Origin of the sequence: Sphingomonas sp. TX0543, assembly GCF_048565505.1 — a bacterium.
Lineage (GTDB): Bacteria > Pseudomonadota > Alphaproteobacteria > Sphingomonadales > Sphingomonadaceae > Sphingomonas.
Map to the genome: position 1 here is coordinate 862,520 of NZ_JBLZUS010000002.1, position 224,782 is coordinate 1,087,301.

A 224,782-nucleotide genomic window follows, 5' to 3' on the forward strand; every position below is an offset into this window, starting at 1 on the left:
CCGAATTGAGCACGCCATGGACGAAGCCCGCGGCCATATAGCGCGCGGCGAGCGTCGCGGTGCGCGTGATGACCAGGTCGAGCAGGCGAAGGGGATCGTCGCTGTCCTCGCCGTAAAGCTCGCGCAGGACGTAGCTGACCAGCCGCCGCATCGCGCCCTCGTCGCGCTGATAGGCGAGCCGCTGGAACGTGCCGATGCGGATATGACTGTGGCTCAGCCGGACCAGCACCGCCGAGCGGGTGGGGGAAGGCTCGTCGTTGCGCTGGAGCGCCTCGCCCGTCTCGATCAGCGAGAAGGTGCGCGACGTGGGGACGTTCAGCGCCTCCAGCATCTCGCTCGCCAGGATTTCGCGCACGCCGCCCTTCAGCGTCAGGCGCCCGTCTCCGAAGCGGCTCCACGGCGTCTGCCCCGACCCTTTGGTGCCGAGGTCGAGAAGCCTGCCCGTGCCATCGCGAAGCTGCGCGAAGGTGAAGCCCCGCCCGTCGCCGATCTCCGGGTTGTAAACGCGGAACTGATGGCCGTGATAGCGCAGCGCGAGCGGCTGCGGCAGCGAGCCGGGCAGCGGCGCGAATCTGCCGAAATGGGCGATCCATTCGGCGTCGGTGAGCATGCCCAGCCCCACCTCGCGCGCGGCGCGATCGTTGCGGAAGCGCAGCCGTGTTTCGGGAAAATCCGCCGCCGCGACGGGATCGTAAAAGGCATCTCCCAGCGAAAGGAGCGCGGCTTCCGGTCGATACGCTTGCGGGTCGAAGGGCATCCGGCGATATGGGGTGCATCGCAGCAAAGGTTCAAGCATGGCCGCCTATCAGGATCTGTATTGGTGGTCGAAGGATGGCCTCCGCCTTCATGCGCGCGATTATCCGGGCGATCCGGCTGCGCTGCCGGTGCTGTGCATGCCGGGCCTTACCCGCAACGCGCGCGATTATGCGGCGCTGGCGGAGCGGCTTTGCGGAACGCGGCGCGTGATCGCGATCGAGTTTCGCGGGCGCGGCGAGAGTGCCTACGCCAAGGATCCGATGAGCTATGGCCCGCTCACCTATGCGCAGGACGTTGCCGCGCTGATCGACGAAGCGGGCATCGGGCGTTTCGTTTCGATCGGCACGTCCCTGGGCGGGATCGTGACGATGCTGCTCGCCGCCATGCTGCCCGGGCGCATCGCCGGCGCGGTGCTCAACGATGTCGGGCCGGAGATCGATGCCGACGGGCTGGCGCGTATCCGCAGCTATGTCGGCAAGCCGAGCGTGTTCCCGACGTGGATGCACGCGGCGCGCGCGCTCGCGGAATCGAATGCCGATGTCTATCCCGCCTGGCCGATCGAGGCGTGGCTCGCGATGGCCAAGCGGCTGTATCGCCTGAACAACGCCGGGCGGATCGTGCTCGACTATGATCTGAAGATCGCCGAGCCGTTTCGTGTGCCGGGCGCGGAAGCGGGGCCGGACATGTGGCGTGCGCTTGCCGCGCTGGGCGACGTGCCGGTGCTGGTGGTGCGTGGCGGCACTTCCGATATCCTTTCCGAAGCCACGGCGGCGCGGATGATCGAGACGATGCCGGGGGCGGCGCTGCTGACGGTGCCGGGCATCGGCCATGCGCCGACGCTCGACGAGGCGGGGGTGGATGACGCGATCCTCCGGCTGCTTGCCCAAGCCGATCGGGAACCGGCACGGGCGTGAGGCGTCGTTCCGGTGCATTGCCGGAGCCATCATGACCTTTCCGCTCGACCATCTGATATTCGCCCCCGCCGACGTCGATCTCGCGCGTTCGCCGCTCGCGGGGCGGGTCGACGCGGAAACCTATGTGCTGGGGGCGTTCAATCCGGGGATGACGCGGCTTGCCAACGGCAATCTGTTGCTGATGGTGCGCGTGGCGGAGGCGCTGAAAGAGCCGATCGTGAACGGCCAGGTCCGTTCGATGCGATGGGACGGTGCGGGTTGCCGGCTCGATCACTGGCCGCTGCAACTGGTCGACATCGCCGATCCCCGCGTCGTGGCGATGCGCGGCGGCGGGTGGCGGGTGATCGCGCTGACCTCGCTCTCATGGCTGTTGCCGGTCGAGCTGGATGCGGACGGGCGGCGCGTCTTGGCCGTGCACTACGATCGCGCGATCGCCCCGCGCGCGCCGTGGCAATGCTATGGCGTGGAGGATCCGCGCATCAGCCGCGTGGGCGATCGATATCTGATGACCGCCTGCTCCGTCAGCCCGGAGCGGCTGGCGACCGCGCTCTACACCAGCGACGATGCACTGGACTGGACGCTGGAGGGCATCGTGCTCGATCACCAGAATAAGGACATGCTGATCTTCGAGGGGCTGATCCACGGAAAATACTGGGCGCAGACCCGGCCGCTGGGCGAACTCTACTTCGCCTATCCGCCCGATAGCGAATGGCGCGCGGGGCCATCGATAAACCTCGCCAGTTCGCCCGATGCGCTGCACTGGAAGCCGAGCGAGCATCCCGGCATCCGCCCGCATGCCGCCACCGTCGCCAGCGCGCGAATGGGGGGCGGGGCGCCACCGATCAGGACGGACGCCGGCTGGCTCACGCTGTGGCATGGCGTGGAGCCGCACGGCATGGTCGGCATCTATCGGACGTATTGGACGCTGCTGGACCGGGACGAGCCCTGGCGGATCATCGCCAGCGGCAGCGCGCCGCTGATCGAGCCGAATTCCGCGCTCACCGATCCGATCAGCGACCAGATGTATCTCGACAACATCGTCTTCACGACGGGCATCGCCGATGGTGGCGATCATTGGGTGGTGGCGAGCGGCGAGGCTGACCTCGCGTGCCGGATCACGCATGTGCCGAAGGGGGTGATCGGCTAGGCGCAGGCCTCTCCCGTTTGCGGAGTGGATGGGGTAGGGGCGCGAGCATGGCTGGGCCGATCCGCATTCTCCACCTCCATTCCACCTTCGATCTCGGCGGAAAGGAGGCGCGCGCGGTGCGGCTGATGAACGCCTTCGGGGATCGCGCGCGCCATGTGATCGTGTCGTCGATGGACGGGCATTACGGCGCACGCGACCAGATCGAAACGGGCGTCGCCTATGAGATCGCGCAGAGCCCGCCACCGCTGACGGGCAAGCCATCGGTAAAGCGCTACGAGGCGATTGCGCGCTACATGCGCGGGTTCGATCTGGTGCTAAGCTATAACTGGGGCGCGATCGACGGATCGATGGCGCGGCGCGTGTTCGGCAGGGGCGTGCCGCCGCTTGTCCACCACGAGGATGGCTTCAACGAGGATGAGGCGGGCGGGCTGAAGCGAGAGCGCAACCTCTACCGCCGCCTCGCGCTTGGTGCCGCGCATGCGCTGGCGGTGCCTTCGGAAACGCTGGAGCGGATCGCGCTGGAGGCGTGGAAGCAGCCGCGCGGCAAGGTGCACCGTATCGTCAACGGGATCGCCACCATGGCCTATTCCCGCGCGCCCGAGCCGAACGCGATCCCCGGCTTCACCCGCAAGCCGAAGGAGGTGGTGATCGGCACCGTCGCGGGCCTGCGCGCGGTGAAGGATTTGCCGGCGCTCGTCCGCGCGGTCGGCGGGCTGGCAGGCAAATACCGGCTCGTGATCGTTGGCGAGGGGCCGGAACGGGCCGCGATCGAGCGGCAGGCGCTGGCGATGGGGATCGACGACCGGCTGGTGATGCCGGGGTTCGTGGATCGCCCGTATCGGTATATGCGGCATTTCGATCTGCTCGCGCTTTCCTCGCGTTCCGAGCAGCTTCCGATCTCGGTGATGGAGGCGATGGCCGCCGGTTTGCCAATTGTCTCGACCCCGGTGGGCGATGTGGCGCGGATGGTGGCGGCCGAAAATCTGCCCTTCATCGCCGCGCAGGCGACCGAGGTGCAACTGCGCGACGCGATGCAGCCGCTGCTGCGGGACGCGGCGTTGCGCGCGGCGGTGGGCGCGGCGAATCAGGCGAAGGCGCGCGCCCAATATGATGAAAGCGTGATGATCGCGCGCTATACCGCGCTCTATGAGGAAGCGATCGGCCGGCCGGGCGCGCTTGGCGGCTGAGCGACGCGCAACGCAATTTACTCGCATCCCCGCGCTCTTGCGTTATAGCGAATGAAAATACGTCCGAAAGGTGTCGAATAGCCGTGTTCAAGGGTCTGAAGCCGATCGTCTACAACGGCCGCGAGGTGTGGCCGCTCGTCGAGGGCGGAAAAGGCGTTGCGGCAACCAATCACGCTTCGGCCGGCGCGTGGGCGGCGGCCGGCGGCATCGGCACCGTCTCGGCCGTCAACGCCGACAGCTATGATCCTGAGGGAAAGATCATTCCGCAGGTCTACAAGGCGCTCACCCGGCGCGAGCGGCACGAGGAACTGATCGCTTATGCCGTGGAAGGCGCCGTGCAGCAGGTGCGCCGCGCGTTCGAGATCGCCGGCGGCAAGGGCGCGATCAACATCAACGTATTATGGGAAATGGGCGGCGCGCAACGCGTGCTGACCGGTGTGCTCGAACGGACGCGCGGCATGGTGGCGGGCGTCACCTGCGGCGCGGGCATGCCGTACAAGCTGAGTGAGATCGCGGCGTCGTACGATGTGAATTATCTGCCGATCGTCTCCTCCGCGCGTGCCTTTCGCGCATTGTGGAAGCGCGCCTATTCAAAGGTCGCGCATCTCCTGGGTGCGGTGGTGTACGAGGATCCGTGGCTCGCCGGCGGGCACAACGGTCTGTCGAACGCCGAAGATCCGCTGAAGCCGGAAGATCCCTATCCCCGTGTGAAGGCGCTGCGCGAAACGATGCGCGAGGGCGGCATCCCGGATTCGACGCCGATCGTGATGGCCGGCGGCGTCTGGTATCTGCGCGACTGGAGTGACTGGATCGACAATCCCGAGCTAGGCCAGATCGCCTTTCAATATGGCACGCGCCCGCTGTTGACCAAGGAAAGCCCGATCCCGGAAGGCTGGAAGGAACGGCTGATGACGATCGAGGAGGGCGATGTCCTCCTGCATCGCTTTTCCCCGACCGGCTTCTATTCGTCCGCCGTGCGCAATCCGTTCCTGCGCCACCTCGAGGCGCGCTCCGACCGGCAGATCGCCTTTTCCACGCAGGAAGCCGGGGATCACGTCTTCCAGCTCGACGTTGGCGTGAAGGGCAGGAATTTCTGGGTGACGCGCAACGATCTGCTGCGCGCACGCGAATGGTTCGGCGCTGGCTTCACCGACGCGCTGAAGACGCCGGACAATACGCTCGTCTTCGTGACGCCGGGCGAGAAAACCGAGATCCGCAAGGATCAGGCCGATTGTATGGGCTGCCTCAGCCAGTGCCTGTTCTCGAGCTGGGCCGATACAGACACCAATTCCACCGGGCGCCTGGCCGATCCGCGCAGTTTCTGCATCCAGAAGACGTTGCAGGAGATCGCGCACGGCGGCGATACCGAGCAGAATCTGATGTTCGCCGGCCACGCCGCGTTCAATTTCAGGCGTGACCCGTTCTATTCGAACGGTTTCGTGCCGACGGTGAAGCAACTCGTCGATCGCATCCTGACGGGGGATTGAGTTTCTCACATGCGGCGGAGCTGCAGGATCTGCGGCCACGCCGAGGGAGATTGTTCCGCAACGTAACAGCGCGGACATGCTGGTGCAGCAATCGGCAACTATGCACCGAGGGGTCATCGAAAGGAAATTCGAGATGAGCCCGCACCTGAGCCCGGATCGCACCTATCACAGCCGCCGCGCCTATCAGGAGGCGGTTCACGCCATTCGCACGCCAAGCGCCGACGCCTCGGCCAGCCATGACGAGCTCTGCCGGCTGCATTGCCGTCGCTTCGTCGCCGCGATGAATGGCGAGAACCGGGCGGCGGCGGCTTAGGCCCAGCCCTCCAGCACCTGATCGGGCGGGCGGTGACCATCCGCCCACATGCGTATATTCGCGATTACCTTCTCACCGGTCGCCGCGCGCCCCTCATAGGTGGCCGAACCCATGTGCGGGGTCATCACGACATTGGACAGGGCGAGCAGGCGCGGATCGATCTCCGGCTCGTGTCGCCACACGTCCAGCCCGGCGCCGGCAAGCAGGCCCTGTTCCAGCGCCGCGACCATCGCATCCTCATCCACCACGCCGCCGCGACTGGTATTGATGAGATAGACGTGCGGCTGCATCAGCGCGATGCGGCGTGCGTCGAGCAGATCGCGGCTGTCGTCGTTGAGCGGCGTGTGGATCGTCAGAACATCGATCGCGCCGAGCATCTCATCGAGATTGGGGTGCCATTGCGCGCCGAATTCGGCCTCCACCACCTTCGGCAAGCGGTGACGGTTATGATAGTGGATCGAGAGGCCGAAGGCGCGGGCGCGCCGCGCCACCGCCTGGCCGATCCGCCCCATGCCGACGATGCCCAGCGCCTTGCCGCCGATGCGGTGGCCGAGCATTCCGCCGGGGCTCCAGCCCGTCCACTGGCCGGATCGCACCAGCTTCTCGCCTTCCGCCAGCCGGCGGGGCACCGAGAGAATCAGTGCCAGCGTCATGTCGGCGGTGTCCTCGGTCAGCACGCCGGGAGTGTTGGTGACGATGATGCCGCGCGCGCGCGCTGCCTTCAGATCGATATGGTTCACGCCCGCGCCGAAATTCGCGATCAGCTTGAGCCGCTCACCCGCGCCCGCGATCAGATCGGCATCGATCGTGTCGGTCATCGTCGGCACCAGCACGTCGCAGTCGGCCATTGCTGTGGCCAGTTGCGCGCGGGTCATCGCGCGATCGCTGCGATTGTTGGCGGTGTCGAACAGCGCCTCCAGCCGATCCATTACCGCGTCCGGCAGCTCGCGGGTAACGATCACCTTCGGATTGGCGCAGCGACGCGTTTCGACCATGAAAGGGGCTTGGCGAACGGCTTGGCTGTCGTCAACGGGATTGATCGATCGAGCGAAGCGTGAAAGGTCGGATCGCTTCGGCAAAAGGGGAATGAGATGCGGGCGCCGATGGTGTTCTTGGCCATGATGATGGCGGGTGTGCTGATCGCGGGCGAGGCGATCGCGGCCGATCCGCCGAAGAAGGGGCCGTATTTCGCGTCGCTCGCGCCGTCACGTGCGCGGATGCGGAGCGGGCCGGGGCGCACCTATCCCGCCACATGGCTCTATGTGCGCGCGGATCTGCCGGTGCGGGTCGTGGATAGCTTCCAGGACTGGCGCAAGGTGGAGGATCCGGCGGGCGTGCAGGGCTGGATGCAGGGCAAGATGGTCAGCCAGCGTCGAACTGCGCTGGTGCAAGGCGAGGTCGCCGATCTGCGCGAGAAGCCGGCGGCTGGCGCAAAGGTGGTGTGGCGGGCCGAGCCGGGCGTCGTGGGGCGCATCAGCCAGTGCGGCGGCGGCTGGTGTCGCTTCGACGTGACCGGACGCGCGGGCTTCGTCGAGACCGGGCATCTGTGGGGGGTATCGCCCGAGGAGACGTTGCCGTGACCTTCGCGCTCGACGGCTTCGATCTCGATGCGTTCGTCCGCGCGACACTGGCGGAGGATCTGGGCCACGACGGCGATGTCACCTCCGATGCGGTGATCCCGGCCGAGGCGCGTTTTCGCGCGGTGATGGCCACGCGCGATGCGATCACCGTCGCCGGGCTGGAAATCGCCGCGGCCTTCTTCCGCACGCTCGATCCGGGGGTCACGATCGAGTTGCTGGTGGCCGATGGCACGAAGGTGGCGCGCGGCACGCCGCTGATGCGGCTGGCGGGCGCCGCCCGCGCGATGCTCACGGCGGAGCGCTCGGCGCTCAACACCGCGCAGCATCTTTCGGGAATAGCGACGCTGACGCGCGCCTATGTCGACCGCATTGCCGGCACCGGCGCGACCCTGCTAGACACGCGCAAGACGATCCCGGGCCTAAGGCGGCTGGAAAAATATGCGACGCGCATGGGCGGCGCGAAGAACCACCGCATGGGCCTGTGGGATGCGGCGATGATCAAGGATAATCACGTCGCGGTGGCTGGCGGCGTGGCCGAAGCGGTGGCGCGCGCCAGGGCGGCGGCGATCGCGGAGATCATCGTGGAGGTCGATCGGATCGATCAGATCGAGCCGGCCCTCGCGGCTGGTGCCACCTATCTGTTGCTGGATAATATGGCACCGCCGATGCTGCGCGGCGCGGTGACGCTCATCGGCGGCCGCGTGCCGGTGGAAGCGTCAGGCGGCGTCACGCTGGAGACGATCCGCGCGATCGCGGAAACCGGCGTCACCTATGTCAGTGTCGGGCGGATCACCCAATCGGCCCCGGCGGCGGACATCGGGCTGGATTTCGCACTGGCGTGAATGGCTTGCGCGGGGGATTGCCGCCGCTAACCTCCGCCGCGAAAAAGGGGAACAATCATGCGCCGTCCACCATCGATCCTCCGGTACGAGCAATTGTATCTTGCCTCTTTCGTGCTCGGCCTGGCCGCCTCCGCGGTCAACTGGAAGGGCAGGACGGCGCAACTTTCGGCAAGCCCGGCGCTGGCGAACCTGCAATGGCTGGCGCCGGCATCACTCGCGGTGGGCATCGTGATCTCGCTGACCCTGTGGTATTTCACCGCACGCAGCCCCAGCCTCGCCGCGAAGTGGGTGGTCGTGGTGTTCGCGGCGCTTTCGGTGCTGGGCATCGCCGGCAATGTTTTCACGCTGTTGAAGGGGGGGCCACTGTTCGCGGTGCTCCTCGGTATTGTCGTATCCGCGCTTTACATCGCGGCGGCGGCGCTGCTGTTCAGGCCGGACGCCAGATTATGGTTCGGCGAAACGATCAACGGAGATGATGCGGCATGATTCGTAACCACGCGTTGCTGGCTGTTGCAGCCGCTGTCGCGCTTCCGGGCGCCGCCGCGGCGCAGGCCTATCGTTGCGCGGTGCCGGGCGACATCACCGCCCCGCACCCCGACCTGCCCAACGAGCGCGAGCCGCAGCGCCTGTTACCGACGGGCGGCTACACCCTCTCGATAAGCTGGTCCCCGCAATATTGTCGCACGCGGGTGCACGATCCCAAGGCGCGGATGCAGTGCGGGGCGAACCGCTTCGGCTTCGTACTGCACGGCTTGTGGCCCGACGGCGAGGGCAAGGAATGGCCGCAATATTGTGCCGCCACCGATATCCTGCCGCGCGCGGTGATCACGGCGAACCTGTGCGCAACACCGTCCGCACAATTGCTCCAGCACGAATGGGCGAAACACGGCACGTGCATGCCGGGCGAAACCCCGGCGAGCTATTTCCGGCGCTCGACCGGCATGTATGACCGGCTGCGATATCCGGACATGAACGCGCTGTCGCGGCGCCCGCTTACCGCAGGGCAGTTCGCCGCCGCCTTCGCGCGCGTCAATCCGGGGATGCGCGCGGAAATGATGCGCGTCACCGCGAACCGCGAGGGCTGGCTCGACGAAATCTGGCTGTGCGTCGACAAAAAGTTCGCCTTCGCGACGTGCCCCGCGCATCAGGGCGGCCTCTCGCCCGAAGCACGGCTGCGGATCTGGCGCGGACCACGCTGAGGCTGCTTCCGGCTCCTGCCGCGTTGGCGGGAACCGGAAGGCCGATCAGATGCCGATCCGAAGAGTCGCGCGGATATCCCGCCCCGCAAGCGGCGCAAAATCCTTCAGCACGCTGGCCGCGCGGCGCGCATCCACATCGAAGATATTGTTAGCCGCGATCGTTATGCTGGTCTTGCCGTTACCCGGGAACGGCTTGAACGAGAAAGAGGCGTTGACCATCGTGTAGGGCGCGGTGGTCGTTTCGAAATCGGCGACGCGATTCTGGCGGAACACATGCTCGAGCTCGACTCGCGCGCTGGTGCGGTCGCCCTGCGCTTCCAGCCCGCCGAGCACACGCAACGGTGGGATGCGCGGCACATGGCTGACGTCCACCACCGTCGCGCGGACATAATCGCCGAGGATATCCGCGTTGATCGTATGGCCGCCAATCGTCGCTAGTCGCTTCGACGCGTCGATCTCGAACCCGTAATACCGGGCCTTCGCCTGGCTATATTGGAAGCAAGGAAAATCGACGCCGCGACCGGATGGTGCGGCCGCGGCTTCACATACCGCCTGCGCCGTCTGGTTCTCGTAGATGTAATCGTCGAACCAGTTGTAATACGCCGATGCATCCAGGCTGAATCCGTCGCCATGGGCGTGGAAGGTCGCCTCGAGTCCCCACGACTTTTCTGTCCTGAAGTTCGGATTGCCGAGCTCATATGCCTGCGTGCCGGCGTGGCCGCCGTTGGCGAAAAGCTCTTCGGCCGATGGCGCGCGCTCGGTGCGCGAGGCGTTCAGGCCGATGCGCATGCCGGTTGCGATCGCATAGGATGCGCCAAGCGAGCCCGAGAACGTATCGAAGCTGCGCCCGCCGCGAAAGAAGCGGGCGTCGTCCAGCGGGGTTTGTGCAGCAAGGTTCGTATGTTCGTAGCGCAGGCCGCCCTCCGCCTTGAACGCGCCATCCTCATATTGCTGGAGCGTGAAGAGGCCGGTCTGCTCGGTATTGTTGCGCGGCAGGAAGGCTTCGTCGCCAACGACGTTGAACTGCCGGCTGAAATATTGCGCGCCGCTCGCCCCGCTCCAGCCGCCGCGATCGGCCTGGAGGAACTCGACGCGGCCTTCGAGTCCCTTATTGTAGAATGCGGTGCCGACCGCGCCATCCTCTTGCAGCTCGAAATGCCGGTAGCTCGCGTAGGCGACGCGCGCGCGGATGCGATCGAGGAAGCCGCCGCCGGTCTTGATCTCGCCGCGCAGGTCGAACCGGTTCTGGACGACCGAGAGGCGCGGCGCCTCCTGCTCCTGACCGGGCTGGGTGGCATAGCGGACCGGCACGCCATACAGACTGTCATAATGGCTGTATGATACGCCCAGCGAGCCGCGATCGGTGATAAGCGCGGCGCCCAGACCGGCCGTCCAGGTTTCCGCAGCCGTATTCGGCAAGCGCCCCTTGAAACGCGCGGACGCGGCGAAATCGACCGGGTCTTCCGGCGCTGCCTGAGCGGCGGCCAGCGCCGCCGCGCGCGCGGTTGGCGACAGGACATAGCCCCCGACGCGCAGGTCGTCGGCCTTCAGATACGAGCCGTCGGCATGAATCACCAGGTTGTTCGTCACCGCCACATCGCCGGCCGCGCCAGCCGAACGCTCGCTCGCCGCGCTGCCATAGCCGCCGATCGCATTGAGGCGGTAACCGTTCTCCGGCACCGCGCGCGGGATACGAGAATCGATCACGTTGACGACGCCGCCGACCGCCGACGATCCATAGAGCAGTGCAGCAGGCCCGCGCAGCACCTCGACCCGGTCGGCCAGCAGCGGATCGATCACCACAGCATGATCGACAGAGGTGTTCGATACGTCGACCGAGCCGATCCCGTCGGTCAGCACGCGGATGCGATCGCCCTGAAAGCCTCGCAGGATCGGGCGCGAGGCGCTGGGGCCGAATGACGTTGCCGACACGCCCGGCAGCCGCGCCAGCGTTTCCCCGATCGTCTGGCGCAGTTCGCGGGCGAGATGGTCGCCCGACAGGACGGAAGTGCCTTGCAGAACATCCATTTCGCTGCGCGCGACCGGCGCAGAAACGATCACGTCATGCGCGGTGACGTCTTGCGCAGGTGCGGATGTGCTGTCGGCGAGGGCTGGGCTGGCGGCAAGCGCAGCGATGACACCGGCCAAAGAGCCGAGGGCGACGTTGTTTGTTCGTATCATGAGGCGGAGCTATACGGAATGTTACATCATATCAATTTCGATTTATCGTCTCACGCGTTCGGTTCGTCCCGGCCGGCAGCGTCAGGGATCGCGCTCGACGGATTCCAGGATTCGCGCGCCGGCCATGAACACGGCGACCGGCGAGGCTGCGAACAGCAGCCAGCCACCATAGCCCGGAAACTGATGCACGTAATGAAACCCTCGCTCTATCGCGCCCGCGCCAAGCGCGTAAATCACGAGAAAGGCGTCGAACTTCGTCTTGATGACGAACAGGCGAGCGATACGCGACCACATGCGCGTACAACACGCAAAGATCGGGCCAGTCGCAGATTTCCGGGCTTCGTGGGTGGCCGCTTATGGTTGACTGTCAATTAATCCGACGAGATCGAGCGCCTCCAGCAGCGCGCGGCGGGCGCCCTCGATCCGGCGGATCAGCGCGGGATCGCCGATCGCTTCAACGGCAATCGCCTCGGGCCAATGCGCCTCGATGACGCCCGCGAGCTGATCGAGTTTTGCGCTATCGACCATGAAGCGGGGATCGACAGTCGCGGGATCGGCGACGACGCGCAGCCGCAGGCAGGCAGGGCCGCCGCCGTTGGCCATCGATTCGCGCACGTCGACCACCTGCGCCGCACGAATCGGCCCGTTGCCCGCGATATGCTCAGACAACCATCGCCACACGCGCGCGTTTTCCCGCGTCTCGCCAGGGACGATCAGCGTTTGTTGCCCTGATGCCGGAGAAGCCAGCTGGGCGTTGAACAGATAGGATTGGATCGCATCCGCAAGGCTGACGCGATCGGCCGGCACCTCGACGATCTCCACCTCGGGCATCAGCGCGCGAAGTCGTTCGTAAAAGCCATCCTTGTCCGCAAACGCCTCCTCATGCGCGAACAGGGTACGCTCATTGGCGACTGCCACCACGTCATTATGAAACGCGCCGGCGGCGATCGCGGCGGGGGATTGTTCGACGAAGATCGTGCGGGCCGGGTCGAGACCATGCGCCCGCGCGATCGCCTCGCTCGCTTCGCGATGCTGACGCGCCGGGAAGCGGCCGCCCGCTTCGCCATAGACGAATATCTCGATGCCGGGCGCGCCATGGCTGGCGCACAAGCGCATGTGGTTCGCCGCGCCCTCGTCGCCGAAAGGCGCGGGCACCGGGCCGTGCACCGCGAAGGCTGGGTTCGCGAAGGCGATGCGCAGCTGCGCCAGCGTCGCAGGCCATTCATGGCTGCGATGCGGCATGGTCATCAGATTCGCGACGGTGAGGTGGCAGCGCCCATCCCGCGTATCGGCCGAGGGAGAAACGGTGGCGGCATTGGCCGCCCACATCGCCGAGGCGGACAGCGCGCGCGCCTGCAAATGCGGTGCGGCGTCGGCGTAATTGGTGGCCAGCGCCGCCAGCCAGCGATGATCCGGGCGCGGATGCGGAAGCAGGATGCCCTGCGCCAGCCCCAGCGCAAGATTGGCGCGCATCTTGGCGATACCCTGCAACGCCGCCGCGCGCGGGTGGGCGACATTGCCGGCGTTGCGCGTCGCGGCGAGATTGCCGGGGCTGAGTCCGGCATAATTGTGGCTCGGTCCGACTATGCCGTCGAAGTTTATCTCCCGCATCACGCCCGCGCCATATAGGTGACGATGCTGTCTTCCTGCGCGTGGATCGCGTTCGCGCTCTCGCTGCTTATAACGACGGTGTCACTCACCTCGCGCACCTCGCCGAGCGTGCAGCGGAAGTTCGCCAGCTTGCCATGCGCGATCAGCGCCTGCGTTCCGCCCTCGCGGTCTATCGCCACGACCGGTGCATCGCGCGCGTCGCGGATCGAGCGCACATTATCCGTGCGCGCTGTCATCGTCGGGCCACCATCGAAGATGTCGACATAGCTTTCGAACGCGAAGCCTTCGTTCTCCAGCATGCGCATCGCCGCGCGGCCGGACGGATGCGGCAGGCCGATCGCGGCGCGCGCGCTTTCCGATAGCATCGCGGTGTAGATCGGGTGCTTGGGCATCAGATCGGCGATGAACTGATGGCCGTGGATCGCATTGTAGTGATCCGCATCCTGGAAGTTCATGCCGAAGAAGCGCCCGGCCAGCCCATCCCAGAACGGCGATCCGCCCGCCTCATCGATGATCCCGCGCAATTCCGCCAGGATACGATCGGCGAACCGCTGGCGGTGCATCCTGATGAACAGATAGCGGCTGCGGGCGAGCAGCATCCCCAGGCCGCCCGCGCGTTCGCCGGGGTGGAGGAACAGCCCGCCGACCTCGCTCGATCCTTCGAGATCGGTGGTGAGCGACAGCATCTCCGCACGGAAGGTGCGCCCCAGCTTCTCGCTGTTCTGCGTCATGGTGCTAAGACGGTAGCTGTAGAAGGGGTGTCGTTGGCCGACGTGGGTGAAAAGCTGGCAGGTGCCGCGCACCTCGCCGGTTTCCACGTTTTCCAGGATCAGCACGAACAGTTCGTCGCCATTCGCGTCGCTCGTCTGGGAGAATGCGGCGTGGCTGCGGTCAAGCTTCGCCTTGAGTGCAGGGCGATCGGGCGGCAAATTGGTGAAGCCGCCGCCGGTGAGCTTGGCCATCTCATAGAGATGCGCGAGATCCTCGTCGCGCGCGGCGCGGACGACGAAGCTCACAGCCGTCCCCCCGCGATGCGCAGCATGGTGATGGCGGAGAGCGCCGCGCGCTCGGCCAGACTGTCCACGATCAGAAATTCCTCCCCCGAATGGATCGCGCCCCCGCGTACCCCCATCGTATCGACGACCGGCACGCCACAGGCAGCGATATTGTTGCCGTCGCATACCCCGCCCGTCGCGCGCCAGCCGATGTTCAGCCCGAGATCGGCGCCGGCGTCGCGCACCAGATCGAAAAGCCGCGCGGCGCCAGCGTCGATCGGCTTGGGTGGCCGGTTGAACCCGCCGTGCACCTCGATATGCACGTCGCGCGCGGCGGCCACTTCTGCCACGGTTACCTCGATGTGAGCGCCGACGCGGACAATTTCGGCGAGGTCGCCAGGGCGGAAGTTGACCCGCAGCACGGCGAGATCGGGCACGACATTGTTCGGGCCGCCGCCATCGATCCGCGCGGGGTTCACCGCGAGGCGGGGGGATCGCGCGGCGGCGAGGCGCAGCGCGATATCCGCTGCCGCGACAATCGCATTGCGCCCGTCATCGGGATTGCGCCCGGCATGGGCGGCGCGCCCGCGCACGACGATCGAGAAATTGCCCGTGCCGCCGCGCGCGCCCGCGAGCGTGCCGTCGGGCAGCGCGGGTTCATAGGTGAGGGCGGCTTCTTTGCCCTGCGCCAGTTCGGCGATCAGCGCCGCCGAAGAAAAGGAGCCGGTTTCCTCATCGGAATTGATGAGCACGTCATAGCCGATCGGGCTCCCGGCCGCTTCGATGCCCTCGAGGGCGGCGAGCATCACCGCGAGGCCACCCTTCATATCGGCCACCCCCGGACCGTTGATCGTGCCATCCGCGCGATCGATGAGCGCCTGAAACGGGTGGTCGGCTGGATAGACGGTGTCCATATGGCCCGTGAGCAGCAGCCGGATCGGCGCATCGGGGCGTACCGCCAGATGCAGATGACGGCCATGCTCGATCGGCTCTACGATGCCCGCCGGGGTAATGCGCTCGGCGGCGGCGGGATCGATCAGCCGCACCTCACCGGGAAGCGCGGAGAAGGCATCCGCCAGCATATCCGCGACGGTCGCCAGCCCGCCGAGATTGCCGGTGCCGCTGTTCACCGCCGACCATTGCCGCACCCGCGCCAGCATCGGCGAAGCGGTGGCCCGCTCGATCGCTATCCTCTCGTCAACCGACAATTGCTTCATCCGCGAGTGTTAGCGCGGTCAGAACGTATAGACCAGTGAGGCCCTGCTCGTCGTATCGGTGGTGCGTCGCCCGGCGGGCGGCATGCTTTCATATTGCACGACATAGGAAAGCTGCGCCGAGAGCGGCCCGAGCAGCCGCGCGGCGACGGCAGTGGTGCCGCTGACGGTGGAATTATATTGCTGAAGGTAGGCGGACGCGACCTGCGTGAGCTTCAGCCCCGGCGCGAACTTCCAGCGGAAATCCATGCTGCCACGCGCGGCGAGGCTGCTCTGCGCGGTCTGATCAGTGAACGCGGTGTAGCGATAGGCAGGCCCCAGCTCCAGATCGAGCTTCACCGCCGGCGTCTGGATCGCGCTGTAGCCGGCGCCGACCGACGAGGAATAACGCTGCGTATAACCCAGGAAGCGATCCGCCTCGAACTGAGCCGCGCCATAGATGTAGCGGCGCGAATCGATCTTGTAGTTCGGCTCGTAGCTCGCGAGATAATGCTCGCGCGTCGTGATCCCCAGGCTGCGCTGGTAATCCGCCTGCAGACGCACCTTGTTGCGCCACTGGATGCCCTCGCGCGTCAGATCGAGCACGCCGGTCGCGCCGACTGTCTCGCTGTTGCCGGTGGTGAGATAGCCGCCAAGCTCTGCCCGACCGCGCCACAGATCGAACAGGCCGGCTTCGCGCACGCGCGTGTCGTGCGCCCGTGCGCGCTCGTCACGCCACGCCGCTGCTACCTTCGCGACCGCATCGCCGCTCGCCGGATCGGCGGTGCGGGCATATTTGACGATCGTCGCGACTTCAGCGTCGTTGCCGGCGGCGATCGCGGCATCCAGCATCGCGCGGATCGGCGCGGGTATCACGACTTCCCCCTCCGCCTGTGGATTATCGTCCGCGGGGGGATGATCGACACCGGCGATCGCGGTGTTGGCCAGCAGCAGCGGGAAAGTGAGAAGAAGCGCGCGCATCCCGCGGACTCTAAACCTGTTTGCGGCGATTTTGCAGCCTCGCCACGGCCCGCCGTCGACGCAGCGGTGCTCAGCCGAGATGATCGGAGAAAGCGGCGAGCACCTCTTCGTAGAGTTTGCGTTTGAACGGCACGATGATGTCGGGGAGTTCGGAGGGCGCCGCCCAGCGCCATGCGCGGAATTCGGGATGGGCGGTCCCGATGTCGATAAGGTCGTCGCTGCCGGTGAAGCGGAACAGGAACCAGCGCTGCCGCTGGCCACGATAGCGCCCCTTCCATACCTTGCCGATCAGCTCGGCTGGCAGATCATAGGTAAGCTCTTCAGGCGCTTCCGCGACGAATTCGAGATGCCCGGGCGCGACGCCGGTTTCTTCGCCCAGTTCGCGGATCGCGGCGGTGCGCGCATCCTCGCCGGGATCGATACCCCCCTGCGGCATCTGCCATGCCTCGAGCGTGGTATCGATCCGCTGGCCGACGAACACCAGCCCGTCGCGGTTCATCATCATCGCGCCCGCGCACGGGCGATAGGGAAGCGTGGCGGGGTCGGTCATGAGCGGCATCCATGCTGGAGATCGCAGCGCCCTGCACCTTCCCCGTCGGTGCTGACAAGCCCGAAGCGGCGAACGCCGTCAGCCGCCCGCCGCCTGCCTCATCACCCTGGCGCCTTCCGCCTCGACGATCGCCTCCTTCACCGCCGAGAGATAACCGGCGACATCGCCCTGGCTGGACGGGATCGCCTGACGCAGCGTGATAAAGCCGTGGATATTGCCTTTCGCCTCTCGGAACGTGACCGGCACGCCCACCTGGATCAGCGCGGCGGCATAGGCGCGCCCCTGATCGCGGATCGGATCGAGGCTGGCGGTGACGATCACCGCAGGCGGCAGCCCGGCGAGATCGCCCGCCAGCGGCGAGCCCTTCACATGCAGCGGATCGGCGGCGTAATGTTCGCCGAACCAGATCATCCCGTCGCGCGTCAGCAGGAAGCCTTCGGCATATTCGTTGAACGAGGGATATTCCCGGGTCATGTCCGCGGCGGGATACATCGGTGCCTGCACGATCACGGGAACGGCGGCCGGATCGTCGCGCAGTGTCATCGCCACGACGATCGTCAGGTTGCCACCCGCGCTGTCGCCGGACAGGACAAGCCCGGTCGCCGTCCGGCCCAGTTCGGCCGGATTGCTCGCCACCCAGCGCGCCGCCGCCTCGCAATCGTCTGGTGCCGCTGGCCATTTCGCCTCGGGCGCAAGGCGATAATCGACCGAGACGACCGGCAGATCAAGCTGGCGCGCCATCTCCGCGGTGAAGCTGGCATGCGTCTCGATATCGCCGATCACGAAGCCGCCGCCGTGATAGAACAGAACGACCGGACCGCGCGCGCGCGTGGCGCGTGGGTCGAACAGCCGCGCCCTGATCGTGCCGGCCGGGCCGGGAATCTCGAGATCCTTGATGACGGCAAGCTCGCCGACGGGCGGATCGGCGATGTCCTTCATGGCGTGATAGACGGCGCGCGCCTCCGCCGGCTGCTGCTCCTGCATCTTGGGGCCGGGCACGTTGTTGAGGTAATCGAGGAAGGCGCGCACGTCGGGGCGCACATAGGGGCCGGCATCGGTACCGGCGGCAGGGCGATCGATCAGCGTGTCGGTCATCGCGTCAACTCTCCTCTTCGGTTCGCTTTTGCAACCAGGTTTGCCGTATCGCGGCCGCCGCGTCCACCTTTCGCGCCACCTTTCGTGATAGTGCGGCTTGTCACGCCTCCATATCATTCTAGGTTGGATCATGGAGAGATGAGGGCGTAAGGCCCCCGCACGATAACCGAGTGCCACAGGAAACTGCCGCATGGCGACCGCCGCCCACGAAGTGACCCCGCAGGAAGCATCCGCAAATCCACCCGCCGAATCCATCGTCGTCCGTTTCGCGGGCGATTCGGGCGATGGCATGCAGCTCACCGGGGGGCAGTTCACCCTGTCCACCGCGCTCGCGGGCAACGATCTGGCCACCTTCCCCGATTTCCCGGCGGAGATCCGCGCGCCGCTCGGCACGCTGTTCGGCGTATCCGCCTTCCAGATCAACTTCGGCTCGACCGAGGTGGAGACGGCGGGCGACGAACTGGACGTGCTGGTCGCGATGAACCCGGCGGCGCTGAAAACCAATGTCGAGGCGCTGAAGCGCGGCGGGCTCATCATCGCCGACGAGGGCGAGTTCAACGATCGCAACCTCGCCAAGGCGAAATACGACGCGAACCCGCTGGAAGACGAGAGCCTTGCGCGATGGCAGCTGATGAAGCTCAACATCTCGCAGTTGACGCTCGACGCGGTGAAGCCGTTCGGCCTTGGCAACAAGGAGGCGCTGCGCTGCAAGAACATGTGGACGCTCGGGCTGGCGCTGTGGATGTTCGATCGTGATCGCGCGCCGCTGATCGACTGGCTGAAGGCGAAGTTTGCCAAGGCGCCGACGCTGGCCGAAGCGAACATCGCCGCCCTCAATGCCGGCCACGCTTATGGCGAGACGGCGGAAATTGCGGGCCCGATGAGGCAGCATCACGTGCCGGCCGCGCCTGCCGAACCGGGGCTGTATCGCACGATCACTGGGGCCGAATCGATCAGCCTGGGGCTCGTCGCCGGATCACAGCTTGCCGACGTGCCGATGTTCTTCGGCGGCTATCCGATCACGCCCGCGTCGGCGATCCTGCACCACCTGTCGCGCCTCAAGGAGTTCGGCGTCACCACCTTCCAGGCGGAGGACGAGATCGCCGCGATCGCCAGTGCGATCGGCGCGTCCTATGCGGGGCAGCTCGGCGTTACCTCGTCGTCCGGCCCGGGCATCGCGTTGAAGACCGAGGCGATCGGGCTTGCGATCATGACCGAGCTTCCGCTCGTCATCGTCAATTCGCAGCGCGGCGGCCCCTCGACCGGCCTGCCGACCAAGACCGAGCAATCGGATCTGTACCAGGCGGTCTATGGCCGCAACGGCGATGCGCCGATGCCGGTGATCTCCGCGCGGTCCGCCGCCGATTGCTTCGAGGTCGCGATCGAGGCGGTGCGGATCGCGACGCAATACATGACGCCGGTGATGCTGCTGACCGACGGCTATATCGCCAACGCCGCCGAGCCATGGAAGGTGCCGGACACCAGCGCGCTGGCGCCATTCCCGGTATCGTTCCTGCGCGAAGCGCCCGACGGCGGCTTCCTGCCCTATGCGCGGGACGGCAACGGCGCGCGTCCGTGGGTGAAGCCGGGCACGCCGGGCCTGCTGCACCGGATCGGCGGGATCGAGAAGGCGGCCGGAACCGGCAACATCGATTACTCGCCCGCCAATCATCAGCTCATGACCGACGCGCGCCGTAATAAGGTGGCGTCGATCAAGGTGCCCGACCAGACGGTCGAGGCCGGCGAAACGAGCGGCAGGCTCGCGGTGGTCGGCTGGGGCAGCACCTTCGGCCCGATCCACCAGGCGGTGCGCCGCGCGCGTCGCCGGGCGCTGGACGTGAGCCACATTCACCTGCGCCACATCTGGCCGATGCCCGCGAACCTGGGGTCGCTGCTCAGGAGCTATGAGCGGATCCTGGTGCCGGAGATGAACACCGGGCAACTCAAGACGGTGCTGCGCGATCAGTTCCTGGTCGATGCGAAGCCGCTCAACAAGGTATCCGGCCAACCCTTCCGCATCGCCGAGATCGAGGCGGCGATCGAGCAGGCGCTGGCGTGAGCGCGGACGGTATCCAGGGATTCAAGCAATGAACGAGATGACCACCATCGCCAAATCGTCGCCCAAGGATTGGGAGACGGATCAGGAAGTTCGCTGGTGCCCGGGCTGCGGCGATTACGCGATCCTCAAGGCGGTGCAGCGCACCATGCCGGAGATCGGCGCGCGGCCGGAGAATACCGTGTTCGTCAGCGGCATCGGCTGCTCCTCGCGCTTTCCCTATTACATGGAAACATACGGCTTCCACACGATCCACGGCCGCGCGCCGGCGGTGGCGACCGGGGTGAAGCTCGCCAATCCCGAACTCGACGTGTGGATCATCACCGGCGACGGCGATGCGCTGTCGATCGGCGGCAACCACACGATGCACCTGATCCGCCGCAACCTCGATTGCCAGGTGCTGCTGTTCAACAATGAGATCTACGGGCTGACCAAGGGGCAATATTCGCCCACCAGCCGCGTCGGCACGCAATCGCCCTCCACGCCGTTCGGTTCGGTCGATCGTCCCGCCAACCCGTGCGCCTTCGCGCTCGGCGCTGGCGCGCGCTTCGTCGGGCGCGGAATAGACGTGCACAAGAGCCTGCCGACGGTGCTGAAGGCCGCCTATGCCCACAAAGGCACCGGCTTCGTGGAGATATTCCAGAACTGCATCGTTTATAACGACGATGTATTCGCGCCGTTCACCGCCAAGCCCAATGCCGCGCCAAACCAGCTCTGGGTCGAGCATGGCAAGCCGCTGTTGTACGACAACGGCACCAAGGGACTGGTGATGGACACCGATCGGCTCGTGCTCAAGGTGGTGGAAGTGACCGACGGCGACTGGCAGGGCGCCGGGGTCATCGTCCACGATCAGACCAATCGCGGGCTGGCGCACATGCTGGTGGAAATGCCGGCGGGGGCTTTCCCGGTCGCGCTCGGCGTCATCTTTGACGATCCCGCGCCGACCTTCGAGAGCGCGGTCGTCGAGCAGAATCGCAAGGCGAGCGAAGGCAAGAAACCCGATCTCCAGAAATTGCTGTCCAAGGGTCAGACCTGGATGGTCGACAAACAGCCGAGGGCCGAATGATGCTGACGTTTATCCTAGCCGCCACACTGCAGGCGGCGGCGCCGGCCGCAGCTCCTCAGGCGACGCCGGAGCAGCGCACGCGTCTGGCGCTCGCATCGCGCGGCATGTCTCAGGCCGGCATCAACACGATGATCGATACCGAGAAGAAACATGGAGCCGCGCTGCGTTCGATCGCGGAGCGCGGGCAGGCGGCGCAGAACAACATCCGCGCCGCGCTGGACAAGCGCCCGGTGGATGCCGAGGGTTTCATCGCAGCAAACAGCGTGCGGGCGGAAGCGGCGTCGGCGCTCCAGCGCGAGGCGGCGGAGGTGGCCAACGAACAGATGCGGGCGCTGTCTCCGGCCGATCGCGCGGTGCTGGCGCAGCTTGCCGTATCCGCCCCGCAGCAGCAGCGTACGCCGGCCACCAAGCCGAAGCGCTGATCCCGATCGCGCCCCGACCAGGCAATGGCCGAGCCCTCGATCCTGTGGTTCCGTCAGGATCTGCGCCTGTCGGATCACCCGGCGCTGGTTGCGGCCACGCACGATGGCGCGGTCGTCCCGGTCTATATCCTCGATGACGAGGGGCCGGGGCGCTGGCGGATCGGCGCGGCGCAGCGCTGGTGGCTACACCACAGCCTTGCGGCGCTCGACGCTGCGCTGCGAGAGCGCGGCAGTCGGCTGGTCCTCCGGCGCGGGCCGGTGGCCGAGGTGCTGGCCAGCTTGCGAGAGGAAACCGGCGCGGATCATATTCACGCGATCCGGCATCAGGAGCCGTGGTGGCGGCGCGCCGAAGAAAAGCTGGGCGATGTCCTGTCGCTTTACGACGGCAATCATCTCGCGCCGATAGAAGACGTCACGACCGGATCGGGCGGCCAGTTTCGCGTGTTCGGCGCATTCTACAAGGCGCTGGGGCGCTTCCTGCCGCCGCCCGAACCGCTGCCGCCGCCGGCGACGATAGCGGCGCCTGCGCGGTGGCCCGCAAGCGACACGCTTGCTTCATGGAAACTGTTGCCGACCAAGCCGGACTGGGCCGGAGGGTTTACCGTATGGACCCCGGGCGAGGCCGGGGCTGCGGCGGCGCTGGATGATTTCGCCGATCGGGTCGCAACCTATCATCCCGCCCGCGACATGCCATCGATCGAGGGCACGTCGCGCCTGTCCGCCCATCTGCATTTCGGGGAGATATCGCCACGGCAGGTGTGGCACGCGTTGCCGGGCCGCGGCGAGGGCCTCGCGGCGTTTCGCCGTGAACTGGCATGGCGCGATTTCGCCGCCGGAGTGGTCCGCGCGCTGCCCTATTATGCGCTGCGCAACGGGCGCGAGGTGTTCGACAAATTCCCGTGGCGACAGTCGCGCGCGGATCTCGCCGCCTGGCAGCGGGGCCGAACCGGATATCCGATCGTCGATGCCGGAATGCGCGAATTGTGGGCGACCGGCTGGATGCATAATCGCGTGCGGATGATCGCCGCCTCGTTCCTCATCAAGCATCTGCTGATTGATTGGCGCGCGGGCGAGCGCTGGTTCTGGGATTGCCTGGTCGATGCCGATTACGGAAGCAATGCGGTAAACTGGCAATGGATCGCCGGGACGGGGGTGGATTCCAACATGTTCGTGCGGATCATGGCGCCGCTGGTGCAATCGGAGAAATTCGATGCGGCGGCCTATATCCGCCGCTGGGTGCCGGAACTGGCGGACCTGCCCGACGCGGCGATCCACGATCCCGATTCGGCCGGTTGCCGGCCGGACGATTATCCCGCCAAGATCATCGAGCATCGCGCGGCGCGCGAGCGCGCACTCGCGGCCTATTCCATGCTCCGCTGACCCCACTTTTACGCTATCGCCCGCGCCGCCCGATATGCCAAAGGCGCGCGCGTGAATCGAGGGGCAGACAGCGAAGCGCGGCGCGAGGGGGGCCGCATGGCGCGCCTTGCCGCGCCGCTCTTCCACATCGTTCTGGACCGGATCGATGCCGGGCTTGCGGTAGGCGCGATCGAGGCGGTGTTGCCGGATGGCACGCGACGACTGCTCGGCGGGCGGGCGGACGGGCCGCTGGCGATCGTTACGGTCCATCGCTGGCATGCGCTGGGGCGGCTGATCCTCGGCGGATCGATCGGCTGGTATGAAGGTTGGGCGGCGGGCGACTGGTCCAGCCCCGACCCGGTGCCGCTGTTCGATCTGTTCATGCGCAACCGGGTTACGCTGGGGAATGTCGCGCGCGCCAAGAACGGCGCACGGATCGCCCGCCGTGTGATCCACGCGCTTCGTCGCAACGATCGCGCCGGCGCGCGGCGCAACATCGCGGCGCATTACGATCTGGGGAATGATTTCTACAGCGAATGGCTCGATCCGACGCTCACCTATTCCAGCGCGATCTTCACTCCCGGCGACACGCTGGAACAGGCGCAGCACCGCAAGCTCGCCGCGATCCTTGCGCGTACGGCCGCCAGGGCGGGAGATACGATACTGGAGATCGGCTGCGGCTGGGGATCGTTCGCGCTCGCGGCCGCGGAGCGTGGCGTGCACGTCCATGCGATCACCCTGTCGGCGGAGCAGAAGGCGGTGGTCGAGCGCCGCGCGGCGGGGCTTCCCGTCTCCGTCTCGCTCACTGATTATCGCGACGTCGCCGGCAGCTATGACGCGGTCGCGAGCATCGAGATGGTCGAGGCGGTGGGGGAGCGATACTGGCCGGACTACCTCGCCACGATCGCGCGTGTGCTGAAGCCGGGCGGGCGCGCCGCGATCCAGCTTATCTCGATCGCGGACGATATCTGGGAAGGATATGCCCGCAACGTTGACTTCATCCAGCGGCATATCTTCCCCGGCGGGATGCTGATTTCGGAGAGCCGTTTTGGCGCGCTGGCCGAGGCGCGAGGGCTGGCATGGCATGATCGCACAGGCTTTGGGCTCGATTATGCAGAAACCCTGCGGCTGTGGCGCCTGCGTTTCGATGCCGCGGTGGCGGACGGGCGGCTGCCGCGGCGCTTCGACGAGAAATTCATCGACCTCTGGCGCTATTATCTGATGTACTGCGAAGGCGGCTTTCGCGGTGGTGGAATCGACGTCGCGCAGGTTACGCTTATCAAAAGATAATCGAGGAGCAGGGAATGCGTTGGACGGGACTGATCGCGATGCTGGCGCTGGCCGGCGGGGCTACAGCACAGAGCGCGCCACAGGCCACCGCCCCGGTAGACGGTGGTGTAGCCATCACCGATCAGAACCGCGCGCATCTGCAACAAATCGGCGCGGAAATCCTGTTCTGGTCACAGGCGCAGCGCGACGGGAATTTCCCGCACATGGAGAAGATGTTCCCCGGCCACGTGGTGAAAGCAGGAAAAAAGGTGCTGGCGTTGCCGCCTGGTCCGCCGCTGCCGATATCGGCAGCGGATGTTGACGCTTTCATGGCGGCGCAGAATGTCGCCGGGCTGATCGTGGTTCAGCAGGGCGCCGTGCGGCTCGAACGCTATGCCCGTGGGCTGACCCGCGAGGGACGGTGGACGAGCTTCTCGGTCGCAAAGTCCTTCACATCGACGCTGGTGGGCGCGGCGATCCGGGATGGCTTCATCAAGTCGGTCGACGAGCCGGTGACCAGATACATCCCGGATCTTGCCGGCAGCGCGTATGACGGGGTGACGATCGCGCAACTTCTGACGATGACGTCGGGGGTGAAATGGAACGAGGATTATACCGATCCGGCATCCGATGTGGCGCGAATGTTCTCGATTCCCGTCCCGCCGGGGATGGACGCGACCGTCGCCTACATGCGCACCCTTCCGCGAGACTCCGCGCCCGACAGCAAATGGGTCTACAAGACCGGTGAAACCAATCTGATCGGCGTGCTCGTGGGCAATGCGGTGAAGAAGCCGCTCGCGACTTACCTAAGCGAGCGCGTGTGGCAGCGTTACGGCATGGAGCAGGACGCGTTCTGGATGACCGACCCGAGCGGGCACGAGGTCGCGGGCTGCTGCCTGTCCGTCTCACTGCGTGACTATGCGCGCATGGGCCAATTGGCGCTGGAGGGCGGCCACGGCATCGTCGCCCCCGGCTGGTTCGCTCAGGCCACGCGCGCGCAGGCAGAAACCGGTGCCGGCGCCGGGTTCGGCTATGGCTATCAATGGTGGACCTATCCGAAACAGCGCTTTGGTGGGGTCGGCATTTTTGGGCAGAGCATCACCGTCGATCCTGCGAGCAAGACGGTGATCGCGATCGTCAGCGCATGGCCGAAGGCGACGGACCAGGAGCTGTCGCGGCGGCGGCTGGCGTTTGTAGAACGTCTTTTCGCCGCTTCGCAGGGCCCGCTGGTGCGCACGCCGCGGCGACGCTGACTGTTGTGCCATCATGGCACGGGCTGCCGTTTCCGGGCTGATGACGCTGATTGCTGAAAGGGTTATCGGATGCGGCCATGAAAACCGCATTCCGATTCGCCCTTCTTTGCGCGATCGCCGCGCTGCCGCTCCCAGCAACTGCGGCCACCGTCGTTGGTGTCGATGCGCTCAAGGAGTGGAATTTGATCGTGTTCGGCGATCTCTCATCCAGTTCGGAAGTGGAGGGGCGTACCTTCGTCGGTGGCAATCTTTCCGGCAATTCCTCGAACTACCAGATCAAGACGCCAGCCGCGTCCAGCTATGGCTGGCCGGGGCTTACGGTGGTCGGTAACGTCACCGGAGGTACGAAAAACCTCAACAATGGCGCCGGCGCGATCGTCGGCGGCAATGTGGTGAGCGGTTTCAACCTCAACGGCCCGCTCCAGACGGTTAAGGTCGGCGGCACGATCCAGAATACCAATATCAACGGCAATACGGTGCTTTCAGGGCAAGCGGCGGTGCCGGGATTCACGTCCGCGCTTACGGATCAAAAGGCAGCGCTTATCAACAGCCTGTCCGATCTGTCGTCCGCCTATGCCGGTCTTACGTCCAACAGCCTGATCTCGATCGCCAGCAACCGCGCCACGTTCAATGCGGCGCCCGGGGGCAACGGCGTCGCGGTTTTCACACTGACGGCAGCGGATTTCAGTTCGTTCGGCGAAATCCAGTTCAATCTGAATGGGGCGAGCACCGCGATCGTGAACGTGATCGGCTCGAACGTCCTGTTGAACGACAATTTCCTTGGCGGCACCCAGAACCTTGGCCAGAAGGTGATCTGGAACTTCGCCGATGCGGCTACGCTGAACCTGACGACAGCGTGGGGCGGATCGGTGTTGGCGCCGCATGCAGCGGGCACGATTGGCAATTACATCCAGGGCTCGGCAGTATTCAGCAGCCTGGTGCAGAACGGCGAAATCCACCTCGCCACGTATAACGGCGGCTTCACTCCCCCGACCGTCAGCGTGCCCGAGCCGGCCACATGGGCGCTGATGATCCTGGGCTTCGGCGGCATCGCCGGGGCGTTGCGTCGCCGTGGCGGTCAGGCGCGCCGCGCCGCCGCCTAAGAACCAAGCGCGCGCCGGATCACACAGGCGACCATTCGATCGCGTCCTCGCCCTCGTCGTCCTCGCTGACGGCGCCTGCCTCGGGGCCGATTTGTTCCATCAGTTGATCTAGCGCCCAGTCGACCCCCACCCCGCTCGCGCCGGAAATGGGGATCACCGGCGCGCCGCTTGCCGTTTCAAGCTCGGCCGAAAGCGCCGCGACCAACTCGTCATCAAGCGTGTCGATCTTGTTGAGCGCGACCACCACCGGCTTCTCGTCCAGCCCGGCGCCATAAGCGATGAGTTCGTCACGAACGATGCGATAGCTTTCCGCCACGTCCGGATCGTTGGCATCGACCAGATGCAGCAGCACACGACATCGTTCGATATGGCCAAGGAAACGATCGCCGACCCCCGCGCCTTCCGCCGCGCCCTCGATCAGGCCTGGAATGTCGGCGATCACGAATTCGCGTGCCCGATGACGCACCACGCCCAGTTGCGGTCGCGTGGTGGTAAAGGCGTAGGCGCCCACTTTCGCCTGAGCATTGGTGACCGCGTTAATGAAGGTCGACTTGCCCGCATTGGGTAGCCCGACCAGCCCGGCATCGGCCAGCAGCTTCAGCCGAAGCCAAACCCACGCCTCCTCCGAAGGCCAGCCCGTGCCATGCTGGCGCGGGGCGCGATTGGTAGAGGTCTTGTAACTGGCGTTGCCGCGCCCGCCATCGCCGCCGCGCAGGAATATTTCGCGCTGGCCGACTTTCACCATATCGAGAAGCAGGGTGCGTTCTTCGTCGTCAGCGAGAATCTGCGTTCCGACCGGAACCTTGATGACCAGATCGTCGCCGCCCGCACCAGTGCGGTTCGACCCCGCTCCGCCATTGCCGCGCGGGGCCCGGAAATGCTGCGTGTAACGGAAATCGATCAGCGTGTTCAGCCCTGCGACCGCCTCGAACACGATGTCGCCGCCCTTGCCACCGTTGCCGCCATCAGGGCCGCCATATTCGATGAACTTTTCGCGCCGGAAGCTGACCGCGCCAGGCCCACCGGCACCAGAACGGGCGAAAATCTTGGCTTGGTCTAGAAAATGCACGTCAGTTGATCCGGTCCTGAATAAGCATGGCGCGGGCGAGATGGCGCGCGCGGTTGCGCGGCAGCCCAAGCGCACGGGTAAGTGGTGCACCGAACAGCGCATCGCCCAGCGCCATCAAAACGAGTTGCAGCGTTTCGTCCTGTAGCGGCCGTCCATCTTTCAGATGATCGACGGCAAGATCATCGACGAGATCGTGGATCGCCTCGAAGATCGGGTCGAGCGCATCCTCATTGCCGTTGAGGATCATCCAGCTTGCCAGCGCACCCGCGCCGCCCGTATCGAATGCATCGAAGGCAAGATCGACAATCTCAGCCGGTTCCTGGTCGGTTTCCCGCTGGCGAAGTACGGCATCGCGGATCGTGCCGGTGATGAAGCCGGCCATTCGCGCGATAAGCGCCTTCTGCAACCCGTCGGCCGAACCAAAATGGTGCAGCAGATTGGCGTGGGTGCGCCCGATGCGCGCCGCCACTGCCTTAAGCGTAACCGCCTGCGGCCCGACCTCGACCAGAAGAGCGCGCGCAGCCTCCAGCGCGGCTTCGCGCGATTCCTCCGGGCTCAGCCGCCGGCGGGTGGAAAGGGGGGTTACGGACATTCGCTGGCTGTCGGCGCTTTACAGTAGAAATACAATCCTTCCCGGCGCGGCTGATGCGCCGGGCAGGATCATTCAGGCCGCGATCTGGAGCGGGGCCAACTGGCCATCGTTCTCGAAATCGAGCGCCAGCACGGCGCAGTCGATCTCCTCGCGATGGGCAAGCGAATAATGCGGCTCGCGGCATATCTCGCGGAAACCGAGCTTGGTCAGTACCCGGCGCGATGCGGTGTTGTCCAGGTGGTGGCTCGCTTCAATCCGCTTGACGCCAAGCGCGTGGCGCGCCTGTTCGATCACGATCCGTGCTGCCTCGGTAGCGTAGCCGTAACCCCAACTTTGGGGCGTGAGCCAATAGCCTAGCTCATGCACACCGTTTTCGCAGCGCAGCCCGATGCCACCGATCAGATTCGGATATGCGCTGTCGTGCGCCAGAATGGCAAAAACCGGCTCCGCGGCGCCGCGGGGTCGCGACAGGAACGATTCCGCATCCGTCGCCGCGTATGGCCACGGCATCCGCGCCAGCTTCTTGGCGATCGCCTCGTGCGCAATCGCTCGCGTCAATATCTCGGCATCCTCGGGCCACCATGGCCGCAACGTCAATCTCTTCGTCCGCGCGAACATCATCGCTCTCCTCGGCTGCCCGCGCCGCTACGCCGCCCTTGTTAAGGACTCGCGACACAAGTGGTTCCGGGAGCATGAAAAAAAGGGAGCCGGGGCGGACCCGTCTCCCTTGATCTGGCTGGTTCCGCGATCGGAACCCGGGTCGCCCTGGTGGGCAACCCGGCTGGTTGCCCGATGTTATTCGGCTGCTGCCTGCATAATCTCGACCGAACAGAATTTGCGGCCAAGCTTGCCGTCGTGAAACACGACACGGCCATCGACGAGCGCAAACAGGGTATGGTCCTTGCCGATACCCACATTGCGGCCCGGATAGAATTTGGTCCCGCGCTGGCGGACGAGGATGTTGCCGGCCACGGCTTCCTGCCCACCGAACTTCTTCACACCGAGACGACGGCCGGCCGAATCACGACCGTTACGCGACGAACCGCCTGCCTTTTTATGTGCCATTGCGATCTACTCCTTACGCTTCGGCGGCCTGGGCGGCGTCGCCCTCGGTCTTCTTGGCGGCCTTGGGGGCAGCCTTCTTCTTATCGGCGGCGCCGATGGCGACGATCTTCAGGATCGTGTGCTGCTGGCGGTGGCCGTTGCGGCGACGGTAGTTGTGACGACGGCGCTTCTTGAAGACGATGACCTTATCGCCTTTAGCCTGCGCGACGATTTCGGCAGCGACGGTCAGGCCGTCAGTCGGCTTCAGCTCAGAACCTTCGCCAGCGAGCAGCACGTCGCCAAGCGTCACCGAGGCGCCTGCATCACCCTCGATCTTTTCAACGACGATCTTGTCTCCGGCGGCTACGCGATACTGCTTGCCGCCAGTGCGCACGACTGCGAACATGGCCCTTGTCACTTTCCAAATGCTATTGCCCGAACAGGCGCACCCGTCGGGAGAAGCGGGGCGGTTAAGCCGGCTGCGCGATTCTGTCAACCGATTCCCGGCAATCAAACGGGCCGGTGTCGCCGCATCAACTCAGTGTCGATGCTCGCGCCGAAGAGTATACCGCCCGTCCGTGTAATCTGTGAACAGCCCTGCGATAGCGGGATGTTCGATCGGATCGTCACTGTCGTCTGACACCAGGTTTTGCTGGCTGACATAGGCGACATAGGTCGATTCCGCGTTCTCGGCGAGAAGATGATAGAACGGCTGATCCTTGCGGGGCCGGATCTTTTCCGGGATCGCCTCATACCATTCGTCGCTGTTGTTGAAGACCGGATCGACGTCAAAGATCACGCCGCGGAAATCTAGCATGCGGTGACGCACAATCTCCCCAATCGAGAAACGCGCGTGCGAAACAAGCGGCGGGGCAACGGATTCTTTATTGGAGGAGGGTGCGTGTTCGTTCGTCATGCCAACTATCTAGTGGCTCCGTAACGCGTGGCAATGGGTGGGTTGCGCACGCCCTGCAATGCGGTTAGAGGCGCGCCCTCGATCGCCCCGCGTACGCTGCGGACGACCTCGCGGAGAGGTGCCAGAGTGGTCGATTGGGACGGTCTCGAAAACCGTTGTGCCTTTACGGGTACCGTGGGTTCGAATCCCACCCTCTCCGCCATCTCCCAGTCGCCCCGCTTGCATTGACGGTTTTGCCATGCGGCGGGCGGATCGGCTTCAGTAAAAGGTACGGACTGGCATCCGCTTGCGCCACGCGATAAGTCCGCGCCTATGTCCACCACCTTCACCATAGACACTTCCACCAGCCGCGCCACGCCGGTCTCTGCGCCAATGAAGCGCGTCACAGTGCCGGCCGTTCGCAAGCGCAAGGGCGGTGAGCCGCTCGTGATGCTGACAGCCTATACGGTGCGCACGGCGCAATTGCTCGATCCGTATTGCGATCTTTTGCTGGTCGGCGACAGCCTCGGGCAGGTGGTCTATGGCCTTCCTTCCACTGTGCCAGTCACCTTGGAGATGATGGCGGCGCATGGCGCGGCGGTCGTGCGCGGCAGCTATCACGCGATGGTCGTCGTGGACATGCCGTTCGGCAGCTATGAGGCGTCTCCCGAGAAAGCGTTCGAAAGCGCATCCTGGCTGCTAAAGCAGACCGGCGCGGCTGGGGTGAAGCTGGAAGGCGGCGTGACGATGGCGCCGACAGTCAAGTTCCTCGTAGAACGCGGCATCCCGGTTATGGGGCATGTCGGGCTGACGCCGCAGGCGGTCAACACGCTTGGCGGTTATGGCGCGCGCGGGCGAACGCAGGAGGAAGCAACCAAGATCATCGACGATGGCCAAGCAATCGCGCACGCGGGCGCTTTCTCGATCGTCGTGGAAGGCGTCATCGAGTCGATCGCGATCGAGCTGACGCGCTCGATCGACTGCCCCACGATCGGGATCGGTGCATCGGCCCATTGCGATGGCCAAGTGCTGGTGAGCGAGGACATGCTCGGCCTGTTCGAGCGGACGCCGCGCTTCGTGAAGCGTTACGGCGATATGGCAAGCTTCATTTCGGAGCGCGCGGCGGCTTATGCCGGCGAGGTGCGTGCGCGCTCTTTTCCGGGTGTGGAACAGACTTACCAGCCGAAATAGCAAGCCGCTTCCGTTTCGCGCGCCGCGCCGCTAAACAGGCGCGCTTTTCCTGTCCCGGAGTTAACCTTGGCCCTGACGCCGCAAAATAACGAAGCTTTCCTGCGCGAAGTCGACGAGGAGTTGCGCAAAGATCAAGCGCTCGATTTTTGGCGGCGTTATGGCCGGTTGATGATCGTTGCGATCGTCGGCGGCCTCGCGCTTTTCGGCGGCTTCCTGTTCTGGCAGAACCAGCAGCAGAAGACGGCCGATCGTGAAGGCGAACGGCTGCAGGTGGCGTTCGATAACATGGGATCGGGCAAGGTCGATGCGGCATCCACGACACTTGCCGAGCTCGCGCAGTCGAAATCGGATGGCTATCGCGCCGCTGCGCGCTTCACGCAGGCGGATATCGCGCTTCAGAAGAACGATCTGAAGGGCGCAGCGCAGCAGTTCGCCACGATTGCGGGTGATCAGTCCATGGCAAAGCCGTTCCGCGATCTCGCGTTGATCCGCCAGACCAGCGCGGAATTCGATACGCTTAAGCCCGATGTCGTGGTCGGCCGGCTGCGCGGACTTGCGATTGCTGGACAGCCCTATTTCGGCAGCGCCGGCGAGCTGGTGGCGATCGCCTATCTAAAGCAGGGGCGACGCGATCTCGCCAGCCAGCTTTTCGGGCAGATCGCCGCCTCCGAACAGGTGCCACCATCGCTTCGTCAACGCGCGGTTCAGATGGCCGGGGTATTGAGCACGGGTGACGCGAACAACGCGAGCGGCAACGAGAAGGCCAAACAGTAATGAAGAAGGTTTTGGCTGCGCCGCTGGTGATCGCCGCGTTGATAGGGTTGAGCGGATGCGGCATCTTCAAGGGACATGGTCCCAAAAAGACGCCTACGCTGGGCGAACGGATACCGATCCTTGTTTCAGAGAATGGCGCGGCGGTAGAGCCGTCACTTTCTGGCATCGCGGTAACGCTGCCGCCCGCCGCGGCGAATGACGCCTGGGCTCAGCCCGGCGGCAATGCCGCGAAGAATATGGGCAACCTCGCGCTCGCCGCGACCCCGACGCGCGCGTGGAGCGCGCGGATCGATGGCGGATCGAACCGCCAGCGGCTCGGCGCCGCGCCAGTGGTGGCGGACGGCAAGCTCTTCGTCGTGGATGTCGATGCCGTCGTTCATGCTTTCCGCGCGGATAGCGGCGCTGCATTGTGGACGACGCCGATGGCGACGGAGAAGAAGAACAGCGCCGCGCGCTTTGGCGGCGGCGTATCGTACGAAGATGGTAAGGTTTTCGCCACCGACGGTCTTGGCGATGTAGTGGCGATGAACGCAGCCGACGGCGCGATCGTCTGGCGCGCCAAGCCGGGTGGCCCGTTGCGTGGTGCGCCGACTGTGGCCGGCGGCCAGGTTTATGTGCTCAGCCAGGACAATCAGCTCTTCGCGCTTAGCGAGGCCGACGGCAAGGTCGTGTGGGCGGAATCCGGCAGCCTGGAAACGCAGGGTGTGTTCGGTGTCGCCGCGCCCGCGGTCGACGCGGGCACGGTAGTCGCAGGTTTCTCTTCGGGCGAGCTCAATGCCTATCGCTACGAGAACGGACGCACCTTGTGGCAGGATGCGCTTTCGCGCACGTCAATCTCCACCTCGGTATCCAGCCTTGCGGATATCGATGCCGATCCGGTTATCGCCGATGGCCGCGTCTATGCGGTCGGGCAGGGCGGACGCATGGTTGCGCTTGAGATTTCCACCGGCCAGCGGCTTTGGGAGCAAAATCTCGCCGGCACATCTACACCGGTGCTGGCGGGCGAGTGGCTGTTTGTTGTCACCGATGATGCGCGACTGATCTGCCTTTCGCGCGCGAACGGGAAGGTGCGATGGATTTCGCAGCTTCGCGGCTACAAGAATGTGAAGAAGAAATCGGGCGCCTACGTGTGGTTCGGGCCGGTGCTGGCGGGCAACAAATTGTGGTTGACCAACACGCGTGGCGAGATTGTCGGCGTTTCGCCCGCCGACGGCAGCGTCGTCACCACGATTCAGCAGGGTGCCGAGCTTGGTTTGCCGCCGGTCGTCGCCAATTCGACGCTTTACGTGCTCGATCAGAAGGGGCGTTTGACCGCCTACAGGTGACGGCGGCGTCTGTTGCCGCTATTGCGCCGCGATGCCGCTTCCCATCGTCGCGATCGTCGGCCGACCTAATGTTGGCAAATCGACCCTGTTCAACCGTCTTGTCGGAAAGAAGCTAGCGCTTGTCGACGATCGCCCGGGCGTCACGCGTGACCGGCGCGAGGGTGATGCGCATCTGCTGGGGCTGGACTTCCGCATCGTAGATACGGCGGGTTATGAGGACGAGGACCCGGAAACGCTGCCGGGCCGAATGCGTCGGCAAACAGAATCGGCGGTGCGGATGGCGGATGTAGCGCTGTTCGTGGTGGACGCGCGGGCGGGGATCGTGCCGCTCGATGAGGAAATAGCGCGCTGGCTGCGCGGATCGTCCACGCCGATCGTCCTCGTCGCCAACAAGGCTGAGGGGCGCGCGGGCGATCAGGGCGTGCTCGAATCGCTTGCACTCGGGTTCGGCGATCCGGTGCAGCTTTCCGCCGAACACGGCGAAGGCCTCGCCGATCTGTTCGAGGCGCTGCTGCCGCATCTCGAACGCGAAGAGGAAGATCAGCCCTTTCTGGCAGAGGAGGCCGAGCATGATCGCCTCGACGCGCCGCTGCAGCTCGCGATCGTCGGTCGCCCAAACGCCGGCAAATCGACGCTGGTGAACCGGATGCTCGGCGAGGATCGTATGATTACCGGCCCCGAAGCGGGCATCACCCGCGATTCGATCGCGATCGACTGGGAATGGCAGGGGCCGAACGGGCCGCGCGCGGTTCGCCTGATCGACACCGCCGGCATGCGCAAGCGCGCCAAAGTGCAGGACAAGCTGGAGAAACTGTCGGTCGCGGATGCGTTGCACGCGGTCGATTTCGCCGAAGTGGTGGTGCTGTTGCTCGATGCGACGCTCGGGCTGGAGGCGCAGGATCTGCGCATCGCGGACAAAGTATTGTCGGAAGGCCGCGCGCTGGTGATCGCGCTTAACAAATGGGATGTCGCGGCCGATCCGTCGTCGCTGTTCAACGGCGTACGAAAAGCGCTGGAGGACGGGCTCAGTCAGGTGAAAGGCGTGCCGTTGCTCACCGTCTCGGCAGCCACGGGAAAGGGGATCGATCAGTTGATCGGTGCCGCTTTTGCCACCCGCGCCGCATGGTCCCGGCGGGTCGGCACCGGCGAACTCAATCGCTGGTTTGAGCGCGCGATCGAGGCGAACCCGCCGCCCGCGCCCGGCGGCAAGCGCATCAAGATGCGGTATGTGACGCAAGTGAAGACGCGGCCGCCGAGCTTCGTCATTTTCGGCACGCGCGTCGATCAGTTACCGGCGAGCTATGAGCGCTATCTGATGAACAGCATGCGCCGCGATCTCGATTTCGGCGCTGTTCCGATCCGGCTGACGCTGCGTGCGCCGCGCAACCCGTTCGATCATCAGAAATAATGCGGCGAGCGAAGTCGCCGCGGGCGACGGAAGTATACGCGCGGTAACTCATGCTTACTCCGTGTTTACGTTCGGCGATTATGGACAGTGGCAGACGTCGTGATCGATCCCCGAGCACGGAGGGACAAGTGTCGTTCGAAGGCTCAACGCTGATCGACTGGAATACGTTTGCACGCGCCCGCACCGAGCTGGGCGCGGGCTTTATCCGCATTCTGGGCTATTTCCGTGAGGATGGAGTCAAATCGCTCGCCGCGATCGAAAAAGCGGCGCAGGATCAGAACGCCGCCGCGATGGTGATACCCGCGCATACGCTGAAGGGCGAAGCGCTTCAGTTCGGCGCGGAACCGCTGGCGGCGCTGGCCGAATCGATCGAACTTGCCGCGCGTTTTTGCGTAGAGACGCGCGATACGCCGACCGCAATGATCGAGGATATCGTCAAGCTCCGTCCATTGTTCGACCAGACGCTTGCGCTCCTCGAACGCGAGGCAAACCCACTCGCCCAGCGCCGCTCGTCAGGCTTCGGGCGCCGGCCGGGGCAGAGCGGCTTCGGCAACGGTTGAGCCGCCAGCTTAGCCGGCGGCCACCGGGCTTCAGCTATCGTGCTCGCTCTTGGCGTTTAGCTGAACGTAGTTCTGCAGGCCCATACGCTCGATCATTTCAAACTGACGCTCGAGCGTATCGACATGCTCCTCCTCGCTTTCGAGGATCTTCGCGAAAAGATCGCGGCTGACGTAATCCTTCACTTCTTCGCAATAGGCGATCGCGCCCTTCAACTGCGCGACCGCCTCTATTTCCAGCGCGAGATCGGCCTTGAGCACCTCCTCCACCGATTCGCCGATGCGCAACCGGCCGAGAAGCTGAAAATTGGGCAGCCCATCGAGGAACAGTATGCGCTCGGCCAGCCAGTCGGCGTGCTTCATCTCGTCGATTGATTCGTGACGTTCGAACTCGGCGAGCTTCTTCACGCCCCAATGATCGAGCATGCGGTGGTGCAGCCAATATTGATTGATCGCGTCAGCTCGTTCTTGAGCGTCTCGTTCAGAAATTCGATGACGCGCGCGTCGCCCTTCATGCCACTATTACTCCCGTTGCAGCGCGTGTTTTACCCCGCGACAAGGGGTTGCGGCAACGGGAAAATGGCGGATTTCCGCGGCTTATATTGCTGCGACTGTTACGCAGCAGCGCGCTCCTGATCGATAATGGATCGCGCGAACGTGACGCATTGGCCGCACTTCGGCTGCCGGCCAAGCGAGCGATAGGCCTGGCAGGCCGTTCTCGATCCGGCGCGCGCAGCCTCGCGCACCTCGCATTCCCGAATGGCATTACAAACGCAGACGACCATGCGGCACTCCCTCGCTCCAGACATGATCTACCGTTATTGCGACGCGCTCGCAAGACTTTTTGCGTTTGGTTCGCAATCGCGTGTCAATCGTCGCGCCGCATCGTTTGCACGCGCCCGCGCGCGATGCTGCGCCACAACCATTCCGCCGGCCCGTAGGCGAATCGTTCCAGCCACGGCCTCGACCAGAGGAGCATCGCGGCCCAGACGAGCATGACGACGGCGTAAAGTTGCCACCGCTCCAGTCGGCCATACCAGCCCAGGCCATAGCCGTAGAATATCAGCGTACACAGAATGCTGGTGCCGAGATAATTGCTGAACGCCATCCGCCCGACGGCGGCAATGCGCGCCGTCAGCCATCGCGCCCGGCCCGATGTTACGCACAGGATCACGATTGCGGCATGCGCCATCGCCATCCACGGGCGCAGCAGCACGAGATGCAGCGGCTCGCTCAGGATCATCACGATCGGGTCGAAATGCGCGCGGGTCAGCCACACGGTAAGCGCGATGTAACCGGGTATCGTCAATGCATATCCGCCGATCGCTACACGCCAATATGCCCGGCGCTCCCATCCGCCGGAGAAAAACCCGGTGCGAAAAAGGGCCATGCCGAGCAGCATCAGCGCCACCGTTTCCGGCAGCATCAGCGGCATTACCTGCGTTTCGAGCTGGAAAGCCTCATGCGCGCGGGCGATTGCGATCTCGCGCCAGCTGCCACGATAGGTGGCGATATCCTCCGCCGCCGGCTGAACTGGCGGCAGGAGCGCGGCACGGTAGTCTGCCCATCGGATGCGCAGCGCTGCGCCTGCATCCGGCGCGGTCGCAGCCGCCTCGAACCGCCGGGTATCGACATAACCGATCACCCCTGTCGCGAGTTGCCACAGCAGCAGCGCCCCCGCCACGCCCGCAAGCAGGCGCGGCGGCCAGCGCCACAACGCAAACACCAGCGCGCCGCAGACGGCGTAGAGCGTCAATATGTCGCCCGCCCAGATCAGATAGGCGTGGACCAGGCCGATCGCGAAAAGACTTGCCATGCGGGCATAATGTACCCGCGCCGCATTCTCGCCGCCCGCCAGCGCGCGCTCTGCAACCAGCACGGTGGACGCGCCGAACAGCATCGTGAAAAGCGCGCGCATTTTCCCGTCCGCCAGCACGAACACGATCGCCCATGTCCACCAGTTCGCCCCCGCCGCGCCGCCGGCGAACGTCGGATCGACATAGGCATAGGCAGGGAGCGCGAATGAGACGATGTTGAGCAACAGGATGCCCATCACCGCGACGCCACGCACCGCGTCCAGCGTCGCTATCCGATCGGTTGCGGGCGTCACCGGCGGGCGATGAAGGCGATCGGCAGGCCGACAAGCACGATGTGGCAGAACAATTGCGTCACCATCCCGGCGACCGATGGCATCACCCCGAAGCGCAGCGGCACGACGATCAGGTTCATCGCCGCGAAGGTGATGAGGCCATAGCCGATGCCGCCCGCCATCGGCTGTCGTCGCAACCCTGACGAGCGCTCAGCCGCGATCACGAACACCGCCGCCATCAACGCTATCAGCGCATAATGCACCGCCAGCCCGAGCAGCGCGACCGGCAGTCCGCGCACCGGCACGCCCGGAAACGGGCCGGAGGCGACATAGGCGAGCATCTCCGAAACGGTGCGTTTGCCGTAGAACAGCGTCAGCCCGATCGCCGCCAGGATATCGAGCGTACCCGCGACCAGCGTCGCCCGAGCGATCCGCCCGGTTGCTGAAAAGGATGAGGGCTGCTGCATGGGATGCGATCCAGTTGCCGGTTATCCCGATGGGCATAACCGTGGTGAGGGCGGAAGAACAATCGCGACGGCATTGTGCGGCGGTTCGTCCGTGATCTGTCCGCCAAACGAGTTCAGCGCGCCCCGTCACTGGGTAACGAATCGGGGCACACGCCTTAAACCGTCGCCGCGCTAGCGAGCCGGCATGTGGCCTCGCCGGTCTCGATCTGGATTGTCGCATGGCCGATGCCGAAACGATCGTGAAGCATCGCCTGCGCGCCGTGGAGGAAGTCGTCGCCGGGGTGGCCGGCGGGAAGCCGCAGGTGGGCGGTCAGGCCCGGCTCGGTGGTGGACATCGGCCAGATGTGAAGATCGTGTACCTCGCTGACGCCGGGGAGCGCGGCGAGCGCCTCTTCCACCCCGTCATAGTCGATCCCGCGCGGCACGGCGGCTAGCGCCATCTCCACGGTCTCGCGCAGCAGCCCCCAGGTCTGCCAGAAGATCAGCGCGGCGATGATGAGGCTGACGGCTGCGTCGATCCAGGTTGCGCCGGTCGCCCAGATTACGATCCCTGCCACCACCACCCCGGCAGACACCAGCGCATCCGCCGCCATGTGCAGATAGGCGCCGCGAATGTTGACATCACCCTTGCGGCCGGACGCGAACAGCAACGCCGTCCCGGCGTTGACCGCGATACCCACGCCCGCGACTAGAGATACTGTCAGCCCCGGCACCGGTGTTGGCTCGCCGAAGCGCTGTATCGCCTCCAGCGCGATCGCTCCGAGCGCGACCAGAAGCAGCAGCGCATTGGCCAGCGCGGCGAGGATCGTCGACCCCTTCAAGCCATAGGTGAAGCGCTTTGAGGGCGCCGTCCGCGCCAGCGCCGCCCCGCCCCACGCCACGGCGAGGCCCAGTACATCGGAAAGGTTGTGACCGGCGTCTGCGAGCAGCGCGACCGAGTTGAACAGGAAGCCCGCCGCGCTTTCGGCCACGACATAGACGAGGTTAAGCCCGATACCGATCGCGAAGGCGCGGTCCCAGCGGGCGGGGGCGGCATGATGGTGATGCCCGTGCCCGTGCCCGTGCCCGTGGCCATGCCCGGCATGTCCGTGATGATGCGATCCCATCAGGCGACCTCCAGCAATCTTTCCGCCTGCGCGCGGGCTTCGTCAGTTATGATCGCGCCCGACAGCATCCGCGCGATCTCCTCGCGGCGGGCTGGCGCGTCAAGCGCTGTAACGCCCGTGCGGGTGACGATCCCGTCGTGGCGCTTGGCGATCAGCAGATGCGCGTCCGCGCGCGCGGCCACCTGCGGGCTGTGCGTGACGACGAGCAATTGCGCATGACCAGACAGGCGCGCCAGCCGCTCGCCGATCGCGGATGCGACCGCGCCCCCGACGCCGCGGTCGATCTCGTCGAAAACCATCGTTTCCGCGCCGCCCTCCGCCGCCAGCGCCACTTTCAGCGCGAGGATGAAGCGCGACAATTCGCCGCCGCTGGCGATGCGGATCAGCGGCGCGAATGGCGCGCCCGGATTGGTCGATATCTCGAATTCGACGCGGTCCTTGCCCGCCGCCCCCCAGCCCTCCTGTCCCGCGGGCGCGATGCTGGTGCGAAAGCGCGCGGCATCAAGCTTGAGCGGCGCAAGTTCCGCCGCCACCGCCGCATCCAGCCGCCCGGCGGTGGCGGCGCGCGACGCGCTCAGCGCCGATGCGGCTACGTCGTAGGCGTGCGCCGTTTCCGCCACGCGCTTCTCCAGCGCCGCGATGCCTTCCTCGCCGGCATTGAGCCGGGACAATCGCCCGCGCAGATCGTCCGCAAGCGCCGCAAGATCGTCAGGCTGGACGCGATGCTTGCGCGCCAGCCCGCGCAGTTCGAACAGCCGCGCCTCGTCATGCTCAAGCTCGCGCGGGTCGTAAGCCAGCGCGAGGCGGGCGTCGTGCAGGCGCTCCTCGGCGGTGCCGGCCTCGGCAAGTGCGCGATCGATCGCATCGAGCGCCTCTGCAAGCGCGGCGTGATCGGGGGCAATACGCTCCAGCACGCGCGCCGCCTGCCGCAAACGCGCCAGCGCGCCCTCCGAGCCTTCGAGATGGTCGGCGACCGCGCCTAGATCTTCTGCCACCTTGGCGGCGCGCTGCATCGAGCGCCGCTTGTCGGCGAGCGCCTGTTCCTCGCCGGGTTCGGGTGCGAGCGTGTCAAGTTCGGTGACGGCATGCTCCAGCCATTCGCGATCACGTGCCGCCGTATCGACTTCGGCCCGCGCTGCCGCCAGCGCATCCTGGGCGGCGCTGTGCGCGGTCCAGGCGGCAGTTGTGGCGTGAAGGTCGATTCGTCCGAACATGTCGAGCAAGGCGCGATGGCCGGCCGGCGCCAGCAGCCCGCGCTCATCATGCTGGCCGTGGATTTCGACAAGTAACGCGCCGATCTCACGCAGGAGACCAGCCGAAGCGGGCTGATCGTTGATGAAGGCGCGGCTGCCCCCGTCCGCCTTGACGATGCGGCGAATGATCAGCGGCTCGCCCGGCTCTACCTCGAAACCGTTGATGTCGAGCAGGCGCGCGGCATCGGCCGGCGCATCGAACGTAGCGGTGACGGATGCCTGGGTCGCGCCGTGCCGTACCAGCCCGCTGTCCGCGCGCTGGCCGAGTGCCAGCCCGAGCGAGTCCAGCAGGATCGACTTGCCCGCGCCCGTCTCACCCGTCAGCACGCCAAGGCCGGGGCCGAATTCGAGATCGAGCGCCTCGATCAGCACGACATCGCGGATCGACAGCGCGGTCAGCATCGTTCGCACGCGCTGACGCCGGACCGGGCGGCAGTGATCCGCGCCCGGATCATGCCATCAGTTTCCCGGCGTGGTCGAAGACGGGGAGGCAGGAGTCGGCTTGCCGGGCGCTTCCAGTGCAGGAGCGGCGGACGGCGCCGCGGTGCCGGGAGTCGCGACCGGGGTGGTCGCTTGCGTGACCACCGGCTGGCCGGGCGCGAGCGGCGCGATCGCCGTCGGCGGATATTCCTTCACCAGCTTGTACGCCCGCTCATACCAGTCTGTGCCGGGATAGTTCGCGCCAAGTACGGCGGCCGACTTTTCCGCCTCGCCGCGCACGCCGAGCGCCAGATAGGTTTCGGTAAGGCGCATCAGCGCCTCGGGCGTGTGCGTGGTCGTCTGATAGTCGTCGATCACCTTGCGGAAGCGCAGCGTCGCGGCGAGCCACTGACCGCGCCGTTCATAAAAGCGGCCGATCTCCATTTCCTTGCCGGCCAGATGATCTCGGACAAGATCGACCTTCAGCCGTGCGTCGCCGGCGTAGCGCGTGTTGGGATAGCGGCGGATCAGTTCACCCAGCGCGTCCTGCGCCTGCGTGCTGATCTTCTGATCGCGGGTCACATCGCTGATCTGCTCATAGTAACACAGGGCGATCAGGTAATAGGCGTAGGCCGCATCCTTGTTGCCCGGATGGACCGAGATGAAGCGCTGCGCCGACTGGATCGAATCGGTGTAGCTACGCGCAAGATAGTGGCTGAATGCCCCCATCAACTGCGCGCGGCGCGCCCATACCGAATAGGGATGCTGCCGCTCCACCTCGTCGAAGAGGGCCGCCGCTTCCTTGTAGCGATGCTGATCCAGCCGCGTCTTCGCCGCCGTATACAGCGTCCCCACGTCGCGCGCGACATACGGCAGGTCGCCCTTGGTGCGGTTACGCGCGCAGCCGGCGATCGGGAGGGCAAGCGCTGCGACCAGCGCCAGTGCCAGCGGACGAGAGAAAGGGGTACGCATCTGGAACGCCTTTAGCCTATGCCGGACGCCGCGAACAACGGGGAAACGCATTCGCCGCGCCGCGCGTTGAATGCCGGTGATCGGGCTATGCGGAGAAAGACATGACTGCGACCTTGCTGGCGACCAAGCGTGTGGAAAAACCATGGGGGCGACACCGGCTTTATCCCGGCTTTCCCGATCCGGTGCCTGGCGGCGAACCGATCGGGGAGGTGTGGTTTCAGTCACCGCACCCGGAAGAGCCGGAACTGCTCATCAAATATCTGTTCACCAGCGAGAAACTGTCGGTACAGGATCACCCGTCGGACGCCGAGGCGCGCGCGCGCGGGCTGCCGCGCGGCAAGGACGAATGCTGGGTGATCCTTGATGCCGAGCCCGATTCGACCATCGCGATCGGCCCGAAGGCACCGCTGACCGCCGACGAATTGCGCGCGAGCGCGCTCGACGGATCGATCGAGCACAAGCTGGACTGGAAGCCGGTGAAGGCGGGCGATTTCTATTATTCGCATTCCGGCGTGATTCACGCGATCGGCGCGGGGCTGACCGTGATCGAGGTACAGCAGAATTCGGACGTGACGTATCGTCTCTACGACTATGGCCGGGGGCGGGAACTGCATCTTGACGATGGCGTCGCGGTGGCCGACCTGAACCCGTGGACCCCGCCACCAATGCCGGGAGAAGTGTCGCCGGGGCGGACGATCCTGGTGGAAGGGCCGAAGTTCGTCCTGGAGCGCTGGGGCGGCGGGACGCGCAAGATCACGCTGCCTGAGGGCAAATCGGGCTGGCTGGTGCCGATCACCGGCGCGGGCTCGGTGGCCGGCGTGAGGTGGCACGCGGGGGAATGCGTGCTGATTTCGGGCAGCGAGGAACTGCACGCCGAGGCCGGCAGCGATTTGCTATTCGCCTATTCCGGCGCTCAGCGGCTCTGATCGCGCCTGCGCACCTCCCTGCCCCGGCCACGCGCCGGGGCGGGGATCACCGGTTGCCGGATGCCTTCTCGAACATTTCCAGCCGCTCGCGATCCTCGTTCGAGACGAACTCGCACGCCAGCATCGTTTTGCCCTTCAGACCCGGGCCCTGTCGCGCGACGATGGAAACAAGCCCCATGTCCTTCATCGGCTGGTCGGCATCGGGCAGGACGCGCGAGAATCCGAGCGAGGATGCGCCCAGTAATCTGATCTTCTCAGGCACCAGATTATAGGTTTCGGCCAGCTTCGCGGCGACCTGCCCATCGATCAGGACGCCCAGCGCCGATCCCGCGAAGAACACTTCCTGCGTCTCGAAGCCGTCGCGCCCGGCGGGGGCGGGCAGGCGATATACGGCCGCGCCGAACCGCGCCGTATCGGGCTTACCCAGCTTCTGCGCCTCTTTGTACAGCCTGGTGGCCGCGTCGTACGAATAAGGCGGCTGGCAGATCGCGGCGGCGAAGAAATCCGGCGCCGGCGTGGCAGGCTCCGCCGCCGGGGCAGGGCCGGCGGCGGCGAATGCGAGCAGCGCGAGCGCGATCATGCCGCAGCAGTGCCCATCAACTTGGGGAAGAACCCCTCATGTGCGACGCGCAGCGCCTCCAGCGTTACAACATCGTCGCGATTGGGGCGTTCGAAGATCAGCCTCTTGCCGCCCGTGCGCCCGAGCGGCTCCGCCTCGACTCCGGCTTCCAGCGCGGCCTGGAGGAAATCCGCCAGCGCGTGATCGTGGACGGTTACGACATAGACGCCCTGATCTTCTGCGAAAAAGGATTCGGCACAACCGAACGGCTGCTTGCGATCGATCATCGCACCGATATCGCCCGCCAGCGCCATTTCCGCGAGCGTCACCGCGATGCCACCATCGGATACGTCATGCACGGCGGAAAGCTGGCCGGACTGGATCGCCCCCCGGATCAGATCACCAGTTGCCTTTTCCGCCGCCAGATCGACGCGCGGCGGCGGGCCTTCCTCGCGACCATGCACTTCGCGCAACCACAGGCTCTGCCCGAGATGCCCGCGCCGCGTGCCCACCACCATTATCACGTCGCCCGATCCCTTGAAGGCAATCGTGGCGGATTTGCTCCAGTCCTTCAGCAATCCGACGCCGCCGATCGCCGGGGTCGGCAGGATCGCGGAGCCGCCACCGGTCGCTTTGCTCTCATTGTAGAGGCTGACGTTGCCGGACACGATCGGATAATCGAGCGCGCGACAGGCGTCCCCCATTCCCTCCAGACAGCCGACGATCTGGCCCATGATCTCGGGCCGTTGCGGATTGGCGAAGTTCAGGCAGTTGGTGATCGCCAGCGGCGTGGCGCCCACGGCGGTCAGATTACGCCATGTTTCGGCGACGGCCTGCTTGCCGCCCTCCACCGGGTCCGCGAAGCAATAACGCGGGGTGCAATCGGTGGTGATGGCGAGCGCTTTGTCGGTGCCGTGGACGCGCACTACCGCCGCGTCGCCGCCCGGGCGCTGCGCGGTGTCCGCGCCGACCATGTGGTCATATTGTTCCCAAATCCAGCGGCGGCTGGCGATGTCCGGCGAGCCCATCAGCGTCAGCAGATCGGCGGCGATGTCGCTGCTTTCCGGCACGTTGGTCAGCGCCTTGGCGGGCGGGGTGGGGACGTGCGGCCGATCATAGAGCGGGGCTTCGTCCGCGAGTGGCCCGAGCGGGATGTCGCACACGACATCGCCCTTCCACTTCAGCACCATCCGGCCGGTATCGGTGACGTGCCCGATCACCGCGAAATCCAGCTCCCACTTCCGGAAGATCGCCTCGGCGAACGCCTCGCGCCCCGGCTTGAGCACCATTAGCATCCGCTCCTGGCTTTCAGACAGCATCATTTCATACGGCGTCATGCCGCTCTCGCGCTGTGGCACGTCGTCCATTACGAGTTCGATGCCGACGCCACCCTTGGATGCCATCTCGACGCTGGAGGAGGTCAGGCCCGCGGCGCCCATATCCTGGATCGCGACGATCGCGTCGGACGCCATCAGTTCCAGGCATGCCTCGATCAGCAGCTTTTCGGTGAACGGATCGCCGACCTGCACCGTGGGGCGCTTCTCTTCCGAATCCTCGGAGAAATCGGCCGAGGCCATCGTCGCGCCGTGGATGCCGTCACGCCCGGTCTTGCTGCCCACGTAGACGATCGGATTGCCGATCCCGGATGCTGCCGAGTAGAAGATCTTGTCGGTATCCGCGACGCCCACCGTCATCGCATTGACCAGGATATTGCCGTCGTAGGCGGGGTGAAAATTCACCTCGCCGCCCACCGTCGGCACGCCGACGCAATTGCCATAGCCCCCGATGCCGTGCACCACGCCGGAAATCAGGTGGCGCATCCTGGGATGATCGGGCCTGCCGAAGCGCAACGCGTTCATGTTCGCCACCGGCCGCGCGCCCATCGTGAACACGTCGCGCAGGATCCCCCCTACGCCCGTCGCCGCGCCCTGATAAGGCTCGATATAGCTCGGGTGGTTGTGGCTCTCCATCTTGAAGATCGCCGCCTGCCCGTCACCAATATCGATCACGCCGGCATTCTCGCCGGGGCCGCAGATCACCCAGGGCGCTTCGGTCGGCAGCTTCTTGAGGTGGATACGGCTGGACTTGTAGCTGCAATGCTCGGACCACATCACCGAGAAGATTCCAAGCTCCACCAGATTTGGCTCGCGGCCAAGCGCGTGGAGAAGTCGGTCATATTCCTGCGGGGAGAGGCCGTGTTCGGCAACGATCTCGGGCGTGATCTGGCTCATGGCTGCGCCTTTAGGGGGCAAGGCCGATCGGAACAACACCAGGATGGCATCGACGCATTGCAATCAATCCCTGGCGCGGATTCTCAACCGGCGGAGCAGGCCGCGTTTCGAGAGCGGCTCGAACATTTCGGTCGGTCCTTCCGGGTCCAGAACCTCATTGTCCGCCAGCCATTTCTGGACATCGTCCAGATCGGGCACCTCATAGGGGATCAGCGTGTGGCCGCCCCCCCGGCGTGCCTCGATCGTGGCGATCAGGCCGTGTTCGGCGATGTCGGCGGCGATAGATGCCGGATCGCAGCCAAGATGCTCCGCCACCAGCCCGTCGCGGATCGCCGCGATGCGCGCGCCATCGTCAACGATGGTGACATCGCATTCGGTATCGAGCCTTAGCGAGCGATTGTTGAAGTTCGACGAGCCGACGCGAACCACCTCCTCATCGATCACCAGCACTTTGGCATGGACGTAGATCGCGCGGCCGGAGGTGGTGACCGGGTGATAAATGCGCAGCCGACCATGAGGATCGTTCTGTTTCAGCGCCTGAAACAGCCGGGCGCGCGCAGTATCCATCGCGATCGGCTCCAGCCAGCCCTGCGCGACGACGGGATTGATGATGACAATCTCGGGCCCGTCCGGCTCCGTCAGGCGCGCCGCGATCGCCTCCGCAACACGGCGTGAAGCGAAATACTGGCTCTCGGCATAGATGCGCCGCCTCGCGCGGGCGATCAGGTGGACGTAGAGGTTCTCTATTTCCAGCACTTCGGGCTGATCGCCGCAGTGCGGCTGGGTGCGGGAAATAGCGACGTCGATGTCCGTGAAGTCGGGGGTCAGGCTGGGCGGCCAGCCTTCGCCGTGGCGCGCGGGCGGGTGGATCGGTCGGCCTCCCGCGATCCGCCAGCGCTCGCGGCACAACTCGCCAAGCGCCGCAGCGACCGGGCCCTCGAGCGCGGTGGTTGCGTCATGCCACGGTTTGTATGGTTTGCCTCGGGGGGTAACACGGTGCACATCGTCGTCGCGATGGTCGCGCGTGTCCCAACGGGCGTCGGTCATGTCGATGCCGCCGCAGAATGCGATCGAATCGTCTATCACCACGATCTTCTGGTGCTGCGACGCGGCGATCGGATGGTGACCGTCAAGCTTCAGGTGGATCCGACGCCGGGCGAACCGCCATTTCGTGAGCGTCCACAGCGTCTTGCCTCGAAACAGCGTCTTCAGCGCGCCTTTGTCCCAGCGCAGGATATATACTTCCAGCCCGGGCGTACGATCCACCAGCCAGCCGATGAAGTCGCCCACCGTCACCGGAGCGACTACCTCCTCGTCGTCGAATACAAGAGAGATGCGCGCGTCGAAATCCCAGCCGACCAGCAGGATTTGCCGACGCGCCCGTTGCATCGCTTCCCATGCCGCACGGAAGTAATTGTCCGCGTCGATGACGACGGAAGCGCGACTGGCGCGCGCGGTGCGCCAGCGGGTATTCGCAGGCAGCGTCACAGTATGTCGCGCACCCGCTCGGGTGGGCGGGCAATGACGACGCCCTTGTCGGTCTCGACTACCGGGCGTTCGATCAGCGCCGGATCGGCGGCCATCGCATCCAGCGCCTCGTCATCGCTGGCCAGCGCCGGCGCATCCTTGCGCAGCGCTGCACGCGGGGCGATGCCGCCGCGCGCATAGAGCCGTGCCAGCGCGTCGCGCGTCGGCGGCGTCTTGAGATACTCGACGATGGTGACGTCCACGCCTGCTTCGTTGAGCAACGCAAGCGCCTCACGGGATTTCGAGCAGCGGGGGTTATGCCAGATAATAGCCTTCATCGCCTCCCTCTAGACCAGCCGGACGCGCGGTCCACCCTTCAGAACGCGTGTGCGCCCGACCCAGAAGGCGAGCGCCGCGAGCAGCGCATAAGCGACCAGCGCGGTCAAAGGTTGCGAGGCGGGGACCGGGTCGATCACCATTGTCGGTTGCGGGCTCAGCCAGTTGAACGCCTGCACCCCCGCCAGCGCGACCGCCAGCACCACCAGCGGCAGCCGCGCGCCGCGCGTACGGCCGGCATAGAAAAGCAGCGCGCCGCCGGTCAGCGCCACTTCCAGCGGCATTTCGATCGCCGGATGATTCCACAAGCCGAGCCCGTAGCGCGCGCCGCCGCCCAGCAACGTCAGATCCGGCGCATGGACCAGCAGGTCAAGAAACCAGTGCGACGCCACCACCGCCGCGCCGATCGCCGCCGCCGGCCACCCACCACCCAGCAAGCGCGTGCCCACCGCCCAGGCCGCCGCGAACCCAAGCGCGCCGATCAGGCTGTGCGTGTAGGGCATGCTGTACAGGTCCATCGCGTTCATGACGGTGAAGCCGGGCACCGCGCGCATATGTTCCGCGCCGAGCAGCACGAACGAGAAAAAGGCGATGTCGACGAGTTGCGCGGCGATGAACAACGGCCCCAAGCGCGGTGCCTTCGGGCTGGTCGCCGCGACGATTGCCGGTGCATAATGGCCGATGAACATGCGCTGCCTCCCCGTCCCCGCTCAGGGAGCGAGCGTCGCCCACGCGCGCGGGCGACGCAAGCGAAAGCGGCTGGTGGCGCGCCCGGCGCTATGGCTGCTTCGCCAGCCACTCCTCCAGCCACTTGATCGTATACTTGCCTTCCTGGAAATCGGGATCGTCGAGCAGGGCCTGATGCAACGGGATGGTCGTCTTCATCCCCTCGATCACGAATTCCTCCAGCGCGCGGCGCAACCGCCGCAGTGCGCCCTGCCGGGTGGTTCCATAGACGATCAGCTTGGCGATCATGCTGTCGTAATAGGGGGGCACCTTGTAGCCGGCGTAAAGCCCCGAATCGACGCGCACGTGCATCCCGCCCGGCGCGTGATACTGTTTCACCATCCCCGGTGAGGGCGCGAACGTGCGCGGGTCTTCGGCGTTAATGCGGCATTCGATCGCGTGGCCGCGGATGTGCACATCCTGTTGCCGCAACGTCAGCGGATGGCCCTCGGCGATGCGGATCTGCTCGCGCACCAGATCGAGGCCGGTCACCATCTCGGTCACCGGGTGCTCAACCTGAAGGCGGGTGTTCATTTCGATGAAATAGAATTCCCCGTCTTCCCACAGAAACTCGATCGTCCCCGCCCCGCGATAGCCCATGTCGGCCATCGCTTTCGCGACGATCCCGCCCATCCGCTCGCGCTCCGCCTCGGAAATGACGGGGGAGGGCGCTTCCTCCAGCACCTTCTGGTGGCGGCGCTGGAGCGAGCAGTCGCGCTCGCCGAGATGGATCGCGTTGCCGTTGCCGTCACCGAATACCTGGAATTCGATGTGGCGCGGGTTGCCGAGATATTTTTCGAGATAGACGGTCGCGTCCCCGAACGCGGCCTTCGCCTCGGTGCCGGCCTGCGCCATCTGCGTTTCGAGCGCCGCCTCGTCGGTCACGACCTTCATGCCGCGCCCGCCGCCGCCGGAGGCAGCCTTGATGATGACGGGATAGCCGGCCTCCGCCGCGATCGCCTTTGCCTCCGCAAGATCCGAAATCGGCCCGTCCGAACCGGGAACGAGCGGCAGGCCAAGCGCACCCGCAGTGCGCTTCGCCTCGATCTTGTCGCCCATCGTGCGGATATGTTCGGGCTTCGGCCCGACGAAGATCAGACCGTGCGCTTCGACGATCTCCGCGAACTTGGCGTTCTCGGAGAGGAAGCCGTACCCGGGATGGATCGCCTCCGCGCCGGAAATCTCGGCGGCCGAAATGATGTTCGGGATATTGAGATAGCTGTCGGCGGCCGCCGGCGGCCCGATACAGATCGCCTCGTCGGCGAGCCGGACGTGCATCGCATCGGCATCGGCGGTGGAATGGACCGCGACCGTCTTGATGCCCATTTCGTGGCAGGCACGATGGATGCGAAGCGCGATCTCGCCGCGATTGGCGATGAGCAGTTTCTTGATCTGCGGCATGTGCGCCTTACTCGACCACGACGAGCGGCTGATCGAACTCGACCGGCTGGCCATTTTCCACCAGCACGGCCTTCACCGTGCCGGCGGTGGGGGCCAGGATCGGGTTCATCACCTTCATCGCCTCGACGATCAGCAATGTGTCGCCGGCCTTCACCTGTTTGCCCGGCGACACGAACGGCGCCGCGCCCGGCTCCGCCGAGAGATAGACCGTGCCGACCATCGGCGAACGCACCGCATTCGCATTGCTCGGCGCAGCCGGCGCCTCTGCCGTGACGAGCGGCGTCGCGGCGACCGGCGCGGGGGCCGCCACCGGCGCCGGGGCGTAATGCATCGCCGGCGCGGCCGCGGCCTTGCGCGCGACGCGGATCTTGCGATCGCCTTCCTCAACCTCGATCTCGGTGAGGTTGGTCACGTCGAGCAGCTCGGCAAGCTGGCGCACCAGCCCGACATCGACCTTCATCGCGCCCTTGTTGTCTTCGTTGTCAGCCATGTGACCAATGTTCCCCTGGGAATTCAGGGCGCGCGCTCTGTCAGAACCGCGCCGCCGCTTCAAGCGCAAGCATATAGGAGGTCGCGCCGAAACCGGCGATCGTTCCCTTCGCGGCGCGCCCGACGAAAGAATGGTGGCGGAATTCCTCCCGCGTGTGTGGATTGGACAGGTGCACCTCGATCACCGGCGTCCGCACCGCCTTGATCGCATCATACAGCGCGATCGAGGAATGGGTGAAGGCACCGGCATTGAGGAGCACGGCCTTCGCGCCCTGTGCCTGCGCCTCGTGGAGCCAGTCGACTAGATGGCCCTCGTGGTTCGACTGGCGCATGTCGATCTCCAGCCCCAGTTCGCGGGCGCGATCCTCCAGCCGCCCGGCGATGTCGTCGAGCGTATCATGGCCGTAGATATCCGGCTCGCGCGTGCCGAGCAGGTTCAGGTTCGGGCCATTAAGGACGTAGACGAGGCCGGTCATCGCGCGCCTTCTCGCATTGCGGGCGAAGGAGCGCAACATCGCCCTGCGCCGCATTGCCCCCATGGGCTTTGAACCCTAGATGGCGCGGCATGACGCACACTGACGGCACCATCTCGATCACCGTTAACGGCGAGCATCGCCGCGTCGCGGCCGGCCTCACGCTTGCTGCCCTCGCGAGCGAACTCGGCCTCGCGCCCGAGAAGGTGGCGGTGGAGCGCAATCTGGTCGTGGTGCCGCGCTCCACGCTTGCCGAGGTGCGGATCGAGGACGGCGACGAGCTGGAGATCGTGCATTTCGTCGGCGGCGGCGATCATGACGACACCTGGACGGTGGCGGGGCGCACCTTCCGCTCGCGGCTGATCGTCGGCACCGGCAAATACAAGGATTTCGCGCAGAATGCCGCCGCACTGGAGGCGTCCGGCGCCGAAATCGTCACGGTCGCGGTGCGCCGCGTCAACGTCAGCGATCCGAACGCGCCGATGCTGACCGATTTCATCGATCCGAAGAAGATCACCTACCTGCCCAATACCGCCGGCTGCTTCACCGCCGAGGAGGCCATCCGCACGCTGCGGCTGGCGCGCGAGGCGGGCGGCTGGGATCTCGTCAAGCTGGAAGTGCTGGGCGAGGCGCGCACGCTCTATCCCGACATGGTGGAAACGCTCCGCGCGACCGAGGTGCTGGCCAGGGAGGGCTTCCTCCCGATGGTCTATTGCGTGGACGATCCGATCGCGGCGAAGCGGCTGGAGGATGCCGGCGCGGTGGCGATCATGCCGCTGGGTGCGCCGATCGGCTCGGGGCTGGGCATCCAGAACGAGGTGACGATCCGGCTGATCGTGGAGGGCGCGGGCGTGCCGGTGCTGGTCGATGCCGGTGTCGGGCAGGCGTCCGATGCAGCGCGGGCGATGGAGCTGGGCTGCGACGGTGTGCTGATGAACACCGCGATCGCAGAGGCGAAAGATCCGCTGGTGATGGCGGCGGCGATGAAGGCGGCGGTGGAGGCGGGGCGGCTCAGCTATCGCGCCGGCCGCATGGGCAAGCGCCGCTATGCCGATCCGTCAAGCCCGCTCGCCGGGCTGATCTAAGGAACCGCACGCGGGCTTGCCCGTTCTCTTCCCAGACAGGCCGCGTGGCCGGCATCTGAGAAGGAGATCGACAATGGGCGAGCTGATCGACAAGGTCAAAGGCAACGTGAACGAAGCCATCGGCAAGGCGAAGCAGGCCATTGCGGACAAGGATCCGGCAACCCGCACCGAGAAGGATGCGAAGCTGGAAGCCGAAGGTGCCGGTCAGGAGCTGAAGGGCAAGGCCCAGCAGGTGGCCGGCTCGGTAAAGGGCGCGTTCGGCAACAAGATCTGACCGACGCGCACAGTTTGAGCTGATGGAAGGGCCGCTCCGGGAAGCCGGAGCGGCCCTTTTCCGTGGACCGGTCCATCAGGAGTAATAGCGGTTCACCGCCTCGCGATGGCGGACAGGGTGGTGCCGGCGGTGATCTGCTCGATGTCCGTCTTCACATGCAGCAAGCGTACGCCGCGCTGCGCCATCGCGCGCTCCAGCGCCGGAGCGAAATCCTCCGTTTGCGTCACCGTTTCGCTCCACCCGCCATAGGCGCGGGCGAGCGCCGCGAAATCGGGGTTGGCGAGACGGGTGGCGGAGACGCGCCCGGGAAACTCGCGCTCCTGATGCATGCGGATCGTTCCATAGGCGCCGTTGTCAACCAGCACGACGAGCATCTCGCAGCCATGCTGCACGGCGGTTGCAAGTTCCTGTCCGTTCATCAGGAAATCGCCGTCGCCGGCCAGCGCCACCACGCCGCGGCCCGGATGGCGCAGCGATGCCGCCACCGCCGCCGGCACGCCATAGCCCATCGCGCCGGCGGTGGGCGCGAGCTGTGTTCCCGGCCCGGCATAGCGCCAGTAGCGGTGCCACCAGCCGGAGAAATTGCCCGCGCCATTGCAGATGATCGTATCTGCCGGCAGCCGCTCCCGCATCGCGGCGACGCACGGACCCAGATCCATGGCGACGCCTGCGCGCGCCTGCGGCGTCGACCAGACGAGATAATCGGCATGTGCCGCCGCGCCCGCGGTTCGGGCCGGGGCATCGATCGACGCAACGGCGCTGGCGAACCCTGCCATCGACGCGCAGATCGCCAGATCGGTGGCATAGGTCATGCCCAGTTCGTCGGCATCGGGATGAACATGCACCAGCCGCTGACCGGGATGATCGGGCGTAATGAGCGTATAGCCGTCGGTGGTCGCTTCCCCCAGCCGCGCGCCTGCGACGAGCAGCAGATCCGCTTCCTTCACCCGCGCGACCAGCGCCGGGTTCGGGCCATAGCCCAGGTTGCCGGCGTAGACCGGGCAATCGTTCGGCACCGCATCCTGCCGCCGGAAAGCAGCGACCACCGGGATGCCGATGCGTTCGGACCAGGCGCCGAAATCGCGGGCTGCGTCCGCGTCCCAGCCCGCACCGCCGATGATCGCGACCGGGCGTTCGGCCGCCGCGAGCAATGCCGCCAGCCGGTCGACCGCGGCGCTGTCGGCCGCCTGCGCGATGCGCTCGACGCGTGGGCGATCGATTGCCTCCACCTCGTCGAGCAGCATGTCCTCGGGCAGCGCGAGTACGACCGGGCCGGGGCGCCCGTTCATCGCGACGGCATAGGCGCGCGCGACATATTCCGGGATGCGCCGCGCATCGTCGATCCGGGCCGCCCATTTGACGACCGGGCCGAACATCGCCTCGAAATTGATTTCCTGAAACGCCTCGCGATCGCGCGTGCCACGATCGACATCCCCGACGAACAGGATCATCGGCTGGCTATCCTGCGTCGCGACATGCGCGCCGATCGAGGCATTGGTCGCACCCGGTCCGCGCGTGACGAAGGCGATGCCGGGACGGTGCGTCAGCGCGCCGTCTGCGCAGGCCATGAAGGCGACGCCGCCTTCCTGACGGCAGGTGACGACTTCGATCGCCGGGGCATCCACCAGCGCATCGAGCACCGCGAGGAAGCTCTCCCCCGGCACGGTGAAGATACGATCGCAGCCTTGCGCCACGAGTTGATCGACGAGGATGCGCCCCCCGGTGCGGATATTGCTCTCCATCCACGCCGTCTAGCCGCGCGGCGGCGGCGGTGGAAGGGTGGCTATTGCTAAGTCGCCCGCCTTGGACGATCCTTTCTCAAGACAGATAAGGAGAGCGAGCGCGTGCGCGATTTCACCCTTGTGGCCGATGGGCTGCGTTTCCCCGAAGGCCCGGTGGCGATGCCTGACGGCAGCATCATCCTGGTCGAGATCGAGCCGGGGCGCATCACCCGCGTTACGCCGGACGGCCGCAAGGAGACGGTCGCGGAGCCGGGCGGCGGCCCGAACGGTCTGGCGATGGGGCCGGACGGCATGCTTTATTGCTGCAACAACGGCGGCTTCGACTGGAACGAGAACGGCGGCTATCTCGCCCCGCACGGGATCGCGAGCGACTATGCCGGCGGTCGTATCGAGCGGATCGATCCGGCCACCGGAAAGGTCGAGGTGCTCTACAGCTCCGGCGACTTCGGCTGCGTGCTGCGCGGCCCGAACGATATCGTGTTCGACAGCCATGGCGGCTTCTGGTTCACCGATCACGGCAAGGTCGATTATGCGAAGCGTGCCCATGACATCGTTGGGATATTCTACGCCAAGGCCGACGGCAGCCACCTCGAAGAGGTGATCTTCCCGTCGAACAACCCCAATGGCTGCGGTCTCTCCCCCGACGGCAAGACGCTGTACGCGGCGGAAACCTACACCTGCCGCCTGATGAAATTTAACATCACCGCCCCCGGCAAGGTGGCGCCCGACGCGGGCCCGGGCGGGCCGGGCATCCCGCTCTATCGCCCGGCGGGGTATAAATTCTTTGATTCGCTGGCGGTGGAGGCGTCCGGCAACATCTGTGTCGCCACGATCGGCGAATGCGGTATCAGCGTGATATCGCCAGCCGGAGAACTCGTCGAGTTCGTCGCCACCGACGATATCTTCACGACCAATATCTGCTTCGGGGGCGATGACATGCAGGATGCCTGGATCACGCTTTCCGGCACCGGCCGGCTGGTCAGGACGCGCTGGAAGCGCCCCGGCCTGAAACTGGAATATTGACCGGTGCGCCCCCGCCATCGCGAAACCCATGTCGTAGACCGGATCGGCTGGCTGCGTGCCGCCGTGCTGGGGGCAAACGACGGCATCCTTTCCGTTTCCAGCATCATCGTCGGCGTGGCGGCGGCGAAGCCCGGTGCGGCGGCGATATTGCTCGCGGGTGTGGCCGCGCTGGTTGCCGGGGCGATGTCGATGGCGGCGGGCGAATTCGTCTCGGTCAGCAGCCAGGCCGACGCGGAAAGCGCCGACCGCGCCAAGGAAGCGGCCGAGCTCGCGGCTGATCCAGAAGGCGAGCATCGCGAACTGGCCGCGATCTATCACGCACGGGGGCTGGACGAGGCGCTGGCCGAACAGGTGGCGAGACAGCTTGCCCGGCATGACGCGCTGACAGCGCACCTGCGCGACGAACTGGGGCTGAGCGACGCCGTGGCCGCGCGGCCCGTCCAGGCGGCGTTCGCGTCGGCGGCCAGCTTCTTCGCCGGTGGCGCGGCGCCGATGCTCGCGGTGTTGATCGCGCCGGCGAGCGCGCTTGCCTGGGCGGTCCCGCTGGTGGCGCTGTTGCTACTGGGCGTGCTGGGCGCGATCGGCGCGAATGCCGGCGGCGCTTCACCGGCGAGGGGGGCGCTGCGCGTGACCTTCTGGGGGGCGGCGGCGATGCTTGTCACCTATCTGATCGGGCATCTGGTCGGCACGACTTTATAGCGGCGGGGCTTGCGATCCGCCGCGCGTCGCGGCACGAGGCGGATCGATGCAGCGCGACACAGTGATTTTCGATTTCGGCGGGGTGATCACGTCATCTCCGTTCGAGGCGTTCAACCGGCTGGAGCGGGAACGCAACCTGCCGACGGATTTCATCCGCAAGGTCAACGCGCTGTCACCGGATGACAACGCCTGGGCGCGGTTCGAGCGGGCGGAGATCGATTCGGCCGGGTTCGACGCCTCTTTCTCGCAGGAGGCGAAGGCGCTCGGCCACGAACTGCGCGGCGAGGATGTGCTGGCGGTCCTTGCCGGGGATATCCGTCCGCGTATGGTCCACGCGCTCGACTGGCTGAAGCGCCACGGTTATCACCTTGGCTGCATCACCAATAATGTGCCGGCGGGCGAAGGCGCCGGGATGGAGCGCAGCCGCGAGCGGGCGAAGGCGGTGACCGAGGTGCTCGCGCGGTTCGATTGCGTGCTCGAATCGAGCAAGGTCGGCGTGCGCAAGCCCGATCCGCGCATCTATCAGATGATGCTCGATCATTTCGCGAAGCCGGCAGCGGCATGCGTCTATCTCGATGATCTCGGCATCAACTGCAAACCGGCGGCAGGGCTCGGGATGCACGCGATCAAGGTGACGGGCGAGGCGCAGGCGCTGGACGACCTTGCCGATGCGCTGGGAGTGGAAAAGGGGTTGTTCTGAAAGGTCGCTGCGGATTTGCGACGAAACCTGAATAGCCATTCAACTTCACTTGCGATGGCTTCAGTCCGGCGGTAATCGGCGGCCCGGACGATGGAGCGTAAGCGCCGATGAAGAAGCTCTACCCCGATGCCGCCGCCGCGCTCGAAGGCGTGTTGTTTGACGGTATGACGATCTGCGCGGGCGGCTTCGGCCTGTGCGGCATTCCCGAGCGGCTGATCGATGCGCTTCTGGCCGCTGGGACGAAGGAGCTCACGATCGCCAGCAACAATGCCGGGATCGACGGCGAGGGGCTGGGCAAGCTGCTGCGCACGCGCCAGGTGAAGAAGATGATCTCCTCCTATGTCGGCGAGAACAAGGAATTCGAGCGCCAGTATCTGTCTGGCGAGCTTGAGGTGGAGTTCTGCCCGCAGGGCACGTTGGCGGAGCGTTGCCGGGCAGGCGGCGCGGGCATTCCCGGTTTCTACACGCGGACGGGGGTGGGCACCGAAGTGGCCAAGGGCAAGGAGATGAAGGAATTCGACGGCGAGGAATATATCCTTGAACGCGGCATCCGCGCGGACCTGTCGATCATCAAGGGATGGAAGGCGGACGAGGCGGGGAATTTGATCTTCCGCAAGACCGCGCGCAACTTCAACCAGCCGATGGCGACCGCCGGGAAGGTGTGCGTCGCCGAGGTGGAGGAGATCGTGCCGGTTGGCGCGCTCGATCCCGATCAGATCCATCTGCCCGGCATCTACGTGAACCGGCTCGTGCTCGGCGCGCCCTATGACAAGAAGATCGAGTTTCGCACGACGCGCGCGAGGGAGGCGGCATAATGGCCTGGACACGTGACGAGATGGCGGCACGCGCGGCGAAGGAATTGCGCGACGGTTTCTACGTAAACCTCGGCATCGGCATTCCCACCCTCGTGGCGAACCATATTCCGGCGGGCGTGGAGGTGACGCTCCAATCCGAGAACGGGATGCTCGGAATCGGGCCGTTTCCGTATGACGACGAGGTCGATCCCGATCTCATCAACGCCGGCAAACAGACGATCAGCCAGCTGCCGCAATCGGTGTATTTCGGGTCGGAACAGAGCTTCGCCATGATTCGCGGCGGGCATATCGATCTTACGGTGCTCGGCGCGATGGAAGTGGCCGAGAACGGTGACATCGCGAACTGGATGATTCCCGGCAAGATGATCAAGGGCATGGGCGGCGCGATGGATCTCGTTGCCGGCGTGAAGAAGATCATCGTGGTGATGGAGCATACTTCCAAGAACGGCGATCCGAAGTTCATTCCCGCCTGCACGTTGCCGCTGACCGGCAGGAACGTGGTGGACATGGTCATCACCGATCTGGCGGTGTTCCAGCGGCCAGATCACAATTCGCCGTTCAGGCTGATCGAGCTTGCGCCCGGAGTCACCGCCGACGAACTGGCCGCCAAGACGACCGCGCATTATGAGGTGGCGGTGGCGGCCTGAGCCGTCTCACGCAATTTCTTTACGGAAAAAGCATCGGAAACGGGCTTTCGCGAAAGCCTGCTTTCCGGTTAATGCGCTGCCATCATGGTAAGCCGCCCCCTCACGCTTTACGAGAAGGTCTGGAACGCGCATGTCGTGGAACGCCGCGACGATGGCACCTGCCTGATCTATATCGACCGTCATCTCGTCCATGAGGTGACCAGCCCGCAGGCGTTCGAGGGGCTTCGAGCCGCTGGCCGCAAGGTGCGCCGCCCCGATCTGACTCTCGCGGTGCCGGATCATAACCTGCCGACCACCGCGCGCGTCGATGCGGCGGGGCGGGAATTGCCGATCGCGGATCCCGAAAGCGCGACGCAGCTTGCCGCGCTGCGCCAGAATGTCGCGGAATTCGGTGTGCCCTATATCGATGCGCTCGCAGCCGAGCAGGGGATCGTCCACGTCGTTGGCCCGGAACAGGGCTTCACGCTGCCGGGAACCACCGTGGTGTGCGGCGACAGCCACACCTCCGCCCATGGCGCGCTGGGCGCGCTCGCGTTCGGGATCGGCACCAGCGAGGTGGAGCATGTGCTCGCCACGCAGACGCTGCTGCTGTCGCAATCCAGGACGATGGAGGTCCGCGTCGACGGCACGCTCGGCTTCGGCGTCAGCCCGAAGGACGTGATCCTCGCGATCATCGGCCGGATCGGCGCGTCGGGCGGCTCCGGCCATGTCATCGAATATACCGGGGATGTGATCCGTGCGATGTCGCTCGAGGGCCGGCTCACCGTCGCGAACATGTCGATCGAGGGCGGCGCGCGCGCCGGGATGATCGCGCCGGACGACACCACCTTCGCCTATCTCAAAGGCCGCCCGATGGCGCCGACCGGCGCGGACTGGGAGCGCGCGGTGGCGTGGTGGCGCTCGCTCGCCACCGATTCGGGCGCAGGTTACGACAAGCGCGTCGTGCTGGCGGCCAGCGATATCGCCCCTGGCCTCACCTGGGGCACGAGCCCGGAAGATGTGGTGGCGATCACCGGCGTCGTGCCGAGCCCGGATAGCTTCGCCGATCCATCCAAGCAGGCGGCGGCACAAAAGTCGCTCGATTACATGGGCCTGGCCCCCGGTATGCGGATGGAAGACGTGGCGATCCAGCACGTCTTCATCGGAAGCTGCACCAACAGCCGGATCGAGGATCTTCGCGCAGCCGCGGCGGTGGCGAACGGGCGCAGCGTGGCCGATGGGGTGCGCGCGATGGTCGTCCCCGGCTCCGGCCTGGTTAAAAGGCAGGCGGAGGAAGAGGGGCTCGATCGCATCTTCACCGCCGCCGGGTTCGAATGGCGTGAGCCGGGCTGCTCGATGTGCCTGGCGATGAACCCGGACAAGGTGCCACCGGGCGAACGCTGTGCCTCCACCAGCAACCGCAATTTCGTCGGGCGGCAGGGGCCCGGCGCGCGCACGCATCTCGTCTCGCCGGCAATGGCGGCGGCGGCGGCGGTGAGGGGCAGGCTTGCCGACGTCCGTGAACTGATGGGATAAAAAGAGGGGAAGAGGCATGAGGAAGGTGCTGGTTCTGCTGGTTGCGGGCTCGCTGCTGAGTGGCGTCGCGGCGTATGCGGCGATCGCGCATACGAATACTGTCGCCAAGGTTCGAACGACGCGCTGATCGGCGCGCGAGGAGTGATGAAATGGACGCCGTGACGCATGTTTCCGGCCGCGCCTATCCATGGGGCCAGAAGAACGTCGATACCGATGTTATCATCCCGGCGCATTGGCTCAAGACGATCACCCGCGCCGGGCTCGGTCGGGGCGCGTTTGAAACGGTGCGCGCGGTGCCGGGCAATGTGTTCGATGATCCGGCCTATGCCGGCAGCCCGATCCTGATCGCAGGCGATAATTTTGGTTGCGGCTCGAGCCGCGAGCATGCCGCCTGGGCGCTTGGCGATCTCGGTATCGCGGCGGTGATCGCGCCCAGCTTCTCGGATATCTTCTCCGGCAATGCCTTCAAGAATGGCATCGTCACCGTGGTGCTGCCGCAGGAGGCTGTCGATCGTCTGCTGGAGGTCGCGAGGACCGATCCGATCACGATCGATCTCGAAAATATGACCGTGACGACGCCGTTTCAGGATCGCTTCGAATTCGCGCTCGATCCGTTTCGTCGCCAGTGCCTGATGCAGGGGCTGGACGAGATCGGGCTGACACTGGAGCGCGACACGGCGATCGCGCATTACGAAGGCAAGATCGACGCCGGCCGGCCGTGGGTGAACTTGCGCGCGGCATAAAAAACCTTCCGCGCAAACCCTCTGGACGCGCAGCGCCGCGCGCTGCAAGAGGATACCGTTAATTCGAAAAAGCCGCACCCGCGCCGGTAAACGGCGCGTGCTGGCCAAGAGAGGGAGCGGATATGCGCGCATTGTTGTCCACCGCGATCGGCGGACCTGAAACGCTGACGGTCGGAGAGTTGCCCGATCCCACGCCCGGTGCGGGTGAAGTGCTGGTCGCCGTAAAAGCATGTGCGATCAATTTCCCCGATGTGCTGGTGATCGAGGACAAATATCAGTTCAAGCCGCCGCGCCCGTTCGCCCCGGGCGGCGAGATTTCGGGTGTGGTCGAGGCGATCGGCGAGGGCGTCACGGCGTTCAGGCCCGGCGATCGCGTGATGGGCAACACCGGCATGGGCGGCCTGTGCGAAAAACTCGTCATGCGCGAAAACGCGCTCTATCCGCTGCCGGCCGAGCGCAGCTTCGAGGAGGGGGCCTCGATGCTGCTCACCTATGGCACGACGATCCATGCGCTGGTCGATCGGGGCCATATCAGGTCGGGCGAGACGTTGCTGGTGCTAGGCGCGGCCGGGGGCGTTGGCCTTGCGGCGGTGGAGCTGGGCAAGGCGTTCGGCGCGCGCGTGGTGGGCGCGGTATCCAGCGAGGAAAAGGCGCAGGCGGTGCGCGAGGCGGGCGCAGACGACGTGCTCGTATATGGCCGCGGGCCGTTTTCGAAGGACGAATCCAAGGCCCTCGCCGACGCATTCAAGGCAAAGGCCGGCCCGGACGGATTCGATCTCGTCTATGATGCGGTCGGCGGGGACTATGCCGAGCCGGCGGTCCGCTCGATGGCATGGGAAGGGCGCTATCTGGTGATCGGCTTCCCCGCCGGCATTCCCCGGCTGCCGCTGAACCTGACGCTGTTGAAGAGCTGCGACGTGTGCGGCGTTTTCTGGGGCGCCTTCGCCGCGCGCGAGCCGGCGCGCAACCGCGAGAATATCGGGCGCCTCTTCGATCTGTGGGCGGCGGGCAAGATCGCGCCGAAGATCACCGAGGTATTCCCGTTGGAAAAGGGCGGCGACGCGATCGCCAAACTCGGTTCGCGCAGCGCTATCGGCAAGCTGGTGGTGCGCGTCGCTGACTAAGGTGCGTCAGAGCGCGCAATCCTGGCGGCGTTGCGCGCGCGCCGCTCCCTGCCTATCTCGTTGCCAAGAATATTTTGGGAGCAGACATGACAACCTTCGACGATCGCGAACGTGCCTTTGAGACAAAGTTCGCGCGTGACGAGGAACTGGCGTTCCGCATCGTCGCGCGCCGCAACCGTTTGCTTGGGCAATGGGCAGCCGAACTGATGAAGCTGACACCGGCCGAGGCGGATTCCTACGGCAAGACAGTGATCCATGCCGATCTGGAAGAGGCCGGCGACGACGATGTGGTGCGCAAGCTGCTCGGCGATCTCACCGCGGCGGGCGTGGATGTCGACGAGGCCGCCGTCCGTCGCGCCGTGGAGGAACAAACCGTCGAGGCGCGCCGCCAGTTGATGGAAATCCAATAATGCCGATGGCGGCCGACGACATCGCCGCGTTGATCCGGGAGGGCATTCCCGACGCGGAGGTGGAAATCACCGACCTTGCCGGCGATGGCGATCACTATGCGGCGCGCGTCGTGAGCGGTACTTTCGCCGGCATGACGCGCGTGAAGCAACATCAGGCGGTGTACGCCGCGCTCGGCGGTCGCATGGGGGGCGCGCTTCATGCCTTGCAGCTGACCACCGCAGTCCCGAAATAGCGACCAGCGATAGTTGAGGAACCGGCGATGACCGACGACGTACAGGCCCGCATCGATGCGGTCGTGAAGAATAATGATGTGGTGCTGTTCATGAAGGGCAGCCCGCTATTCCCGCAATGCGGCTTCTCCAGCCGCGCGGTGGCGATTCTCCAGCATCTCAATGTCGAGTTCGAAAGCGTCGATGTGCTGCAGGATCAGGGCATCAGGCAAGGTATCAAGGCGTATTCGGACTGGCCGACTATTCCGCAGCTTTATGCTGGCGGCGAGTTCGTCGGGGGGTCGGACATCATGATGGAGATGTACGAATCGGGCGAACTGGCAGAACTGTTCGCGGGCACCGCGAAGGTCGGTTGACCGGGTGAGGGCGGGGCATCGCGAGATCGAAGAAGCGACGCACCCGCCCTGCTGAAGCGTTTCCACGCTCGGTACACAACATACCCTGCACCCCGCGTGCCAATCCGGCCAACGGACGGAGCCACGCCAGATACGAAGGTTAACGCGAATTCGGCTTCGTTGCCGAATGTAAATTTCCCCGACAGACGCGGCGCCGGCGGGCTGTTTCCCGCAGCCTATTGACCACAGGTGTAATCGATGTAATTACATCCGTAATCGATAGGAGGCGCGAATCGTGGCCGAACGTATCAGTGATGCCGAGCATGCGGTGATGGAAGTGCTGTGGGATGATTCCCCGCTCACCGCGCAGGAAGTTGCGGAACGCGTAGGCCCCGAGCGCGGCTGGAGCGTGAACACCGTCAAGACCCTGCTCGGCCGGCTGCTCGCGAAGAGCGCGATCGCGCATGAAGAGGATGGGCGGCGGTATCTGTATCGCCCCGCAGTCGAGCGCAACGATTACGTCTCTGGCGAGTCGCGACGGCTTATCGATCGACTGTTCGGCGGCAAGCTGACGCCGCTCGTCGCCCATCTTGCTGAGCGCGATGAACTTTCCGCGCAGGACATTGCCGAAATCGAGGCGCTGCTGAAGGCGCTGAAACAATGATCGGCTGGGCGGTGGAGGCGCTGCTTGCTTCGGCGATACTGATCGCGCTGGTGCTGGCGATCCGCGTTCCCGTTCGCCGCGCGTTCGGCGCGCCGGTCGCTTATGCCTTGTGGTTGCTGCCCGTGCTGCGGCTGACGCTTCCCCCACTGCCAACGACGTTGCGGGACGGTTTGGCCGCTCCGATGGCGGCACCGCTCCGGCAGGTGGGGCAGCAGGTTACATGGATGATCCTGCCAGCCGCGGTGCCCGATGCCGTCCCCGCCGGGCCGGACCTGATCGCGCTGTCGGCCAGCGCGCTGGTGATCCTGTGGAGCATCGGCGCGCTCTGTTTCATCGGTTGGCAGCTGATCGCTTATGACCGTTTCCGTCGCCGGCTGCTCGCCGCCGCGACGCCGCTCGACCGCATCGGCGGAGTGACGATTGTCGCCAGCCCGGCCGCCTCCGGGCCGCTAGCCTTCGGCATCGCGCGGCGCTTTGTCGCGTTCCCGCGGGATTTCGTCGGCCGCTATGATGAGGCCGAACAGGCACTGGCGCTGGAGCATGAGCTGGGTCACCATGCGCGCGGCGATCTGATCGCGAACTGGATCGCGCTCGCGGTGCTGGCGCTGCACTGGTTCAATCCGATCGCCTGGTTCGCGTTCCGTGCCTATCGCGCCGATCAGGAGATGGCGAACGACGCGCGCGTCCTTGCCGGGCGGAGCGCCGCGGAACGGCACGCTTACGCCTGCGCTATCGTCAAGGCGGCGCATGGCGGAGCGATCGCCGCCGCGTGTCACCTGCATACAGTAAATGATCTGAAGGGGAGATTGCGCATGCTTTCGACGCCCGCCACCCGCACGCGCATTTTCGCAGGCACCGCCGCGATCGCTGCACTCGGCATATCGGCACTCGGCCTCACCGCCTCCGGCACCGCAGCTGCCGCGAAGGTGCGCGCTGGGATGGAGCGCGCCACCGGCGTGGATATTGATGCGCTGGAGCCCGTCGCGCTGCTTCGTGCGCCACTCGTCCCACCCGTGCCCGAAGCGCCAGTCGCGCCCGGGGCGGGCGAGGATAGGCACCGCGCCGTTGTCCAGCGCGATGGTGCGGCGCAAGTCCGTGAGGGTGCCGAGGCCGACGCCTATGTCGCCGCCAACGCCCTGCCCGTTCCGCCGCAACCTCCCGTACCGCCTTTGGGCGATGCGGTGAGGCCGCCCGTTCCGCCAGCGCCGCCATCGTCCGCGGAAATCGATCGGAGGGTGGCGCGCGCGATGGCGGCGGCCCCGACGGTCCTGTCGAAAGCGTGTGGCGGCGAAGGGCGAATGACGCTCAACACAAGCGAGAATGGTCGCAGGGCGATCGTGATATGCACCGATCGCATCGCCCGCGCCGGTGAGGATGGCGCACGCCGCGCCGAGCTGGCTTCGGTGGACGCGACGGCGATCAGGCGCCGGGCAATGGCCAGCGCGATCGCCGGCATCCGCGCCACCCGCGCCTCGATCGCGGCCAATCGCAGCATGCCGGAGGAAGCGCGCCGCGAAACGCTGGCCGAGCTGGATCGCAGCATTGCCGAGATGGCACGGGACGACACCGACGAGCAATGATCGGTTCCGGGGAGGAAGCCGGTGGCCGGTCACCGCCAAGACAGTGGCGGGGCCGGCCATTTATCGTCGCTTTCCCTTGCCTTCGATCTCTCCAGCCGCCATCTCCGGGCAATGGACGAGCCACCGACCGGCATCGCGATCGCGCTCGAACCGCTGGTTACGCGGGTGCTGGCGCCTAATCCGTCGCCCTATACGTTCACCGGCACGCAAACCCATATCGTCGGAACGCGCGATCTTGCGGTGATCGATCCGGGGCCGGCGGATGAGGCGCATCATGCCGCGCTGCTCGCAACGATCGCGGGCCGCCCAGTGACGGCGATCGTCATCACACACCATCACCGCGATCATTCCCCCGGCGCGATCCGTCTGAAGGCGGAAACGGGCGCGCCGATCGTCGGCGCGGCTCCGTTTCATCTATCGGACGATGGGCCGCGCGCCGATGCGGCGTTCGATGTCGATTATGCGCCCGATCAGGTCCTGGACGAAGGCGATCGCGTGGCGGGCGCGGGCTGGACGCTGGAGGCGATCGCCACGCCAGGCCATACGTCCAATCACCTCGCCTTCGCGCTGCCGGAGACGAAGGCGCTTTTCTCCGGCGACCATGTGATGGGCTGGTCCACCAGCGTCGTTTCGCCGCCCGATGGCAACATGAGCGCGTACATGTCGAGCCTGGAGAAACTCGCCAGTCGCGATGATCGCATTTATTATCCCGCCCATGGGGAAGCGATAGAGCGACCACAACGGCTGGTGCGCGGGTTGCTCGGGCACCGCAAGCAGCGGGAGGGTCAGATACTGCGGCTGCTCGACAAGGGCGTCGGCACGGTACCCGCGATGGTGGAGCAGATGTATGCCGGGATCGATCGGCAGTTGTTCGGTGCGGCAGAGCGGTCGGTGCTGGCGCATCTCATCGATCTTGAACAGCGCAGGCTGGTTCAGTCGGAAGCGGATTCGTGGAAAAGACGCGCGTAAGGCCGTTCATCGTCGATTTCCTCGCGGCATTGGCGATATTGCTGCTGCTCGCGGGGGGCGGCTTGTGGCTGGCGCAACGCTACGTCGCCGCGCGGCTCGCGCCTGATCCGACGACGATTGCTAATGCCAGCCTTTCCGGCCTGCGCGAGCAAAATCGCCTGTCCGCCTTCGCTGCGCGTTTCGTCGCAGTGGTCACCTCGAAGCAGTCGCAGTTTGGCCTGAGCGCGGAGCGCACCACGATCATGCCGGGAATGGTGCGTTACGAGGTTGATCTCGGCCGCCTGTCGCAGCGCGACGTGGCGTGGGACGATACGACGAAAACACTCTCGGTTCGTTTGCCAGCGGTGGATGTGACGCCGCCCGCGATAGATCTCAATGCGATCCGCAGCTATGGCTCAGGCGGCGTCTTGATGACGCTGACCGATGCCCGCGAAACGCTCGATTCCGCTAACCGCAGCGCCGGGCAAGCGGAATTGCTGAAGCAAGCGCGCACGGCGCCGATGATGAACATGGCGAAGGATGCCACGCGCCGCGCGGTCGAGCGCAGCTTCGCGATGCCGCTCAAGGCGGCGGGCATCGACGCGACCGTAAATGTGCGCTTCGCCGATGATCCGCGGCGGACCGATGAACACTGGGATATCAGTCGCAGTCTGGACGATGTGCTAGGTAACCGATCCTAATTCACAGATTAGACAAAAATGAATTGATCGTTTCAAGTTTTACCGCGATCAAAAGCACTTTCTTATTTTCGGCTGTATAAATCATAATATAACGATGCCTTGCCAAGCGATATTGTTTTCATCGCATTTTATATTAGTATCGAAGCTAACGCCCGAGTCGTTTTACCGGCTCGAGGGGTGCAGGGTCGCATAGCATGAGCTTTTTCGAAGGGGTTCTGTTATGCCAAAGTTAAATATTGCCGCAGCATCACTTATCCTCACCGTCACAGCCGTTTCGGCGGGGGCGGCGTCGCCTGCTGTCGCAGGGCAGACCCAGGTGGCGACAATTGGCGGCTGTTACGACTGTCTGGGAAATTACGATACGCCGGTGCTGTTCTTCAACAATACTACTGGCGGCACTTTGAATAACGCCCAGATAGTGTTGAATGGCTATCAGGGGCTGAATAATGGGCGTACTGCGACCGTTTCGCTTGGTTCGCTAGGCAGCGGCACGACAAACTTTGCGTGGGGTTCGCTGCCCGGTGTCCCTGGCGGAACCACGCCGTTCAGTTTGACAGCGTATGATTATGACGACGAGTTTGGCGGAACGGCTTACGCGATCCCGACAAACGATTGCGGCCAGCCTGCAGGGTGCGTTGCGGGCGGCGGGCCCTATTGGTATGCTCACACGGGCAACTTTAGCGTCACGTTCACCGCGACCGTTTCCGGCGGCCAGTATGACGGGCAGTCAGTCTATTCGGTATTCAGCCCGCAGACAAACGCGACCGGCGGCTTCATCGGATGGGAAGGGCTGGATCCGAACGGCTATTCAGAGTCGCCCTATGATATTCATAGCGGCACGGTCACCGGTGACCTGGCGAACATCTTTCTGGGAACTGTTCCGGCCGGAGTACCGGAGCCGGCGACCTGGGGGATGATGATCGCCGGCTTCGGCCTCGTGGCCGGCGCGCTGCGCGTTCGGGGTCGTCGCGTCGCTGCCGTTTGATCGGAGCGCCGCCGTCTTCGCGCCGGCGGTGGTTTGTAGCGGCGGCGTTTACCTAGGTGCTCCCGCGCGCATTCCCTTGATTGCGCGGGCCGCCCGGTCCATCTGGGCGGGATGGAGCAGCCCACCAATCTGCGCGGCCTGGATCTGCGCGCCGAGATCGATCGCCTCCGCAAGGAGCGCAACGCCGTCATCCTGGCGCATTATTATCAGAAGCCGGAAATTCAGGATCTGGCCGATTTCGTAGGCGACAGCCTGGATCTGAGCCGCAAGGCGCAGGCGACTGACGCCGATGTAATCGCCTTCTGCGGCGTCCGGTTCATGGCCGAGACGGCGAAGATCCTGTCGCCTGACAAGATCGTCGTGCTGCCCGACATGGATGCCGGGTGCAGCCTGGAAGACAGCTGCCAGCCGGAAGAGTTCGCGGCCTTCCGTGCGCAGCATCCGGATGCGATCGCGCTGACCTATATCAACTGCTCGGCCGCGGTGAAGGCGCTGTCCGACGTGATCGTCACCTCGTCCTCGGCGGAAAGGATCCTGTCGCAGATTCCGAAGGGCCAGCCGATCATCTTCGGCCCCGATCGCAATCTCGGTGGCTATCTGGCGCGCAAGACCGGCCGCGAGCTGATCCTGTGGCCGGGCGTGTGCATCGTGCACGAGGCGTTCAGCGAAACGGAATTGCTGAAGCTGAAGGCGCAGCATCCCGGCGCGCCCGTCGCCGCGCATCCCGAATGCCCGGCGGTGATCCTAGATCATGCGGATTATGTCGGCTCGACCAGCGGTATCCTCGAATATGCCAAGTCGTTTCCCGGCGACACGCTGATCGTCGCGACCGAGCCGCACATCATCCACCAGATGGAAAAGGCGCTGCCGGGCAAAGCCTTTATCGGCGCGCCTGGCGCGGACGGAAACTGCAATTGCAACATCTGCCCGTATATGGCGCTCAACACGATGGAGAAGCTTTATGTCGCGCTGCGCGATCTGGAGCCGCGTATCGAGCTGGACGAAGAACTGCGGCTGAGTGCGAAAAAGAGCCTTGACGCGATGCTGGCAATGGCAAGCGCGACGGTGGGGCAGGGCGATCTTGGCCCAGCGCAAGTGAAGGGCGACTGAGCAACTGGCGGTTGCGAATCCCGCGCCAGCCGGCGCGAACCGCGTTCAGGCAACGAGCTCGATCAGTCCCTCGAACAGGCGCCGTCCTTCGATGCCGCCGTGTGCGGGCTCGATCCGACGCTCTGGGTGCGGCATCATGCCCAGCACGTTGCCAGCGTCGTTGAGTACGCCCGCGATTGCGCGCGCGCTGCCATTGACGTCCTCGGCATATCGAAAAGCGACGCGGCCTTCGCCTTCCAGCCGGTCCAGCGTCGCCGCATCCGCGAAGTAATTGCCGTCGTGATGCGCGACCGGAATTTTGATGCGCTCACCGGCGGCATAACGGCTCGTGAAGGCCGACTGTGCGTTCTCCACCGTCAACGCGACATCGCGACACACGAAATTCAGGCCGGCGTTGCGCATCAGCGCCCCGGGCAGCAGCCCCGCTTCGGTCAATACCTGGAAGCCGTTGCAGATCCCCAGTACCGGCATCCCCTTCGCCGCCGCATCGGAAACCGCGCGCATGATCGGTGAGCGCGCCGCCATCGCGCCGGAGCGAAGGTAATCGCCGTAAGAGAAGCCCCCCGGCAGCGCGACGAGGCGTGCATCGTCCGGCAGTTCGCTCTCTCCATGCCACACCATGGCCGGCTTGCGCCCGGTCACCGCTTCCAGTGCCACCGCGATGTCACGGTCGCAGTTCGATCCCGGAAAGACGATGACCGCGGTTTTCACTTCGCCGGCTCCAGACGCTCGATGCGATAATTCTCGATCACGGTGTTGGCCAGCAACTGGCGGCACATCGAATCGATCGCGGCATCATCCGTGGAATCGACGACGTCCAGTTCGATCAGCTTGCCGACGCGTGCGTCGTTGATCCCGGAAAAACCGAGCCCGGCAAGGGCGTGTTCGATCGCCTTGCCCTGCGGGTCGAGCACGCCGGGCTTGAGTGTTACATGGATGCGCAGCTTCATGCGCGCGCCTATGCCGTTTCGCGCGCCGGCCCGCAACCTTAACGCGATGTTGACGTTGATCTGCGATCATCAGAGTTGCGGGGGTGAGGATCGATGTATGATCTCAGGTATCGCAACGGCTCTGTTCATTGCCCTGTTCGCTTTTGGCGGTGAATATTTCGGATGGGAAGACCCGGGCGGACGCGTCAGCACCGCGCTGCTCGCGGCGTTCGTTCTCGGGGTAATCGTAGGCTATCGCTTCAAGGGCTGATCGCCACGCGGCTGCGCGGCTAGTCGGCTGATCAGCACCGCGCTGCGCAGCGCCTGCCGCGGCAGGCTGGCGAGATCGACCCATTCGCCATCGGCATGGGCGTTCCCCGTCGATGCGCCCATGCCACCCATCGTCACCGCATCCGCCGCGACGAAGCTTGAATCCGCGGCGCCACGCTTTGCCGGATCATATTCCGGCATCTCGGGCAGCGCGAGATCGCGGTTGACGCGATTCAGCTCGGCCAGAAGCGCACGATTGGCGATGGTTGGCGGCATCGTTGGATACCCTTCAGAAAAAGCGATCGTCGCCGTCGTTCCGGACAGATGGTGAGCGACAATATCCTCCATCCGCCCGCGTATCCGCGCTTCCTGCTCAGGTGTCAGCGCGCGCAGATCGCCGCGCGCGACGGCGTCGGACGCGACGATATTGGGCTTGCCGGTGCCGGTCGCGATAAAACCTGCAGTGTCGAACGCGGCGGGCGTGCCGCCGGCCATCACCCCTACGTTGTAGGTGAGGTTCTGCTCGGGAAGTTCGCGACGGAACGTGTCAAGGATGCGCGCGAGTTCGTAAATCGCGCCATATCCCAGCTCAGCCCCGAACACCGCGCTCGAATGGCCGGTGCGGCCCTTGGCCACGATGTCCCAAGTGAGTGATCCGCGCCGCGCGATGGTAGCGTAGTCCGCGCCGTCCTCTGTCGCCACATTCTCATATTCGAGCGCCACATCGGCCCATTTTCCCGCGGCTATCAGATCGCTCCGCGCGGCATCCTGCGGTGTGCCGGATCGTTCCTCGTCTCCGGTCAGCACCACCTTGATATCGGCGTCGCGCAAAGTTCCGGCCGCCTGCATCGCGCGCAGCGCAGCAACGATAACCACCAGCCCGCCCTTGTCGTCACCCACGCCAGGGCCGATCGCACGACCGCCCTCGCGCCTGAAGCCGATAAACGGGCTGGACGGCTCGAACACCGTGTCGAGGTGTCCGATAAGCAGGATGCGCTTGCCGCGTCCGTTGCCGATGTGTGTCGCGACAATATGCCCGGCGCGGCCGGTGGCGCGCATGTCGATCCACTTTACGTCGAAGCCGAGCGGGGTGAGTTCCGCGCGCATCATCGCGCCCACCGTGGCCACGCCAGCCAGGTTGAGCGTGCCGGAATTCTGCTTCACCAGCCGCTCCAGCAGCGCCTCGTTGCGGGCGGTTTCGGCCCCGACGGTGGCCCGCATCGTTTGTTCTGGAGCGCTGTTCGCGGCGGTGGCGAGCAGCAGCGCTAAGCCGGCAAAGGCGACGCGAATGAGCATATGGCGAACTCCATTGAGTGTCCGTGCGATCCTGACGACGGCGGACGGCCTTGTCGACTGCGGGATACGTGGAGGCAGCGTGAACGGCGTGTTAGAAATTGTTGCCGGGCACCTCTGGCGTTGAACGGCTCCCCGCGTCCGATCATTCGGTGATGGCAGTACATAAGCGGCGCAGGAGGAACGCATGACGATTTTGCTGGTGGCGGGCATGCTGCTCGGCGGGATGGAGGGCATCGAGGCGCACCGCGTGACGCTCGATCATTCTGCAGGTGCGGTGGAGGCGGTTTATCGCGGCGCGGTGGACGTGGCGCATCGTCAGCTTGGTACGGTCGCCGGTGCTGGCCGCGCGAGCACTCTTCGGTGCCACTGGTCGGCGATGGTGCGGGTGGAGCGGGAGGCGCGGCATCCCGCAGGCCACCTGCTTTCCCGCAGCATCGCCAGCGAGGCGCCGTTAAGCGGAAGCCGTGCCGGCTGGTGCGAAGGTCAGCGCGGCGCGATCGTGGACGAGGTGGCGCGTCGTGCCGACAGGTTGCGCGATCATGTGATTGACGTCGCGGCGCGTGATCGCGAGGTTCTGCTGGCCGAGCTGGATGCCAGTGCACGCCCCCGGAGTTGAGATGCGTTACGCCGAAACACTTGCCGCCGCCGCCTTGCTGGTGCTGATCGCCTGGCCCGCCGCCGCGCAGGTTTCTCTGGGCGGATCAGTGGAGGTTGCGACCGACGAGCGCCGACGCGGAATCAGCTGGAGCGAGGGAAAGGCCGCCCCTGCCGCGTCGCTGTCGCTCCAGCTTCCGTCGGGTTTCGACATCGGCGCGCGTGTCACGGGCCTTCGTGGCAGCCCTCGATCGGGCGGGGCGGACGCGGTGGTCGATGCGTCGATCGGATATGGTGGCGATCTCGGGCTCGGGTTTCGCGGGGAAGGGTTCGTCGTCGCGCATGCCTTTACCGGCGCACGCGGGCGCATGGATTACCTGGAGGGCGGGCTGGGCCTGACTTATCAGCTCGGCCCGGCTCAGATCGGTGCCGATGCGCGCTACGCCCCGGCACAGAGCGCGATCGGCGGCGACAATCTTTATGTCGCGGCCCGCGCCCAGCTTGGCCTTCCGGCGACGCCCTATACTTTCGCCGCCAGCATCGGCCGTTCCTCCGGCGCCGTCGATGATCCGTTGCGGGCGGCGCGGCTGCGACCCGGCGGCAATTATAGCGACTGGCTGGTCGGTGTCCGGCGTGTGACCGGGCCGGTTTCACTTGGGCTGGACTATTCGGGCACCAGCATCGATCGCGTGATGGCGTCACCCTATGCGGATGCGCGGAACAGCGGCGATCGGCTGACGGCGCGGGCCAGCTTCTCCTTCTGACCACGGAACCTCGTCCGAACACGATCGGTTGAACGCGCATTCCGATGCCAAGGAGGCTTTCGATGCGAGTTTTCCCGATGATATTTGTCGGCGCCGCTATAGCCGCGATCACGCCCGCCGCTGCCCAGACCAACGTGCAGGCGCAAGACCCCGATGCGCCTCACGCGCCGCTCCCTTACGATCGCGGCTATGACAAGGACAGCCCGCGGACCGAGGCGATCGACGCCGCGGGGCGCCCTGCGGTAAACGCCGCAAACCGCGCCGCGCTGGCTGACAGCTCGTCGCAGGCTGCGGCGCAGGCAGACGTGCAAGCGGCGGATTCAGCGCAGTACGCGGCGGATGTGGCCGCCTACCGTCAGGCGATGCATGCGCATCACCGGGAAATTGCGCGCGACGAAGCGCGCTATGCGCGGCAGGAGCGCGCCTATGCTGACGCGATGGTCGATTGGCGACGGCAGGTTTATGCCTGCAAGCACGGCAGCAACGCGGCGTGCAACGCGCCTACGCCCGACCCGGCGGATTATCAGTAAAGTGTCGCTTTGAATATCAACGGCGCCGCGACACAGCGCCGTTAACCGTCATGAATGGGTGCGCCGGCCGACAGCGGCAATCTGCTGAGCGAGCCGGCGCAACCGAAGCTTATCCGCTATAATACATATCATATTCTACCGGGCTGGGCGTCATCTCCCAGCGCGCGACCTCTTCGTACTTCAGCTCGATATAGGCCTCGATCTGATCCTTCGAGAAAACGTCGCCCTTGAGCAGGAAGTCATGGTCGGCGGTCAGCGACTCGAGCGCCTCGCGCAGCGATGCGCAGACGGTCGGTACCTGCGAAAGCTCCGCCGGTGGCAGATCGTACAGGTTCTTGTCCATCGCGTCGCCCGGATGGATCTTGTTCTGGATGCCGTCGAGGCCAGCCATCATCAGCGCCGCATAGGCGAGATACGGATTCGCGAGCGCATCCGGGAAACGAACTTCGACGCGCTTTGCCTTTGCTCCGGCTCCATAAGGGATGCGGCAGGAGGCCGAGCGGTTGCGGCTCGAATAAGCGAGCAGCACGGGCGCTTCATAGCCCGGCACAAGCCGCTTGTAGCTGTTGGTGGACGGGTTGGTGAACGCGTTCACCGCCTTGGCGTGCTTGATGATGCCGCCGATGAAATACAGGCACATATCGGAAAGCCCGGCATAACCGTTACCGGCAAACAGCGGGGTCTTTCCTTCCCAGATCGAGAAGTGGGTGTGCATGCCCGAGCCGTTATCTTCCTTGATCGGCTTGGGCATGAACGTCGCCGACTTACCATAGGCATGGGCGACCTGATGCACGACATATTTATAGACCTGCATCCGGTCCGCAGTGGTGGTGAGCGTGCCAAAAGTAAGGCCCAGCTCATGCTGTGCCGCCGCTACCTCGTGGTGGTGCTTGTCGCAGGGCAGGCCCATTTCGAGCATGGTCGAAACCATCTCGCCACGGATATCCACAGCGCTGTCCACAGGGGCGACGGGGAAATAGCCACCCTTGGCGCGCGGACGGTGGCCCAGGTTGCCGCCCTCATATTCGCGGCCGCTGTTCCCGGGCAGTTCGATGTCGTCGATCTTGTAATAGCTGGTGGAATAGCTGTTTTCGAAGCGCACGTCGTCGAACATGAAGAATTCGGCTTCCGGGCCGACGTACACCGTGTCGCCGATTCCGGTTGTCTTGAGATAGGCTTCCGCGCGCTTCGCCGTTGAGCGCGGATCGCGGGCGTAGAGCTCGCCGGTCGCCGGCTCGACGATGTCGCAGATCAGGATAAGCATCGGCGTGGCCGAAAACGGATCGGTGTAGACCGCATCCAGATCAGGCTTCAGCGTCATGTCGGACTCGTTGATCGCCTTCCATCCGGCGATCGACGATCCGTCGAACATCAAACCGTCGGTCAGTTCATCCTCGCCCAGCACGCCGGCGCACATCGTGAGATGCTGCCATTTGCCCTTGGGATCGGTGAAGCGAAGATCGACCCACTCGATCTCCTCGTCCTTGATACGCTTCAGAACGTCGCTGGCCGTCGTCGCCATGATTAATGCCCTTCGTGTTCGAGATGCCGCCGGTCATGAAGGCCGGCGATGGTTCGTTTGAGTTGTGGTCGCGGATCAGATCGCGTCGTCGTCGCGCTCTCCGGTGCGGATGCGCAGAGCGGTCTCGACCGGGATGACGAAAATCTTGCCGTCGCCGATCCGGCCGGTCTGTGCGGCCTGCGCGACCGCTTCGACCACGCGATCGACCAGCCCGTCCTCGACGACTACCTCCAGCTTAACCTTCGGTAGGAAGTCGACGACATATTCGGCGCCACGATAAAGTTCGGTATGGCCTTTCTGCCGGCCAAAGCCCTTCGCCTCGGTTACGGTGATGCCGGACACGCCCACTTCGTGCAGCGCCTCCTTCACCTCATCGAGTTTGAACGGCTTGATGATCGCTTCGATCTTCTTCACGCGTTGATGCCCGTCCCCATTTGAAGCCATGCCGAATACCAACGGCTTTGCATCGAACGTGCCAGTCGCGCGCGCGAAGGGCAAGGCGGCGACTCGTCTCAAACCGGGGATATTCGTTGCCCGTTTTTCGGGCACGCGGACGAGCCGTGCCGGTTTCGAGGGCAGCGGCGCACGCGAGGGATGAGCGCGTGCCGCTGCCCTCGAACTATCTGGCGGACTTGGCCTGCACCGCGCCGCCGTCGCGCAGATTCTGCTGCGCCCAATGCGCTTCGTCGATCACATACAGGCGGATCAGTTGCGCCTGCTCGGGTGTCAGCACCTTGGCGAAGCTGACCATTCCCTGATCCTTGAGCGCACCATCGATCAGGATCGATTTCCACGCATCCGCATTGCCCAGCGCGCCCGAGCGTTGCAGGTTCGGCAACACGCCGCCGCCGCCCGCCGCCGAGGCGCCGTGGCACACCTGGCAGAAGCGACCGAACAGATCGCGGCCTTGGGCAACCTGCGCCGGCGTGCCGGTGGCGGCCGGCAGCGCCACCGGGCTGTTGTCGGGCGGCGTGGTCGTGGGGAGTGCGGTCTTGCCGCCCAGCTTGAAGACGATCAGCCGTGGACGATTGGGCACCTCCGCGCCCTTGCCATAAGCGTAGCCGAGCGACAGCGGCAGTGCGCCGCCCCGGCCGGCGAGCACCGCGACATATTGCGTGCCGCCGACCACATAGGTCGCCGCCCCCGCCATCACGCCGGTGCCGACCGGATAGGCGAGAAGCTGTTTCCCCGTATCGGCCGCATAAGCGCGGAATTCGCCCAGCGACGTGCCCTGGAATACCAGATTGCCCGCGGTGGTCATCGTGCCGCCATTCCACGGCGTCGGATATTTCACCGTCCACCGCGGCTTGTTCGCGACCGGATCCCAGGCCACGAGCAGGCCGGTCGCCGCCGCCGTCGCGCCCTTCACCGCTGCGGCGTCGCGCGGATACATCAGCGCGCCCATATTCTCGCCGACATTGAAGCCGATCGGCTTTGCCTGATCGAGCGGCGCGTTGCCTGCCATATAACCCGCGCCGACGATCTGCGCCGGGATATATGCAAGCCCTGCCTTTGGGTTGAAGCTCATCGGCTGCCAATTGTGCGCCGCAATCGCCGAGGGCACGGCGAGGAATGGCTTGCCTGTTTTGTAATAGCGCGATGCCGGGTTCTCGATCGGTCGCCCGGTCTTCATGTCATAGCCGGTCGCCCAATTGACGCCGGGAATGAACTGGCCGGCATTGATGAGCTTTCCGTCCGTCCTGTCGATGACGTAGAAGAAGCCGTTCTTCGGTGCCTGCATCAGAACCTTGCGCGGCTTGCCGTCAATCGTAAGCGTGGCGAGGTTGATCGGCTGTGTCGCTGTGAAATCCCAGCTTTCCGCGGGCGTTTCCTGATAATGCCAGAGATATTCGCCCGTTTCCGGCTTCAGCGCGACGATCGAGGACAGGAACAGATTGTCGCCCTGTCCTTCCGAGCGCAGCCCGTGGTTCCAAGGCGATCCGTTGCCGACGCCGAGGTAAAGCTGGTCAAGCTCTGCGTCATAAACGATCGAATCCCACACCGTCCCGCCGCCGCCGGATTGCTTCCACTGCCCGTTCGCGGACCAGGTGGGCGAAGCCTTCGCCATTGCCGCGTCGGAGGCTTCACCATCCTTCGCGCCGTTCGGATTGGGGACAGTGTAGAAACGCCATTTCTTGCTGCCGTTCGCGGCATCATAAGCGGTGACATAGCCGCGCACGCCGAACTCCGCGCCGCCGTTGCCGATCAGCACCATGTCCTTTACGACGCGGGGCGCGCCGGTGATCGTATAGGGCCTGGCCTTGTCGGTGGTCTGGACGGACCAGTCCTCCTTGCCCGTCGCCGCATCCAGCGCGACCAGCCGCCCGTCGAGCGTGCCGAGATAGAGCCGGCCCTTCCACGCCGCGACGCCGCGATTCACCACATCGCAGCACGCCTGCACGCCTTTTTGCGGATCGATCTTCGGATCGTATGTCCACAGCGCCTTCCCGGTCGCCGCGTCGAAGGCGAACACCTTGGACCACGGGCCGGTCACGAAAAGCTTGCCGTCGATCACGATCGGCGTCGCTTCCTGCCCGCGCGCGTCCGGCATGTCCGCGAACCAGGCGACGCCGAGCTGCCCCACATTGCCGTCGTTGATCTGGGTAAGGGGGGAGAAGCGCTGTTCGGCATAATTGAAGCCGGTCATCGCCCAGTCGCTGCCGTCGCCGCCGGTGGTGAGCAGCGCGCCATCGACCTTGCCCACGCCGGACGCGCCGCTTTTTGCCGGCTGGTTGTTGCCCCCGCTGGTGCACGACGCCAGCAGCGCCACGATCGCCGTCAGCGCGAAACCTTTCCGCATATCCCTCTCCCCGCTCCGCCGTTGTGGAGTCGTTCTGACAATGGTGGCGCAGGATTGACGCAAAGGGAAGGGGGTAAGTCGATTCGCTTAATCGCAGCGTCCTGCGCGCAATTCGATTGCCAGCGCGCGGATATCGCGGCAGCCTGAGCGTCATGAACGAGGCCGATCGCTCCGCCGCCGACCTGCGACGTCGCCGCAGGCGCAACGGCTGGAGCTGGGCGACCATCGCGGCGATCGCGCTGCTTGGCCTGCCCGCGTTGTGGTTCACCCTTGCCTATGGCGGTCTGCCGCGCCTCTGGAGCCATCATGAGCACAAGCTGATCGGCAAGCGCGCGGAGATCGTTTCCTATACAGCACAGGATATTCCTGGCGACCCGATCAACCTGGAGTTACACGGCGAGCGTCGCGCGATCGAATGCGTGTTCCGCCGCGGCGGCTGGTCGCTTGCCGATCCGGTAAACCTGCGATCGGGCCTTGGCATCGCGGCCAGCGTGCTGCTCGGCCGGCCCTATCCGGAGGCGCCCGTCAGCCCGCTGTATTTTGCGGATCGCACGCAGGATTTTGCCTTCCAGCGCGACGAAGGCAGGAGCGCGGACAAGCGCCACCACATCCGCTTCTGGCGCATCGGTCCGAATCATTGGGCGGCCGCCGCCACCTTCGATCGCGGCGTCGGTTTGAGCCTGTTCACGCTACAGATCACGCATCATATCGGGCCGAAGGTCGACGACGAGCGTGACGCTGCCGGCGCGCTGCTTCGCGCGAGCGGCGCCGAACTTGCCGATGCCCGGCAGTCGCGGATCACCCCCGGTTGGCACCGCAACGGCGGCGGGGACAAATACCTCACCGACGGGATGATCCACGTCTATCGATTGAGCGGGGGCGGATGTTGAGCGCCGCCACCGGGCGCGCTCACGCGTAAGGTGGTTGATCCAGGCCACCGGGCGATTGCGTAAAGATCTCGCAACCATCCTCGGTGATGCCGATGGAATGCTCGAACTGCGCGGAAAGCGAACGGTCGCGCGTCACGGCCGTCCAGCCGTCGTCGAGCAGCTTCACGTCCGGTCGCCCGATGTTGATCATCGGCTCGATCGTGAAGATCATGCCGGGGCGCAGTTCAGGCCCGGTCCCGGGGCGCCCGACATGAACGACCTCCGGCGCATCGTGAAACAGGCGGCCCACCCCATGACCGCAGAAATCACGAACCACACCGTAGCGATGCGCCTCCGCGTGACGCTGGATCGCGTGCGCCACATCACCCATATGATTGCCGGGCCTTGCCTGCTCGATCCCGAGCATGAGGCATTCATAGGTCACGTCGACGAGCCGTTTCGCCTTCAGCGGCACCTCACCAATCAGATACATACGGCTTGAATCGCCGTGCCAGCCGTCCAGGATGGGCGTGACATCGACGTTGACGATATCGCCCGACTTAAATGGCTTCTCGCCCGGGATACCGTGACAGACGACATGGTTGATCGAGATGCACGAGCTGTGCGTATAGCCGCGATACCCCAGCGTTGCGGGGACCCCGCCGCGGCTGACGATGAAGTCATGGATCAGCCGGTCGATTTCGGCGGTGGTCACGCCGGGCACCATGTGCGGCACGATCATGTCGAGCGTTTCGGCCGCCAGACGTCCGGCCCTGTGCATCCCGTCGAATGCGTCGCGCCCGTGGAGTTTGATCGCGCCATCGCGCCCCAGCGGCGCATCGCTGCTGACAGTCACATATTCAGTCATCATGTCGATATAGCGTGGCGAACGCCGATTGGCGAGGCTATGCCCCGAAACACATGGTTGACGAACGCATCTGGACCGCCGCACTCGTCGTGATCGGCGACGAGATTCTCTCCGGCAGAACGCAGGACAAGAACGTCGCGCAGATCGCGCTGTGGCTAAACGTGCAGGGCATCCGGCTCGCCGAGGTTCGTGTCGTCGCCGATCGCGAGGAAGCGATTGTCGAGGCGGTGAACACCCTGCGTGCGCGCAACGATTATCTTTTCACCACCGGGGGCATCGGGCCGACGCATGACGACATCACCGTCGATGCGATCGCGGCGGCGCTGGGTGTAGGCGTCGTCCATCATCCAAAGGCGGTCGCGGTGCTGGAGAATTATTATGCCACTCGTGGCGGCATTACCGATGCACGCCTGCGTATGGCGCGCGTGCCGGAGGGGGCGGACCTCATCGAGAATCGCATGTCGGGCGCGCCCGGCATCCGCTGCGGCAATATCTTTATCATGGCCGGGGTTCCCAGCATCACGGCCGGGATGCTCGACGCCCTGACGGGCACGCTGCAAGGTGGCCGCCCGGTAGTGAGCGGTACGCTCGGTTGCTGGGTGGCCGAGAGCGAGGTCGCGGAGCTGCTCGGCCGGATCGAGCGCAGCCATGCGGGCGTCGCGATCGGCAGCTACCCCTTCTTCCGTGAGGGCAGGACCGGCGCCAATTTCGTGGTCCGCTCGCCGGATTCGGCGCAGGTCGATCGCTGCATCGCCGATCTGGCCGAGGCGCTTGCCGCGGTCGGGCGCGAATCGGTGCCCGGCGGAATCTGAGCGGCGGTCAACTCTCCGCCACGGTAAGCGCCTCCAGCCGGAAGCTGGTGCGGGCTGGCGCCCGGTGCACTGACGCCACCGCGATATCGGCGACCAGATGCCCCAGGATCGGCAGCGTGTCTTCCCTCAGACCCGCCAGCCATTGGTCCAGCGCCGCACTCGTCGGCGCGCCACCGGCGATCTCGTGGCGCATGCCGGAGAAGGTCGCGCTGTGCCACTCCGTCGCGTGACTATCGGTAAAGGCGATGCTCGCGCCGCTCCGTCCGGCCGAGTTGCTCAGCGCCCGTTCCAGCAGGGCGACCACGCCCGGCCCCCGCTTCACTGGCTGCTCGCGATGAATGCGTCGACCCGCGCTGAAACACCCGGACCAGGCGTGCGCCCCAGCCTTAAGTCGCCCACCAGACGCGGATCGCGGACAGCGCGTCGGCCGAACGTGGTTGGCGCCATGCCGGTGCGGCGCAAATAGCGATCGATTTTGGCCAGTAGCGACATATCGTTCTCGACTCCCGATTCTCTGTTCCTTTTTTGTTCTCTCATGATTTCCAACTTGTCCAGGAAATTTCCTGCGACTAATGTCGGGAATGAGCAAAAACCCACGCGAAGCGCTGGTGCGACTTGCCGAGGCACGCGGCACAAGCCTCGCTGCGTTATCGACGATGCTCGGGCGCAACGTCGCCTATCTCCAGCAGTTCGTCGGGCGCGGCTCACCGAAGCGGCTGGCGGAAGATGATCGTCGCACGCTCGCCGCCTTTTTCGGCGTGGAGGAGAGCGTTCTCGGCGGCACGGCGGCGGGCGCGGCAATGATCGAGGTGCCATGGATCGCAGTGTCGGCGGCGGCCGGCGCGGGGGCGGATCCCGGCAGTGAGCGCCGCCTGCGCCCCGAGCGCTTCTCGCCGGAAACGCTTATGGCAGTCGGCATCGCTCCGCGCACCGCCTCGATCATTACCGCGCGGGGCGATTCGATGGCGCCGACGATCCTGGATGGTGACCGGCTGGTGGTGGACGGCGGCGACCGCAACGTGGGGCGAACCGGCGCGATCCTCGTGTTGCGCCGGGACGGCGACCTGCTCGTCAAACGGGTTATCGCCCAGCAGGGGATGCTCACGCTGATGAGCGACAATCCAGCCTATGCGCCTGTCACTGTTTCGGCCGAGGCGGTGCAGCCGATCGGGCGGGTCAAGCTCTTGTTGCGGATGCCGCAATAAGACGCTCGATAGTCACAATGGCGCCGTCTTGCTTGAGCGCTGATCGCGCGGCATTTGTTCCGGCACAAGACCCGCAACGAGCCGTCTTCCACGCAGCTCTTAATGATCGTCGCGCTTCAGATCGGCGCCGCGATTGGTTGGTTCCGGTGGTGAAGATGCGCTGGGTACCGCACTGCGGCGCCCGCGGTCGCCTAGCCGCGATCCCTCAGCCACAGCGCGATCGACACGCCGATCCCAATTGTCAGCCCGATCAGCAACCCAATCGTTGGCTGACCTGCGGCGAAGCCGAGGATCGCGCCGCCGAGCACGCCGCTGGCGATCAGGAAGCCGCCGGCGGCGGAAGGGCGTGCGGGTTTTTCGGCTGGCATGGCTCGCGCCTTGGCATGTCGCGCGTCACGATGCCAGTGCCCGGATCGCTAAACGCTTTGGAAAGGCTCTTTCCGAACGGAGTCTTAGGCGGCGCGCGCGCAATGGGAGCGCCGCATGGAAAACTTCCCTTATGTAGCCGGGCGTACGACGCTCGCCGATGCCGAGGCGCTGCTCGTCACCCATGGCCGCGCCGCTGCCGACGAGGCCGCCGCGCGCGCCGATCGCAGCAGGGATATCGGCAATCACATCCACTTCTGTCACTGGCGCCAGATCGAGCGGCTGGTTGAGCTGCTCGCGGCTGACCGCGTGGTGGGCACGATTCACTAGGGCCTAGCGGCGACACCATTGTCGCGCGGCGGGATCGCGCGCTATCAGGCTGAGATGGTTCGGCGAGGCGCCGCATTACTGGTCGCGATCCTCGCCGTGCCGCCCGCCGCGGCACAGCAACGAACACCCATGCCCGAAACGCTTTCGGTCACGCCGCCTGTCGGCGCGAGCGACATGCTCGATCCGAACGCACCGCTTTCACCGATGCCCGATATTGGCGTGGCGTGGCCCGATCTCGCCAAGGCGCCGGCAGATACCGCGCCCGAGGCGGCAAACGTTGTTGCCGAAACGCGCTACGCTTATCGCATCGAGGGGATCGATAACGTTGCGTCCTCCTTGCTGCGGCAGCGCTTCGCCGAACTTTCGGTGCTCGATCAGCATGACGGGGAGCCGGCCAATGCCGCCCAGCTCGATCGGCGCGCGCGGGAGGACGCCACGTTGCTTGTCGCGCTCCTGCGCGGCGAGGGCTATTATGACGCGCGCGTTCAAACCAGCGTGGATGCCGGCGCCGGCAAGCCGGTGGTGGTGCTGTCCGCCACACCGGGCCAGCTTTATCGCCTCGCTACCGTGACGATCGATGGGATGGCGGCGGCGGGCGACAGGTCGGCCGCGCTTACTGATGCGTTCGGCGTCAAGCAGAACGATCCCGTCAACGCCGACGCGATCGCCGCGGCACAGGCGCGGTTGACCGAACAGGCCGGCAAACAGGGTTTCCCGTTCGCCAAGATCGGCGATCCCGAGGTTACCGTTGATCGCACTGCGCGCACCGCGACGCTCGATCTGAAAGTCGATCCCGGCCGCGCGCGCAGATTCGGGCGCTTCCGGGTCAACGCGAACAATCGCGTGTTCGACGCCAAGCATGTGCAGGAGATCGCGCGCTTCCAGCCCGGCGAGCAATATTACGCCCCCGGCCTCGATGATCTGAAGCGCGCGCTGATCCAGACAAGCCTGGTTTCCAGTGCCGTAGTGAAGCCGGTGCCGGGCGCCGCGCCCGATATCGTCGATGTGGATGTCACGCTTCAGCCAGCTCCACCTCGCACGATCGCGGGCGAACTCGGCTATGGCACCGGTGAGGGGGCGCGCGCGGAGGTAAGCTGGACGCATCGCAACTTCTTCCCCCCCGAAGGCGCGATCATTCTGCGCGGCGTACTTGGGACTCAGGAACAGCTTGCGCAGATCACCTATCGCCGCAACAATTTCGAGGGGCGCGATCGCGTGCTGACCGGGCAGGTCGCGCTCTCTCACACCGAGCGGCTGGCCTATATCGCCGATACCTTCTCGATCTCCGGCTCGTTGGAGCGGCAGACCAATATCTTTTTTCAGAAGGCGTGGACATGGTCGATCGGTGCGGAGCTGGTCAGCACAGACGAACGCGACGTGATCGCCTCCACCGGGCAGCCGCGCCGCCGCACCTATTATATCGCCGCGCTGCCGCTGAGCCTCGTTTATGACGGCTCGGACGATCTCCTCAACCCAACCACCGGCTACCGGCTCGGTGGCCGGCTCAGCCCGGAGCTGTCGCTGCTCGGTCAGGCGTTCGGCTATGCCCGCACCCAGATCGACGCCAGCGCCTATACGCCGCTCGCCGACAAGCTGGTGCTCGCCGGACGGGTACGGCTCGGCACGATCGTCGGCGCCCCGCGTGACGCGATCGCGCCGTCGCGGCGCTTCTATGCCGGCGGCGGCGCATCGGTGCGCGGCTACGGCTATCAGGCGATCGGCCCACGTGATCCAAACAACGATCCGATCGGCGGGCGCAGTCTAACGGAATTCTCGATCGAAGCGCGGTTGAAGGTCGGCGGCAGCTTCGGCATCGTGCCGTTCTTCGATGCCGGCAACATCTACACCTCGCCGCTGCCCAAGTTCACTGCGCTGCAATACGGCGCCGGATTAGGCGTGCGCTATTATTCCAATTTCGGCCCGATCCGCCTGGATGTCGGCACGCCGCTAAACCCGCAGAAGGGCGATTCGCGCGTCGCCGTGTACGTCTCGCTGGGGCAGGCATTTTGAGGCGTGCGACCCGGTGGATCGCAGGGATCGCAGCGGCGGCGCTGGCGATCTTCGCCGCCGCGATACTGGTCGTCGACACCGACATGGGCCATCGCTGGGTCGCCGATCGCATCGCCGCGGTGCGCACGCCCAGCGGGCTGCGTTTCACGGTGGGGCGGATCGACGGCTCGCTTTACGGTCGCGCGATACTGCGCGACGTGCGCGTCCATGATCTCGATGGGCTGGTATTTTCCGCGCCTGTCGCACGGCTGGATTGGTCGCCGCTGCGCTGGTTCAACAACAGGCTCGACATCACCGCGCTCGATGTGCCTGTCGCCACTCTCGCCAAATGGCCGCGCACCCGCCCCAGCGCGAAGCAGGGGCCGCTGCTCCCCGATTTCGATATCCGCATCGGCCGGCTGACGGTCGACCGGATGATCGTCGATCGGCGGGTGACGGGGGTGGCGCGCTATGGCCGCATCCTGGGGCGGGCGGATATTCACGCCGGTCGCGCAATGGTCGATCTGTCGGCGGTGATCGAGGGCAGCGACGCGCTTCGGCTGAATATCGATGCCGAGCCGGATCGCGACAGGTTCGATATCGCCGTCCGCGCGCGCGGCGTGAAAGATGGTCTGCTCGCGCGGCTCACCGACATTCGCAAGCCGCTGCGGCTTGACGTGTCAGGCTCGGGAAGCTGGGCGAGGTGGGACGGCGAGGCGCGCGCCGATGCGGGCGGCGAGCGGGTGATCGATCTCTCGCTCGGCAATCGGAAGGGCGCATACACGCTCACGGGCGATCTCGTCCCCTCGGTGGTTTTTGGCGGCAAACTGCAACGGCTCACCGCGCCGCGCGTCACCGTGAACGGCGGCGCGACGCTCACCGACCGGCGCCTGGCGGGCAATCTGGCGCTCCGGTCCGCGGCGCTGGCGATCGACACTGCCGGCACGATCGATCTCGGCGCCAGCGCGTTTCGTTACGTCCGCATCCGCGCGCGGCTGCTCAAACCTGCCGCATTGTTTCCGAACATGACGGCGCGTGACATGGAACTGCGCGCCGTGCTTGAGGGTGCGTTCGCCACCGCCGCGTTCGATTACCGCCTCATCGCCACCCGCTTCGCCTTTGACGATACCGGTTTCGAACAGGCGCGGGCGGCGGGGAAGGGGCGGTTCTCCCGATCGCCGCTCGGCCTGCCGGTGCATTTCACCGCCGCGCGTGTGACGGGCGTGGGAGATGTAGCCGGGGGCATATTGCGCAATCTTTCCGTCGATGGCGTGCTGCGCGTCACCAGTCGCCTCGTCACCGGCGACGATCTGCGTGTGAGGTCAGACAAGCTGTCCGGGCGGGTCAATCTGTTGCTGGATCTGGCGAACGGCCAGTATCAGATCGGCGTCAACGGCGCACTGGGGCGCTATCTCATCCCCGGGCTCGGCGTGGTGGACGTAGCCTCCGTGCTGCGCGTCGCGCCGGGGCCGGGTGGCCATGGCACCCGCGTCATCGGACGCGGGGAGGCGCGGATGGTGCGGCTCGACAACGGCTTCTTCCGCGGTATCGCAGGCGGGCTGCCGCGCATCCAGACCGCGCTGGAGCGGACGCCCGATGGGGTGATGCATTTCACCAACCTCGTTCTTACCGCCCCGTCGCTGCGCCTTGTCGGCACCGGGCTTCGTCGCCGCGATGGCACGTTCGTCTTCGAGGGGCGTGGGACTCAGAAAAGCTATGGCCCGCTGACGCTAAAGCTCGATGGCCAGATCGAGAAGCCAACGATCGATCTGGTGCTGGCTGCCCCGAACGAGGCGATGGGGCTGAGGCAGGTGCGCGCGCATCTCGATCCAAGCGTCGGCGGCTTCGCTTTCGTCGCCGCCGGCGGGTCGCGGCTCGGCCCGTTCGAGGCGGCGGGAAATATCCTGTTACCGCCCGGCAGAAACGCGCAGATCGCTTTCGCCCGGATCGACGTGAGCGGGACGCGTGCGGTAGGCGCTCTCGATATCGTCGAGGGCGGTCTCGCCGGCCGGCTGGCGCTGGATGGCGGCGGTCTTTCCGGAGAGCTCCTGCTCCGACCGGCCGGCGCGGTGCAGCGCGTGGAGGCGCATATCGATGCACGCCGAGCGAAACTCGGGGATCGCGTCTCGGTGCGTGTCGCGCATCTCGATCTAGTCGCGCTGCTTGATCCCGCGGGGTCATCGATCGAAGCAAGCGCCAATGGCGGAGGATTTCAGCGCGGCAGGCTGTCGATCGGGCGCTTTGCGGGCAATGCGCATCTGCGTGGCGGTACAGGCGAGATTCGCGCACAGATATCGGCGGCGCGCGGGCGGGCCTTTGATATCAGCAGCGTCATCGCCGTAACGCCTGACAGCTATCGTATCACCGCCGCGGGAACGGTAGATCGCCGGCAACTTAAGCTGCTCGAGCCGGCGGTGGTTACGCGAGCGGGCAATGCGTGGCGGCTTGCGCCGATGCGACTTGGCTTTGCGGGCGGCGAGGCGACGTTATCTGGCCAGTTCGGGGACGATTCCACTGAGATCGAGGCGACACTTGCGCGTATGCCGTTGTCGCTCCTCGACATCGGCTATCCGGGTCTCGCGCTTGGCGGCAGCGCGTCGGGCAGCGTGCATTATGCGATCCGCGGCGATGGCGCGCCGAACGGGCGGGCGGATCTAACGGTGCGCGGCCTCACCCGCGCCGGCCTGTTCGCCTCCTCCAAGCCGATCGACATCGGCATTGCGGGCGTCCTCTCCGCCGAAAAGGCAGGGGTCCGCGCCGTGATGGCATCGGGCGGGCAGACGATCGGTCGCGCGCAGGCGCTGCTGTCGCCGCTGGGACAGGGCGATATAGCGCAGCGACTGATGGGCGCGGGCCTTTCCGCGCAACTGCGCTACAACGGGCCGGCCGATACGTTATGGCGGCTGAGCGGCGTCGAGATGCTTGCGATCTCCGGCCCGGTGGCGATCGGCGCGGACGTGTCGGGTCGCGTGTCCGATCCCTCGATCCGGGGGATGCTGCGCGCCAACGGTGCGCGGATCGAAAGCGCGACGACCGGAACCGTGCTCACCAACGTTCAGGCGGCGGGGGCCTTCCAGGGATCGCGCCTCCAGATCCAGCAATTCGCCGCCGATGCTGGCAAGGGCGGGCGCGTGACCGGTAGCGGCCAGTTCGATTTTTCGACCGATGCGGGGATCGGTCTCGATCTGGTGCTCGACGCGCGCCGCGCGATGCTCATCAACCGCGACGATATCGCCGCGACCGTCACTGGCCCGCTGCGCTTTCATTCGAGCGGGGCGGGCGGGCTGATTTCCGGCGATGTTGTGCTCGATCGCAGCCGCTACCGGCTTGGGCAGGCGACGGCGGCCAGCGCGGTGCCAGCGCTCAAGGTACGCGAGATCAACCTGCCGGGCGGCGGCGAGGAAGATGAAGCGCGCCCTACGCCATGGCGGCTCGATGTGCACGCCCGAGCGCCGGGCCAGTTGATGGTCAGCGGCCTTGGTCTGTCGAGCGAATGGTCAGCCGACCTCAAGATCGGCGGCGCACCGGACAACCCGGCGATCACCGGCCGCGCCGATCTCGTGCGGGGCAATTATGAATTCGCGGGCCGCGAATTCCAGCTGGCGCGCGGGGTGATCCGGTTCGGCGGAGAAGTACCGGCCAACCCAGCTCTCGATATCGAGGCGAATGCGGATTCGACGAACCTGAACGCCACCATCCGTGTGACCGGTGTCGCGCAAAAGCCGGAAATCAGCTTCACCAGCACGCCCGCGCTGCCGCAGGACGAGCTGCTCTCGCGCCTTCTCTTCGGCACGTCGATCACAAGCCTGTCCGCGCCGGAGGCGTTGCAGCTCGCGGCGGCGGTGGCGGCGCTGAAGGATGGCAGCGGGGGGCTGAATCCGATCAACGCGGTCCGGCGCGCGGCCGGGCTTGACCGGCTGCGCATCCTTCCTGCCGATCCGCAGGCCGGACAACAGACATCGATCGCTGCGGGCAAATATGTGACGCGCAAGCTCTATGCGGAGATCATCACCGATGGGCAGGGCTATTCCGCGACGCGGATCGAATATCAGGTGACGCGCTGGCTGTCGCTGTTGTCCAGCATCTCGACCCTCGGGCGGCAAAGCGCCAATGTGCGCGTCTCCAAGGATTATTGAGTGGCAGGGCGGCTGCGAGCCGCCCCCCCCCCGATCTCACGCCAGCTTAGTACCGATCATCACCTGCGGCGTGATGTCCGTGAACTTCGCGACATCGGCCTGCAGTTCTCCGCGCCGCGGCGTGGCCATCGCCTCGCCAAGCGCCTCGGGCGACGCGAAGTGGAAATGCGCGATGAGCGCGAACGGGCTCGGCACCCCGCCCATCGGCTGACCCTCGATCAATTCGATCCGCTCGGGGCTCCAGATCTCGTCCGCCAACTGGGCGTGGTGATCGCGATAATAAGCGCTGTCGAACCGCGCGCCTTCGTGATTGGGATAGACGACCGATACGATCATGCCGTGCTCTCCTTCGAGCAAAAAAGAAGGGCGCCGTTTATTGCGGCGCCCCGTGGGGATGAAGGCTCAGGCTGGTTCGCCGACGATCGTTTTGACTTCCATGAAATCGGTGAGCCCGAACTTGCCGCCCTCGCGCCCGTTACCCGATTGCTTGTAGCCGCCAAACGCGGTTCCCGGGGTTGGGCCCCAGGTGTTTATCGTCACCAGCCCCGCGCGCAGCTTGCCCGCGATCTTCGCCGCTTCTGCCGGATCGCCGGAGATCGTGGCGGAGAGGCCGTATTCGGTGTCATTGGCCATCTCCACCGCCTGATCGCGATCGTCGTAGGTGGTGATCGTCGCGATCGGGCCGAAGGTTTCCTCGCGATAGATGCGCATTTCCGGCGTTACGTCCGCGAGCACGGTTGGTTTGACGAAATAGCCCGCATTACGGCCGTCGGGGCGGCCGGTGCCGCCGGTGACAAGCCGTGCGCCTTCGTCGAGCGCGGACTGGATCAGCCCCTGGATCTTCTCGAACTGCGCCTTGTTGACGACCGGGCCGATATGCGCGCCCTGCTCCTCGGGGTTGCCGACCTGTGTCGCATCCATGATCGCCTTGACCACCTCGGTCGCGGCGTCGGCCTGGCTCTTGTGGACAAGCAGACGGGTGGGCGCGATGCAGCTCTGCCCGGTATTGGCGATCACGCCGGCCAGCGTCGGCGGGAGCACTTCCTCCAGCTTCGCGCCCTCGAGCACGAGGTTCGGGGCCTTGCCGCCGAGCTCCTGATGGACGCGCTTCACCGTCGCGGCGGCCGCAGTGGCGACGGCAACGCCCGCGCGGGTCGATCCGGTGAAACTCACCATATCGACGCCCTTGTGTGCAGACAGTGCCGCGCCCACGCCCGGGCCATCCCCGTTGACCAGATTGAACACGCCGGCCGGAACGCCCGCGTCATGCAGGATTTCGGCAAAGATCAGCGCGTTGGCGGGGGCCTCTTCCGATGGCTTCAGGATCATCGTGTTGCCCGCCGCGAGCGCGGGAGCGACCTTCGCGCAGATCTGGTTGAGTGGCCAGTTCCACGGCGTAATCATCGCAACGACACCGACCGGCTCGTGAACTACGCGCGAGGCGCCGATCTGTTCGGAAAACTGGAACGCGCGCAGCGCGGCCAGCGTGCCCATGAAATGCCCGAGGCCTGCGGGGGCCTGCGCCATGTTCGCGAAGGAGATCGGCGCACCCATCTCGCGACTGGTCGCGGCGGCGAGATCGGGGATGCGCGCCTTGTAGCCCGCGATAATCTTTTCGAGGATCGCGGCACGCTCGTCGACGCTGGTCTGCGACCAGGTCTCGAAGGCCTTGCGCGCGGCGGCGACAGCCTTGTCGACATCGGCGGCGGTCCCGAGCGTGATTTCGGTGCACGGCTGCTCGGTGGCCGGGTCGATCACCTCATGGCGCCGTCCGCCATCGCTCTCCACCCATGCGCCATCGATATAGTGCTTCAGGTAGCTTTCCATGACGAGCCTCTCCAGCAAAGTTTGGGGATTCCGGTATGCTCATGCGTTGTCGTCGATTAGGTTGCAACAGGAAACGCGACGCCCGCCAACCGTACCGCGACGGGACGTTCGCGTGTTGCCTGACAAAGCCTCTTCCGTCGTCACCTGAGCGCGCGCAAGAAAGCGCGGTACGATGAAAGGAACCTTCCGGCATGCGCCGTCACGCTGCTCTCCTCGCCCTGTCGCCGCTGCTGCCGGCCGCCGCGACGCCCGCGCAGGCGCCGTTCACGATTGCGGAGACGGGCCAGGGCTTTCCACACCTGCAGGATGCGCTGATGGCGCGGCGGGGGCAGGATCTCACCGTGCTGATCGCCCCTGGCATCTATCGTGAATGTGCGATTCAACAGGCCGGGCGCGTCACCTTCAAGGCGACGGAGCCGGGCAAGGCGATCTTCGAGAATGCGTGCGAGGGCAAGGCCGCGCTGGTGCTGCGCGGGAAAGCCTCGATTGTGGACGGCCTGGTCTTTCGCAACATCCGCGTGCCGGATGGCAACGGCGCGGGCATCCGCATCGAGATCGGCGACCTTACGGTACGCAACTCCATGTTCGTGGATAGCCAGGAGGGTATTCTGGGCGCGACCGGCGACGCCACGCAGATCCTGATCGATCACTCCACCTTCTCCGGCCTCGGCCAGTGCGACGAGACGCCTGATTGCGCGCATTCCATCTATCTCGCCAACACCGGCGAGATATCGGTCACCAACTCGCGCTTCGAACGCGGGCGCGGCGGCCATTACGTCAAGCTGCGCACCCCGCATTTGCGCATCGACGACAACAGTTTTGACGACAGCGCGGGACGCAAGACCAATTACGCGATCGACCTGCCCGAAGGAGGAACGGGCGAAATTCTGCGCAACACCTTCGTGCAGGGGCCGAACAAGGAGAATTGGACAGGCATGATCGTCGTATCGGCCGAGGCGCGGAAATACCCCGCCACCGGCCTGCGCATCGCCGGTAATGTCGCCACGCTTGCGCCGGGGCAGAGCAAGAGCCCGGCGTTCGTCGCCAACGTCAGCGGAGATCGGCTGGCGCTGGGAGCGAACAGGCTGGGGCCCGGCGTGCGCGCTTATGAGGATCGCAAGCCCTAGGCCGCGAGCGCCACCCGCCGACGGATCATATCCGCCGCCTTTTCCGCGATCATGATAGTCGGCGCGTTGGTATTCGATCCCACCAGAGTTGGCATCACCGAGGCATCGACGACGCGTAGCCCCTCCACCCCACGCACCCTGAGCTGCGCGTCGACCACGGCCATCCGATCGCCATCGGCGCCCATCTTGCACGTGCCGACCGGGTGGTAGATCGTTTCCGACTTCTGACGGACCCAGGCATCGATTTCGGCATCGCTGCGCACGCTTGCGCCGGGTGCGATCTCGTCGTCGCGATAGGGATCAAACGCGGCCTGTGAGGCCACGTCGCGCCCGATCTTCACGCATTCGCGCATAACGCGCACGTCCTCGGGCTGACTCAGGTAATTGGCAAAGATCAACGGATCCGCCAGCGGATCGCCCGATGCGATCGTCACGCGGCCGCGACTTTCCGGGCGAAGCTGGCACAGATGCATCGAGAAGCCGTCCTGCTTCACGCGCACCTTGCCATGATCCTGCATGATCGCGAGCACGCCATGGATCTGTATATCCGGGCGCGACAAGCCGGCGCGCGAATTCACGAAGGCGCCGGATTCAAGGAATTGTTGCCGCCCATAGCCGGTGCCACGGAGCAGATATTCGAGACCGATCCGGATCTGCCGCAGTCCCTTCGTCGCAGAATAGGCGGTGGTCAGGCCGTGGCAGCGCCAGTTCATGATGACATCAAGATGGTCTTGCAGATTCTCGCCGACGCCAGGCAGGTCGTGAACTGCGCGGACGCCGGCATCTTTCAGGCGTGCGGGATCGCCGATGCCGGAAAGCTGGAGGATCTGCGGGCTTTGCACCGCGCCCGCGCACAAAAGAGCTTCGCCCGCAACCGCGACGCGCGCGGGCTGATTGCCAGCGACGTATTCCACCGCAATCGCGCGACCGCTCTCGATCACGATTCGCGTTGTGCGCGCGCCCGTGATGACCGTAAGGTTGCGTCGTTCCATTGCCGGACGCAGATATGCCTCGGCGGTGGACCAGCGCCGGCCGTTGGCGATCGTCAGATCGTAGCGGCCGAACCCCTCCATCGCCGCGCCATTGAAATCGCCGGTGAGCGGATAGCCGGCCTGTCGGCCTGCCTCGATCAGCGCATCATGAAACGGGCTGTCATTCTCGCCGCCGGAAACGATCAGCGGGCCGCCCGCGCCGTGCAGCCCGTCGCTCTCACCCCGATGATGGCCTTCGAGACGGCGGAAATAGGGAAGCACGTCATCCCACGACCAGCCCGTGAGACCGAGCTGTCGCCACTCGTCATAGTCCTGCGGATGACCGCGCATATAGACCATGCCATTGATCGCGGACGATCCGCCGAGCCCTTTGCCGCGCGGCCACCACAGACGGCGGTTGTCTAGATGCGGCTCCGGCTCCGTCCAGAAGCCCCAGTTGTGCTTGCCCTTGGCCTTGATAAGATTGCCGACGCCAGCGGGCATCCGCACCAGCATCTCCTTGTTCGCGCCGCCCGCCTCCAGCAGGCAGACGCTAGCCGCCGGATCCTCGGAAAGTCGTGCCGCGAGCGCACATCCCGCGGAGCCGCCGCCGATAACGACATAGTCATAGCCTGCCACGTCATTCTCTCCTGATTTGTTCTCGCTATTCTACGGCACCAGAACGAGCTTCCCGACCATCGCGCTGTCGCGCATCGCCTCGAAGGCGGCACGCCAGTCGGCGAGCGGATATTCGGCGTGCACGCGCGGCCGGATCTGTCCCTGCTCGGCAAGTTGCCAGACCGCATCCATGTTCTCGCGCCCCTTGTCGGGGAATTGCCGTCCATATTCTCCGGCGCGCACGCCGACGACCGAGAAGCCCTTGATGAGCGGCATGTTGGTGGAGACGGTCGCGATCCGGCCTGATGTGAAGCCCACTACCAACAGACGGCCGCCGAACGCGATGCAGCGCGTCGATTCGTCGAAAACGTCGCCGCCGACGGGATCATAGATCAGGTTCGCGCCTCCACCGGTGATCTCCTTCACCTTCTCGCGAAAGCCCGGCGCGATCACGGTGGCTTCGGGTGCATAGTCCGCCGCCACCCGCGCAAGCTTTTCCGCGGAGCGGGAGGAGGCGATCACGCGACAGCCGAGGGATTTCGCGAGGTCCACCGCAGCCAACCCGACGCCGCCGGTTGCGCCGTGGATCAGCGCCCATTCGCCGGGCTGAGCCATGCCAAGCCGCACCAGCGCGACATAAGCGGTGAGATAGGCGGTGCCGACACACGCGGCTTCGGCAAACGAGAGGTGCTCGGGCTTTCGGCGGATACCCGCCGCGTCGGCCGAAACGATCTCTGCGAAGCCGCCAAGGCGTGTGCCGCAAACCACAGCCTCGCCCGGCGCAAATCCGTCGCCCGCGATCACTTCGCCCGCTACTTCCATGCCGGGCACAAAGGGAAGCGGAGGCTTGAGCTGATATTCGCCGCGCGTCATCAGCAGATCAGGATAGTTGAGCGACGCGGCCTTCACCCGCACCAGCACCTTGCCGGGCGCGGGGCGAGGCGCCGTGACATCCACGATTGCGGTGCCCGACAGATCGGGCGAGAGAGCGGAGACGACTAGCGCCCTCATCAGGCGGCTGCGCGCGCGATCATGATATCGAGCAGCGAATCGAACAACGATGCCATGTCGAGATGCGGCGCGTGGACCTTGCTCAGCCCCAGCGTGATTAACCCATAGGCGCGAACCTCTGCCTCATGCCGGGTGAAGCCCGCCTGGGTGAGGCTGCGCGCCAGAAAATCGAGCATCAGTTCATCGTGGCGTTCAACCGCGGCGCGCGCGCGCGCATCGCTTTCCGCCCACGCGCGCATAGCGATCGCCAGCCTGGAGGCGCCCCGCCGGCGAACGGTCTGTCCCAGCAGGCGTATGCGCGCGATCGGATCGGAGGTAGCGCGCTCCAGCGCGTCTATCAGGTCAGTTACCTGATCTTCTGCAAAATAGCGCGCGAGCTGCCCTTGATAATCATCGAAATCCTTGAAATGATGATAGAAACTGCCAGTGGAAACGCGCAGCTCCTCCGCGAGCGGCCGTAGCTTGAGCGCCTTCAGGCCGCCCCTTCGCAAGAGAGACTGGCCCGCTTCCAGCCAATCGCGCGGCGTGAGGTCCGGCGACCGCGCTGCGGTCTGAATTGCTGGCGACACGCTTGACATCCCCTGTACCATAACCAAGGTTATGCTGGAAATTGGCGCCGGTAAAGAGGCGGCGCCGTCATCAGGTCTGGAGAGGTTGCAATGCCCGACGCCTATATCATCGACGCCGTTCGCACGCCGCGTGGAATCGGCAAGCAGGGAAAGGGTGCGCTGGCTGATCTGCATCCGCAGCATCTCGCGGCGACCGTGCTTAAGGCGATCAAGGAACGTAATAATCTCAACACCGCCGAGGTGGACGATATCATTTGGTCCACCTCCACCCAGCGCGGGAAGCAGGGCGGGGACATGGGCCGTATGGCGGCGCTCGATGCCGGCTATGACGTTAAGGCTAGTGGCACGACGCTCGATCGTTTCTGCGGCGGCGGGATTACCGCGGTGAACTTTGCGGCGGCGCAGATCATGTCCGGGATGGAAGACCTCGTTATCGCGGGGGGCACCGAGATGATGAGCCTCACGGCCGCCATGTCGCAGGAGGATATGGAAGCCGGCAAGCCAATGCTAGGCATGGGATCGGGAAACGAGCGGCTCAATGCCGCGCATCCGCAGAGCCATCAGGGCATCTGTGGCGATGCGATCGCCAGCATGGAAGGGATCACTCGCGAGGAACTCGACGCGCTCGGCCTGGAAAGCCAACGCAAGGCGGCGGTGGCGATTGCCGAAGGGCGTTTCGACAAGTCGATCGTTCCAGTGACGGACGACTCTGGCAATGTCGTGCTCGCCAAGGACGAATATCCGCGCCCGCAAACCACGGCGGAGGGGCTTGCCAGTCTCAAGCCCTCGTTCGCGGCGATCGCGGATATGCCCTATAACAAGAAGGGCGACACATTCCGTGCGCAGATCAATCGCAAATATCCCGATTTGAAGATCGAGCATTTCCACCACGCCGGCAACTCTTCGGGTGTCGTGGACGGGGCGGCGGCGGTGCTGCTCGCTTCAAAGGAATATGCTGACAAGCATGGCCTGAAGCCGCGCGCACGCATTGTTGCGATGGCGAATATCGGCGACGATCCCACGCTAATGCTAAACGCGCCAGTCCCAGCGGCGAAGAAGGTGCTCGCGAAGGCGGGTCTCACCAAGGACGATATTGATCTATGGGAGATCAACGAGGCGTTTGCCGTGGTGGCGGAAAAGTTCATCCGCGATCTCGATCTCGACCGCTCCAAGGTCAACGTCAACGGCGGCTCGATCGCGCTGGGCCACCCGATCGGCGCGACCGGATCGATCCTTATCGGTACCGTCGTCGATGAGCTTGAGCGACAGAACAAGCGCTATGGCCTCGTCACGATGTGTGCCGCCGGCGGCATGGCGCCGGCGATCATCGTCGAACGCGTCGAGAGCTGAAGAAATGCCGGCGTGGACGACGCGCAAGATGTCGCCGCGCCCTTCTTTTGGAGAGTGAGAAATGCTGCATCCGGTCGCTCATGCTCGGGCGACGCCTGACAAGGCCGCCTATGTAATAGCCGCCACGGGCGAGACGGTAACCTATGCCGAGCTGGATCGCCGCGCCGACCAGGGCGCGCAACTGATCCGCTCGCTGGGCCTGAAGCGCGGCGACGCGATCGCCGTGATGATGGACAACAACGCCCGCTATCTGGAGGTGATGTGGGCGGCGGAGCGGGCCGGGGTGTATGTCACCTGCCTGTCGTCGAAGCTGATGGTCGACGAGGTGGACTATATCCTTCGCGACGGCGACTGCCGCGTGCTGATCGTGTCGAAGGCGACCGAGGCGTGCGCCGCCGCGCTGCTGCCGCGCATCGCGGATCTGCGGCGCTTCATGGTCGGCGGCACGGCCGAAGGCTATGAGAGCTACGAGGCCGCGCGCGACGCGCAGCCCGCCGCGCCGATCGCAGACCCTTCTCCCGGCCAGATCATGCTCTATTCGTCCGGCACCACGGGCAAGCCGAAGGGCGTGCGGTTCGCGCTGCCGCAAGAGCCGCTGGGGATGAACCCGTCGCCGCTCGTCATGCTGGGGCAGGCACTTTACGGCTGGACGCCCGACATCGTCTATCTCAGCCCGGCCCCGATGTACCACGCCGCGCCGCTGCGCTGGTCGATGGCGGTGCAGCAGCTTGGCGGCACGGTCGTCATCATGGACCGGTTCGATCCCGAAAAGGCGCTGGAATATATCGAGAAATACAAGGTCACCCACGCCCAGTGGGTGCCGACGCACTTTATCCGCATGTTGAAACTGCCCCCCGAGGTGCGCGCGAAATACGACATGTCCTCGCTCAAGGCGGTGTGGCACGCGGCGGCGCCCTGCCCGGTGCCGGTGAAGCAGGCGATGATCGACTGGTGGGGGCCGATCGTCGGCGAATATTACGCCGGCACCGAGGGCAACGGCTTCCACGCGATCCAGGCGGCGGAATGGCTGACGCACAAGGGCTCGGTGGGACGCAACCTCACCACGATCACCCACATCTGTGACGAGGACGGTAACGAGGTGCCCCCGCGGACCGAAGGGACGATCTATTTCGAGAGCCCGACCGGTGAGCGCACCTTCACCTATCACAACGACCCGGAGAAGACGGCCGACTCCACCGACAGCCACGGCTGGACCACGCTGGGCGATGTGGGCTGGGTGGATGAGGAAGGGTATCTCTACCTCACCGATCGCAAGAGCTTCATGATAATTTCGGGGGGCGTGAACATCTATCCTGCCGAGATCGAGAATCTGCTCGTCACGCATCCCAAGGTGGCGGATGTCGCGGTGATCGGTGCCCCGCACGAGGAAATGGGCGAAGAGGTGATCGCGGTGATCCAGCCGCGCGACATGGCGGAAGCCGGCGAGGGACTTGCCGCCGAGCTGACCGCGTTCGCGCGGGAGCATCTCAGCCACGTCAAGACGCCGCGCCGCATCGATTTTCGCGCCGAGCTGCCGCGTCATGACACCGGCAAGCTCTATAAACGGCTGCTTCGCGACGAATATTGGGGGAAGAAGCCGCTCGTCGAAGGCGCCGCCGCGTGAGTTTCAACTTTGGCGACATGATCGAGGCGGTCGAGCGGAAGATTCCCGCCGATCGCGTGGCGCTGGCGCACGGAGACGAGGTGATCGACTGGGGCGAGTTTCGCCGCCGATCGAACAATCTCGCCCGCGCGCTGATCGAACGGGGCCTGCAGCCGGGCGAGCGCGTGGCCTTCTATGCCTATAACAGTGCCGATTACATGATCGCGCTGATGGCTTGCTGGAAGGCGCGCGGCGCCCACGTCAACGTCAACTATCGCTATGTCGCGGATGAACTGGCCTACATCCTGGCGGATAGCGACGCGACCGTGCTGTTCTATGACGCGCGGCTGCGCGATGCGGTGGCGGCGGTGGTCGATCGCGCCCCGCTCGTGCGTACATGGGTTGAATGGGGTGGTTCCGCCGATGCCCCGCCAGCCTTCGCCGTATCGCAGCGGACGCTGACGGAGGGCGACGGCGCATCGCTGGATATCATTCGCGATCCGGCCGATCGCTTCTTCATCTACACCGGCGGCACGACCGGAATGCCGAAGGGCGTGGTGTGGACCCATGCCGATCTCAACGCGATCGGGCTGGCGGCGGCGGCTGCGCAGGGGCTGCCGTTGCCCGAGGATGTGGAGCAGGCCGCATCGTTCGCCGCCGCCAATCCCGATTATCCCAGGACGGTGGTTGGCCCGCCGATCATGCACGGCACCGGCCTGCTATCCGCTTATGGCGCCATGCTGGGCGGTGGCATGGTGGCGACGCTGCCCGGCAAGAGCTTTCGCGCGGAGGAGGCCCTGGACGCGATCGACCGCTGGAAGGCGAACCGGCTGGTCGTGGTCGGCGATGCCTTCGCGCGGCCGATCGTCGATGCGCTCGATGCCGCGCCCGGCCGCTGGGACGTTTCGTCGATGCGGGTGATCATTTCATCCGGCGTGATGTGGACGCAGGGCGTGAAGGACGGGCTGCTCCAGCATATGCCCGAGGCGATGTGCCAGGATAACTTCAGTTCTTCCGAGGCGATCGGCATGGGCGTGTCGATCACCACCCGCGAGGGCACGGTGGAAACCGCCAAGTTCATGGTCGGCCCGCGCTGCCGGGTGCTCGATGAGCAGGATCGCGACGTGGTGCCGGGATCGGGGATGCGCGGGATCGTGGCGCTCGGGCCCCCCAATCCGGTCGAGTATCACAAGGACCCGGAGAAGAGCGCGCGTACCTTCCGCACGATCGACGGTGTGCGCTATTCGATCCCCGGCGATTTCGCTGAGGTGGCCGCAGACGGCACGCTGATCCTGCTCGGGCGCGGCTCCGCCTGCATCAATTCGGCCGGCGAGAAGATTTTCCCCGAGGAGGTGGAGGAGGCGCTGAAGCTGTGCCCCGGCGTCGAGGACGCGCTGGTGTTCGGCATCCCAGATCCGAAATGGGGGCAGGCCGTGGCGGCGGTCGTTCAGGCGGGCGATGGCTATGCGGAGGATGCCGTGCGCGACGATCTGCGCGCGCGACTCGCCGGATACAAGCAGCCCAAGCTTTTCGTCGCGACGGATCAGTCGCTGCGGGCGCCCAATGGCAAGGCCGATTACGGCAAGGCGAGGGGGCTTGCCGGGATCGCCTGACGGCGGCGGCCCGGCTCAACCGTCGCTGGCACGCTCGATATCGGCCCCTACGGCGCTCAGCTTCTCCTCCAGCCGCTCGTAGCCGCGATCGAGGTGATAGACGCGGCTGACCGCCGTTTCCCCCTCGGCCGCGAGGCCGGCGAGGATCAGGCTCATCGACGCGCGCAGGTCCGTCGCCATCACGGGGGCGCCGACGAGGCGATCGACGCCGCGCACCACCGCCGTCCGCCCATGCACCTGGATGTCTGCGCCCATCCGCGCCAGCTCGGGCACGTGCATGTAGCGGTTCTCGAAAATCGTCTCGGTCAGCACGCTCGCGCCGTCGGCCTTGCACAGCATCGCCATGAACTGCGCCTGCATGTCGGTGGCGAAGCCGGGGAAGGGAGCGGTGGAAAGCGTCAGCGGGGCGAGCTTGCCGGTTGCCGACACGCGCACCGAACGCTTGCCCTCCGCCACCGTGACGCCCGCCGCGCGCAGTGCGTCCAGCGTCGCGCCCATGTCGCTCGCGTCCACGTTGGTGAGTTCGATATCGCCGCCGGTGATCGCGGCGGCGCAGGCATAGCTGCCCGCCTCGATCCGATCCGGCATCACCGCATAGGTCGCGCCGTGCAGCCGCTCCACACCCTCGATCTCGAGCGTCTCGGTGCCGATCCCCTCGATATGCGCGCCCATCGCGACGAGGCAGCGGCACAGATCGACGATTTCCGGCTCGCGCGCGGCATTCTCGATGCGACTGGAGCCTCTGGCGGTGACGGCGGCCATCACGACATTCTCGGTCGCGCCCACGGACACGATCGGGAAGGAATAGCGCCCGCCTGCCAATCGTCCGCCGGGGGCGCGCGCGGTGACGTAGCCGGCCGACATTTCCAGATCGGCCCCGATCGCTTCCAGCGCCTTCAGATGCAGGTCGATCGGGCGATTGCCGATCGCGCAGCCGCCCGGTAGCGACACCCGCGCCTCGCCCGCACGCGCGAGGATCGGGCCGAGGACGAGGATCGACGCGCGCATCTTGCGCACGATGTCGTATGGCGCCTCGGTCGAGGTGAGCTTGCCGGCGCGGATCGTCATCACGCGGCCGAAATCCTCGGGCCTCGATCCTTCGATCGCGGTGGAGGCGCCCAACTGATTGAGCAGATGACCGAAGCTGTCGACATCCGCGAGCCGCGGCAGATTGCGCAACGTCAGCGGCTCATCGGTGAGCAACGCGCAGGGCAGGAGCGTGAGCGCGGCATTCTTCGCGCCGGAAATCGGGAGGGTGCCGGAAAGGCGGTTGCCGCCACGGATGAGGATACGGTCCATCCGACCGCGTCTATCGAACCCTGTTCACCGCGCCAAGCGGCGATCAGAGAAGATCGGCGATCACGCTTTTTCGAGCGTGCATTGCAGCGGATGCTGGTTCTGCCGCGCGAAATCCGTCACCTGGCTGACCTTGGTTTCCGCCACTTCATAGCTGAACACCCCGCACACACCGACGCCCTTCTGATGGACGTGCAGCATCACCCGCGTCGCCTCTTCCATGTTCATGCGGAAGAAGCGCTGGAGGCAAAGCACGACGAACTCCATCGGCGTGTAATCGTCGTTGAGCATCAGCACGCGATAAGGCGTGGGCTGTTTGGTGCGGGTCCGCGTGCGGGTGGCGATCCCGATCCCGGTGCCGCCATCGGAATCGTCATCGCGACGCTCGGCCATGAGGATGGGCGGGAGGGGTGGGGTCAGGCGCTGCATGGTTCGATGTAAAATATGGCATCGATAGTGCGCAGGGCAAGGGTGCAACGTGCGGTGCGGCAAAACAACCGGGGAAATAGAAAGGGCGACCGCATCGCGCGGCCGCCCTTCTCATTCATATCGGGCCATGGCACGCGGCAGGCGCGCGCCACTGACCGCTCAGGCTGCTGCCTTGACCTTTTCCGCGGCGAGCGCGAACCGGTTCGACAGCGGCTGCGCGATTTCACCGGCCAGCTTCAGCGCGGCTTCGGTCGAGCGCGAGGTTTCGGCAACGAACGCGTCAAACGAGGCGCGGACGAAATCGCTCTGCAGCTTGAAAAGATCGGTCGGCGACTTCACGCTCGACATCGCCCTGAACGCCTCGTTCGCCTTCTCGTACGAGCTCTTGGCATAGGCAGCGGCGTCCTGGCCGAGCTTTTCGGCGCCCTTGGCGGCGATCTTCGACGATTCGACGAGCGCTTCGATATTGCCCTTCTGGAAAGCGTTGGCTTCCTCGAACGCCTTCACGCTCTTTTCGAGGGCGCCCTTGGCGCGCTCGTTGGCGTCGGTGAAATAGGCCTGGGTCTTGTCGGTGACAGTCTTGAGGTTCTCGACCATTTTCGGTTCCTTTGCGGTGGTCGCCAGCTTGGCGGCAGGACGTTTGGGCGTGGCGACAGGCGCCGCCCGGAGTGCCGGCTTCTTGGCGACCGGCTTGACCGCCGGACGGGGAGCCGCCGGGGTCGGTTTCGTGGTTGGAGCGGCGATGATCGCACCCCGCGATTCAGCCTTCTTGGCGACCGGCGCCGCCGCGACAGGCTTCGTCAGGGTGGTCGCGGCCGGCGATTGCACCGGTGTGGACGCGGTGGCGGCGGGCGCCTCGACCTTGTTCGCGACGACCTCGGTGGCCGGCGCGGCGGATGCAACCGCTGCCTTGGGCGTCGGCCGGGTCTTCGCGGCAGTGTCAGTCATCTACACGACTCCATCTTGCTGCGTTGCAACATAATGGCGATGTGCGCGATTTGCAAGAATTATTGTGCGGCGCAACAAAAGTGACATGCGCCGCTCATGGCGTTGCGAAAGCAGCCTTATCTTGCTCTGACATAGGTGCCTGGCGCGTCCTCGATCGCCGCCAGCCTGCCCTTGCCGGGAATGCGGGCGCCGCGCGCATCGATCTCGGCCGCGTCGATAGAGCGGAGCCAGCCGAGCCAGTCGGGCCACCAGCTTCCCCTAGTTTCGCTCGCCCCCGCGACGAACTCCTCGAGCGTTTCGACGTCAGCGTCGTTGGTCCAATATTGGTATTTTTGCTGTGCCGGCGGATTGACCACGCCGGCGATGTGCCCGGAGCCGGCGAGCACGAACCTGAGCGGCCCGGCAAATATCCGCGTCATCTTCCACACGCTTTCCGCCGGGGCGATATGATCCTCGCGCCCGGCCTGGATATAGCTCGGCGTCTTGACGCGGGTGAGATCAAGCGGCGTGCCGTCGATCGAGAGCGCGCCGGGCTTTACCAGCAGATTGTCGCGGTAGAGATCGGTGAGATAGCTCAGATGCCATTTCGCCGGCAGGTTGGTGGTGTCGCCGTTCCAGTGCAACAGATCGAACGGCGCGTAATCATGCCCCAGCAGGTAATTGTTGGTGACATAGTTCCAGATCAGATCGCGCCCGCGCAGCAGATTGAACGTCAGCGCCATGTAGCGCCCGTCGAGGAACCCGTCCGGCGACAAGCTGGCGATCATCGCGAGCTGATCGTCGGTGACGAAATTGAGGAGGTCGCCCGCGCGCGAGAAATCGACCTGCGCGGTGAAATAGGTGGCGCTCGCCACCTTGTCCGCCTGCTCCCGCGCGGCGAGCAGCGCCAGTGTCGCGGCGAGCGTGGTGCCCGCGACGCAATAACCGATCACGTGAACATCGGGCACGTCCAGCGCATCGCATACCGCATCGATCGCGCTGATCTGGGCCGCGACATAATCGTCCCACATCACGTCGGCCATCGAGGTGTCGGCGGATTTCCACGACACCACGAACACCGTTATGCCCTGATCGACGCACCAGCGGATGAAGCTTTTCTCCGGCGTCAGATCGAGGATGTAGTAACGGTTGATCCACGGCGGAAAGATCACCAGCGGCGTGGCGAGCACCTTATCAGTCGTCGGCGTATACTGGATCAGTTCGTACAGCGGGGTGCGCTTCACCACCTTGCCGGGCGTCGCGGCCAGGTTTCGCCCGATCTCGAACGCGTTGCTATCAGTGTGGGTCAGTTGCCCGCGCGCCATGTCCGCCAGCATGTGCTGAAGGCCCTTGAGCAGGTTCTCGCCGCCGGTCTCGATCGTCTTTTCGATCACTTCCGGGTTGGTCAGTGCGAAGTTGCTCGGGCTCATCGCATCGACGAAGCCCTTGGCGGCGAAGCGCAACTGTTCCTTCTGCGCCGGCTCGAGCCCGGTCATCGCGTCGACGTTCTTCAGCATGTGATCGGCGATCAGGAAGTAACTGTCGCGAATCCATGCGAACAGCGGATTGTCTCGCCACGCCTCCGCCTTGAACCGCCTGTCGCGCGCATGATTGTCCGCTGCCTCGGGTGCGTCGGAGCCGGGATTGAGGAAGCGTTGCCACAACGACAGGCTGTCACGCCAGAAATCGGATGCGCGCGCCAGCGTCTCGGGATCGTTGAAGCCGGGAACGATCGGCATCCCCGGCATGGCCGCGGCACCATCGCCCGGCCGCATCGTCGCCAGCCCCTGTTCGAGCATCATCTGCTGGGCACGCCCGAGCACCCAGGTCCAGCGCTGCATGTCGGCGAGGGTAGGCGATTCAAACTCTGGCATCGACCTCTCCTTGAGCGGCGCGCGCCGCTGGGGTGGCTGGGCCTTAGCCTAGCAGCGTTACGACAGGGAGATAGCAGCTATTTGCACCGGCCTAGCAGGCGGCACTGTCACCCGGCTTCCAGACGCGATAGGATGCGGCTGTCGAAAGGAGCCATGATGTCCGACGAATTCTACCGCATGAAGCGTCTGCCGCCCTACGTTATCGCCGAGGTGAATGCGATGCGGGCACAGGCGCGCGCGGGGGGAGAGGACATTATCGACCTTGGCATGGGCAATCCCGATCTGCCCCCGCCCGCGCACGTGATCGAGAAACTGTGCGAAGTCGCGCAGAAGCCGGGCGCGCACGGCTATTCCCAGTCCAAGGGGATTCCGGGGCTGCGCCGCGCGCAGGCCAATTATTACGCCCGCCGCTTCGGCGTCGATGTCGATCCCGAGAGCGAAGTGGTCGTAACCATGGGATCGAAGGAGGGGCTGGCCAGCCTCGCCACCGCGATAACGGCGCCCGGCGACGTGGTGCTCGCGCCGAACCCGTCCTATCCGATCCACACCTTCGGTTTCATCATCGCCGGCGCGACGATCCGCGCGGTGCCCACCACGCCGGACGAGCATTATTTCGAAAGCCTGGAACGGGCGATGGCCTATACCGTGCCGCGCCCCTCGGTGCTGGTCGTGAACTATCCGTCGAACCCGACGGCTGAAACGGTGGACCTCGCCTTCTACGAGCGTCTGGTTGCCTGGGCGCGCGACAATCAGGTGTGGATCCTCTCGGACCTCGCCTATTCGGAGCTTTATTACGACGGCAATCCCACGCCCTCGATCCTGCAGGTGCCGGGCGCGAAGGATGTCGCGATCGAATTCACCTCGCTCAGCAAGACCTATTCGATGGCAGGCTGGCGGATCGGCTTCGCAGTCGGCAACAGGAAGCTGATCGCGGCGATGTCGCGCGTGAAATCCTATCTCGATTATGGCGCGTTCACCCCGATCCAGGCGGCCGCCTGCGCCGCGCTCAACGGGCCGCAGGACATCGTCGAGAAGAACCGTCAGCTTTACCACAAGCGCCGTGATGTGCTGGTGGAGAGCTTCGGGCGCGCCGGATGGGAAATTCCGTCGCCGCGCGCGTCGATGTTCGCCTGGGCACCGCTGCCGCCAGCCCTGGCCCACCTAGGTAGCCTTGAGTTCTCCAAACAATTGCTGACTCACGCCAAGGTCGCGGTTGCGCCAGGTGTTGGCTACGGCGAGAACGGCGAGGGTTATGTGCGGATCGCGATGGTCGAGAATGAGCAACGGTTGCGGCAGGCGGCGCGCAACGTGAAGCGCTACCTGCAGATGATGGGCGTGAACACGCCTGCGCGTACCGCCGGCTGATGGCGCGATCCGCTGACGGTCACGCGACCGTTCGCCGCTTCGGTTGAGCGGGCGCGCGCATGTCGATCGTCTATAATCCCTTCTATTCGCTGGCCGGGGTGCTGGTGGGCCTGCTCGTCGGCCTGACCGGCGTCGGCGGCGGATCGTTGATGACGCCGCTGCTGGTGCTCGTCTTCGGATTCCATCCGGTGACGGCGGTGGGGACGGACCTGCTCTATGCGTCGGCCACCAAGACGGTCGGCACCGTCGTCCACGGCTGGCGCGGAACGGTGGACTGGCGCGTGGTGCGTCGCCTCGCCACCGGCAGCGTGCCTGCGACGATCGCGACGTTGTTCGTTCTCGATCATTTCATGCGCGGTTCGCGCGACGCGGGGCAGATGGTCGCCACGATCCTGGGCAGCGCGCTGCTGCTGGCGGCGGTCGCGATCCTGTTTCGCGAGCGGATCGTCACGCGGCTCGCGCCGCGGTTCGCGCGGGTGAACGAAGGCCGGATCGCGGCGCTGACGGTGTTGCTCGGGGCGGTGCTGGGCGCGCTCGTCTCGCTCACCTCGGTCGGCGCGGGCGCGTTGGGCATGACGGCGCTGCTGGTGCTCTATCCCCGGCTGGAGGTGAAGCGGCTCGTCGGCTCCGATATCGCCCATGCCGTGCCACTGACGCTGATCGCCGGCCTGGGGCATCTCTCGCTCGGTGCGGTGGATTTGTCGCTGCTGGTCTCGCTGCTCGCCGGGTCGGTGCCCGGCATCGTGATCGGGAGCCTGGTGGCCAGCCGGGTGTCGGATCGGGTGCTGGTGCCGATCCTCGCCGTGACGCTGGCGCTCGTCGGTGCGAAGCTGGTGTTCTGATCGGCGGGAGACTGTGCTCGTGAAGCCGTCGCGCCGCTGCGACCCAGGGATTGAGAGCAGTCGCAACGCGTAACAAGCTTGTTACCATGCCTTATTGTTTAGGCTCGGATCGGCACGTCGCCTTGATTCCAGCAACCGAAACGGTCGCGCGCTCGCCAGTTTCCACTGGTGTGATGATCTTGCGACCCTTCCAGATGAATTTGAAAATGACCGGCCCGACCAGCTTGCAAATGGCGCCTTTTTTCTCTGGCAGGCACATGTCCTCGAGCCGTCGGTAGTCTTCTACCGTCGAAGGCTCGACCGGAAGCACGCCGACCCCGGTTGCGGCCGTGCCGCCAACGAGGAAGCGTTGCCCGAAGTTCAGGGCGCTTACCGTCCAGGAAGTGGGCTCGCCACCTGTCGCAGCCTGACTGATGCCGCTGTTAGCTGCCAGCCGCGCGCAAAAATCGCCCGCCACCGTCGAGGATGCCGGGGTGGTGGCCCCCATCGAGAGGAGAAAGATCACAAAAGGTGCCAACAGTCTCATGTTTAACAACGCCCCCGACCGGTCGATATGCCGCGAGCTGGCATATCGAAGAAAGCCAATTAGCCGCAATGTTCTTTTACCGGGATTATTCGGCACATCGGTAAATAGCGATCGCCCAGCGGGCGGGGCACCTCGCCGCTTGACGCGCGCGCGCCGCGACGCCATCGCGGCCGCATGACTCGTCCCGGCTTCGCTTTCTCCACCCGTTTCAAGGTCCGCTACGCCGAGATCGACGGGCAGCGGGTGGTGTTCAACTCCCGCTATCTCGAATATGCGGATGTGGCGATCACCGATTATTGGGAGTGGACCGGGATCGGCGAGGTGCTCGGCACTGTCTGGCACGATACCGAATTCCACGTTCGTCGCGCGACGGTGGATTATCTCAGTCCGCTTGTGCTGGGTGATACGATCGAGGCATCGGTGAAGATCGAGAGCCTTGGCAATTCCAGTCTCGTCAAAAGAATCGAGCTTACCAACCAGCGCGGCGAGCTGTGCACGGTGATCGACATGGTGAGCGTCCACGTGCACCTGCCGACCGGCCGCCCCACGCCGATCGAGGGCGAGGTGCGGCAGTTCATCGTCGCGCTCATCGCCGCGCAGCCCGATCGGGTCGCGTAGCTTCTTCCTTCAGCCGCGGAACAATCCGCCGAGCACGCCGCGCAAGACGCTGCCGACCAGCCCGCCGCTCGAGGACGAGCGGCTGCGGCCGCCGAACACCTGCTTGCCGATCTCGTTCGCCACCTGCCGCCCGATCGAGGAACTCGCCGCGCGCGTTGCCGAGGTGATCGCCTTGTTCCAGGGCGAACTGGCGGCTTCGCGCTCCGCAGCGATGCGGGCGCGTTCGGCTTCCTTTGCGGCCTGCGCATCCTGCTTCGCCTGAAGCGCGGCGGCTTTTTCCGCATCGTCCTGAGCGCGTGCGGCGGAAGCGGCGGCGGCGGCCTCGGCGGTTTTCGCAGCGAGCAGTTCGTGCGCCGATTCGCGGTTGACGAGCGTATCGTATTTCGTGCCGACCGCGTCGGTCTGGATCAATACGCCGCGTTCGACTGGCGAGATCGGGCCGACCCGGCTTGCGGGCGGGCGGATCAGCGTGCGCTCGACCGGGGATGGCGCGCCATCGGCCTGGAGCAGCGAGACCAGGGCCTCGCCCACTTTAAGCTCGGTGATCGCAGTGGCGACATCAACTCCGGGATTGGCGCGAAACGTCTGCGCCGCGGCCTTTACCGCTGCCTGATCGCGCGGCGTGAAGGCGCGCAATGCATGCTGCACGCGATTGCCGAGCTGGCCCGCGATCGTATCGGGGACGTCGATCGGGTTCTGCGTGATGAAATATACGCCGACACCCTTCGACCGGATCAGCCGCACGACCTGCTCGATCTTCTCCAGCAGGGCCTTGGGCGCCTCGTCGAACAGCAGGTGCGCCTCGTCGAAGAAGAAGCACAGTTTCGGCTTGTCGGGATCGCCCACTTCGGGGAGATGCTCGAACAGCTCGCTCATCAGCCACAGCAGGAAAGTGGAATAGAGCTTCGGGCTGGCCATGAGCTTGTCGGCGGCCAGGATGTTGACGACGCCCCGGCCCCTGTCATCGGTGCGGATGAAATCGTCCATCTCCAGCGCCGGTTCGCCGAAGAAATGTTCGCCACCCTGACTGCGGAGCTGGAGAAGCGAACGCTGGATCGCGCCGACCGACTGCTTCGAAACGTTGCCGTAGGTCGTGGTCAATTCGTCCGCGCGATCGGCGCAGTTGGCGAGCATGGATTGCAGGTCGTCGAGGTCGAGCAGCAGCAGCCCTTCCTTGTCGGCGACGTGGAAGGCGATCGTCAGCACGCCCTCCTGCACCTCGTTGAGATCCATGAGGCGCGCCAGCAGCAGCGGGCCCATCTCGCTTACGGTGGTGCGGATCGGATGGCCCTGTTCGCCATAGAGATCCCAGAACTGCACGGGGTTGTCGGCATAATGCCAGTCGGTCAGGCCGATGTCCGCCGCGCGCTGGGCGAAGGCCTCATGCGTTTTGGCCTGGGGCGATCCGGCCATGGCGATGCCGGAAAGATCGCCCTTAACGTCCGCGACGAAGCAGGGGACGCCCTGCGCGGAAAAGCCCTCGATAATGCCCTGGACGGTCACGGTCTTGCCCGTTCCGGTCGCCCCCGCGATCAGGCCGTGGCGGTTCGCGCGCTTCAATTGAAGCAGTTGCGGGGCGGCCCCGCCGCTGCCCGCGCCGATCAGGATGCCGTCGGTCATGCCCATTCCCCCGGAAACTCGTTGACGAGCATGAAGCCTATACGTCCACGCCGGGCACGAAAAGGGCGCCGCGCGATGAACGTGCGGCGCCCCCTTCGTTTCGATCGGATGCGGCTTACTTGATCTTGACCGGCACGAAGCCGCTCTGTCCGCGCGCGCGGTTGACCATCAGCAGCACCTGCGGCCGCCCGGCTGCCTTCGCCGCCTGCACGCCACGCGCCAGATCGGCGGGGGCGCGCACCGGCGTGCCGTTGATCGCGGAGATCACATCGCCACGACGAAGCTTCTGCCCGGCATCGCTCGCCGGATCGACCTGGCTCACGACCACGCCCTGCACCGTCGAATCGACGCCCACCTGGCGCGCGATCGCCGGAGTCAGCGTTTGCACGGTAAGGCCGATCGCGTTGCTCGGCGTGGTTGCCTGATCGCCACCCTGATCGCCATCGTCGTCGGCGGAGAAATCGTCGCCATTGCCGGCGGTGGCGGCGAGCTGATCCTCCGGCGGACGAGTGGTGACATTGGCGGTGATCGACATGGGCTTGCCATCACGGATGATGTCGAGCCTGGCGGTGGAGCCGGGCGCCACATTGGCGATCAGATACGACAGCGTCGTATCGGGGGTGACGGCATTGCCGTTCACCTTGGTCACCACATCGCCCGCGCGGATGCCCGCCTTCGCCGCTGGCCCGTTCGGCTCGACGCGGCCGATGATCTCGCCCGAATTCTTCGCCAAGCCGAGCGCCGCGGCGATATCGTCGGTCACCGGCTGGATGCCGACGCCGAGATAGCCGCGCTTCACCGAGCCGCCTTTCATGAGCGTATCGATGATCGGGCGCGCTTCCTCGGCCGGAATCGCGAACCCGATGCCGATATTGCCGCCCGACTGCGAGAAGATCTGCGAATTGATGCCGATCACATTGCCGTTCATGTCGAACATCGGGCCGCCGGAATTGCCCTGGTTGATCGACGCATCGGTCTGGATGAAGCGATCATTGGCGCCCCCCTGGCCGGTGACGCGATGGACGGCGGAGATGATGCCGGCTGTAACCGTGCCGCCAAGGCCGAACGGATTGCCGATCGCCAACACCCAGTCCCCGACGCGCGCATGCGCCGAATCGCCCCATTTCACATACGGTAGCGGCCCTGGCGCGGTGATCTTTAGCAGCGCGAGATCGGAGGCGGTGTCGCGCCCGATCAGCTTGGCGACATATTCCTTCCGATCGGGCAGCGTCACGCGGATCGACGTGACGACCGCTCCGCGCATCCCCGCCGCGACGACGTGATTGTTCGTGACGATATAGCCGTCGGGCGAAATGATGAAGCCGGAGCCGAGCGACTGCGCCTCGCGCGTGACCGGCGCGCCGCCACGGCCGCCGCCGTTGCCGCCGCCGAACTGGCCGAACAGGTCGCCAAAGGGCGTGCCGGCGAACGGGTTCGCGGGCTGCTGCACGGTCACTTTCTGATCGGTGGAAATGTTGACGACGGCCGGCTGGAGCTTAGCGACCATGTCGGCGAAGCTCATCGGCGCGCCGGCGCGCGGGGCACCGGCGTTGATCGTCCCGGGCTCGTTCTGCGCCACCTGTGCGGCGGTGGCGGGATGCTGCAATGCAAGCGAGGCGGCGGTGCCGCCGAGAAGGAGAGCGCCAGTAAGGGCGTAAGCGTAGCGCACGGTCTTCATGTTCCTCTCAATCACCCGGCGATAGACGGATGCGTTTCAATGGCATTTCGCCGATGAACGACGATTGAATATGAACGATCCGAAAGCCGGGCAAATTCCCGGCCCTCACAATCATTTCCCGCGACCCTCGAATTCCTTCAGATAGGCGTTGTCTCGCGACATCAGGATCGTCGTCGAGCCTTCCGGCGGCGGCCCGCTGTCCGCGCCGAACGTGCGGCGGTAGGACTGCATCGCGCGATAGAAGTTATAGAAATCCGCATCCTTGCTGAATGCTTCGGCATAGACTTTGGCGGCCGTCGCATCCGCATCGGCGCGGACGATCTGCGCCTGCTTCTGCCCTTGCGCGCGGATCGTGTTCGCTTCCTGCTGTCGCGCGGTGCGCATCGACTGCAACGCGCTTTCCAGCGGGCTGCCTTCCGGCAGATCGGCGTGCTTGATCCGCACATCGACGATCTGCACGCCATATTGCCGCGCGTTGCGCTGCAGCGATTCCTGGATCGCGTCCATCACCTTGCTGCGCTCCGGCGTGAGCAGCGACGCGAACGGCACCTTGCCCAGTTCGTTGCGCAGCGCCGTGCCGAGCAGCGGGCGGAGCTGATCGGCGACGCGCTCCTCGGTCGCCGATGTCGAGCCGGTCGATGTCACGGCCTTGAGCGGATCGACGATGCGGAAACGGGCGAACGCATCCACGTTCAGCCGCAGCTGATCGGTCGACAGCACGAGCGTGTTGTCGAGATCGGCGTCGAGCACGCGCTTGTCCACCCACACGACCTTGTCGATGAACGGGATGCGCGCGATCAGGCCCGCCCCGGTATTGCGCCCGATCACCTGACCCGGCTGCCACTGATTGTAGGTGACGACCGGATTCTCGAAACGCAGGATCACCGCCTGTTTCGTTTCGGGAATGATGGCGAAGGTCGCGGCGGCAGCGATGACGACGGCAAGCGCGGCGAAACCGATCGCGACGGGATTGCGGGCAGGGCTCACTTCTGGCCCCCCTGCTGCGCGGCGGGCTGGGCCGGCGCATTGTCCGGCAGCTTGCGCAGCTTGTCCAGCGGCACCCATGGCGCGATGCCCGGCGTCTCGACGATGACCTTGTCGGTCTTGCCCAGCACGGCTTCCATCGTCTCGTAATACATCCGTCGGCGCGTCACCTCGGGCGCGAGCTTGTATTGTTCATAGACCTTGTCGAACTGCGCCGCCTCGCCCTGGGCATGGGCGATGACCTGCTGCGAATAGGAGCGGGCGTTGTTGAGGTTCGCGACCGCCTCCTGCTGGGCGGCGGTGACGGCGTTGAAGTCATCCACCAGGCTGGCCGGCGCGGAGGCCTGCTTGATCGAGACGCCCTGTACGCGCACCCCGGCCTGATAAGCGTCGAGGATCTGCTGCATCGCACGGGCGACGCGCGCCTCGATCGTGGTGCGGCCAGAGCCGATCGCATCGGTCATCTTGGTGGTGGCGACCACGGCCCGCATCGCGCTCTCGGCGGTGGCGCGGACGGTTTCCTCCGGATCCTTGATCTCGAACACGAAGTCGCGAGGATTCTCCACCCGCCAGCGCACCGTGTAGGCGAGATCGATGATGTTGCGGTCCTCGGTAAGCACGTTCTCGCCGCCGTCGCGCGGGAAATCGTCGTTGCGCACCTGTTCCACGTCCACCTTGTCCACCTCGACGATCGGCGCCGGCAGGGTTAGCCGGATGCCCGGCTCGAGAATGCCCGAATAACGGCCGAAATAAGTGACAACGCCGCGCTGCTGCGGCCCGATCTGATGGACCGAGGTGAAAACCACCCACAGCGCGAGGATCAGCCCCGTGCCGATCAGCCACAGGTTGCGCGCATTGACCCCCGGCGGAAGCTGCGGGCCGCTGCCGTTGCCGCCGCCGCGCGCACGCCGCAGGAATTCATCGAGCGCGGTCGGCTTGGAGGCCGCCTTGCGGCCCCCCGGCGGCACTGCCCAGGGATTGCGCGGCCCGCTCTTGCCGTCGTCGTCGCCCGGCCCCCAGGGGCTGCCGGGTGTTTCGCTCATCAGGATGGGTTGGCGCCGGAACCAGCGCGGAAAGGTCATCATGCACCCCTTATAAGAATCGAATCCGCGAAAAACAGTGCCAAGCGCGCACTTCGATCGTATCGGCGCGGTTATGGACGATAATGACGTGAAGGCGGCGGTGGCCGCGGTGGCGGGCGCCCGTGCCACGGTGAAGGTGGATGGCGCGCGCGTCGGCGTGGTGCTTGATGCGACCGGGCTTGATGCCAAAGCACGCGATGCCATGGAGGCTGCAGTGAAGATGGCGGCGACCGCGCCCGGGCGCGAGGTGCGCGTCGTCGTGACCGCGGAGCGCGTCCACCGTCGGTCGATCGCGGTGGCAAGCGGCAAGGGCGGTGTGGGCAAATCCACCGTGTCCGCCAATCTCGCGATCGCGCTTTCGGCGCTGGGGCGACGGGTCGGGCTGGTCGATGCCGATATCTATGGCCCGTCGCAGCCGCGCCTGATGGCCGTCGAGGGCACGCGGCCCGAGGCGAGGGACAAGGTGCTGCTGCCGGTTGCGACCCCATATGGCGTCCCGCTGCTGTCGATGGGGCAGCTTGTGGCGCCAGGCAAGGCGCTGGCGTGGCGCGGGCCGATGGCGGCTGGCGCGCTGGGGCAGTTGATGGACGCCGAGTGGGGCGTCGCCGATACGCTGGTGATCGATCTTCCGCCCGGCACCGGCGACGTGCAGTTGACGATGGTGCAGAAGCATCGCCCGGCCGGCGCGGTGATCGTCTGCACGCCGCAGGATCTCGCCTTGATCGATGCGATCCGGGCGATCGATCTGTTCGAGCAGACGGGCGTGCCGATCATCGGCGTGATCGAGAATATGGCCGGCTACGCCTGCCCGCATTGCGGCGAGATATCCGATCCGTTCGGCAGCGGCGGGGCGGAGGCGGCGGCGCGCGCGCGGGGAGTTCCCTTCCTCGGGCGCATTCCGCTGGACATCGCCATCCGCAGCGCCTCTGATGCGGGCGATCCGCCCGCCGCCAACCCGGCTGATCGGATCTTCCGACCTATTGCAGAACAGGTCGCGCATTGGCTGGAAACCGATGGGCGTTCCGTGAGTTAATTGCGCACCGGTCGTGCTGGCGCGCCTGACGCCGCCGGCACGAGCGGACCAGTTTTCCAGAAAGGCTCAGCCCTTGCCGCTGAACGATCCCGCCGCGATCAAGGCGCTGCTCGAAGAGACACGGACGATCGCGATGATCGGCGCGTCCGATCGCCCCGATCGCCCGTCCTATCGTGTCATGGCGCTGCTCCAGAGCCACGGCTATCGTGTGATCCCAGTCAACCCACAGATAACCGGTGAGCATATTCACGGTGAATTCGTGTTTCGCGATCTGGCGCAGATCGGCGAACCTATCGACATGGTCGATATCTTCCGCCGTTCGGACGCCGCCGGTGCGGCGGTGGACGAAGCAATCGCGGCCGGTGCGCGCTCGGTATGGATGCAATTGGGGGTGATCGACGAGGCCGCCGCCGCGCGGGCGGAGGCGGCCGGGCTAAAGGTGGTGATGAACCGCTGCCCCGCGATCGATATACCGGAGCTGGGCGTCGCGAAGATCGGCTAGTTGCGGCGAGAGGGATTCCGCTGCCTGCTGCTTGCGCATAAGAAAGCGCGAAACCGGCGAAGGAAGGAACCTGGATGATCGCGATACCGCATGATGCGCCGCCCGAGGCGCCGCGGCCGTGGTATGCGCATCTTTATCTCCAGGTGCTGATCGCGATCGCGCTGGGCGTGATGCTGGGTCATTTCTGGCCCGCGACTGGCGAGGCGATGAAGCCGATCGGCGACGGGTTCATCAAGCTCGTTAAGATGATCATCGCCCCGGTGATCTTCCTCACCATCGTTACCGGAATCGCCGGGATGCGCGATCTGCGCGCCGTGGGGCGCGTCGCGGGCAAGGCGTTCGCCTATTTCATCACGTTTTCCACCGTGGCGCTGATCGTCGGACTGATCGTCGCCAATGTCGTGCGGCCGGGCGCGGGGCTGCACATCGATCCGGCCACGCTCGATGCCGGCAAGGTCGCCGATTATGCCGCCAAGGCGCATGAGACGAGCATCACCGGCTTTCTGATGTCGATCATTCCGGAAAGCTTCCTGTCCGCGCTGACGGAGGGGAACATCCTCCAGACGCTGTTCATCGCGATCCTGTTCGGCATCGGGCTGGCGACGATCGGCGAGCGCGGCGAGCGCGTCATCGCCTTGCTGGAGGATGTGTCGGCGGCAGTGTTCCGCGTCGTCGCGATACTCATGAAAGCGGCCCCGATCGGCGCGTTCGGGGCGATGGCGTTCACCATCGGCAAGTACGGTGTCGGCACGCTCGCCAATCTCGCCGCGCTGGTCGGCACCTTCTATCTCACCGCGCTGCTATTCGTGCTTCTGGTGCTCGGCGCGGTAGCGAGGCTGTGCGGCTTCTCGATCCTGCGCCTCATCGGCTATCTGAAGGCGGAACTGCTGCTGGTGCTCGGCACTTCGTCGTCCGAAAGCGCGTTGCCGCTGCTGATCGAGAAGATGGAGCGCGCCGGCTGCCCCAAATCGGTGGTCGGGCTGGTCGTTCCGACCGGTTACAGCTTCAACCTCGACGGGACGAATATCTACATGACGCTCGCCGCGCTGTTCATCGCGCAGGCGTGTGACGTGCACCTGACGCTCGGGCACCAGTTACTGTTGCTCGGGGTGGCGATGCTATCGTCGAAGGGCGCGGCGGGGGTGACCGGCGCGGGGTTCATCACGCTTGCCGCCACGCTCTCGATCGTGCCAGCGGTTCCGGTCGCCGGCATGGCGCTGATCCTCGGCGTCGATCGCTTCATGAGCGAATGCCGCAGCCTCACCAATTTTATCGGCAACGCGGTGGCCACGGTGGTGGTGTCGCGCTGGGAGGGGAAGCTCGACCGCGACGCGCTCGATGCCGCGCTTTCGGGACGTCAGCGCGTCAGCGCGGCCAGCATCTCATAATAGCGCGACGACGGAATCGACCGCTCAAGCTGACACCCCACCCTGCCGCCTAGCGCCCAGCGCACCTCCGCCCGAACGCGCCCGACCACCGGCAGCGCGATCGCCAGCGTTGCGCCGGGCGCCAGCGGCTCGGTGCTGCGTGCCATCAGGCCCGACGGGGAGATGTTGACGATCAGCAGCGGCAACGCCGCGCCGTTATCTAGGGTCGCGCCGGCGCGATGGTAGACGCTGTCGCGCAACTCGCCGCGCGCGTCAAAACCGTTCCACACGGCATGAGATACAGACACGCGTTATCCCCTTATCCGTCACCTCAAGGGGCTACGGTCGCCGCGTGAAGCGATCGCCAACGGAAATGGTCAACACTGCATTGCCTATCGCGGGTTGCGCCACTAGCCGGCGACGAGCAGGCCGTGATGCTTCTTGCCGGCGGAGATACGGATCGGCTCGTCGCCAGGCGTGATGCTGGCGCCCTCGTCGGACACCTTCTCGCCGGAAACGCGCGCGCCGCCCTGCTTGATGAGTCGCCGCGCTTCGCCCTTCGATGCACAGAAGCCGAGCCCGACGAGCGCGTCCACGAGCGGCACCGCGCCGGATGCGGCGAAAGTTGGCAGCGCATCACCCCCCGTACCTTCCTCGAAGGTACGGCGCGCCGTTTCCGCGGATTGCTCCGCCGCCTCGCGCCCGCGGCACATCTCGGTCGCCTCATTGGCGAGCACGATCTTGGCCGCGTTGATCTCCGCCCCCTCCAGCGCCTCCAGCCGCGCGATCTCGTCCAGCGGAAGATCGGTGAACAGCCGGAGAAAGCGCCCGACATCGCGGTCGTCGGTGTTGCGCCAGAACTGCCAGTAATCGAAATGCGGCAGCTGGTCCTCGTGCAGCCACACGGCGCCGGCCATCGTCTTGCCCATCTTGCCGCCGTCGGCGGTGGTGATGAGCGGCGTCGTCACGCCGAACACTTCGGTGCCGTCCATGCGCCGCGCCAGCTCGACGCCGTTGACGATATTGCCCCACTGGTCGCTGCCGCCCATCTGGAGCCTGCATCCTTGCCGCTGCGCCAGTTCGCGGAAGTCATAGGCCTGCAGGATCATGTAATTGAATTCGAGGAAGCTCAGCGATTGCTCCCGATCGAGCCGCAGCTTCACCGAATCGAACGACAGCATCCGGTTGACCGAGAAATGCTGCCCCACTTCGCGCAGGAAGGGAATGTACTCGAGCGCGTCCAGCCACTCGGCATTGTCGAGCATGATCGCATCAGATGCGCCATCGCCGAATGTCAGGAAGCGTTCGAAGATGCGTTTGATCGAGGCGACGTTGGCCGCGATCCCCTCCTCGGCGAGCATCTTGCGCGCTTCGTCCTTGAAGCTCGGATCTCCGATCTTGCCGGTGCCCCCGCCCATCAGCACGATCGGCTTGTGCCCGGTCTGTTGCAGGCGACGCAGCAGCATGATCTGCACGAGACTGCCAACGTGCAGTGAGGGCGCGGTGGGATCGAAGCCGATATAGCCCGGCACCACCTGCTTCCGCGCCAGCGCATCGAGCGCGGCCGCGTCGGTCATCTGGTGGACATAGCCGCGCTCGGAAAGCAGGCGGAGCAGGTCGGACTTCAGCTCGGTCATAATGCGACGCGCGTTACACGCACCTCACCCGCGCGGCAATTGCGTCAGCGGATCGACCGGCCCGCGCCCGCGGCGCAGCTCGAAATGCACTTCCGGCCGATCGGCATATCCCGTCGCGCCGGAGAGTGCGACCGTCTGCCCTTTCCTCACCGCCTGCCCGCGCTGCACCAGCAGCCTGGAGGCGTGGCCGTACACGCTGGTCCACCCCTCGCCATGCTTGATGATAACCAGCCCGCCCATCGAGGTGATCGCGTCGCCGACATAGGCGACCGTGCCATCGGCCGCCGCGCGGATCGGCGTGCCGAGCGGGACGGCGATGTTGATCCCGTCGTTGCGCTCCCCGCTCGCGCCCGCGCCAAAGCGCTTCACGACCTGGCCGTCGACCGGCCAGAGGAAGCGGCCCGGGGCTGCCAGCGGGGCGGCGATGGCGGCGCTCGCGGGGAGCACGCGCCGCGGCGTGGTGGAGGGCGGGGCGGGGCGCTGATTCTCCGCGATCGCCGGTTCGCCGCCGGTGATGATATCGTCGATGTCGAGCCTGAACGCGGCGGCGCGCTCAGCGGCGCTGACCGGACGCTCGCCACCGGGTATGAGGATGCGCTGCCCGGCGCGCAGCACATAGGGCTCCGTCAGGTTGTTGGCCGCGACGATCCTAGACCATTCAATGCCATAGGCCCGCGCGATCGCGATGCCGGTCTGGCCCTGGCGTACGAGATAATAGCGGCCGGGCGGGATCGTCAGCCGTTGCCCGGTGCGGATGACATAAGGCGCGGACAGGCCATTGGCGGACGCGATCACCGGGGCGGCCGCGCCGGTGCGATCCTCGATCGCGCTGAGCGTATCGCCGGGGCGCACGACATAGGTTTGCGCCGCCACATAGCGCGCGTCGGTTTGCGCCCCGCGCGTTTCCCATGCCGGCCGCGGGGCGGGAAGCTGCTCGACCCGATCGGGCCGCGGGGCCGAACGCGGCACCGGCTGATAACGTGGCGGCGACGACGGCGGCGGCGGCGGCGCGGCGCGGCGGGGCGCGTCCACCTGCGGGATGCAGGCGCCGAGCAACAGGCAGGTCGCCAATGCGCTCAGCCGCTGCCGCATCCCGATCCTCCGTTTACAGATAGGCGTCGCCCAGCGCTTGTAGCGAGGCATCGTGCGTCAGGTCCAGATGCAGCGGCGTGACGGTGACATACCCCTCGGCCACGGCGGCAAGATCGGTGCCCGCCTCCAGCGCGTGTTCGATACGCCCGAGCGAGAGCCAGTAATAGGGAAAGCCGCGCGGATCGTCGCGCCGCTCGAACCGTGCGCGCCCGTAATCGCGCATTCCCTGCCGCACCACCCGCACGCCCTTCACCGCGTCGGCGGCGACCGGCGGGAAATTTATGTTCACCATGGTTCCCGGCACCCAGGGACGATCGAGCACGGGGCGCAGCACGCGTTCGCCCCACGCATCGGCGGCGGCGAAGGACACTTCGTCGCCCATGCCGGTATCGCCGTAACGCTGGCTCAGCGCGATCGCGGGGATGCCGGCGAGCGCCCCCTCCATCGCCGCCGCGACGGTGCCGGAATACATCACGTCCTCGGCAAGATTGGCGCCGCGATTGACGCCCGACAGGATCAGGTCCGGCCTTTCCGGCATCAGTTGCGCCAGCGCCATCATCACCGCATCGGTCGGCGTGCCCGCCACCGCGAAGCGCCGCGCATCGAACTGGCGCACGCGCAACGGGCGAGACAGGGTGAGCGAGCGACCCGCGCCCGATTGCTCCTCCGCCGGCGCCGCGATCCAGATATCGTCGGAAAGCGCCCGCGCGATCCGTTCCAGCACCTTCAGGCCCGGCGCGTGGATGCCATCGTCATTGGTGAGCAGGATGCGCATGTCAGCGCGGTTCCAGGCGGTCGATGCCGCCGAGATAGGGCTGAAGCACGTCCGGCACCGATACCGATCCATCCTCCTGCTGATAATTCTCCAGGATCGCGACGATCATCCGCCCGACGACCAGCCCCGAGCCGTTGAGCGTATGGACGAAGCGCGTCGCCTTTTCGCCCTCCGGCCGGAACCGGGCGTTCATGCGGCGCGCCTGGAAATCGGTGCACGTGGAGCAGGACGAAATCTCGCGATAGCGCCCCTGGCCCGGCAGCCACACCTCCAGATCGTATGTGCGCGCGGCGGTGAAGCCCATATCGCCGGTGCACAGCTTCATCCGGCGGAAGGGCAGGGCGAGCCGGGTCAGCACGTCCTCCGCCGCCGCTGTCATCCGCTCATGCTCGGCCTCGGACTGATCGGGGGTGACGATCGAGACCATCTCCGCCTTCTCGAACTGATGCTGGCGGATGAAGCCGCGCGTGTCGCGCCCCGCCGCGCCCGCTTCCGAACGGAAGCAGGGTGTGAGCGCGGTGAAGCGCAGCGGCAGTTCCTCCGCGGCGAGGATCTTCTCGCGCACGATATTGGTCAGGCTGACCTCGGCGGTGGGAATCAGCCAGCGGCCGTCGGTGGTCTCGAACAGATCCTCGGCGAACTTCGGGAGCTGCCCGGTGCCGAACATCGCCTCGCTTTTCACGAGCAGCGGCGGCGAGACTTCCTCATAGCCGTGCTCGCGGGTCAGCGTATCCAGCCCGAACTGGCCGAGCGCGCGCGCCAGCCGCGCCATCTGCCCGCGCACAAGCGTGAAGCGTGCGCCGGCGATCAGCGCCCCGGTCTCGAAATCCAGCCCCAGCGCCGGGCCGATCGCATCATGCTCCTTCGCCGCGAAGGCGAATTCCGGCCGCGTGCCGCGCTCGTGCACCAGCGCGTTATCGTTTTCGTCCGCGCCCTGCGGCACATCGGGTAGCGGGATATTGGGCAGAGCGGCGAGCAGATCGTCCAGCTCGCCACCCAGCCGCGCTTCCTCCGCCTCCAGTTCGGGCAGGCGTTGCTTGAGCGCGGTGACTTCGGCCATCAGCGCCGATGCGGTCGCCTCGTCCTTCGCCGCCTTGGCCGCGCCGATCGCCTTCGACGCATCGTTGCGCCGCGCCTGCCCGGTCTGAAGCTCGGTGATAAGCTCGCGGCGGCGACGATCTAGATCGAGGATGACGGCGCTCTCGGCCCCTTTGCCGCGCTTCGCCATCGCGGCGTCGAAATCGGACGGATGCTCTCGGATCAGGCGGATATCGTGCATCCCCGCGCTATGACGGCGGCGGCGGGGGGAGGCAACCCGGGTGCGCCTCCCCGCGTTGCAGGCAGACGATATCCGCTTCACCAGCCAGGAGACCCGGCCATGCATCTTTCGCACAACGCGCTCATCCTCGTCGCCGATGGCCGCAAGATGCTGCTGCTGCGCAATGAGGGCGACGTGCCGCACCCCAATCTCGTCGTCGAACAGCATCGCGAGCAGGACAATCCGGCCGCGCACGAGCAGGGATCGGACCGCCCCGGCCGCTCGTTTTCAAGCGTCGGCTGGGGTCGCAGCGCGTATAGCGAAACCGATTATCATCAGCTCGCGGAGGATAAATTCGCTGCCGAAGCGGCGGACATGCTTCGCACCCGCGCGCTGTCTAACGATTATGAGTCGCTGATCGTCATCGCGCCGCCGCGCACGCTCGGCGAGTTGCGCAAGCATTATCACAAGGCGGTAAGCGAGCGCCTGGGGGGAGAGATCGCCAGCGATCTCACCGGGCATACGGTCGCGGATATCGAGCGCGCGATCGCGGCGGCCTGACGCCGGTCAGGCGGCTGCGGCCGCCTTGCGCGCCAGGCGACGACGCGCGACCAGCCCGGCTGCCGCGGCGCCGAACAGCAACACCATCGGCGGGGCGGGAACGGGCGTGGGATTGCCGCTGCTCGACCCGCTGCTGCCGTGATGCCCGCCGTTCGAGCTCCACCCGCCGTTGGACGACCAGCCGCCGTTCGAGCTCCACCCCTTCGAACTGGAGCCATAGGACGAGCTGGAAGTGGACGACGATGTCGACGTGCTCGACCCGTTCGAGCTGGAGCTGGTCGAGGTCGAGACGTTGCCGCTCGAGCTCGACGAGGTCGAGGTGGATGAGGACACGTTCCCGCTCGACGACGAGGAGACATTCCCGCTGGACGACGAGGATACGTTGCCGCTCGACGATGAGGTGCTGCTGACGTTCCCGCTGGAGGACGTGCTGCTCACGTTGCCGCTCGACGTGGACGAAGTGCTGCTCACCCCGCCGGTGGATGTCGACGAGGAGGATCCGCCGGTCGAGGACGAGACGTTGCCGCTCGATCCGCCCGAGGAAGTCGAGCTTGACGTGGAGCCGCCGCTCGAGCTGGTCGATCCGCCGCTGGAGCTCGACGTGGAGGAAACGACGATTCCGCTCGATCCGCCGCCGCTGCCGCCGAAGAAACCGCCGGCGAAGAAGCCGCCGCCAAATCCACCCCCGAATCCGCCACCGATGATCGCGGGCGGCGCGGACGGGCCGGTGCTGGCCAGCATTTCAGGCGCGGGCGGCAGCGGGACCGGCGGCGACTGGGTGGAGACCGTGACGACCGTGGGTTCGCAGGTGCGCGGGGCCGGGCGCAACCGGGTCCGCGCGGCGACGCGCTCGACGGGGCGCCGGACAGGCTTCTTCGCGATGCGCTTCTTGCTGAATTCGGTGCGCGGCTTGGAGCTTTCCGCCACATGCACCGCGCCCCCGCCAACTATTGCGCCACTGGCGGCTACCGCCGCGAGTTTTGCCAAGGCCATCCGCACAGACATGGTTCGTCTCTTGTCTCTTTCGGCGACGTACTCCCGCCGCTGTCCCATCGCGTCTCGCACTGCCGCTACCGGACAAGTGCAAAACAAAGATTTAAGCGCAATATCATTTACCACGATTACGCATGCCCCGACGCAACACTATCCAATAAAAGCAGCGTCCGGCCGCCAGCCGTTTCATTCCGAGACAGTATTTGGCCGCGCGACGGGCATCTCGCACCCTGCGGGGTTCAGCCGCGGGAAAGGCAAAGCGGCTCAAGAAGATGATCCACAGTTTCAGTTGCCGTGGTCGCTTGTTTGCTCCTCCGTGCGTGATTATAGGCGCGCTCTGACAGTGCACGGCGGCACAAATCGCCGGCACCGGCGGGGAGAAGATCGATGGCGACGGCGTACGATCGAACGGGCAAGGGCGACGATGGCCACGACGCGGCCAATGACGGCGGCGGTTACCGGCCGAGCCCCGACGAACCGTTCATGGGCGAGCGGCAGCGGGCGTATTTCCGCGCCAAGCTGCTCGACTGGAAAGAGGCGATCCTGCGGGAGGCGCAGGGCACGCTGTCGCAGCTTCAGGTCGATTCCATGCGCGAGGCCGATCTGAACGATCGCGCCTCCAGCGAAACCGACTGGTCGATCGAATTGCGCACCCGCGATCGCCAGCGCAAGCTGATCGCGAAGATCGAGGCGGCGCTGCGCCGCATCGACGACGGCGAATATGGCTATTGCGAAGTGACGGGTGAGCCGATTAGCCTGGGCCGGCTGGAGGCACGGCCGATCGCGACGATGACCGTCGAGGCGCAGGAGCGTCACGAACGGCAGGAAAAGGTCTCGCGCGAGGACTGATAACGTCAAGATCGAGGAACGGCCGATGAGGATGTTGGCAATTCGGCAAGATTTGACGGCTAATTGACGTGGTCATGAAGCATCTCGGCAAGAACGAATTTGCCGACGCGGTCTCGGCCGGCGGCGGCGATGGCGGTGAGCGCGGGCGCGCGAGCGTCCAGCTCGGTGCGAGGCTGCGCATGGGCGACGCGAAGCGCGCGATCAAGGTGAGCGTCCGCAACCTGTCTCCCGGCGGGCTGATGGCGGAACTACCCCGCCCGCTGGCGCCCGATGCCCCGGTCGAGGTGGAACTGGCCGGTATCGGCTGGGTCGCAGGGCGAGTCGCCTGGCAGACTCAGGGCCGCGCCGGTATCGCGTTCGATCGCGAGATCGACCCGGTGCTGCTCGCTACCGCGACAGACTGAGGCCGTTCACCTGACCAGACGGCAAGCCGCCGCACAGGCCGTGCGTGGCGAGCGGGCGAACCCGCGCCGGAACGCGTCGATGTAATTCGGACAACGCCAGCCGGCCCGATCCGTCCGGCGCGGCCATCAGGGCGAGGATCAGCGTTGCGCGGCCGAAGACAGTGCGGCTTTCCATGGCCGCGCGAGCCCGTGATACAGGCGTTCCTTGCAAACCAGCGCCGAAACGGCGTGCGCGATCAGCGCCGCGAAGAACAATGGCAGGATCAGCCCGCGGCTGGCGGTGGCCTCGACGATGATGATCACCGCGGTCAGCGGCGCGCGAACGACGCCGGTGAAATAGGCGACCATTCCGAGCAAGACGACAGCACCGCCCGGCTCGCCCGGGAAGAGCGGGCGGAGTAGCGCACCAAGACCGGCGCCAGTCGCAAGAGACGGTGCGAAGATGCCGCCGGGCAGGCCCGATGACGCCGTCGCCAGCGTCGTCGCGAACTTGGCCGGGCCGAACCAGTACGGCGCATTGGTTCCATCGATGATCGCGCGCGCCGCCGAATAGCCGGTGCCCCACGTCAATCCCGTCGCGACGCCCAGCAGCGCCACCAGCATGCCGCAGCCCAGCGCCCACAGGATGGGGCGGCCGCTCAGAAACGGAAGCCAGCGCGCGCGCGCGGCGCCCATGCCGAGCAGCGCGCGCGCGAACAGGCCACCTGTCAGCCCGCCGAGAATGCCCGCGACGGGCGCGATTCGCAGCACCGCGCCGGCGTTCATCGTTTCGCCTACCGCGCCGAAATAGATATAGTCGCCCGACAGACCCAGGCTGACCATGCCGGCGATCAGGATCGTCGTCATCACAAGCAGCGCGACGCGCTGTTCGTACGCGTCGGCCAGTTCCTCGATCGCGAAGGTCACGCCGGCCAGTGGCGTGTTGAAGGCGGCGGCGACGCCCGCTGCACCGCCGGCGATAATCATCGAGGCGCGCATCGGCACCCGGAATATCCGGTGGTGGAAGGCCAGAATCGCCGCCGATATCTGCACTGTCGGGCCTTCGCGCCCCACCGATCCGCCACAAAGCAGCGCGGCGATCGTGAAGACGCCCTTCATCAGCGCCGCCTTCAGCGACAGCAGCAATTTCTCGGCACGCGACGGATCGTGCGCCGCCGCGATGACCTGCGGTATTCCGGACCCGGCGGTTTCCGGCGCGAAACGCCGCGTGGTCCACGCGATGCCCGCAAAGCCGAGCGGGGTGAGGATCAGGGGCGCCCACCAGTACGCATGGGTGAGGGCGAGGAAGGTGCCGTTCGCCGCGTCCGCCAGCCTGGCGAACAGCAGCGCGGCCAGCCCGATCGAGATCGCGCCGGTGCCCATCGCGATGCGGCGGCGGCCCCGCGCCGATGCCGGGCCGTAGCGCCGCACCAGTATCCACCAGCGTCTGTTGACCGATGCGTTCATCGCCGAGCACCTAAGCGCCCGCCCATGCGAGTGCCACCCTGTTTGTCGGCAACGCCCGCGCAACCCCCGGCTCGCCGGCGCCTCGCGCGATTGGATTGGAGCATCGCGCGGCGATGCGCTAGACAGGGGTGGAGGAGAAAATCGATGGTCAATGTGACGCCGGCCGATCTTCACCACCTCGTCGTTCTGGCGCATCCCGCCGAGGCAAGCTTCAACCACGCGGTCGCCGCCGCTTATGCCGATGCCGTGCGCGAATGCGGCCAGTCCGTCACCATCCGCGATCTTTATCGAACCGGCTTCGATCCGCTGCTTCGCGCGGAAGAACGCCCCGAGGCCGCGGACTTTCACCTCTCGCCGGACGTGCGGCAGGAACTGGCGCTGGTGGGCGACGCGGGCGCCATCACGCTCGTCTATCCGATCTGGTTCGGGATGCCGCCGGCGATCATCGTCGGCTATATCGATCGCGTGCTGGGCGCCGGGCTCACCGCCACCGCGATCCGGCACGACCGCCCGAGCGAGACACTGCAGAACAAACAGTTCGTGCTGCTCACCACCTCCGGCGCGACGCTGCCGTGGCTGGCGGAGCGCGGGCAATGGGAGGGGATGCGCGAGGCATTCGACACCTATCTCGAAACGATCTTCTCGTTCGAAACCGTGGAGCACGAGCATCTCGATTCGATCGTCGCACCGCTTTCGCCGGACTATGCGGGCCAATGCCTCGAGCGGGTTGCCGAGCGCGCGAGGCTGACCTGCAGCGTGATGCTCAGCAAGGCGCACGAGCGACAGAAAACCGAAAAGCTGGCGCGACTGAGCGGCGAGTGAATCCGCGGCCGGCATGATCTTGCACGCCGCTCGGGCCGCTCCACGCAAATCGCGGGGAGATCTGCGGCGGAGCGTGCCAGTACCGTCGCCAGACCCGCCATTGAACCTTGCAGGCGTAATGTATAGACATAACGGCGGGTAAGGGATGGCGTGATGCGGCAGACGGAAACGGTCCTTCATTTCGCGCGCGCGCTGCTGCCGGCCGGCTGGGCGCGCGATGTGCGCGTCGCGATCGCGAACGGAACGCTGGCGGCGATCGATGTGGGCGTGGCGCCACGCGCCGGCGATTCCCGCAATGCGATCGCGCTGCCGGGCATGCCGAACCTCCACAGCCACGCGTTTCAGCGCGGCATGGCGGGACTGGCGGAGTCGCGCGGCGAGAGCGCCGACAGCTTCTGGACGTGGCGCGCCGTGATGTATCGGTTCGCGGACCGGCTGACGCCGGACCAACTCGCGGCGATCGCGGCGATGGCCTATGTCGAGATGCTGGAGACCGGCTTCACCCGGGTCGGCGAATTTCACTACCTTCATCATGATCCGGCGGGCGCGCCCTATGCGAATCGGGCGGCGATGGCGGAAGCGATCGTCGCGGCGGCGGCGGAAACCGGCATCGGGCTGACCCTGCTGCCCGTATTCTACGCGCACGGCGGCTTCGGCGGGGCGGCGCCGATCGAGGGGCAGCGCCGTTTTCTGCACGACATCGACGGCTACGCGCGATTGCTGGACGAGAGCCGTTCCGCCGCGCGGCCGTTGTCAGACGCGCGTGTCGGCATCGCTCCGCACAGCCTGCGCGCAGTGACGCCCGAGCAACTCGCGCTGCTCGAGCGTCTCGCCGGGGACGCGCCGATCCACATCCACATCGCCGAGCAGGTCCGCGAGGTGGAAGACTGCCTCGCATGGAGCGGCGCGACGCCGGTGCAATGGCTGCTGGGCAATGCGCCCGTCGATGATCGCTGGTGCCTCGTCCATGCCACGCACATGACCGAAGCCGAGACACTGGCGCTGGCGCGCAGCGGCGCGGTGGCCGGACTGTGCCCGATCACCGAGGCCAATCTGGGCGACGGGATCTTTCCGGCCGCCGAATATCTGGCCGCCGGCGGCCGGATCGGCATCGGCTCGGATTCGAACGTGCTGATCGATATGACGGAGGAGGTGCGCGTCCTCGAATATGGTCAGCGGCTGACGCGGCGGCTGCGCAACGCGCTGGCCAGCGACCGCACGCGATCGACCGGGCGCGCCCTGTTGGCGTCGGCGCTGGCGGGAGGTGCACAGGCGCTCGGCGCATCGGCGGCGCTGGCGCCGGGCAATGCCGCAGACATCGTATCGCTCGATGCAGCGCATCCGGCGTTGCTCGCCCGCGACGATGATGCGTTGCTCGATTCGCTGATCTTCGCGGCAGGCCGCGGCGCGATCGACGGCGTGTGGCGGCGCGGCGAGCAATTGGTATCCGGAGGCCGGCATCGCGCCCGCGCTGGTGTGGAAGCCGGCTTTCGGGAGGTGCTGGAAGCGATCCTCGCCAACAGCTGAGGGCGATGCCGCGCGCCAGGGATGGGATCGCCTGCCGATCGCGCGCCCGGCCAGACGGGGAGGCCGGGGGACGGCCCGCGCCCACAGGTTGCGTCAGGGGAGTCGGCCGCCGCCACGGAAATTCCGCCGGGTAGCGCCCGGCAATGGTACGGGTGGTCGGACTCGAACCGACAAGTTGTTGCCAACGGCGGATTTTGAGTCCGCTGCGTCTACCAATTCCGCCACACCCGCGTGCCGATTGGCGCTTAAATGGCCAAAAGGATCGACTTCGCCGAGCCTATAGGCGAGCCGTGGCGGGAATTCCAGCCACGAACCGCATGTCGAAAACCGATCGGCGCGCAGGCGCCTGCCGATCCGCGCGCATGATGCGGTTCCGGCGCTGGCAGACCGCCAAAAGTCGAGATTATCACGGCTTTTACCGTTGGGCGGCTAGCGATGGCTGCGAACGGGAGTGAAGATCGATGGCAATTCAGGGGGAAGTGCGCAGCGGCCATGCGCGGGCGGCGTTGATCGTTGCCGCATTGTTCGTCGCGGTGCGGCTTATCGTTCTGGCGCTTGGCCAACGCTTCGATGCGGACAATCTGACGAGCTGGATGCAGATCGCGGACCTTGCGCTGCTGCGGGAGCATCTGTGGCGCACGCTCTGGTATCTTCACAGCCAGCCGCCGTTGTTCAACCTGATGATCGGCCTGGCGCTTCGGGCGGGGCCGGCGGGATTTCCGTGGGTGATCGGCGTGATCTACGCGATCGTGACGCTGGGCGGGATTCTTGCGGTCCAGGCGCTCGTGCGCGATCTGACGGGCCGCCCGCGGCTCGCCTTCATCGTGGCGGCATGGCTGTGCGTGTCACCCGCCGTGCTCCTGTTTTCCCAGAAGCTTTATTATGACGGGCTGGTGCCGTGGCTGCTGTGCATGGCGCTGTGGGGAATCCATGCCGGGCTGGCGCGCCGCTCGGCAGGCTGGCTGTTCTTCGGCTTCGCGGCGCTGGCGACGACGACGTTGCTGCGTTCGATGATTCATCCGGCGCTGTTCGTCGCGGTGCTTGCGATCGCCCTGCTGGCCGGCGCGGGGCTTCGGCGGCGGGTGGCGCTGGCGGCGGCATTGCCCGCGATGGCGATCGGCGCGGTGATGCTGAAGAACGTCGTGGTTTTCGGCTCCACGGCGCTCAGCAGCTGGGCGCCGCTCAACGTCGATCACACCACGGTCGATCGCCTTCCGCTCGCCACGCGCGTGGCGATGATCCGGGACGGGCGGCTGTCGCGCTTCGCCGTGGTGCAGGGCTTCTCGCCGCCGCCGGTGTATCTCGCGATGCTGCCGCCGATCCCGCCGACTGGCGAGCCAAGCCTCGACAACCTGCGCAAATCGACCGGTGAGGATAACTGGAACCACATCCTGTACACGAAAATCGGTGCCGCGCGCACACGTGACGCGATGGTGGGGCTGGCGGCCGACCCGGGCGGTTTCGCCGGGGTGCTCGCGACCTCGCTCTACCATTTCAACCGACCGCCGAGCGAGTTCAAGGGCCTGGAGCGGAACCGTGCGGTGATCGCGCCATGGGAGCGTGCCGCCAACGCGATCGTCGGGCTTCAGCCGGCGGCGTGGCTTGGCCGGACCGACGATCCGGCGCGCACTGCGGCGCCGCTGATGCAGATATCGTTGACCGCGCTCGCCGGGTTGCTGCTGTTCGTCGCGTTCGGCGTTTCCGTCTGCGTGCGGCTGATCGCGCTGCTGCGCGCCCGCGCCTTAGCAAACATGGCGCCCGCGCTGGCGATCGAGGCGGTTCTCCTGCTGCTGGGCGGGTGGGTGATCGCGATCTCCAGTTCGTTCGACGTGTGGGAGAATAATCGCGCGCGTTTCGACATCGGGCCGGTGCTGACGATCGGGGCCGTGATCTGCGCCGTGCGGCTGTACGACCGCTGGCGCGCGCGCCGGCAGACCGGGCAATCGTCTTAACCCAGGTTATATCGCCTGCGTTCCAATCCCCGCTTTCTTGCCATAAGCGGCGATTTCTCTATGCCGCACGTTGCATGCCGATGGCTCTTCGGCGCAGAACGCCCGGATGCAGATGACGAACGCGACCCAGCGGCCAACGCCGGTTTCGAAATCCGGCCTGGACGCCCGCACTGCGCTGGGGCTCGCGGTGATGATCCTGTTCTTCATCGCCACCGGCGCCATCGCCTTCTTCAACGTGCGGGGACTTTCAGACGATGCGGTGCAGCTTCAGAAGTCGCATACGATCATCCGCTCGATCGACGATCTGCTTTCCGTCGTGCAGGATGCCGAAACGGGGCAGCGCGGTTATCTGTTGACCGGCAACGAACGCTATCTGGAACCCTATCGCGACGCGGTCGCGGGGCTGGACGGCCGCATCGACCACATCGCCTCACTCACCGCAGGCAACCCCATCGAAACGGCGCGGCTGGTGGCCCTGCGGCGCCATATCCGCAGCAAATTCGCCGAGCTGAAAGAGACGATCGACGTTCGCCGCACGCAGGGCGCCGCGCCGGCTATCGCGATCGTCAACAGCGATCGCGGCAAGGCGGAGATGGATGCGATCCGCGAGCAGCTCGAGGTGATGCTGCAGGAAGAAACGCGGCTGCGGCGCGAAGGCGTCGTGGCGATGGACGCGGCGTATCAGGTGGCACGGCTCAGCATCCTCATTACCTGTATCGTCGGGGTGGCGCTGACGCTGTTCATCGGGGTTCTGATCCGCCGCGCCGCACTGGCGCGGGCGCGGCGGGATTGGCTCCAGTCCGGGCAGGTGGGACTGGCGTCGGCCGTGATCGGCGATCTCGGCACCGCGCAGATCGGCGACAATATCCTGGCATTTCTGGTGCGCTTCCTGGATGCGCAGGCGGGCGCGGTGTTTATCGGCGACGGCAGCAATTATCGCCGCGTCTCGACCTATGGCGTGCCGCCCGACGCCACGATCGTCGAAGCGTTTTCACGCGGCGAAGGATTGCTCGGACAGGTCGCGGTGGATGGCGCGTCGGTGGTGATCGGCGATGTGCCGGATGGTTATCTGACGATCGGCTCGGCGCTGGGGCGCGATCGCCCGCGTCATCTCGCCATTGCGCCCGCGGCTGCCGATGGCCTTGTGCAGGGCGTGATCGAACTCGGCTTCCTGCGCCCGATCGACGATCGCACGCTGGAACTGCTTGGCGAAGTGGCGGGGCCGCTGGGCGTCGCCCTGCGCTCTGCCCGGTATCGCGCGGAATTGCAGAACCTGCTGGAGGAAACGCAGCGCCAGTCCGAGGAAATGCAGGTCCAGAGCGAGGAACTGCGCGTTTCGAACGAGGAACTGGAAGAGCAGGGGCGCGCGCTGCGCGAATCGCAGACGCGACTGGAGCAGCAACAGGCGGAACTTGAGCAGACCAACGTCCAGCTCGAGGAACAGGCGCAGCGGCTTGAGGTGCAGCGCGACAAGCTCGCGCTTTCCAATGCCGCAGTGGAGCTGAAGGCGCGCGAACTGGAACAGGCCAGCCAGTACAAGTCCGATTTCCTCGCCAACATGTCGCACGAACTGCGCACGCCGCTCAATTCGTTGCTGATCCTCTCCAAGCTGCTCGGCGACAACCCTGACGACAATCTCTCCGACGAGCAGGTGAATTACGCCCGCACGATCCATTCGTCGGGGAATGATCTGCTCGGCCTCATCAACGACATCCTCGATCTGTCGAAGATCGAGGCGGGGCATGTTCAGGTGCAGCCGGAAACGGTGGAAATGGAACGGCTGGCGAAAGACCTGCGTGCGTTGTTCCAGCCGGTCGCCGACGAGAAGGGACTGGCGCTCGATATCGTCATCGCGCCGGATTGCCCGCCGACGATCGATACCGATCGGCAGCGGCTGGAGCAGATCCTGAAGAACCTGCTCTCCAATGCGTTCAAGTTCACCGAGACCGGCAGCGTGCGGGTGTCGATCGATCGCGTCGCGGATGATCGGATCGCGCTCGCCGTCACCGATACCGGCATCGGCATCACCGCGGAGCATCAGCGCAGCATCTTCGAGGCGTTCCAGCAGGCCGATGGCACGATCAGCCGGAAATACGGCGGCACCGGCCTTGGCCTTTCGATCTCGCGTGAGCTGGCGCGGCTGCTCGGGGGCGCTATCACACTGACCAGCGCGGAGGGCGAGGGCAGCACCTTCACCGTCACGATCCCGTCCACCTATGATCCCGCGCACGTCGCGCCGCGCGAGCCCGCGGCGCCTGTTGCCGCACCGGCCGCCCCGGCTCGCGTTGACACGTCGTCACTACCGCGCGTCGCCGTGCGCCCGCGACGCATCGAGGACGATCGCGATCAGCTGGCCGACGCGCGCCGCATCCTGCTGGTTGTGGAAGACGATACCACATTCGCCGGGATCGTCCGCGATCTATCGCGCGAGATGGGCTTCCAGACGCTCGTCGCCGGCACTGCGGAAGAGGCGCTCGCGCTGGCACGGAGCCACCGGCCAAGCGCGGTCGTCCTCGACGTGGGGCTGCCCGATCAGTCCGGCCTGGCGGTGCTTGACCGGCTGAAGCGGGACGTGGCGACGCGGCATATCCCGGTTCACGTGGTATCCGGCAGCGATCATACGCAGACCGCGCTGTCGCTCGGTGCGATCGGCTATCTCAAGAAGCCGGTGAAGCGCGAGGATCTGGCCGGGGTGCTGGAATCGCTGGCCTCCACGCTGACCCGCACCGTGCGGCGCGTGCTGATCGTCGAGGACGACGCGCGCCAGCGAGATGCGGTGGCAAAGCTCCTGTCGTCGGGCGAGGTGGAGACAGTCGGCGCGGGCACGGCGGCAGAATGCCTGGAGCGGCTGGAGCAGCAGACGTTCGATTGCATGGTGCTCGATCTGTCGCTGCCCGACGCGACCGGCTTCTCGCTGCTGGAGACGCTGAGCGCGGATGGCACGCACGCCTTCCCGCCGGTGATCGTCTATACCGGGCGCGATCTTTCGCCTGACGAGGAGCAGCGCCTGCGCCGCTATTCGGATTCGATCATTATCAAGGGCGCGCGTTCCCCCGAGCGGCTGCTCGACGAAGTTTCGCTGTTCCTTCATCAGGTGGTCAACGACCTGCCGCTCGAACAGCAGAAAATGATCCAGAAGGCGCGCAGCCGCGACGCCATTCTGGAAGGGCGCCGTATCCTCATCGTCGAGGATGACGTGCGCAACGTCTATTCGCTGACCAACATCCTCGAACCGCGCGGCGCGCGGGTGGAGATCGCGCGCAACGGGCAGGAGGCGCTCGACGCGCTCGAAAAGGCATCCGCCGACCCGGCCGCGGCGATCGATCTGGTGCTGATGGACGTGATGATGCCGGTGATGGACGGCCTAACCGCGACGCGCGCGATCCGCGACGACGAGCGCTGGCGCAAGCTGCCGATCATCACCCTCACCGCCAAGGCGATGCCCGACGATCAGGAACGCTGCATCGAGGCGGGCGCGAACGATTACATGGCCAAGCCGCTGGACGTGGACAAGCTGCTCTCGCTCGTCCGCGTCTGGATGCCGCGCTAGGCCGCCGCCGATGCGCGACGAGATCGAGGATATCGAGATCGAGCTGCTGCTCGATGCGCTGTTCCGGCGATATCATTATGATTTTCGCAACTACGCGCGCGCATCGGTCAAGCGGCGGCTGCGGCAGGCGCGCGAGCAGCTCGGCTTCCGCAATTTCTCCGCCATGCAGGAGGCGCTGCTTCACGAGCCGGCGATGCTGACGACGCTGCTCGGTTATCTCACGGTGCAGGTGAGCGAGATGTTTCGCGATCCGCTCTATTTCCGTGCGCTCCGCGAAAAGGTGGTGCCGCACCTGCGCACCTATCCCTCGCTGCGGATCTGGATTGCGGGGTGCAGCAGCGGCGAGGAGCTTTATTCCTTCGTGATCCTGTTCCGCGAGGAGGGGCTTGAGGAACGAACGCTGTTCTACGCAACCGACATCAACCCGGAGGCGCTGAAGATCGCATCGAGCGGCATCTATTCCCTGGACCGGATCAAGGCGTTCACCGAAAACCATCAGAAATCCGGCGGAAAGACCTCGCTCTCCGATTATTACAGCACGGCCTATGGCGCGGCGGCGTTCGACAAGACGCTGCGCGATCGCGTCGTATTCTCCGACCACAGCCTCGTCACCGATGCGGTATTCGCGGAGATGCACCTGATCTCCTGCCGCAACGTGCTGATCTATTTCGATCGCCCGCTGCAGAACCGCGCGATCGGGCTGTTCCGCGAGTCCCTGGCACGCAACGGCTTTCTCGGGCTGGGCGCGAAGGAGAGCCTGCGTTTCTCCGAGCACGCGGGCTCTTTCACCGATTTCGTGCGCGACGAGAAAATCTACCAGAGACGCGAGCCGTGAGCGCCGCACGGATCGAGGCGGTGGTGATCGGCGCTTCCGCCGGCGCGGTGGAGGCGCTGTCCGCGATCCTGCCGCGTCTGCCGGTCGATTATCCACTCGCGGTGATCGTGGTGGTGCATGTGCCCTCGGACCGGCGCAATGTTCTCGCGGCGTTGTTCCGATCGAAATGCCGCATCGACGTGTGCGAGGCGGAGGACAAGGAGCCGGTCGCGGCGGGCAAGGTCTATTTCGCGCCGCCCGACTATCACCTGCTGGTGGAGGGCGATCGCACGCTGTCGTTGTCGGCCGACGATCCGGTGCTCTATTCCCGGCCCTCGATCGATGTGCTGTTCGAAAGCGCCGCGGACGCTTATGGTCCCGCGCTGGCTGGCGTGGTGCTTACCGGCGCCAATCAGGATGGCGCGCGCGGATTGGCGGCGGTGGCCGAGGCCGGCGGCATCGTGATGGTGGAGGATCCGGCGACCGCCACCGCATCAACAATGCCGGCGGCGGCGCTGCACGAATGCCCCGCCGCACGGCCATTGTCTCTCGACGCGATCGCGTCCTGTTTGCTTGATTTCGGAGGAATTTAAGAGGCTTGATGGAGCGGGTTAATTTTCTCCTGGTCGATGATCTGGAAGGCAATCTCCTTTCGCTGGAGGCGTTGCTGCGTGGCGATGATGTGACCGTGCTGAAAGCGCGATCGGGGGAGGCGGCGCTCGAGCTGCTGTTGCACCATGATGTCGCGCTGGCGCTGCTCGATGTTCAGATGCCGGGCATGGACGGGTTCGAGCTGGCCGAATTCATGCGCGGCAACGAGCGGACCCGGCATATCCCGATCATCTTCGTGACGGCGGGGAGCGCCGACCAGCAGCGCCGCTTTCGCGGCTATGAGGCTGGCGCGGTTGATTTCATCCAGAAGCCGATCGAGCCGGATATACTGCGCAGCAAGGCGCGGATCTTCTTCGATCTCTACCGCCAGCGGCGGCGGCTCGCCGAGAAGCGCGACCAACTCGAGGCGCTGACCGCGGCACTGCGCGATGCCGATCGCCGCAAGGACGAGTTTCTCGCGATGCTGGGGCATGAACTGCGCAACCCGGTGGCGGCGCTGAGCGGCGGCCTGCACCTGCTCAATCGCCGCGACACCGGCGAGCATACCGCCGCGATCCGCGAGCAGATGGGGCGGCAGCTCACGCACCTTTCGCGCCTCATCGAGGATCTTCTCGATATCTCGCGGATAAGCGAGGGCAAGATATCGCTCCAGCGCGAGCGGATCGACCTGTGCGAGGTGGTCAGAACCGCCGTTGAGATGAGCCGGCAGGGCTTCGAGGCGAGCGAACTGGAATTCAGCGAGGAACTGCCGCCGTCGCCGGTGTGGCTGATCGCCGATCACACGCGGCTGGCGCAGGTCATCGGCAATCTGCTGATCAATGCCGCGAAATACACCCCGCCCGGCGGTGCGGTCGCGCTGAAGGTGCGTTGCGATGCGAGCCATGCGGAGATCGTCGTGGCCGACACGGGGATCGGGATTCCGATCGAGATGCAGTCGCGCATCTTCCAGATATTCGAGCAGGTCGAGGATCACCGCATCCGCGCGCAGGGTGGACTTGGCATCGGGCTGGCGCTGGTGAAGCAGCTCGTCGCACTGCACGAGGGAACCATCGCGGTGGAAAGTGGCGGGCCGGGCGCGGGCAGCACCTTCACCGTAAAGGTGCCGCTCGCGCCGGTTGCGTCCGATGCCTGATCGAGGGTGCGCCCGGCGTGGATGACTGTTAGGATACTGCAATGACAGCGGCGGGCATCCTTGGGCTGGCGGCAAGCGTCAGCCTGTTGAGCGGATGGCGCCTGTATGTCTGCGTGTTCGTCACGGGGCTTGCGATGCATTTCGGCTGGATCGCGATGCCGGCCCATCTCCATGCGCTGGATGTGTTTGCCAATCCCTGGGTGATCGCTGTCGCGGGCGTCGGCGCGGTGGCCGAATTCTTCGCGGACAAGGTGATGTGGATCGATAGCGCGTGGGATTCCGTCCACACGCTGATCCGCCCGGTCGGCGGGGCGCTGCTCGCGCTCGCCATCGTCGATCCCGGCGATCCGACGTGGCAGGTTATCGCGGTGTTGCTCGGCGGCGGCGCGGCGTTACTGACGCATGGTGCAAAGGCCGGCACCCGGGCGGTGGCCAATGCCAGCCCGGAGCCGTTCTCGAATATCGCCCTGTCAACCGGTGGAGACATTGCCACCACCGGGCTGCTGCTTACCGCCTTCGCCAGCCCGTGGGCGGCGATCGCGGTGGCCGTCATGGTCGTTGTCGTGGCGGTCGCGGTGCTGGTGTTGCTGCGGAGTTTCTATCGCCGCGTCGTCCGCAAACGCGGTACGCCTGCGCGCTGAGATCAGCGCTCGGCGCGCGCCTGCATCACGCGCCGGCCATCGGCGGCGAACGCGCCCAGTTCGATCCCTTCGCCATCGCTCTTCATCGCCAGATGCAGCGTCTCGCTCGCGATCGCGGGTGAAATGCCGCGGAAGGAGAACGTGCGCAGGGCATGATCGCCAAGCTCGCGCCGCGCCAGCTCCAGCAACAAGGTCGCCGTGAGCGGCGCCTGCACCACCAGCCCGCGATATCCCTCTTTCGATGTGGCATAAGCTAGATCGTAGTGGATGCGATGGCTGTTGAAGGTGAGCGCCGAATAGCGGAACAACAACGCTGGCGATGGCGCGATCGTGCGTACCGTGCCCCATGCCGCCGCATCGAACCTGCCGGCCCCGGCAGGCGGGGGAGCCGGCGGCGCATCCTTGGCCGCGGCCTCGCGATAGACGATCGACTGCACCTCTCGCACCGCAAGCACGCCGTCAGCGAGCACATCGTGCGCGACATCGACGAAGACGAGCTCGCCGGACGCCCCGTGCTTCTGCGACACCGACAGGATACGTGATTGCCGCGTCACCCTGTCATCGACGCGCAGCGGCCTGGCGAATTCCATCCGGCTCGATGCCCACATCCGGCGTGGCAACGTTACAGGGGGAAGGAAGCTGCGCGTGCCGAGATCACGGCGCGGATGCCCGTCCGGGCTCAGCATCGCGGTGGGCGCATCGGGGAGGCACAGGCACCAATGGTAGCCAACCGGCACCGAGCCATCATGCGGGATGGCGCGATCGAGCGTCGCGCACCAGCGTGTCACGGCGCCCAGATCCACCCGGTCGGTCTGTGTGTCGCTGCGGCCGGTCCACGCGCTCCAGTCGTCCATCATGTCCTCTCCGGTTAGCGCTCAGGCGGCGCGTTCGAAGATCGCTGCTATCCCTTGTCCGCCGCCGATGCACATGGTTTCTAGACCGTAGCGCCCGTCGCGGCGTTGCAGCTCGCGGGTGAGATTGGCGAGGATGCGACCGCCGGTCGCGCCGATCGGATGGCCCAGCGAAATGCCGGAGCCGTTGACGTTGAGGATCTCGTTGCGGCTGTCGTCCTCCGACCAGCCCCAGCCCTTGAGCACGGCCAGCACCTGCGGCGCGAACGCTTCGTTCAGCTCGACGAGATCGATATCGCCCCAGCCCAGGCCGTTGCGGGCGAACAATCGCTCGACCGCCGGCACCGGGCCGATCCCCATGCGCGCGGGGTCGCAACCCGCGGCGGCGGCGCTGTGGAACCAGGCGATCGGCTCCAGCCCCAGCTCTTCCAGCTTGTCCTCCGCGACGACGAGACAGGCGGCGGCGGCGTCATTCTGCTGGCTGGCGTTGCCGGCAGTGACGATCGCGCCCGGGATCGCCTTCGCCTCCAGCGGCTTCAGCGCGCCCAGCGTCGCCAGGCTGGCATCGGCGCGATACCCTTCGTCATGCGCGAAGATCACCGGATCGCCCTTGCGCTGCGGCACCGGAACGGGAACGAGTTCGTCATCGAACAAGCCGTTGGCCCATGCCGCAGCGGCGCGCTGGTGCGAGCGGACGGCATAGGCATCGGCCGCCTCGCGCGAAATGCCGTAATCGCGCGCGAGGTTTTCGGCCGTCTCGATCATCCCGCTGATGACGCCGAACCGCTCGATCGGCTGCGACATCAGCCGCCCGCGGGTGAGGCGATCATGCAGCATCAGCCCGCCCGCGCGGGTGCCGCGCCGGCCCTCGGTGGTATAATATTCGACGTTCGACATGCTCTCGACGCCGCCCGCGACTACCACGTCGCTCATGCCGGTCTGCACCATCATCGCGGCATTGATAACCGCCTGCAGCCCGGAGCCGCAGCGCCGATCGAGCTGATAGCCCGGCACATCGATCGGCAGACCCGCGGCGAGCCAGGACCAGTGGCCGATCGCGGGAGCCTCGGCATTGCCATAGCCTTGCGAGAAAACCACGTCGTCCACCCGCGCCGGATCGATCTTCGTCCGCTCGATCAGCGACTTGAGAATCACCGCACCAAGCTGCCCGGCATTCAGATCGGCGAGGGCGCCGCCGAACTTGCCGACGGCGGTACGGATCGGGGCGACGATGGCGGCACGGCGCTGGGTCATTGGGCAATTCCTATGATGCGGGAGTCGATGAGACGGGCGATCTCGCCCGATGAGAGCGACAGTCGTTCAGCCAGCACCTGCTCGGTATGCTGGCCGTTGCGGGGCGCGGGGCGCGGCGGCTGACGATCGAGCTGCGGCACGGTGGCGAAGGCGCCGGCGGCAGGATAGACGATGCCGCTCGGGTTTTCGGCCACGCCGAAGATCGGATTGTCCGCCACCAGGGCGGGATCCCGCACCGCTTCGGACATGCTGCGGTACGCCGAATGGACCACACCGCCAGCATCGAACGCGGCGGCGAGATCGGCGTGCGCGCGCGCCCCGACCGCCTGCTCGAATAGCGGAAACAGCGCGTCGCGATGATCGAAGCGCAGCCCGTCATCGGTAGCGAACGATACACCCAGCCGCGCTTCCGCCGCCGCGACCGCCTCTTCCAGGCCGAGCGCGGCAATCAGGTTCGCCCATTGCCGTGGCGTGACGACGACGATCATGGTCCGCACGCCATCGGCGGTGACGAAATCGCGCCCGAACAGCCCGTATACCGTATTCCCCAGCCGGGGCCGGTCATGCCCCTCGTACATCACCTCCGCCAGGCTGCCGAGATTGGCGACCGTGCCGATGGCGACATCCGAGAGCGGAATGCGGATCTCCCCGCCGTTGCCTGTTTCCGCGCGGCGTCGCAGCGCGGCGAGCAACGCGAAGGCGGCATAGGCCCCGCTCAGCAGATCCCATGCCGGCAACACATGGTTGACGGGCTCTGGCCCCGTGCCGGTGAGCAGCGGATAACCGACCGAATTGTTGACGGTATAGTCCAGTGCCGGGGTGCCATCCGCCCAGCCCATCACGCGAACGGTGATGAGATCGGCCCGTTCCTGCGCCAGCACGTCATGCGCCATGAAGCCCTTCACCGGAAAATTGGTGATGACCTGCCCGGTCACGCGGATCAGCGCCTGCAACAATTCGCGCCCCTCCGGCCGGGCGAGATCGAGCGCGACCGATTTCTTCGCGCGGTTGAGGTTTTCCCAATAGAGCGAGTCATCGTTCGCCGTGACCGGCCAGCGGCGGAAATCCGGGCCACCGCCAATCTGATCGACGCGGATCACCTCCGCCCCCATCTGCGCGCAATACAGCCCGGCAGTCGGCGATGCGACGAAGGACGATGCCTCGATCACCGACAGGCCGCCAAGCAGATCGTACACCGCCGCTCAGCCCTGTGCGTTGAATTCGCGCAGCATGTGCTTGGCGATCTGGAGCTGGAGGATCTGCGTCGTCCCCTCGTAGATGCGGTAGATGCGCGCATCGCGGAAGAAGCGCTCGGCATCATATTCCGCAAGATACCCCGCCCCGCCATAAACCTGTACGCAGCGATCAACCACGCGGCCGCACATTTCGGAGGCGAACACCTTGAACGCCGCCGCCTTGCGCAGCACGTTCTCCCCCGCATCGGCGCGGCGCGTGACGTCCGCCATCATCGTTTCTGCGGCGTAGATCTCGATCTCGCTGTCGGCGAGCATCTGCTGGATGAGCTGGAAATTGGCGATCGGCTCGCCAAACGCCTTGCGTTCGGTGGCGTAGCGGATCGCGCTGTCGAGCGCGCGGCGGGCATAAGCGGTGGCCGCCGCGCCGACCGACACGCGCCCGTTGTCCAGGCTCATCATGGCGTAAACAAAGCCCTTGCCGAGTTCCCCGCCAAGCAGCGCGTCATCGGTGACGTGGACATCTTCGAGGATGATATCGGCGATATGGCTGCCGGACTGGCCCATCTTCTTGTCGGACTTGCCGATCGACACGCCCGGCGCCTCCATCGGCACGATGAAGGCGGAGACGTGCGCGTTCTTGGGCAAATTCTCTTTGCCGGTCCGCGCCATGATGAGGCCGACCTTCGCGTGGGGCGAATTGGTGATGTAGCGTTTCGTGCCGTTCAGCACCCAGCCGGTATCGGTCTTGACGGCGCTCGTCTGCAGCCCGGCGGAATCCGATCCCGATCCGGGCTCGGTCAGCCCGAAACAGGCGATCTCGCCCGCCGCGACGCGCGGCAGCCACTCGGCCTTTTGCGCCGCCGTCCCGCCGTTCTTCAAGGCGGAGCAGAACATGCCGATGTTGATCGAGATGATCGAGCGGAACGCGGGCATCGCATAGCTCAGCGTGTGGATCGTCCGCACATATTGGCTGACGTTCATTCCCGCGCCGCCGAATTTCTCGGGCATGGTCAGCCCGAACAGACCCATATCGCGCATCTCGGCGAGAATATCGGCGGGAATCTCGTCGCTCTCGATGATCGCGCGCTCGGCCGGGATCAGTCGATCGCGCACATAGCGGTGAAGCTGCTCGATGAACTGCTCGAAGACCTCCGCGTCCATGCCGGGGTTGGTGTTGCTCATGGCGATATCCTCAAACCGGATCGTAAGGGAAAACGTGTGCCGAAACCTCGTCGGCGCGGGCGAAGCTGGAGCGGAAGGCCGGGATCAGCTCATCGGCGATGCTCTCCGCCGTCCAGCCCTCGACCTTCACCATGGAACGGATCGGGCGTGGCTTGGAGAACAGCATGATCTCGTTGCGACGCACCGAGAAGATCTGGTTCGTCACGTCAACCGATCGATCGGATGCTAGATAGGCGACGAGCGGGGCGATCTTGTCAGCGCTCATCGATTGCATCCGTTCGACGCGCTGCTTCTGTTCGGGCGTCTCGGCGGGGATGGAGGCAGTCATGCGGCTCCACGCGAAAGGGGCGATGCAATTGGATCGCACGCCGACCCGCGCCATGTCGAGCGCGATCGACTGCGACATCGCGACCAGCCCCAGTTTCGCTGCCGAATAGTTTGCCTGCCCCAGATTGCCGATCAGCCCGCTGGTGGAGGTGAAATGGATGAAGCTGCCCGATTGCTGTTCGCGAAAATAGGGCGTCGCGGCCTTTGATACGTTGAATGCGCCGGTGAGGTTGACATCGATGACGCTCGTCCAGTCCTCGTAGCTCATCTTGTGCCAGATCGTGTCGCGCAGGATGCCGGCGTTGTTCACCACCGCGTCGACCCGGCCGAAGCGCTGGACGGCATCCTCGATGACCGATGCCGCCGCCTTGGGATCGGCGACATCGGCGAGGTTGGCACAAGCCTTCCCGCCCGCCGCGACGATATCCGCCGCCGTCGTTTCGGCGGGGCCCCTGTCCGCGCCGTCGCCGCCCTGCGCCACGCCGGGATCGTTGACGACCACCGCGGCACCCTCCCGCGCGCACAGCAGCGCGATCTCGCGCCCGATGCCGCGCCCGGCGCCGGTGATCGCGACGACCTTTCCTTCAAGAATGCGGTTCACATTTTCTCTCCCGGGTCGATGTGGGGGCGATAATCCGACTTTCGAAATTCTTCAATATTGAGAATTGATTTTCATCATTGTGAAAACTAATTCTGGGCGATGACGTCTCCGGTGCGCTCCGTTTCGCAGGCTTTCGCGATTTTGCGCTTGCTCGCCGAAACCAATCCCATGTCACTCTCCGATATCGCCCGGATCGCCGGGCTCAGCCCGTCGACCTGTTTCAACCTGCTGAAAACCCTGCTGGCCGAGGGGGCGATCGAGCGGGACGCGCGGACGAAACACTATCGCCTGACGCGCGCCTGGGCGTCCAGCGATGCACTGCGCAACGATAGCGCACGCGCGCTGGCGGAGCGCGCGCGGCCGCATATGGCGAAGCTTGCCGAGGCCAATGACGCGGCGGTCGCCTTGTGGAAGGTGATCGCGCGCGAGCGCGTCGGCCTGGTCACACGGGCGGAGAGCAAGTCCGGGCTGCGCGTCGCGCTGGCGGACGGCCAGCGGCAACCGCTCGGTGGCGGCGCGGTGGGGCGCGCGCTCGCGGCCGAGGAGAGGATAGACGAGCAGGAACTCGCGCGGCGCTATCACGCCGTGCGCTGGCAGACGCCGCTGTCGTTCGACGACTATGCCGCGCAGGTGAAGGCGGCCGCCGAACGCGGGTTCGCGCTCGATCATGGCTTCGCGCACCGTGGCATCTGTACAGTCGCGGTGCCGATCGCCGGCATCTCACCCGGCTTCGCGCTGTCCGCGTCGGTGTTCGCCGGTTCGCTGGGCGACGCCGAGATCACGGTATTGGCGGAGGGGCTGCTGCGATTGCGCGCTACCTTGCTTCCCGCCTGAAACGCGGGCTTGCGCAGGCGGCAGGCGATACGCACGTAGGCATCACGCCATCCAGGAACACGATTCATGTCCACCCCGTTCGATCCGCCCATGCTGCCGATGATCGCGGTGGACGACTGCGATGAACGCTTTCCGGCTGGACGGATCTTCTGCGTCGGCCGCAACTATGCCGATCATGCGCGCGAGATGGGCAGCGATCCCGATCGAGAGCCGCCGTTCTTCTTCTACAAGTTCGCGCAGGCGCTGGTGCCGGGCGGCGGCACGATCGCTTATCCCCCGGCGACGGCCGATCTCCATTACGAGGCAGAACTGGTCGTCGCGATCGGCAAGGGCGGCGCGGCGGTTGCGCCGGGGCGGGCGCTCGATCTCGTCTATGGCTACGCCGCCGGGCTGGACATGACGCGACGCGATCTTCAGGCACGCGCCAAGGACAAGGGCAGACCGTGGGACACCGCGAAGAATTTCGCCTGCTCGGCGCCGATCGGGTCGTTGCGGCGGGTCAGCGAAAGCGGTCATGTCGGCTCGGGCGAGATCCGGCTGACGCTAAATGGCGAGACGCGCCAGTGCGGCGACGTGGCCGACATGATCTGGCGGCCGGCCGAGGTGATCGCGCATCTGTCGCGGCTGGAGCCGCTGTTGCCGGGTGATCTGATCTACACCGGCACGCCCGCCGGCGTCGGCGCGGTCATACCCGGCGACCGGCTCGAGGTCACTATTGCCGGCCTCTCCCCGCTCGCGGTGACGATCGGGGCGCGAGACGCCGCGTTCGACTGACGCACGGGTGGCAAATGCGCGCGAAATCGCGCAGTTAGGGGCATGGCCACCGTAACCGAAATCGCTCCCACAATCTTCGCGCCGATCGCGCCCTCCCCGGCGCTTCGGGAGGACGAGCCCTATGCGCGCGATGAGCTGCTCCACGAGATTTTCGACAACGCGTGCAAGAAATTCGCCGCGAACTGCGCGGTGCGGCAGATCGATGTCGATCCCGAGAGCAGCCGCCGCACCGCGCTGACCTATAGCGAACTGCGCGATCGCGCGTGGCGTTTCGCGCGCCAGCTTCGCGATCTTGGCGTCGGGCGCGGCGACCGCGTGGTGATCTGCCTGCCGCGCGGGCTGGATCAATACATGGCGATCCTCGGCACCTTGTGGTGCGGTGCCTGCTATGTGCCCGTCGACTGGGCCTACCCGCAGGATCGGATAGACTACATCGCCAGCGATAGCGGCGCGGTGCTGGTCATCACCGAAAGCGAGCGGGCGGCGGCGATGCCGGTCCGCACGCTGGCGGTGGATATGATGCTGGGCGATCTCGCCGCTGCTGCCGCCTATCCGCCGGAGCGCACGGAGACCGGCGCGACGCCCGACGACCTGGCCTATATCATCTACACCTCGGGGACGACGGGGCGCCCCAAGGGCGTGATGATAACGCATCGCAACGCCTGCCACCTCGTCCGCTCGGAATGCGCGATCCTCGCGCTGGACGAATCCGATCGCGTGTTCGGCGGCTTCAGCCTTGCCTTCGACATGTCGGTGGAAACGATGTGGAGCGCCTTCTTCGTCGGAGGGGAGTTGCTCGTCGCATCGGAGGCGCTCGCCACCGCCGGCCCGGACATGGCGATCGTGCTGGCCGCCGAGGGGGTGACGGTGTGGCACGTCGTGCCCTCGCTGCTCAGCCTGGTGGAAACGGCCATGCCGACGCTGCGCCTGCTCAACCTTGGCGGCGAGGCATGCCCGCCGGACCTCGTCGAGCGCTGGGCGCGGCCGGGGCTTCGGATGCTCAACACCTATGGCCCGACCGAAACCACGGTGACGGCCACCTGGACGGAGGTGCAGCCCGGCCGCCGCGTCACGATCGGGCGGCCGCTGCCCGGCTATACCGCGTGGATCGTTGACGAAAAGCTATGGCCGGTCCCGGCCGGCGCCGAGGGCGAGCTGGTGATCGGTGGCCCCGGGGTCGGCGCAGGCTATGTCAATCGCCCTGATCTTACCGGCGAGAAGTTCGTCCACACCCCGTTCGACGGGCCGGAGGGCGCCCCGGTGCTGGTATATCGGTCGGGCGATCTCGTGCGGCTCGACGCGGTGGGGGATATCGATTTCATCGGTCGCATCGATACGCAGGTGAAGATCCGTGGTTTCCGCGTCGAACTGGCCGAGATCGAAGCCGTGATTGCCGACGATCCCACGATCGCGCAGGCCGTTGTCCACCTGTTCCGTGATGACGACGGCGCGGAGTTTCTCGCCTGTTTCATCGTTCCGCGCGGCGGCGCGAGCGTCGATCTGGAGACGGTGCGCGGGCGGGTGCGCGATCGGTTGCCCAATTACATGCGCCCGGCCGGCTATCAGTTGCTCGACGCGCTGCCGACGCTCCCCGCTTCGGGCAAGGTCGATCGCAAGGCGCTGCAACGCCCAACGCTCGCTCCCGTCGCCGATCGCGAGACGATCGCGCCCGCGACGCCGCTGGAGGCGACGCTGCACGCCATCTGGACGGAGTCCTTCGCGCCGCAGAAAGTGTCGGTGACCGACGATCTGTTCGAGGATCTCGGCGGCCATTCGCTGAAAGCCGCGCGGCTCGTCTCCGCGATCCGCAAGGCGCCGGGGCTGGCGGGCGTGTCGATCCAGGATCTCTATGCCGCACCCAGCATCCGCGCGCTCGCCGCCCGGCTGGAGCAGGCCGCGCCGGAGCAATCGGCGGATGCGCCGCCGTTCCACCGGATCGCGGCGTGGAAGCGCTGGCTGTGTGGGCTGGCGCAGACCATCGCGCTGATCCCGATCTTCACGATCGCGGGCCTGCAATGGTTTTTCCCCTATGTCGCCTACACCCGGCTCGCCGATCAGGTCGATCGCGTGACGGCGCTGATGCTGAGCGGCCTTGCCTTCATGTTCATCCCGCCGCTGGCGATGTTCGCGTCGATCATCGTAAAATGGCTGGTGATCGGGCGCTTTCGCGCTGGTGATTATCCGCTGTGGGGCAGCTATTATTTCCGCTGGTGGTTCGTCCGCCGCTTTTCGGAGGTGATCGCGACGCCGTATCTGGCGGGCACGCCGCTCATCCGCACTTATTACCGGCTGCTCGGCGCGAAGGTCGGAAGCGATGCCTTCATCGGGCGTGGCAATATCGACGTGGCCGATCTGGTGACGATCGGCGAGGGCGCGATCGTCAGCGATTACGCGATGCTCGCGACCAGTTCGGTCGAGCGCGGGCTGTTGCGGCTCGGTCGGGCGGAAATCGGGCGCGGAGCCTTTGTCGGATCGATGGCGGTGGTAGGGCGCGACAGTGTGATCGGCGAGGGGGCCGCGCTGGAGGATCTTTCCGCGCTGCCCGTCGGCGAGCATATCCCAGCCCATGAGCGCTGGAGCGGATCGCCCGCCGCGCGCATCGAAAGCGGCATCGTCTGGGAGCCGCGCCCGCGCGGTGGCGCCGTGCGGCGCTTGCTCGTCGGCCTTGCGCTCACGCTGGCCGCGCTGATCCTGCCGCTGGTGGCGATCGTCCCGATCGCACCGGGGCTCATCGCGATGATCGAGATCGACTGGCGCAGCGAAAGCTACACCTATCTGATGCTCTCGCCCGTGCTGGCGACCACCTATGTGATCCTGATGTGCGTGCTGACGGTGATCGCCAAACGGCTGTTCCTGGGCCGCGTCCGCCCGGGTGCGTATCGCATGGATAGCTGGTTCTACGTGCGCTTCTGGTTCGTCCAGCAGGTGAACGATCTGGCGCTGCGGCTGCTGCACCCGATCTACGCGACGCTCTATGTCATCCCCTGGTATCGCGCGCTTGGCGTGAAGGTGGGGCGGCGCGCGGAAATTTCCACCGCGGCCGCGATCGTGCCCGATCTCGTCGATATCGGGCCGGAAAGCTTCATCGCCGATGCGGTGTTGTTCGGCGCGGCGCGGGTGGAGCCGGGCGCGATCCGGCTGGCGCATACGAAGATCGGCCGTCGCACCTTCATCGGCAATTCCGCGCTGCTCCCCACCGGCGCCACGATCGGCGACGGCGTGCTGATCGGCGTGCTGTCCAAGCCGCCGGCCGATGGCGCGGCGGCGCGTGCGGACGGCACCTGGTTCGGCTCCCCGCCGATCTCGCTGCCGGTACGCCAGACGGTGGGGCTGTTCGACGAGGGCGCGCGCTTCAATCCCGGGCCGAAGCTGGTGGCCAAGCGCTTGTCGATCGAGGCGATTCGGGTCACGCTGTCGCTGACCTTGTTCATCGTGTTCTTCAGTCTCTTGCTATCGGCGGTGGGCGAGATCGACGACATGCGTAATGGTGGCTACCTCGTGCTCGTCGCCTTCCCGTTCCTCTACGTCGGCTTTGCGCTGGCCTGCGGGCTGACGGTGGTGGCACTCAAATGGCTGGTGATGGGGCGCTACAGGCAGACCACGCAGCCATTGTGGAGCACCTTCGTCTGGCGAACCGAACTGGTGACGGCGACGTACGAAAACCTTGCCGTGCCCAATCTGCTGGAGCCGCTGCGGGGCACGCCATGGCTGCCGGCCTACCTGCGGCTGATGGGGTGCAGGATCGGGCGGCGCTGCTATCTCGATACGACAGACCTTACCGAGCACGATCTGGTGACGATCGGTGACGATGTGGCGCTTAATGATTTCGCCGGGCTCCAGACGCATCTGTTCGAGGATCGCGTGATGAAAGTGAGCGGCGTGACTGTTAACGATCGTGCGACGATCGGCTCCTATGCGATCGTGCTCTACGATGCCGAGATCGGGGAGGACGCGCAGCTTGGCGATCTTTCGGTGGTGATGAAGGGCGAATATCTGCCCCGCGGCACTTCATGGGAAGGCTCGCCCGCCCGCCTCGCGCGCGGCGGATGACCCAGGTGATGTGGGCGGCGGCGGGCGGCGCGATTCCCGCGCTTCCTCCGGATACCGCCCTTGTCTGGCATGGCCGGCTGGATGCAGCCAGCCCGCTGGTCGCCCGCGCCGCGCTGACGACGGACGACCTCGCCGATCTCGCGCATCGTCCGCACGCCGAATGGGGTGCGGCGCGGCGACGGATCTCGCGGGCGCTGCTGGCTGCGGTGGCTGAAGTACATCCGGATGGAATTATTCTATCACGATCCTGTTTCGGCGCGCTTGGCATAATCTCGCCGGCAGGCTGGTACATCAGTATGGCTGGCCAGCATGGCTGGTGCGCCATCGCGCTCGCCCGCGTGCCGGTCGGCGTCGATATCGAGCCGCTCGACCAATGCGCGCCTCCGGCCGATCTGTTCAGCGCGCGCGAACTGCGGGAAGGCGGCGACCGACTGGCCAGATGGACGCTCAAGGAAGCGCACGCCAAGCGCTTCGGCCGCGCGGACATCGCCGAGCCGCAGGCGATCGAGACCGATCTTTCCGGCGAACCGCCCATCGCGACTTCTGCCGGCGGGGCCTCGCATTGCTTTCTGCACCGCGCCGGTGGCGCGATCGTGGCGGTCGCGCTGCCGGCTTGACGGCGGTCAAATACCGGAGCCGGGATCCGCGATAGCCGGATCAGCATGTGGACCTATCATCCCGAGCTGCTGGCGACGCCGGTGCCGCGTTACACCAGTTTCCCCACTGCCGCAGAATTCGGCGAAATGGGTGCGCGCGATATGGAGGAGGCGCTGGCGGGCGTTGCGCCGGATGCGGCGATGTCGCTGTATCTCCACATACCTTATTGCCATGAAATCTGCTGGTACTGCGGGTGCAATACCGGCGCCGCGAACCGCGCGGCACGGATCGGCGCATATCTCCAGCGGCTGAGCGAGGAGGTGGAGCTGGTCGCGCGGCGGCTCGGCGGGCGCGGGCGCATCGGCCGGATCGCATTCGGGGGCGGCAGCCCCAACGCGCTGGAGCCGGCGCAGTTCGCGCTGCTGCTGGCTCAGGTGCGTCGGGCCTTTGCCTGCCCGGAGGCCTCCGTTTCGGTCGAGCTGGACCCTCGCCACTTCGCGCCGGCTTGGGATGACGTGTTCGCGACGGTGGGGATCGCGCGCGCGAGCCTTGGTGTGCAGACCTTCGCCCCCGCGCTTCAGGCCGCGATCGGCCGGATCCAGCCGCGTGCATTGATCGCTGACGTCACCGCGCGCTTGCGCGCCAGCGGCGTGCGCTCGATCAACTATGATCTAATGTATGGCCTGCCGGCGCAGGACGTGTCCATGCTGATCGAGACGATCGACACCGCGCTCGACATGGCGCCGGACCGGTTAGCGGTGTTCGGATATGCCCACGTGCCCCATCTTATCCCACGCCAGCGCCGCATCGATACGGCAGCATTGCCAGGGCCGGAGGCACGCTTCCGTCAGGCGGAGGCGGCGCAGCTGCGGCTGCTGGATGACGGCTGGCAGGCTATCGGATTTGACCATTTCGCGCGCCCGGCGGATGAATTGGCGGTGGCCGAGCGGCGGGGCCGGCTGCGGCGGAATTTCCAGGGCTTTACCGACGATCCGGCGGACGTGCTGATCGGCGTGGGCGTTTCGGCGATCAGCAGTTTTTCCGGCGCGCTGCTCCAGAACGAGAAGAATGCCGGCCGCTATCACTTGCGGATCGCCAACGGCCAGTTCGCGGCGGCGCGCGGAATCCGGCGCGACGCGCTCGACCGGCGGCGCGGCGTGGCGATCGAGCAGTTGCTGTGCCGGGGCAGCGCCGATCTCGCCGGATTGCCGGATCTCGCCGGGGTGCGTGCACGTCTCCGGCCGTTCGCGGCGGAGCGGCTGATCGGCTGGAGCGGCACGCGGGTGACGCTCATGCCCGAAGCGCTACCCTATGCACGCGCGATCGCCGCGACGATCGACCCCTATCGCCAGCAAAGCGCGACACGGTTCAGCAGTGCAGTGTAATCTGCCGGCGCGGGCGTTGGTGGGCGCGGCGGTGATCGGGTTTGCCGCCGTTCCGTTGCATGCCTTCATGCCGATGCCGGGGATGGCGATCGCGATCTGCGGCCAGCCCGGCCATGCAATCACCATTCCGTTCGATCGGCAGAAGCGCCCAGCGCGCGATGATGGCATGTGGGGCTGCCATAGCTGCGCGCCGCGCAAGCGCGCCGGGGCGGATTGCCCGTGCGGGGACGATGAACCTGCCTGAATTATTGCGCCTTTGACGCGGATCAAGGCGACCGGGCTCGCACCCCGCAAGATCGACAGGCCGGACGCCGGGGGGTGATCGGCATCTTTCCGGAATACGGGAGGGGGGCGCGGCCGGCCGGCACGGGAACGGGCGGCCGCGCCATCCTTCCGCAACGAGGTGTACCGAATGGCAAAGGATATCAGCGCCTCCGCCGGGTGGCTGTTCATCGCGCTGCTGGCGTTGCTGGCATCGGCCACGGCGGTGGATGGTGGATTCGCGATCCATATGGGCATCGCGGCCGTCGCAGCTTTTTTCGTCGCGGTGCGCGGGCTGGGGGCCAAGGCGCGCGACGGCATGGGACCGCGCGTTTCGCCCGCGATGGCGGGCAGCTATTATGACGACGTGATTCGCTGGGGCGTGATCGCGACGGTCTTCTGGGGCGTCGTCGGGTTCCTTGTCGGCGTGCTGATCGCCGCGCAGCTAACCTTTCCACAGCTCAATTTCGCGCCGTTCGTCAATTTCGGTCGCATTCGGCCGCTCCATACCTCCGCGGTGATCTTCGCCTTTGGTGGAAATGCCCTGCTGGCAACGAGTTTCTATGTCGTGCAGCGCACATGTCGCGCGCGCCTGTTCTGGCCGAACCTCGCGAATTTCGTGTTCTGGGGCTATCAGCTATTCATCGTGCTGGCCGCGAGCGGCTACGTCATGGGCATCACCGAGGGCCGCGAATATGCGGAGCCCGAATGGTATGTCGATATCTGGCTGACGATCGTGTGGGTCGCGTATCTCGCGGTATTCGCCGGCACGATCGTGCGCCGTTCGGAACCGCACATCTATGTCGCCAACTGGTTCTATCTCGCGTTCATCATCACGATCGCGATGCTTCACATCGTCAACAATCTGTCGATGCCGGTCAGCCTTGTCGGCTCCAAATCCTATTCCGCCTTTTCCGGCGTTCAGGATGCGCTGACGCAATGGTGGTACGGCCACAATGCGGTGGGATTCTTCCTGACCGCCGGCTTCCTGGGCATGATGTATTATTTCGTGCCGAAGCAGGCGGAGCGGCCGATCTACAGTTATCGCCTGTCGATCGTCCATTTCTGGTCGCTGATCTTCCTCTACATCTGGGCCGGTCCGCACCATCTGCACTACACCGCGCTGCCGGATTGGGCGCAGACGCTCGGAATGGTGTTCTCGGTGATGCTGTGGATGCCGAGCTGGGGCGGCATGATAAACGGCCTGATGACGCTGAACGGCGCGTGGGACAAGATCCGCACCGATCCGATCATCCGCATGATGGTGTTCGCGCTCGCCTTCTACGGCATGAGCACGTTCGAGGGGCCGATGATGTCGGTGAAGACCGTCAACTCGCTCTCGCATTACACCAACTGGACGATCGGCCACGTCCATTCCGGGGCGCTCGGCTGGAACGGGATGATTACGTTCGGCGCGATCTATTTCATGACGCCGCGATTGTGGGGGCGTGAGCGGCTGTATTCGCTGCGCATGGTCAACTGGCACTTCTGGTGCGCGACTTTGGGCATCGTTCTCTACGCCTCCTCGATGTGGGTCGCAGGCATTACGCAGGGGCTGATGTGGCGCGAATATGGGGATGACGGCTACCTCGTCTATTCCTTTGCCGAGGTCGTGGCGGCGCTCCATCCCTATTACCTGATCCGCACGCTGGGCGGCCTGCTCTATATCACCGGCGCCTTCTTCATGGTGTGGAACGTGTGGATGACGGTGCGCGGCAGGCTTCGCGCCGAAGCACCGATGACCGCCGCCGCCTTCGATCCCGAGCGCGACCGTCCACTTGCTCCCGCCCTCGCTCGATAAGGAAAGGCTGCGCCATGGCTAGCTGGGCAAATCGCCACAAGAAGATCGAACGCAACGTCACACTGCTGGGCTTACTCGCGCTCGCGGTGGTCGCGATCGGCGGCATCGTGGAGATCGCGCCACTGTTCTGGATCGAGACGACCGTGAAGCATGTCGACGGTGTGCGACCCTACACGCCGCTCGAACTGGCGGGCCGGAACATCTACATCCGCGAGGGCTGCTATGGCTGCCACAGCCAGATGATCCGCCCGTTCCGCGACGAGGTGGAGCGTTACGGGCATTACAGCCTCGCCGCGGAGAGCATGTACGACCACCCGTTTCAATGGGGATCGGAACGTACCGGCCCCGATCTGGCGCGCGTCGGCGGCCGCTATTCCGACGAATGGCACGTCCAGCACCTGAAAGATCCGCGGGCCGTGGTGCCGGAATCGATCATGCCGAAATACGCCTTCCTCGCCGAGCACAACCTGGACACCAGCCGGCTGGGCGACGATCTCGCCGCGCTGCGCAAGGTGGGCGTGCCGTACACCGACGAGGATATCGCCAAGGCTGACGAGGACGCACGGACGCAGGGCTTCGGCGAGGGCGACACCGCCGGCCTCGCGAAACGCTACCCCAGGGTGCAGGCGCGCGATTTTGATGGCGATCCGGGGCGGATCACCGAGATGGATGCGCTGATCGCCTATCTCCAGGGGCTTGGCACGCAGGTCGACTACAGGTCGGCGCAGGCCCGGGAGGCGGCGCAATGAGCTACGAAACGCTGCGGCACCTGGCCGACAGCTACGGGCTGATCGTGATGACCGGCGTGTTTGTCGTACTGATCGGCTGGGCCTTCCTGCCGCACAACCGCGAGGCGAACCGCCGCGCCGCCAACAGCATCTTCGACGAGAACGATCATGGCTGAGAACAAGCGCATCGATCATGCCACCGGCACCAGCACGGTCGGGCACGAGTGGGATGGGATCGAGGAACTCGACACGCCGATGCCGCGCTGGTGGCTGCTGATCTTCTACGCCACGATCGTGTTCGCGATCGGCTATGCGATCGTTTACCCCGCCGTGCCATTGCTTCACCGGGCGACACCGGGGCTGTGGGGCTGGTCGAGCCGAGCCGATCTCGCACACGATACCGCAAAGGAGAACGCCCGTCGCGCGCCGATCCTCGCAGCGCTCGCACGCACGCCGATCGAGCAGCTTCCCGGCGATCCGAAGCTGCTCGCGGCGGCGGTGGAGGGCGGGCGTTCCGCCTTCAAGGTGCATTGCGTGCAATGCCATGGCTCGGGCGCGGCGGGGAGCAAGGGCTATCCCAACCTGAACGACGACGACTGGCTGTGGGGCGGCGATCTCCGGGCGATCCAGCAGACGATCACGCATGGCATCCGCCAACCCGGCGACGATCAGACGCGCATGTCTCAGATGCCGGCATTCGGGCGTGACGGCATGCTGACCCCCGGCGAGGTCGAGGATGCGGTGTCCTATGTCCGCTACGTTTCGCATCAGGAGGCCGCGAGCGTCGCGGCGAAACGGGGCAAGGCATTGTTCGCCGCCAATTGCGCCGTCTGCCACGGGCCGGATGCGAAGGGTGATCGCACGCTGGGTGCGCCGAACCTGACCGACGCGATCTGGCTCTATGGCGGGGATCGCGACACGCTGGTGCATACCGTCACCAACGCGCGGTTTGGCATCATGCCGGCCTGGGGACGGCGGCTCGATCCCGTGACGATCAAGATGCTCGCTGCCTATGTCCATTCGCTCGGCGGCGGCGAGATGAACCGTTCGATGATGGCGGCGGCGGCGGACGCGAATGCCCGCCGCTGACGCCTTCGAAAACCCCACGCCGCGCTTTTTCGAGGCGCGGCGCAAGGTGTTTCCGCGCCGCGTGTCGGGTACGTTCCGGCGCCTGAAATGGGCGATCATGGCCGTGACGCTGCTGATCTATTACGTCACGCCATGGCTGCGCTGGAATCGCGGCGCGTTCGCGCCCAGCCAGGCGGTGCTGGTCGATCTCGCGCATCGCCGCTTCTACATGTTCGCGATCGAAATCTGGCCGAACGAATTCTACTATGTCGTCGGGCTGCTGGTCATGGCGGCGGTGGGGCTGTTCCTCGTCACGTCCGCGGTTGGCCGCGCGTGGTGCGGCTATGCCTGCCCGCAGACGGTATGGACCGACCTGTTCGTCCACGTTGAACGCGCGATCGAGGGCGATCGCAATGCGCAGATCAGGCTCGATCGCGCGCCCTGGGGCGCGGAGAAGATCGCCAAGCGCGTGGCCAAGTTCCTGGTTTGGCTACTCATCGCTGCCGCCACCGGGGGCGCATGGATATTCTACTTCGCCGATGCGCCGGCGCTGGCGCGCGAATTCATGAAGGGCAGCGCGCCGTTCGTCGCCTATTCGACGGTCGGAATTCTCACCTTCACCACCTTCACGCTCGGCGGGCTGATGCGCGAGCAGGTGTGCATCTATATGTGTCCGTGGCCGCGCATCCAGTCCGCCATGATGGACGAGAAGTCGCTTGCGGTCACCTACAAGCACTGGCGTGGCGAGCCGCGCACCCACGGCCTGAAACGCGCGCAGGCGGAGCCGGGCGCCCCGGCACCCGCGCTCGTTCGACTGGCGCAGGGGGAAAAGGCCGGCGACTGCATCGATTGTGGTGCCTGCATCGCGGTTTGCCCTACCGGGATCGATATCCGCGAAGGGCCGCAGATCGGCTGCATCACCTGCGGCCTGTGCATCGATTCGTGTGACGAGATCATGGCGAAGGTCGGCCGCGAGCCGCACCTGATCGGCTATACGACCGAGGCGGACATGAGGCGCGCGGCGGCCGGCGAAGCGCCCGTGTCACCGCTCAAGCGGCTGCTGCGCATGCGCACGATCGCCTATTTCCTGATCTGGCTGGGCGTCGGCTGTGGCATGCTGTTCGCGCTCGGCACGCGCACGCACATCGGGATGAGCGTGCTCCAGACGCGAAATCCGCTCTGGGTGCGACTTTCCGACGGCGCTATCCGCAACACCTACACCGTGAAGCTCAGCAACATGGAGGGCCGCGCGCGCACCTTCGTGGTGACGCTGTCAGGCATTGACGCGGCACTATGGAAGGAGGGCGGCGCGCGCGACACGGCGGGAAAATCGGTGACAATCACCGTTCCGGCGGATCGCGTCGCCAAAGCGCAGCTTTTTGTCGCCGCGCCAGCCGCAGGGGCGACGCGCAGCGACGTGCGCTTCATCGCCACGACGCTCGATTCACCACCCGAAAGTGCGGACGACACCAGCTATTTCGAACGCCCGGAGAGCAACCGATGACGCGCACCTTCACCGGCCGGCACATGACAATGATCCTCGTCGCCTTCTTCGGCGTGGTGATAGCGGTGAACGTGATGATGGCGCGGTTCGCGATCAGCATATTTGGCGGCGAGGTGGTGGAAAACAGCTACGTCGCCAGTCAGCATTACGATCGCTGGCTCGCAGAGGCGCGCGCGCAAGTGAACGCCGGCTGGCGCGCCGATACCACGGGTGCGGCAAACCGGCTCTCCGTATCGCTCACCCGGCGCGGCGTGCCTGCGCCTGACGTTCGGCTCACAGCCACGGCACGCCACCCGCTCGGCCGCCTGCCGGATCGCGTGCTGACGCTCCACTGGGATGCGGCGAGCGCGCGCTATGTCGCGGATCAGATGTTGCCGTCGGGGCGCTGGCTGATCGAGATCATCGGCCTGCGCGGAACCCAGCGGCTGCGCTTCGAGGACGAGGTGCGGATATGACTGCCGCCGCCCGTCCGCAGGCACCGGCGCGATCGCTCGCCGCATCGACCTTCGTGGTCCAAGGGCTGCGCTGCGCCGGTTGCATCTCCAAGCTGGAGCATGGGCTGGTGGCGCTCCCGGGCGTGGCAGCGGCGCGGGTGAACTTCACGAACCGGCAGGTGCGCGTCGATCATCTGGACGAGCTCGGTGAGGATGCGCTGGTGGCCGCTATTGCCGATCTCGGCTTCACCGCCCACACCTTCGCCGGCGATACAGCAGATATCACCCGCAGCGAATCGCGCCGGCTGGTGCTGGCGCTTGCGGTCGCCGGCTTCGCGATGATGAACGTGATGCTGCTGTCGGTGTCGATCTGGTCCGGCGCGGACGGCGCGACGCGGCAGTTATTCCATTGGCTCTCGGCGCTGATCGCGCTGCCCACCGTTGCATATTCGGGCCGCATCTTCTTCGCGAGCGCGTGGAGCGCGCTGCGGCGCGGACGCACCAATATGGACGTGCCGATTTCTATCGGGGTGCTCGTCACCGTCGCGATGAGCCTGTACGAAACGGTGCTTGGCGGCGCGCATGCGTATTTCGACGGCGTGGTGATGCTGCTGTTTTTTCTGCTCGGCGGCCGCTTCCTGGATAGCGTCATGCGCGATCGTGCGCGCGGCGGGGTGGATGCGCTGCTCCGCCGCCTGCCCGCCGAGGCGACCGTGATCGCGCGGGATGGCGCGCATCAGCGCCGCGTCATCGCGGAGCTCTCGCCGGGGATGCGGATGCTGGTTGCCGCCGGCGAGCGCATCGCCGCCGATGGCGTGGTGGAGGACGGCGTGAGTGCGGTCGATCGGTCGCTCGTCACCGGGGAGAGCATGGCCGAGCCCGTGGCGCCGGGCGCTGAAGTGCTGGCCGGCACGATCAACCTTTCCGCACCGCTGACCGTTAAGGTGACGCGTGCGGGAGCGGCAACCACGATCGCCGATATCGCGCGGCTGATGGAAAGCGCGGGTCAGGCAAAATCGCGGCATATGCGGATCGCTGACCGCGCCTCCCGGCTTTATGCGCCTGCTGTCCACACGCTGGCGGCGCTGACACTGGCGGGCTGGCTGGCTTTCGGGGCGGGCTGGCACACCGCTCTTACCAATGCGGTGGCGGTGCTCATCATCACCTGTCCTTGCGCGCTTGGGCTGGCGGTGCCGGTGGCGCAGGTGGTTGCGGCCGGCGCGCTGATGCGTGCTGGCGTGCTGGTAAAGGACGGGTCCGCGCTGGAACGGCTCGCGCAGGCGGATATCGCGCTGCTCGACAAGACCGGGACAATCACGCTCGGGCGGCCCGAGGTGCGGGGCGGCCTGCCTGCGGCCCCCGCCGACCGCGCAATCCTGCACGCGCTCGCCCGCGCCAGCCGCCATCCGAGCGCGCTCGCGGTGGCGTCGGCGCTTGCGGACGAGCCGGTTGCATTGGTTGAGGACGTGGTTGAGGAGGCGGGGTTTGGCATGCGGGGTACAGCGGGCGGCGTCGAGGCGCGGCTGGGTCGGCCAGGCTGGGCTGGGCCCGCGGGCGATAACGCCTCAATCGTCTTTCGTATCGACGGACATCCCGCGTGGTCGATCGGGGTCGCCGATCAGCCGCGCGCGGACGCCGCGGCAGCGGTCATGCGCTTGGCCGCGCAGGGGCTTGCCCCCGAGATTCTTTCGGGAGACACGGCAGGCGTGGTCGATGCGCTGGTTGCCCGGCTCGCCATTCCCGGCCACGCGCGCCTCACCCCACAGGACAAATATGCGATGGTCCGCGCGAGCGAGGACGCTGGGCATCGCGTATTGATGGTCGGTGACGGAATTAACGACGGCCCGGCGCTGAAGGCCGCCTTTGTCTCGATGGCCCCGGCGACCGCCAGCGACGTCGGCCAGATGGCCGCCGATCTGGTGTTTCTCGGCGACCGGCTGGCCCCGGTGCCGATCGCGGTTTCCGCCGCGCGCCGCACCATGCGGATCGTCGCGCAGAATTTTGCGCTGGCGATCGGATACAACCTGCTCGCGGTGCCGCTCGCGATCGCGGGTCTCGTCACGCCGCTGGTCGCAGCGCTCGCAATGTCCGGCTCGTCGCTGATCGTCGTGGCGAACGCCATGCGACTGCGGAACGCGGCGCGGTGAACACGGTCGGCATTCTGATTCCGATCGCGTTGCTGCTGGGGCTTTTCGGTCTGGCCGCGTTCTTCTGGGCGGTCCGCACCGGACAGTATGACGATATCGACGGGGCGGCGTTGCGCATCCTCAACGACGAGGAACCTGAGGAGCGGCTTACCGATCCTCGGAATTGATCCGAAGTCGCGCGTCACCCGCGACTAAAAAAAGGGGCAGGCGGCGAGATTGCCGGCGGCCCCTTTTTCGTATGCGGCGGCTTACTTGGCAGGCATCGTCAGGCCGTGTTCTTCCAGCATCGGGCCTACATCAGGGTCCTTGCCGTAGAATGCCTTGAACATCGGGCCATAATCCTCGGTATGGCCCTTGCTGAGAACCATGTCGCGGAACCGCTGGCCGTTCTCACGGGTGAGGCCGCCATGGTCCTTGAACCAGTGAAAGGCGTCATGCTCCAGCATTTGCGTCCACAGATACGCATAATATCCGGCCGAATAGCCGTTCGACCAGATGTGCAGGAAATAGCTGCTGCGATAGCGCGGCGGCACATCCGTGGTGTCGAGCCCGGTCGCGGCGAGCGATTTCGCCTCGAATTGGTCGACATCCTGCTTGGGTGATCCCGCAGGCAACGAATGCCAGTCGATATCGAGCATCGCGGCGGCGATCACCTCGCCCAGTGCATAGCCCTGGTTGAAGTTGGCCGCTTTCTTGATCTTGTCCACCAGCGCGGCGGGCATCGGCTTTCCGGTGCGATAATCCTTGGCGTAGTTCGCGAGCACCTTGGGATCCCACGCCCAATGCTCGTTGAACTGCGACGGGAACTCCACGAAATCGCGCGCTACATTCGTGCCCGATACCGCCGGATAGGTCTGGTTCGCGAACAAGCCATGCAGCGCGTGGCCGAACTCATGGAACATCGTCGTCACGTCGTCCGAGCTGATGAGCGCAGGCTGACCGGCGGCGGGCTTTGGCAGGTTGGCGACGTTATATACCACCGGCTTGGTGCCGAGCAGCTTGGACTGATTGACGAAGTTCGACATCCACGCGCCGCCATTCTTGTTGTCGCGCTTGAAATAATCGAAATACATCAGGCCGAGTTCGGACCCGTCCTTGTCGTAAACGGTGTAAACGGTGACGTCAGGCTGATAGACGGGAATGTCGCTGCGCTTCTTGAACGTCAGGCCGTAAAGCTGGTTGGCAGCGTAGAAAACCCCGTCCTCCAGCACGCGGGTCAGCTCGAAATACGGCTTGATCTCGTTCTGATCGAGATCGTACTTCGCCTTGCGCACCTGCGCGGCATAATGATCCCAGTCCCACGGCTTTAGCTGGAATTTGCCGCCGGTAGCATTGATCTGCGCCTGCAATTCGGCTGCGTCGCGCCTCTGTGCCGGAGCAGTGGCGGCGGCGAGCTGACGCATGAAGGCGGATGCCGCCTCGGGCGTGCGCGCCATCTGATCGTATAGCGTGTAGGCCGCCCAGTTGGGATAGCCGAGAAGCTTCGCCTTTTCGGCGCGGAGCTGAGCGATCTGCTGGATCAGCGGACGGGTATCGTTGGCGTCGCCCTTTTCGGTGCGCGTCCAGCCGTTCATAAACAGCGCCTCGCGCGTCGCGCGATCGGTCATGTCCTCGAGGCTCGGCTGCTGCGTGGTGTTCTGGAGCGGGATCAGCCACTTGCCGTCGAGGTTGCGGCCCTTGGCGGCGGCGGCCGCCGCGCCGATCGCGCCTTCGTCCAGCCCGGCGAGCTTCGCCTTGTCGTCCACGACCAGCGCACCGGCCTTCGCGGCGGCCAGCAGCTTCTGCTGGAAGCTCGTTTCCAGGCTGGCGAGACGGGTGTTGTAATCCTTGAGCGTCGTCTGATCGGCCGCCGACAATTGCGCGCCCGCGTGAACGAACCCGTCATAATAGACCTTCAGGACTTGCGCCTGTTCGCCCGTCAGCTTCAGCGCGGCACGCTTGTCCCACAGCGTCTTCACGCGTGCGAAAAGCCTGGGGTTCAGGTTGATCGCGTCCTGATGCTGCGACAGTTTCGGCGCGACGGCTTCCTGCACCTTGTCGAGCGTTTCGTTTGTGTTGGCGCCCACCACGCCAAAAAACGCGAGGCTCACGCGGTCCAGCATCCGGCCAGATTTCTCCAGCGCGGTTATTGTGTTGTCGAAGGTCGGTGCGGCGGGATTGTCGGCGATCTTGGCGATCTCCGCCAGATGATCCTTCATCGCCGCTTCGAACGCCGGCTGATAATCGCCGTCCTTGATGATGTCGAAACGCGGCGCCTGGAACGGCAGCGTGCTGGGCGCGGCGAACGGATTGCCGCCCTGCGCCAGCGCCGGAGCGGCGATGCCGGCGGCGCTGGCGAGCAGCATCGATGCAAAAAGAAAACGGGTTGCCATCAAACCTATCCTCGAAAAGATTCGCCCATTACGGGCATGGCGGCATGGGTGAGCCTTCGCACGCCGCCGCGCAAGAGGCGGATGTGCTCGATCCCAGCACCATCGTGAATTGTGCGGTGCAAAAAACGGCTCGCTCGTCGCTGTCATTTTGACTAACCGGAAGCGTGACAGAGTCACTGTCGTTATCCGTTCGAGGTTGCGTTTGTCGCTGGTTTCCGAAATCGTGATCGTCATCGCGATCGCCATGACGGGGGCTGTGTCTTGACCCAGCGTTGGGGCCTCAATGCCGCACTCTTCTCGGTAAAATGCTTTGTGGGCGCGATGCTCGCGTATTGGATCGCGCTGCGGATTGGGCTGACACGGCCTTACTGGGCGGTCGCCACCGCCTATATCGTCGCGCAGCCGCTCGCGGGCGCCGCTGTATCCAAGGCGGTGTTCCGGCTGATCGGCACGGTGCTGGGCGCCGTTGCGGCGGTGGTGCTGGTGCCCAATCTGGTCAACGCGCCCGAATTGCTTTCGCTTGGGCTCGCGTTGTGGCTAGGCCTTTGCCTCTATATCGCGCTTCAGGACCGCACGCCGCGCAGCTATCTTTTTCTGCTCGCCGGCTACACCGCAAGCATCATCGGCTTTCCGAGCGTTGAAGCGCCCGGCGCGATCTTCACCACCGCAATTCTGCGCGTGCAGGAGATTTCGCTCGGTATCGTTTGCGGAAGCTTGGTGCACGCGGTGATCCTGCCGCAGACCGTGACGCGCCAGTTGGTAACTCGGATCGATGCGATCCTCGGCGATGTCGAACGCTGGACCCGTGACGCGCTGGGCGAGGCGCAAGACGGATCGCTCGACAGGGATCGGCGGCGGCTGGCGCTCGACATCAACGAACTGCATCAGCTTTCCATACATCTGCCGTTCGACACCGCGCGCTTCCTGCCGCGCGTGCGCACGGTGCGGGCGTTTCAGGATCAATTGTCGCTGATCCTGCCGCTGGCAAGCGCGACTGAGGACCGCATCGCTCAGCTGCGCGCGATCGGGGCGCTGCCCGACGCCGCCGAGGCGCTGATCGGCCGCATCAGCGCTTGGCTCACGATGCCGCCCCAGGACGTACGTGCGCGCGCGGAGATCACGTCAGCGCTTGTCGCCGAAGCTCGCGCTCTCGAACCGACCGCCGCCGCGCCGCTGCAATGGAAAGACGCATTGCTGCTGAGCTTCGCGGGGCGCGCGGCAGAGCTGATCGACGCGCATCATGCGGTGCGCGATCTGCGGGACCAGATGCGTTCGCCCAGCCGGCGCGCGATAAGCCCGGTCGTCACCGAAATGCTTGCGCAGACGACACGCCGCACCTTTCACCGCGATCGCCCGGCCGCACTGAGAGCGGCGCTGGGCACGACGGCGACGATCCTGATCGGCTCGGCCTTCTGGATCGGCACTGGCTGGGCCGATGGCGCCGGCGCGGTACTGATATCTGGCGTCGCCTGTGCGCTGTTCGGCGCGAGCGACGATCCGCGCCCGATGATCCTATCGTTCCTGTGGGGCACGATCATTGGCGTCGGGCTGGCTGCGATCTATGCCTTCGCGGTGCTGCCCCGGGTCACGGATTTCGTCACGCTGGTGGCCGTGCTGGCGCCGGTGCTGTTGCTGGTAGGGACCTTTCAGACGATGCCGAAAGCATCGCTCGTCACCACCGGGGTTATACTTGGCTTCATCAATATCGTTGGCTTGAACGACCATTACGCCGCCGATTTCGCCGCCTTTGCCAACGGATCTCTGGCGCAGATCATCGGGACGGGGTTCGCCGCAGTGACCGTGGGGCTGTTTCAGGTCGTCGGCGCGGAGCGCAGCGCAGCGCGCATCATCGTTGCCGGCTGGCGGGATCTTGCACGGCGCAGCGACCTGCCGGGCCGCCCCGACGTCACCGGATGGGTGAGCAAGATGCTCGACCGGATTGGCCTGCTCGCGCCCCGGCTAGCAGCGATCGGAGAGGATTCCGGCCGCCCGATGCTCGATGCGCTGCAGGATCTGCGCGTTGGTGTTACGGTCGGCCAGCTTCGCGATCTGCGGATCGATGCGGGTGGCGCGTCGGCGGCGTTGATCACGCCGGTGCTGCGCGGCGTTGCGCGTCACTATGCCGAACGGCGGCTCGATCAGCCACCCCGCGATGATCCTGCGCTGCTGGAGGGAATCGATCAGGCGATGCAGGTGTTCTCCCATGCCGAAGACGGTGATGTGCGACGCCGCGCCGTGCTCGCGCTGACCGGCTTGCGACGCAATCTGTTTCCGGCTGCCCCGGCATATTGCGCGATGGCGGCGGCATGAGCGGCGAGATCAGCATCGCCGGCGTCTATATGCCGGGCCTGCTTCTGCTGGCGATCGCGGCGCTGGTGTTAACTGCGGTGCTGACGCGTTTGCTCGGGTTGATCGGCGCGTATCGTTTGATCGCCTATCGCCCGCTCGTTGACGTGGCGCTTTACGTCATCGTGCTAGGCCTGCTCGTTATTCTCTTCGTACCGGATGCACCGCTGCCATGAACCGCTACTTCGCCCCCTTAGGTCGTCTCGCCGCGACGCTCGTACTGGTGGCGATCGCGACATTGATCGCGTTGTGGTTGTGGCGGCGGTACGAGGTAGATCCCTGGACCCGCGACGGGCGGGTGCGTGCCGATGTGGTGCGCGTCACGCCTGATGTCGGCGGACTCGTCACCGAAGTACGTGTGCGAGACAATCAGCAGGTCAATCCCGGTGACCTGCTGTTCGTCGTCGATCGTCCGCGTTATGCGTTGGCGCTTGAACAGGCTAATGCCGCGATCCAGTCCGCGCGCGCGACGCTTGGGCAGGCGCGGCGCGAGGTGAATCGCGATCTAGCGCTCGGCAATCTCGTCGCGACGGAGGTGCATGAGCAGAATGTCGCACATGTCGCGACCGCGCAGGCCGCGCTCGCCCAGGCCGAGGCGCAGGCATATGGCGCGCGCCTCAATCTTGCCCGCACCAACATCAAGGCGTCCGTCGCGGGTACGGTGACCAATCTTGATCTGCACCGCGGCGATTTCGTCGCGGCGGGCCAGCAGGCAATGGCGCTGATCGATCGTGAAAGCCTGCGTGTCGAGGCCTATTTCGAAGAGACCAAACTCGGCAGCATCCGCGTCGGTGACAAGGCGCACATCAAGCTGATGGGCGACGATCGCATGGTATGGGGCCATGTCGAGAGTATTTCCGCCGGGATCAGCGACAGCGAACTCACCAACACCGGCAACCTGCTGCCCAATGTGAATCCGACCTTCAACTGGGTGCGACTGGCGCAGCGCATTCCGGTTCGGATCAGGCTGGACAAGGTGCCCGCCGATTTGCGTCTCGTCTCGGGTCGCTCGGCGACTGTCACGATCGTGCCGCATACGGAGCCGAAGACGTGAAACGACGCGCACTTGCGATTGCGGCATTGTTGACTGGCTGCGTCGCGGGGCCGGACTATCACCGGCCGGATCGTGCGGTCGTCGACGCGCCCGCGGCACAGGGCAAATTCGACGCCGCACACGATCCGGCGTTCGCAGATGCACCGCTGCCCGATCGCTGGTGGCGGCTCTATCGCGATCCCGCGCTCGATATCGTGGTGACGGACGCGCTCGCGGCCAACACCGATCTGCGCCTCGCCGACGCGAACCTGCGCGCCGCGACCGCCGTGGTCGATCAGGCGCTTGCCGGGCGCACCGTGCAAACGTCGATCGATGCGGGCGTGGCGCTGGCACGGCCCTACGCGACCGAACTGCCCCCGACGGGAGAGGCGACCTACAGCGCGACGATCGGAGGCGCATTGCCACTGGATCTGGCAGGCCGCATCCGCCGCACGATCGAAGCGTCGCGCGCCGATGCGGAGGCGGTCGCGGCGGTGCGCGATCAGGTCCGCGTAACGGTCGCGGCCACTGCGACGCGCGCCTATCTTGCCGTCTGCGCCGCGAATATGCGCATCGCGGCGGCGACGCGCGTGATCGGCATCCAGCGGCAGACGTTTGGCGCGACGCAACGGTTGCAAAAGGGCGGCCGCGGCACCGCCTTCGATACGACGCGTGCCCGCGCAGCGATGGAGCAGAGCGAAGCGCTCGTCCCGGCGTTGGTCGCCGCGCGGCAGGCCGCGCTCTATCAACTCGCCGCGCTAACCGGAAAGCCACCTGCCGACTATTCCCGAACTGTCGAACGTTGCGCCGTGCTCCCCGCGATCGTCGGGCCGCTCCCCGTCGGCGACGGAGCGGCGTTGCTGCGCCGCCGGCCGGATATACGCGCGGCCGAGCGACGGCTGGCCGCTGCCACCGCGAGGGTCGGCGTTGCCACCGCGGCGCTCTATCCACAGATCAGCATCGGCGGTTCGATCGGTTATACCGGCCCGTTGAGCGCGCTGGGCGAGCATCAGGACCTCAATTTCAGCCTCGGCCCCCTGTTAAGCTGGAGCTTTCCGAACCGCCGGATCGCCCGTGCGCAGATCGCGCAGGCCGGCGCCAATGCCGATGCGGCGCTGGCCATGTTCGATGGCACGGTGCTGGGCGCGCTGCGCGACGTTGAGACGGCGCTATCCGCCTTTGCGCGCGGGCGCGATCAGGTCGCTGCGCTCCGCCGTGCGCGTGACAGCGCCGCGGTCGCGACCGCGCAGGCGAACAAGCTGTTCCGCTTCGGCCGCGGCGATTTTCTCAGCCTGCTGAGCGCGCAGGCGACGCTAGCCAACGCCGAGGTTACGCTGGCAGCGGCACAGGCATCGCTGGCTGATGCGCAAGCGCAACTGTTCCTCTCGCTTGGCGGTGGGTGGGGCGACGAAGCGGCTCCGGCAGCGAAACCGCGAGAATCGTAACGTCAGGCGACCGGCGCGCCGCCCAGCGCCTTCACCAACGCGATGCTGGCGCGCATCCGGCTGGTTTCGACCGCGATCAGCGCCCGCTCGGAATCGAGCGCTTCGGTCTGCGCGGTGACGACCTCCAGATAGTCGGCGGCGCCGTCGTGATAGCGGGTCAGTGCCAGATCGCTGGTGCGCTGCGCTGCGTTAGCGGCGTCGCGCTGCTCCACCGCCTGGGTCGCCAGGTGGCGGGTCGCGGCGAGCGCATCCTCCACCTGGCGGAACGCGGCAAGCACGGTATCCCGATAATTCGCCGCGGCTTCGTCATATTGCGCGCGCGAGAGCTTGATTTGCGCGCTTCGGCGGCCCCCGTCGAACAAAGTCGCCACCGCCGACAGCGGCCCAAGCCCCCAGAAGGTGCTGGGCGTGGAAAGCAGCGACGGTCCGATTGTCTGCCATCCGCCGGAAAGTCCGAGCGAGAGCGACGGAAACCAGGCCGCGCGCGCCACACCGATTCGGGCGTTCGCACCATACATCCGCCGCTCGGCCGCCGCGATGTCGGGCCGCCTTTCGAGCAGCGTCGATGGCGCTGCGGCCGGGACGGCGAAGGCGCCCGGCTGCTGGATATGCGGCGTAATCGCAAAGTCGGAAGCGACAACGCCGATCAGCGCGGCGATCTCATGCTCCGTCGCCGCGCGCTGGTTGGCGACCGCCGAAATCTGCGCCCGCGCGTTGGCCAGCACCGTGCGGGCGCGGTTAACGTCTACGCCCGAGGCGATGCCGCCGTCGTGGCGTGTCGCGGTCAGGTCATAAGCGCGTGTGAACGCGTCGACCGAGCGGCGCAGCAGATCGGCTTCGGTATCGAGCCCGCGCAGCCGCGCATAGGCATCCGCGACCGATGCTTGCAGGCTGAGCCGCGCCGATGCGAGATCGCCCGCGCTGGCCTGTGCATCGGCGCGCGCTGCCTTCACGTTGTTGCGTACGCGCCCCCACAGGTCGATCTCGTAATCGAGGGACGCGCCGACGACATAGTTGTCGTAGGTTTGCGCGGTGCTGTTGCCGAGCGGGCGGTTTGCCGAAAGCCGCTGCCGTCCTGCCTGCCCTTCGGCACCGATCGTGGGGAACAGATCGGCGGTGCTGACTCGCGCCGCTGCGCGGGCCGCGTCGTATCGTGCCAGCGCCGCCGCCAGCGAGGGCGCGGCCTGGATGGCGCGCGTTTCCAGATCGTTGAGCACGGGATCGTTGAACGCGATCCACCAGTCGCCGCGTGGCGCGATATCCTGCGGGTTTGCCGCGGCCCAGCCCGGCACTTCCTTATAGGCGGCGGGCGTAGCGATCGCCGGCGGGCGATAGGCCGGAGCCATCGAGCAACCGGCCAGCGACAGCAGCAGCAGCGGCGCCTTGGCGTGCAACTGCTTACACGGCATGGCCGGCGCCCTGCACACGCACGTGATCCCCGGTGCGGATCGCATCCGGCGGCGTATCAACCACGCGATCGGAGGCGGCCACGCCCTGTGCGATCGTCACCGTCTTGCCCTCGTCGCGTGCGATGGTGACGGGCTTCACCGTCACGCGCCCGCGCGCATCCACCGTGGCGACCGTCGGCCCATCATTGCCATAGATGATCGTGCTGCCTGGCAGGCTCAGCGTGTTGCCACTGCCGGGGCCGGTGCTGAACGAAACCTGCGCGAACGCGCCCGGCTTGAGCGCGCCGTCTGGGTTAGGCGCCTGAAGTTCCACCAGCACAGCGCCAGATTGCGCGTCCACCGCCTGCGCGCTGCGGGTCATCGTCGCGGGGAAGCTGCGGCGGGGGTATTCGGGCAGTGAAAGGGTCGCCGTCATTCCTGGATGGACTGCCGCCGACGCACCCTGCGGCACCCGCACGAATACACGCACGCGGCTGGCGTCCGATACAGTGAACAGCGCCTGCGATGCGGCGTTGCCCGCGACGACGAGCTGCCCGATCTGTGCGGCACGGCTCGTCACTACGCCGTTGAACGGCGCATACAGGCGGGTGAAGCCTTGTAATGCGCGCAACCGGCGGACGTTGGCGAGCGCGGCATTGGCGAGTGCTGACTTGGCGGCGAGATCGCCCGCCTTCTCGTCTGTCTCCTGCCGCGATACCGCGTCTTTCGCCAGCATCGTATTCCACCGTTGCGCCGTAGTGGCGGCGAGCTTCTGGTTGGCGAGGGCGGTCTGATAATCCGCACTCGCCTGGGCGAGTTGCTGGTCGACCTCCGGGGCGTCGAGGATCGCTAGCGGCTGGCCGGCGTGCACGTGATCCCCGATATCTGCCAGCCAGCGGCGGACGTAGCCGTTGGTCCGCGCATAGATCGCCGCGCTGTTGAGCGCCTGCACGTTGCCCGGCAGCACCAGCGCCGCCCCCTCCCCGCCGCGCGCCGGGCGAACGATCGCGACCGTGGGAATAGCCGCGTTGCTCGAAACCTGCTTCAGGTCCCCCGTAGCGCTTATCCGGCTGGCGATGCCGGTGGCGGCTATTGCTACTGCGGTAATAGCGGCGACGATGCCGACGCGCTTCAGGGTGCGCGGGCTGGGGCCGGCGGCGGGCGGCGGGGGCGTATCGGACATATCAGCCATGGGCGGGGTGCATCTCGACGGTGGGTTGCCGGGTCGCGCCCGCGCGCTTTCGATGCGCGAGCGCGAAGACGGTGGGTACGAAGAACAGCGTGGCGATCGTGGCAAAGAGCAAACCGCCGATCACGGCGCGGCCGAGCGGGGCGTTCTGCTCCCCGCCGTCGCCGAGGCCGAGCGCCATCGGCCCCATGCCGATAATCATGGCGAGCGCCGTCATCAGCACCGGGCGGAAGCGGACCATCCCCGCCTCCAGCGCCGCCTGCGTCGCATCGCCCAGCGCATCCAGCCGCTCGCGCGCAAAGCTGATGACGAGGATCGAATTGGCCGTCGCAACCCCCATGCACATGATCGCGCCCGTCAATGCCGGCACCGACAGCGTGGTGCCGGTGGTGAACAGCATCCACACGATCCCGGCGAGTGCCGCGGGAAGCGCGGTGATGATGACGAACGGATCGAGCCAGCTCTGGAAGTTCACCACGATCAGCAGATAGATCAGCACGATCGCCCCGGCGAGCCCGAAGCCGAGGCCAGAGAAAGCGGTGTTCATCGTCGCATATTGCCCGCGCACCGTGACCAGCGCGCCTTTCGGCAGCTCCTTCTCCAGCGACTTGATCGCACGCTGCACGTCGCCAGAGATCGCGCCGAGATCGCGCCCCTGGATCGAGGCGTAGATATCGACGACCGGCTGGATATTGTAATGCGACACGACCGGCAGCGTATTCGACCGACGGATATCCGCCAGCCCGCCCAATTGCTGCACGGCGCTGCCGGCGGCGCCCGAGATGGGCACGTTGCCAAGATCGCTCATCGACCCGACCAGATATTCGGGCGCCTGCGCGATTACCGGATAGGAAACGCCCGATTTCGGATCGACGAAGAACACCGGCGCAGACTGAGCCGTGCCCGCGAGCGAGGCGGAAAGACTGTTGGTGACGTCGCGTTCGTTCAGCCCATATTGGCCGATGCGCGAGCGATCGACGTCCACGTCGAGCTGGGGCGAGCGACCCGGCTGCTGGATGCGCGCATCCGCCAGCCCGGGAATCGTCGCCATCTTCGCGAGCAGCTTCGCCGCATAGGCGCGGTTGGCGGCCAGATCCTTGCCCGAAACCTGCACGTCGATCGGCGCGGGCGCGCCGAAATTCAGGATCTGGCTGGTGATGTCGGCGGGCAGGAACGAAAAGGTGACGCCGGGGAACCGGCGCGGCAGCTCCCGCCGCAGCGTGGCGACGATCGCATCGGTCGGCCGATGCCCGTCCTTCAGCGTGACGAGGATATCGCCGTCCTGAGGGCCGATCGTGCCGCTGTTGTTATAGACGGTGTTGAGCGAACTGACCGGCAGGCCGATATTGTCCGCGATCGAGCCGAGTTCGTCCGCCGGGATCACCTCTCGCATCGCGCGGCCGATGCGATCGAAACCGGCGGCGGTATCCTCGATCCGCATGCCCATCGGCATGCGCACATGCATCGCGATCTGCCCCGAATCGACACTGGGGAAGAAATTGCTGCCCAGCCACGGGAACAGCCCGAACGACACCAGCACTATCGCGAGAAAGCCGATCAGGAACGGCTTGCGCGCGCCCAGCGCCCGTCCGAGCATCCCGCCATAAGCGGCGCGCGCGCGAGAGAATTGATGCTCGAACCCGCGCTGGAAACGCACCAGCGGATTGCGCGAGCGCGCGTTGCCGGCGAGATGCGCGTCCTCGCCCATCCGGTGCGGCTTCAGAAGGAACATCGCCATCGTCGGCACGAGCGTGCGGGAAAGGATGAACGAGGCGATCATCGAAAAGACGACGGACAGCGCCATCGGCACGAACAGGAAACCCGCGACGCCCGGCAGGAAGAACATCGGCACGAACACGATACAGATGCATAGCAGCGAAACGAACGCCGGCGTGACGATCTGCGCCGCGCCGTCCATGATCGCCTCCGTGACGCCCTTGCCCTGTTCGAGATGCCATTCGATGCTTTCGATCGTCACCGTGGCGTCGTCCACGAGAATGCCGACCGCCAGCGCCAGCCCGCCAAGCGTCATCACGTTCAGCGTCTGACCAAACGCCGCCAGCGCCGCGATCGCGGCCAGGATCGCGAGCGGGATCGAGATCGCGATGATGATCGTCGATCGCCACGATCCGAGGAACAGCAGGATCATCAGGCTGGTCAGGCCGGCCGCGATCGCGCCTTCCTGCACGACGCCCTTCACCGCGCCCTTCACGAAGATCGACTGATCGCCGATCGGCAGGATCTTCAGCGTATCGGGCAACGTCGCGGCGATACGCGGCAGCGCCTGCTTCGTCCCCTCGACGATCGCCAGCGTCGAGGTGGTGCCGTTCTTCAGGATCGTGAGCAGCACCGAACGCTTGCCCTCGACGTGCACGATATTGGTCTGCGGGCCGTTGCCGTCGCGGACGTGGGCCACGTCCCGCATATAGATCGTGGCGCCGTTGACGACCTTCACCGGCAGGTCGTTCAGCGCGTCGATGGAGCTGGGCGCGTTGTTGAGCCGCACGCTATATTGCGTCGGCCCGATGTTGACGAAGCCTGCCGGGTTGATCTGGTTCTGCGCCGCGACCGCGTTGGCGACGTCCTGCGCAGACAGCCCTTTCGATTGCAGCGCCAGCGGATCGAGATCGATCTGCACCTGCCGCTGCTTGCCGCCGGAAGGATAGGGCATCGCCAGGCCGGGGACGGTGACGAGCTGGGGGCGGATCTGGTTCTGCCCCATATCGAACAATTGCTGCTCGGACAGCCCCTTGCCCGACAGGGCGAGTTGCAGGATCGGCACGGTGGAGGCGCTGTAGTTCAGGATCAGCGGCGGCGTGGTGCCCGGTGGAAGCTGTCTCAGCACCGATTGGGAGATCGACGTTACCTGCGCGGTCGCGGTGCGGATATCGGCGCCGGGCTGGAAATAGATTTTCACCACGCCGATGCCCTGAAGCGACTGGCTTTCGATGTGCTCGATATCGTTGACCGTGGTCGTCAGCGTGCGTTCGTAGGAGGTGATGATGCGGTTCGACATATCCTCCGGCGCAAGGCCGGAATACGTCCACGCCACCGCGATCACCGGCACCCTGATATTCGGGAAAATGTCCACCGGCGTGCGAAATGCCGCCATCGTGCCGACGATCGCGATCAATATGGCCATCACGATGAAGGTCAGCGGCCGGGTGAGCGCGATCCTGACGATGCCGATCATTCAAAACTCTCGCATGCGCCGTATCGGCCTGACGCCGACCGGCGGATAAAACGCCTCTCCCCGAAAAACGGCGAACGCCGCGCCTGCCCGCCCGGTCGGACAGCAGCGTTCGTTCACCGAGGCGCGCCAATGCGCTCTTGGTTGGGTCGCGTCTAATATATAATATGGCTCGATTGATACGTTGTGAGACTTGATCGATGGACCTGCGCCACCTGCGATATTTCCTGTGCGTGGCGGAGGAGATGCATTTCGGGCGGGCGGCGCAGCGGCTCGGCATCTCCCAGCCCCCGCTCAGCCAGCAGATCCGCGCGCTGGAGGATGAGCTGGGCGTGCGCCTGTTCGATCGCACCAGCCGGCGGGTTCGGCTGACCGAGGCGGGCGAACTGTTCCTGCCGGAGGCGCGGCAGACGCTGGCGCAGGCCGATCACGCGATCGAGACGGCGCGGCTTGCACGCCGCGGCGAGCTTGGACGGCTGCAGGTCGGTTTCACATCCTCCGGGCCGTTTACCCCGCTCGTCGCCTCTGCGCTGTACCGCTTCCGCGAGACGCATCCCGATGTCGAGCTGACGCTGCGCGAACTCGGCCGTGACGAGCAGATCGAGGAATTGCGACGCGGCGGGCTGGATATCGTGCTGGTGCGTAGTGCGGAACCTCCCGTGTTGCCGCCCGGCACCGACGCGCGCTGCATCGTCAACGAGGATATGGTGGTGGCGATGCGCGCCGGTCATCCGCTGGCAGATCGCGCGGAAGATCCCACGATCGCGGACCTCGCGGGCGTGCCTCTCGTGCTCTATGCCTCCCCGCTGGGCGCCGGCTTCAACGAGCATTTCTTCCGCCTGTGCCACGAGGCGGGGTTCGAGCCGGATATCGCGCATGAGGCGAGCAGCTTCGCCACCCTGCTCGGGCTGGTGGCGGCGGGCTTCGGCGCGACGATCCTCGCACGGTCGCTGGAGCGGCTGCATCTGGAGAATGTGGTTTATCGCCGGCTGATGGCGCCGATCGCCAGCCGGCTGTGGCTGATCCATGGCGCGTCGCTATCGCCGACCGGCCAGGCATTTCGCGACGTGATCGACGAATTACGGCTTGACGCGGACGGGCAAACGTAAGGATCACGAAAGGCGAAGGCACAAAGGCGGCATATCCGGTGTTGTGCGACAGCCAACAGCCGCCGCCGAAGAACAGGAACGAAGGACGCGCATGGTCGACGAACACGATCCGCTCCCCGCGTCTCAAACGCAGGCCTATGAACAGCCGCCGCGTCGCCGGACGTGGCTGATCGTCGCCGTGATCGTCGCGGTCCTCGCGCTGATCGCGTTCGGCGCGAATCGCATCGCCAAGAGCGGCGGCAACCGCAGCGGCGGGCGCCCGGCGGCGGCGGTATCGGTCGGCAAGGCGACGCTGACGGACATCCCGGTCAGCGTCACCGCCCTCGGCACCGTGCAGCCGATCGTCACCGCGACGGTGCGCGCCCAGCTCGCCGGCACCTTGTTCAAGCTGTTCTTCAAGGACGGGCAGATGGTGCGTCAGGGGCAGGTGCTGGCGCAGATCGATGCGCGCCCATACCAGCTGGCGCTGGCGCAGGCGAAGGCCAACCTGGCGCGCGATCAGGCGCAGCTTGCCGGCGCGCAGGTCGATCTCAATCGATACGAGACGCTGTTGAAGCAGGATTCGATCGCCGCCCAGCAGGTCGATACCCAGCGGGCCACCGTTCGCCAGCTGACCGGCACTGTCGCCGCTGATCGCGCCGCGATCGGCACCGCGGAGCTCAACCTCAACTATACCTCCGTCAAATCCCCGATCACCGGCCGCGCCGGCATCCGCCAGGTCGATATCGGCAATTACCTGACGCCGTCGGACACCAACGGCATCGTCGTGGTGACGCAGCTCGATCCGATCGACGTCGGGTTCTCGCTCCCGCAGACACAGCTCTCGACGATCGGACACGCCGCCGGCAGCGGCGCCGGCCTGCCGGTCGACGCGCGCGACCAGAACGACAATCACAGTCTCGCCAGCGGCCGTTTCCTGACGTTCGACAATCAGGTGGACACCACCACGGGCACGGTGAAGGCGAAGGCGCGCTTCGACAATGGCGGCAACGCGCTGTTCCCAAACCAGTTCGTCAACATATCGATGCTGGTGAACACGCTGCGCGACGTCGTCACGGTGCCGGTCGGCGCGGTGCGGCACGGCGCGCCCGGCGACTTCGTGTTCGTGCTGCAGAAGGACCGCACGGTGAAGCTGGTGCCGGTGAAGATCGGCGCCAGCAGCAATGGCAAGGTCGCGATCCTATCCGGGTTGCAGGCGGGCGCGACGGTGGTGACAGAGGGGGCGGACGGGCTTGAGGACGGCTCGGCCGTGCGCCTGCCCGGCGACAAGGGCGGCCCCGGCGCGGGCGGCAGGCGTGGCGGCTCGGGCGCGGGGCAGGGGCGGCAGCATCGCGGCCAGGGCAACCAGGCCGGATGACCGATAGGGCCGCGTCCGCCGCGCCTGCGCCGCGGGAGGCCCCCGGCGGGCCATCGCGCGCGTTCATCATGCGTCCGGTCGCGACGACGCTGCTGATGGTGGCCATCCTGCTTGCGGGGCTCGTCGCCTATCGCTCGCTACCGCTCTCCGCGTTGCCCGAGGTCGACTACCCCACGATACAGGTCTCCACCCTCTATCCCGGCGCCAGCCCGGACGTGATGGCGCTGACCGTCACCTCTCCGCTGGAGCGGCAGTTCGGCCAGATGCCGGGGCTGACGCGGATGACGTCCACATCCTCCTCCGGCGCGTCGGTCATCACGCTGCAATTCCGGCTCGACCTGTCGCTCGATATCGCGGAGCAGGAGGTGCAGGCGGCGATCAATGCGGCGAACACGCTGCTGCCCGCCGATCTGCCCGCGCCGCCGATCTATGCCAAGGTCAATCCGGCAGACGCGCCGATCCTGTCGCTCGGCGTCACGTCTGCCACGCGCCCGCTGGGCGAAGTGCAGGGGATCGTCGAGCGGCAGTTCTCGAACAAGATCGCGCAGGTTTCCGGTGTCGGCCTCGTTTCCATGTCCGGCGGCCAGCGCCCGGCGGTGCGCATCCAGGCGAATGTCGCCGCGCTCGCCGCGCGCGGGCTGTCGCTGGAAACGATCCGCACCGCGATCGGCAATGCCAACGCGAACGCGGCGAAGGGCAGTTTCGACGGGCCGACCAAGAGCTGGACGATCGATGCCAACGATCAGCTTGCCGATGCGGCGAGCTACAGCAGCCTCGTCATCGCTTTCGCCAATGGCGCGCCGGTGCGCCTGTCCGATGTCGCCAAGGTCGTGCAGGCGACCGAGAACGTGCGGCTCGGCGCGTGGATGAACGGCAAGCCCGCGGTGGTGATCGACGTTCAGCGCCAGCCGGGCGCGAACGTGATCGGCACGGTCGATGCGATCCAGGCCGCGCTCCCCGATCTGGAGGCCCAGCTTCCCGCCGACGTTCATGTGACGGTGCTCACCGATCGCACCACCGGCATCCGCTCTTCCGTGGCGGACGTGAAGCTGGAACTGGTGCTTGCGGTGCTGCTGGTGACGCTGGTGATCTTCCTGTTCCTGGGATCGCTGCGCGCGACGGTGATCGCCAGCATCTCCGTGCCGCTGTCGCTGGTCGGCGCGTTCGCGGCGATGTATTTCCTCGGCTTTTCGATCAACAACCTCACCTTGATGTCGCTGACGATCGCATCGGGCTTCGTCGTCGATGACGCGATCGTGGTGCTGGAGAATATCGCGCGCCATATCGAGGAAGGGATGCGTCCGTTCGAGGCGGCGCTGAAGGGCGCGAGCGAGATCGGCTTCACGATCATCTCGCTTACCGTCAGCCTGATCGCGGTGCTGATCCCGCTGTTGTTCATGGGCGATGTGGTCGGCCGCCTGTTCCGCGAATTCGCGGTGACGCTGGCGGTGACTATCCTCCTTTCGGCGGTGGTGGCGCTCACGCTGGTGCCGATGCTTTCCGCGCGCTGGCTGAAGCCGGAGCATGAGGAGCGGCAATATCGCGTCTCGCAGGTGACCCGCGACTGGTTCGACCGGCTGGCGAACCGCTATGCGAGCGCGCTCGACTGGGTGATGCTGCGCGGCACGCTGACGATGCTCGTGTTCGCGGGCACGCTCGTCATCACCGCGATCCTGTTCTACGTCATCCCGAAAAACCTGTTTCCCGAGCAGGATACCGGCCAGATCGCGGTTACGACGAGTGCGGCGCAGGATATCGGCTACGCGCGGATGGCCGGTCTCCAGCAGCAGGTGGCGCGCGCGCTGCTCGCCGATCCGGCGGTCGAGAGCCTCAGTTCGGCGGTCGGGGTGGACGGGCAGAACAGCACGCTGTCGCAGGGGCGGATGGTGGTGAACCTCAAGGCGCAAGGGGATCGCGGAAATCTGGGCGATGTGATCTCCTCGCTGGAAAAGGCGGCGGGGGGAGTGGCGGGGGTGCGCACCTACTTTCGCCCGGTGCAGGATCTGACGATCGACACCTCCACCGGCGTCAATGCCTATCGTTTCTCGCTTCAGGGCGCGGACGAGGCGCAGGTGGACGAATGGGGCGCGAAGCTCGCCGCCGCGCTCAAGAACGACCGCCATCTGCGCAACGTCACCTCTAACGTGCTGGCGAACGGCAGCGCGGTGGTGGTGGACATCAACCGCGATACCGCCGGGCGGCTGGGGCTGAGCGCGCTCGCGATCGACAACGCGCTGTACGACGCATTCGGCCAGCGCATCGTTTCGACGATCTACACGCAGTCCAGCCAGAACCGCGTCATCCTGGAGGCGCAGCCGGGCAGCGTGACCGATCCGCAGGCGCTGGGCGATCTGCGGATCCCGCTGTCGGGCGGGACCAGCGTTCCGCTGTCCGCCGTCGCGACGATCCGCACCGCCGCAGCGCCGCTGGTGGTAGCGCGCGAGGCGCAGTTCCCGGCAGCGACGATCGGCTTCGATCTGGCCCCCGGCGTGTCGCTGGGCAGCGCGGTCACGGCGATCGAAAACGCCGAGCAGCAGATCAACCTGCCGAGTGCGCTTTCCACCAACTTCACCGGCGCTGCGAGCGCGTTCAAATCCTCCCTCTCGAACGAGCTGTGGCTGATCCTGGCGGCGATCGTGGTGGTCTATATCGTGCTGGGCGTGCTCTATGAGAGCTTCGTCCACCCGATCACCATCCTTTCCACCCTGCCCTCGGCAGGCATCGGTGCGTTGCTGTTTCTGTGGCTGACGGGATCGGGGCTTGGCGTGATCGGGATCATCGGCATCGTGCTGCTGATCGGCATCGTGAAGAAGAATGCGATCATGATGATCGATTTCGCGCTGGACGCGATGCGCGAGCATGGCGCCGATGCGCAGCACGCGATCCGGCAGGCGGCGCTGTTGCGTTTCCGCCCGATCATGATGACGACGTTCGCGGCGCTGTTTGCGGCGATCCCGCTGATCTTCGGCGGGGGCATGGGGCATGAGCTGCGTCAGCCGCTCGGCATCGCGATCGCGGGCGGGCTGATCTTCAGCCAGGTGCTCACGCTGTTCACCACCCCTGTGATCTTCCTGGGGCTGGAGGAATGGCGCGAGCGCGGCTGGCGCATTCGCCGCCGTCCATCCCGCGAGACATTGCCCGCGTGAACATTTCCGCGCCTTTCATCCGGCGGCCGGTGGGAACGATCCTCCTCACCATCGGCATCATGCTGGCGGGAATCGGCGCTTTCTTCATGTTGCCGGTGGCACCGCTGCCGGCGGTGGATCTGCCGACGATCCAGGTGCAGGCGAGCCTGCCCGGCGCGAGCCCCTCGACGATGGCCTCCAGCGTCGCCGCGCCGCTCGAACGGCATCTCGGCACGATCGCCGGGGTTTCGGAGATGACATCGCGTTCAGGCGTCGGATCGTCGTCGATCACGCTGCAATTCGATCTTTCGCGCGATATCGACGGGGCGGCGCGCGACGTGCAGGCGGCGATCAACGCCTCGCGCGCGGATCTTCCCGCCACGCTCAAGACCAATCCCAGCTATCGCAAGGCGAACCCGGCGGAAGCGCCGATCCTGATCCTCGCCCTGACATCGCCCACGCGTAGCCCGTCCGAAATCTACGACGCGGTTTCCACGGTGGTGCAGCAGAAGCTGCTTCAGGTGCAGGGCGTTGGCAATGTCGAGCTGGGCGGTGCGGCGCTGCCGTCCGTGCGTATCGAGGTGAACCCGCTCGCGCTGTCGCAATATGGCATCGCGCTGGAGGATGTGCGCACCGCGCTGCAATCCGAAAGCGCGAACCGCCCGCGCGGCGTGCTCGATGCGCGCGGCATGAGCTGGCAGGTCTATTCCAACCAGCCGGGCCTGCACGCGGCGGATTATCGCGGCACGGTGATCGCATGGCGCAACGGCGCGGCGGTGCGCCTCTCCGATATCGCCAGCGTCGAGGACGGGCCGGAAGATATCCGCACGATGGGCCTGTTCAACGGCAAGCGCGCGGTGCCGGTCATCATCAGCCGGCAGCCGGGCGCCAATATCGTGCAGGTGGTGGATGCGCTGAAGGCGCAGCTTCCCGCGCTGCGCGCCGCCGTGCCATCGGATATCCACCTCGATGTGGCCAGCGACCGCACGCTCACGATCCGGGCCTCGCTGCGCGAGGTGGAGGTGACCCTGCTGATCGCGACGCTGCTGGTGGTGCTGGTGGTCAGCCTGTTTCTGCGAAGCTGGCGCGCGACGCTGATCCCGGCGGCGGCAGTGATCGCCTCGCTGCTCGGCACGATCGGCGTGATGTATCTCGCCGGTTTCACGCTCGACAATCTCTCGCTGATGGCGCTGACGGTCGCGACCGGCTTCGTCGTGGACGATGCGATCGTGGTTGTGGAAAATATCAGCCGCCATATCGAGGCGGGGATGAAGCCGTTCGACGCCGCGCTCACTGGCGCGCGCGAGGTGGGCTTCACGGTGCTGTCGATCTCGCTCAGCCTGATCGCCGTGTTCGTTCCGCTGATCTTCATGGGCGGGCTGGTCGGGCGGCTGTTTCGCGAATTCGCGCTCACCATGTCGATCGCGGTGATGATAAGCCTCGTGGTGTCGCTCACCACTACGCCGATGCTCGCCTCGCGCGTGCTGCGTAACGAGGAGAGCGAGGCCCGGGTGATGCGCTGGGCGCGGCATGGCTTCGACTGGGCACAGGCGCGCTACGAACGCTCGCTCGACTGGGCGCTCGCCAATCGCGGGGCGGTGCTGCTGCTGCTGGCGGGCACGGTGGCGCTCAACGTCTATCTCATCGCCGTCGCGCCGAAGGGGTTCTTTCCGCAACAGGATACCGGCGGCCTGATGGGCGGGCTGCGCGCCGATCAAAGCATCTCGTTCACCGACATGCAGGACAAGCTGACGCGTATCACCCGGATCGTGAAAAGCGATCCGGCGGTGGCGACGGTGGTGGCCTTCAGGGGCGGATCGCGCGCGGGCGGCGGCTTCATGTTCGCAACGCTCAAGCCGCGCGACCAGCGCCCCCCGGTGCAGGACGTGATCGCGCGGCTCCGCCCGAAGCTGGCGCGGGTGAGCGGGGTGAGCCTGTTCCTCAATCCGGTGCAGGATCTGATGGTCGGCGGGCGACAGACCAACAGCACCTATCAATATACGCTGAAGGCCGACGACCCCGATGTGCTCAAGGCGGCCGGGCAGAAGCTGGTCGATGCGCTGAAGAAGCACCCTGATCTCATCACCGACGTGGATATCGATCAGCAGGATGCGGGCGCCAACGCCTTTGTCGAGGTGGATCGCGACGCGGCCGCCCGGCTCGGCGTGACGATGCAGGCGATCGATGCGACGCTTTACGACGCGTTCGGCCAGCGACAGGTGGCGAATATCTACTCCGGGCTGAACCAGTATCATGTCGTGATGGAGGCGGCGCGCCAGTTCAACGGATCGCCCGCGTCGCTGGCCAATATCTATCTGCCGCTCACCCCCCCGGTGAACGCTGCGGCTCCGGCAACGCCGGTCGCGCAGGCGCCCACCGCCGCTGATGGCACCAGCGCTGCCGCCAATAACACGAGTGCCACGACGGCGACCGCGAGCACGACCGCCACCACGCCCGGCGCCGGTGGCACCGGGGCGGGGGGATCTGCGGTGGCTGGCGGCAGCGCGGTGAGCACGGCGGCACGCACGATGGCGCCGCTATCGGCCATCGCGACCTGGTCGACCGGCTCCACCAACGCGGCCGTCAGCCATTCAGATGGCGAGCCATCCGCAACCGTTTCGTTCAACCTTCCGCCCGGCGTGTCGCTCGGACAGGCGTCGCAACTGATCGCGCAGGTTCAGGGGGGGCTCGCATTGCCAGCAACCGTGCATGGCGAGTTCGGCGGCACCGCCAAGGTGTTCGCGCAATCGACCGGATCGATGCCGCTGCTGATCGTCGCCGCGCTGCTCGCGATCTACATCGTGCTCGGAATCCTCTATGAAAGCGCGATCCATCCGTTGACGGCGCTTTCCACGCTGCCGTCCGCCGGGGTGGGCGCGATGATCGCGCTGATCGTGACCAGCGGGCAGTTCGACGTGATAGCGCTGATCGGCATCATCCTGCTGATCGGCATCGTGAAAAAGAATGCGATCATGATTATCGATTTTGCGCTGGAAGCGGAGCGCGGCCGGGGCCTGGCGCCGCTGGCGGCGGTGCGCGAGGCCTCGCTTCTGCGGTTTCGCCCGATCCTGATGACGACGCTGGCGGCGGCGCTGGGCGCGCTGCCGCTGGCGATCGGATTCGGCGATGGCGCGGAGCTGCGCCGCCCGCTCGGCATCGCGATCTTCGGCGGGCTGGTCGCCAGCCAGCTCATCACCCTGTTGACCACCCCTGTCGTCTATCTGGCCCTCGATCGCTTCCGGCGCCGCAACGGCGCGCAGGAGCGCGCACTGGCGCGTCACGGCGACATTCCGCTTGCTCCCGGAGCCCCCGCATGAAGCGCGTCCTGCCTGTCGTTCCGGCCCTGCTCCTCGCGGGGTGCAATCTCGCTCCGGCCTATCGTCCGCCCACGACGGTCGCGATCCCGTCATCGTTCAAGGAAGCGCCGGGCTGGGCGGCCGCGAATCCCGGCGACGCCGCCCCGCGCGGCGCGTGGTGGAATTTGTTCAACGATCCGGCGCTCGACGCGCTGGAGCGCAAGGTGGAAGTCACCAATCAGAATGTCGCCGCCTCCCGCGCGGCTTATGAGGCGGCGCGCGCGCTGGTGCTGGTGCAGCGTTCGGCCTTGTTCCCGACGATCACCGGCTCCGCCAGCGGGCAGCATTCGGGCGCCTTTTCCGGCGGCACCGCATCCAATCTCGGTACGGGCGGCACCGTCACCACTTCCGGCTCGCGCTTTTCGCTGAGCATCGGGGGAAGCTGGGAGCCGGATCTGTGGGGCAGGCTTGGCAACGCCGTATCGCAGGCGAAGGCGACGGCGCAGGCCACCGCAGGTGATCTCGCCAACGCCACCTTGTCGGCACAGGGGGAGGTGGCGACCAACTATGTCGATCTGCGCGGGATCGACGCGCAGCGGGTGCTGCTCGACGCGACGATCAAGGATTATCGGCGCGCGCTGACCATCACGACGAATCAGTACAAGGCCGGCACCGTCGCCAGCTCGAACGTTTATCAGGCGCAGACGACGCTCAGCAATGCGCTCGCCTCGCGCCAGACGCTGGATCAGCAGCGCGCGGTGCTCGAACATGCGATCGCCGTGCTGGTCGGAGAAAATCCATCCACCTTCTCGATCCCCGCCGTCGCATGGCAACCCGTCGTGCCCGCCGTGCCGGGCGTCGTGCCCTCGACCCTGCTACAGCGGCGGCCGGACGTGGCGGCGGCGGAGCGCCGGGTGGCGGCGGCCAATGCCAATATCGGCATCCAGCGCAGCGCCTATTTCCCGACCGTCACGCTGACGGGCAATGCGGGGACGAGCGGGAGCGCCGTGAACCAGCTGTTCTCGGCAGCCACCAGCCTGTGGTCGTTCGGGCTGAACGGATTGATGACGCTGCTCGATTTCGGTGCGCGGCGTGGACAGGTGCTTCAGGCACGCGCGCAATATGATCAGGCGGTCGCGACCTACCGCCAGACGGCGCTTACCGCCTTCCAGCAGGTGGAAGACAATCTCGCGGGCGTGCGCGTGCTCGCCGACGTGACGCGCAGCCGCGCCGAGGCCGCCACGGCGGCGGTGAAGGCGGAGCGGACGATCACCAACCAGTATCTCGGCGGCATCGTGGATTACGGGCAGGTGATCGTCGCGCAGACGACCGCGCTGAGCGCGCAGCAAACGCAGATTCAGGCGGTCGTCAATCAGCAGACGTCCGCGATCGCATTGGTGCAGGCTATCGGCGGCAACTGGAACGGCTGCACATCGGACAGGCCGGCGGCCTGCTGACAGGCGGTGAAGCGGCAACCGGGACCGGCCGTCGAGGGCAGCCGCCCCATGCCCACTCCCGCCGCACGGCGGAAGCGGATCAGTCAAACCTTGTCAGAGCGTCGCGATCCAGCCGTCCCCGATCTGGCGCAACACATCCAGCGGCACCCGACCGTATCGCAGCACCGCGCTGTGATACCCCTTGAGATCGAACCGCGCGCCGGCTTTCGCCTTCGCCCGTTCGCGCACGTCGGTGAACACCGAATGGCCGATCTTGTAGCTCGCCGCCTGGCCGGGGTTGACGCAATAACGCTCCACCTCGCGCGCCGCGAAGCCCTGCGTCTCGCCCTCCTGCTCCACGAACCGCTGAATGCCCTGTTCGCGCGACCAGCGCAGGTGATGGATGCCGGTATCCACCACGCAGCGATTGGCGCGGAACAGCATGAACTTGAGATAGCCGATGCGCCCGAGCGGATCGTCATCATACATGCCGATTTCGTCGGCAAGCTGCTCCGAATACAGTGCCCAGCCCTCGCCATATCCGGAGAAGCCGTTGATCTTGCGGATCAGCGGCAGATCCTTGTTCGACAGCGCGAGCCCGCCTTCGAGCTGATGCCCCGGCAGCCCCTCATGATAAACGGTCGTCGCGAGGCAGAACTTCGGCCAGTCCGCCGAATCCTTGAGGTTGAAATAGACGAGGCCGGGGCGCGATCCGTCGATCGCGGGCGACTGGCTGAATGCGGCCGCCGCACCGGCCTCGGTCTGCACCGGCACACGGCGCACCTCGAAGCTGTAGGGCGGGATACGCTCGAACACCTCGGGCAAACGCGCCCTGATCGCGGCGAGCCGATCGTTGCAATAAGCGATCGCATCCTTCTTGCCCGCATCTGTATCGGGGTAAAGCTGATCCGCATTGCGATAGAGCGCGGCGACCCGCTCGCCGACACCGCCCCTGGTATAGCCCTGCTTCTTCAGTTCCGCGTCAAGCCGCGCGGAGATCATCGCGGCCTGATCCAGCCCGAACTTGTGCACTTCCTCCGGCGACATGCTCGCCGTCGTCGTCGCCTTCAGCGCCACAGGGTAGAAGGCGGAGCCCTGCGGCAGTTTCCACACGCCGGCGTCGTGCGTCGCGCGCGTGCGCAGATCGCGCAGCACGGCGAGCTGCCGGTTCAGCGCCGGGAGCACGCTGGCGTCATAGATACGCGTGGCGTTCCCGGCGTAGCTGTCGCCCAGCCCCCTGGCGGCGGCGCGGCGCGCGATCGACTGTACGACCAGCGCGTCCTTCGCCGGCACGGCTGTCTTGCCCATCTGCCCGATCGCCAGATCCAGGATGAAATCGGGCGGGACGACTCCGATGCCGGTATCGTGGCGCATCCGTTCCGTCTGGTTGTCGATCTCGCGGCCGAATGCCTGGAGCCGCTGGAGATAGGCGTCGGCATCGCCCGCGCTTTCGATCTTGTGCTTGGTATCGAGGAAATCGGGCACCGATTGATACACGCCCGAAAGTTGCGATACGACATAGGGGCTGGGGCCGTAGGACGAGCCGCCGAAATCGAACGCCTGCACCGCCACTGCCGAGCGCCGCGTGTAAAGGATACAGTCGAGATCGATCCGTTGCTCCGGGCCGAGCGCGGTGCGGTCGATCGCCTCGAGCCGCTTCAGTTGCGCCTTCGCAAGCGCGCGCGCCTGCGCGATGCCGGCCGCTGACTGATCGGAAAGCTTCGCGCGCAGATCGGCGTTCGCCCCGGTGTCCAGCCCGAGCTGCGTCGCGCTTTCCGGGCTGCGGCGAAGCTGCTCCTGCACGAGCTGATCGAACAGCGCCGTGAGCGGCGTGGAGGCGGGCGCGGCGCGGAGCGGGGCGGCGGCGAGCAGACCCGAGGCTGCGGTGCCGGCGAGGAAATGGCGACGATCGGTGAACATCGCGGCAGCTAACACCCGGCGGGGGCGGGGCGTCAATCCCGCGCGTGGGCGTAAATTACTGACACATGACGGTTTGTTCATGCGAGCGACAGTATAGGTTCAGCCACGCAGGCCCATGCCGTGGTCGATCGTCGATACGGAGGCGCGGCTGGGATGGCAGGCAGGATGATACGACGGGGCGCGACGCGGCTGACCATGATGGCGGCCTTGCTGGGATCGGCGATGCCGGCTGCGGCAGCGCCTGCGCCCGCTGCCCGGATCGCCTGGGCGAACCGGCTGACGTGGGGCGCGACGGCCGCCGATCTCAGCGCCGCGGACGGGCCGGGCAGTGATCGCTGGCTGGATGCGCAACTCGCCATGCCCCCCGCCGCGCTCCCGCCGCAGGCCGCCGCGCAGCTCGCGCAGATGCGGATCAGCCGCATGCCGGTCGCGCAGATCGTCGTCGAGCAGCAGGCGATGCAGCGCGATGCCAATGCGCTCACCAACCCGGATCAGAGCAAGGCCGCCAAGGAAGCCTATCAGAAAAGCATGGGCGACCTTGCCAACGAGGCGCGCACACGCTCGATCCTTCGCGATCTCTACGCGCCCGATCAGGTGCGCGAGCAGATGACGTGGTTCTGGTTCAACCATTTCAACGTCCATGCGCAGAAGCGCGACATCCGCGCGATGATCGGCGATTACGAGGATACGATCCGCGAACACGCGCTTGGCCGCTTCCGCGATCTGCTGGAAGCGACGCTGCGGCACCCGGCAATGCTGCGCTATCTGGATAACGACCAGAACGCCGCCGGCAAGATCAACGAGAATTACGCGCGCGAGATCATGGAGCTTCACACGCTCGGGGTCGGCTCCGGCTATACCCAGCAGGACGTGCAGGAACTGGCGCGGATCCTCACCGGGGTGGGGGTGAATGTGAATCACGATGCGCCCCGGCTGCGCCCACAGCTCCAGCCGCTCTATCTCCGCGCCGGCCTGTTCGAGTTCAATCCGGCACGCCATGATTTCGGCGAGAAGCACTTCCTTGGCCACACGATTCGCGGATCGGGATTCGACGAGGTCGAGCAGGCGCTCGATCTGATCGCCGCCGCGCCAGCCACCGCGCGCCATGTCTCAACGCAGATCGCGACCTATTTCATGGGCGATGCGCCGCCGCCGGGGGTGATCGACCGCATGGCGCAGACGTTCCAGCGCTCGCACGGCGATATCGCCCAGGTGATGCGCACGATGATCCGCGCGCCGGAATTCGCCGCCTCGCTCGGCAAAACGTTCAAGGATCCGATGCATTTCGCGCTGTCGGCGGTGCGGCTGACTTATGGCGATCGCGTGATCCTGAACGCGCAGCCGATCAACAACTGGCTCAATCGCATGGGGCAGGGGCTCTACAACCACGAGACGCCGGACGGCTATGACATGAAGTCGGCGGCGTGGTCCGGCCCGGGCCAGATGGCGACGCGGTTCGATATCGCCAAGCAGGTCGGCGGCGGCGCGTATGGCCTGTTTCGCGCGCCGGATGCCAATGCGGAACTGCCCGCGTTTCCGCAATTGCAGAACGCGCTCTATTTCAACGGTTTGCAGGATATGCTGGCCGCGCCGACGCGCGCCGCGCTGTCGCAGGCCGGATCGCCGCAGGAGTGGAACGCGCTGTTCCTGTCCTCCCCCGAATTCATGCACCGATAACGGAGCTTGCCATGATGCCGCATCTTCACCGCCGCGACCTTCTGGTCGGCGCCGCCGCGTTCGCGCCGCTTGTGGTGGCGGGCCGCGCCTTCGCCGCGCCGCAGGCCGGGAGCAGGCTGCTCGTCGTCTTCCTGCGCGGCGCCTATGACGCGACCAATATCGTCGTGCCGAGCGGGAGCGATTTCTATCGCGAGGCGCGCCCGACGATCGCGCTCGGCAAGCCCGATCCCAACGATCCCAAAGCACCGTTGCCGCTCGATGCGAGCTGGAGCCTGCATCCCGCGCTGAAGGACAGCATCCTGCCGCTGTGGCAGCAGCGCCAGATCGCGTTCGTTCCCTTCGCCGGCACCGACGACATGAGCCGCAGCCATTTCGAGACGCAGGATACGATCGAACTGGGCCAGCCGATCGGCGGCCATCGCGATTATGGCTCCGGCTTCATGGCGCGGCTGGCGGCGATATTGGGGCGCGGGGACAAGCCGATCGCCTTCACCGATCAACTGCCGCTGTGCTTCCGGGGCGGCGCGTCGCCGGTGCCGAACCTGGCACTCGCCAATGTCGGCAAGCCGATCGACCAGCGCCAGGCGAAGCTGATCGAGGGGATGTACGCGCAGCAGCCGGCCTTGTCGCGATCGGTGGCGGAAGGGTTCGAGGTGCGCGATACAGTCTATCGCACGCTGGATGACGAGATGAAGGCGGCGAGCCGCGGCGCGGTAAGCGCCAAGGGTTTCGCGCTGTCCGCGAGCCGCATCGGCACGCTGATGCGCGATCAGTTCAACCTTGCCTTCGTCGATGTCGGCGGATGGGATACGCACGTCAACCAGGGCGGCGCGACCGGCTATCTCGCCGATCGTATCGGCGAGCTGGGGCGCGGGCTGGCCGCGTTCGCGCAGGCGATCGGCCCGGAGAAATGGCGCAGCACCACGGTGGTGGTGGTGTCAGAATTCGGCCGCACCTTCCGCGAGAACGGCAATCGCGGCACCGATCACGGCCACGGCAGCATCTATTGGGTGCTCGGTGGCGGCGTATCCGGCGGCAGGCTGGCGGGCGAACAGGTCGCGCTGTCTCAGGCGACGCTCAACCAGGGGCGCGACCTGCCGGTGCTGAACGACTATCGCGCGCTGATCGGCGGGCTGGTCGCGCGGCAATACGGGCTTGGCGCGGACCGGCTGGCAGGCCTGTTCCCCGGGGCCAAGCCGCGCGATCTGCAACTGATCTGAAGCGGCGCGGCGCTCAGCTCGCCTGCGCCGCCTTCCAGTCCCGCTTCACCTTTTTCGCGAGGCTCCATTTGTGAACCTCGGTGGGGCCGTCATAGATGCGGAATGCGCGAACCTCGCGGAACACCTGCTCGACGATCGTGTCGCTGGTGACGCCGCTGCCGCCCATGACCTGTACGCAGCGATCCGCGATCCGCATCAGCGCCTCCGACACCGCGACCTTGGCGATCGAGCTTTCCGCCGTGCCGAGCGCGCCGGTGTCCAGCACGCCGGCACACCAGTCTATCATCAGCTCGGCCTGTTTCAGGTCGATCATGTTGTCCGCGAGCATGAAGCCGACGCCCTCGTGATCGATCAGCGGCTTGCCGAACGCGTGCCGACGGTTCGCATAGTCGGTCGCGATCTCGTTGGCGCGCACGCAGGCGCCATACCAGCGCATGCAGTGCGACAGCCGCGCGGGCGAAAGGCGGATCTGTGCGTATTTGAAGCCGTCGCCCGCATGGCCAAGCATCTGGTCCGCCGGCACGCGAAGATTGTCGATCAGGATCGTCGCATGGCCGCCCGGCATCGAGCTGTCGATCGTGTTCGGTACGCGCTCGATTCTGATCGCCGGGTCCGGCAGATCGACGAGGAACATGCAGGCTCCCTCCTCGGCCTTCGCCATGACGATACCGACCTTCGCGCCATGCGCCCCGGTGATGAAAGCCTTGCGCCCGTTGATGACCCAATGGTTGCCGTCCGGCCGGCACGTGGTCTGCATCATCGACGGGTCGGAACCTGCGCCGCCCTCCGCCGCCGGTTCGGTCATGAAGAAGGCGGACCGTGCGCGACCCTCGACCAGCGGAGTCAGGAAGCGCTCCTTGATCTCCGGGCTGCCGACCTTGCCGAGCAGATACATATTGCCCTCGTCGGGCGCCCCGGTGTTGCAGGCGAGCGGGCCGAGCGGGGAAAGGCCGGTGCGCTCCAGCACGATCGCCGTTTCGCGCTGCGAGAGATGGCTGCCGTCCGGCAGGATGTGCGGCGTCAGCACGCCCGCCGCGCGCGCCTTCTCGCGCATTTCCATGACCAGCTCGTCGGTCGGCGCGTCATGATGGTCGCGGCGCGTGTCGCGCTCATAGGGAACGACGACGTCGCGCACGAACGCTTCCACGCGGTCGGCGATCTCCAGCGCCTTTTCGATGCCGATGCCCATGCCATCCCCTCCCTGTGCGGCGTTGATGCCGGATTTGTCGCCGGCTCTAGGGGCGAGGCGCGGTCGTGGCAACGCGCCAGTGTGCGTCGGTCCGCACATACGCCCGCCCGGCGCCAGATGACGAACCCGCCCGCATGGGGCGGGGCGTTGTCAGGGCGGAACGGGCGAGCACCGGATCGCGCGCAATCATGTTGCGGACGCCATCACGCCTGTCCGTCAGGATCGTCCCGCTTCGGCGCAGTAGCGCTCGTTGCCCCGGGGCGATGGTGAACGTGCGCGGACGGCAACGCCCGACGTGGCATGGCACGGGCAATCACTGATCGGGATGCGAAACCCGATCGTTGTCGACGCGATCATATTCCGCCTGGATTTGCGCGGGAGGATCCTCGTCGCCCGCTTCGGGCAGCGTCTTGTGCATCGTCAGCGCCCAGCGTTCGAGCCAGGTGATGCCGTCCTTCTCGGCATAGGTGTCGCGGGTGCGATAGGCAGGATCGCGCATCGCCCGATCCAGCGTGACCGGGCGCAGATGCGCCTGGCGAAGCAGACCGGCAAGTTCGTCCAGCGTGTCCGCGTTCAGGCGCGTGCAGTGCAGCAGCATGACATGCGCGATATCGCGCCCGAACAACACACGTGCGCTGGCCTGTGACCAGCGGATGCGGATCGCGGTATAATCGAGATAGGCTTTGCGGATCTGCTCCTGTTTCGCGACATCGCGCCGGGCGATCGCATCGTCATAAGGCTCGGCGAATTCCCAATCCTCGGCATCGATGGTTACGGGCGCGATCCGGTAGCCGTGCGTGCCGAGCCACGCGTCGATCCGGTTGCGCACTGCCGCCGGAAAGCCCGTTTCGAGATAGGGATGGCGAAACCAGCGAAGCTTCTGTCCTCGCGCTTTCAGCATCGGGCGCGTCACCTGCTCGCCGTGCGCTATATCCGCGATATAGCCGTCCGCGCCGAGCGTATTGGGCGAGCCATGCGAATAGGTGTGGTTGCCGAGCGACATTCCGGCATCGAGCCAGTGCCTGAGGTTTTCGATCTGATGGTCGGGCGTCAGATCGCTGATCTTGCTTTCGTTGACGAAGCCGGTCGCGGGAAAATGGTGGCGTTTCAGCTTAGCCAGCAGGTTTGCGTTAAGATCGTCGACATAGGCCTGATCGGGCAGGATCGTGAGCGCCGGCAGATCGTCGAACGTCAACGCGACCATGCCGTCGCGTGCGGCCGCCGGCCCGGCACTGGCCATCGCGACAACCGCGATCATCCGCGCAACTTGCTTCCACCCACGCCGTCTCGCCAAATAAGCCCCCTTTTGTCGCGCGCAGCATATCGCGAGAGGCGGGAATGTCTCCAGAAGGATTGCGTTCCGGCCCGGCGCGAGCGATCGCCAATCTGTTGCGGGCGACGGACGCTATTGCATCGACTTGGCGACCTGCTCCGTACGCTCCATTACGCGCAGCACATTTTCGCCGGCCAGCCCTGCGACCTCCGCATCGGACCATCCGCGGCGCAACATCTCGGCAAGCAGCGCCGGATAGGCCGACACGTCGCCAAGGCCATCCGGCAGCGGATGGCCAACTCCGTCGAAATCCGATCCGATACCGACGCTCGCCTTGCCCGCGATCCTGGCGACATGATCGATATGATCGGCGACCTCTTTCAGGGTGACAATCGGTTCTGGATGCTCTTTCAGCCACGCTGCATAGGCGGCTGCGGCCTTGTCCGGCTGGCCGATATAAAGGCCACGATAGGGTGGAGAGTTGAGCCGGATCTTCTCGGCAGCCGCATCTGCCGCCCACCGGCGGTTCCTGTCCGAAACATAGCCCGGTGCGAAATCGACCATGACCACGCCACCGTTCGCGGCGACCAGCCGGAGAACGTCGTCGGATACGTTGCGGGGATGATCGTTGATCGCGCGCGCGCCGGAATGGGAAAAGATCACCGGCGCCTTTGTCTCCGCGAGCGCGTCGCGCATCGTCGCCTCGCTGACGTGCGACAGATCCACCAGCATCCCCAGCCGATTGAGCTCGTGCACCACCTGCCGGCCGAACGGGGTCAGGCCGTTATGCTTCGGATCGTCGGTGGCCGAATCCGCCCATTCGATCGTGCGCGCGTGCGTGAGCGTGAGGTAGCCCGCGCCGAGCGTGGCATAAGCGCGCAAGATCGACAGATTGCCGTCGATCTGGCCGCCGCCCTCCACCCCCATCATGGAAGCGATCCTGCCCGAAGCATGGGCACGGCGCACGTCGGCGGCGGTGCGCGCCAGCGCGAACGTCTCCGGGTAACGAGCGACGATCGACCTGACGAGATCGATCTGCTCCAGCGTCTTTTCCACCTGCTCCTTGCCCGGCAGATCGGCGGAGACATAGACCGACCAGAACTGTCCGCCGATCATTCCCTTGCGCAAGCGAACGATATCGGTGTCGTAAGGCTCGCCCCCGACCCGCGAAAGATCGCGCAAATCCATGGTCCAGCGCTTCTCGCCCTCCCGATCCGCGAGCGCTTCCGGCCAGTCGTTGTGCCCGTCGATCAGCGGCGTCGTGCGCAGAATCCGCGTAACCCGGGCGGAATAATCCTGCGCCCACGCCGCAGGTGGCAGAACACCGAGGCAGATGGCAGCGGCCAGCATTCCACGCTTCATCATACGTCCCATGGGGCATCTGCTCCTGTTCCTGATCGTGGAGGCGATAGGCCGCTTTGACGCCGGCGCAACTTCACGATTATCGAGCAAGGTGCCGAGACGATCGCCTCATCGCTCGATTTCGAACGGCAGCGTATAGCCGGTCATCTGCTGGCGAAGGAGCTTCTTGTCGATCTTGCCCGTCGCGCCGAGCGGGATCTCGTCAACGAACAGCACGTCGTCGGGCATCCACCAGCTGGCGATCTTGCCGTGGAGGAAAGCGGTGAGATCGTCGCGCGCCGCGCTGGCGCCCGGCTTGAGCTGGCACAGCAGGATCGGGCGCTCATCCCATTTCGGATGCGCAACGCCGATGACCGCGGCGATCGCGACGGCGGGGTGGCCCGTGGCGATATTCTCGATCTCGATCGAGCTGATCCATTCGCCGCCGGATTTCACCACGTCCTTCGCACGATCGGTGATCTGCATGTAGCCCTGCGCGTCGATCGTCGAGACGTCGCCCGTATCGAAAAAGCCTTCCTCGTCCAGCACATCGCCGCCGTCGCCACCGAAATACCCCGATACGATCGTCGGACCCTTGATCATCAGGCGGCCCGGCGTCCTGCCGTCATAAGGCAGGCGATTGCCCTCGTCATCGGTGAGTTTCAGCTCAAGTCCGGGCATCAGCCGGCCCTGCTTGATCGTATATTGAACCTGCTCGTCAGCCGGCATCGCCGCGACCGCTGCCGAAGGGGTGGAAATGGTGGCCAGCGGAGAGGTTTCGGTCATGCCCCAGCCCTGGATCACCTCGACGCCATAGCCGTCGCGGAAACCGCGAACCAGCGATTCCGGCACCGCCGAACCGCCGATCACGACACGCTTCAGGCCCCCCAGCCCGCGGCCGCTGGCTTTCAAATAATGCAGCACGCCCTGCCAGATCGTGGGAACGGCGGAGGAAAAGGTGACGCCTTCCTGCTCGATCAGATCGACAAGCGATTCGCCGTCCATCCTCGCCCCGGGCAGCACGAGCTTCGCCCCGGCGGCGGGCGCCGAATAGACCATGCCCCACGCGTTGGCGTGATACATAGGCACCACCATCAGCACCGAATCACGCGCGGACAGCGCCAGCCCATCGGTTTGCAGCGTCATCAGCGCATGAAGATAGTTTGAGCGATGGCTATAGAGCACGCCCTTCGGATTGCCCGTGGTGCCCGATGTGTAGCAAAGCCCGCAGGCCGCCTTCTCGTCAAATCCGCCCCAGGTGAATTCGGCCGGTTCGCCCGCCACCCAATCCTCAAACGCGGTGGCGGCATAATCGGTCTTCGGCAGCGCCGCGGCGCCGCACAGGAAGATGACATGCTCGATCGTCGGCGCCTGCGGCAGCAACTGGCCGACCAGCTCGGCACAGGCGGGATCGGCGAAAAGAATGCGGTCGCCGGCGTGACTGGCGATATAGGCGATCTGTTCGAGGAAAAGCCGCGGATTCAGCGTGTGCAGCACCGCGCCCATGTTCGCCGCGCCATACCATACCGCGAAGTGGCGGGCGGAGTTCCAGCCCATCGTCGCGACGCGATCGCCGGGGCGGATGCCGGCGCGGGCGAGCCCGCTCGACACGCGCTTCGCCAGGGCATGGATCTCGCCATAGTTGCTGCGGGACACGATCCCGGCGGCGTCGCGCGATATGACTTCGCGCGCGCTATGCCAGGCTGCAGCGTGACCGAGGAACTTATCTACCGTAAGCGCGCCGTGCTGCATCAGACCAAGCATCTACACCCTCTCTCCCCGTTTATCATTTCGCGACCACCATGGAAAAACCCAGCTTTCCATGCGCAATCGCTATGCCCGCCGGTGTCAGCTTATCCAGTGCCAGATGCCGGCGCGCCATCCCGAAAGCGGAATATGCGCCCAGGTCGCAAAAAGCCAGACGACAAGGCCACCGATGAGTGCGTGTGTGCCGAGGCCACCCAGCTTCGCCCGGCCGGAGGCGATGGCGGCAAACGGCCAATAGCTCGTGCGCCGTTCCCATTCGCGCCAGAACTCGGGCTGCAGCGCCTCCTTCTTGCGATCCTGCATCGCGGCACCGACAAGTGCCAGCGTGATGATCGCGACCGCGACGATGATGTTCGAGCGCTCCGGATAAACCAGGATGTGAACCACGCCCCATAACGCGAATGCCCACATCATCGGGTGGCGCGTGATCGCGAATACGCCGCGCGCGACTGGCACGGTGTCGGTCTTTGCCTCGGGCATTGCCGGATTGCGGATCAGCGAGCCCATCAGCAATACGCTCGCGGCGAGCATCACCAGGCTCGCGATCACCCAGATCGCATCGCTCGCCGGCCACAGCAATGGCCCGGTCGGCGCCGTGCGATAGGCGAGTGCCAGCCAGATCAATGTCGCGAAGGCGACAACGCTGTAGATGCCGAGAAAGCCACGCTCACCGATCCGCGCGGCGATCGGGGCGCGCAACGGGTGCGACAGAAGGAAATGACTTCCCACGAAGGCGGCCGCAGCCACCGCTACATTGTCCATCAATCCCTCCTGTTGTTGAAGCCTATTGCACGCCGTGCATCCACTTCTTGAGCGGCCACGAAAGCAGGAACAGCAGAATGCCAAGTCCGATCGCGATCAGTGCGATCGTGGTGAACGTGTGCGTGTAGGTGTCCAGGCTGACCTTGAGGTTGGTGACCTGGCCGCCAACGGTTTCCACGCTGGCGAACTGCGCCACCACGCCCGCGACATATTGCGCCACCGAGATCGAAAGGAACCACACGCCCATCATCAACCCCACGACACGCGCGATCGACAATTTGGTAATCATGCTGAGGCCGACCGGCGAGATGCACAGTTCGGCGAGCGAATGGATCACATAAAGCCCGCCGAGCCACCACAGGCCGACCTTGAAATCCGGCCCCGCGAAGGATGCGCCCCATACGAGGAACAGAAAACCGCCGCCGACGCCCATGAGCGCGATCGCGAACTTGATCGGGATCGAAGGCTCGCGCCCGCGCCGCGACAGCCAGCCCCACAGGGCGCTCATCACCGGCGCGAGCAGCACGATCGAGACGGGGTTGAAGTTCTGCGTCTGCGGGGCCGAAAGCGTGAACAGGCCGAACACACTGCGGTCGGTGTTGCGGTCGGCGAACAGCGTGAGGCTCGATCCGGCCTGTTCAAACAGCGTCCAGAACACCACGTTGAAGACGATCAGCACCATCGCGGCGAGCATCATCTCACCCTCCTTCCGGCTGCCCTTCGCGAACGACCAGATGAGGATCGCCGGCACCGAGACGAGGAAAGTGCCGAACAGCAACTTTCCCATCAGCGGCAGCGTGGCGAGATAGCCGATGAAGCCAGCGCCGGGCGCGGCCGCCTCGGTAGTCATCAGATTCTGGAACAGGAAATAGAACATCGGCACCGCGAGGATCGCGAGGGCGTAGATCAGGATGGCGCGATCGGGCCCTTCGCGCTTCGGCGGATTGCCATAAGCGTCAAGCCGGCCGCCATGGAAGGTAATCATGAGGAACGAAATCACCATCGCGACTCCGGCGAGGCCGAGCCCGGCGGGCCAGCCGATCGTATCGGCGAACGCGGCGCACAGGAACTGGCCGAGGATCGATCCGGTGTTGATCCCCATGTAGAAGATGGTGAAGCCCGCGTCGCGGCGGCGATCGCCCTTTGTGTAGAGCTCGCCGACCATCGTCGATATATTGGGTTTGAAGAAGCCGTTGCCGACCGACACCAGCGACAGCGCGAGCAGCAGGACGACCATCACCATCGGGCTCCGGTCAGCCGCTTCGGTGAAGCTGCCGGCTGGAACGCGGCGCACCTCATGGCCATCCGCCGCGTTGAGCGACAGGCTGCCATCATCGTTGCCGTGCATCGTCAGCTTCTGCCCACCGTAGATAAGGTGGCGCGACTCGTTAGGAGCGCTGGACGGTGCGTCGCGGAAATTCTCCACGACCACCTCGTAACGTTGGCCGTCGATGATCTGATACGGTTTGGCGGGCGATCCGCCGAAGGCGAGGGTGAAATAGCCCACGGCCATCATCAGCGCGCCGAAGCGCACCGCGCGCTTCGAGCCGAGATACTGATCGGCCAGCAGCCCGCCGACCAGTGGGGTGAGATAGACCAGAGCGGTATATCCGCCGTAGAGGCCCGTGGAGGCGCGATCGCCAAGCACGAAATGCTTGGTGAGGTAGAGCGTCAGCAGCGCCCGCATCCCATAATAGCCGAAACGCTCCCACATTTCGGTGCCGAACAGCCAGAACAAAGGCTTCGGATGGCCGAACCATGTTCCCTCCGCAGCCGGATTGACATGAGAGATGTCCGGCTCGCGCGGCGTATCCGCCGTCGGGGTGTCCACCATTTGCGCTAACTTCCCTGGAAATTTCGTTGCAGCGGAAACTAGCGGGAAAGCGCGCACTGTAAATATCCGCGTGAGGTGGTTAGAGGCGATGGTGATGTTCAACGATCGCTCCACGCCGCTTTCACTGCTCGCGACCCGCCGATCCGGGAAGCCGCGTGCTCTCGTCGCGCCCGGCCCTGATCGCGCGCAGCTTGAGGAGATGTGCGTCATCGCCGCGCGTACGCCCGATCACGGCAAGCTCGCGCCATGGCGCTTCGTCATCGTCGCGGCGGACCAGCGCGCTGCGCTCGCGCGTGTCATCACCGATGCGTATCGCGCCGAGCGGCCCGAGGCGAAACGGATCGAGATCGATGCGCTGGAGCAGTTCGCCGCGCAGGCGCCCGCGCTGGTGGTGATACTCTCGTCGCCGCGCATGGAGAGCGCCATCCCGCTTTGGGAGCAGGAACTTTCGGCCGGGGCGGCATGCATGAACCTGCTTCACGCCGCGCACGCCATGGGCTTTGCCGCTGGCTGGCTGACCGGCTGGGCGGCTTTCTCCGATCAGGTGCGCGATGCTTTCGGCACCGCGCCGGAGCGGATCGCGGGGTTCGTCTTCATCGGTACGCCGGGCAAGCCGCTGGAAGAGCGGCCGCGCCCCGATCCCGCCGCCGTCATCAGCCACTGGCGGGGTTAGGACTCGCTTTTTGCCTCACTTGCTGTATTAAGGCAGCATGACAGCGTTAAGCAACGAGGACAGCCCGGTCTATATTCGCCTGCGCGCGACGATCGCTGCCAGTATCCTGCGCGGAGATTTCCGTGCGGGCGACCAGCTTCCCTCAGTCCGCGCACTCGCTGCCGAGCACGGCGCGAACCCGCTGACGGTCGCAAAGGCCTATCAGAGCTTTCAGGACGGTGGCTATGTCGAGGTGCGGCGCGGGGTGGGGATGTTCGTCCTGCCGGGCGCGGGGGAGCGCCTGCGCGTCGCTGAGCGGGATTCGTTCGTGCAGAACCACTGGCCTCGTATCAGGGAGCATATCGAGCTGCTGGGGCTCGACATTGGCGATCTGATGGCGGAGCGGGCATAGGCGTTCCGTCAGGCGTGGCGACCGGCGGCCGGTCGCTACCTCTCCCACGAGGGACCAGACGATAGGGCTTGCCGCTCAGTCCCGGCGAGCCGATCCGATCGATTTTCCGCCGGACGAGGAATTCACGGTTTTCGCTCCTCCTCATCCGGCGGCGTCGGATCGCGTTCGATCACCCAGCTATGATTTTCGACAATCCACGCCGGCACCGGCTTTCCGCGTCCATCGCGCGCGGGGGAGAAGCGGAAGCGCTTCTGGATCAGGGCACAGGTGGTATCGTCCAGCGCGCGGCTGCCGCTCGTGCGGGTGACATCGCATTCGGTGACATGGCCGGTGGCGTCGACCAGATAACGCACCGCGACCGTGCCATTGACGCCGGCGCGACCCGCATCGGGAGGATAATCGGAATCCTTTAGCCGACCGCTCCGCCAGCGTGGGCCAGTGCCGCCGTCGCCATCGCCGCCGCCGCCATAGCCGTTGCCTTGGCCGCCTGCGCCCGTGCCGGGACCGGCGACGTCGCTGGCGCCAGTAGTCGCCTGCGCGCCGACAAAAGGCTTTGGCGCGGTTACCATCACCGGCGGAACGGGGATCTGGATCACCGGGGTCGGCGCGGCGACGGGCGTGGCCTGGGAGCGCAGATTCGGCGGCGAAGGGCTGCCCTTTGCGGCGCTGTGATGGCGTGGCGGCGGGGGGACGCGTTCAGGCGGCGGCGGTGGTGGTTCAGGCAATACGCCGAAGACGGCCATGCTCCGCTCGATCACGCGCGGGATATGCACCGTCAGGCCCGTCACCAGCAGCCAGATCAGCAATAGCTGCACGCTCGCCGCCGCCAAAGCGGCGACGAGGCGGGAGCGGTTTTCCGGCGCGGCGATCGTCCAGTTCACCGCGCCATAACGCACGGATCGGCTGAACGACGCGTTATTCAGAAAGCGGTCGCGTCCAGCGCGTACAGCGCGCGTGCGTCCGCTTCGGCGGCCGCGATCAGACCGGTTGCTTCAGGTACGATCTGCGCGACGTAGAAATCGGCGATAGCGCGGCGCGTTCGGCCCGGCGCATCATCCGCGCTTTTGCGGGCCAGCCGCTCGACCAGCCACCCCGATGTCGCAATCGACAGCATGGTGAGGAAGGGGTAGCTTGCCGCCAGCCGATCGTCGGCATCGGCGGTCTGAAGCCGCCGACCGATCGCCTCGCAGGCATTGACCAGCGCGATGAGGCGGGCATCTTCCGCCTCCGCGCGAATGTCGGCAATGAGGCTGGCGAAGGCGCCGCCGTTCGACAAGGCCAGCTTTCGCCCGACCAGATCGGCGGCCTGGATGCCGTTCGTTCCCTCGTAGATCGGGGTGATGCGCGCCTCGCGGAAATATTGCGCGGCGCCGGTTTCCTCGATGAAGCCCATGCCGCCGTGGATCTGCACGCCCAGGCTGGCCACTTCATTGCCGATGTCGGTGGCGTGCGCTTTTGCGAGCGGAGTGACGAGTTCCAGCCGGTCCTTCGCCGCCGTATCGCCCAGCCCGGCACGATCGACCTGACCTGCGGCGTAATAGACGAGCGCGCGCGCAGCGAGCGTCTGCGCCTTCATCCGCATCAGCATCCGGCGCACGTCGGGAAATTCGATGATCGCGGTGGGCTGGCCGTTGCGCACGCCCTGGATCCGCTCGCGGGCATAGTCGGCCGCCTTTTGCGTCGCGCCTTCAGCCACCTGCACGCCTTGCAGGCCGACGTTGAGGCGGGCGTTGTTCATCATCGTGAACATCGCTCGCATCCCGCCGTTCACCGGCCCGATCAGATGACCGATGCAATCGTCGTGATCGCCGAAGGAGAGCACGCAGGTGGGCGAGGCATGCAGCCCCATCTTGTGCTCGATCGAGACGACGCGGACGTCATTGAACGCGCCCGGGTTGCCATCGGCATCGAGCCGGTATTTCGGCACGAGGAACAGCGATATGCCGCGCGTCCCCTCCGGCGCACCCGGCGTGCGGGCGAGCACGAGATGGACGATATTGTCCGCCATGTCGTGATCGCCGAAGGAGATGTAGATCTTCGTCCCTTTGATCGACCACCCGCCGTCTTCGCGAGGAGTAGCCATCGTCCTGAGCGCGCCGACATCGCTGCCAGCCTGCGGCTCGGTAAGGTTCATCGTTCCGGTCCACTCGCCGGTCGTCAGGCGCGGGAGATAGGCGGCCTGCTGCTCCGGGGAGCCGTGATGCGTCAGCGCCTCGATCGCACCGACCGTCAGGATCGGGCAAAGCGCGAAGCCCATGTTCGCGGTCCCCAGCGTTTCCAGCACCGCTGTCTGGATCGCGAAGGGCAGGCCCTGACCGCCAAACTCCTCCGGCGCGCCGATCGTGCCCCAGCCACCGTCCACGAAGGCGCGATACGCTTCGGGATAGCCCGCCGGCATCACCACGCTTTCCGGCGTCCATTTCGCACCCACCGTATCGCCTGCACGGGCGAGCGGCGCCCATTCGCCGGCGGCAAACTGGCCGATCCCCTCAAGCACCGCGTCGATCACATCGTTCGAGGCGGCGGCGAATTTGTCGGCCGAGGCCAGCTCATCGAGGCGGACGATGTGGTCGAGGGTGAAGCGTTGTTCGGCGGTAGGCGCGGTGAAGGGCATTTCTATCTCCTCGCGCGCCGCTATAGCCAATCCCTATGGTTGCTCAACACCCCGGCGTCAGACCTTACGGTTCCGCGGCGATCGCGGAAGCTGCGGCCGAAATCGCGCGGGGCGGGGTCGTCGGCGTGCCGACCGAAACGGTTTACGGTCTCGCCGCCGACGCGACGAACCCGGCGGGCGTGGCGCGCATTTATGCCGCGAAGGGGCGGCCAAGCTTCAATCCGCTGATCGTGCACGTTCTCGATCTTGCGGCAGCGGAGCGGATCGCGGTTTTCGACGATGCCGCGCGCGCGCTCGCGGTGCGCTGGTGGCCAGGGCCACTGACATTGGTGCTGCCATCGCGCGCGGATGCCGGGATCGCCTCGCTCGTTACCGCCGGGCTCGGCACGATTGCGCTGCGTGTCCCGGCGCATCGCGCGATCCGGTCGCTGCTCGAGGCGACGGGCAAGCCGCTCGCCGCACCTTCCGCCAACGCAAGCAATGCGATCAGCCCGACCCGCGCGGCGCATGTGGCGGCCAGCCTTGGCGATCGGGTGCCTTTGATCCTCGATGATGGGGCTTGTGCCGCCGGAGTGGAATCGACAATCGTGATGGGCCAGCGCATTCTCCGCCCCGGCCCGATCAGCGGCGAGGACTTGGGCTTGCCGCTGGCCGACGCGGGCGGGAAGGTCATCGCCCCGGGCCAGATGGCGACCCATTATGCCCCGGCCAAGCCGCTGCGGCTCAACGCGACCTTGGCTGAGGCCGGCGAGTGGCTGATCGGCTTCGGCGAGGTGGCGGGGGACGATACCTTGTCGGCCTCCGGCGATCCGGTGGAGGCGGCGGCGCGGCTATTCGATGCGCTGCATCGCGCCGATGCGAGCGGCCGCGCCCGGATCGCGGTGGCGCCCGTGCCGGAGGCCGGGATCGGCGCCGCGATCAACGACCGTCTGCGCCGCGCCGCGCATCGCTGAGCGACCGGGATGAGCTTCGCCCTGCGCCTCGCCCTCGAGGAGGATCTGCCCGCGGTGCGCGCCCTGATGGCGAACGCGATCGACACGTTGCAGCGCGCTTTCCTTTCCAGCGAGCAGATCGTCGCGAGCCGGGCGGTGATGGGACTGGATACGCAGCTCGTCGCCGACCGAACCTATTTTATCGTGGAAGAGGCGGGTGTGCTTGCCGGCTGCGGCGGGTGGAGCCGGCGCGCCACGCTGTATGGCGGAGATCACAGCGGATCGCTGCGCGAACCGCGCCTGCTTGATCCGGCGCGCGACGCAGCGCGGGTGCGGGCGATGTATACCCATCCCGGTTTCGCCCGACGCGGCGTCGGACGGCTCATCCTCGCCCGTTGCGAGCGCGCGGCGGCAGAGGCGGGTTTCCAGGCGGTGGAGCTTATGGCCACGATGAGCGGACAGCCATTATATCTGGCCGCCGGCTATCGCCCGATCGAGGCGATCAGCGACGATCGCGGTGGCGCGCCGGTGCCAATGGTGAGGATGCGCAAGGAGCTGGGGCCGGCCGCCACGCGCTGACCGGCCCGCTGGCGGCTCAGGCGTCAGCCGCCGCCCTGGTCCGCGCCGCGAAGCTCTTGCGCAGTTTCTGAAGCTTCGGCGGGATCACCGCGAGGCAATAGGGATTGCGCTGGCCTTCGCCCTCCCAATAGTCCTGGTGATAGCCCTCGGCCGGCCACCATTCGTCCGCATATTCGATCGTCGTCACGATCGGCTTGGCATGATCGGCCTGCGCGCGCGCGATCGCTTCGTTGGCCTGTTCCTCCTGCAAGTTGTTCGCCGGAAAGATGGCGGAGCGATATTGCGTTCCCACGTCATTGCCCTGCCGGTTGAGCTGGGTCGGATCGTGGGTCGCGAAAAAGATGTCGAGCAGGTCGCCATAGCGGAGTTGCGCCGGATCGAATCCCACGCGGATCGCCTCGGCATGCCCGGTCTCGCCGCCGCACACCTGCTTGTACGTGGGATTTGGAACAGTGCCGCCGATATAGCCGCTCTCCACCGATTCCACGCCGATCACGTCCTTGAACACGGCCTCCGTGCACCAGAAGCAGCCGCCGGCGAGTGTTGCATATTCGGTCATGGATGAGGTCTCCTTTGCGGCCAATGTAGTAAGCCGCTAACGCGCGCGCAAAGGAGCAGCACATGACTTTCGACGGCAAGGTGATGGTGACGGGCGGCGCGGGCTATATCGGGAGCCATGCCGTGCTCGCGCTGCTGGATGCGGGATATGAGGTGGTGGTGATCGACAATCTCGTCACCGGCTTTGCCTGGGCCGTCGATGCGCGCGCTTCGCTGGTCGAGATGGCGGTGGAGGATGCCCGCGTGCGCGACGTGATCCGCGATCATCGCGTTCGTGCGATCATGCACTTCGCCGGATCGGTGGTGGTGCCCGAGTCGGTGAGCGATCCGCTCAAATATTACCGCAACAACACCGCGGCTTCTCGCAGCCTGATCGAAAGCGCGGTGGCGGAGGGCGTGCCGCATTTCATCTTTTCCTCCACGGCGGCGACCTACGGCACGCCGGAGAAGGTGCCCGTGGCGGAAGGCGATCCGACCGTGCCGATCAACCCCTATGGCATGTCGAAGCTGATGACGGAGGCGATGCTGCGCGACGTGGCGGCGGCGCATCCGGTCAATTACTGCGCGCTGCGCTATTTCAACGTCGCCGGCGCGGACCCGCAGCAGCGCAGCGGGCAATCGACGGTTGGCGCGACGCATCTTATCAAGATCGCGGTGGAGGCGGCGACGGGCAAGCGCGGGCATGTCGGGGTGTTCGGCACGGATTTCCGGACCCGTGACGGCACGGGCGTGCGGGATTATATCCACGTTTCCGATCTGGCGGACGCCCATGTTGCGGCCCTGCGCCTGCTCGTGGACAGGCCGGGCGAGAGCCACACGCTGAACTGCGGCTACGGCCGGGGCTTTTCGGTGCTCGAGGTGCTCGATGCGGTCGATCGCGTGACGAATGTGTCGATCGAACGCCGCTTCGAGGAGCGACGCGCGGGCGATCCCGCCGAGCTGGTGGCCGACAATCGCGCGATCCTGGCGGCGCTGCCGTGGCGTCCCAGGCGCGACGATCTCGACGGGATCGTTCGCGATGCCTTGGCATGGGAACGGAAACTGGCGGAATTGGGCAAATGAGATTGCGGTCGCTGTTATTCGTGCCGGGGGACCGGCCGGAACGCATGGAAAAGGCACTGGGGCTTGGCGCGGATGCGCTGATCCTCGATCTGGAGGATTCCGTGTCGCTCGCCAACAAGGCGATTGCCCGCGATGCCGTTCGCGCGTTCGTCGGGCGCAAGCCGGGCGGGCCGGCGTTGTTCGTGCGCATCAACCCGCTCGATTCGGCGTTGGCAGCGGATGACCTTGCCGCTGTTGCCGGGCTGCCGCTGGCGGGGATCACGCTTCCCAAGGCGGAGGGAAGCACGTCGATCGACGATCTGACCGCGCGGCTGCCGGGCGATTATGCGATCTTGCCGATCGCGAGCGAAACGCCGCGGGCCGTCTTCACGCTCGGCAGCTACGCTGGCGCGCGGCTCGCCGGGCTCACCTGGGGGGCGGAGGATCTGCCCGCGGCGATCGGCGCGGCCAGCAGCCGGGAAGCGGACGGCAGCTATACCGACCCATATAAGGTGGTGCGTGCGCTCACCCTGTTCGGCGCCCATGCGGCCGGCGTTCCGGCGATCGAGACGGTCTATCCCGATTTCCGCGATCTCGACGGGCTGGCCGCTTATGCCGCGCGCGCGCGTCGCGATGGATTTACCGGCATGATGGCGATCCACCCGAGCCAGATCGCAGTTATCAACACGGCATTCACGCCGAGCGCCGATGAGATTGCGCATGCTCGCGCGGTGGTGAACGCTTTCGCGGCAAATCCGGGAGCCGGGGTGCTTCAGCTCGACGGCAGGATGATCGACGCGCCGCACCTGAAAGCGGCGCAGCGGTTACTGGCGCTGGTGGATTAAGCTCATCCGCGCCTTCGCGCCGATCGACCACCAGCCCAGCGCCCAGAGCGTGCCGAAGCTCCACCCGGCCAGCACATCCGACGGCCAGTGGACGCCAAGGTAAATGCGGCTCAGCCCGATGGTCGCGACAAGCAGGCCCGCGACCACGGCGATATAACGCCGGGTGGCGTGGCCGCGTGTCACCTGCGTCACCAGTGTCGCAATGGTGAGATACACGATCGCACTGTTCGCCGCGTGGCCGCTTGGAAAGCTGTAGCCGCTCGCCGCGACGACGTGATCCACGATCTCGGGGCGGACGCGACCGAAGATTGACTTGAGCACGTCGACCGCGATCGAGCCTAGCGTCGTCGCCACCACCACCAGCGCGGCGGTGAGCCACAAGCGACGCACCAGCAGCAGTCCCGCCGTCGCCGCCACCACCAGCGTCAGCACGGTGCCGCCGCCCAGCGCGGTCACGTCGATCATCGCATGACGCAGCCATGCCGGCCCCGCCTCATGCACCGTGACGATAATCGCGCGATCGAAGCCGAACGGATGGCGCGCAATCAGCGTCCCGATCACCAGCGCAAGGACGATCGCGCCCGCGATCAGCCCGCCGCCGAGCATCAGCGGGCTGGGATTGGCAACGCCGGGGGGCACCGGCTGCTCTTCGGCTAGCAGGGGATCGTCACGCATCGGCACACTTAACGACCGAGTTGTCGGTTGGTGGCAAGTCAGAACGCCGCATGAAGCCGGAGCGCCAGCACATTCGCGGGCCCGCGGTCGCGATTGTAGCCGGGATTGGCGATATGCTGCGCGTCGATCGTCGCCTCCAGCGCCGGCGTGATCCGGGCGGCGTAGAACAGTTCCGCGATCTGCTCCGCCCCGGCATGCGGCAGACGCCCGTCGCCGATCAGCACGCCGATCCCGCCGGCATCGAGATAACGACGATGCGCCGCCGAAATGCCGTTCGCGATCAGCGCCAGCCCTATCCGGTCATCCTTGCGCCGCCAGCGCGATCCGCGCAGCACCGCGCCGATCTGCGCGCTCCGATCGATATCGGTGAAATCGTAGGGCTCGATCGCCCCGTCCGCGATGCCGGCGCGCGCGAACAGGCCGAGATCGCTGGTGAGCTCCTGCTCCAGATTGAAATGCACCCCGATCCGCGTCATCGGCCGCCTCGTCAGCGCCGGATCGAGCGGATTGCCAGTCGCCTGGGCGAGCGCGAGCGCATCGTCGAAGCGGCTGAAACGTCCGCGATTGCGGAATAATGTCACGCGCACGGCGCCCGGATGGCCCGCGATGGCGTGGCGATGCTCGATTTCGGCATCGATCTGATACTGGCTGAAATCGCGTTCCAGCGTCTCGCCGTTGGGCACCTTCGAAAGATTGAACCCCCCGATCCGCAGCGCCCATGCCCCGCGATAAAGCTCAGCGGCGATGCCGGTCGAATAGCCCCAGGCATCCGCGGCGTAATCGAACGTACCGGCATCGACCGCCGCCCAATTCAGGAAATCGCCGCGCGGATCGTGGGCATAGGCGTTGGTGTCAAACACGTCGCCCACGCCGAACTTGCCTGCGGTGATGACGATGCGATCCACATCGCGCATCCCGCCGAGCTGATTCGCGCCCGGCGCCACATTCTCGCGCGCGCCGCCCAGCCCGATCGTCTGGCGAACGAACAGGCGCTGAAGCCGGAAATAGGGGCTCGCGCGTCCGACCTTATAGGCTTCCGCGCTGGGGAAGCCGGCCACACCCAGCGTGTTCGAAAGCCCGAAGCCCTGGTCCATTTCCGGATTCGCCCACAGCTCCGCGCCCTTCCAGGGGCGCGCGCCGATGAACGCCGTGGCGTCGACGGTTTCCTTCACCTGCCGTGGGGCGAGGCTGTTCGCGCCCCCATACGGGGATGCAAATCCGCCGACGCCCTGCACGACAAGGGTCGCCTGGCCGTGGATCGCCCAGTCCTGTGCGGGCTGATCCGCCGCCTGCGCGAAAGCAGGAAGCGCAAACATGAAAAGGCAGCCTGTGGCCGCCGCGTAAAACGGCTTTCCGGTCATTGCGACCTCCATCGGGTTTTTCGAACGCCCGAAGGAGGATCGCGCGGTCAGGCTATGCGCCGACCGATGCGAACCGCCACCGGGCCAGTGGCGATCGGATGCAGCGAAGCGACGCTTCTACTGTCTCCGTCGCCGGTTGACTGGCTTGAACGGGGCATTGGGTTGCAGTGTCCTGTGATCGAGTCGTGATTGACCCGGTCGCGCGGCTCATACTCCCGGAAAATGACAGATCAAGCCGCCTTCGCGTCGATTCAGTCGCGCAGTCGCTCGGAAAGGAAGTCGATCAGTGCCTCGACGCGCGCCGGCCGCAACGCGCTGGGTGGGGTCATGAGGTGCAGGCCGACCGCGGCAGGCCGCCAGTCCGACAGGATTTCTACCAGCAGGCCGTCCCTGAGCGTATCGCCGAGGATGAAATCCGGCAGCCGGGCGATGCCAAGGCCTCCGATCAGCGCCGGCATCAGCGCCTCCCCGCTGTTCGCCGCGAGCGGTCCTTCGGCGCGCACCGCCACTTCCGCGCCGCCAGCGCCGCGAAAGCGCCATGGGCCGGTGATGTTGGTGTAGCCGAGCAGACGGTGCTCCCCAAGCTCGCCGGGGTGATTCGGCGTGCCGTGCCGTTCCAGATAGACCGGCGCCGCGACGATATAGCTGGCGATCGTGCACAGCCGCCGAGCGCGCAGCGAGCTGTCAGGCAGGTCGGCGATACGCAGCGCCACGTCAAACCCCTCCGCCACGATGTCGACCCGCGCGTCGGAAAGCGCCAGCTCGATTTCGATCCCCGGATGCCGGCCAAGGAATTCGGCGATCAAGGGCGCGATATGCGTGACGCCGAACGTCATCGGCGCCGCCAGCCTGACACGCCCCTCGGGCGCGGAGGCGGCATCATGCGCGGCCTCTTCCGCTGCGATCGCCTCCGCGAGCATCCGCCGGGCGCGATCGGCGAGCGGCTTGCCGGCCTCGGTGAGCGTCAACCGGCGGGAGGTGCGGTGAAAAAGTGACTGGCCGAGCGCTGTCTCAAGCCGCGCGACTGTCTTGGATACCGTCGCCTTGGACACGCCGATTGCGATGGCGGCGGCGCTGAACGACCCGTGATCCGCCACGGTGGCGAAGGTCGCCCAGCCTTCGAGATCGGGAAGTCGCATCAAAAACTCCACATTTGGAAACAATCCGTTTCAAACGTTTCCATTTTCGCGATCATCGCGCCGACCTATCTCCCGGTCAAGCAATGGAGGTTTGCATGACCGACACGATCATGAAATCCGGCGAAATCGATCGTCGCCGGTTCGACAGCCTGGGCCACGCCAATCACGGCTGGCTTGACGCGCGCCATCATTTTTCCTTCGCGGACTATTACGATCCGGCCCGCATGGGATGGGGCGCGATCCGCGTCTGGAACGATGACACGATCGCGCCGCAGAACGGTTTTCCGCCCCATCCGCATCGCGATATGGAAATTATCACCTACGTGCGCACCGGCGCGATCACGCATCAGGATTCGATGGGAAATCGCGGCCGCGCCGGGGCCGGCGATGTGCAGGTGATGAGTGCCGGAACGGGCGTTCGCCACGCCGAGTACAATCTCGAGGATGAGCCGACCACGCTCTTCCAGATCTGGATCATGCCGCGCGCCGAAGGCGGCAGCCCGAGTTGGGGGGCGAAGCCGTTTCCCAAGGGCGATCGTTCCGGCCGGTTCGTCACGCTGGCCAGCGGGTTTGCGGAAGATGTGGATGCCCTGCCGATCCGTGCGGATGCCCGTGTGCTGGGCGCGACGCTGAAGGCGGGCGAGACTATTGCCTATGATCTGGGCGAGGGCCGCCACGCTTATCTCGTTCCCGCCACCGGGAGCATCACGATCGACGGTGAGGCCGTTGAGGCGCGCGATGGCGCGGCGCTCTCGGGCGGCCGCACCTTCACGATCAGCGCGCAGGAAGACGCTGAGCTCGTGCTGGTGGATTCCGAATAATCGCCGTTCCCCCGGCCGCCCGGTTCCCCGCCGGGCGGCACCCATTTGTCCACGACGGAGCAATGCTATGACCAAGGTGCTCGTTCTTTATTATTCATCCTATGGCCATCTGGAGCAGATGGCCGATGCGGTCGCGGAGGGCGCGCGGTCGGCGGGCGCGCAGGTGGATATCCGCCGCGTGCCCGAAACCGCGCCGCCGGAAGTCGTCCAGGCCGCCCATTTCAAGACTGATACGGCCCATCCGGTGATCGAGGGACCGGATGCGCTGGCCGATTACGACGCCATCGTCGTGGGTGCGCCGACGCGTTTTGGCCGGATGTCGAGCCAGATGGCGGCGTTCTGGGATACGACCGGCGGCGTCTGGATGCGCGGTGCGCTGGTCGGCAAGGTCGGCGGTGCGTTCACCTCGACCGCCAGCCAGCATGGTGGCCAGGAAACCACATTGTTCTCGATCATCACCAACCTGCTTCATCAGGGCATGACCATCGTGGGCCTCGATTACGGCTTCTCCGAGCAGATGGGCGTCGACAAGGTGCGCGGCGGATCGCCGTATGGCGCGACAACGCTGGCCGGGGGCGACGGCAGCCGCCAGCCCGGCGAGGAGGAGCTTTCCGGCGCGCGCTATCAGGGCCGCCGCATCGCGGAAACCGCCGCCAAGCTGACGGCATAGAAGGCGTGACCGCCCAGCCTGCTCTCTTCGTCTCGCATGGTTCGCCGATGATCGTGGCGGAGCCATGCGCGGCGCGTGACTTCCTGAGCGGGCTGGGCGGGATGCTTCCACGCCCGGATGCGATCCTGGTCGTCTCCGCACATTACGACATGCCCGGCGCGATGGTGACGACCGCCGCGCGTCCGGGGACAGTGCACGATTTCGGTGGATTCCCGGAGGAGCTTTACCGGCTGCGCTACCCCGCACCGGGCGCGCCAGATCTGGCCGCGCGGGTGGCGGCGCTGGTGGAGCATGCCGGGATACCGGTGCGTGCCGATCCGGTGCGCGGCTTCGATCACGGCGCGTGGGTGCCGCTGCTGCTGGGCTGGCCGGCGGCCGACATCCCCGTCGTGCAGCTTTCCATCAGCAGCGCCCACAGCGCCGAATGGCATTACCGTGTCGGCCTGGCGCTCGCGCCGCTCCGCGCGGAAAACGTGCTGGTGATCGGTTCGGGCAATCTGACGCACAATTTGCGCGAGGTGTTCGCCGCGCGGCGTTCGCCCGACGCGGCCACGCCCGCGTGGGCGAGCGAGTTCGCGGAGTGGATGGCAGACCGGCTCGCGGCGGGCGATACGGCGTCGGTTTTGGAGGCGATCGCGATCGGACCGCATGGCCTTCGCAACCATCCGACACCCGATCACCTGTTGCCGCTCCACGCCGCGCTCGGCGCCGGCGGAGCGGGCGCGACAGCGACGCGGCTACATCAAAGCTATACCTATGGCGTGCTGGCGATGGACGCCTATTCCTTCGCCTGACGCTTCTTTCGGCTCATGGTTTCCACGACCGGCGTGGGGGCGGGCGGTGGAGGCGGCGCGATCACTACCGGTGGCGGCGGGGGTGGATCGGCGATCGCGGGAACAGCCGGAAAGCGGCGGCGCGCCTGTGCGAAGATAAAGCGCGCGCGGGCTGCGCCAGGCTCGGTATTGCTAATTCCCGCCCAGCGCCAGTGCCACGGTTCCCACTTCACCTGCTGGATGTTCCCGGGCGGAAACGACAGCTCGAAGCCGAAGCGTGGCGCATTGTCGCGCAACCAGCGGAAAGCGGGCTTGGCCGCCATGCATGCCTCCGCATCGCGGCAGCCGTCTGCCGGCCGCACCGTGAAATCGAGCGCAAAGCCGGTGCCATGCTCGCTGTGCCCGGGCGGCGCGACCGATATCGAGCGGTCGCCATCATTGGCTTCGGCGCGCGGCTTGCAGAAGGTCGCCTCCTGCGATGCGATCGAACGATGGCAAGACAATGCGTAAAGCTGGCCCTGCACCGCCGGATCGCCCGCCGCCGCCGCAAGCAGCCGCTGGAGCGCGGCCATCGCCTCGGGCCGCAGCCGGCACGCACCGGCTACCGCCACCCCCGGTGTCGCGGTGACGAGATCGCGATCCGCCACGTCGCCATAGGGCAAATGGCCCAGCGCCCGACCGTCGGCCGCAACGTCCGCGCTCGCCCCGCCACAAACCTGCGCCGCGACGGGAGCGGCCAGCAACAGCAGGATCGGGAGCAGTGCGCGCAGAATCATGCGTGTTTCTCTGGCCTCCGCGCACGGCTGGTGGCAAGGGGCGTGTCATGCTTGGCGACCGTGTGCTCTTCCTCGACGGCGAGGCGTTGGTGATCGACAAGCCCGCCGGCCTGCCGGTCGACCGGCCGCGCGATGGCGCGATCAGCCTGGAGAATCACCTCGCGAACCTGACGTTCGGATTTCGCCGATGGCCACACGCGGTGCACCGGCTCGATCGTGACACCAGCGGCTGCCTGCTGCTGTCGCGCAATCCCAAGGCGCATGCGCGGCTCCAGCAGGCGTTCGAGGCGGGCATGGTGGCCAAGCGCTATATCGCGGTGCTCGATGGCGTACCGGAGGGGGAGGCGGGTGAGATCGATCTCTCGCTTGGCAAGGTATCGACGCGCGAACAGGGCTGGCGGATGACCGGCGATCCGAAGGGTAAAAGTGCCCGCACCGCGTGGCGCCTGCTTGATGTGCAGCATGGCCGCGCGCTGATCGAGTTTCGCCCGGCGACCGGGCGGACCCATCAGATTCGTGTTCATGCGCTCGAAGGGCTGGGCCATGCCGTCACCGGCGATCCCACCTATGGCGCGGCGCATCCCGCCGGAATGATGCTCCATGCGGCCGAATTGATCGTGCCGCGCGCGGGCAAGGCGGATGTGATCGCGACCGCGCCCTGGCCAGAGCGCTTCGCCAAGGTCGGTTTCGATGATCCGGGTGCCTGACGAGGCGCTCGAGGAACGCTTCCTCGCCGCGACCGGGCCAGGCGGCCAGAATGTCAACAAGGTCGCCACGGCCTGCCAGCTTCGGGTCGATGTCTATCGGCTCGGATTGCACCCGGAGACGTTCCGGCGGCTGAAGGTGCTTGCCGGTTCTCGGCTGAGCGCGGCTGGCGTGTTGATGCTCACCGCGCGGCGCTATCGTACGCAGGAGGCGAACCGCGCGGACGCGCGCGAGCGGCTCGCGGAATTGCTCGCCCGCGCGGAGGAGCGTGAGGCGCGCCGCGTCAAGACCAAGCCGAGCCGCGCCGCCAAGGCTCGACGGGTGGACGAAAAGAAGGGACGCGGCACGATCAAGGCCGCGCGCGGCAAGGTGCGGCTGGACTAATCGCTAAGGCGTCCTAGATCGGGTGAATGTATCAATTCGACATCGCCGCCGGATCCAAGGCGGAGCTTTATCGCGAACTCGCCGCAGCACTTGATGCGCTTACCAGCGATGAGCCGGATGCCATCGCCAATATGGCCAATGCCGCTGCGCTGCTGTGGCAGTATCTGCCCGATCTGAACTGGGCGGGTTTCTATCGTATGGTGGACGGCGAGCTGGTGCTCGGGCCGTTTCAGGGCAAGCCCGCGTGCATCCGCATCGCGGTGGGCAGGGGCGTCTGCGGCGCGGCTGCCGAAACGCGGCGAACCCAGCTTGTCGCCGATGTCCATGCCTTTCCCGGTCACATCGCCTGCGACGCGACGAGCGCGTCCGAACTGGTCATTCCGATCTTGGCGGCAGATGGTCGCCTGATCGGGGTGCTCGATCTCGACAGTCCGAACGCGGGGCGCTTCGATGCGGATGATGCCGCCGGATGCGAGGCGCTGGTCGCGCTGATCGCCGGGCGTCTCGCCTGATCCGTTTCGGGACAGCCCTCGCGCTGGAGACTCCCCTGGCGCGGTGGTAACAGACCGCATTGGATTGCCGGGCGGTCAGATCCCGGAGAACAGGGAGAATAATCATGCGCACGCTGATCGCGCCTGCCGCCGCCCTGGCGCTGTTTGGGGCCTGTGGGCCGGCGAATGCGCAACGCGTGGACGTGGCGCCCACGGGTGCGCCGGGCGTGACATGGCAGGATGCGCCGCCCGTCTCGCGCACCGCGCCGCCGCCGCCCGTCGTGGCGCCGCCGGTCGTCGCGCCGGCGCCGGGTGGCGCGCGGTGGCGCGATGGCGGCGGCGAGCGCTGGTCAGGCGGCGCGCGCGCACCGGGCGGCTGGGCCGCCTATCGCCGTCCGGTACGAGGACGCAAGCTTCCGCCTTATTGGGTCGCGCCGGACTGGTATGTCGCCGATTGGGCCGGACGTGGCCTGCCGGAGCCGCCTTACGGCTATCGTTGGTCGCGCTATTATGACGATGCGGTGTTGATCGACACTTACGGCCGCGTCTTCGATTCGGTCGGTGGCGTAAACTGGGGGCGTCACGATATGCCCCCGCCCGCACAGCCGCTCCCGCCGCCGGTCGTGACGCGCGCGCCAAACGGCGCCACCGTGGTCACGACGAGCACCGTGGGCCCCACCCCCGGCTATTACGCCGACGGCTATTACTACCCCGCCCCAACCGTCACCACCGTAACGATACAGAGCGCCCCAAAGGTGGGGGTGTCAGACCAGGTGGTGACCTATACCCGTACGCCTGCGAAGCGGCCGCTCCACCGCCGCAAGCGACATCGGCGATAGACGCGCCGCGCCTGAGCCAGACGCGGCGCGCTTCCGTCACTTGCCGATCGTACGGCTCTGCGCGTTCTCTTCGGCGTTAAGCTGGCGCTGTTGCGCCTTGGTGATATAGCCGCCGTTGGCGCGCGCATCGGCGTGGTCCTGACGCGCGATCGCGCGATCTGCGGAGCGATCGGCGCGCGCCTGTGCACCAGTGATTTCACCCTCGCGCCGCTCGCGATTTATCCGCGCGATCTGGTGATGTTCGCGACGCAGCACTTCGTGCTGCCGCGGATGATGCCGTGCCCAGCGGGTTTCCGCCGAGGCTGCCGGACTTAGCCCGATTACGGCTGCCAGCGAGCAGCCGATCATCGCAATACGTAACGACTTCATGTGAATTCCTTCCGTCGAGGCATTCACTCCCGTTTGCGCTCTATGGCGCACGTTTGATGAACGAGGATTGAAACGAAGAGTCAGACAATCGACAGGAGCAGGCGCATTTCATTTCGCTCTATTTCGCTGTCGAACGCCCGCCGAAGGTAATCACGCTTTCTGAACCATCGGCGCCGATGGCTGAAACGCCGACGAAATTGTCGTCCACCGGTACATCCTTAAGGACGATCGATGTTGCGCCGGTCAGGTCCCGGGTATTGGTCCAGTCCTGCTGATCGGCGCGGCGCCAGTGGACGCGGTAGCCACGCGCACCGGGCGATGGCGACCATTTGACCGTCGTGTCGCGACCGAGTGCGCCGGCGAGCGTGACGCCCCCCGGTGCGGCGGGCGCCGCTGCCAGTTGCGCCAGTGTCGCGACATTGATCGCGGTAACCTTCGCGAGATAATCAAAGTCCATGCCGTCGACCGTATCGCCGTACACGCGGCCGTTTTCGGTGCGCAGATCCTGATGCTGCCGGTCCCAATTCTCCGCGCCGACGGTGAAGCGCACGGCGGGGTAGCCCTCTCGCAGGAACGGCTCATGATCGCCGCCGCGTCCGAAGCGGTCCGGCCGTCGATCGACGAATGCCGCGAAGCCGCCCGGCATGTCGCTGGCGATGCGCTGGATCGCCTTGGCCAGCGCGCGGCTTGGACCGTCATCCTCGCCGCCGATCGCGCGACGTTCGATCTGCTCGGCAAGCGTTTCACTCGACCGTATGCCTTCCGAAAATACGCGGACGTGATCCGCAACCTTCACGCCGTCCTGCCCGATCGAGTTGCCGACGATATCGTTGTTGAGCATCGCGTCGATCTGCCAGCCCCGCGCCTTGGCGGTTTCTGCGAGCAGCGTCGCGCCCCACAGCCCCTGCTCCTCACCGGAGAAGGCCACGTAGACAATGTTGGCGGCGAACTTCTCCCTGGAAAGGATGCGCGCGGCCTCCAGCACCAGCGCCACGCCAGAGGCATCGTCGTTCGCGCCGGGGGCGTCGGCGGTGGCGTTCATCACATCGGACACGCGGCTGTCGATATGGCCGCCGACGATGACATAGCGGTTGGGGTCGCTGCCTTTCTGGATACCGAGCACATCCTCGATCATCACGCCATCCGGCGCGCGCGGGCCGGTGAACCGGCGCGACAGCCGCTCTACCGTGATGCAGCCGCCGCATTTACGCGACAGTGCCGCGAATTCGCCTGCCACCCAGTTGCGCGCCGCGCCGATGCCGCGCTTCGAATCGCTGGAGGAGGAGAGCGAATGACGCGTGCCGAAGGAAACGAGCTTGTCCACCGTGCCGCGCAGCTGCTGGGGTGCGGGAGCGTCACGGGCGGAGGCTGGGGTGACGATGACGATGCCGAGGGCGGCGAGGAGACAAGGGAAACGCATCGCGCAAGCGTGGCGCGCCAGGTTTGCGGACGCAAGAGCCGACCGTTTCATCTTTGACTCACCCGAAAGGAAAGTATAGCAAACGCAACAAAATAGCGGTCGCGTGTCAGCGTTTGTCTCCAATTTGCACAGGGAACCGCTTTGCATGAACAGGATTTCCGCCGCGCTGCTCGTCAGCGCCATGATGCTTGCAACCCCCGCCAACGCCGCCAGCCCGTTCGACGGCACCTGGAAGGGTGATCCAACCTCCACCAAGATGGAGGCGAAGCCGGAAGAATTTTCCGTGCGCAACGGCGTCTATGACTGCAAGACATGTCTGCCGCCTTATTCGGTGAAGGCCGACGGTGCCTTCCATGCGGTAAAGGACAGGCCCTATTGGGATGAGATCGCGGTGAAGGTCGTCGATCCGAAAACCGTCAGCTACAAGTTCCGGAAGGGTGGAAAGCTGATCGCGGAGAATGAGCAGACAGTATCCGCCGATGGCAATACGCTCACCAACAAAGCCACCAACACCAATAATGCCACCGGCAGCAAGGTGGACATGACCACGTCGCTGGCCCGCGTCGGTGCGCCAGTATCAGGCGCGCATGCGGTTTCCGGGGCGTGGAAGCAGGATAATATGGCGACTGCGATCAGCGACAACGCCATCACCATGACGATCAAGCTGGATGGCGACCGGCTGCATCTCGTGACCGGCGTCGGCGAAACGCTCGATGCCAAAATCGGCGGCGATTATGTGCCTAATGTCGGCGATCCGGGGAAAACGGTGACGCGGGCAGAGCAACCCGCCCCCAATGTGCTGAAACTCACCGACATGCGGCAGGGCAAGGTTGTGCAAGTGGCGACTTATACGTTGAACGCCGACGGCACCACGATGGAAGGCGCGTGGACGGATCCGCGTGACGGATCGAAGGGCAGTTTCCTGATCCGCAAGCAGTAAACAGGGCGCGACCGGCGGGGCGGTCAGCTCAGCCGGTCGATCGCTTCGCGATCGAGGGTGCCTGGGATAATCATCAGCGGGACAGGCAAAGCCCCGAGGTTGCCGGCAAAATGCGCCACGAGCGGGCCAGGCGCGCCGCTGCTGGCGGCGCCGAGCACCAGCGCCGCAATGCCGGGATTCGCGGCGATCATCTCGCCGATGATTTTCGGGCCGTCGCCTTGCCGAACGGTTATCGAAGGGCGCAGGCCAGATTCCTCGATCAGCGTGCCGGCTGCCTTGGCCACCAGACCCTCGGCGTGAAGCCGCGCTTCCTCCTCGATCGTCGCCTGCACGCCACCGAAGGCGATGAACTCCTGCTTCGGCACCAACGCCAGGATCTCCACGCCGCCGCCGGTCTTGACCGCACGGCGCGCGGCGAAGCGCAACGCGATCTCCGCCTCCGGCGTATCGTCGATCACGGTCAGATAAATGCGCATTTGCAATGCCCCCCAATGCGCTCGGTTATCTGCCTGTGGGCTTGACCGCGCAAGGGTGCGGCGCGAGAGACGGACGATACAGCCCACCGCTCCCCGGGGAATTGAATGCCGATCGAGATCAAGATGCCCGCGCTCTCACCGACGATGGAGGAGGGCACGCTTGCCAAATGGCTGGTGAAGGAGGGCGACACGGTGAAGGCCGGCGATCTGATGGCCGAGATCGAAACCGACAAGGCGACGATGGAATTCGAGGCGGTCGATGAGGGGACAGTCGAGAAGATCGTCGTCGGCGAGGGAACGGACGGCGTGAAGGTCGGCGAGGTTATCATGTTGCTTTCGGCCGATGGCGAGGTTTCCACGCCCAAGCCCGCGCCGAAGAAGGAAGCGGCTGCTCCCAGGAAGGAGGAGCCGGGGCGCGCAAAAGCGGAGCCTGCGAAAGCTGCGTCGGCAGCGCCAGCGCCTGCCAGGCCGGTGGCTCCGCCGCGCGATGATGGCGATCGCGTAAAGGCCAGTCCGCTGGCGCGACGGATCGCGCAGCAGAAGGGCGTCGATCTTTCGGGTGTCGCCGGTTCCGGCCCGAACGGCCGGATCGTGAAGTCGGATGTCGAGGATGCGAAGCCTGGTGTGGCTGCCGCGGCCGCCGGTGTCGCTGCCGCCGCGCCGCCCTCTGCCGCCCCGTCGCAGGTGCCGGATATTCCGCACGACACCACCAAGCTCAGCAACATGCGCAAGACGATCGCGCGCCGCCTGACCGAATCGAAGCAGCAGGTGCCGCACATCTACCTCACGGTGGACGTCCGCCTCGATAAGCTGCTCGCGTTGCGCAGCGAATTGAACGCCAGCCTTGAAAAGCGCGGCGTGAAGCTGTCGGTCAACGATCTGATGATAAAGGCGCTGGCGGTCGCACTGGTGCAGGTGCCGAAGTGCAACGTGATGTTCACGCCGGATCAGCTCGTAAGCTTTCACCGCGCGGACATCTCGGTTGCGGTCTCGACACCGGAAGGGCTCATCACCCCGGTTATCACCGAGGCCGACACCGCATCGCTATCCTCGATCTCGACACGGATGAAGGATCTCGCGTCGCGCGCGCGGGAAAAGAAGCTGAAGCCGGAGGAGTTCACCGGCGGCACTGCCTCGCTCAGCAACATGGGGATGTACGGGATCAAGCAGTTCGAGGCGGTCATCAATCCGCCGCAGGGCATGATCCTGGCGGTCGGCGCAGGCGAGAAACGTCCTTATGTGATTGACGACGCGCTTGGCATCGCCACTGTGATGTCGGCGACGGGAAGCTTCGACCATCGTGCCATCGATGGCGCCGATGGGGCCGAGCTGATGCAGGCTTTCAAGACGCTGGTCGAGAACCCGCTCGGGATGCTTGCCTGAAATGAGGCGGGCGATGATCCTGGAATTGCTTTGGCTGTTGGCCGCGCTGGGCCTGACCGCGCTGATCTTCTGGGCGGGCGCGTGGTCCTATCCACAGGGCGCGGCGACGATCTGGCCGGTCGGCTTCGCCACAATGGCCGCCGTCATCGCGATGAGCCTTTATGAAATCCGCCGCGCGTGGTTGCGCGAAGGCGGTATGCGAGAAGAATGAATGGCTGATACTTATGACCTTGTCGTCCTCGGCTCCGGTCCGGGCGGCTATGTCGCGGCGATCCGCGCGGCACAGCTCGGGCTGAAGACAGCGATCGTAGAGCGGGAACTGCTCGGCGGCATCTGCCTCAACTGGGGCTGCATCCCCACCAAGGCGCTGCTGCGCTCTGCCGAGGTGTTTCACCAGATGCGGCATGCGAAGGACTATGGGCTGGTCGCCGAGAAGATTTCCGCCGATCTCGATGCGGTGGTGAAGCGCTCGCGCGGGGTGGCGAGGCAACTCAATCAGGGCGTGACCCACCTGATGAAGAAAAACAAGATCGCCGTTCACATGGGCGAGGGGAAGCTGGCCGGGAAAGGCAGGCTGATCGTCACGGACAAGGATGGCAAGAAGACCGAGCTGGCCGCGAAGAACGTCATCCTCGCCACCGGCGCGCGGGCGCGCGACCTGCCCTTCGCCAAGGCGGACGGCAAACGTATCTGGACCTATCGCCACGCGATGACGCCCGCGGATATGCCGAAAAAGCTGCTGGTGATCGGATCGGGCGCGATCGGGATCGAGTTCGCAAGCTTCTACAACGATCTCGGCGCGGAAGTGACCGTGGTGGAGATGCTCGACCGGATCGTGCCGGTCGAGGATGCGGACGTTTCCAGCTTCCTTGAGAAGGCGCTCAAGAAGCAGGGTATGACGATCATGACTGGCGCAGGCGTGAGCAGGATCGACGCGGGCGCCAATGGTGTAAAGGCGACGCTGAAGGACAAAGCGGGTAAGGAATCGGTCGCCGAGTTCAGCCATGTCATCGTCGCGGTGGGCATCGTGCCCAACACTGAGAATATCGGGCTGAAGGAACTGGGCGTCGCGATGGACGAGCGCGGCTTTCTCAAGACCGACGCGTCGTGCCGCACCAATATCGACGGGCTATGGGCGATCGGCGATATTACCGCGCCGCCGTGGCTAGCGCACAAGGCAAGTCACGAGGGCGTGATCGCTGTCGAGGCGATGGCGGGCAAGCATCCACACGCGATGGACCCGCTCAATATCCCCGCCTGCACTTATTGCCATCCGCAGATCGCCAGCGTCGGCCTGACCGAGGCGAAGGCGAAGGAAGCGGGATACGAGCTGAAGGTCGGCAACTTTCCGTTCATCGGCAATGGCAAGGCGATCGCGCTGGGCGAGCCCGAGGGTTTCATCAAGACCGTGTTCGACGCCAAGACCGGCGAACTGCTTGGCGCGCACATGATCGGCGCCGAGGTGACCGAGCTGATCCAGGGCTATACGATCGGCAAGACGCTGGAGACGACCGAAGCGGAATTGACCGAAACGGTTTTCCCGCATCCCACCTTGTCCGAGATGATGCACGAAAGCGTGCTGGCCGCCTACGGCCGGGCGCTGCATATCTGATATGCCCGACAGATCCCTTCACGGCCGCGCGATCCGGGCGGTCGGCGGGGGGATGCTTGCGGGCTGGATGCTGACGCTCGTCGTCTTCGCTCCCGGCTTCGCGATGTACGACACGCTGGTGCAATATCGGCAGGTGCTGTCGGGCACATTCGACGACTGGCATCCACCGGCGATGGCGCGGCTGTGGCAGGTGATGGCGCCGCTTGGAGGCGGGCAGGCACCGCTGTTCGTCGCACAGGTCGGTTGTTATTGGCTCGGTTTCGCGTTGCTGGCGCTGGCGCTGGCGCGTGCGGGACGTTTACGCGCGTCGCTGCTGCTCGGCGTCATCGCGATCCTCCCGCCCTTTCTCGGCTGGCAGGTGGTGGTGCTGAAAGATGCGCAGATGACCGGCGCGCTGCTCGCGGCGACCGGCATCATCGCCGCCGCCCGGCTCGACGGGCGAACGCTCCGCGCGCTGGAGTGGACAGCCGCTGCGATACTGTTGCTTTATGCGGTGCTGGTTCGCGCCAATGCGGCTTTCGCCGTCGTGCCGCTGGTCGCGATGCTGCTGCCGCTCGGCTGGCGCTGGCGTCTGGGGGCAGTGGTCGGCGGGGTCGCGGCGACGCTTCTTCTCTCGCCGCTCGTCAATCATCAATTGCTCGGCGCGCGCGATAGCGGTGTTACCCGCACGCAGCCGATCTTCGATATCGCTGCCATCGCCGCTCGCGTTCCGGACGCGCTGACCGGCCTTGCGCCGCCGGCGGTCGCCGATATTCGCGCTCGCGGGTGTTCGAAGCCGTTTTTCTGGGATCCGCTTGCCGAATCCGGGCCGTGCGGGAGGGACATCGCGGAACTGGCGAGGATGCCGGTCGCGCGGCTGAACGGGCTTTGGCTAAGGGCGATTCTCGCCCATCCGGTCGCCTACGCCGGCCATCGCATGACGCATCTCAATTCCACCGAGCGCTGGCTGGTGCCGTATCGATGGCCGGGTGCAGCGCCGACAGTGGCGAGCGAGCGCAACGATCTCGGACTCGAGTCGCCGGGGGCTACGGCGCGGGGCTGGCAGCGGCTTGGCGGCTATCTCGTGGAAACGCCGCTGGGATGGCCGTTCGCCTGGACAGCGCTGGCGCTTGCGGGACTGCTAGCGCTTACCGGGGCGCAGACCCGCGCCGCGCAGGTTGCGCGGGCGCTGTTCGTTTCCGCGCTTGCGGGCGAGGCGAGCTTCGCGGTGGTAAGCATCGCGTCCGACCTGCGCTATCATCTGTGGATGATGATAGCGGCGGCGATCGGCGTCGTCGTCGGCTGGCCGGCGTTCAACCGCCGCCGCCTGGGGCTCGGTGCGGCCCTGGTGCTCACAGCCTGCGTGCCGGCGATCGCGGCGCGGCTGGTTTTGCCGCCGCCACCGCAGACGTATCTCGAGATGCTGGGATGAAAACGAGTCCCTTGTCCGAGCTGCGGCCCCTGCCCGGCATTGACCAGGATGCGCAGCGCGCGTATAGGCGCGCCCGTTCGTGGGGTTTTATGCCCTTCAGACACGCTTGAACATTGCTGGATGCTTGAAGGGCCGGGAAGGTCGCGCGCGACCGCCCCATGGTCCTTTTCGTATTCCGTAAGCTTGTGAAGGCTCCAGCAAAGTAACCGATTGAAAGGTGAAGGCTTCAATGCCGACGATCAACCAGTTGGTCCGCAAGGGCCGCGATCCGCAGAAGGCCAAGAGCAAGGTCCCTGCGATGGAACAGAATCCGCAGAAGCGCGGCGTTTGCACCCGCGTTTACACCACGACCCCGAAGAAGCCGAACTCGGCATTGCGCAAGGTTGCAAAGGTCCGCCTGACCAACCAGCGCGAAGTGATCAGCTACATTCCGGGCGAGGGGCACAACCTGCAGGAGCACTCGGTGGTGCTGATTCGCGGCGGCCGTGTGCGCGACCTTCCGGGCGTGCGCTATCATGTGCTGCGCGGCGTGCTCGATACGCAGGGCGTCAAGGATCGCAAGCAGTCGCGCTCCAAGTACGGTGCGAAGCGGCCGAAGTAAGCCAGCGGGCGCGGAGCGTCCGCGCGGATATATTCTGGCGCCAGGAAATGCGTGGCCAGGATTTCGGGCCTGAAACGGCTCGGTTGATCTAAAAAGGAATTCCAAATGGCGCGTCGTCGTCGTCCCGAGAAGCGGGAAATCCTGCCTGATCCCAAATTTGGTGATGAGGTTCTGTCGAAGTTCATGAATTCGGTGATGCTGGACGGCAAGAAGTCCGTCGCCGAAGGCATCGTTTACGGTGCGCTCGAAACCGTGGAGACCCGCGCGAAGAAGGATCCGCTCGGCGTGTTCCATGAAGCGCTCGCCAACATCAAGCCGGGCATCGAAGTCCGCAGCCGCCGCGTCGGCGGTGCGACCTATCAGGTGCCGGTCGAGGTTCGTCCCGAGCGTGCGCAGGCGCTGGCGATCCGCTGGCTGATCTCCGCCGCGCGCGGCCGCAGCGAGAATACGATGGCGGCGCGTCTTTCCGGCGAACTGCTCGACGCTTCGAACAATCGCGGCAACGCGGTCAAGAAGCGCGAAGATACCCATCGTATGGCCGAGGCGAACCGCGCTTTCAGCCACTACCGCTGGTAAGAACAAACCCTATATCGCGGGGAGCCGGATCGGCCGGCTTCCCGCATGCTCAAGGAACCTACGATCATGGCCCGCAGCCATTCGCTCGACCGTTATCGCAATATCGGCATCATGGCGCACATCGACGCCGGCAAGACGACGACGACCGAGCGCATCCTCTATTACACCGGCAAGTCCTATAAAATCGGCGAAGTGCATGAGGGCACCGCGACGATGGACTGGATGGAGCAGGAGCAGGAGCGCGGGATCACGATCACGTCCGCTGCGACGACGTGCAAGTGGAAGGCCGAGGAGGGCAACGGCCCCGAGCATCTCATCAACATCATCGACACGCCCGGCCACGTCGATTTCACCATCGAGGTGGAGCGTTCGCTGCGCGTCCTCGACGGTGCGGTCGCGTGTTTTGACGGCGTTGCCGGCGTTGAGCCGCAGTCGGAAACGGTGTGGCGTCAGGCCGACAAGTATGGTGTGCCGCGGATGTGCTTCGTGAACAAGCTCGACCGCACTGGCGCTGATTTCTATTTCTGCGTGCAGTCGATCATCGATCGCCTGGGCGCGAAGCCGGCAGTCCTTTATCTCCCGATCGGCATGGAAGGCGGCTTCAAGGGCCTCGTCGATCTGGTCGAAAATCGCGCGATCATCTGGCTCGAAGAATCGCTTGGCGCGAAATTCGAATATCAGCCGATTCCTGACGACATGGTCGAGAAGGCGGCGAAGTATCGCAACGACCTGATCGAGTTGGCCGTCGAGCAGGACGATGACGCGATGGAGGCGTATCTGGAGGGCAACGAGCCCGACGCCGCCACGCTGAAGAAGCTGATCCGCAAGGGCACGCTGAACATGTCGTTCGTGCCGGTTGTGTGCGGCTCGGCGTTCAAGAACAAAGGCGTGCAGCCGCTGCTCGATGCCGTGGTGGACTTTCTGCCAAGCCCGCTGGACGTGCCCGCGATCAAGGGCGTCAAGCTCGACGGCGAAACGCCGGACGAGCGCCCGTCGTCGGACGAGGCTCCGTTCTCGGCGCTGGCGTTCAAGATCATGAACGATCCGTTCGTCGGCTCGCTCACCTTCGCGCGCATTTATTCGGGCGTCCTCACAAAGGGCGGCTACCTGAATTCGGTGAAGGACAAGAAGGAAAAGATCGGACGCATGCTCCTCATGCACGCGAACTCGCGTGAGGACATCGATGAGGCACGCGCGGGCGACATCGTCGCGATCGCGGGCCTCAAGGAAACGACGACAGGTGATACGCTGTGCGATCCTGCGCATCCGATCATTCTTGAGCGGATGGAGTTCCCCGAGCCGGTGATCGAGCTGTCGGTTGAGCCGAAGACCAAGGCTGACCAGGAGAAGATGGGCATCGCGCTCAACCGCCTGGCCGCCGAGGATCCCTCGTTCCGCGTTTCGACCGATCACGAATCGGGCCAGACGATCATCAAGGGGATGGGCGAACTTCACCTCGAAATTCTCGTCGATCGCATGAAGCGCGAGTTCAAGGTCGAGGCTAACGTCGGCGCGCCGCAGGTGGCGTATCGCGAATATCTCAAGAAGAAGGTCGATATCGACTACACGCACAAGAAGCAGTCGGGCGGCTCGGGCCAGTTCGGCCGTGTGAAGGTGACGGTGATCCCGGGCGAGCGTGGCTCGGGCTATCAGTTCTTCGACGAGGTTAAGGGCGGTAACATTCCGCGGGAATACATCCCGTCGGTCGAGAAGGGCTTCCGCGAGACGGCCGAGACAGGTTCGCTGATCGGCTTCCCGATCATCGACTTTGAGGTGCATCTGACGGACGGTGCCTATCACGATGTCGACTCGTCGGCGCTCGCGTTTGAAATCTGCGCGCGTGGGGCGATGCGTGAAGCGGCTCAGAAGGCCGGCATCACCCTCCTTGAGCCGGTGATGAAGGTTGAGGTCGTGACGCCGGAGGATTATCTCGGCGACGTGATCGGCGACATGAACAGCCGGCGCGGCCAGATCCAGGGCACGGACACGCGCGGCAATGCCCAGGCAGTGACCGCGATGGTCCCGCTGGCGAACATGTTCGGTTACGTGAATCAGCTTCGGTCCTTCACGCAGGGCCGCGCGAGCTATTCGATGCAGTTCTCGCATTACGACGAAGTGCCGCAGAACGTCGCCGACGAAGTGAAGGCAAAGCTGGCGTAAGGCCTGGCCTGTCCCCATGTTCCGGACGTCGCGTGCGGCACCGGGCCGGGGAGGGGCTGGCAAAGGGTGAAAACAGTCGCTATGGGGCCGCCTTCACGGCGAGTCCTCGTGCGGCTCACACGGAAATCCAGAAGGTAGGGAATCAATGGCTAAGGCTAAGTTTGAGCGGACCAAGCCGCACCTGAACATCGGCACCATCGGTCACGTCGACCATGGCAAGACCTCGCTGACTGCTGCGATCACCAAGGTGCTGGCGGATAACGTCGCCGGCAACGCGGCGGTCGATTTCGCGAACATCGACAAGGCACCGGAAGAGCGCGAGCGCGGCATCACGATCTCGACCGCGCACGTCGAGTATGAGACCGAAAAGCGTCACTATGCGCACGTCGATTGCCCCGGCCACGCCGATTATGTGAAGAACATGATCACCGGTGCGGCGCAGATGGACGGCGCGATCCTCGTCGTGTCCGCCACCGACGGCCCGATGCCGCAGACCCGCGAGCACATCCTGCTTGCCCGTCAGGTCGGCGTTCCGGCGATGGTCGTGTTTATGAACAAGGTCGATCTGGTCGACGACGAGGAAATCCTCGAGCTGGTCGAGCTGGAAGTTCGCGAGCTGCTGAGCTCGTATGAATTCCCGGGCGACGACATTCCGATCATCAAGGGCTCGGCGACCTGCGCGCTCAGCGGCTCGAACGACAAGCTCGGCAAGGATGCCGTGCTCGAGCTGATGCAGTCGGTTGACGATTATATCCCGCAGCCGGAGCGTCCGCTCGACAAGCCGTTCATGATGCCGATCGAGGACGTGTTCTCGATTTCGGGTCGTGGCACGGTCGTCACCGGCCGCGTCGAAACGGGCATCGTGAAGGTCGGTGAGGAAGTCGAGATCGTCGGCATCCACCCTGAGGTCCGCAAGACCACCGTCACCGGCGTCGAGATGTTCCGCAAGCTGCTCGATCAGGGCCAGGCGGGCGACAACGTCGGCGCGCTTATCCGCGGCGTTGCGCGCGACGAGGTCGAGCGCGGCCAGGTGCTCTGCAAGCCCGGCTCGATCAAGCCGCACACGGACTTCAAGTCGGAAGTGTATGTGCTGTCGAAGGACGAAGGTGGCCGTCACACGCCGTTCTTCGCCAACTATCGTCCGCAGTTCTACTTCCGTACCACGGACGTGACCGGCACCGTCGAGCTGCCTGAGGGCACCGAGATGGTGATGCCGGGCGACAATGTCGCGCTGGGCATCAAGCTCATCGCGCCGATCGCCATGGACGTCGGCCAGCGCTTCACGATCCGCGAAGGTGGCCGTACCGTCGGCGCCGGCGTGGTCAGCGCGATCGACAAGTAAGCGATTTATCGCGAAACAGCCGCCCGGCTCGCCAATAAGGTGAGTCGGGCGGTTGCCTTTTTGTGAGGGCGTGGATATGAGCCGCGCCTTCGGTTTGGGTTGAAAACAGCAAGAGGTGGCCGCCGATTCGTCATCCCCTCAGGGATGGAGGCACGGTTGAGTCGCCCCGCTCTTTCGCATCGGTAGGGAATATGGACAGCAACATCCGCATCCGCCTGAAGGCGTTCGATCATCGCGTGCTCGATCAGGCGACCGGCGACATCGCCGACACCGCCCGACGTACCGGCGCGCTTATCCGCGGTCCGATCCCGCTCCCCACCCGCATCGAGAAGTTCACGGTCAACCGTGGTCCCCACATCGACAAGAAGAGCCGCGAGCAATTCGAGGTGCGCACCTACAAGCGCATGCTCGACATCGTGCAGCCCACTCCGCAGACGGTCGACGCGCTGATGAAGCTCGATCTCGCAGCGGGCGTTGACGTAGAGATCAAGCTGGCGTAATGGCCGGCCTCCCCGCGGTGGACACCGAGTCCCGCGGGTTTGTCGTTCCCGGATTTCCGGTAACGTGTTTGGAAACCCCGCCGATGCGGGGCGACTGACAGACAAGAGATACCGCCGGCGGGCTCGCCCTCCGGGACAGCGTCTCCCGTCATGCTTTCCTCCGGAAGGCGCCAGCCCGGGACGGGGGCACGTTTCGTATATCCGGGTTGTATCGATTGCCTCTCCTGGAGGCGATCACAAGCACCTGTGGGATGGGCCCGCGGGTGCCTCTGTAAGGAGTGTGTAGATCATGCGTACTGGCGTGATCGCGAAGAAAATGGGGATGACCCGCCTGTTCCAGGACGACGGCCGCCACGTGCCGGTTACCGTCCTGCAGATCGAGGCGCTTCAGGTCGTCGCCCGTCGCGAAAAAAATCGGGACGGTTATACCGCCGTCCAGCTTGGCGCAGGCAGCGCCAAGGCCAAGAATGTCGCCAAGCCGCAACGCGGCCATTTCGGCAAGGCCGAGGTGGAGCCGAAGGCGATCGTGCACGAATTCCGCGTGACCGAGGATAACCTCCTCGACGTCGGCGCGGAGCTTTCTGCCGATCACTTCGTCACGGGCCAGTACGTCGATATCCAGGGCCGCACGCAGGGCAAGGGCTTTGCGGGCGCCATGAAGCGCTGGAACTTCGGCGGTCTGCGCGCTACGCACGGCGTGTCAGTGTCTCACCGCTCCCACGGTTCGACGGGTAACCGCCAGGATCCGGGCCGCGTCTTCAAGAACAAGAAGATGGCGGGCCACATGGGTGACAAGAACCGCACCCAGCAGAATCTCGAGATCGTCGGCACCGATGCGGAGCGCGGCCTGATCTTCGTCAAGGGTTCGGTGCCCGGTTCGAAGGGCGGCTGGCTCTTCGTCAAGGACGCGGTGAAAGAGCCGCGTCATGCCGATGCCCCGCTGCCAGCCGGCCTGAAGGCCGCCAACAGCAACACCGCTGCGGATACGCCGGCCGAGACCTCGGTCGCGCCCGAAGCGACCGACGGCCAGGAGGGCTGATAAGTGAAGATCAAGGTATCCTCCTTCGACGCCAAGGCGAATGCCGCGGACGTTGAGCTTTCGGACGAGGTTTTCGGCGTCGATCCGCGTGCCGACATTCTGCATCGTGTCGTCACCTGGCAGCTCGAGAAGCGTCGTGGCACCGCGCGCGGCACCCGCGAGCGTGCGGACGTCGCGCGGTCGGGCAAGAAGCTCGGTCGCCAGAAGGGCGGCGGTGTCGCCCGTCACGGTGATCGCCGCGCCCCGGTGTTCATCGGCGGCGGCAAGGCGCACGGCGCTCGCGTCCGCGACTTCAATCCGTCGCTGAACAAGAAGATCCGCGCGCTGGGCCTGAAGATGGCTCTTTCGAGCCACGCAAAGGCCGGTTCGCTGATCGTCCTCGATGCTTTCCAGGTCAGCAAGACTAAGGAGCTCAAGGGGCATTTCGAGACGCTCGGCGTCGGCAAGCGGACGCTCGTTATCGACGGCGATGCTGGCGAGGGCTTCCGTTCGGCGCGCAATCTGCCGGGCGTGGACTTGCTCCCGGCCGTCGGCGCCAACGTCTATGACATCATCAAGGCCGACACGCTGGTTATCACCCGCGCTGCGGTCGAGAAGCTGGAGGCGCGCTTCAATGGCTAAGAAGCCGACCAAGGCGATCGACAACCGTCATTATGACGTGATCGTCGCGCCGCACATCACCGAGAAGTCCACCCTTCTCTCCGAGCAGAACGCGGTCGTGTTCAAGGTGGCGCGAGACGCCTCCAAGCCGGAGATCAAGGCGGCTGTGGAAGCGATCTTCGACGTCAGCGTCGTGGGCGTGAACACGATCGTCCAGAAGGGCAAGACCAAGCGCTGGAAGGGTGCTCCCTATCAGCGGTCCGACATGAAGAAGGCGATCGTCACGCTCAAGGATGGGCAGTCGATCGACGTGACCGAGGGGGCCAAGGCGTAATGGCACTCAAGCATTATAATCCGACCAGCCCGGGCGTTCGTGGCCTGATCCTGGTTGATCGCTCGGCGCTCTACAAGGGGCGTCCGGTCAAGGCTCTCACCGAGGGCAAGACCAAGTCTGGCGGCCGCAACAACAAGGGTCATGTCACCTCGCGCGGTATCGCGGGCGGCCACAAGCAGCGCTATCGTCTGATCGATTTCAAGCGCCGCAAGTGGGACGTCGACGGCACTGTCGAGCGGCTCGAGTATGACCCGAACCGTACGGCCTTCATCGCATTGGTGAAGTATGCGGACGGCGAGGTGGCTTACATCATCGCGCCGCAGCGCCTCGGCGTCGGCGACAAGGTCGTTGCCGGCAGGAAGACCGACGTGAAGCCGGGCAATGCCATGGAGCTGGGCCAGATGCCCGTCGGCACCATCGTCCACAATGTGGAGATGAAGCCGGGCAAGGGCGGTCAGATCGCGCGGTCGGCCGGCACCTATGTGCAGGTCGTCGGCCGCGACAAGGGCATGGTGATCGTTCGTCTGAACTCCGGCGAGCAGCGCTATATCCGCAGCGATTGCATGGCGACGGTGGGCGCGGTTTCGAACCCCGACAACCAGAACCAGAATTTCGGCAAGGCCGGTCGTAGCCGCTGGATGGGCAAGCGCCCGCTTACCCGCGGTGTCGCGAAAAACCCGGTCGATCACCCGCACGGCGGCGGCGAAGGCCGCACCTCGGGCGGCCGTCACCCGGTCACCCCGTGGGGCAAGCCGACGAAGGGCGCCCGCACGCGCCACAACAAGGCGACTGACAAGATGATCATCCGCAGCCGTCACGCGAGGAAGAAGTAATGGCGCGCTCCGTCTGGAAGGGTCCGTTCGTGGACCTGCATCTGCTCAAGAAGGCAGAAACCGCACAGGACGCCGGCACCCGTGCCGGCCCGATCAAGACCTGGTCGCGTCGTTCGACGATCCTGCCGACGTTCGTCGGGCTTACGTTCAACGTTTACAACGGCCGCAAGTTCGTGCCGGTCTCGGTCAACGAGGACATGGTCGGCATGAAGCTCGGCGAGTTCGCACCGACCCGGTATTTTCCTGGTCACGCGGCTGACAAGAAGGGCAAGCGCTGATGAGCAAGCCTGCATCCCCCCGCAAGGTCGGCGAGAAGGAAGCGCTCTCGGTCGGCACGCAGATCCGTGGCTCGGCCCAGAAGCTGAACCTCGTCGCGGGCCTGATCCGTGGCCGCAAGGTCGGTGACGCGATGAACATCCTCGCCTTCTCCAAGAAGGCGATGGCGGTCGACGCGCGCAAGGTGCTTGCATCCGCGATCGCCAATGCCGAGAACAACCACAACCTCGATGTCGACGCGCTCGTCGTATCCGAGGCATCGGTTGGCAAGTCGATCACCATGAAGCGGTTCGCCACGCGCGGCCGCGGCAAGTCCACCCGTATTCTCAAGCCGTTCTCGCGGCTGCGGATCGTCGTGCGCGAGCAGGAAGAAGCGTAATGGGTCACAAGAGCAACCCGATCGGTCTGCGCCTGCAGATCAACCGCACGTGGGACAGCCGCTGGTACGCCGAAGGCGCGGACTATGGCCGCCTGCTGCTTGAGGATCTAAAGATCCGCAAGTACATCATGAAGGCGCTGCCGCAGGCCGCGATTTCGAAGGTGGTGATCGAGCGTCCGGCCAAGCTGTGCCGCATCTCGATCTATGCTGCGCGCCCCGGCGTCATTATCGGCAAGAAGGGCTCGGACATCGAGAAGCTCCGTCGCACCCTGGGTGCGATGACTTCATCCGATGTCAGTCTGAACATCGTCGAGATCCGCAAGCCGGAAGTGGATGCCAAGCTCGTTGCGCAGGGCATCGCCGACCAGCTCGAGCGCCGTATCGCGTTCCGCCGTGCGATGAAGCGCGCGGTGCAGTCCGCGATGCGCCTGGGTGCGGACGGCATCCGCGTGCAGTGCGGCGGCCGTCTCGGCGGCGCCGAGATCGCGCGTTCGGAAAGCTATCGCGAGGGTCGCGTGCCGCTGCATACGCTGCGCGCGAATATGGATTATGCCGAGGCCGAGGCCCATACCGCTTATGGGGTGTGCGGCGTCAAGGTGTGGATCTTCAAGGGCGAGATCCTCGGCCATGATCCGATGGCCACCGACCGGCTGATGATGGAGGCTCAGACCTCCGGCGTGCGCCCCGCGCGCGATGACCGCCGCTAAGGAGTAAAGAACGTGCTGCAACCAAAGCGCACCAAATTCCGCAAGGCGTTCAAGGGCCGTATCCACGGCGACGCCAAGGGCGGCACCGCGCTGAACTTCGGGGCCTATGGCCTCAAGGCGCTCGAGCCGGAGCGGATCACCGCGCGTCAGATCGAGGCGGCCCGCCGCGCGATCACGCGTCACATCAAGCGCCAGGGGCGTTTGTGGATCCGCATCTTCCCGGATGTGCCGGTTTCGTCAAAGCCCGCCGAAGTCCGCATGGGCTCGGGCAAGGGTTCGCCCGAATTCTGGGCGGCGCGGGTGAAGCCGGGCCGCATCCTGTTCGAGCTGGATGGTGTACCGGGCGCGCTCGCCGCCGAGGCGTTTGAACGCGCGGCGATGAAGCTCCCGATCAAGACCAAGGTCGTGGCGCGCCTCGGCGACACGTCGCACCTCGGAGGCGAATGAGATGGCAAAG

General features: G+C 65.8%; 217 protein-coding genes, 2 tRNA genes and 1 pseudogene (2 of these 220 cut by a window edge). 130 read left to right on the forward strand and 90 right to left on the reverse strand.

Going from position 1 to position 224,782, the window contains the following annotated elements; translation table 11 throughout:
* Positions 1-757, reverse strand: the 5' portion of a protein-coding gene (locus ACM61V_RS04770; RefSeq protein ID WP_137787964.1) for a protein adenylyltransferase SelO family protein. Its footprint begins 602 nt before the window's first position; the window shows 757 of its 1,359 coding nt (coding positions 1-757); it begins with the start codon at positions 755-757; its stop codon lies off the left edge, out of view.
* A gap of 37 nt (positions 758-794) precedes the next feature.
* On the opposite strand from ACM61V_RS04770, the gene ACM61V_RS04775 reads away from it, so the two are divergent.
* The 5 genes from ACM61V_RS04775 to ACM61V_RS04795 all read left to right on the forward strand — a co-directional run bounded on the left by ACM61V_RS04775 (position 795) and on the right by ACM61V_RS04795 (position 5,804).
* Positions 795-1,670, forward strand: a complete 876-nt coding sequence (locus tag ACM61V_RS04775) for an alpha/beta fold hydrolase (RefSeq protein ID WP_137787929.1) — start codon at positions 795-797, stop codon at positions 1,668-1,670.
* A 31-nt stretch (positions 1,671-1,701) separates the two neighbouring features.
* Positions 1,702-2,817, forward strand: coding sequence for a glycosidase (locus ACM61V_RS04780; RefSeq protein ID WP_137787928.1), 1,116 nt, complete (start codon positions 1,702-1,704; stop codon positions 2,815-2,817).
* Positions 2,818-2,864: 47 nt separating this feature from the next.
* Positions 2,865-4,004 carry a glycosyltransferase gene (locus ACM61V_RS04785; RefSeq protein WP_137787927.1) on the forward strand — a complete coding sequence of 380 codons (1,140 nt, stop codon included), beginning with the start codon at positions 2,865-2,867 and terminating at the stop codon, positions 4,002-4,004.
* Between the two features lie 83 nt (positions 4,005-4,087).
* Positions 4,088-5,491 (forward strand): NAD(P)H-dependent flavin oxidoreductase, encoded by a 1,404-nt coding sequence (locus ACM61V_RS04790; protein WP_137787926.1) that lies wholly within the window; start codon positions 4,088-4,090, stop codon positions 5,489-5,491.
* A 133-nt stretch (positions 5,492-5,624) separates the two neighbouring features.
* On the forward strand, positions 5,625-5,804 hold the full coding sequence (locus ACM61V_RS04795; RefSeq protein WP_137787925.1) for a hypothetical protein: 180 nt from the start codon (positions 5,625-5,627) through the stop codon (positions 5,802-5,804).
* Here the strand turns inward: ACM61V_RS04795 and ACM61V_RS04800 are convergent.
* Positions 5,801-6,799, reverse strand: coding sequence for a 2-hydroxyacid dehydrogenase (locus ACM61V_RS04800; RefSeq protein WP_137787924.1), 999 nt, complete (start codon positions 6,797-6,799; stop codon positions 5,801-5,803). The genes ACM61V_RS04795 and ACM61V_RS04800 overlap by 4 nt on opposite strands.
* A gap of 96 nt (positions 6,800-6,895) precedes the next feature.
* Here ACM61V_RS04800 and ACM61V_RS04805 point away from each other — a divergent pair, with 96 nt between their 5' ends.
* From ACM61V_RS04805 to ACM61V_RS04820, 4 genes are read left to right on the forward strand one after another with little or no spacing between them, the layout of a single operon-like run.
* Positions 6,896-7,384 carry an SH3 domain-containing protein gene (locus tag ACM61V_RS04805; protein WP_137787923.1) on the forward strand — a complete coding sequence of 163 codons (489 nt, stop codon included), beginning with the start codon at positions 6,896-6,898 and terminating at the stop codon, positions 7,382-7,384.
* Complete coding sequence (gene nadC / locus ACM61V_RS04810) at positions 7,381-8,226, forward strand: carboxylating nicotinate-nucleotide diphosphorylase (RefSeq protein ID WP_137787922.1); 846 nt, start codon at positions 7,381-7,383, stop codon at positions 8,224-8,226. The genes ACM61V_RS04805 and nadC overlap by 4 nt, the downstream gene beginning before the upstream one ends.
* 57 nt (positions 8,227-8,283) lie before the next feature.
* Positions 8,284-8,712: a hypothetical protein gene (locus ACM61V_RS04815; RefSeq protein ID WP_419713856.1), complete on the forward strand. Its 429-nt coding sequence runs from the start codon at positions 8,284-8,286 to the stop codon at positions 8,710-8,712.
* Positions 8,709-9,425 (forward strand): ribonuclease T2 family protein, encoded by a 717-nt coding sequence (locus ACM61V_RS04820; protein ID WP_137787920.1) that lies wholly within the window; start codon positions 8,709-8,711, stop codon positions 9,423-9,425. The genes ACM61V_RS04815 and ACM61V_RS04820 overlap by 4 nt, the downstream gene beginning before the upstream one ends.
* Before the next feature lie 45 nt (positions 9,426-9,470).
* Here the strand turns inward: ACM61V_RS04820 and ACM61V_RS04825 are convergent, their stop codons facing one another.
* From ACM61V_RS04825 to ACM61V_RS04860, 8 genes are all read right to left on the reverse strand, one after another.
* Positions 9,471-11,606, reverse strand: a complete 2,136-nt coding sequence (locus ACM61V_RS04825) for a TonB-dependent receptor (protein WP_419713857.1) — start codon at positions 11,604-11,606, stop codon at positions 9,471-9,473.
* Positions 11,607-11,687: 81 nt separating this feature from the next.
* Positions 11,688-11,900, reverse strand: coding sequence for a hypothetical protein (locus ACM61V_RS04830; protein WP_137787918.1), 213 nt, complete (start codon positions 11,898-11,900; stop codon positions 11,688-11,690).
* A 60-nt stretch (positions 11,901-11,960) separates the two neighbouring features.
* Positions 11,961-13,217 (reverse strand): N-succinylarginine dihydrolase, encoded by a 1,257-nt coding sequence (locus tag ACM61V_RS04835; RefSeq protein ID WP_137787917.1) that lies wholly within the window; start codon positions 13,215-13,217, stop codon positions 11,961-11,963.
* Positions 13,217-14,233, reverse strand: a complete 1,017-nt coding sequence (locus tag ACM61V_RS04840) for an arginine N-succinyltransferase (RefSeq protein ID WP_137787916.1) — start codon at positions 14,231-14,233, stop codon at positions 13,217-13,219. Before ACM61V_RS04840 ends, ACM61V_RS04835 begins: the two co-directional genes overlap by 1 nt.
* Entirely contained in the window at positions 14,230-15,429 is a 1,200-nt protein-coding gene (locus ACM61V_RS04845; protein ID WP_171007649.1) for a hydrolase, read from the reverse strand. The genes ACM61V_RS04840 and ACM61V_RS04845 overlap by 4 nt, the downstream gene beginning before the upstream one ends.
* 18 nt (positions 15,430-15,447) lie before the next feature.
* The gene (locus ACM61V_RS04850; RefSeq protein WP_137787915.1) at positions 15,448-16,386 is read right to left on the reverse strand and encodes a DUF481 domain-containing protein; all 939 of its coding nucleotides are present in this window, start codon (positions 16,384-16,386) and stop codon (positions 15,448-15,450) included.
* A 70-nt stretch (positions 16,387-16,456) separates the two neighbouring features.
* Positions 16,457-16,936 (reverse strand): RNA pyrophosphohydrolase, encoded by a 480-nt coding sequence (locus ACM61V_RS04855; protein WP_137787914.1) that lies wholly within the window; start codon positions 16,934-16,936, stop codon positions 16,457-16,459.
* A 78-nt stretch (positions 16,937-17,014) separates the two neighbouring features.
* Positions 17,015-18,031, reverse strand: coding sequence for an alpha/beta hydrolase (locus tag ACM61V_RS04860; protein WP_137787913.1), 1,017 nt, complete (start codon positions 18,029-18,031; stop codon positions 17,015-17,017).
* Between the two features lie 190 nt (positions 18,032-18,221).
* Between ACM61V_RS04860 and ACM61V_RS04865 the strand changes: the two genes are divergently transcribed.
* The 7 genes from ACM61V_RS04865 to ACM61V_RS04895 all read left to right on the forward strand — a co-directional run bounded on the left by ACM61V_RS04865 (position 18,222) and on the right by ACM61V_RS04895 (position 26,559).
* Positions 18,222-20,090, forward strand: coding sequence for a 2-oxoacid:acceptor oxidoreductase subunit alpha (locus ACM61V_RS04865; RefSeq protein ID WP_137787912.1), 1,869 nt, complete (start codon positions 18,222-18,224; stop codon positions 20,088-20,090).
* Positions 20,091-20,118: 28 nt separating this feature from the next.
* Positions 20,119-21,153, forward strand: a complete 1,035-nt coding sequence (locus ACM61V_RS04870; protein WP_137787911.1) for a 2-oxoacid:ferredoxin oxidoreductase subunit beta — start codon at positions 20,119-20,121, stop codon at positions 21,151-21,153.
* The gene (locus ACM61V_RS04875; RefSeq protein WP_137787910.1) at positions 21,153-21,575 is read left to right on the forward strand and encodes a hypothetical protein; all 423 of its coding nucleotides are present in this window, start codon (positions 21,153-21,155) and stop codon (positions 21,573-21,575) included. The genes ACM61V_RS04870 and ACM61V_RS04875 overlap by 1 nt, the downstream gene beginning before the upstream one ends.
* A 24-nt stretch (positions 21,576-21,599) precedes the next feature.
* Positions 21,600-22,955, forward strand: a complete 1,356-nt coding sequence (locus ACM61V_RS04880; RefSeq protein ID WP_137787909.1) for a cryptochrome/photolyase family protein — start codon at positions 21,600-21,602, stop codon at positions 22,953-22,955.
* Positions 22,956-23,051: 96 nt separating this feature from the next.
* Positions 23,052-24,224 carry an SAM-dependent methyltransferase gene (locus ACM61V_RS04885; RefSeq protein ID WP_137787962.1) on the forward strand — a complete coding sequence of 391 codons (1,173 nt, stop codon included), beginning with the start codon at positions 23,052-23,054 and terminating at the stop codon, positions 24,222-24,224.
* Positions 24,225-24,238: 14 nt separating this feature from the next.
* Complete coding sequence (locus ACM61V_RS04890) at positions 24,239-25,456, forward strand: serine hydrolase domain-containing protein (RefSeq protein ID WP_249341684.1); 1,218 nt, start codon at positions 24,239-24,241, stop codon at positions 25,454-25,456.
* A gap of 77 nt (positions 25,457-25,533) precedes the next feature.
* Positions 25,534-26,559 carry a choice-of-anchor A family protein gene (locus tag ACM61V_RS04895; RefSeq protein ID WP_137787908.1) on the forward strand — a complete coding sequence of 342 codons (1,026 nt, stop codon included), beginning with the start codon at positions 25,534-25,536 and terminating at the stop codon, positions 26,557-26,559.
* A 19-nt stretch (positions 26,560-26,578) separates the two neighbouring features.
* Here ACM61V_RS04895 and obgE read toward each other — a convergent pair whose 3' ends face one another.
* The 6 genes from obgE to hspQ form a co-directional block, all read right to left on the reverse strand.
* Positions 26,579-27,628 carry a GTPase ObgE gene (obgE, locus tag ACM61V_RS04900; protein ID WP_137787907.1) on the reverse strand — a complete coding sequence of 350 codons (1,050 nt, stop codon included), beginning with the start codon at positions 27,626-27,628 and terminating at the stop codon, positions 26,579-26,581.
* Between the two features lies 1 nt (position 27,629).
* Entirely contained in the window at positions 27,630-28,220 is a 591-nt protein-coding gene (locus ACM61V_RS04905) for a TetR family transcriptional regulator (protein ID WP_137787906.1), read from the reverse strand.
* Between the two features lie 72 nt (positions 28,221-28,292).
* Positions 28,293-28,838 (reverse strand): GNAT family N-acetyltransferase, encoded by a 546-nt coding sequence (locus ACM61V_RS04910; protein ID WP_249341683.1) that lies wholly within the window; start codon positions 28,836-28,838, stop codon positions 28,293-28,295.
* 177 nt (positions 28,839-29,015) lie between these two features.
* Positions 29,016-29,285, reverse strand: a complete 270-nt coding sequence (rpmA, locus tag ACM61V_RS04915; RefSeq protein WP_137787904.1) for a 50S ribosomal protein L27 — start codon at positions 29,283-29,285, stop codon at positions 29,016-29,018.
* 13 nt (positions 29,286-29,298) lie between these two features.
* Positions 29,299-29,670, reverse strand: a complete 372-nt coding sequence (rplU, locus tag ACM61V_RS04920) for a 50S ribosomal protein L21 (protein WP_137787903.1) — start codon at positions 29,668-29,670, stop codon at positions 29,299-29,301.
* A 132-nt stretch (positions 29,671-29,802) separates the two neighbouring features.
* Positions 29,803-30,180 carry a heat shock protein HspQ gene (gene hspQ, locus ACM61V_RS04925; RefSeq protein ID WP_137787902.1) on the reverse strand — a complete coding sequence of 126 codons (378 nt, stop codon included), beginning with the start codon at positions 30,178-30,180 and terminating at the stop codon, positions 29,803-29,805.
* A gap of 112 nt (positions 30,181-30,292) precedes the next feature.
* Here hspQ and ACM61V_RS04930 point away from each other — a divergent pair.
* The 6 genes from ACM61V_RS04930 (at position 30,293) to ACM61V_RS04955 (ending at position 35,417) form a co-directional block, all read left to right on the forward strand.
* Positions 30,293-30,382, forward strand: a tRNA-Ser gene (locus ACM61V_RS04930).
* Positions 30,383-30,492: 110 nt separating this feature from the next.
* Positions 30,493-31,350, forward strand: coding sequence for a 3-methyl-2-oxobutanoate hydroxymethyltransferase (gene panB / locus ACM61V_RS04935; protein ID WP_137787901.1), 858 nt, complete (start codon positions 30,493-30,495; stop codon positions 31,348-31,350).
* A gap of 66 nt (positions 31,351-31,416) precedes the next feature.
* Positions 31,417-32,124 carry a tetratricopeptide repeat protein gene (locus ACM61V_RS04940; protein WP_137787900.1) on the forward strand — a complete coding sequence of 236 codons (708 nt, stop codon included), beginning with the start codon at positions 31,417-31,419 and terminating at the stop codon, positions 32,122-32,124.
* Positions 32,124-33,449 carry a PQQ-like beta-propeller repeat protein gene (locus ACM61V_RS04945; RefSeq protein ID WP_137787899.1) on the forward strand — a complete coding sequence of 442 codons (1,326 nt, stop codon included), beginning with the start codon at positions 32,124-32,126 and terminating at the stop codon, positions 33,447-33,449. Before ACM61V_RS04940 ends, ACM61V_RS04945 begins: the two co-directional genes overlap by 1 nt.
* A gap of 31 nt (positions 33,450-33,480) precedes the next feature.
* Positions 33,481-34,857 (forward strand): ribosome biogenesis GTPase Der, encoded by a 1,377-nt coding sequence (der, locus tag ACM61V_RS04950; protein WP_137787898.1) that lies wholly within the window; start codon positions 33,481-33,483, stop codon positions 34,855-34,857.
* Between the two features lie 128 nt (positions 34,858-34,985).
* Entirely contained in the window at positions 34,986-35,417 is a 432-nt protein-coding gene (locus ACM61V_RS04955) for an Hpt domain-containing protein (RefSeq protein ID WP_249341682.1), read from the forward strand.
* Positions 35,418-35,447: 30 nt separating this feature from the next.
* Here ACM61V_RS04955 and bfr read toward each other — a convergent pair.
* The 7 genes and pseudogenes from bfr to bamD form a co-directional block, all read right to left on the reverse strand.
* Positions 35,448-35,929 (reverse strand): annotated as a pseudogene (gene bfr / locus ACM61V_RS04960) (bacterioferritin).
* A gap of 99 nt (positions 35,930-36,028) precedes the next feature.
* The gene (locus ACM61V_RS04965) at positions 36,029-36,199 is read right to left on the reverse strand and encodes a (2Fe-2S)-binding protein (RefSeq protein WP_137787895.1); all 171 of its coding nucleotides are present in this window, start codon (positions 36,197-36,199) and stop codon (positions 36,029-36,031) included.
* Between the two features lie 83 nt (positions 36,200-36,282).
* Complete coding sequence (locus ACM61V_RS04970) at positions 36,283-37,524, reverse strand: DUF418 domain-containing protein (protein WP_419713858.1); 1,242 nt, start codon at positions 37,522-37,524, stop codon at positions 36,283-36,285.
* The gene (locus tag ACM61V_RS04975) at positions 37,521-37,970 is read right to left on the reverse strand and encodes a hypothetical protein (protein ID WP_137787893.1); all 450 of its coding nucleotides are present in this window, start codon (positions 37,968-37,970) and stop codon (positions 37,521-37,523) included. The genes ACM61V_RS04970 and ACM61V_RS04975 overlap by 4 nt, the downstream gene beginning before the upstream one ends.
* A 155-nt stretch (positions 37,971-38,125) precedes the next feature.
* The gene (locus tag ACM61V_RS04980) at positions 38,126-39,076 is read right to left on the reverse strand and encodes a cation diffusion facilitator family transporter (RefSeq protein ID WP_137787892.1); all 951 of its coding nucleotides are present in this window, start codon (positions 39,074-39,076) and stop codon (positions 38,126-38,128) included.
* Complete coding sequence (recN, locus tag ACM61V_RS04985) at positions 39,076-40,731, reverse strand: DNA repair protein RecN (protein ID WP_137787891.1); 1,656 nt, start codon at positions 40,729-40,731, stop codon at positions 39,076-39,078. Before recN ends, ACM61V_RS04980 begins: the two co-directional genes overlap by 1 nt.
* Before the next feature lie 57 nt (positions 40,732-40,788).
* The gene (gene bamD / locus ACM61V_RS04990) at positions 40,789-41,721 is read right to left on the reverse strand and encodes an outer membrane protein assembly factor BamD (RefSeq protein WP_137787890.1); all 933 of its coding nucleotides are present in this window, start codon (positions 41,719-41,721) and stop codon (positions 40,789-40,791) included.
* 101 nt (positions 41,722-41,822) lie between these two features.
* Here bamD and ACM61V_RS04995 point away from each other — a divergent pair, with 101 nt between their 5' ends.
* Positions 41,823-42,647, forward strand: a complete 825-nt coding sequence (locus ACM61V_RS04995; protein WP_137787889.1) for a phosphoheptose isomerase — start codon at positions 41,823-41,825, stop codon at positions 42,645-42,647.
* Positions 42,648-42,693: 46 nt separating this feature from the next.
* Here ACM61V_RS04995 and ACM61V_RS05000 read toward each other — a convergent pair whose 3' ends face one another.
* The 8 genes from ACM61V_RS05000 to aroQ all read right to left on the reverse strand — a co-directional run bounded on the left by ACM61V_RS05000 (position 42,694) and on the right by aroQ (position 50,332).
* Positions 42,694-43,227: a hypothetical protein gene (locus ACM61V_RS05000; RefSeq protein WP_137787888.1), complete on the reverse strand. Its 534-nt coding sequence runs from the start codon at positions 43,225-43,227 to the stop codon at positions 42,694-42,696.
* Positions 43,224-45,437: a phosphoribosylformylglycinamidine synthase subunit PurL gene (gene purL, locus ACM61V_RS05005; RefSeq protein WP_137787887.1), complete on the reverse strand. Its 2,214-nt coding sequence runs from the start codon at positions 45,435-45,437 to the stop codon at positions 43,224-43,226. Before purL ends, ACM61V_RS05000 begins: the two co-directional genes overlap by 4 nt.
* A gap of 63 nt (positions 45,438-45,500) precedes the next feature.
* Positions 45,501-46,925 (reverse strand): phospholipase D-like domain-containing protein, encoded by a 1,425-nt coding sequence (locus ACM61V_RS05010; RefSeq protein WP_249341681.1) that lies wholly within the window; start codon positions 46,923-46,925, stop codon positions 45,501-45,503.
* Positions 46,922-47,242, reverse strand: a complete 321-nt coding sequence (locus ACM61V_RS05015) for an arsenate reductase family protein (RefSeq protein ID WP_137787886.1) — start codon at positions 47,240-47,242, stop codon at positions 46,922-46,924. Before ACM61V_RS05015 ends, ACM61V_RS05010 begins: the two co-directional genes overlap by 4 nt.
* A gap of 9 nt (positions 47,243-47,251) precedes the next feature.
* Positions 47,252-47,929 (reverse strand): hypothetical protein, encoded by a 678-nt coding sequence (locus ACM61V_RS05020; protein WP_137787885.1) that lies wholly within the window; start codon positions 47,927-47,929, stop codon positions 47,252-47,254.
* A gap of 88 nt (positions 47,930-48,017) precedes the next feature.
* The gene (gene accC / locus ACM61V_RS05025) at positions 48,018-49,367 is read right to left on the reverse strand and encodes an acetyl-CoA carboxylase biotin carboxylase subunit (protein ID WP_137787884.1); all 1,350 of its coding nucleotides are present in this window, start codon (positions 49,365-49,367) and stop codon (positions 48,018-48,020) included.
* 7 nt (positions 49,368-49,374) lie between these two features.
* On the reverse strand, positions 49,375-49,857 hold the full coding sequence (accB, locus tag ACM61V_RS05030) for an acetyl-CoA carboxylase biotin carboxyl carrier protein (protein WP_137787883.1): 483 nt from the start codon (positions 49,855-49,857) through the stop codon (positions 49,375-49,377).
* A gap of 40 nt (positions 49,858-49,897) precedes the next feature.
* Entirely contained in the window at positions 49,898-50,332 is a 435-nt protein-coding gene (gene aroQ, locus ACM61V_RS05035) for a type II 3-dehydroquinate dehydratase (protein WP_137787882.1), read from the reverse strand.
* Positions 50,333-50,421: 89 nt separating this feature from the next.
* On the opposite strand from aroQ, the gene thiS reads away from it, so the two are divergent.
* On the forward strand, positions 50,422-51,414 hold the full coding sequence (thiS, locus tag ACM61V_RS05040; RefSeq protein WP_137787881.1) for a sulfur carrier protein ThiS: 993 nt from the start codon (positions 50,422-50,424) through the stop codon (positions 51,412-51,414).
* A 73-nt stretch (positions 51,415-51,487) separates the two neighbouring features.
* Positions 51,488-51,688, forward strand: a complete 201-nt coding sequence (locus tag ACM61V_RS05045) for a CsbD family protein (protein WP_137787880.1) — start codon at positions 51,488-51,490, stop codon at positions 51,686-51,688.
* A gap of 92 nt (positions 51,689-51,780) precedes the next feature.
* Here the strand turns inward: ACM61V_RS05045 and ACM61V_RS05050 are convergent, their stop codons facing one another.
* Entirely contained in the window at positions 51,781-53,430 is a 1,650-nt protein-coding gene (locus ACM61V_RS05050) for a thiamine pyrophosphate-binding protein (RefSeq protein ID WP_137787879.1), read from the reverse strand.
* A gap of 102 nt (positions 53,431-53,532) precedes the next feature.
* Here ACM61V_RS05050 and ACM61V_RS05055 point away from each other — a divergent pair, with 102 nt between their 5' ends.
* From ACM61V_RS05055 to nadA, 17 genes are all read left to right on the forward strand, one after another.
* Complete coding sequence (locus ACM61V_RS05055) at positions 53,533-54,453, forward strand: SMP-30/gluconolactonase/LRE family protein (RefSeq protein ID WP_419713859.1); 921 nt, start codon at positions 53,533-53,535, stop codon at positions 54,451-54,453.
* Positions 54,454-54,456: 3 nt separating this feature from the next.
* Positions 54,457-55,152 (forward strand): VIT1/CCC1 transporter family protein, encoded by a 696-nt coding sequence (locus ACM61V_RS05060; protein ID WP_137787877.1) that lies wholly within the window; start codon positions 54,457-54,459, stop codon positions 55,150-55,152.
* A 46-nt stretch (positions 55,153-55,198) separates the two neighbouring features.
* Entirely contained in the window at positions 55,199-55,852 is a 654-nt protein-coding gene (locus tag ACM61V_RS05065; protein ID WP_137787876.1) for an HAD-IA family hydrolase, read from the forward strand.
* A 107-nt stretch (positions 55,853-55,959) separates the two neighbouring features.
* The gene (locus ACM61V_RS05070) at positions 55,960-56,667 is read left to right on the forward strand and encodes a CoA transferase subunit A (protein ID WP_137787875.1); all 708 of its coding nucleotides are present in this window, start codon (positions 55,960-55,962) and stop codon (positions 56,665-56,667) included.
* A complete protein-coding gene (locus ACM61V_RS05075) occupies positions 56,667-57,314 on the forward strand; it encodes a 3-oxoacid CoA-transferase subunit B (protein ID WP_137787874.1) in 648 nt (215 codons plus the stop codon). The genes ACM61V_RS05070 and ACM61V_RS05075 overlap by 1 nt, the downstream gene beginning before the upstream one ends.
* Positions 57,315-57,398: 84 nt before the next feature.
* Positions 57,399-58,829, forward strand: coding sequence for a 3-isopropylmalate dehydratase large subunit (leuC, locus tag ACM61V_RS05080; RefSeq protein ID WP_137787873.1), 1,431 nt, complete (start codon positions 57,399-57,401; stop codon positions 58,827-58,829).
* Positions 58,830-58,978: 149 nt separating this feature from the next.
* Entirely contained in the window at positions 58,979-59,572 is a 594-nt protein-coding gene (gene leuD / locus ACM61V_RS05085; protein WP_137787872.1) for a 3-isopropylmalate dehydratase small subunit, read from the forward strand.
* Positions 59,573-59,694: 122 nt separating this feature from the next.
* Positions 59,695-60,696 carry an NADPH:quinone oxidoreductase family protein gene (locus ACM61V_RS05090; protein WP_137787871.1) on the forward strand — a complete coding sequence of 334 codons (1,002 nt, stop codon included), beginning with the start codon at positions 59,695-59,697 and terminating at the stop codon, positions 60,694-60,696.
* Positions 60,697-60,782: 86 nt separating this feature from the next.
* Positions 60,783-61,106, forward strand: coding sequence for a DUF1476 domain-containing protein (locus ACM61V_RS05095; RefSeq protein ID WP_137787870.1), 324 nt, complete (start codon positions 60,783-60,785; stop codon positions 61,104-61,106).
* The gene (locus tag ACM61V_RS05100) at positions 61,106-61,339 is read left to right on the forward strand and encodes a BolA family protein (protein ID WP_137787869.1); all 234 of its coding nucleotides are present in this window, start codon (positions 61,106-61,108) and stop codon (positions 61,337-61,339) included. The genes ACM61V_RS05095 and ACM61V_RS05100 overlap by 1 nt, the downstream gene beginning before the upstream one ends.
* Positions 61,340-61,366: 27 nt before the next feature.
* Positions 61,367-61,693 carry a Grx4 family monothiol glutaredoxin gene (grxD, locus tag ACM61V_RS05105; RefSeq protein ID WP_137787868.1) on the forward strand — a complete coding sequence of 109 codons (327 nt, stop codon included), beginning with the start codon at positions 61,367-61,369 and terminating at the stop codon, positions 61,691-61,693.
* Between the two features lie 274 nt (positions 61,694-61,967).
* Positions 61,968-62,336 (forward strand): BlaI/MecI/CopY family transcriptional regulator, encoded by a 369-nt coding sequence (locus ACM61V_RS05110; protein WP_419713860.1) that lies wholly within the window; start codon positions 61,968-61,970, stop codon positions 62,334-62,336.
* Positions 62,333-63,916, forward strand: coding sequence for a M56 family metallopeptidase (locus ACM61V_RS05115; RefSeq protein WP_137787866.1), 1,584 nt, complete (start codon positions 62,333-62,335; stop codon positions 63,914-63,916). The genes ACM61V_RS05110 and ACM61V_RS05115 overlap by 4 nt, the downstream gene beginning before the upstream one ends.
* A 111-nt stretch (positions 63,917-64,027) precedes the next feature.
* Complete coding sequence (locus ACM61V_RS05120; RefSeq protein ID WP_137787959.1) at positions 64,028-64,885, forward strand: MBL fold metallo-hydrolase; 858 nt, start codon at positions 64,028-64,030, stop codon at positions 64,883-64,885.
* Complete coding sequence (locus ACM61V_RS05125; RefSeq protein WP_137787865.1) at positions 64,867-65,565, forward strand: DUF4230 domain-containing protein; 699 nt, start codon at positions 64,867-64,869, stop codon at positions 65,563-65,565. Before ACM61V_RS05120 ends, ACM61V_RS05125 begins: the two co-directional genes overlap by 19 nt.
* Positions 65,566-65,932: 367 nt before the next feature.
* The gene (locus ACM61V_RS05130; protein ID WP_419713861.1) at positions 65,933-66,550 is read left to right on the forward strand and encodes a PEPxxWA-CTERM sorting domain-containing protein; all 618 of its coding nucleotides are present in this window, start codon (positions 65,933-65,935) and stop codon (positions 66,548-66,550) included.
* Positions 66,551-66,661: 111 nt separating this feature from the next.
* On the forward strand, positions 66,662-67,660 hold the full coding sequence (nadA, locus tag ACM61V_RS05135) for a quinolinate synthase NadA (RefSeq protein ID WP_137787863.1): 999 nt from the start codon (positions 66,662-66,664) through the stop codon (positions 67,658-67,660).
* 45 nt (positions 67,661-67,705) lie between these two features.
* Here nadA and purQ read toward each other — a convergent pair whose 3' ends face one another.
* Both purQ and purS read right to left on the reverse strand, forming a co-directional pair.
* On the reverse strand, positions 67,706-68,371 hold the full coding sequence (gene purQ / locus ACM61V_RS05140) for a phosphoribosylformylglycinamidine synthase subunit PurQ (RefSeq protein WP_137787862.1): 666 nt from the start codon (positions 68,369-68,371) through the stop codon (positions 67,706-67,708).
* Positions 68,368-68,610 carry a phosphoribosylformylglycinamidine synthase subunit PurS gene (purS, locus tag ACM61V_RS05145; protein WP_419713862.1) on the reverse strand — a complete coding sequence of 81 codons (243 nt, stop codon included), beginning with the start codon at positions 68,608-68,610 and terminating at the stop codon, positions 68,368-68,370. Before purS ends, purQ begins: the two co-directional genes overlap by 4 nt.
* A gap of 97 nt (positions 68,611-68,707) precedes the next feature.
* On the opposite strand from purS, the gene ACM61V_RS05150 reads away from it, so the two are divergent.
* Entirely contained in the window at positions 68,708-68,860 is a 153-nt protein-coding gene (locus ACM61V_RS05150) for a hypothetical protein (protein ID WP_171007646.1), read from the forward strand.
* Here the strand turns inward: ACM61V_RS05150 and ACM61V_RS05155 are convergent.
* On the reverse strand, positions 68,842-70,155 hold the full coding sequence (locus tag ACM61V_RS05155) for a M20/M25/M40 family metallo-hydrolase (RefSeq protein WP_137787860.1): 1,314 nt from the start codon (positions 70,153-70,155) through the stop codon (positions 68,842-68,844). The two genes, ACM61V_RS05150 and ACM61V_RS05155, sit on opposite strands and share 19 nt — an antisense overlap.
* 184 nt (positions 70,156-70,339) lie before the next feature.
* Here ACM61V_RS05155 and ACM61V_RS05160 point away from each other — a divergent pair, with 184 nt between their 5' ends.
* From ACM61V_RS05160 to ACM61V_RS05170, 3 genes are all read left to right on the forward strand, one after another.
* Positions 70,340-70,771: a hypothetical protein gene (locus ACM61V_RS05160; protein ID WP_249341679.1), complete on the forward strand. Its 432-nt coding sequence runs from the start codon at positions 70,340-70,342 to the stop codon at positions 70,769-70,771.
* Between the two features lies 1 nt (position 70,772).
* On the forward strand, positions 70,773-71,513 hold the full coding sequence (locus tag ACM61V_RS05165) for a TorF family putative porin (RefSeq protein ID WP_137787859.1): 741 nt from the start codon (positions 70,773-70,775) through the stop codon (positions 71,511-71,513).
* A 62-nt stretch (positions 71,514-71,575) separates the two neighbouring features.
* The gene (locus ACM61V_RS05170; RefSeq protein ID WP_249341678.1) at positions 71,576-72,043 is read left to right on the forward strand and encodes a hypothetical protein; all 468 of its coding nucleotides are present in this window, start codon (positions 71,576-71,578) and stop codon (positions 72,041-72,043) included.
* 109 nt (positions 72,044-72,152) lie between these two features.
* On the opposite strand, the gene glnA is transcribed toward ACM61V_RS05170, so the two are convergent.
* From glnA to ACM61V_RS05185, 3 genes are all read right to left on the reverse strand, one after another.
* Positions 72,153-73,565, reverse strand: coding sequence for a type I glutamate--ammonia ligase (glnA, locus tag ACM61V_RS05175; protein WP_137787858.1), 1,413 nt, complete (start codon positions 73,563-73,565; stop codon positions 72,153-72,155).
* Positions 73,566-73,640: 75 nt separating this feature from the next.
* Positions 73,641-73,979 (reverse strand): P-II family nitrogen regulator, encoded by a 339-nt coding sequence (locus tag ACM61V_RS05180; protein WP_137787857.1) that lies wholly within the window; start codon positions 73,977-73,979, stop codon positions 73,641-73,643.
* A gap of 205 nt (positions 73,980-74,184) precedes the next feature.
* Positions 74,185-76,365 (reverse strand): PQQ-dependent dehydrogenase, methanol/ethanol family, encoded by a 2,181-nt coding sequence (locus tag ACM61V_RS05185; RefSeq protein WP_137787856.1) that lies wholly within the window; start codon positions 76,363-76,365, stop codon positions 74,185-74,187.
* A 152-nt stretch (positions 76,366-76,517) separates the two neighbouring features.
* Between ACM61V_RS05185 and ACM61V_RS05190 the strand changes: the two genes are divergently transcribed.
* Complete coding sequence (locus ACM61V_RS05190) at positions 76,518-77,255, forward strand: LssY C-terminal domain-containing protein (RefSeq protein ID WP_137787855.1); 738 nt, start codon at positions 76,518-76,520, stop codon at positions 77,253-77,255.
* A gap of 19 nt (positions 77,256-77,274) precedes the next feature.
* Here the strand turns inward: ACM61V_RS05190 and map are convergent, their stop codons facing one another.
* Positions 77,275-78,102 (reverse strand): type I methionyl aminopeptidase, encoded by an 828-nt coding sequence (map, locus tag ACM61V_RS05195; RefSeq protein ID WP_137787955.1) that lies wholly within the window; start codon positions 78,100-78,102, stop codon positions 77,275-77,277.
* Between the two features lie 53 nt (positions 78,103-78,155).
* On the opposite strand from map, the gene ACM61V_RS05200 reads away from it, so the two are divergent.
* Positions 78,156-78,914 carry a competence/damage-inducible protein A gene (locus tag ACM61V_RS05200; RefSeq protein ID WP_137787956.1) on the forward strand — a complete coding sequence of 253 codons (759 nt, stop codon included), beginning with the start codon at positions 78,156-78,158 and terminating at the stop codon, positions 78,912-78,914.
* A gap of 7 nt (positions 78,915-78,921) precedes the next feature.
* On the opposite strand, the gene ACM61V_RS05205 is transcribed toward ACM61V_RS05200, so the two are convergent.
* Positions 78,922-79,236 carry a hypothetical protein gene (locus ACM61V_RS05205; RefSeq protein WP_137787854.1) on the reverse strand — a complete coding sequence of 105 codons (315 nt, stop codon included), beginning with the start codon at positions 79,234-79,236 and terminating at the stop codon, positions 78,922-78,924.
* A gap of 259 nt (positions 79,237-79,495) precedes the next feature.
* Here ACM61V_RS05205 and ACM61V_RS05210 point away from each other — a divergent pair, with 259 nt between their 5' ends.
* Entirely contained in the window at positions 79,496-80,119 is a 624-nt protein-coding gene (locus ACM61V_RS05210; RefSeq protein WP_137787853.1) for a S24 family peptidase, read from the forward strand.
* Between the two features lie 191 nt (positions 80,120-80,310).
* Here the strand turns inward: ACM61V_RS05210 and ACM61V_RS05215 are convergent, their stop codons facing one another.
* Positions 80,311-80,487, reverse strand: coding sequence for a hypothetical protein (locus ACM61V_RS05215; RefSeq protein ID WP_171007647.1), 177 nt, complete (start codon positions 80,485-80,487; stop codon positions 80,311-80,313).
* A gap of 115 nt (positions 80,488-80,602) precedes the next feature.
* Here ACM61V_RS05215 and ACM61V_RS05220 point away from each other — a divergent pair, with 115 nt between their 5' ends.
* The 3 genes from ACM61V_RS05220 to ACM61V_RS05230 are packed head-to-tail and all read left to right on the forward strand — an operon-like array spanning position 80,603 to position 86,940.
* On the forward strand, positions 80,603-80,815 hold the full coding sequence (locus ACM61V_RS05220; protein WP_137787852.1) for a hypothetical protein: 213 nt from the start codon (positions 80,603-80,605) through the stop codon (positions 80,813-80,815).
* A gap of 54 nt (positions 80,816-80,869) precedes the next feature.
* Positions 80,870-82,825, forward strand: a complete 1,956-nt coding sequence (locus tag ACM61V_RS05225) for an autotransporter assembly complex protein TamA (protein WP_419713863.1) — start codon at positions 80,870-80,872, stop codon at positions 82,823-82,825.
* Entirely contained in the window at positions 82,822-86,940 is a 4,119-nt protein-coding gene (locus ACM61V_RS05230; RefSeq protein WP_249341676.1) for a translocation/assembly module TamB domain-containing protein, read from the forward strand. The genes ACM61V_RS05225 and ACM61V_RS05230 overlap by 4 nt, the downstream gene beginning before the upstream one ends.
* A gap of 36 nt (positions 86,941-86,976) precedes the next feature.
* On the opposite strand, the gene ACM61V_RS05235 is transcribed toward ACM61V_RS05230, so the two are convergent.
* Entirely contained in the window at positions 86,977-87,276 is a 300-nt protein-coding gene (locus ACM61V_RS05235) for an EthD family reductase (RefSeq protein WP_137787850.1), read from the reverse strand.
* A 66-nt stretch (positions 87,277-87,342) separates the two neighbouring features.
* Positions 87,343-88,767: an aldehyde dehydrogenase family protein gene (locus ACM61V_RS05240; protein WP_137787849.1), complete on the reverse strand. Its 1,425-nt coding sequence runs from the start codon at positions 88,765-88,767 to the stop codon at positions 87,343-87,345.
* A 191-nt stretch (positions 88,768-88,958) separates the two neighbouring features.
* On the opposite strand from ACM61V_RS05240, the gene ACM61V_RS05245 reads away from it, so the two are divergent.
* Positions 88,959-89,894: a right-handed parallel beta-helix repeat-containing protein gene (locus ACM61V_RS05245; protein WP_137787848.1), complete on the forward strand. Its 936-nt coding sequence runs from the start codon at positions 88,959-88,961 to the stop codon at positions 89,892-89,894.
* On the opposite strand, the gene ACM61V_RS05250 is transcribed toward ACM61V_RS05245, so the two are convergent.
* Genes ACM61V_RS05250 through ACM61V_RS05260 form a run of 3 tightly spaced genes read right to left on the reverse strand, consistent with a single transcriptional unit; the run spans position 89,891 to position 93,072 of the window.
* Positions 89,891-91,504 carry a choline dehydrogenase gene (locus tag ACM61V_RS05250; RefSeq protein WP_419713864.1) on the reverse strand — a complete coding sequence of 538 codons (1,614 nt, stop codon included), beginning with the start codon at positions 91,502-91,504 and terminating at the stop codon, positions 89,891-89,893. The genes ACM61V_RS05245 and ACM61V_RS05250 overlap by 4 nt on opposite strands.
* Before the next feature lie 30 nt (positions 91,505-91,534).
* Positions 91,535-92,494, reverse strand: coding sequence for an NADPH:quinone oxidoreductase family protein (locus ACM61V_RS05255; RefSeq protein WP_137787846.1), 960 nt, complete (start codon positions 92,492-92,494; stop codon positions 91,535-91,537).
* Positions 92,494-93,072 carry a TetR/AcrR family transcriptional regulator gene (locus ACM61V_RS05260; protein WP_249341675.1) on the reverse strand — a complete coding sequence of 193 codons (579 nt, stop codon included), beginning with the start codon at positions 93,070-93,072 and terminating at the stop codon, positions 92,494-92,496. The genes ACM61V_RS05255 and ACM61V_RS05260 overlap by 1 nt, the downstream gene beginning before the upstream one ends.
* A gap of 81 nt (positions 93,073-93,153) precedes the next feature.
* Between ACM61V_RS05260 and ACM61V_RS05265 the strand changes: the two genes are divergently transcribed.
* The 3 genes from ACM61V_RS05265 (at position 93,154) to ACM61V_RS05275 (ending at position 97,629) form a co-directional block, all read left to right on the forward strand.
* Complete coding sequence (locus ACM61V_RS05265; RefSeq protein WP_137787844.1) at positions 93,154-94,413, forward strand: acetyl-CoA C-acetyltransferase; 1,260 nt, start codon at positions 93,154-93,156, stop codon at positions 94,411-94,413.
* Positions 94,414-94,474: 61 nt separating this feature from the next.
* A complete protein-coding gene (locus ACM61V_RS05270) occupies positions 94,475-96,037 on the forward strand; it encodes an acyl-CoA synthetase (RefSeq protein ID WP_212742222.1) in 1,563 nt (520 codons plus the stop codon).
* Positions 96,034-97,629, forward strand: a complete 1,596-nt coding sequence (locus ACM61V_RS05275) for an AMP-binding protein (RefSeq protein ID WP_137787843.1) — start codon at positions 96,034-96,036, stop codon at positions 97,627-97,629. Before ACM61V_RS05270 ends, ACM61V_RS05275 begins: the two co-directional genes overlap by 4 nt.
* A 15-nt stretch (positions 97,630-97,644) precedes the next feature.
* Here ACM61V_RS05275 and murA read toward each other — a convergent pair whose 3' ends face one another.
* The 4 genes from murA to ACM61V_RS05295 all read right to left on the reverse strand — a co-directional run bounded on the left by murA (position 97,645) and on the right by ACM61V_RS05295 (position 102,155).
* Complete coding sequence (gene murA / locus ACM61V_RS05280) at positions 97,645-98,928, reverse strand: UDP-N-acetylglucosamine 1-carboxyvinyltransferase (protein WP_137787842.1); 1,284 nt, start codon at positions 98,926-98,928, stop codon at positions 97,645-97,647.
* A gap of 60 nt (positions 98,929-98,988) precedes the next feature.
* The gene (gene clpS, locus ACM61V_RS05285; protein ID WP_137787952.1) at positions 98,989-99,318 is read right to left on the reverse strand and encodes an ATP-dependent Clp protease adapter ClpS; all 330 of its coding nucleotides are present in this window, start codon (positions 99,316-99,318) and stop codon (positions 98,989-98,991) included.
* Positions 99,319-99,513: 195 nt separating this feature from the next.
* Positions 99,514-100,302, reverse strand: coding sequence for a phasin family protein (gene phaP, locus ACM61V_RS05290; RefSeq protein ID WP_137786861.1), 789 nt, complete (start codon positions 100,300-100,302; stop codon positions 99,514-99,516).
* A 116-nt stretch (positions 100,303-100,418) separates the two neighbouring features.
* Positions 100,419-102,155, reverse strand: a complete 1,737-nt coding sequence (locus ACM61V_RS05295; RefSeq protein WP_137786860.1) for a PHA/PHB synthase family protein — start codon at positions 102,153-102,155, stop codon at positions 100,419-100,421.
* A 156-nt stretch (positions 102,156-102,311) separates the two neighbouring features.
* Here ACM61V_RS05295 and ACM61V_RS05300 point away from each other — a divergent pair, with 156 nt between their 5' ends.
* Positions 102,312-103,520, forward strand: coding sequence for an LL-diaminopimelate aminotransferase (locus ACM61V_RS05300; protein ID WP_137786859.1), 1,209 nt, complete (start codon positions 102,312-102,314; stop codon positions 103,518-103,520).
* A 59-nt stretch (positions 103,521-103,579) separates the two neighbouring features.
* A complete protein-coding gene (locus ACM61V_RS05305) occupies positions 103,580-104,362 on the forward strand; it encodes a sulfite exporter TauE/SafE family protein (protein WP_419713865.1) in 783 nt (260 codons plus the stop codon).
* Between the two features lie 91 nt (positions 104,363-104,453).
* Here ACM61V_RS05305 and ACM61V_RS05310 read toward each other — a convergent pair whose 3' ends face one another.
* Positions 104,454-105,053 (reverse strand): hypothetical protein, encoded by a 600-nt coding sequence (locus ACM61V_RS05310; RefSeq protein WP_249341548.1) that lies wholly within the window; start codon positions 105,051-105,053, stop codon positions 104,454-104,456.
* A gap of 9 nt (positions 105,054-105,062) precedes the next feature.
* On the opposite strand from ACM61V_RS05310, the gene ACM61V_RS05315 reads away from it, so the two are divergent.
* Positions 105,063-105,506 (forward strand): acyl-CoA thioesterase, encoded by a 444-nt coding sequence (locus ACM61V_RS05315; protein ID WP_137786857.1) that lies wholly within the window; start codon positions 105,063-105,065, stop codon positions 105,504-105,506.
* 9 nt (positions 105,507-105,515) lie between these two features.
* Here the strand turns inward: ACM61V_RS05315 and ACM61V_RS05320 are convergent, their stop codons facing one another.
* The 4 genes from ACM61V_RS05320 to hflK all read right to left on the reverse strand — a co-directional run bounded on the left by ACM61V_RS05320 (position 105,516) and on the right by hflK (position 110,873).
* Complete coding sequence (locus tag ACM61V_RS05320) at positions 105,516-107,126, reverse strand: helicase HerA-like domain-containing protein (protein WP_137786856.1); 1,611 nt, start codon at positions 107,124-107,126, stop codon at positions 105,516-105,518.
* A 115-nt stretch (positions 107,127-107,241) separates the two neighbouring features.
* On the reverse strand, positions 107,242-108,795 hold the full coding sequence (locus ACM61V_RS05325) for a Do family serine endopeptidase (protein ID WP_137786872.1): 1,554 nt from the start codon (positions 108,793-108,795) through the stop codon (positions 107,242-107,244).
* A 120-nt stretch (positions 108,796-108,915) separates the two neighbouring features.
* Positions 108,916-109,791, reverse strand: a complete 876-nt coding sequence (gene hflC, locus ACM61V_RS05330) for a protease modulator HflC (RefSeq protein WP_249341547.1) — start codon at positions 109,789-109,791, stop codon at positions 108,916-108,918.
* Complete coding sequence (hflK, locus tag ACM61V_RS05335; protein WP_137786854.1) at positions 109,788-110,873, reverse strand: protease modulator HflK; 1,086 nt, start codon at positions 110,871-110,873, stop codon at positions 109,788-109,790. The genes hflC and hflK overlap by 4 nt, the downstream gene beginning before the upstream one ends.
* Positions 110,874-110,943: 70 nt before the next feature.
* Between hflK and ACM61V_RS05340 the strand changes: the two genes are divergently transcribed.
* From ACM61V_RS05340 to ACM61V_RS05350, 3 genes are all read left to right on the forward strand, one after another.
* Positions 110,944-111,903 (forward strand): Mrp/NBP35 family ATP-binding protein, encoded by a 960-nt coding sequence (locus tag ACM61V_RS05340; protein WP_137786853.1) that lies wholly within the window; start codon positions 110,944-110,946, stop codon positions 111,901-111,903.
* A gap of 73 nt (positions 111,904-111,976) precedes the next feature.
* The gene (locus tag ACM61V_RS05345; protein ID WP_137786852.1) at positions 111,977-112,405 is read left to right on the forward strand and encodes a CoA-binding protein; all 429 of its coding nucleotides are present in this window, start codon (positions 111,977-111,979) and stop codon (positions 112,403-112,405) included.
* 74 nt (positions 112,406-112,479) lie between these two features.
* A complete protein-coding gene (locus ACM61V_RS05350) occupies positions 112,480-113,793 on the forward strand; it encodes a dicarboxylate/amino acid:cation symporter (RefSeq protein ID WP_137786851.1) in 1,314 nt (437 codons plus the stop codon).
* Here the strand turns inward: ACM61V_RS05350 and ACM61V_RS05355 are convergent.
* The 5 genes from ACM61V_RS05355 to serS form a co-directional block, all read right to left on the reverse strand.
* The gene (locus ACM61V_RS05355) at positions 113,763-114,080 is read right to left on the reverse strand and encodes a PilZ domain-containing protein (RefSeq protein ID WP_249341546.1); all 318 of its coding nucleotides are present in this window, start codon (positions 114,078-114,080) and stop codon (positions 113,763-113,765) included. The genes ACM61V_RS05350 and ACM61V_RS05355 overlap by 31 nt on opposite strands.
* Before the next feature lie 102 nt (positions 114,081-114,182).
* Positions 114,183-115,409, reverse strand: coding sequence for a tyrosine--tRNA ligase (gene tyrS, locus ACM61V_RS05360; RefSeq protein WP_137786850.1), 1,227 nt, complete (start codon positions 115,407-115,409; stop codon positions 114,183-114,185).
* 24 nt (positions 115,410-115,433) lie between these two features.
* Entirely contained in the window at positions 115,434-116,501 is a 1,068-nt protein-coding gene (locus ACM61V_RS05365) for a M23 family metallopeptidase (RefSeq protein ID WP_171007580.1), read from the reverse strand.
* 13 nt (positions 116,502-116,514) lie between these two features.
* On the reverse strand, positions 116,515-117,276 hold the full coding sequence (surE, locus tag ACM61V_RS05370; protein ID WP_137786848.1) for a 5'/3'-nucleotidase SurE: 762 nt from the start codon (positions 117,274-117,276) through the stop codon (positions 116,515-116,517).
* A 1-nt stretch (position 117,277) separates the two neighbouring features.
* The gene (serS, locus tag ACM61V_RS05375; RefSeq protein ID WP_419713866.1) at positions 117,278-118,555 is read right to left on the reverse strand and encodes a serine--tRNA ligase; all 1,278 of its coding nucleotides are present in this window, start codon (positions 118,553-118,555) and stop codon (positions 117,278-117,280) included.
* A gap of 99 nt (positions 118,556-118,654) precedes the next feature.
* Between serS and ACM61V_RS05380 the strand changes: the two genes are divergently transcribed.
* On the forward strand, positions 118,655-119,095 hold the full coding sequence (locus tag ACM61V_RS05380) for a host attachment family protein (RefSeq protein WP_137786846.1): 441 nt from the start codon (positions 118,655-118,657) through the stop codon (positions 119,093-119,095).
* A 6-nt stretch (positions 119,096-119,101) separates the two neighbouring features.
* On the opposite strand, the gene ACM61V_RS05385 is transcribed toward ACM61V_RS05380, so the two are convergent.
* Complete coding sequence (locus ACM61V_RS05385; protein ID WP_419713867.1) at positions 119,102-120,100, reverse strand: PEP-CTERM sorting domain-containing protein; 999 nt, start codon at positions 120,098-120,100, stop codon at positions 119,102-119,104.
* A 471-nt stretch (positions 120,101-120,571) separates the two neighbouring features.
* Here ACM61V_RS05385 and dksA point away from each other — a divergent pair, with 471 nt between their 5' ends.
* Both dksA and ACM61V_RS05395 read left to right on the forward strand, forming a co-directional pair.
* Positions 120,572-120,937: an RNA polymerase-binding protein DksA gene (gene dksA / locus ACM61V_RS05390; RefSeq protein ID WP_249341554.1), complete on the forward strand. Its 366-nt coding sequence runs from the start codon at positions 120,572-120,574 to the stop codon at positions 120,935-120,937.
* Positions 120,938-121,011: 74 nt separating this feature from the next.
* Entirely contained in the window at positions 121,012-121,341 is a 330-nt protein-coding gene (locus tag ACM61V_RS05395; protein WP_137786844.1) for a PilZ domain-containing protein, read from the forward strand.
* Here ACM61V_RS05395 and ACM61V_RS05400 read toward each other — a convergent pair.
* Both ACM61V_RS05400 and ACM61V_RS05405 read right to left on the reverse strand, forming a co-directional pair.
* Positions 121,325-121,516, reverse strand: coding sequence for a hypothetical protein (locus ACM61V_RS05400; RefSeq protein WP_419713868.1), 192 nt, complete (start codon positions 121,514-121,516; stop codon positions 121,325-121,327). The two genes, ACM61V_RS05395 and ACM61V_RS05400, sit on opposite strands and share 17 nt — an antisense overlap.
* Positions 121,480-122,787 (reverse strand): chloride channel protein, encoded by a 1,308-nt coding sequence (locus ACM61V_RS05405; RefSeq protein WP_137786843.1) that lies wholly within the window; start codon positions 122,785-122,787, stop codon positions 121,480-121,482. Before ACM61V_RS05405 ends, ACM61V_RS05400 begins: the two co-directional genes overlap by 37 nt.
* Before the next feature lie 144 nt (positions 122,788-122,931).
* On the opposite strand from ACM61V_RS05405, the gene ACM61V_RS05410 reads away from it, so the two are divergent.
* Positions 122,932-123,609: an NAD(P)H-dependent oxidoreductase gene (locus tag ACM61V_RS05410; protein WP_171007579.1), complete on the forward strand. Its 678-nt coding sequence runs from the start codon at positions 122,932-122,934 to the stop codon at positions 123,607-123,609.
* A gap of 153 nt (positions 123,610-123,762) precedes the next feature.
* The gene (locus ACM61V_RS05415; RefSeq protein WP_137786841.1) at positions 123,763-125,136 is read left to right on the forward strand and encodes a formimidoylglutamate deiminase; all 1,374 of its coding nucleotides are present in this window, start codon (positions 123,763-123,765) and stop codon (positions 125,134-125,136) included.
* 144 nt (positions 125,137-125,280) lie between these two features.
* Here ACM61V_RS05415 and ACM61V_RS05420 read toward each other — a convergent pair.
* A tRNA-Leu gene (locus tag ACM61V_RS05420) sits at positions 125,281-125,367 on the reverse strand.
* Positions 125,368-125,597: 230 nt separating this feature from the next.
* On the opposite strand from ACM61V_RS05420, the gene ACM61V_RS05425 reads away from it, so the two are divergent.
* The 6 genes from ACM61V_RS05425 (at position 125,598) to ACM61V_RS05450 (ending at position 133,837) form a co-directional block, all read left to right on the forward strand.
* Positions 125,598-127,088, forward strand: coding sequence for an ArnT family glycosyltransferase (locus ACM61V_RS05425; RefSeq protein WP_137786840.1), 1,491 nt, complete (start codon positions 125,598-125,600; stop codon positions 127,086-127,088).
* 112 nt (positions 127,089-127,200) lie between these two features.
* Complete coding sequence (locus ACM61V_RS05430) at positions 127,201-130,638, forward strand: response regulator (RefSeq protein ID WP_419713869.1); 3,438 nt, start codon at positions 127,201-127,203, stop codon at positions 130,636-130,638.
* A 10-nt stretch (positions 130,639-130,648) separates the two neighbouring features.
* A complete protein-coding gene (locus tag ACM61V_RS05435; protein WP_137786838.1) occupies positions 130,649-131,473 on the forward strand; it encodes a CheR family methyltransferase in 825 nt (274 codons plus the stop codon).
* A complete protein-coding gene (locus ACM61V_RS05440; RefSeq protein ID WP_137786837.1) occupies positions 131,470-132,045 on the forward strand; it encodes a chemotaxis protein CheB in 576 nt (191 codons plus the stop codon). The genes ACM61V_RS05435 and ACM61V_RS05440 overlap by 4 nt, the downstream gene beginning before the upstream one ends.
* A gap of 8 nt (positions 132,046-132,053) precedes the next feature.
* Positions 132,054-133,196, forward strand: coding sequence for a hybrid sensor histidine kinase/response regulator (locus tag ACM61V_RS05445; RefSeq protein WP_137786836.1), 1,143 nt, complete (start codon positions 132,054-132,056; stop codon positions 133,194-133,196).
* A gap of 41 nt (positions 133,197-133,237) precedes the next feature.
* Complete coding sequence (locus tag ACM61V_RS05450) at positions 133,238-133,837, forward strand: DUF4126 domain-containing protein (protein WP_137786835.1); 600 nt, start codon at positions 133,238-133,240, stop codon at positions 133,835-133,837.
* Positions 133,838-133,839: 2 nt separating this feature from the next.
* On the opposite strand, the gene ACM61V_RS05455 is transcribed toward ACM61V_RS05450, so the two are convergent.
* The 5 genes from ACM61V_RS05455 to ACM61V_RS05475 are packed head-to-tail and all read right to left on the reverse strand — an operon-like array spanning position 133,840 to position 139,239.
* Positions 133,840-134,691, reverse strand: coding sequence for an FAS1-like dehydratase domain-containing protein (locus ACM61V_RS05455; protein WP_137786834.1), 852 nt, complete (start codon positions 134,689-134,691; stop codon positions 133,840-133,842).
* 21 nt (positions 134,692-134,712) lie between these two features.
* Entirely contained in the window at positions 134,713-135,942 is a 1,230-nt protein-coding gene (locus ACM61V_RS05460; protein ID WP_137786833.1) for an acetyl-CoA C-acetyltransferase, read from the reverse strand.
* Complete coding sequence (locus ACM61V_RS05465) at positions 135,939-137,138, reverse strand: CoA transferase (RefSeq protein WP_137786832.1); 1,200 nt, start codon at positions 137,136-137,138, stop codon at positions 135,939-135,941. The genes ACM61V_RS05460 and ACM61V_RS05465 overlap by 4 nt, the downstream gene beginning before the upstream one ends.
* 6 nt (positions 137,139-137,144) lie before the next feature.
* A complete protein-coding gene (locus ACM61V_RS05470; RefSeq protein WP_137786831.1) occupies positions 137,145-138,320 on the reverse strand; it encodes an acyl-CoA dehydrogenase family protein in 1,176 nt (391 codons plus the stop codon).
* A 10-nt stretch (positions 138,321-138,330) separates the two neighbouring features.
* On the reverse strand, positions 138,331-139,239 hold the full coding sequence (locus ACM61V_RS05475) for an SDR family NAD(P)-dependent oxidoreductase (RefSeq protein WP_419714247.1): 909 nt from the start codon (positions 139,237-139,239) through the stop codon (positions 138,331-138,333).
* 108 nt (positions 139,240-139,347) lie between these two features.
* On the opposite strand from ACM61V_RS05475, the gene ACM61V_RS05480 reads away from it, so the two are divergent.
* The 14 genes from ACM61V_RS05480 to ccoS all read left to right on the forward strand — a co-directional run bounded on the left by ACM61V_RS05480 (position 139,348) and on the right by ccoS (position 154,998).
* Positions 139,348-140,082 carry an IclR family transcriptional regulator gene (locus ACM61V_RS05480; RefSeq protein WP_137786829.1) on the forward strand — a complete coding sequence of 245 codons (735 nt, stop codon included), beginning with the start codon at positions 139,348-139,350 and terminating at the stop codon, positions 140,080-140,082.
* A 66-nt stretch (positions 140,083-140,148) separates the two neighbouring features.
* Entirely contained in the window at positions 140,149-140,856 is a 708-nt protein-coding gene (locus ACM61V_RS05485) for a fumarylacetoacetate hydrolase family protein (RefSeq protein WP_137786828.1), read from the forward strand.
* 42 nt (positions 140,857-140,898) lie between these two features.
* Positions 140,899-144,906 carry a Pls/PosA family non-ribosomal peptide synthetase gene (locus ACM61V_RS05490; protein WP_137786827.1) on the forward strand — a complete coding sequence of 1,336 codons (4,008 nt, stop codon included), beginning with the start codon at positions 140,899-140,901 and terminating at the stop codon, positions 144,904-144,906.
* Positions 144,903-145,523 carry a 4'-phosphopantetheinyl transferase family protein gene (locus tag ACM61V_RS05495; protein WP_171007577.1) on the forward strand — a complete coding sequence of 207 codons (621 nt, stop codon included), beginning with the start codon at positions 144,903-144,905 and terminating at the stop codon, positions 145,521-145,523. Before ACM61V_RS05490 ends, ACM61V_RS05495 begins: the two co-directional genes overlap by 4 nt.
* A 45-nt stretch (positions 145,524-145,568) precedes the next feature.
* A complete protein-coding gene (locus ACM61V_RS05500; RefSeq protein ID WP_171007576.1) occupies positions 145,569-146,888 on the forward strand; it encodes a radical SAM protein in 1,320 nt (439 codons plus the stop codon).
* The gene (locus tag ACM61V_RS05505; RefSeq protein WP_137786824.1) at positions 146,878-147,132 is read left to right on the forward strand and encodes a hypothetical protein; all 255 of its coding nucleotides are present in this window, start codon (positions 146,878-146,880) and stop codon (positions 147,130-147,132) included. Before ACM61V_RS05500 ends, ACM61V_RS05505 begins: the two co-directional genes overlap by 11 nt.
* 168 nt (positions 147,133-147,300) lie before the next feature.
* Positions 147,301-148,950, forward strand: coding sequence for a cytochrome-c oxidase, cbb3-type subunit I (gene ccoN / locus ACM61V_RS05510; RefSeq protein WP_137786823.1), 1,650 nt, complete (start codon positions 147,301-147,303; stop codon positions 148,948-148,950).
* Between the two features lie 14 nt (positions 148,951-148,964).
* The gene (gene ccoO, locus ACM61V_RS05515; protein ID WP_137786822.1) at positions 148,965-149,699 is read left to right on the forward strand and encodes a cytochrome-c oxidase, cbb3-type subunit II; all 735 of its coding nucleotides are present in this window, start codon (positions 148,965-148,967) and stop codon (positions 149,697-149,699) included.
* On the forward strand, positions 149,696-149,854 hold the full coding sequence (locus ACM61V_RS05520) for a cbb3-type cytochrome oxidase subunit 3 (RefSeq protein ID WP_137786821.1): 159 nt from the start codon (positions 149,696-149,698) through the stop codon (positions 149,852-149,854). Before ccoO ends, ACM61V_RS05520 begins: the two co-directional genes overlap by 4 nt.
* Entirely contained in the window at positions 149,847-150,767 is a 921-nt protein-coding gene (gene ccoP / locus ACM61V_RS05525) for a cytochrome-c oxidase, cbb3-type subunit III (protein ID WP_137786820.1), read from the forward strand. Before ACM61V_RS05520 ends, ccoP begins: the two co-directional genes overlap by 8 nt.
* Positions 150,754-152,250, forward strand: coding sequence for a cytochrome c oxidase accessory protein CcoG (gene ccoG, locus ACM61V_RS05530; protein ID WP_137786819.1), 1,497 nt, complete (start codon positions 150,754-150,756; stop codon positions 152,248-152,250). The genes ccoP and ccoG overlap by 14 nt, the downstream gene beginning before the upstream one ends.
* Positions 152,247-152,705, forward strand: coding sequence for a FixH family protein (locus tag ACM61V_RS05535; protein ID WP_419713870.1), 459 nt, complete (start codon positions 152,247-152,249; stop codon positions 152,703-152,705). Before ccoG ends, ACM61V_RS05535 begins: the two co-directional genes overlap by 4 nt.
* Positions 152,702-154,831, forward strand: coding sequence for a heavy metal translocating P-type ATPase (locus tag ACM61V_RS05540; protein ID WP_137786817.1), 2,130 nt, complete (start codon positions 152,702-152,704; stop codon positions 154,829-154,831). Before ACM61V_RS05535 ends, ACM61V_RS05540 begins: the two co-directional genes overlap by 4 nt.
* A complete protein-coding gene (gene ccoS / locus ACM61V_RS05545; protein WP_137786816.1) occupies positions 154,828-154,998 on the forward strand; it encodes a cbb3-type cytochrome oxidase assembly protein CcoS in 171 nt (56 codons plus the stop codon). The genes ACM61V_RS05540 and ccoS overlap by 4 nt, the downstream gene beginning before the upstream one ends.
* Before the next feature lie 81 nt (positions 154,999-155,079).
* On the opposite strand, the gene ACM61V_RS05550 is transcribed toward ccoS, so the two are convergent.
* On the reverse strand, positions 155,080-157,203 hold the full coding sequence (locus ACM61V_RS05550; RefSeq protein WP_137786815.1) for a M3 family metallopeptidase: 2,124 nt from the start codon (positions 157,201-157,203) through the stop codon (positions 155,080-155,082).
* A gap of 261 nt (positions 157,204-157,464) precedes the next feature.
* On the opposite strand from ACM61V_RS05550, the gene ACM61V_RS05555 reads away from it, so the two are divergent.
* From ACM61V_RS05555 to ACM61V_RS05570, 4 genes are read left to right on the forward strand one after another with little or no spacing between them, the layout of a single operon-like run.
* The gene (locus tag ACM61V_RS05555; RefSeq protein ID WP_419713871.1) at positions 157,465-159,513 is read left to right on the forward strand and encodes an FUSC family protein; all 2,049 of its coding nucleotides are present in this window, start codon (positions 157,465-157,467) and stop codon (positions 159,511-159,513) included.
* Positions 159,510-159,725 carry a DUF1656 domain-containing protein gene (locus ACM61V_RS05560; protein ID WP_137786813.1) on the forward strand — a complete coding sequence of 72 codons (216 nt, stop codon included), beginning with the start codon at positions 159,510-159,512 and terminating at the stop codon, positions 159,723-159,725. Before ACM61V_RS05555 ends, ACM61V_RS05560 begins: the two co-directional genes overlap by 4 nt.
* On the forward strand, positions 159,722-160,603 hold the full coding sequence (locus ACM61V_RS05565; protein WP_419713872.1) for an efflux RND transporter periplasmic adaptor subunit: 882 nt from the start codon (positions 159,722-159,724) through the stop codon (positions 160,601-160,603). Before ACM61V_RS05560 ends, ACM61V_RS05565 begins: the two co-directional genes overlap by 4 nt.
* Entirely contained in the window at positions 160,600-162,027 is a 1,428-nt protein-coding gene (locus ACM61V_RS05570; protein WP_249341545.1) for an efflux transporter outer membrane subunit, read from the forward strand. Before ACM61V_RS05565 ends, ACM61V_RS05570 begins: the two co-directional genes overlap by 4 nt.
* A 2-nt stretch (positions 162,028-162,029) precedes the next feature.
* On the opposite strand, the gene ACM61V_RS05575 is transcribed toward ACM61V_RS05570, so the two are convergent.
* Genes ACM61V_RS05575 through ACM61V_RS05585 form a run of 3 tightly spaced genes read right to left on the reverse strand, consistent with a single transcriptional unit; the run spans position 162,030 to position 167,797 of the window.
* Positions 162,030-163,436, reverse strand: coding sequence for an efflux transporter outer membrane subunit (locus ACM61V_RS05575; RefSeq protein WP_137786811.1), 1,407 nt, complete (start codon positions 163,434-163,436; stop codon positions 162,030-162,032).
* Positions 163,426-164,607, reverse strand: a complete 1,182-nt coding sequence (locus tag ACM61V_RS05580) for an efflux RND transporter periplasmic adaptor subunit (RefSeq protein WP_137786810.1) — start codon at positions 164,605-164,607, stop codon at positions 163,426-163,428. The genes ACM61V_RS05575 and ACM61V_RS05580 overlap by 11 nt, the downstream gene beginning before the upstream one ends.
* Entirely contained in the window at positions 164,600-167,797 is a 3,198-nt protein-coding gene (locus ACM61V_RS05585) for an efflux RND transporter permease subunit (protein ID WP_419713873.1), read from the reverse strand. Before ACM61V_RS05585 ends, ACM61V_RS05580 begins: the two co-directional genes overlap by 8 nt.
* Before the next feature lie 197 nt (positions 167,798-167,994).
* Here ACM61V_RS05585 and ACM61V_RS05590 point away from each other — a divergent pair, with 197 nt between their 5' ends.
* The 5 genes from ACM61V_RS05590 (at position 167,995) to ACM61V_RS05610 (ending at position 178,138) form a co-directional block, all read left to right on the forward strand.
* Entirely contained in the window at positions 167,995-168,903 is a 909-nt protein-coding gene (locus tag ACM61V_RS05590) for a LysR substrate-binding domain-containing protein (RefSeq protein ID WP_137786808.1), read from the forward strand.
* A 91-nt stretch (positions 168,904-168,994) separates the two neighbouring features.
* A complete protein-coding gene (locus ACM61V_RS05595) occupies positions 168,995-170,260 on the forward strand; it encodes an efflux RND transporter periplasmic adaptor subunit (RefSeq protein ID WP_137786807.1) in 1,266 nt (421 codons plus the stop codon).
* Complete coding sequence (locus ACM61V_RS05600) at positions 170,257-173,406, forward strand: efflux RND transporter permease subunit (RefSeq protein WP_137786806.1); 3,150 nt, start codon at positions 170,257-170,259, stop codon at positions 173,404-173,406. The genes ACM61V_RS05595 and ACM61V_RS05600 overlap by 4 nt, the downstream gene beginning before the upstream one ends.
* Positions 173,403-176,702, forward strand: a complete 3,300-nt coding sequence (locus ACM61V_RS05605; RefSeq protein WP_419713874.1) for an efflux RND transporter permease subunit — start codon at positions 173,403-173,405, stop codon at positions 176,700-176,702. The genes ACM61V_RS05600 and ACM61V_RS05605 overlap by 4 nt, the downstream gene beginning before the upstream one ends.
* Complete coding sequence (locus ACM61V_RS05610) at positions 176,699-178,138, forward strand: efflux transporter outer membrane subunit (protein WP_137786804.1); 1,440 nt, start codon at positions 176,699-176,701, stop codon at positions 178,136-178,138. The genes ACM61V_RS05605 and ACM61V_RS05610 overlap by 4 nt, the downstream gene beginning before the upstream one ends.
* Positions 178,139-178,231: 93 nt before the next feature.
* Here ACM61V_RS05610 and ACM61V_RS05615 read toward each other — a convergent pair whose 3' ends face one another.
* On the reverse strand, positions 178,232-180,037 hold the full coding sequence (locus ACM61V_RS05615; RefSeq protein ID WP_419713875.1) for a DUF885 domain-containing protein: 1,806 nt from the start codon (positions 180,035-180,037) through the stop codon (positions 178,232-178,234).
* A 165-nt stretch (positions 180,038-180,202) separates the two neighbouring features.
* On the opposite strand from ACM61V_RS05615, the gene ACM61V_RS05620 reads away from it, so the two are divergent.
* The gene (locus tag ACM61V_RS05620; RefSeq protein ID WP_419713876.1) at positions 180,203-181,714 is read left to right on the forward strand and encodes a DUF1800 domain-containing protein; all 1,512 of its coding nucleotides are present in this window, start codon (positions 180,203-180,205) and stop codon (positions 181,712-181,714) included.
* Between the two features lie 11 nt (positions 181,715-181,725).
* A complete protein-coding gene (locus ACM61V_RS05625; protein ID WP_137786801.1) occupies positions 181,726-182,934 on the forward strand; it encodes a DUF1501 domain-containing protein in 1,209 nt (402 codons plus the stop codon).
* Positions 182,935-182,947: 13 nt separating this feature from the next.
* Here the strand turns inward: ACM61V_RS05625 and ACM61V_RS05630 are convergent, their stop codons facing one another.
* From ACM61V_RS05630 to ACM61V_RS05655, 6 genes are all read right to left on the reverse strand, one after another.
* A complete protein-coding gene (locus tag ACM61V_RS05630) occupies positions 182,948-184,123 on the reverse strand; it encodes an acyl-CoA dehydrogenase family protein (protein WP_137786800.1) in 1,176 nt (391 codons plus the stop codon).
* Between the two features lie 313 nt (positions 184,124-184,436).
* Positions 184,437-185,381, reverse strand: coding sequence for a polysaccharide deacetylase family protein (locus tag ACM61V_RS05635; protein ID WP_137786799.1), 945 nt, complete (start codon positions 185,379-185,381; stop codon positions 184,437-184,439).
* Between the two features lie 147 nt (positions 185,382-185,528).
* Positions 185,529-186,761 (reverse strand): dipeptidase, encoded by a 1,233-nt coding sequence (locus ACM61V_RS05640; RefSeq protein WP_419714248.1) that lies wholly within the window; start codon positions 186,759-186,761, stop codon positions 185,529-185,531.
* A 105-nt stretch (positions 186,762-186,866) separates the two neighbouring features.
* Positions 186,867-188,501 carry a long-chain-fatty-acid--CoA ligase gene (locus tag ACM61V_RS05645; protein WP_137786797.1) on the reverse strand — a complete coding sequence of 545 codons (1,635 nt, stop codon included), beginning with the start codon at positions 188,499-188,501 and terminating at the stop codon, positions 186,867-186,869.
* An 84-nt stretch (positions 188,502-188,585) separates the two neighbouring features.
* Positions 188,586-189,266, reverse strand: a complete 681-nt coding sequence (locus ACM61V_RS05650) for an NnrU family protein (protein WP_137786796.1) — start codon at positions 189,264-189,266, stop codon at positions 188,586-188,588.
* 22 nt (positions 189,267-189,288) lie between these two features.
* Positions 189,289-191,100: a peptide MFS transporter gene (locus ACM61V_RS05655; protein WP_137786795.1), complete on the reverse strand. Its 1,812-nt coding sequence runs from the start codon at positions 191,098-191,100 to the stop codon at positions 189,289-189,291.
* 94 nt (positions 191,101-191,194) lie between these two features.
* On the opposite strand from ACM61V_RS05655, the gene ACM61V_RS05660 reads away from it, so the two are divergent.
* Positions 191,195-191,773, forward strand: a complete 579-nt coding sequence (locus ACM61V_RS05660; protein WP_137786794.1) for a nitroreductase family protein — start codon at positions 191,195-191,197, stop codon at positions 191,771-191,773.
* 37 nt (positions 191,774-191,810) lie between these two features.
* Positions 191,811-192,164 carry a GntR family transcriptional regulator gene (locus tag ACM61V_RS05665; protein WP_137786793.1) on the forward strand — a complete coding sequence of 118 codons (354 nt, stop codon included), beginning with the start codon at positions 191,811-191,813 and terminating at the stop codon, positions 192,162-192,164.
* Positions 192,165-192,286: 122 nt separating this feature from the next.
* On the opposite strand, the gene ACM61V_RS05670 is transcribed toward ACM61V_RS05665, so the two are convergent.
* Together ACM61V_RS05670 and ACM61V_RS05675 are read right to left on the reverse strand one after the other, a co-directional pair.
* On the reverse strand, positions 192,287-193,045 hold the full coding sequence (locus ACM61V_RS05670) for an energy transducer TonB (RefSeq protein ID WP_249341544.1): 759 nt from the start codon (positions 193,043-193,045) through the stop codon (positions 192,287-192,289).
* A 38-nt stretch (positions 193,046-193,083) separates the two neighbouring features.
* On the reverse strand, positions 193,084-194,778 hold the full coding sequence (locus ACM61V_RS05675) for an acyl-CoA dehydrogenase (protein WP_419713877.1): 1,695 nt from the start codon (positions 194,776-194,778) through the stop codon (positions 193,084-193,086).
* 35 nt (positions 194,779-194,813) lie between these two features.
* Between ACM61V_RS05675 and ACM61V_RS05680 the strand changes: the two genes are divergently transcribed.
* Both ACM61V_RS05680 and ACM61V_RS05685 read left to right on the forward strand, forming a co-directional pair.
* Entirely contained in the window at positions 194,814-195,731 is a 918-nt protein-coding gene (locus ACM61V_RS05680; protein WP_137786791.1) for an L-threonylcarbamoyladenylate synthase, read from the forward strand.
* Between the two features lie 9 nt (positions 195,732-195,740).
* Positions 195,741-196,289 (forward strand): GNAT family N-acetyltransferase, encoded by a 549-nt coding sequence (locus ACM61V_RS05685; protein WP_137786790.1) that lies wholly within the window; start codon positions 195,741-195,743, stop codon positions 196,287-196,289.
* A gap of 16 nt (positions 196,290-196,305) precedes the next feature.
* Here ACM61V_RS05685 and msrA read toward each other — a convergent pair whose 3' ends face one another.
* Entirely contained in the window at positions 196,306-196,848 is a 543-nt protein-coding gene (gene msrA, locus ACM61V_RS05690; RefSeq protein WP_137786789.1) for a peptide-methionine (S)-S-oxide reductase MsrA, read from the reverse strand.
* Between the two features lie 62 nt (positions 196,849-196,910).
* On the opposite strand from msrA, the gene galE reads away from it, so the two are divergent.
* Positions 196,911-197,909: a UDP-glucose 4-epimerase GalE gene (gene galE, locus ACM61V_RS05695; RefSeq protein ID WP_137786788.1), complete on the forward strand. Its 999-nt coding sequence runs from the start codon at positions 196,911-196,913 to the stop codon at positions 197,907-197,909.
* On the forward strand, positions 197,906-198,733 hold the full coding sequence (locus ACM61V_RS05700) for an HpcH/HpaI aldolase/citrate lyase family protein (protein ID WP_137786787.1): 828 nt from the start codon (positions 197,906-197,908) through the stop codon (positions 198,731-198,733). The genes galE and ACM61V_RS05700 overlap by 4 nt, the downstream gene beginning before the upstream one ends.
* On the opposite strand, the gene ACM61V_RS05705 is transcribed toward ACM61V_RS05700, so the two are convergent.
* The 3 genes from ACM61V_RS05705 to ACM61V_RS05715 all read right to left on the reverse strand — a co-directional run bounded on the left by ACM61V_RS05705 (position 198,713) and on the right by ACM61V_RS05715 (position 201,908).
* Positions 198,713-199,408 (reverse strand): phosphatase PAP2 family protein, encoded by a 696-nt coding sequence (locus ACM61V_RS05705; RefSeq protein ID WP_249341543.1) that lies wholly within the window; start codon positions 199,406-199,408, stop codon positions 198,713-198,715. The genes ACM61V_RS05700 and ACM61V_RS05705 overlap by 21 nt on opposite strands.
* A 38-nt stretch (positions 199,409-199,446) precedes the next feature.
* Positions 199,447-200,769 carry a carbohydrate porin gene (locus ACM61V_RS05710; protein ID WP_171007574.1) on the reverse strand — a complete coding sequence of 441 codons (1,323 nt, stop codon included), beginning with the start codon at positions 200,767-200,769 and terminating at the stop codon, positions 199,447-199,449.
* A gap of 251 nt (positions 200,770-201,020) precedes the next feature.
* The gene (locus ACM61V_RS05715; protein ID WP_137786785.1) at positions 201,021-201,908 is read right to left on the reverse strand and encodes a LysR family transcriptional regulator; all 888 of its coding nucleotides are present in this window, start codon (positions 201,906-201,908) and stop codon (positions 201,021-201,023) included.
* Positions 201,909-202,003: 95 nt separating this feature from the next.
* On the opposite strand from ACM61V_RS05715, the gene ACM61V_RS05720 reads away from it, so the two are divergent.
* From ACM61V_RS05720 to ACM61V_RS05730, 3 genes are all read left to right on the forward strand, one after another.
* On the forward strand, positions 202,004-202,729 hold the full coding sequence (locus tag ACM61V_RS05720) for a pirin family protein (RefSeq protein ID WP_419713878.1): 726 nt from the start codon (positions 202,004-202,006) through the stop codon (positions 202,727-202,729).
* A gap of 67 nt (positions 202,730-202,796) precedes the next feature.
* Complete coding sequence (gene wrbA, locus ACM61V_RS05725; RefSeq protein WP_137786784.1) at positions 202,797-203,399, forward strand: NAD(P)H:quinone oxidoreductase; 603 nt, start codon at positions 202,797-202,799, stop codon at positions 203,397-203,399.
* Positions 203,400-203,404: 5 nt separating this feature from the next.
* Positions 203,405-204,193, forward strand: a complete 789-nt coding sequence (locus tag ACM61V_RS05730; protein WP_137786783.1) for a DODA-type extradiol aromatic ring-opening family dioxygenase — start codon at positions 203,405-203,407, stop codon at positions 204,191-204,193.
* Here ACM61V_RS05730 and ACM61V_RS05735 read toward each other — a convergent pair.
* Positions 204,178-204,948: a M15 family metallopeptidase gene (locus ACM61V_RS05735; RefSeq protein WP_419713879.1), complete on the reverse strand. Its 771-nt coding sequence runs from the start codon at positions 204,946-204,948 to the stop codon at positions 204,178-204,180. The genes ACM61V_RS05730 and ACM61V_RS05735 overlap by 16 nt on opposite strands.
* Before the next feature lie 47 nt (positions 204,949-204,995).
* Between ACM61V_RS05735 and ACM61V_RS05740 the strand changes: the two genes are divergently transcribed.
* The 4 genes from ACM61V_RS05740 (at position 204,996) to ACM61V_RS05755 (ending at position 207,367) form a co-directional block, all read left to right on the forward strand.
* Positions 204,996-205,655 (forward strand): RluA family pseudouridine synthase, encoded by a 660-nt coding sequence (locus ACM61V_RS05740; RefSeq protein ID WP_137786781.1) that lies wholly within the window; start codon positions 204,996-204,998, stop codon positions 205,653-205,655.
* A complete protein-coding gene (gene arfB, locus ACM61V_RS05745; protein ID WP_137786780.1) occupies positions 205,639-206,037 on the forward strand; it encodes an alternative ribosome rescue aminoacyl-tRNA hydrolase ArfB in 399 nt (132 codons plus the stop codon). Before ACM61V_RS05740 ends, arfB begins: the two co-directional genes overlap by 17 nt.
* Before the next feature lie 26 nt (positions 206,038-206,063).
* Positions 206,064-206,549 carry a GAF domain-containing protein gene (locus ACM61V_RS05750; protein ID WP_137786779.1) on the forward strand — a complete coding sequence of 162 codons (486 nt, stop codon included), beginning with the start codon at positions 206,064-206,066 and terminating at the stop codon, positions 206,547-206,549.
* 104 nt (positions 206,550-206,653) lie between these two features.
* Positions 206,654-207,367, forward strand: a complete 714-nt coding sequence (locus ACM61V_RS05755; RefSeq protein WP_137786778.1) for an RcnB family protein — start codon at positions 206,654-206,656, stop codon at positions 207,365-207,367.
* A 36-nt stretch (positions 207,368-207,403) separates the two neighbouring features.
* Here the strand turns inward: ACM61V_RS05755 and ACM61V_RS05760 are convergent, their stop codons facing one another.
* Complete coding sequence (locus ACM61V_RS05760) at positions 207,404-207,736, reverse strand: hypothetical protein (RefSeq protein ID WP_419713880.1); 333 nt, start codon at positions 207,734-207,736, stop codon at positions 207,404-207,406.
* A gap of 118 nt (positions 207,737-207,854) precedes the next feature.
* On the reverse strand, positions 207,855-209,156 hold the full coding sequence (locus ACM61V_RS05765; RefSeq protein ID WP_137786776.1) for a M20/M25/M40 family metallo-hydrolase: 1,302 nt from the start codon (positions 209,154-209,156) through the stop codon (positions 207,855-207,857).
* 145 nt (positions 209,157-209,301) lie between these two features.
* Here ACM61V_RS05765 and ACM61V_RS05770 point away from each other — a divergent pair, with 145 nt between their 5' ends.
* Complete coding sequence (locus ACM61V_RS05770) at positions 209,302-210,096, forward strand: hypothetical protein (RefSeq protein ID WP_137786775.1); 795 nt, start codon at positions 209,302-209,304, stop codon at positions 210,094-210,096.
* A 23-nt stretch (positions 210,097-210,119) separates the two neighbouring features.
* On the opposite strand, the gene ACM61V_RS05775 is transcribed toward ACM61V_RS05770, so the two are convergent.
* Positions 210,120-210,572: a universal stress protein gene (locus ACM61V_RS05775; RefSeq protein WP_137786774.1), complete on the reverse strand. Its 453-nt coding sequence runs from the start codon at positions 210,570-210,572 to the stop codon at positions 210,120-210,122.
* 105 nt (positions 210,573-210,677) lie between these two features.
* Between ACM61V_RS05775 and ACM61V_RS05780 the strand changes: the two genes are divergently transcribed.
* From ACM61V_RS05780 to rpmC, 18 genes are all read left to right on the forward strand, one after another.
* A complete protein-coding gene (locus tag ACM61V_RS05780; protein WP_137786773.1) occupies positions 210,678-211,955 on the forward strand; it encodes a pyruvate dehydrogenase complex dihydrolipoamide acetyltransferase in 1,278 nt (425 codons plus the stop codon).
* A gap of 13 nt (positions 211,956-211,968) precedes the next feature.
* Positions 211,969-212,166, forward strand: coding sequence for a hypothetical protein (locus tag ACM61V_RS05785; RefSeq protein ID WP_137786772.1), 198 nt, complete (start codon positions 211,969-211,971; stop codon positions 212,164-212,166).
* Positions 212,167-213,567, forward strand: a complete 1,401-nt coding sequence (gene lpdA / locus ACM61V_RS05790; RefSeq protein ID WP_137786771.1) for a dihydrolipoyl dehydrogenase — start codon at positions 212,167-212,169, stop codon at positions 213,565-213,567.
* Between the two features lies 1 nt (position 213,568).
* Positions 213,569-214,978, forward strand: a complete 1,410-nt coding sequence (locus ACM61V_RS05795) for a hypothetical protein (protein ID WP_137786770.1) — start codon at positions 213,569-213,571, stop codon at positions 214,976-214,978.
* A gap of 229 nt (positions 214,979-215,207) precedes the next feature.
* Positions 215,208-215,579, forward strand: a complete 372-nt coding sequence (gene rpsL, locus ACM61V_RS05800) for a 30S ribosomal protein S12 (protein ID WP_022691828.1) — start codon at positions 215,208-215,210, stop codon at positions 215,577-215,579.
* Between the two features lie 105 nt (positions 215,580-215,684).
* Positions 215,685-216,155, forward strand: coding sequence for a 30S ribosomal protein S7 (gene rpsG / locus ACM61V_RS05805; protein WP_137786769.1), 471 nt, complete (start codon positions 215,685-215,687; stop codon positions 216,153-216,155).
* Between the two features lie 66 nt (positions 216,156-216,221).
* Positions 216,222-218,315 carry an elongation factor G gene (gene fusA / locus ACM61V_RS05810; RefSeq protein ID WP_137786768.1) on the forward strand — a complete coding sequence of 698 codons (2,094 nt, stop codon included), beginning with the start codon at positions 216,222-216,224 and terminating at the stop codon, positions 218,313-218,315.
* Positions 218,316-218,460: 145 nt separating this feature from the next.
* Positions 218,461-219,657, forward strand: a complete 1,197-nt coding sequence (tuf, locus tag ACM61V_RS05815) for an elongation factor Tu (RefSeq protein ID WP_137786767.1) — start codon at positions 218,461-218,463, stop codon at positions 219,655-219,657.
* Positions 219,658-219,848: 191 nt separating this feature from the next.
* Positions 219,849-220,157 carry a 30S ribosomal protein S10 gene (rpsJ, locus tag ACM61V_RS05820; protein WP_007406109.1) on the forward strand — a complete coding sequence of 103 codons (309 nt, stop codon included), beginning with the start codon at positions 219,849-219,851 and terminating at the stop codon, positions 220,155-220,157.
* Positions 220,158-220,446: 289 nt separating this feature from the next.
* The gene (gene rplC / locus ACM61V_RS05825) at positions 220,447-221,196 is read left to right on the forward strand and encodes a 50S ribosomal protein L3 (RefSeq protein ID WP_137786766.1); all 750 of its coding nucleotides are present in this window, start codon (positions 220,447-220,449) and stop codon (positions 221,194-221,196) included.
* Between the two features lie 3 nt (positions 221,197-221,199).
* Positions 221,200-221,817 (forward strand): 50S ribosomal protein L4, encoded by a 618-nt coding sequence (gene rplD, locus ACM61V_RS05830; RefSeq protein ID WP_137786765.1) that lies wholly within the window; start codon positions 221,200-221,202, stop codon positions 221,815-221,817.
* Positions 221,810-222,130 carry a 50S ribosomal protein L23 gene (locus ACM61V_RS05835; RefSeq protein ID WP_137786764.1) on the forward strand — a complete coding sequence of 107 codons (321 nt, stop codon included), beginning with the start codon at positions 221,810-221,812 and terminating at the stop codon, positions 222,128-222,130. Before rplD ends, ACM61V_RS05835 begins: the two co-directional genes overlap by 8 nt.
* Complete coding sequence (rplB, locus tag ACM61V_RS05840; RefSeq protein WP_137786763.1) at positions 222,130-222,963, forward strand: 50S ribosomal protein L2; 834 nt, start codon at positions 222,130-222,132, stop codon at positions 222,961-222,963. The genes ACM61V_RS05835 and rplB overlap by 1 nt, the downstream gene beginning before the upstream one ends.
* Positions 222,963-223,241 carry a 30S ribosomal protein S19 gene (gene rpsS, locus ACM61V_RS05845; protein WP_137786762.1) on the forward strand — a complete coding sequence of 93 codons (279 nt, stop codon included), beginning with the start codon at positions 222,963-222,965 and terminating at the stop codon, positions 223,239-223,241. Before rplB ends, rpsS begins: the two co-directional genes overlap by 1 nt.
* On the forward strand, positions 223,241-223,618 hold the full coding sequence (gene rplV / locus ACM61V_RS05850) for a 50S ribosomal protein L22 (protein WP_137786761.1): 378 nt from the start codon (positions 223,241-223,243) through the stop codon (positions 223,616-223,618). The genes rpsS and rplV overlap by 1 nt, the downstream gene beginning before the upstream one ends.
* Positions 223,618-224,325 (forward strand): 30S ribosomal protein S3, encoded by a 708-nt coding sequence (gene rpsC, locus ACM61V_RS05855; protein WP_137786760.1) that lies wholly within the window; start codon positions 223,618-223,620, stop codon positions 224,323-224,325. Before rplV ends, rpsC begins: the two co-directional genes overlap by 1 nt.
* A 12-nt stretch (positions 224,326-224,337) precedes the next feature.
* Positions 224,338-224,772: a 50S ribosomal protein L16 gene (gene rplP / locus ACM61V_RS05860; protein ID WP_137786759.1), complete on the forward strand. Its 435-nt coding sequence runs from the start codon at positions 224,338-224,340 to the stop codon at positions 224,770-224,772.
* 1 nt (position 224,773) lies between these two features.
* A protein-coding gene (rpmC, locus tag ACM61V_RS05865; RefSeq protein WP_137786758.1) for a 50S ribosomal protein L29 crosses the window boundary here: on the forward strand, positions 224,774-224,782 show its start. Its footprint extends 195 nt past the window's final position; only the first 9 of its 204 coding nucleotides appear in the window; the start codon lies at positions 224,774-224,776; its stop codon lies beyond the right edge, outside the window.

Excerpts from the sequence above, each read along its gene's own strand:
- ACM61V_RS05635 (WP_137786799.1), bottom strand. The coding sequence starts at position 185,381 with ATGATCGCGGTTGTCGCGATGGCCAGTGCCGGGCCGGCGGCCGCACGC.
- ACM61V_RS04820 (WP_137787920.1), top strand. The coding sequence starts at position 8,709 with ATGATTCGTAACCACGCGTTGCTGGCTGTTGCAGCCGCTGTCGCGCTT.
- ACM61V_RS05425 (WP_137786840.1), top strand. The coding sequence starts at position 125,598 with ATGGCAATTCAGGGGGAAGTGCGCAGCGGCCATGCGCGGGCGGCGTTG.
- ACM61V_RS05770 (WP_137786775.1), top strand. The coding sequence starts at position 209,302 with ATGAACAGGATTTCCGCCGCGCTGCTCGTCAGCGCCATGATGCTTGCA.
- ACM61V_RS04795 (WP_137787925.1), top strand. The coding sequence starts at position 5,625 with ATGAGCCCGCACCTGAGCCCGGATCGCACCTATCACAGCCGCCGCGCC.
- ccoN (WP_137786823.1), top strand. The coding sequence starts at position 147,301 with ATGGCAAAGGATATCAGCGCCTCCGCCGGGTGGCTGTTCATCGCGCTG.
- ACM61V_RS05495 (WP_171007577.1), top strand. The coding sequence starts at position 144,903 with ATGACCCAGGTGATGTGGGCGGCGGCGGGCGGCGCGATTCCCGCGCTT.
- ACM61V_RS05170 (WP_249341678.1), top strand. The coding sequence starts at position 71,576 with ATGCGAGTTTTCCCGATGATATTTGTCGGCGCCGCTATAGCCGCGATC.
- ACM61V_RS05185 (WP_137787856.1), bottom strand. The coding sequence starts at position 76,365 with ATGCGGAAAGGTTTCGCGCTGACGGCGATCGTGGCGCTGCTGGCGTCG.
- ACM61V_RS04905 (WP_137787906.1), bottom strand. The coding sequence starts at position 28,220 with ATGTCCGTAACCCCCCTTTCCACCCGCCGGCGGCTGAGCCCGGAGGAA.
- ACM61V_RS05640 (WP_419714248.1), bottom strand. The coding sequence starts at position 186,761 with ATGATGAAGCGTGGAATGCTGGCCGCTGCCATCTGCCTCGGTGTTCTG.
- ACM61V_RS05575 (WP_137786811.1), bottom strand. The coding sequence starts at position 163,436 with ATGCCGTGTAAGCAGTTGCACGCCAAGGCGCCGCTGCTGCTGCTGTCG.
- clpS (WP_137787952.1), bottom strand. The coding sequence starts at position 99,318 with ATGGCCGAGCGTCGCGATGACGATTCCGATGGCGGCACCGGGATCGGG.
- ACM61V_RS05045 (WP_137787880.1), top strand. The coding sequence starts at position 51,488 with ATGGGCGAGCTGATCGACAAGGTCAAAGGCAACGTGAACGAAGCCATC.
- ACM61V_RS04780 (WP_137787928.1), top strand. The coding sequence starts at position 1,702 with ATGACCTTTCCGCTCGACCATCTGATATTCGCCCCCGCCGACGTCGAT.
- ACM61V_RS05625 (WP_137786801.1), top strand. The coding sequence starts at position 181,726 with ATGATGCCGCATCTTCACCGCCGCGACCTTCTGGTCGGCGCCGCCGCG.
- rpsJ (WP_007406109.1), top strand. The coding sequence starts at position 219,849 with ATGGACAGCAACATCCGCATCCGCCTGAAGGCGTTCGATCATCGCGTG.
- ACM61V_RS05565 (WP_419713872.1), top strand. The coding sequence starts at position 159,722 with ATGAACCGCTACTTCGCCCCCTTAGGTCGTCTCGCCGCGACGCTCGTA.
- ACM61V_RS04835 (WP_137787917.1), bottom strand. The coding sequence starts at position 13,217 with ATGCGGGAGATAAACTTCGACGGCATAGTCGGACCGAGCCACAATTAT.
- map (WP_137787955.1), bottom strand. The coding sequence starts at position 78,102 with ATGACTGAATATGTGACTGTCAGCAGCGATGCGCCGCTGGGGCGCGAT.
- ACM61V_RS05240 (WP_137787849.1), bottom strand. The coding sequence starts at position 88,767 with ATGGAAAGCTACCTGAAGCACTATATCGATGGCGCATGGGTGGAGAGC.
- tuf (WP_137786767.1), top strand. The coding sequence starts at position 218,461 with ATGGCTAAGGCTAAGTTTGAGCGGACCAAGCCGCACCTGAACATCGGC.
- ACM61V_RS04875 (WP_137787910.1), top strand. The coding sequence starts at position 21,153 with ATGCTGACGTTTATCCTAGCCGCCACACTGCAGGCGGCGGCGCCGGCC.
- leuC (WP_137787873.1), top strand. The coding sequence starts at position 57,399 with ATGGTAAGCCGCCCCCTCACGCTTTACGAGAAGGTCTGGAACGCGCAT.
- rplB (WP_137786763.1), top strand. The coding sequence starts at position 222,130 with ATGGCACTCAAGCATTATAATCCGACCAGCCCGGGCGTTCGTGGCCTG.
- wrbA (WP_137786784.1), top strand. The coding sequence starts at position 202,797 with ATGACCAAGGTGCTCGTTCTTTATTATTCATCCTATGGCCATCTGGAG.
- ACM61V_RS05615 (WP_419713875.1), bottom strand. The coding sequence starts at position 180,037 with ATGTTCACCGATCGTCGCCATTTCCTCGCCGGCACCGCAGCCTCGGGT.
- ACM61V_RS05835 (WP_137786764.1), top strand. The coding sequence starts at position 221,810 with ATGGCTAAGAAGCCGACCAAGGCGATCGACAACCGTCATTATGACGTG.
- ACM61V_RS05705 (WP_249341543.1), bottom strand. The coding sequence starts at position 199,408 with ATGCGTGACGATCCCCTGCTAGCCGAAGAGCAGCCGGTGCCCCCCGGC.
- ACM61V_RS05165 (WP_137787859.1), top strand. The coding sequence starts at position 70,773 with ATGCGTTACGCCGAAACACTTGCCGCCGCCGCCTTGCTGGTGCTGATC.
- ACM61V_RS04975 (WP_137787893.1), bottom strand. The coding sequence starts at position 37,970 with ATGCAGCAGCCCTCATCCTTTTCAGCAACCGGGCGGATCGCTCGGGCG.
- ACM61V_RS05675 (WP_419713877.1), bottom strand. The coding sequence starts at position 194,778 with ATGCCCTTCACCGCGCCTACCGCCGAACAACGCTTCACCCTCGACCAC.
- ACM61V_RS05550 (WP_137786815.1), bottom strand. The coding sequence starts at position 157,203 with ATGGCAACCCGTTTTCTTTTTGCATCGATGCTGCTCGCCAGCGCCGCC.
- ACM61V_RS05700 (WP_137786787.1), top strand. The coding sequence starts at position 197,906 with ATGAGATTGCGGTCGCTGTTATTCGTGCCGGGGGACCGGCCGGAACGC.
- accB (WP_137787883.1), bottom strand. The coding sequence starts at position 49,857 with ATGGCTGACAACGAAGACAACAAGGGCGCGATGAAGGTCGATGTCGGG.
- ACM61V_RS05265 (WP_137787844.1), top strand. The coding sequence starts at position 93,154 with ATGCCCGACGCCTATATCATCGACGCCGTTCGCACGCCGCGTGGAATC.
- ACM61V_RS05155 (WP_137787860.1), bottom strand. The coding sequence starts at position 70,155 with ATGCTCATTCGCGTCGCCTTTGCCGGCTTAGCGCTGCTGCTCGCCACC.
- ACM61V_RS05350 (WP_137786851.1), top strand. The coding sequence starts at position 112,480 with ATGATCGCGATACCGCATGATGCGCCGCCCGAGGCGCCGCGGCCGTGG.
- ACM61V_RS05535 (WP_419713870.1), top strand. The coding sequence starts at position 152,247 with ATGACGCGCACCTTCACCGGCCGGCACATGACAATGATCCTCGTCGCC.
- ACM61V_RS04880 (WP_137787909.1), top strand. The coding sequence starts at position 21,600 with ATGGCCGAGCCCTCGATCCTGTGGTTCCGTCAGGATCTGCGCCTGTCG.
- ACM61V_RS05215 (WP_171007647.1), bottom strand. The coding sequence starts at position 80,487 with ATGCCAGCCGAAAAACCCGCACGCCCTTCCGCCGCCGGCGGCTTCCTG.
- panB (WP_137787901.1), top strand. The coding sequence starts at position 30,493 with ATGTCCACCACCTTCACCATAGACACTTCCACCAGCCGCGCCACGCCG.
- ACM61V_RS05650 (WP_137786796.1), bottom strand. The coding sequence starts at position 189,266 with ATGGACAATGTAGCGGTGGCTGCGGCCGCCTTCGTGGGAAGTCATTTC.
- grxD (WP_137787868.1), top strand. The coding sequence starts at position 61,367 with ATGACCGACGACGTACAGGCCCGCATCGATGCGGTCGTGAAGAATAAT.
- ccoG (WP_137786819.1), top strand. The coding sequence starts at position 150,754 with ATGCCCGCCGCTGACGCCTTCGAAAACCCCACGCCGCGCTTTTTCGAG.
- ACM61V_RS05665 (WP_137786793.1), top strand. The coding sequence starts at position 191,811 with ATGACAGCGTTAAGCAACGAGGACAGCCCGGTCTATATTCGCCTGCGC.
- ACM61V_RS05395 (WP_137786844.1), top strand. The coding sequence starts at position 121,012 with ATGAAGCATCTCGGCAAGAACGAATTTGCCGACGCGGTCTCGGCCGGC.
- ACM61V_RS04850 (WP_137787915.1), bottom strand. The coding sequence starts at position 16,386 with ATGCGCGCGCTTCTTCTCACTTTCCCGCTGCTGCTGGCCAACACCGCG.
- ACM61V_RS05315 (WP_137786857.1), top strand. The coding sequence starts at position 105,063 with ATGACTCGTCCCGGCTTCGCTTTCTCCACCCGTTTCAAGGTCCGCTAC.
- ACM61V_RS05585 (WP_419713873.1), bottom strand. The coding sequence starts at position 167,797 with ATGATCGGCATCGTCAGGATCGCGCTCACCCGGCCGCTGACCTTCATC.
- ACM61V_RS05065 (WP_137787876.1), top strand. The coding sequence starts at position 55,199 with ATGCAGCGCGACACAGTGATTTTCGATTTCGGCGGGGTGATCACGTCA.
- ACM61V_RS05255 (WP_137787846.1), bottom strand. The coding sequence starts at position 92,494 with ATGAGGGCGCTAGTCGTCTCCGCTCTCTCGCCCGATCTGTCGGGCACC.
- ccoP (WP_137786820.1), top strand. The coding sequence starts at position 149,847 with ATGGCTGAGAACAAGCGCATCGATCATGCCACCGGCACCAGCACGGTC.
- ACM61V_RS05075 (WP_137787874.1), top strand. The coding sequence starts at position 56,667 with ATGGCCTGGACACGTGACGAGATGGCGGCACGCGCGGCGAAGGAATTG.
- ACM61V_RS04910 (WP_249341683.1), bottom strand. The coding sequence starts at position 28,838 with ATGTTCGCGCGGACGAAGAGATTGACGTTGCGGCCATGGTGGCCCGAG.
- rplC (WP_137786766.1), top strand. The coding sequence starts at position 220,447 with ATGCGTACTGGCGTGATCGCGAAGAAAATGGGGATGACCCGCCTGTTC.
- ACM61V_RS05720 (WP_419713878.1), top strand. The coding sequence starts at position 202,004 with ATGACCGACACGATCATGAAATCCGGCGAAATCGATCGTCGCCGGTTC.
- ACM61V_RS05520 (WP_137786821.1), top strand. The coding sequence starts at position 149,696 with ATGAGCTACGAAACGCTGCGGCACCTGGCCGACAGCTACGGGCTGATC.
- ACM61V_RS05540 (WP_137786817.1), top strand. The coding sequence starts at position 152,702 with ATGACTGCCGCCGCCCGTCCGCAGGCACCGGCGCGATCGCTCGCCGCA.
- ACM61V_RS05795 (WP_137786770.1), top strand. The coding sequence starts at position 213,569 with ATGCCCGACAGATCCCTTCACGGCCGCGCGATCCGGGCGGTCGGCGGG.
- ACM61V_RS05480 (WP_137786829.1), top strand. The coding sequence starts at position 139,348 with ATGACGTCTCCGGTGCGCTCCGTTTCGCAGGCTTTCGCGATTTTGCGC.
- ACM61V_RS05100 (WP_137787869.1), top strand. The coding sequence starts at position 61,106 with ATGCCGATGGCGGCCGACGACATCGCCGCGTTGATCCGGGAGGGCATT.
- hspQ (WP_137787902.1), bottom strand. The coding sequence starts at position 30,180 with ATGACGAACGAACACGCACCCTCCTCCAATAAAGAATCCGTTGCCCCG.
- ACM61V_RS05470 (WP_137786831.1), bottom strand. The coding sequence starts at position 138,320 with ATGAGCAACACCAACCCCGGCATGGACGCGGAGGTCTTCGAGCAGTTC.
- ACM61V_RS05485 (WP_137786828.1), top strand. The coding sequence starts at position 140,149 with ATGTCCACCCCGTTCGATCCGCCCATGCTGCCGATGATCGCGGTGGAC.
- ACM61V_RS05300 (WP_137786859.1), top strand. The coding sequence starts at position 102,312 with ATGTCCGACGAATTCTACCGCATGAAGCGTCTGCCGCCCTACGTTATC.
- ACM61V_RS04945 (WP_137787899.1), top strand. The coding sequence starts at position 32,124 with ATGAAGAAGGTTTTGGCTGCGCCGCTGGTGATCGCCGCGTTGATAGGG.
- ACM61V_RS04855 (WP_137787914.1), bottom strand. The coding sequence starts at position 16,936 with ATGACCGACCCCGCCACGCTTCCCTATCGCCCGTGCGCGGGCGCGATG.
- ACM61V_RS05765 (WP_137786776.1), bottom strand. The coding sequence starts at position 209,156 with ATGCGTTTCCCTTGTCTCCTCGCCGCCCTCGGCATCGTCATCGTCACC.
- lpdA (WP_137786771.1), top strand. The coding sequence starts at position 212,167 with ATGGCTGATACTTATGACCTTGTCGTCCTCGGCTCCGGTCCGGGCGGC.
- ACM61V_RS05095 (WP_137787870.1), top strand. The coding sequence starts at position 60,783 with ATGACAACCTTCGACGATCGCGAACGTGCCTTTGAGACAAAGTTCGCG.
- galE (WP_137786788.1), top strand. The coding sequence starts at position 196,911 with ATGACTTTCGACGGCAAGGTGATGGTGACGGGCGGCGCGGGCTATATC.
- ACM61V_RS05090 (WP_137787871.1), top strand. The coding sequence starts at position 59,695 with ATGCGCGCATTGTTGTCCACCGCGATCGGCGGACCTGAAACGCTGACG.
- ACM61V_RS05490 (WP_137786827.1), top strand. The coding sequence starts at position 140,899 with ATGGCCACCGTAACCGAAATCGCTCCCACAATCTTCGCGCCGATCGCG.
- ACM61V_RS05655 (WP_137786795.1), bottom strand. The coding sequence starts at position 191,100 with ATGGTGGACACCCCGACGGCGGATACGCCGCGCGAGCCGGACATCTCT.
- der (WP_137787898.1), top strand. The coding sequence starts at position 33,481 with ATGCCGCTTCCCATCGTCGCGATCGTCGGCCGACCTAATGTTGGCAAA.
- ACM61V_RS05270 (WP_212742222.1), top strand. The coding sequence starts at position 94,475 with ATGCTGCATCCGGTCGCTCATGCTCGGGCGACGCCTGACAAGGCCGCC.
- ACM61V_RS05405 (WP_137786843.1), bottom strand. The coding sequence starts at position 122,787 with ATGAACGCATCGGTCAACAGACGCTGGTGGATACTGGTGCGGCGCTAC.
- ACM61V_RS05020 (WP_137787885.1), bottom strand. The coding sequence starts at position 47,929 with ATGTTCATCGGCCATTATGCACCGGCAATCGTCGCGGCGACCAGCCCG.
- ACM61V_RS04980 (WP_137787892.1), bottom strand. The coding sequence starts at position 39,076 with ATGGGATCGCATCATCACGGACATGCCGGGCATGGCCACGGGCACGGG.
- nadA (WP_137787863.1), top strand. The coding sequence starts at position 66,662 with ATGGAGCAGCCCACCAATCTGCGCGGCCTGGATCTGCGCGCCGAGATC.
- ACM61V_RS05760 (WP_419713880.1), bottom strand. The coding sequence starts at position 207,736 with ATGAAGTCGTTACGTATTGCGATGATCGGCTGCTCGCTGGCAGCCGTA.
- ACM61V_RS05305 (WP_419713865.1), top strand. The coding sequence starts at position 103,580 with ATGTCGATCGTCTATAATCCCTTCTATTCGCTGGCCGGGGTGCTGGTG.
- bamD (WP_137787890.1), bottom strand. The coding sequence starts at position 41,721 with ATGCGTACCCCTTTCTCTCGTCCGCTGGCACTGGCGCTGGTCGCAGCG.
- ACM61V_RS05015 (WP_137787886.1), bottom strand. The coding sequence starts at position 47,242 with ATGAAGGCTATTATCTGGCATAACCCCCGCTGCTCGAAATCCCGTGAG.
- ACM61V_RS05500 (WP_171007576.1), top strand. The coding sequence starts at position 145,569 with ATGTGGACCTATCATCCCGAGCTGCTGGCGACGCCGGTGCCGCGTTAC.
- ACM61V_RS05160 (WP_249341679.1), top strand. The coding sequence starts at position 70,340 with ATGACGATTTTGCTGGTGGCGGGCATGCTGCTCGGCGGGATGGAGGGC.
- ACM61V_RS04860 (WP_137787913.1), bottom strand. The coding sequence starts at position 18,031 with ATGACCGACACGCTGATCGATCGCCCTGCCGCCGGTACCGATGCCGGC.
- ACM61V_RS04775 (WP_137787929.1), top strand. The coding sequence starts at position 795 with ATGGCCGCCTATCAGGATCTGTATTGGTGGTCGAAGGATGGCCTCCGC.
- ACM61V_RS05380 (WP_137786846.1), top strand. The coding sequence starts at position 118,655 with ATGCATCTTTCGCACAACGCGCTCATCCTCGTCGCCGATGGCCGCAAG.
- surE (WP_137786848.1), bottom strand. The coding sequence starts at position 117,276 with ATGCGCATCCTGCTCACCAATGACGATGGCATCCACGCGCCGGGCCTG.
- ACM61V_RS05620 (WP_419713876.1), top strand. The coding sequence starts at position 180,203 with ATGATACGACGGGGCGCGACGCGGCTGACCATGATGGCGGCCTTGCTG.
- ACM61V_RS05050 (WP_137787879.1), bottom strand. The coding sequence starts at position 53,430 with ATGGAGAGCAATATCCGCACCGGGGGGCGCATCCTCGTCGATCAACTC.
- ACM61V_RS05785 (WP_137786772.1), top strand. The coding sequence starts at position 211,969 with ATGATCCTGGAATTGCTTTGGCTGTTGGCCGCGCTGGGCCTGACCGCG.
- ACM61V_RS05660 (WP_137786794.1), top strand. The coding sequence starts at position 191,195 with ATGTTCAACGATCGCTCCACGCCGCTTTCACTGCTCGCGACCCGCCGA.
- ACM61V_RS04995 (WP_137787889.1), top strand. The coding sequence starts at position 41,823 with ATGACTGCGACCTTGCTGGCGACCAAGCGTGTGGAAAAACCATGGGGG.
- fusA (WP_137786768.1), top strand. The coding sequence starts at position 216,222 with ATGGCCCGCAGCCATTCGCTCGACCGTTATCGCAATATCGGCATCATG.
- ACM61V_RS05450 (WP_137786835.1), top strand. The coding sequence starts at position 133,238 with ATGACAGCGGCGGGCATCCTTGGGCTGGCGGCAAGCGTCAGCCTGTTG.
- ACM61V_RS05400 (WP_419713868.1), bottom strand. The coding sequence starts at position 121,516 with ATGGAAAGCCGCACTGTCTTCGGCCGCGCAACGCTGATCCTCGCCCTG.
- ACM61V_RS05340 (WP_137786853.1), top strand. The coding sequence starts at position 110,944 with ATGGACGATAATGACGTGAAGGCGGCGGTGGCCGCGGTGGCGGGCGCC.
- ACM61V_RS04785 (WP_137787927.1), top strand. The coding sequence starts at position 2,865 with ATGGCTGGGCCGATCCGCATTCTCCACCTCCATTCCACCTTCGATCTC.
- ACM61V_RS05225 (WP_419713863.1), top strand. The coding sequence starts at position 80,870 with ATGGTTCGGCGAGGCGCCGCATTACTGGTCGCGATCCTCGCCGTGCCG.
- ACM61V_RS05220 (WP_137787852.1), top strand. The coding sequence starts at position 80,603 with ATGGAAAACTTCCCTTATGTAGCCGGGCGTACGACGCTCGCCGATGCC.
- ACM61V_RS05235 (WP_137787850.1), bottom strand. The coding sequence starts at position 87,276 with ATGATCGTATCGGTCGTCTATCCCAATCACGAAGGCGCGCGGTTCGAC.
- ACM61V_RS05150 (WP_171007646.1), top strand. The coding sequence starts at position 68,708 with ATGATCTCAGGTATCGCAACGGCTCTGTTCATTGCCCTGTTCGCTTTT.
- ACM61V_RS05590 (WP_137786808.1), top strand. The coding sequence starts at position 167,995 with ATGGACCTGCGCCACCTGCGATATTTCCTGTGCGTGGCGGAGGAGATG.
- ACM61V_RS05445 (WP_137786836.1), top strand. The coding sequence starts at position 132,054 with ATGGAGCGGGTTAATTTTCTCCTGGTCGATGATCTGGAAGGCAATCTC.
- ACM61V_RS05600 (WP_137786806.1), top strand. The coding sequence starts at position 170,257 with ATGACCGATAGGGCCGCGTCCGCCGCGCCTGCGCCGCGGGAGGCCCCC.
- ACM61V_RS05210 (WP_137787853.1), top strand. The coding sequence starts at position 79,496 with ATGAGCAAAAACCCACGCGAAGCGCTGGTGCGACTTGCCGAGGCACGC.
- ACM61V_RS05755 (WP_137786778.1), top strand. The coding sequence starts at position 206,654 with ATGCGCACGCTGATCGCGCCTGCCGCCGCCCTGGCGCTGTTTGGGGCC.
- glnA (WP_137787858.1), bottom strand. The coding sequence starts at position 73,565 with ATGGCGACGACGGCCAGCGACGTTCTGAAGCGTATCAAGGACGAGGAG.
- rpsC (WP_137786760.1), top strand. The coding sequence starts at position 223,618 with ATGGGTCACAAGAGCAACCCGATCGGTCTGCGCCTGCAGATCAACCGC.
- ACM61V_RS05190 (WP_137787855.1), top strand. The coding sequence starts at position 76,518 with ATGAACGAGGCCGATCGCTCCGCCGCCGACCTGCGACGTCGCCGCAGG.
- ACM61V_RS05410 (WP_171007579.1), top strand. The coding sequence starts at position 122,932 with ATGGTCAATGTGACGCCGGCCGATCTTCACCACCTCGTCGTTCTGGCG.
- hflK (WP_137786854.1), bottom strand. The coding sequence starts at position 110,873 with ATGATGACCTTTCCGCGCTGGTTCCGGCGCCAACCCATCCTGATGAGC.
- rpsG (WP_137786769.1), top strand. The coding sequence starts at position 215,685 with ATGGCGCGTCGTCGTCGTCCCGAGAAGCGGGAAATCCTGCCTGATCCC.
- ACM61V_RS05680 (WP_137786791.1), top strand. The coding sequence starts at position 194,814 with ATGGTTGCTCAACACCCCGGCGTCAGACCTTACGGTTCCGCGGCGATC.
- ACM61V_RS05295 (WP_137786860.1), bottom strand. The coding sequence starts at position 102,155 with ATGCCAGAGTTTGAATCGCCTACCCTCGCCGACATGCAGCGCTGGACC.
- ccoO (WP_137786822.1), top strand. The coding sequence starts at position 148,965 with ATGGCTAGCTGGGCAAATCGCCACAAGAAGATCGAACGCAACGTCACA.
- rpmA (WP_137787904.1), bottom strand. The coding sequence starts at position 29,285 with ATGGCACATAAAAAGGCAGGCGGTTCGTCGCGTAACGGTCGTGATTCG.
- ACM61V_RS05740 (WP_137786781.1), top strand. The coding sequence starts at position 204,996 with ATGCTTGGCGACCGTGTGCTCTTCCTCGACGGCGAGGCGTTGGTGATC.
- ACM61V_RS04870 (WP_137787911.1), top strand. The coding sequence starts at position 20,119 with ATGAACGAGATGACCACCATCGCCAAATCGTCGCCCAAGGATTGGGAG.
- ACM61V_RS05310 (WP_249341548.1), bottom strand. The coding sequence starts at position 105,053 with ATGGCGTCGCGGCGCGCGCGCGTCAAGCGGCGAGGTGCCCCGCCCGCT.
- ACM61V_RS04890 (WP_249341684.1), top strand. The coding sequence starts at position 24,239 with ATGCGTTGGACGGGACTGATCGCGATGCTGGCGCTGGCCGGCGGGGCT.
- ACM61V_RS04845 (WP_171007649.1), bottom strand. The coding sequence starts at position 15,429 with ATGAAGCAATTGTCGGTTGACGAGAGGATAGCGATCGAGCGGGCCACC.
- ACM61V_RS05000 (WP_137787888.1), bottom strand. The coding sequence starts at position 43,227 with ATGATCGCGCTCGCGCTGCTCGCATTCGCCGCCGCCGGCCCTGCCCCG.
- ACM61V_RS05455 (WP_137786834.1), bottom strand. The coding sequence starts at position 134,691 with ATGGACGACTGGAGCGCGTGGACCGGCCGCAGCGACACACAGACCGAC.
- ACM61V_RS05245 (WP_137787848.1), top strand. The coding sequence starts at position 88,959 with ATGCGCCGTCACGCTGCTCTCCTCGCCCTGTCGCCGCTGCTGCCGGCC.
- ACM61V_RS05415 (WP_137786841.1), top strand. The coding sequence starts at position 123,763 with ATGCGGCAGACGGAAACGGTCCTTCATTTCGCGCGCGCGCTGCTGCCG.
- thiS (WP_137787881.1), top strand. The coding sequence starts at position 50,422 with ATGACGCACACTGACGGCACCATCTCGATCACCGTTAACGGCGAGCAT.
- aroQ (WP_137787882.1), bottom strand. The coding sequence starts at position 50,332 with ATGACCGGCCTCGTCTACGTCCTTAATGGCCCGAACCTGAACCTGCTC.
- leuD (WP_137787872.1), top strand. The coding sequence starts at position 58,979 with ATGGACGCCGTGACGCATGTTTCCGGCCGCGCCTATCCATGGGGCCAG.
- ACM61V_RS05460 (WP_137786833.1), bottom strand. The coding sequence starts at position 135,942 with ATGACCCAGCGCCGTGCCGCCATCGTCGCCCCGATCCGTACCGCCGTC.
- ACM61V_RS05580 (WP_137786810.1), bottom strand. The coding sequence starts at position 164,607 with ATGGCTGATATGTCCGATACGCCCCCGCCGCCCGCCGCCGGCCCCAGC.
- ACM61V_RS04830 (WP_137787918.1), bottom strand. The coding sequence starts at position 11,900 with ATGTGGTCGCGTATCGCTCGCCTGTTCGTCATCAAGACGAAGTTCGAC.
- ACM61V_RS04965 (WP_137787895.1), bottom strand. The coding sequence starts at position 36,199 with ATGGTCGTCTGCGTTTGTAATGCCATTCGGGAATGCGAGGTGCGCGAG.
- ACM61V_RS05630 (WP_137786800.1), bottom strand. The coding sequence starts at position 184,123 with ATGGGCATCGGCATCGAAAAGGCGCTGGAGATCGCCGACCGCGTGGAA.
- msrA (WP_137786789.1), bottom strand. The coding sequence starts at position 196,848 with ATGACCGAATATGCAACACTCGCCGGCGGCTGCTTCTGGTGCACGGAG.
- phaP (WP_137786861.1), bottom strand. The coding sequence starts at position 100,302 with ATGACTGACACTGCCGCGAAGACCCGGCCGACGCCCAAGGCAGCGGTT.
- recN (WP_137787891.1), bottom strand. The coding sequence starts at position 40,731 with ATGCTGACCGCGCTGTCGATCCGCGATGTCGTGCTGATCGAGGCGCTC.
- ACM61V_RS05115 (WP_137787866.1), top strand. The coding sequence starts at position 62,333 with ATGATCGGCTGGGCGGTGGAGGCGCTGCTTGCTTCGGCGATACTGATC.
- ACM61V_RS04805 (WP_137787923.1), top strand. The coding sequence starts at position 6,896 with ATGCGGGCGCCGATGGTGTTCTTGGCCATGATGATGGCGGGTGTGCTG.
- ACM61V_RS05435 (WP_137786838.1), top strand. The coding sequence starts at position 130,649 with ATGCGCGACGAGATCGAGGATATCGAGATCGAGCTGCTGCTCGATGCG.
- murA (WP_137787842.1), bottom strand. The coding sequence starts at position 98,928 with ATGGACCGTATCCTCATCCGTGGCGGCAACCGCCTTTCCGGCACCCTC.
- rplV (WP_137786761.1), top strand. The coding sequence starts at position 223,241 with ATGAGCAAGCCTGCATCCCCCCGCAAGGTCGGCGAGAAGGAAGCGCTC.
- ACM61V_RS05750 (WP_137786779.1), top strand. The coding sequence starts at position 206,064 with ATGTATCAATTCGACATCGCCGCCGGATCCAAGGCGGAGCTTTATCGC.
- ACM61V_RS05070 (WP_137787875.1), top strand. The coding sequence starts at position 55,960 with ATGAAGAAGCTCTACCCCGATGCCGCCGCCGCGCTCGAAGGCGTGTTG.
- ACM61V_RS05200 (WP_137787956.1), top strand. The coding sequence starts at position 78,156 with ATGGTTGACGAACGCATCTGGACCGCCGCACTCGTCGTGATCGGCGAC.
- arfB (WP_137786780.1), top strand. The coding sequence starts at position 205,639 with ATGATCCGGGTGCCTGACGAGGCGCTCGAGGAACGCTTCCTCGCCGCG.
- ACM61V_RS05120 (WP_137787959.1), top strand. The coding sequence starts at position 64,028 with ATGGACGAGCCACCGACCGGCATCGCGATCGCGCTCGAACCGCTGGTT.
- ACM61V_RS05775 (WP_137786774.1), bottom strand. The coding sequence starts at position 210,572 with ATGCGCATTTATCTGACCGTGATCGACGATACGCCGGAGGCGGAGATC.
- ACM61V_RS05320 (WP_137786856.1), bottom strand. The coding sequence starts at position 107,126 with ATGACCGACGGCATCCTGATCGGCGCGGGCAGCGGCGGGGCCGCCCCG.
- ACM61V_RS05735 (WP_419713879.1), bottom strand. The coding sequence starts at position 204,948 with ATGATTCTGCGCGCACTGCTCCCGATCCTGCTGTTGCTGGCCGCTCCC.
- ACM61V_RS04825 (WP_419713857.1), bottom strand. The coding sequence starts at position 11,606 with ATGATACGAACAAACAACGTCGCCCTCGGCTCTTTGGCCGGTGTCATC.
- accC (WP_137787884.1), bottom strand. The coding sequence starts at position 49,367 with ATGCCGCAGATCAAGAAACTGCTCATCGCCAATCGCGGCGAGATCGCG.
- ACM61V_RS04865 (WP_137787912.1), top strand. The coding sequence starts at position 18,222 with ATGGCGACCGCCGCCCACGAAGTGACCCCGCAGGAAGCATCCGCAAAT.
- purS (WP_419713862.1), bottom strand. The coding sequence starts at position 68,610 with ATGAAGCTGCGCATCCATGTAACACTCAAGCCCGGCGTGCTCGACCCG.
- ACM61V_RS04885 (WP_137787962.1), top strand. The coding sequence starts at position 23,052 with ATGGCGCGCCTTGCCGCGCCGCTCTTCCACATCGTTCTGGACCGGATC.
- ACM61V_RS05430 (WP_419713869.1), top strand. The coding sequence starts at position 127,201 with ATGACGAACGCGACCCAGCGGCCAACGCCGGTTTCGAAATCCGGCCTG.
- ACM61V_RS04815 (WP_419713856.1), top strand. The coding sequence starts at position 8,284 with ATGCGCCGTCCACCATCGATCCTCCGGTACGAGCAATTGTATCTTGCC.
- ACM61V_RS05260 (WP_249341675.1), bottom strand. The coding sequence starts at position 93,072 with ATGTCAAGCGTGTCGCCAGCAATTCAGACCGCAGCGCGGTCGCCGGAC.
- ACM61V_RS05645 (WP_137786797.1), bottom strand. The coding sequence starts at position 188,501 with ATGCTTGGTCTGATGCAGCACGGCGCGCTTACGGTAGATAAGTTCCTC.
- ACM61V_RS04800 (WP_137787924.1), bottom strand. The coding sequence starts at position 6,799 with ATGGTCGAAACGCGTCGCTGCGCCAATCCGAAGGTGATCGTTACCCGC.
- ACM61V_RS05385 (WP_419713867.1), bottom strand. The coding sequence starts at position 120,100 with ATGTCTGTGCGGATGGCCTTGGCAAAACTCGCGGCGGTAGCCGCCAGT.
- ACM61V_RS05710 (WP_171007574.1), bottom strand. The coding sequence starts at position 200,769 with ATGACCGGAAAGCCGTTTTACGCGGCGGCCACAGGCTGCCTTTTCATG.
- rplU (WP_137787903.1), bottom strand. The coding sequence starts at position 29,670 with ATGTTCGCAGTCGTGCGCACTGGCGGCAAGCAGTATCGCGTAGCCGCC.
- ACM61V_RS05715 (WP_137786785.1), bottom strand. The coding sequence starts at position 201,908 with ATGCGACTTCCCGATCTCGAAGGCTGGGCGACCTTCGCCACCGTGGCG.
- ACM61V_RS05610 (WP_137786804.1), top strand. The coding sequence starts at position 176,699 with ATGAAGCGCGTCCTGCCTGTCGTTCCGGCCCTGCTCCTCGCGGGGTGC.
- ACM61V_RS04895 (WP_137787908.1), top strand. The coding sequence starts at position 25,534 with ATGAAAACCGCATTCCGATTCGCCCTTCTTTGCGCGATCGCCGCGCTG.
- ACM61V_RS05560 (WP_137786813.1), top strand. The coding sequence starts at position 159,510 with ATGAGCGGCGAGATCAGCATCGCCGGCGTCTATATGCCGGGCCTGCTT.
- purL (WP_137787887.1), bottom strand. The coding sequence starts at position 45,437 with ATGAGCCAGATCACGCCCGAGATCGTTGCCGAACACGGCCTCTCCCCG.
- serS (WP_419713866.1), bottom strand. The coding sequence starts at position 118,555 with ATGCACGATATCCGCCTGATCCGAGAGCATCCGTCCGATTTCGACGCC.
- rpsL (WP_022691828.1), top strand. The coding sequence starts at position 215,208 with ATGCCGACGATCAACCAGTTGGTCCGCAAGGGCCGCGATCCGCAGAAG.
- ACM61V_RS05780 (WP_137786773.1), top strand. The coding sequence starts at position 210,678 with ATGCCGATCGAGATCAAGATGCCCGCGCTCTCACCGACGATGGAGGAG.
- ACM61V_RS05685 (WP_137786790.1), top strand. The coding sequence starts at position 195,741 with ATGAGCTTCGCCCTGCGCCTCGCCCTCGAGGAGGATCTGCCCGCGGTG.
- ACM61V_RS05365 (WP_171007580.1), bottom strand. The coding sequence starts at position 116,501 with ATGCGGCAGCGGCTGAGCGCATTGGCGACCTGCCTGTTGCTCGGCGCC.
- rpsS (WP_137786762.1), top strand. The coding sequence starts at position 222,963 with ATGGCGCGCTCCGTCTGGAAGGGTCCGTTCGTGGACCTGCATCTGCTC.
- dksA (WP_249341554.1), top strand. The coding sequence starts at position 120,572 with ATGGGCGAGCGGCAGCGGGCGTATTTCCGCGCCAAGCTGCTCGACTGG.
- tyrS (WP_137786850.1), bottom strand. The coding sequence starts at position 115,409 with ATGACCGAGCTGAAGTCCGACCTGCTCCGCCTGCTTTCCGAGCGCGGC.
- ACM61V_RS05595 (WP_137786807.1), top strand. The coding sequence starts at position 168,995 with ATGGTCGACGAACACGATCCGCTCCCCGCGTCTCAAACGCAGGCCTAT.